This window comes from Stenotrophomonas sp. YJH_SMC_29 (genome assembly GCF_059371235.1).
In genome coordinates, this window is sequence record NZ_JCAFUK010000009.1 from 1 (window position 1) to 200,425 (window position 200,425).

Annotated in this window: 187 protein-coding genes, 1 tRNA gene, 2 pseudogenes and 2 riboswitches; of the genes and pseudogenes, 110 read left to right on the forward strand and 80 right to left on the reverse strand. The window is 66.6% G+C overall.

Annotated elements, in window-relative coordinates:
• Nucleotides 1-217, reverse strand: a pseudogene (locus tag AC5P9I_RS11285) (hypothetical protein); the annotation flags it as partial.
• 490 nt (nt 218-707) lie between these two features.
• Entirely contained in the window at nt 708-1,145 is a 438-nt protein-coding gene (locus tag AC5P9I_RS11290; RefSeq protein ID WP_049465971.1) for a tautomerase family protein, read from the reverse strand.
• A 96-nt stretch (nt 1,146-1,241) separates the two neighbouring features.
• Here AC5P9I_RS11290 and AC5P9I_RS11295 point away from each other — a divergent pair, with 96 nt between their 5' ends.
• Nucleotides 1,242-2,204: a GlxA family transcriptional regulator gene (locus AC5P9I_RS11295; RefSeq protein ID WP_049465972.1), complete on the forward strand. Its 963-nt coding sequence runs from the start codon at nt 1,242-1,244 to the stop codon at nt 2,202-2,204.
• Between the two features lie 47 nt (nt 2,205-2,251).
• On the opposite strand, the gene arsB is transcribed toward AC5P9I_RS11295, so the two are convergent.
• The 6 genes from arsB to AC5P9I_RS11325 all read right to left on the reverse strand — a co-directional run bounded on the left by arsB (nt 2,252) and on the right by AC5P9I_RS11325 (nt 6,727).
• Nucleotides 2,252-3,283, reverse strand: coding sequence for an ACR3 family arsenite efflux transporter (arsB, locus tag AC5P9I_RS11300; RefSeq protein ID WP_049465974.1), 1,032 nt, complete (start codon nt 3,281-3,283; stop codon nt 2,252-2,254).
• Nucleotides 3,284-3,296: 13 nt separating this feature from the next.
• Nucleotides 3,297-3,800, reverse strand: a complete 504-nt coding sequence (locus AC5P9I_RS11305) for an arsenate reductase ArsC (RefSeq protein WP_049465976.1) — start codon at nt 3,798-3,800, stop codon at nt 3,297-3,299.
• Nucleotides 3,801-3,835: 35 nt separating this feature from the next.
• Nucleotides 3,836-4,165: an ArsR/SmtB family transcription factor gene (locus tag AC5P9I_RS11310; protein WP_049465978.1), complete on the reverse strand. Its 330-nt coding sequence runs from the start codon at nt 4,163-4,165 to the stop codon at nt 3,836-3,838.
• Between the two features lie 309 nt (nt 4,166-4,474).
• Nucleotides 4,475-5,167 (reverse strand): hypothetical protein, encoded by a 693-nt coding sequence (locus tag AC5P9I_RS11315; protein ID WP_049465980.1) that lies wholly within the window; start codon nt 5,165-5,167, stop codon nt 4,475-4,477.
• A 158-nt stretch (nt 5,168-5,325) separates the two neighbouring features.
• Entirely contained in the window at nt 5,326-5,598 is a 273-nt protein-coding gene (locus AC5P9I_RS11320; RefSeq protein WP_010487149.1) for a hypothetical protein, read from the reverse strand.
• A 211-nt stretch (nt 5,599-5,809) separates the two neighbouring features.
• Complete coding sequence (locus tag AC5P9I_RS11325; protein WP_187756950.1) at nt 5,810-6,727, reverse strand: DUF2268 domain-containing putative Zn-dependent protease; 918 nt, start codon at nt 6,725-6,727, stop codon at nt 5,810-5,812.
• A gap of 1,040 nt (nt 6,728-7,767) precedes the next feature.
• Here AC5P9I_RS11325 and AC5P9I_RS11330 point away from each other — a divergent pair.
• Genes AC5P9I_RS11330 through AC5P9I_RS11340 form a run of 3 tightly spaced genes read left to right on the forward strand, consistent with a single transcriptional unit; the run spans nt 7,768 to nt 12,537 of the window.
• Nucleotides 7,768-10,158: a hypothetical protein gene (locus tag AC5P9I_RS11330; RefSeq protein ID WP_130768356.1), complete on the forward strand. Its 2,391-nt coding sequence runs from the start codon at nt 7,768-7,770 to the stop codon at nt 10,156-10,158.
• A complete protein-coding gene (locus AC5P9I_RS11335; RefSeq protein ID WP_158229108.1) occupies nt 10,148-11,203 on the forward strand; it encodes a hypothetical protein in 1,056 nt (351 codons plus the stop codon). The genes AC5P9I_RS11330 and AC5P9I_RS11335 overlap by 11 nt, the downstream gene beginning before the upstream one ends.
• 2 nt (nt 11,204-11,205) lie before the next feature.
• Complete coding sequence (locus AC5P9I_RS11340; protein ID WP_080052957.1) at nt 11,206-12,537, forward strand: TniQ family protein; 1,332 nt, start codon at nt 11,206-11,208, stop codon at nt 12,535-12,537.
• 153 nt (nt 12,538-12,690) lie between these two features.
• On the opposite strand, the gene AC5P9I_RS11345 is transcribed toward AC5P9I_RS11340, so the two are convergent.
• Nucleotides 12,691-13,305 carry a hypothetical protein gene (locus AC5P9I_RS11345; RefSeq protein WP_033836041.1) on the reverse strand — a complete coding sequence of 205 codons (615 nt, stop codon included), beginning with the start codon at nt 13,303-13,305 and terminating at the stop codon, nt 12,691-12,693.
• 72 nt (nt 13,306-13,377) lie between these two features.
• On the opposite strand from AC5P9I_RS11345, the gene AC5P9I_RS11350 reads away from it, so the two are divergent.
• From AC5P9I_RS11350 to AC5P9I_RS11385, 8 genes are all read left to right on the forward strand, one after another.
• A complete protein-coding gene (locus AC5P9I_RS11350) occupies nt 13,378-13,659 on the forward strand; it encodes a hypothetical protein (RefSeq protein ID WP_033836035.1) in 282 nt (93 codons plus the stop codon).
• Nucleotides 13,660-13,837: 178 nt separating this feature from the next.
• Nucleotides 13,838-14,125: a CnrY/NccY family anti-sigma factor gene (locus AC5P9I_RS11355; protein ID WP_130768358.1), complete on the forward strand. Its 288-nt coding sequence runs from the start codon at nt 13,838-13,840 to the stop codon at nt 14,123-14,125.
• Nucleotides 14,126-14,142: 17 nt separating this feature from the next.
• A complete protein-coding gene (locus AC5P9I_RS11360; protein WP_087948687.1) occupies nt 14,143-14,571 on the forward strand; it encodes a periplasmic heavy metal sensor in 429 nt (142 codons plus the stop codon).
• A 14-nt stretch (nt 14,572-14,585) separates the two neighbouring features.
• The gene (locus AC5P9I_RS11365; protein WP_049429827.1) at nt 14,586-15,149 is read left to right on the forward strand and encodes an RNA polymerase sigma factor; all 564 of its coding nucleotides are present in this window, start codon (nt 14,586-14,588) and stop codon (nt 15,147-15,149) included.
• Between the two features lie 87 nt (nt 15,150-15,236).
• Nucleotides 15,237-16,460, forward strand: a complete 1,224-nt coding sequence (locus AC5P9I_RS11370) for a TolC family protein (protein ID WP_033836037.1) — start codon at nt 15,237-15,239, stop codon at nt 16,458-16,460.
• Nucleotides 16,461-17,636 carry an efflux RND transporter periplasmic adaptor subunit gene (locus AC5P9I_RS11375; RefSeq protein ID WP_014645517.1) on the forward strand — a complete coding sequence of 392 codons (1,176 nt, stop codon included), beginning with the start codon at nt 16,461-16,463 and terminating at the stop codon, nt 17,634-17,636.
• A complete protein-coding gene (locus tag AC5P9I_RS11380) occupies nt 17,636-20,881 on the forward strand; it encodes a CusA/CzcA family heavy metal efflux RND transporter (RefSeq protein ID WP_014645518.1) in 3,246 nt (1,081 codons plus the stop codon). Before AC5P9I_RS11375 ends, AC5P9I_RS11380 begins: the two co-directional genes overlap by 1 nt.
• A 97-nt stretch (nt 20,882-20,978) precedes the next feature.
• A complete protein-coding gene (locus AC5P9I_RS11385; RefSeq protein WP_033836038.1) occupies nt 20,979-22,313 on the forward strand; it encodes an MFS transporter in 1,335 nt (444 codons plus the stop codon).
• A 111-nt stretch (nt 22,314-22,424) separates the two neighbouring features.
• Here the strand turns inward: AC5P9I_RS11385 and AC5P9I_RS11390 are convergent, their stop codons facing one another.
• A complete protein-coding gene (locus AC5P9I_RS11390; RefSeq protein WP_008264507.1) occupies nt 22,425-22,748 on the reverse strand; it encodes a hypothetical protein in 324 nt (107 codons plus the stop codon).
• Nucleotides 22,749-23,127: 379 nt separating this feature from the next.
• Between AC5P9I_RS11390 and AC5P9I_RS11395 the strand changes: the two genes are divergently transcribed.
• From AC5P9I_RS11395 to AC5P9I_RS11435, 9 genes are all read left to right on the forward strand, one after another.
• Complete coding sequence (locus AC5P9I_RS11395) at nt 23,128-23,778, forward strand: HupE/UreJ family protein (RefSeq protein WP_223224807.1); 651 nt, start codon at nt 23,128-23,130, stop codon at nt 23,776-23,778.
• A gap of 19 nt (nt 23,779-23,797) precedes the next feature.
• Nucleotides 23,798-24,448 (forward strand): hypothetical protein, encoded by a 651-nt coding sequence (locus AC5P9I_RS11400; protein WP_033835782.1) that lies wholly within the window; start codon nt 23,798-23,800, stop codon nt 24,446-24,448.
• A gap of 130 nt (nt 24,449-24,578) precedes the next feature.
• Entirely contained in the window at nt 24,579-24,944 is a 366-nt protein-coding gene (locus AC5P9I_RS11405) for a hypothetical protein (RefSeq protein ID WP_075075811.1), read from the forward strand.
• A gap of 88 nt (nt 24,945-25,032) precedes the next feature.
• Nucleotides 25,033-26,283 (forward strand): TolC family protein, encoded by a 1,251-nt coding sequence (locus tag AC5P9I_RS11410; protein ID WP_014645521.1) that lies wholly within the window; start codon nt 25,033-25,035, stop codon nt 26,281-26,283.
• Nucleotides 26,280-27,512 (forward strand): efflux RND transporter periplasmic adaptor subunit, encoded by a 1,233-nt coding sequence (locus tag AC5P9I_RS11415; protein WP_014645522.1) that lies wholly within the window; start codon nt 26,280-26,282, stop codon nt 27,510-27,512. The genes AC5P9I_RS11410 and AC5P9I_RS11415 overlap by 4 nt, the downstream gene beginning before the upstream one ends.
• A gap of 9 nt (nt 27,513-27,521) precedes the next feature.
• The gene (locus tag AC5P9I_RS11420; protein WP_014645523.1) at nt 27,522-30,659 is read left to right on the forward strand and encodes an efflux RND transporter permease subunit; all 3,138 of its coding nucleotides are present in this window, start codon (nt 27,522-27,524) and stop codon (nt 30,657-30,659) included.
• Nucleotides 30,660-30,688: 29 nt separating this feature from the next.
• The gene (locus AC5P9I_RS11425; RefSeq protein WP_008264906.1) at nt 30,689-31,387 is read left to right on the forward strand and encodes a HupE/UreJ family protein; all 699 of its coding nucleotides are present in this window, start codon (nt 30,689-30,691) and stop codon (nt 31,385-31,387) included.
• A gap of 16 nt (nt 31,388-31,403) precedes the next feature.
• Nucleotides 31,404-32,045, forward strand: a complete 642-nt coding sequence (locus AC5P9I_RS11430; protein ID WP_033835097.1) for a hypothetical protein — start codon at nt 31,404-31,406, stop codon at nt 32,043-32,045.
• Nucleotides 32,046-32,084: 39 nt separating this feature from the next.
• A complete protein-coding gene (locus AC5P9I_RS11435; RefSeq protein WP_008267212.1) occupies nt 32,085-32,330 on the forward strand; it encodes a hypothetical protein in 246 nt (81 codons plus the stop codon).
• An 88-nt stretch (nt 32,331-32,418) separates the two neighbouring features.
• Here AC5P9I_RS11435 and AC5P9I_RS11440 read toward each other — a convergent pair whose 3' ends face one another.
• The gene (locus AC5P9I_RS11440) at nt 32,419-34,209 is read right to left on the reverse strand and encodes an ATP-dependent nuclease (RefSeq protein ID WP_014645525.1); all 1,791 of its coding nucleotides are present in this window, start codon (nt 34,207-34,209) and stop codon (nt 32,419-32,421) included.
• Nucleotides 34,210-34,483: 274 nt separating this feature from the next.
• On the opposite strand from AC5P9I_RS11440, the gene AC5P9I_RS11445 reads away from it, so the two are divergent.
• From AC5P9I_RS11445 to AC5P9I_RS11475, 7 genes are all read left to right on the forward strand, one after another.
• Nucleotides 34,484-34,669, forward strand: coding sequence for a hypothetical protein (locus AC5P9I_RS11445; RefSeq protein ID WP_130768359.1), 186 nt, complete (start codon nt 34,484-34,486; stop codon nt 34,667-34,669).
• A gap of 456 nt (nt 34,670-35,125) precedes the next feature.
• A complete protein-coding gene (locus tag AC5P9I_RS11450; RefSeq protein ID WP_049465985.1) occupies nt 35,126-35,701 on the forward strand; it encodes an OmpO family porin in 576 nt (191 codons plus the stop codon).
• A gap of 121 nt (nt 35,702-35,822) precedes the next feature.
• Entirely contained in the window at nt 35,823-36,590 is a 768-nt protein-coding gene (locus AC5P9I_RS11455) for a helix-turn-helix transcriptional regulator (protein ID WP_049465986.1), read from the forward strand.
• Between the two features lie 68 nt (nt 36,591-36,658).
• Nucleotides 36,659-37,027, forward strand: coding sequence for a VOC family protein (locus tag AC5P9I_RS11460; protein WP_049465989.1), 369 nt, complete (start codon nt 36,659-36,661; stop codon nt 37,025-37,027).
• A gap of 59 nt (nt 37,028-37,086) precedes the next feature.
• Nucleotides 37,087-37,449 carry a hypothetical protein gene (locus tag AC5P9I_RS11465; protein ID WP_065428186.1) on the forward strand — a complete coding sequence of 121 codons (363 nt, stop codon included), beginning with the start codon at nt 37,087-37,089 and terminating at the stop codon, nt 37,447-37,449.
• Between the two features lie 91 nt (nt 37,450-37,540).
• The gene (locus AC5P9I_RS11470) at nt 37,541-38,515 is read left to right on the forward strand and encodes a Dyp-type peroxidase (protein WP_049465993.1); all 975 of its coding nucleotides are present in this window, start codon (nt 37,541-37,543) and stop codon (nt 38,513-38,515) included.
• Between the two features lie 181 nt (nt 38,516-38,696).
• The gene (locus AC5P9I_RS11475) at nt 38,697-39,113 is read left to right on the forward strand and encodes a hypothetical protein (RefSeq protein ID WP_049470077.1); all 417 of its coding nucleotides are present in this window, start codon (nt 38,697-38,699) and stop codon (nt 39,111-39,113) included.
• A 59-nt stretch (nt 39,114-39,172) separates the two neighbouring features.
• Here the strand turns inward: AC5P9I_RS11475 and pnuC are convergent, their stop codons facing one another.
• From pnuC to AC5P9I_RS11500, 5 genes are all read right to left on the reverse strand, one after another.
• A complete protein-coding gene (gene pnuC / locus AC5P9I_RS11480; protein WP_049470085.1) occupies nt 39,173-39,742 on the reverse strand; it encodes a nicotinamide riboside transporter PnuC in 570 nt (189 codons plus the stop codon).
• Nucleotides 39,743-39,750: 8 nt separating this feature from the next.
• Entirely contained in the window at nt 39,751-41,940 is a 2,190-nt protein-coding gene (locus AC5P9I_RS11485; protein ID WP_049470073.1) for a TonB-dependent siderophore receptor, read from the reverse strand.
• A gap of 70 nt (nt 41,941-42,010) precedes the next feature.
• Nucleotides 42,011-42,106, reverse strand: a riboswitch (TPP riboswitch).
• A gap of 98 nt (nt 42,107-42,204) precedes the next feature.
• Nucleotides 42,205-43,329, reverse strand: a complete 1,125-nt coding sequence (locus AC5P9I_RS11490) for a phosphotransferase enzyme family protein (protein ID WP_049470070.1) — start codon at nt 43,327-43,329, stop codon at nt 42,205-42,207.
• Between the two features lie 125 nt (nt 43,330-43,454).
• Nucleotides 43,455-43,862, reverse strand: a complete 408-nt coding sequence (locus AC5P9I_RS11495) for a glycine zipper 2TM domain-containing protein (RefSeq protein WP_049416597.1) — start codon at nt 43,860-43,862, stop codon at nt 43,455-43,457.
• A 466-nt stretch (nt 43,863-44,328) separates the two neighbouring features.
• On the reverse strand, nt 44,329-44,967 hold the full coding sequence (locus tag AC5P9I_RS11500; RefSeq protein ID WP_235645020.1) for a response regulator: 639 nt from the start codon (nt 44,965-44,967) through the stop codon (nt 44,329-44,331).
• A gap of 75 nt (nt 44,968-45,042) precedes the next feature.
• On the opposite strand from AC5P9I_RS11500, the gene AC5P9I_RS11505 reads away from it, so the two are divergent.
• Nucleotides 45,043-48,642 (forward strand): ATP-binding protein, encoded by a 3,600-nt coding sequence (locus AC5P9I_RS11505; protein WP_130768360.1) that lies wholly within the window; start codon nt 45,043-45,045, stop codon nt 48,640-48,642.
• On the opposite strand, the gene AC5P9I_RS11510 is transcribed toward AC5P9I_RS11505, so the two are convergent.
• Both AC5P9I_RS11510 and AC5P9I_RS11515 read right to left on the reverse strand, forming a co-directional pair.
• Nucleotides 48,636-49,034 (reverse strand): c-type cytochrome, encoded by a 399-nt coding sequence (locus AC5P9I_RS11510; RefSeq protein WP_049470065.1) that lies wholly within the window; start codon nt 49,032-49,034, stop codon nt 48,636-48,638. The genes AC5P9I_RS11505 and AC5P9I_RS11510 overlap by 7 nt on opposite strands.
• A gap of 65 nt (nt 49,035-49,099) precedes the next feature.
• Nucleotides 49,100-50,776, reverse strand: a complete 1,677-nt coding sequence (locus AC5P9I_RS11515; RefSeq protein WP_049470061.1) for an electron transfer flavoprotein-ubiquinone oxidoreductase — start codon at nt 50,774-50,776, stop codon at nt 49,100-49,102.
• Between the two features lie 256 nt (nt 50,777-51,032).
• On the opposite strand from AC5P9I_RS11515, the gene AC5P9I_RS11520 reads away from it, so the two are divergent.
• A complete protein-coding gene (locus AC5P9I_RS11520) occupies nt 51,033-52,196 on the forward strand; it encodes an acyl-CoA dehydrogenase family protein (protein ID WP_049470057.1) in 1,164 nt (387 codons plus the stop codon).
• Between the two features lie 254 nt (nt 52,197-52,450).
• Here AC5P9I_RS11520 and AC5P9I_RS11525 read toward each other — a convergent pair whose 3' ends face one another.
• Together AC5P9I_RS11525 and AC5P9I_RS11530 are read right to left on the reverse strand one after the other, a co-directional pair.
• Nucleotides 52,451-52,930 (reverse strand): tRNA (cytidine(34)-2'-O)-methyltransferase, encoded by a 480-nt coding sequence (locus tag AC5P9I_RS11525; RefSeq protein WP_049455011.1) that lies wholly within the window; start codon nt 52,928-52,930, stop codon nt 52,451-52,453.
• Between the two features lie 69 nt (nt 52,931-52,999).
• Complete coding sequence (locus tag AC5P9I_RS11530; protein ID WP_049470054.1) at nt 53,000-53,476, reverse strand: XAC0231 family protein; 477 nt, start codon at nt 53,474-53,476, stop codon at nt 53,000-53,002.
• Between the two features lie 416 nt (nt 53,477-53,892).
• Between AC5P9I_RS11530 and AC5P9I_RS11535 the strand changes: the two genes are divergently transcribed.
• From AC5P9I_RS11535 to AC5P9I_RS11550, 4 genes are all read left to right on the forward strand, one after another.
• Nucleotides 53,893-56,742, forward strand: coding sequence for a M16 family metallopeptidase (locus AC5P9I_RS11535; protein WP_049470052.1), 2,850 nt, complete (start codon nt 53,893-53,895; stop codon nt 56,740-56,742).
• Between the two features lie 152 nt (nt 56,743-56,894).
• Nucleotides 56,895-57,212, forward strand: a complete 318-nt coding sequence (locus AC5P9I_RS11540; RefSeq protein WP_005407628.1) for a DUF4156 domain-containing protein — start codon at nt 56,895-56,897, stop codon at nt 57,210-57,212.
• Between the two features lie 102 nt (nt 57,213-57,314).
• Nucleotides 57,315-58,331 carry a 3-oxoacyl-ACP synthase III gene (locus AC5P9I_RS11545; RefSeq protein WP_010487115.1) on the forward strand — a complete coding sequence of 339 codons (1,017 nt, stop codon included), beginning with the start codon at nt 57,315-57,317 and terminating at the stop codon, nt 58,329-58,331.
• A 95-nt stretch (nt 58,332-58,426) separates the two neighbouring features.
• Nucleotides 58,427-59,317, forward strand: coding sequence for an alpha/beta fold hydrolase (locus tag AC5P9I_RS11550; protein ID WP_049470050.1), 891 nt, complete (start codon nt 58,427-58,429; stop codon nt 59,315-59,317).
• 24 nt (nt 59,318-59,341) lie between these two features.
• Here the strand turns inward: AC5P9I_RS11550 and AC5P9I_RS11555 are convergent, their stop codons facing one another.
• Entirely contained in the window at nt 59,342-59,773 is a 432-nt protein-coding gene (locus tag AC5P9I_RS11555) for a YkgJ family cysteine cluster protein (RefSeq protein WP_029380125.1), read from the reverse strand.
• A gap of 104 nt (nt 59,774-59,877) precedes the next feature.
• Here AC5P9I_RS11555 and oleC point away from each other — a divergent pair, with 104 nt between their 5' ends.
• From oleC to AC5P9I_RS11570, 3 genes are all read left to right on the forward strand, one after another.
• Nucleotides 59,878-61,536 (forward strand): olefin beta-lactone synthetase, encoded by a 1,659-nt coding sequence (gene oleC, locus AC5P9I_RS11560; RefSeq protein ID WP_049470044.1) that lies wholly within the window; start codon nt 59,878-59,880, stop codon nt 61,534-61,536.
• Entirely contained in the window at nt 61,533-62,525 is a 993-nt protein-coding gene (gene oleD, locus AC5P9I_RS11565; RefSeq protein ID WP_049470041.1) for a 2-alkyl-3-oxoalkanoate reductase, read from the forward strand. Before oleC ends, oleD begins: the two co-directional genes overlap by 4 nt.
• A gap of 81 nt (nt 62,526-62,606) precedes the next feature.
• Nucleotides 62,607-62,762 (forward strand): DUF1328 domain-containing protein, encoded by a 156-nt coding sequence (locus AC5P9I_RS11570; RefSeq protein ID WP_005407633.1) that lies wholly within the window; start codon nt 62,607-62,609, stop codon nt 62,760-62,762.
• Nucleotides 62,763-62,838: 76 nt separating this feature from the next.
• On the opposite strand, the gene ddlA is transcribed toward AC5P9I_RS11570, so the two are convergent.
• The gene (gene ddlA / locus AC5P9I_RS11575) at nt 62,839-63,933 is read right to left on the reverse strand and encodes a D-alanine--D-alanine ligase (protein ID WP_049470081.1); all 1,095 of its coding nucleotides are present in this window, start codon (nt 63,931-63,933) and stop codon (nt 62,839-62,841) included.
• Between the two features lie 441 nt (nt 63,934-64,374).
• On the opposite strand from ddlA, the gene AC5P9I_RS11580 reads away from it, so the two are divergent.
• The 6 genes and pseudogenes from AC5P9I_RS11580 to AC5P9I_RS11605 all read left to right on the forward strand — a co-directional run bounded on the left by AC5P9I_RS11580 (nt 64,375) and on the right by AC5P9I_RS11605 (nt 68,704).
• Complete coding sequence (locus tag AC5P9I_RS11580) at nt 64,375-65,010, forward strand: ubiquinone biosynthesis accessory factor UbiJ (protein ID WP_049470039.1); 636 nt, start codon at nt 64,375-64,377, stop codon at nt 65,008-65,010.
• Entirely contained in the window at nt 65,007-66,662 is a 1,656-nt protein-coding gene (gene ubiB / locus AC5P9I_RS11585; protein ID WP_049470035.1) for a ubiquinone biosynthesis regulatory protein kinase UbiB, read from the forward strand. The genes AC5P9I_RS11580 and ubiB overlap by 4 nt, the downstream gene beginning before the upstream one ends.
• Nucleotides 66,663-66,667: 5 nt before the next feature.
• On the forward strand, nt 66,668-67,246 hold the full coding sequence (locus AC5P9I_RS11590; protein WP_049470031.1) for an O-methyltransferase: 579 nt from the start codon (nt 66,668-66,670) through the stop codon (nt 67,244-67,246).
• A 107-nt stretch (nt 67,247-67,353) separates the two neighbouring features.
• On the forward strand, nt 67,354-68,121 hold the full coding sequence (locus AC5P9I_RS11595) for a pseudouridine synthase (protein ID WP_407617924.1): 768 nt from the start codon (nt 67,354-67,356) through the stop codon (nt 68,119-68,121).
• A gap of 129 nt (nt 68,122-68,250) precedes the next feature.
• Nucleotides 68,251-68,412, forward strand: a pseudogene (locus tag AC5P9I_RS11600) (pseudouridine synthase); the annotation flags it as partial.
• Between the two features lie 145 nt (nt 68,413-68,557).
• Nucleotides 68,558-68,704: a hypothetical protein gene (locus AC5P9I_RS11605; protein WP_407617923.1), complete on the forward strand. Its 147-nt coding sequence runs from the start codon at nt 68,558-68,560 to the stop codon at nt 68,702-68,704.
• A 75-nt stretch (nt 68,705-68,779) separates the two neighbouring features.
• On the opposite strand, the gene AC5P9I_RS11610 is transcribed toward AC5P9I_RS11605, so the two are convergent.
• Nucleotides 68,780-69,328 (reverse strand): DUF2059 domain-containing protein, encoded by a 549-nt coding sequence (locus AC5P9I_RS11610; protein ID WP_370596897.1) that lies wholly within the window; start codon nt 69,326-69,328, stop codon nt 68,780-68,782.
• Nucleotides 69,329-69,441: 113 nt separating this feature from the next.
• Here AC5P9I_RS11610 and arfB point away from each other — a divergent pair, with 113 nt between their 5' ends.
• The 3 genes from arfB to dcp all read left to right on the forward strand — a co-directional run bounded on the left by arfB (nt 69,442) and on the right by dcp (nt 72,747).
• Nucleotides 69,442-69,873: an alternative ribosome rescue aminoacyl-tRNA hydrolase ArfB gene (gene arfB, locus AC5P9I_RS11615; protein WP_049466719.1), complete on the forward strand. Its 432-nt coding sequence runs from the start codon at nt 69,442-69,444 to the stop codon at nt 69,871-69,873.
• A 4-nt stretch (nt 69,874-69,877) separates the two neighbouring features.
• A complete protein-coding gene (locus AC5P9I_RS11620) occupies nt 69,878-70,480 on the forward strand; it encodes a lysophospholipid acyltransferase family protein (RefSeq protein WP_049466721.1) in 603 nt (200 codons plus the stop codon).
• A gap of 110 nt (nt 70,481-70,590) precedes the next feature.
• Complete coding sequence (gene dcp / locus AC5P9I_RS11625) at nt 70,591-72,747, forward strand: peptidyl-dipeptidase Dcp (RefSeq protein ID WP_049466723.1); 2,157 nt, start codon at nt 70,591-70,593, stop codon at nt 72,745-72,747.
• Between the two features lie 209 nt (nt 72,748-72,956).
• Here dcp and AC5P9I_RS11630 read toward each other — a convergent pair whose 3' ends face one another.
• Nucleotides 72,957-73,403, reverse strand: coding sequence for a 3-dehydroquinate dehydratase (locus tag AC5P9I_RS11630; RefSeq protein WP_004153636.1), 447 nt, complete (start codon nt 73,401-73,403; stop codon nt 72,957-72,959).
• A 3-nt stretch (nt 73,404-73,406) separates the two neighbouring features.
• On the reverse strand, nt 73,407-73,808 hold the full coding sequence (locus tag AC5P9I_RS11635; RefSeq protein ID WP_049466725.1) for a hypothetical protein: 402 nt from the start codon (nt 73,806-73,808) through the stop codon (nt 73,407-73,409).
• 203 nt (nt 73,809-74,011) lie between these two features.
• On the opposite strand from AC5P9I_RS11635, the gene lepB reads away from it, so the two are divergent.
• Both lepB and AC5P9I_RS11645 read left to right on the forward strand, forming a co-directional pair.
• The gene (gene lepB / locus AC5P9I_RS11640; RefSeq protein WP_049466727.1) at nt 74,012-74,638 is read left to right on the forward strand and encodes a signal peptidase I; all 627 of its coding nucleotides are present in this window, start codon (nt 74,012-74,014) and stop codon (nt 74,636-74,638) included.
• Between the two features lie 126 nt (nt 74,639-74,764).
• Nucleotides 74,765-76,021 (forward strand): MFS transporter, encoded by a 1,257-nt coding sequence (locus AC5P9I_RS11645; RefSeq protein WP_049466730.1) that lies wholly within the window; start codon nt 74,765-74,767, stop codon nt 76,019-76,021.
• Nucleotides 76,022-76,153: 132 nt separating this feature from the next.
• Here AC5P9I_RS11645 and AC5P9I_RS11650 read toward each other — a convergent pair whose 3' ends face one another.
• Together AC5P9I_RS11650 and AC5P9I_RS11655 are read right to left on the reverse strand one after the other, a co-directional pair.
• Entirely contained in the window at nt 76,154-77,071 is a 918-nt protein-coding gene (locus tag AC5P9I_RS11650; protein ID WP_049466732.1) for a LysR family transcriptional regulator, read from the reverse strand.
• Nucleotides 77,072-77,360: 289 nt separating this feature from the next.
• Nucleotides 77,361-78,329 carry a LysR family transcriptional regulator gene (locus AC5P9I_RS11655; protein ID WP_049467986.1) on the reverse strand — a complete coding sequence of 323 codons (969 nt, stop codon included), beginning with the start codon at nt 78,327-78,329 and terminating at the stop codon, nt 77,361-77,363.
• Between the two features lie 110 nt (nt 78,330-78,439).
• Here AC5P9I_RS11655 and aceB point away from each other — a divergent pair, with 110 nt between their 5' ends.
• The 4 genes from aceB to AC5P9I_RS11675 all read left to right on the forward strand — a co-directional run bounded on the left by aceB (nt 78,440) and on the right by AC5P9I_RS11675 (nt 85,390).
• Nucleotides 78,440-80,062 carry a malate synthase A gene (gene aceB, locus AC5P9I_RS11660; RefSeq protein WP_049467984.1) on the forward strand — a complete coding sequence of 541 codons (1,623 nt, stop codon included), beginning with the start codon at nt 78,440-78,442 and terminating at the stop codon, nt 80,060-80,062.
• Nucleotides 80,063-80,126: 64 nt separating this feature from the next.
• Entirely contained in the window at nt 80,127-81,428 is a 1,302-nt protein-coding gene (gene aceA, locus AC5P9I_RS11665; protein ID WP_049467982.1) for an isocitrate lyase, read from the forward strand.
• Nucleotides 81,429-81,843: 415 nt separating this feature from the next.
• The gene (locus tag AC5P9I_RS11670) at nt 81,844-82,884 is read left to right on the forward strand and encodes a GGDEF domain-containing protein (RefSeq protein ID WP_049467980.1); all 1,041 of its coding nucleotides are present in this window, start codon (nt 81,844-81,846) and stop codon (nt 82,882-82,884) included.
• A gap of 13 nt (nt 82,885-82,897) precedes the next feature.
• Nucleotides 82,898-85,390 (forward strand): putative peptide modification system cyclase, encoded by a 2,493-nt coding sequence (locus AC5P9I_RS11675; protein ID WP_164082518.1) that lies wholly within the window; start codon nt 82,898-82,900, stop codon nt 85,388-85,390.
• A gap of 7 nt (nt 85,391-85,397) precedes the next feature.
• Here AC5P9I_RS11675 and AC5P9I_RS11680 read toward each other — a convergent pair whose 3' ends face one another.
• Nucleotides 85,398-85,694 (reverse strand): NHLP-related RiPP peptide, encoded by a 297-nt coding sequence (locus tag AC5P9I_RS11680; protein ID WP_130768367.1) that lies wholly within the window; start codon nt 85,692-85,694, stop codon nt 85,398-85,400.
• Nucleotides 85,695-85,832: 138 nt separating this feature from the next.
• Here AC5P9I_RS11680 and AC5P9I_RS11685 point away from each other — a divergent pair, with 138 nt between their 5' ends.
• Nucleotides 85,833-86,999, forward strand: a complete 1,167-nt coding sequence (locus AC5P9I_RS11685; RefSeq protein WP_053461862.1) for a putative peptide maturation dehydrogenase — start codon at nt 85,833-85,835, stop codon at nt 86,997-86,999.
• 19 nt (nt 87,000-87,018) lie between these two features.
• Here the strand turns inward: AC5P9I_RS11685 and AC5P9I_RS11690 are convergent, their stop codons facing one another.
• Genes AC5P9I_RS11690 through AC5P9I_RS11700 form a run of 3 tightly spaced genes read right to left on the reverse strand, consistent with a single transcriptional unit; the run spans nt 87,019 to nt 91,827 of the window.
• Complete coding sequence (locus AC5P9I_RS11690; protein WP_414608175.1) at nt 87,019-89,034, reverse strand: acetyl-CoA carboxylase biotin carboxylase subunit; 2,016 nt, start codon at nt 89,032-89,034, stop codon at nt 87,019-87,021.
• 8 nt (nt 89,035-89,042) lie between these two features.
• Nucleotides 89,043-90,653 carry a carboxyl transferase domain-containing protein gene (locus AC5P9I_RS11695; RefSeq protein ID WP_130768369.1) on the reverse strand — a complete coding sequence of 537 codons (1,611 nt, stop codon included), beginning with the start codon at nt 90,651-90,653 and terminating at the stop codon, nt 89,043-89,045.
• Nucleotides 90,654-90,663: 10 nt separating this feature from the next.
• Nucleotides 90,664-91,827 (reverse strand): isovaleryl-CoA dehydrogenase, encoded by a 1,164-nt coding sequence (locus AC5P9I_RS11700; RefSeq protein WP_053461863.1) that lies wholly within the window; start codon nt 91,825-91,827, stop codon nt 90,664-90,666.
• A 159-nt stretch (nt 91,828-91,986) separates the two neighbouring features.
• Here AC5P9I_RS11700 and AC5P9I_RS11705 point away from each other — a divergent pair, with 159 nt between their 5' ends.
• The 3 genes from AC5P9I_RS11705 (at nt 91,987) to AC5P9I_RS11715 (ending at nt 95,147) form a co-directional block, all read left to right on the forward strand.
• The gene (locus AC5P9I_RS11705; protein ID WP_049467968.1) at nt 91,987-92,604 is read left to right on the forward strand and encodes a TetR/AcrR family transcriptional regulator; all 618 of its coding nucleotides are present in this window, start codon (nt 91,987-91,989) and stop codon (nt 92,602-92,604) included.
• 196 nt (nt 92,605-92,800) lie between these two features.
• Nucleotides 92,801-93,319 (forward strand): c-type cytochrome, encoded by a 519-nt coding sequence (locus tag AC5P9I_RS11710; protein WP_049467966.1) that lies wholly within the window; start codon nt 92,801-92,803, stop codon nt 93,317-93,319.
• 382 nt (nt 93,320-93,701) lie between these two features.
• Nucleotides 93,702-95,147, forward strand: coding sequence for an ExeM/NucH family extracellular endonuclease (locus tag AC5P9I_RS11715; protein ID WP_130768370.1), 1,446 nt, complete (start codon nt 93,702-93,704; stop codon nt 95,145-95,147).
• A 301-nt stretch (nt 95,148-95,448) separates the two neighbouring features.
• Here the strand turns inward: AC5P9I_RS11715 and AC5P9I_RS11720 are convergent, their stop codons facing one another.
• Nucleotides 95,449-96,306, reverse strand: a complete 858-nt coding sequence (locus AC5P9I_RS11720; protein ID WP_130768371.1) for an EamA family transporter — start codon at nt 96,304-96,306, stop codon at nt 95,449-95,451.
• 43 nt (nt 96,307-96,349) lie between these two features.
• Between AC5P9I_RS11720 and AC5P9I_RS11725 the strand changes: the two genes are divergently transcribed.
• From AC5P9I_RS11725 to AC5P9I_RS11740, 4 genes are all read left to right on the forward strand, one after another.
• The gene (locus AC5P9I_RS11725) at nt 96,350-97,021 is read left to right on the forward strand and encodes an alpha/beta hydrolase (protein ID WP_130768372.1); all 672 of its coding nucleotides are present in this window, start codon (nt 96,350-96,352) and stop codon (nt 97,019-97,021) included.
• Nucleotides 97,018-98,118 (forward strand): cell division protein ZapE, encoded by a 1,101-nt coding sequence (zapE, locus tag AC5P9I_RS11730; RefSeq protein ID WP_053504951.1) that lies wholly within the window; start codon nt 97,018-97,020, stop codon nt 98,116-98,118. The genes AC5P9I_RS11725 and zapE overlap by 4 nt, the downstream gene beginning before the upstream one ends.
• A gap of 645 nt (nt 98,119-98,763) precedes the next feature.
• Nucleotides 98,764-101,166 carry a ribonucleoside-diphosphate reductase subunit alpha gene (locus tag AC5P9I_RS11735; RefSeq protein WP_049465446.1) on the forward strand — a complete coding sequence of 801 codons (2,403 nt, stop codon included), beginning with the start codon at nt 98,764-98,766 and terminating at the stop codon, nt 101,164-101,166.
• 118 nt (nt 101,167-101,284) lie between these two features.
• Nucleotides 101,285-102,304 (forward strand): ribonucleotide-diphosphate reductase subunit beta, encoded by a 1,020-nt coding sequence (locus AC5P9I_RS11740; protein ID WP_014035600.1) that lies wholly within the window; start codon nt 101,285-101,287, stop codon nt 102,302-102,304.
• 132 nt (nt 102,305-102,436) lie between these two features.
• Here the strand turns inward: AC5P9I_RS11740 and AC5P9I_RS11745 are convergent, their stop codons facing one another.
• Nucleotides 102,437-103,072 carry a LysE family translocator gene (locus AC5P9I_RS11745; RefSeq protein ID WP_049465444.1) on the reverse strand — a complete coding sequence of 212 codons (636 nt, stop codon included), beginning with the start codon at nt 103,070-103,072 and terminating at the stop codon, nt 102,437-102,439.
• A gap of 90 nt (nt 103,073-103,162) precedes the next feature.
• Between AC5P9I_RS11745 and AC5P9I_RS11750 the strand changes: the two genes are divergently transcribed.
• From AC5P9I_RS11750 to AC5P9I_RS11760, 3 genes are all read left to right on the forward strand, one after another.
• Entirely contained in the window at nt 103,163-103,564 is a 402-nt protein-coding gene (locus tag AC5P9I_RS11750) for an acyl-CoA thioesterase (RefSeq protein WP_004153688.1), read from the forward strand.
• A 56-nt stretch (nt 103,565-103,620) separates the two neighbouring features.
• Nucleotides 103,621-104,436 carry an NAD-dependent protein deacetylase gene (locus tag AC5P9I_RS11755; protein WP_049465442.1) on the forward strand — a complete coding sequence of 272 codons (816 nt, stop codon included), beginning with the start codon at nt 103,621-103,623 and terminating at the stop codon, nt 104,434-104,436.
• Nucleotides 104,437-104,557: 121 nt separating this feature from the next.
• Nucleotides 104,558-105,658, forward strand: coding sequence for an NADH:flavin oxidoreductase/NADH oxidase (locus tag AC5P9I_RS11760; RefSeq protein ID WP_080355526.1), 1,101 nt, complete (start codon nt 104,558-104,560; stop codon nt 105,656-105,658).
• A gap of 3 nt (nt 105,659-105,661) precedes the next feature.
• Here AC5P9I_RS11760 and AC5P9I_RS11765 read toward each other — a convergent pair whose 3' ends face one another.
• Entirely contained in the window at nt 105,662-106,573 is a 912-nt protein-coding gene (locus AC5P9I_RS11765) for a LysR family transcriptional regulator (protein WP_049465457.1), read from the reverse strand.
• Nucleotides 106,574-106,687: 114 nt separating this feature from the next.
• On the opposite strand from AC5P9I_RS11765, the gene purU reads away from it, so the two are divergent.
• Nucleotides 106,688-107,539 (forward strand): formyltetrahydrofolate deformylase, encoded by an 852-nt coding sequence (gene purU / locus AC5P9I_RS11770; RefSeq protein WP_026347242.1) that lies wholly within the window; start codon nt 106,688-106,690, stop codon nt 107,537-107,539.
• On the opposite strand, the gene AC5P9I_RS11775 is transcribed toward purU, so the two are convergent.
• The 5 genes from AC5P9I_RS11775 to AC5P9I_RS11795 form a co-directional block, all read right to left on the reverse strand.
• Nucleotides 107,536-108,249 carry an NYN domain-containing protein gene (locus tag AC5P9I_RS11775; protein ID WP_049465440.1) on the reverse strand — a complete coding sequence of 238 codons (714 nt, stop codon included), beginning with the start codon at nt 108,247-108,249 and terminating at the stop codon, nt 107,536-107,538. The genes purU and AC5P9I_RS11775 overlap by 4 nt on opposite strands.
• 179 nt (nt 108,250-108,428) lie before the next feature.
• Nucleotides 108,429-109,055 carry a bifunctional nicotinamidase/pyrazinamidase gene (gene pncA / locus AC5P9I_RS11780; protein ID WP_049465438.1) on the reverse strand — a complete coding sequence of 209 codons (627 nt, stop codon included), beginning with the start codon at nt 109,053-109,055 and terminating at the stop codon, nt 108,429-108,431.
• Between the two features lie 55 nt (nt 109,056-109,110).
• Nucleotides 109,111-109,782, reverse strand: coding sequence for an epoxyqueuosine reductase QueH (locus tag AC5P9I_RS11785; protein WP_049465436.1), 672 nt, complete (start codon nt 109,780-109,782; stop codon nt 109,111-109,113).
• 139 nt (nt 109,783-109,921) lie between these two features.
• A riboswitch (cobalamin riboswitch) is annotated at nt 109,922-110,149 on the reverse strand.
• 78 nt (nt 110,150-110,227) lie between these two features.
• Entirely contained in the window at nt 110,228-111,637 is a 1,410-nt protein-coding gene (locus tag AC5P9I_RS11790) for a nicotinate phosphoribosyltransferase (protein WP_088476102.1), read from the reverse strand.
• Between the two features lie 64 nt (nt 111,638-111,701).
• The gene (locus tag AC5P9I_RS11795) at nt 111,702-112,751 is read right to left on the reverse strand and encodes a bifunctional nicotinamide-nucleotide adenylyltransferase/Nudix hydroxylase (RefSeq protein ID WP_049465432.1); all 1,050 of its coding nucleotides are present in this window, start codon (nt 112,749-112,751) and stop codon (nt 111,702-111,704) included.
• A gap of 193 nt (nt 112,752-112,944) precedes the next feature.
• Here AC5P9I_RS11795 and AC5P9I_RS11800 point away from each other — a divergent pair, with 193 nt between their 5' ends.
• Nucleotides 112,945-114,837: a patatin-like phospholipase family protein gene (locus AC5P9I_RS11800; RefSeq protein WP_049465430.1), complete on the forward strand. Its 1,893-nt coding sequence runs from the start codon at nt 112,945-112,947 to the stop codon at nt 114,835-114,837.
• Nucleotides 114,838-114,880: 43 nt separating this feature from the next.
• A complete protein-coding gene (locus AC5P9I_RS11805; RefSeq protein WP_130768374.1) occupies nt 114,881-115,318 on the forward strand; it encodes a YfbO family protein in 438 nt (145 codons plus the stop codon).
• Between the two features lie 158 nt (nt 115,319-115,476).
• On the opposite strand, the gene AC5P9I_RS11810 is transcribed toward AC5P9I_RS11805, so the two are convergent.
• Nucleotides 115,477-116,844: a helix-turn-helix domain-containing protein gene (locus tag AC5P9I_RS11810; protein ID WP_049466250.1), complete on the reverse strand. Its 1,368-nt coding sequence runs from the start codon at nt 116,842-116,844 to the stop codon at nt 115,477-115,479.
• A 115-nt stretch (nt 116,845-116,959) separates the two neighbouring features.
• On the opposite strand from AC5P9I_RS11810, the gene AC5P9I_RS11815 reads away from it, so the two are divergent.
• Genes AC5P9I_RS11815 through mmsB form a run of 5 tightly spaced genes read left to right on the forward strand, consistent with a single transcriptional unit; the run spans nt 116,960 to nt 122,499 of the window.
• Nucleotides 116,960-118,465: a CoA-acylating methylmalonate-semialdehyde dehydrogenase gene (locus AC5P9I_RS11815; RefSeq protein ID WP_049466247.1), complete on the forward strand. Its 1,506-nt coding sequence runs from the start codon at nt 116,960-116,962 to the stop codon at nt 118,463-118,465.
• A gap of 14 nt (nt 118,466-118,479) precedes the next feature.
• Nucleotides 118,480-119,646: an acyl-CoA dehydrogenase family protein gene (locus AC5P9I_RS11820; protein ID WP_049466245.1), complete on the forward strand. Its 1,167-nt coding sequence runs from the start codon at nt 118,480-118,482 to the stop codon at nt 119,644-119,646.
• Nucleotides 119,643-120,440 (forward strand): enoyl-CoA hydratase, encoded by a 798-nt coding sequence (locus tag AC5P9I_RS11825; protein WP_049466243.1) that lies wholly within the window; start codon nt 119,643-119,645, stop codon nt 120,438-120,440. Before AC5P9I_RS11820 ends, AC5P9I_RS11825 begins: the two co-directional genes overlap by 4 nt.
• Nucleotides 120,437-121,612 carry an enoyl-CoA hydratase/isomerase family protein gene (locus tag AC5P9I_RS11830; protein WP_495217386.1) on the forward strand — a complete coding sequence of 392 codons (1,176 nt, stop codon included), beginning with the start codon at nt 120,437-120,439 and terminating at the stop codon, nt 121,610-121,612. The genes AC5P9I_RS11825 and AC5P9I_RS11830 overlap by 4 nt, the downstream gene beginning before the upstream one ends.
• A complete protein-coding gene (mmsB, locus tag AC5P9I_RS11835; protein ID WP_049466239.1) occupies nt 121,609-122,499 on the forward strand; it encodes a 3-hydroxyisobutyrate dehydrogenase in 891 nt (296 codons plus the stop codon). The genes AC5P9I_RS11830 and mmsB overlap by 4 nt, the downstream gene beginning before the upstream one ends.
• A gap of 165 nt (nt 122,500-122,664) precedes the next feature.
• Here the strand turns inward: mmsB and AC5P9I_RS11840 are convergent, their stop codons facing one another.
• Nucleotides 122,665-123,090: an organic hydroperoxide resistance protein gene (locus AC5P9I_RS11840; RefSeq protein WP_005411948.1), complete on the reverse strand. Its 426-nt coding sequence runs from the start codon at nt 123,088-123,090 to the stop codon at nt 122,665-122,667.
• 111 nt (nt 123,091-123,201) lie between these two features.
• On the reverse strand, nt 123,202-124,158 hold the full coding sequence (locus AC5P9I_RS11845) for a cation diffusion facilitator family transporter (protein WP_049466253.1): 957 nt from the start codon (nt 124,156-124,158) through the stop codon (nt 123,202-123,204).
• A gap of 189 nt (nt 124,159-124,347) precedes the next feature.
• Here AC5P9I_RS11845 and AC5P9I_RS11850 point away from each other — a divergent pair, with 189 nt between their 5' ends.
• The 6 genes from AC5P9I_RS11850 (at nt 124,348) to AC5P9I_RS11875 (ending at nt 131,279) form a co-directional block, all read left to right on the forward strand.
• Complete coding sequence (locus AC5P9I_RS11850; protein ID WP_049466234.1) at nt 124,348-124,941, forward strand: lysozyme inhibitor LprI family protein; 594 nt, start codon at nt 124,348-124,350, stop codon at nt 124,939-124,941.
• Between the two features lie 25 nt (nt 124,942-124,966).
• Nucleotides 124,967-127,363, forward strand: coding sequence for a VgrG-related protein (locus AC5P9I_RS11855; protein WP_495217385.1), 2,397 nt, complete (start codon nt 124,967-124,969; stop codon nt 127,361-127,363).
• Between the two features lie 89 nt (nt 127,364-127,452).
• Nucleotides 127,453-128,484, forward strand: coding sequence for a tRNA dihydrouridine(20/20a) synthase DusA (gene dusA / locus AC5P9I_RS11860; protein WP_049466229.1), 1,032 nt, complete (start codon nt 127,453-127,455; stop codon nt 128,482-128,484).
• Nucleotides 128,485-128,697: 213 nt separating this feature from the next.
• Nucleotides 128,698-129,072, forward strand: coding sequence for a hypothetical protein (locus tag AC5P9I_RS11865; protein WP_053504938.1), 375 nt, complete (start codon nt 128,698-128,700; stop codon nt 129,070-129,072).
• A gap of 73 nt (nt 129,073-129,145) precedes the next feature.
• Nucleotides 129,146-129,829 (forward strand): response regulator transcription factor, encoded by a 684-nt coding sequence (locus AC5P9I_RS11870; RefSeq protein WP_004136763.1) that lies wholly within the window; start codon nt 129,146-129,148, stop codon nt 129,827-129,829.
• A gap of 25 nt (nt 129,830-129,854) precedes the next feature.
• Entirely contained in the window at nt 129,855-131,279 is a 1,425-nt protein-coding gene (locus AC5P9I_RS11875; RefSeq protein ID WP_049466224.1) for an ATP-binding protein, read from the forward strand.
• Between the two features lie 85 nt (nt 131,280-131,364).
• Here AC5P9I_RS11875 and AC5P9I_RS11880 read toward each other — a convergent pair whose 3' ends face one another.
• Both AC5P9I_RS11880 and AC5P9I_RS11885 read right to left on the reverse strand, forming a co-directional pair.
• A complete protein-coding gene (locus tag AC5P9I_RS11880; protein WP_187756894.1) occupies nt 131,365-132,156 on the reverse strand; it encodes a M90 family metallopeptidase in 792 nt (263 codons plus the stop codon).
• Nucleotides 132,123-132,407, reverse strand: coding sequence for a hypothetical protein (locus tag AC5P9I_RS11885; RefSeq protein WP_014645622.1), 285 nt, complete (start codon nt 132,405-132,407; stop codon nt 132,123-132,125). Before AC5P9I_RS11885 ends, AC5P9I_RS11880 begins: the two co-directional genes overlap by 34 nt.
• A gap of 144 nt (nt 132,408-132,551) precedes the next feature.
• Between AC5P9I_RS11885 and birA the strand changes: the two genes are divergently transcribed.
• The 6 genes from birA to AC5P9I_RS11915 all read left to right on the forward strand — a co-directional run bounded on the left by birA (nt 132,552) and on the right by AC5P9I_RS11915 (nt 136,761).
• The gene (birA, locus tag AC5P9I_RS11890; protein ID WP_049466222.1) at nt 132,552-133,517 is read left to right on the forward strand and encodes a bifunctional biotin--[acetyl-CoA-carboxylase] ligase/biotin operon repressor BirA; all 966 of its coding nucleotides are present in this window, start codon (nt 132,552-132,554) and stop codon (nt 133,515-133,517) included.
• Complete coding sequence (locus AC5P9I_RS11895) at nt 133,514-134,245, forward strand: type III pantothenate kinase (protein WP_049466220.1); 732 nt, start codon at nt 133,514-133,516, stop codon at nt 134,243-134,245. Before birA ends, AC5P9I_RS11895 begins: the two co-directional genes overlap by 4 nt.
• 9 nt (nt 134,246-134,254) lie before the next feature.
• Entirely contained in the window at nt 134,255-135,109 is an 855-nt protein-coding gene (locus AC5P9I_RS11900) for an SPOR domain-containing protein (RefSeq protein WP_049466218.1), read from the forward strand.
• A gap of 40 nt (nt 135,110-135,149) precedes the next feature.
• Nucleotides 135,150-135,225: transfer RNA gene (locus AC5P9I_RS11905), tRNA-Thr, on the forward strand.
• Between the two features lie 520 nt (nt 135,226-135,745).
• Nucleotides 135,746-135,982, forward strand: coding sequence for a hypothetical protein (locus AC5P9I_RS11910; protein WP_130768376.1), 237 nt, complete (start codon nt 135,746-135,748; stop codon nt 135,980-135,982).
• Nucleotides 135,982-136,761, forward strand: coding sequence for a hypothetical protein (locus tag AC5P9I_RS11915; protein ID WP_130768377.1), 780 nt, complete (start codon nt 135,982-135,984; stop codon nt 136,759-136,761). Before AC5P9I_RS11910 ends, AC5P9I_RS11915 begins: the two co-directional genes overlap by 1 nt.
• A gap of 245 nt (nt 136,762-137,006) precedes the next feature.
• Here the strand turns inward: AC5P9I_RS11915 and AC5P9I_RS11920 are convergent, their stop codons facing one another.
• Nucleotides 137,007-137,411, reverse strand: a complete 405-nt coding sequence (locus AC5P9I_RS11920) for a hypothetical protein (RefSeq protein ID WP_049466216.1) — start codon at nt 137,409-137,411, stop codon at nt 137,007-137,009.
• A 599-nt stretch (nt 137,412-138,010) separates the two neighbouring features.
• Here AC5P9I_RS11920 and AC5P9I_RS11925 point away from each other — a divergent pair.
• On the forward strand, nt 138,011-138,781 hold the full coding sequence (locus AC5P9I_RS11925; protein ID WP_130768378.1) for a DUF3011 domain-containing protein: 771 nt from the start codon (nt 138,011-138,013) through the stop codon (nt 138,779-138,781).
• A 71-nt stretch (nt 138,782-138,852) separates the two neighbouring features.
• On the opposite strand, the gene AC5P9I_RS11930 is transcribed toward AC5P9I_RS11925, so the two are convergent.
• Entirely contained in the window at nt 138,853-139,302 is a 450-nt protein-coding gene (locus tag AC5P9I_RS11930; RefSeq protein WP_049466211.1) for a hypothetical protein, read from the reverse strand.
• 275 nt (nt 139,303-139,577) lie between these two features.
• Here AC5P9I_RS11930 and rocF point away from each other — a divergent pair, with 275 nt between their 5' ends.
• From rocF to AC5P9I_RS11945, 3 genes are all read left to right on the forward strand, one after another.
• Nucleotides 139,578-140,498, forward strand: a complete 921-nt coding sequence (gene rocF, locus AC5P9I_RS11935; RefSeq protein ID WP_049466209.1) for an arginase — start codon at nt 139,578-139,580, stop codon at nt 140,496-140,498.
• Nucleotides 140,499-140,658: 160 nt separating this feature from the next.
• On the forward strand, nt 140,659-140,796 hold the full coding sequence (locus AC5P9I_RS11940; RefSeq protein ID WP_014035659.1) for an entericidin A/B family lipoprotein: 138 nt from the start codon (nt 140,659-140,661) through the stop codon (nt 140,794-140,796).
• Between the two features lie 203 nt (nt 140,797-140,999).
• Nucleotides 141,000-141,221 carry a CsbD family protein gene (locus AC5P9I_RS11945; protein ID WP_004153772.1) on the forward strand — a complete coding sequence of 74 codons (222 nt, stop codon included), beginning with the start codon at nt 141,000-141,002 and terminating at the stop codon, nt 141,219-141,221.
• A gap of 76 nt (nt 141,222-141,297) precedes the next feature.
• Here the strand turns inward: AC5P9I_RS11945 and AC5P9I_RS11950 are convergent, their stop codons facing one another.
• On the reverse strand, nt 141,298-142,098 hold the full coding sequence (locus AC5P9I_RS11950; RefSeq protein WP_130768379.1) for a hypothetical protein: 801 nt from the start codon (nt 142,096-142,098) through the stop codon (nt 141,298-141,300).
• A 108-nt stretch (nt 142,099-142,206) separates the two neighbouring features.
• Between AC5P9I_RS11950 and AC5P9I_RS11955 the strand changes: the two genes are divergently transcribed.
• From AC5P9I_RS11955 to AC5P9I_RS11970, 4 genes are all read left to right on the forward strand, one after another.
• The gene (locus AC5P9I_RS11955; RefSeq protein WP_053461929.1) at nt 142,207-143,499 is read left to right on the forward strand and encodes a tryptophan--tRNA ligase; all 1,293 of its coding nucleotides are present in this window, start codon (nt 142,207-142,209) and stop codon (nt 143,497-143,499) included.
• Between the two features lie 130 nt (nt 143,500-143,629).
• Nucleotides 143,630-143,926 carry a hypothetical protein gene (locus AC5P9I_RS11960; RefSeq protein WP_053461930.1) on the forward strand — a complete coding sequence of 99 codons (297 nt, stop codon included), beginning with the start codon at nt 143,630-143,632 and terminating at the stop codon, nt 143,924-143,926.
• Nucleotides 143,927-144,072: 146 nt separating this feature from the next.
• Nucleotides 144,073-145,005, forward strand: a complete 933-nt coding sequence (locus AC5P9I_RS11965; protein ID WP_074726498.1) for an MBL fold metallo-hydrolase — start codon at nt 144,073-144,075, stop codon at nt 145,003-145,005.
• 105 nt (nt 145,006-145,110) lie between these two features.
• Nucleotides 145,111-146,763, forward strand: a complete 1,653-nt coding sequence (locus tag AC5P9I_RS11970) for a M28 family metallopeptidase (RefSeq protein ID WP_053461932.1) — start codon at nt 145,111-145,113, stop codon at nt 146,761-146,763.
• A 127-nt stretch (nt 146,764-146,890) separates the two neighbouring features.
• Here the strand turns inward: AC5P9I_RS11970 and AC5P9I_RS11975 are convergent, their stop codons facing one another.
• A complete protein-coding gene (locus AC5P9I_RS11975) occupies nt 146,891-147,187 on the reverse strand; it encodes a hypothetical protein (RefSeq protein ID WP_130768713.1) in 297 nt (98 codons plus the stop codon).
• A 67-nt stretch (nt 147,188-147,254) separates the two neighbouring features.
• Entirely contained in the window at nt 147,255-148,589 is a 1,335-nt protein-coding gene (locus tag AC5P9I_RS11980; RefSeq protein WP_057494450.1) for an MFS transporter, read from the reverse strand.
• Nucleotides 148,590-148,813: 224 nt separating this feature from the next.
• Between AC5P9I_RS11980 and yedA the strand changes: the two genes are divergently transcribed.
• Complete coding sequence (gene yedA / locus AC5P9I_RS11985) at nt 148,814-149,719, forward strand: drug/metabolite exporter YedA (RefSeq protein ID WP_049468675.1); 906 nt, start codon at nt 148,814-148,816, stop codon at nt 149,717-149,719.
• Nucleotides 149,716-150,612, forward strand: coding sequence for an EamA family transporter RarD (gene rarD, locus AC5P9I_RS11990; protein ID WP_053461935.1), 897 nt, complete (start codon nt 149,716-149,718; stop codon nt 150,610-150,612). Before yedA ends, rarD begins: the two co-directional genes overlap by 4 nt.
• A gap of 304 nt (nt 150,613-150,916) precedes the next feature.
• On the opposite strand, the gene AC5P9I_RS11995 is transcribed toward rarD, so the two are convergent.
• The 4 genes from AC5P9I_RS11995 to AC5P9I_RS12010 form a co-directional block, all read right to left on the reverse strand.
• Nucleotides 150,917-152,239 (reverse strand): ABC transporter permease, encoded by a 1,323-nt coding sequence (locus AC5P9I_RS11995; protein WP_130768683.1) that lies wholly within the window; start codon nt 152,237-152,239, stop codon nt 150,917-150,919.
• 13 nt (nt 152,240-152,252) lie between these two features.
• On the reverse strand, nt 152,253-153,410 hold the full coding sequence (locus tag AC5P9I_RS12000) for an ABC transporter permease (protein ID WP_053506795.1): 1,158 nt from the start codon (nt 153,408-153,410) through the stop codon (nt 152,253-152,255).
• Nucleotides 153,411-153,424: 14 nt separating this feature from the next.
• Complete coding sequence (locus AC5P9I_RS12005; RefSeq protein ID WP_130768684.1) at nt 153,425-154,114, reverse strand: ABC transporter ATP-binding protein; 690 nt, start codon at nt 154,112-154,114, stop codon at nt 153,425-153,427.
• 102 nt (nt 154,115-154,216) lie between these two features.
• Entirely contained in the window at nt 154,217-155,461 is a 1,245-nt protein-coding gene (locus AC5P9I_RS12010) for an efflux RND transporter periplasmic adaptor subunit (protein WP_130768685.1), read from the reverse strand.
• 202 nt (nt 155,462-155,663) lie between these two features.
• Here AC5P9I_RS12010 and AC5P9I_RS12015 point away from each other — a divergent pair, with 202 nt between their 5' ends.
• Genes AC5P9I_RS12015 through AC5P9I_RS12025 form a run of 3 tightly spaced genes read left to right on the forward strand, consistent with a single transcriptional unit; the run spans nt 155,664 to nt 157,608 of the window.
• Nucleotides 155,664-155,789, forward strand: a complete 126-nt coding sequence (locus AC5P9I_RS12015) for a hypothetical protein (RefSeq protein WP_254918072.1) — start codon at nt 155,664-155,666, stop codon at nt 155,787-155,789.
• The gene (locus tag AC5P9I_RS12020; RefSeq protein ID WP_495217401.1) at nt 155,786-157,009 is read left to right on the forward strand and encodes a sensor histidine kinase; all 1,224 of its coding nucleotides are present in this window, start codon (nt 155,786-155,788) and stop codon (nt 157,007-157,009) included. The genes AC5P9I_RS12015 and AC5P9I_RS12020 overlap by 4 nt, the downstream gene beginning before the upstream one ends.
• Nucleotides 157,006-157,608: a response regulator transcription factor gene (locus tag AC5P9I_RS12025; protein WP_014645643.1), complete on the forward strand. Its 603-nt coding sequence runs from the start codon at nt 157,006-157,008 to the stop codon at nt 157,606-157,608. The genes AC5P9I_RS12020 and AC5P9I_RS12025 overlap by 4 nt, the downstream gene beginning before the upstream one ends.
• 572 nt (nt 157,609-158,180) lie before the next feature.
• On the opposite strand, the gene AC5P9I_RS12030 is transcribed toward AC5P9I_RS12025, so the two are convergent.
• The 9 genes from AC5P9I_RS12030 to AC5P9I_RS12070 form a co-directional block, all read right to left on the reverse strand.
• The gene (locus AC5P9I_RS12030) at nt 158,181-158,717 is read right to left on the reverse strand and encodes a cytochrome b (protein WP_057494446.1); all 537 of its coding nucleotides are present in this window, start codon (nt 158,715-158,717) and stop codon (nt 158,181-158,183) included.
• Nucleotides 158,714-159,817: a catalase family peroxidase gene (locus tag AC5P9I_RS12035; protein WP_049470011.1), complete on the reverse strand. Its 1,104-nt coding sequence runs from the start codon at nt 159,815-159,817 to the stop codon at nt 158,714-158,716. The genes AC5P9I_RS12030 and AC5P9I_RS12035 overlap by 4 nt, the downstream gene beginning before the upstream one ends.
• Nucleotides 159,818-159,957: 140 nt before the next feature.
• Complete coding sequence (locus AC5P9I_RS12040; RefSeq protein ID WP_049470013.1) at nt 159,958-161,325, reverse strand: leucyl aminopeptidase family protein; 1,368 nt, start codon at nt 161,323-161,325, stop codon at nt 159,958-159,960.
• A gap of 3 nt (nt 161,326-161,328) precedes the next feature.
• Nucleotides 161,329-162,048 carry an HAD family hydrolase gene (locus tag AC5P9I_RS12045; protein WP_049470017.1) on the reverse strand — a complete coding sequence of 240 codons (720 nt, stop codon included), beginning with the start codon at nt 162,046-162,048 and terminating at the stop codon, nt 161,329-161,331.
• Between the two features lie 31 nt (nt 162,049-162,079).
• Nucleotides 162,080-163,189 carry an AI-2E family transporter gene (locus tag AC5P9I_RS12050; protein ID WP_049470021.1) on the reverse strand — a complete coding sequence of 370 codons (1,110 nt, stop codon included), beginning with the start codon at nt 163,187-163,189 and terminating at the stop codon, nt 162,080-162,082.
• 67 nt (nt 163,190-163,256) lie between these two features.
• Nucleotides 163,257-163,712, reverse strand: coding sequence for a hypothetical protein (locus AC5P9I_RS12055; RefSeq protein WP_049470024.1), 456 nt, complete (start codon nt 163,710-163,712; stop codon nt 163,257-163,259).
• Nucleotides 163,709-164,179 carry a phage holin family protein gene (locus tag AC5P9I_RS12060; protein WP_049465970.1) on the reverse strand — a complete coding sequence of 157 codons (471 nt, stop codon included), beginning with the start codon at nt 164,177-164,179 and terminating at the stop codon, nt 163,709-163,711. Before AC5P9I_RS12060 ends, AC5P9I_RS12055 begins: the two co-directional genes overlap by 4 nt.
• Nucleotides 164,180-164,187: 8 nt before the next feature.
• The gene (locus tag AC5P9I_RS12065; protein ID WP_049465967.1) at nt 164,188-164,553 is read right to left on the reverse strand and encodes a hypothetical protein; all 366 of its coding nucleotides are present in this window, start codon (nt 164,551-164,553) and stop codon (nt 164,188-164,190) included.
• Nucleotides 164,554-164,654: 101 nt separating this feature from the next.
• On the reverse strand, nt 164,655-166,088 hold the full coding sequence (locus AC5P9I_RS12070) for a Do family serine endopeptidase (protein WP_049465966.1): 1,434 nt from the start codon (nt 166,086-166,088) through the stop codon (nt 164,655-164,657).
• Between the two features lie 490 nt (nt 166,089-166,578).
• Between AC5P9I_RS12070 and AC5P9I_RS12075 the strand changes: the two genes are divergently transcribed.
• Nucleotides 166,579-167,484, forward strand: coding sequence for a histone (locus AC5P9I_RS12075; protein ID WP_187756799.1), 906 nt, complete (start codon nt 166,579-166,581; stop codon nt 167,482-167,484).
• A gap of 105 nt (nt 167,485-167,589) precedes the next feature.
• Complete coding sequence (locus AC5P9I_RS12080) at nt 167,590-168,288, forward strand: hypothetical protein (RefSeq protein ID WP_049465963.1); 699 nt, start codon at nt 167,590-167,592, stop codon at nt 168,286-168,288.
• A gap of 15 nt (nt 168,289-168,303) precedes the next feature.
• On the opposite strand, the gene AC5P9I_RS12085 is transcribed toward AC5P9I_RS12080, so the two are convergent.
• The gene (locus AC5P9I_RS12085; protein ID WP_049465961.1) at nt 168,304-168,663 is read right to left on the reverse strand and encodes a DUF1428 domain-containing protein; all 360 of its coding nucleotides are present in this window, start codon (nt 168,661-168,663) and stop codon (nt 168,304-168,306) included.
• Nucleotides 168,664-168,946: 283 nt separating this feature from the next.
• On the opposite strand from AC5P9I_RS12085, the gene AC5P9I_RS12090 reads away from it, so the two are divergent.
• Together AC5P9I_RS12090 and AC5P9I_RS12095 are read left to right on the forward strand one after the other, a co-directional pair.
• A complete protein-coding gene (locus tag AC5P9I_RS12090) occupies nt 168,947-169,519 on the forward strand; it encodes an OmpO family porin (protein ID WP_049465959.1) in 573 nt (190 codons plus the stop codon).
• Between the two features lie 198 nt (nt 169,520-169,717).
• The gene (locus AC5P9I_RS12095) at nt 169,718-170,395 is read left to right on the forward strand and encodes a response regulator transcription factor (protein WP_049465957.1); all 678 of its coding nucleotides are present in this window, start codon (nt 169,718-169,720) and stop codon (nt 170,393-170,395) included.
• Nucleotides 170,396-170,401: 6 nt separating this feature from the next.
• On the opposite strand, the gene AC5P9I_RS12100 is transcribed toward AC5P9I_RS12095, so the two are convergent.
• Complete coding sequence (locus AC5P9I_RS12100; RefSeq protein WP_049465955.1) at nt 170,402-170,791, reverse strand: DUF6165 family protein; 390 nt, start codon at nt 170,789-170,791, stop codon at nt 170,402-170,404.
• Between the two features lie 178 nt (nt 170,792-170,969).
• On the opposite strand from AC5P9I_RS12100, the gene AC5P9I_RS12105 reads away from it, so the two are divergent.
• Entirely contained in the window at nt 170,970-171,668 is a 699-nt protein-coding gene (locus AC5P9I_RS12105; RefSeq protein ID WP_049465953.1) for a TorF family putative porin, read from the forward strand.
• Here AC5P9I_RS12105 and AC5P9I_RS12110 read toward each other — a convergent pair.
• The gene (locus AC5P9I_RS12110) at nt 171,665-172,813 is read right to left on the reverse strand and encodes an MFS transporter (RefSeq protein WP_187756798.1); all 1,149 of its coding nucleotides are present in this window, start codon (nt 172,811-172,813) and stop codon (nt 171,665-171,667) included. The genes AC5P9I_RS12105 and AC5P9I_RS12110 overlap by 4 nt on opposite strands.
• Before the next feature lie 143 nt (nt 172,814-172,956).
• Here AC5P9I_RS12110 and AC5P9I_RS12115 point away from each other — a divergent pair, with 143 nt between their 5' ends.
• Nucleotides 172,957-173,844: a LysR family transcriptional regulator gene (locus AC5P9I_RS12115; protein WP_049465949.1), complete on the forward strand. Its 888-nt coding sequence runs from the start codon at nt 172,957-172,959 to the stop codon at nt 173,842-173,844.
• Here the strand turns inward: AC5P9I_RS12115 and AC5P9I_RS12120 are convergent.
• Nucleotides 173,813-174,280: a YehS family protein gene (locus AC5P9I_RS12120; RefSeq protein ID WP_049465947.1), complete on the reverse strand. Its 468-nt coding sequence runs from the start codon at nt 174,278-174,280 to the stop codon at nt 173,813-173,815. The genes AC5P9I_RS12115 and AC5P9I_RS12120 overlap by 32 nt on opposite strands.
• A 149-nt stretch (nt 174,281-174,429) precedes the next feature.
• Between AC5P9I_RS12120 and AC5P9I_RS12125 the strand changes: the two genes are divergently transcribed.
• Nucleotides 174,430-175,182, forward strand: coding sequence for an SDR family NAD(P)-dependent oxidoreductase (locus tag AC5P9I_RS12125; RefSeq protein WP_053461952.1), 753 nt, complete (start codon nt 174,430-174,432; stop codon nt 175,180-175,182).
• 88 nt (nt 175,183-175,270) lie between these two features.
• Here AC5P9I_RS12125 and AC5P9I_RS12130 read toward each other — a convergent pair whose 3' ends face one another.
• The 4 genes from AC5P9I_RS12130 to AC5P9I_RS12145 form a co-directional block, all read right to left on the reverse strand.
• Nucleotides 175,271-176,155 (reverse strand): SPOR domain-containing protein, encoded by an 885-nt coding sequence (locus AC5P9I_RS12130; RefSeq protein WP_049465943.1) that lies wholly within the window; start codon nt 176,153-176,155, stop codon nt 175,271-175,273.
• A gap of 21 nt (nt 176,156-176,176) precedes the next feature.
• The gene (gene argS / locus AC5P9I_RS12135) at nt 176,177-177,865 is read right to left on the reverse strand and encodes an arginine--tRNA ligase (protein ID WP_049465941.1); all 1,689 of its coding nucleotides are present in this window, start codon (nt 177,863-177,865) and stop codon (nt 176,177-176,179) included.
• A gap of 112 nt (nt 177,866-177,977) precedes the next feature.
• On the reverse strand, nt 177,978-178,682 hold the full coding sequence (gene radC / locus AC5P9I_RS12140) for a RadC family protein (protein WP_049414327.1): 705 nt from the start codon (nt 178,680-178,682) through the stop codon (nt 177,978-177,980).
• A 70-nt stretch (nt 178,683-178,752) separates the two neighbouring features.
• Entirely contained in the window at nt 178,753-179,379 is a 627-nt protein-coding gene (locus AC5P9I_RS12145; protein ID WP_049465939.1) for a response regulator, read from the reverse strand.
• 199 nt (nt 179,380-179,578) lie between these two features.
• Between AC5P9I_RS12145 and coaBC the strand changes: the two genes are divergently transcribed.
• Genes coaBC through AC5P9I_RS12160 form a run of 3 tightly spaced genes read left to right on the forward strand, consistent with a single transcriptional unit; the run spans nt 179,579 to nt 183,699 of the window.
• Complete coding sequence (gene coaBC, locus AC5P9I_RS12150) at nt 179,579-180,868, forward strand: bifunctional phosphopantothenoylcysteine decarboxylase/phosphopantothenate--cysteine ligase CoaBC (RefSeq protein WP_229766869.1); 1,290 nt, start codon at nt 179,579-179,581, stop codon at nt 180,866-180,868.
• Nucleotides 180,865-181,338 carry a dUTP diphosphatase gene (dut, locus tag AC5P9I_RS12155; RefSeq protein WP_049465935.1) on the forward strand — a complete coding sequence of 158 codons (474 nt, stop codon included), beginning with the start codon at nt 180,865-180,867 and terminating at the stop codon, nt 181,336-181,338. The genes coaBC and dut overlap by 4 nt, the downstream gene beginning before the upstream one ends.
• Before the next feature lie 12 nt (nt 181,339-181,350).
• Nucleotides 181,351-183,699 carry a phosphomannomutase/phosphoglucomutase gene (locus tag AC5P9I_RS12160; RefSeq protein WP_049465933.1) on the forward strand — a complete coding sequence of 783 codons (2,349 nt, stop codon included), beginning with the start codon at nt 181,351-181,353 and terminating at the stop codon, nt 183,697-183,699.
• Nucleotides 183,700-183,775: 76 nt separating this feature from the next.
• Here AC5P9I_RS12160 and AC5P9I_RS12165 read toward each other — a convergent pair whose 3' ends face one another.
• From AC5P9I_RS12165 to pyrE, 8 genes are all read right to left on the reverse strand, one after another.
• Entirely contained in the window at nt 183,776-184,489 is a 714-nt protein-coding gene (locus AC5P9I_RS12165) for a response regulator transcription factor (RefSeq protein WP_049465931.1), read from the reverse strand.
• A complete protein-coding gene (locus tag AC5P9I_RS12170) occupies nt 184,470-187,130 on the reverse strand; it encodes an ATP-binding protein (RefSeq protein WP_049465929.1) in 2,661 nt (886 codons plus the stop codon). Before AC5P9I_RS12170 ends, AC5P9I_RS12165 begins: the two co-directional genes overlap by 20 nt.
• A 51-nt stretch (nt 187,131-187,181) precedes the next feature.
• On the reverse strand, nt 187,182-187,832 hold the full coding sequence (kdpC, locus tag AC5P9I_RS12175; RefSeq protein ID WP_049465927.1) for a potassium-transporting ATPase subunit KdpC: 651 nt from the start codon (nt 187,830-187,832) through the stop codon (nt 187,182-187,184).
• Nucleotides 187,829-189,886, reverse strand: a complete 2,058-nt coding sequence (gene kdpB, locus AC5P9I_RS12180) for a potassium-transporting ATPase subunit KdpB (protein WP_049465925.1) — start codon at nt 189,884-189,886, stop codon at nt 187,829-187,831. Before kdpB ends, kdpC begins: the two co-directional genes overlap by 4 nt.
• Nucleotides 189,887-189,896: 10 nt before the next feature.
• On the reverse strand, nt 189,897-191,606 hold the full coding sequence (gene kdpA, locus AC5P9I_RS12185; RefSeq protein ID WP_049465924.1) for a potassium-transporting ATPase subunit KdpA: 1,710 nt from the start codon (nt 191,604-191,606) through the stop codon (nt 189,897-189,899).
• An 11-nt stretch (nt 191,607-191,617) separates the two neighbouring features.
• The gene (locus AC5P9I_RS12190) at nt 191,618-191,710 is read right to left on the reverse strand and encodes a potassium-transporting ATPase subunit F (RefSeq protein ID WP_005407770.1); all 93 of its coding nucleotides are present in this window, start codon (nt 191,708-191,710) and stop codon (nt 191,618-191,620) included.
• A 170-nt stretch (nt 191,711-191,880) separates the two neighbouring features.
• Nucleotides 191,881-192,543, reverse strand: a complete 663-nt coding sequence (locus AC5P9I_RS12195) for a hypothetical protein (protein ID WP_049465921.1) — start codon at nt 192,541-192,543, stop codon at nt 191,881-191,883.
• 18 nt (nt 192,544-192,561) lie between these two features.
• A complete protein-coding gene (pyrE, locus tag AC5P9I_RS12200; RefSeq protein WP_049465919.1) occupies nt 192,562-193,221 on the reverse strand; it encodes an orotate phosphoribosyltransferase in 660 nt (219 codons plus the stop codon).
• A gap of 162 nt (nt 193,222-193,383) precedes the next feature.
• On the opposite strand from pyrE, the gene AC5P9I_RS12205 reads away from it, so the two are divergent.
• The 3 genes from AC5P9I_RS12205 to AC5P9I_RS12215 all read left to right on the forward strand — a co-directional run bounded on the left by AC5P9I_RS12205 (nt 193,384) and on the right by AC5P9I_RS12215 (nt 195,794).
• Entirely contained in the window at nt 193,384-194,184 is an 801-nt protein-coding gene (locus AC5P9I_RS12205; RefSeq protein WP_049465916.1) for an exodeoxyribonuclease III, read from the forward strand.
• A complete protein-coding gene (locus AC5P9I_RS12210; protein WP_187756797.1) occupies nt 194,181-195,485 on the forward strand; it encodes an AmpG family muropeptide MFS transporter in 1,305 nt (434 codons plus the stop codon). The genes AC5P9I_RS12205 and AC5P9I_RS12210 overlap by 4 nt, the downstream gene beginning before the upstream one ends.
• 78 nt (nt 195,486-195,563) lie before the next feature.
• Entirely contained in the window at nt 195,564-195,794 is a 231-nt protein-coding gene (locus AC5P9I_RS12215; RefSeq protein ID WP_014645678.1) for a hypothetical protein, read from the forward strand.
• 123 nt (nt 195,795-195,917) lie between these two features.
• Here the strand turns inward: AC5P9I_RS12215 and AC5P9I_RS12220 are convergent, their stop codons facing one another.
• A complete protein-coding gene (locus AC5P9I_RS12220; RefSeq protein ID WP_187756796.1) occupies nt 195,918-197,045 on the reverse strand; it encodes an anhydro-N-acetylmuramic acid kinase in 1,128 nt (375 codons plus the stop codon).
• 65 nt (nt 197,046-197,110) lie between these two features.
• A complete protein-coding gene (locus AC5P9I_RS12225; RefSeq protein ID WP_495217403.1) occupies nt 197,111-198,577 on the reverse strand; it encodes a M23 family metallopeptidase in 1,467 nt (488 codons plus the stop codon).
• A 167-nt stretch (nt 198,578-198,744) separates the two neighbouring features.
• Here AC5P9I_RS12225 and tyrS point away from each other — a divergent pair, with 167 nt between their 5' ends.
• Entirely contained in the window at nt 198,745-199,956 is a 1,212-nt protein-coding gene (gene tyrS / locus AC5P9I_RS12230) for a tyrosine--tRNA ligase (protein WP_049465908.1), read from the forward strand.
• The last annotated feature ends 469 nt before the right edge of the window (nt 199,957-200,425 follow it).

The window sequence follows — 200,425 nt, forward strand, 5'->3', positions numbered from 1 at the left end:
CGGCCAGTGCACAGTCCGCATCGGCCAGCGCCATGCAACGGCCCGGCATCTGGTGACGCTCTGGCCAAGGCTGGCCGTCGGCGGCCGCGCCTTTGCCGATGCGGTGAAGCGTGGCGATGAAGGCGTTCGGATCGGCCGCAGCCGCGTGGTCTGACGGCTCACCGCCAGTGGCGGATGAGCGATGCGGATGCAGGCGCGGGAAGTCCGGTGTGGTCATGGCAGTGCTCCGTGCAGGACGGACGGTAGCCGCCACACAAAGGTGGCGGGCGGAGACGTGGCTCGAAAACCGGGAGATCACGAACAAGACCGGCAGGCGCAAGGCCTCCACGCTCCGCCCGCCATAGCCGACAGACGGAATGCCAGCCGGCGCCACGCGGGGTGACGCCGGCTGGCAAGCGCAAACAACGTTCGTGATCTAACGGGTTTTCGAGGCCCGGCCACCGATTTTCCGGTGGCCCGCCATCTGTACGCGTGTCGCGGCGCAGTGCCAATCAGAACTGTTGCATTCCACGCTGAAACAAAGACGCTTTCGGCATTCTTGCATGCGGTTAAGCCGTCGCAGACGCAGGCGCCGCAACGGCCACAGCGGCTTGAGGAATATGCGACACGGGTCGAAGTTGACGACGTTGCCCACCATCGCCGCACCAAGCCGATGGCGACAGGGCGCAAGCTGAGCGTGATCGAGCGTCGGCAGCGGCCTGCGACGATTACGCCTGCATGTGCGCGTAACCAGCCACGGCCGCGAACCTGGCCAGGTTCCACAGCTCGCCGTTTGCGCCCCAGGTCCCATCGGCGACGTCGCTGACGGTGATCGATACGGCAAGGCGGCGCGACTCCGGATGCGCCAGTGCACCGACGATCGCATCGTGCACCGCCCGTGCGTAGCGCGTGCGTCGCTCAGCATCAAGCACGCCTGCGGGTGCCAGCACCTGTACCAGCACCGGGACAAACGTCTCGAAGGTGTCCTCGTCGCCACAGCGCCAGTGAGCGACCGGCTCATGGAGCACCCAGCAGAGCCGGCGCTGGTGGGGCAGCGGTCCCAGTCCGCTGCACGCGACGGCCGCCTGCTCGACAGCGGACAGCATCGCGCGGCATTGCGACGTGGTGAATGCGCCGGCAGGCGTCTTGATCTGGAGAGTCGGCATCAGTGGTGCTCCGTGGGGGAAAGGAAGCGTCATTGGACGCCCCCGCGAGTACCGACTGAAGTGGCCGATCCGCCATCTTTGACGCACAATCGGCCAATGCACGATTTCACACTCGTCGTTCCTGCGGGCGCTTTCGGCTCCAGCGTTGCGCTCACCCTCGATGTGCTCGCTACCGCAGCGAAGCTTGCACCGCGAGCCGGGGTGATGCCTCCCCGATGGCGGGTCTGTGGCGTTGACGCCGGTGCCCTGCGTCTGGCGGGCGGATTGCAGGTCGACGTGGCGCAGCTGCCGGACCGGGCCACCCGACGCGAATGCTGGATCCTGCCAGGGCTGGATGTGGACGACGCGGATCAGTTGGCGGCGCGCCTGGCGCAGGATGACGTGCCAGTGCTGGCGGCCGCGCTGCGCCGCCATGTGCAGTCCGGCGGGCGCATTGCTGCCTCCTGCTCCTCGGTGTTCCTGCTGAATGCGGCAGGACTGCTTTCCGGTCGCAGCGTTACCACCACATGGTGGCTGTCGCCAGCGTTGCGCCGCGTTGCACCGGCGGCGTCGGTTGAAGCCGACCGCATGGTGATCGAGTCGGGCGCGTTGATGACCGCCGGCGCCGCATTCGCGCATCTGGATCTGATGCTGCACGTGCTGCGGCAGCGCTTCGGCGATGCGCTGGCGTCTGCGGTGGGACAGGCGCTGCTGGTGGACCGCCGGCATCTTCAGTCACGCTACGCGACGCCGGCGCTGATGGCACCGCAAAGCGAGCTGATCGCTCGGCTTTCCTCACATATCGAGCGGTCAATGCCTGGAACGATCACCGTTGCGGATCTGGCCAGCTACGCCAACACGTCGATCCGCACGCTCAACCGGCAGGTCACGCGCCTGCTCGGCCACGGGCCGCAGGCATTGATCCAGTCAATACGGCTCAACCGCGCGCGAGTCCTGCTGGCGCAAGGCACGTTGCCGGTGGACGAGGTCGCCGCCCAGGTTGGACTGGGCGACGCGGCGGCATTGCGCAGGCTGCTGCGCAGGCGGATGGACGTTACGCCCAGCCAGATACGGGGCTGACGCGACGCCAGTATCTCCGCGCGGCCTGGCCCAGCGCGTCCGTTCCATCACTGCGGGCTGCGCTTCTCATACCAGGCTTGAGTACGGTTCACGATCCGGACCACGGACAGCATGACCGGCACCTCGATCAGTACGCCAACCACCGTCGCCAGCGCCGCCCCCGAATGCACGCCGAACAGTCCTACTGCCGTGGCAACCGCCAGCTCGAAGAAGTTGCTGGCCCCGATCAGCGCTGACGGGCCGGCCACGCAGTGCGCCACGCCCAAGCGGCGGTTGAGCAGGTAGGCCAGGCCTGAAGTGAAGTAGACCTGGATCAGGATCGGCACTGCAATCAGTGCGATCACCAGCGGTTGCTTCACGATCTGCTGGCCCTGGAACCCGAACAGCACCACCAGCGTCAGCAGCAGCGCGGACAGGGACAGCGGCCCCAACCTTCGAAGCGCACCCTGAAGGCCCGCCTCGCCGCGGCGCGAAAGGATCCAGTGCCGCAGCAGCGCAGCCATCAGCACCGGCGCCACGATGTAGAGGCCCACCGACAACAGCAGCGTGTCCCACGGCACAGTGATCGCCGACAGGCCCAGCAACAGTGCAACCACCGGTGCGTATGCGACCACCATGATCGCGTCGTTCAACGCCACCTGGCTCAGGGTGAAGTTGGCATCACCGCCGCACAGGTTGCTCCACACGAACACCATGGCGGTGCAGGGCGCGGCCGCCAGCAGAATCAGCCCGGCGATGTAGCTGTCGATCTGTGCTGCGGGCAGCCAGTCCGCGAAGGCATGGCGCAGGAACAGCCAACCCAGCAGCGCCATCGAGAACGGCTTGACCGCCCAGTTGATGAACAGTGTTACCCCGATGCCCTTCCAGTGCTGCTGCAACTGGCGCATCGCGCGGAAGTCGACCTTCAGCAGCATCGGGATGATCATCAGCCAGATCAGCGCGGCAACCGGCAGGTTGACCTTGGCGACTTCGGCGGACGCCAGCACCGTGAAAGCATCGGGCAGGACGTGGCCCAGCAGCGTGCCCATCGCAATGCACAGCACAACCCACAGGGTCAGGTGTCGCTCGAACAGGCTCATGGCAGTGGCACCGTTACTGCGCGCCGTCGGTCGGCAGCAGTTGGCCGATCCGATCCAGCGCGTCCTGCAGCGCTTCGCGTTCGGACCACACCGATTCGGGCAGTGCGAGCAGCGCACGCAGGCGCGTTTTCACGATGGCGTGGGCCAGCGCAAAGGCTGCGGCCTTGTCGGCGTCGCTGCCCGTCACAGCAGCCGGATCGGGCAGGCCCCAGTGGCTGCGGATGAAGTCACCGAACACCACCGGGCAGGCTTCGGCAGCGGCCGCGTCACACACGGTGATCACCAGGTCCATCGGGGCTGCATCCACGAATTCGTCCCATGATTTGCTGCGCAGCCCGTCAATGGGCATTCCTTCGCCCTGCAGCTGGGCCAGCGCGAATGGATTGACCTGGCCGGCAGGCTGGCTGCCGGCGCTGAACGCGGTGAAGCGATCGCCGCCCCAGGCGCGCAGGGTGGCTTCGGCAAGCACGCTGCGGGCGCTGTTGCCGGTGCAGAGGAACAGGACATTGCGGGTCATGGAGCAATTGCCTTGAGGGAGGGCGTTGCGTGGGTTCAGCACCCGCACGCGGGGGCGCCGGGCGTGCATTGCCCTGTCGGCGAGCCCGCGCAGCAGTTGTGCGTCAGGTACTCGATCAAGCCGTTCATCGCATTGAAGTTGGCGCGATAGCAGACATGGCGTCCCTGGCTTTCGCTCTCTACCAGGCCGGCCTGCACCAGCTCCTTCAGATGGAAGCTGAGCGTGGCCGGCGGCACCTGCAGGGCGGTGCCGATATCGCCAGCCATGCGTCCGGCGGGGCCAGCCTCCACCAGCAGGCGGAAGGCGGCGAGTCGGGTCGCGTGGCCCAGAGCGGTCAGCGCGCTGATTGCGTTCGATGTTTCCATATTTCTAGAATAATCGAACAAATGAGCCGGCCGCAAGTACCTACCTGCCGCAGCACGGCGCCGTCACTTGCGTGTCCAGGAAACAGATCCGCTGGCTGCCGTGGGAGGCATGCAGCGGACGGCACACCAAGCGGCACTCTGGCAGCGATGCAGGTGAGCGGCGGTTCGACAGGAATTCGATGGCGACGAGCGATTGCAGGCTTCGCCTTTCACCCGCCGGCGGTGGAGGGGATGGCGGTGCAGGCCAGGCTCACGCTGCTGAGGCGAGGCCGGGCGGACGGCCTGGTGGACCGGTACAGCGAGCGCGCGCTACTTGCTCGCGCGCCGCGCGCCCTTCTCGTCGGCGTCCTTCGCATCGCCACGGCTCTGCGCGAACTCCGGGAACGTCTTCGCGATCGAATCCTTGTCCGGCAGGATGTAGAACACACCGCCCTTTTCGAACGTGGACTGCACGATCTGCTCGTAGAACGTCGGCGAGACGTTGATGCAGCCGTGGGTGACGCGGTTGTCGTCCGGCGTGGGCGATGCCAACCGCTCGGCGCGCTTTTCTTTCGGGCTGCCCGGCGGCAGCGGGTGCAGCGAAACGGCGGAATCATAGTCCACCCACAGCACGCGCCCGGCATCGTCGGAGGGGCCGTAGCCGCCAATGAAGCGGCCGGCAGGCGTGGTGCGGTCGTGGCCGGGAATCGCGCTCAGTGCGAGCTTTGCGACGCCGGGTGCGGAGTGGTCGCCAATGGCCGAACCGAACAGTGCCGGCGCGGCGCCACGCAGTTTGCCCTCGCCGCTGAAGATCAGCACCTGCGCCGCCGCCTTGTCCATGACCGCAAACGGATAGCCCTGGTTGTCCTTGCTGGCAACGACCCAGCCGGCCAGTTCGATCACGGTTTCAGACACGTTCTGGTCGGGCGGCAGTTCATCGATGGCGGCGACGCGTTGGGCCGGTACGTCGTCCTTCGCGTCCTTTGCGTTGGCTACGCCACTGCACGCAACCGCCAGCGCCATGGCCAGAGTGGCGTGCAGGGCGCGGCGTGCAGGGGAGGAGGAAGTACGAATGGGACGGCTCCTTGCAATGCAGATCTGTGGTGGAAGGACGCCAGTGGCCGGCGAAGGCCACTGGTTCCCGGTGCAGATGTGGATCAATTCAAACGGTGAGGGAGCGGTTACCCGCGCGGCTTGCGGCCGGCAGGTGCCCTTTCAAGCTGCTGCACGCGGCCTTCGATCTGGTCCAGGCGCTGGTTGGCCTGCTGTGCGGACTGGTTGGCGGATTCAGCGCTCTGTGCGGCGCCCTGCACCTTGACGTCGAGCTGGTCGAGGCGCGAGTTGATCGTTGCAAACTCGTTCTTGTAAGAGGCGCAAGCGCCAAGGCTCACGGTGGCGATGAGCGCTACAGCAAGCGCGCGGGCCGTCTTCATGTGTTGCGGGTTCAGGTTCATTGCACTCCCTCCTTCGTCTGGGGAAGCTGGAATATAGCGGCGTTTGTTCCCGGCGCTACCAAGCGCTTTCAGCTGGAATTTGACTACGTGGAAGGGCTGTGAAGTCCGCCTGTGACCCAACATTAACAAGCGGGATCAGGCGAGCTGGTCTGCGTCGGCCGAGCGCCTTGCGCCTATTCAAGATCGCCAATTCATCAGTATGAAGCCGAACTCACGGGCGCTGGGTGTCCGTGCTTGTTGCGGCCGTGCACGCAGGCCGCCATCCACTTGCCTCAAGCAGCGCATTGGCCGTCGCGGGCCGTACATCCAGCAGCTCCGCAATCGCCTTCGACCTGTCGGGCGCGCGGGAGACATAGTCGCGGGCGATGCGGTAGCCGATCCAGTAGCCGAGATCCCCGCGCCGAGCGTCATCGCCAGGACCGTTGTACAGCCACTGCGATAGATCGGTGCCCCTGCTGTCCTGCACGAAGGCGCGCTCCAGCGCGCATTCGCGGCCCTGCGCCCAGCGATGCAGATGCGCGTTGGCCGTTTGCCCGGAGATCAGCTCGCCTACGTACTCTGCGCCGCCTTCAAGCAACGTCTGATAGAGCAGCGTGGGCTGCTCGACCTCCGAGCGTGCGCCGGGCTGTTGCACGTGCACGTACTCATGGGCGATCAGGTGCACGAAGCGGTCGCCCACATCGGGCTGCATCCAGTCGGCGTTGCACAGCGCTTCCAGGCCGATCACCACACCTGCTTCGGTGGTGACGCCGCCGCTGTTGCCGCGGCCGACCAGCACGGTGACTGGAGGAAAGCGAGCGGAGGGAAGCAGAGTGCCCAACCGGCCGAGTGCCTCGGCTACCCGCGCGCGCACTCCCGGCAACGCCGCCTCACACGTGCGTGCCTTCGCAAACAGCGCAGGCTTGTCCTGGATCGCGCCTGCAAGACGCTCCATCGAACCGATACGGCTGTCGGTGAAGCTGCGCAATGCATCGGTGCCGACGCCCAGATAGCCGCGTCGCAGGTCTTCGGCACTTGGCAATCCCCCGCTGGCATCCAACACGCTGAAGAAGCGCGTGACATCGTCTGTCCGGACCACAACGCGCCCGGCCGCGCTGGCTGCCTGCAGCGGCACGATGACGAGCAGCAGCACGAGCGCCCTGCAGCGGACGTCGGGCGGAAACAGCAGTGACGCGATGGATGCCTAGCCACGTGCCCATAGTTAGAGCGCGTTTTGGCCTCATAGTTGGGTGCAGCCGAGGCTCTACATTCACCGACTATTAGCACTTTGGCCCCATAGTCGGGGCGCTCGTAGCGTAGCTAATTGATATCGAAGGAAATGATTGCATAGTTGGAGACTTCTTTCATAGCTGAACCAACTATGGGTACGCGAATGAATATCCGCTCTCCAGACCGTGCAGTCTGCTGGCGTCTGCCACCTACCTGGATTCCGATGCAAGGTTGTGAAGACGTGGCTGAACCTAGTGAGGCAGCACGGATCTCGGATGGACGCAACGCGCAATGCAAGAAGTCGCTAATCAATGTGGCATGGACCCACAAATGAAAAGCCACTGTTAGTTCCACTCGCGCAATGGGCTCCAATCTAGCATTCGACTCGTCCGGAGAACGCTCGACGTACTAAGGCTTCAAGGATTGTAATGGATTGATTTTAAAGGAGGTATAACCATTTATGGCTTGCGAAATGCAGAGGGACTCAACGAGCTTGCAACGAGCATTGGTTTGCGTATGTTGGAGGAATGAACGCACTTTCCCTGCAAAGAGCGGCACTTGAAGCGTCCTCAGAAGAGGAACTGGCAGACAGGATCGTTGATGAGTCTGGGATCTGTGTTCGCGTGGGGGATGCCAGGCAGCTACTTGGATTCCGTAGCCTAGATGCAGGTAGACGAGCTGCAGTGCAGGGGCGCTTAGGCATCGAAGCGGTGAACTTTCCAGGTCGCCGTGGACGTTTGTCCCTTCGGCAGGCACCTATCAAGGAGCCCGTGCAATGAGCTAAGTAAGAAAGATCTCTGGGGAGAAGAAACAACAAACCCTGGCTGGCAGGCCAGGGCTTGTTCGCAGCTAGCGCTTAGTTCCGCGTAGCTGAATCTACTCCCGACCCGTGCTTCTTTCAAGTGCTCGTCAAAGCGGGAGGGGGCCGTGCAGCCATCTCCCACCATGAGGGAGATGGCAATGACCCCAGATCAGCTGAGGGATCATCTAAGAACGCTAGATCTATCAGTAGAAGATAGGTCCTTCGCACTCGAGCTCTTTGGCCAGGAACCAGGGCGCAGCGTTGGCGCCTATGCACTGGACAATGTGGTCGTCGACTTCTATTCAAGAAAGTGTCGCGATGTTCGCAGGCTGGAAAGCCATACAGTCGAGCAAACATTTGCATATGAGCTAGAAATTGATCCTGACGTCATCTCATATGTTTGCCAGGTCACTTGTCGTGGCATAAGGCGCGGCAATCATGTGTGCACCGCCCATGCAGACTTCTTTGTGGTTCGACGGTCCTCCGTGGAAATCGTGGAATGTAAGCCCATCTCCAAGCTCAGCACTCTTGTGGAGAGAAAGCCCGAAGAGTGGGTGCTGGACGGTGGGAAATATCGCAATCTGGTGTATGAGCGATGGGCAGCATCCCATGGGATCGAGTACAAGATCTGGGCCTCACCCAGCAACATCAGCCGATACCATAGGAACTTGCAGTTCATCTACCAAAACTGGGATGAAGATCTCTCAATGGTGCGCCGAGAGGGCTTTGCTGCGGTGGAAAAGCAGCTTTACATGGGGCCAAAAAGCATCGCGTTTCTTATGGAAGAGATCCCTTGGTTCAACGCTGGGGTCGCAGCAGGACTCTTGGCGGATAGGCTAGTCCACGGGCCCATAGGGCACATACCGATTACCGATACGCGCAACTTTCTCTTAAGCCTAAGTCAAGAGCAGGCGGAGGCGATTGCGGCCGAGTGCTGTAAGAACATCAACAACCTGTATGCCGAAGCTAGCGGCCCAGTTGCGCTCGCAAGTTCAGTTGATGTGGCAAAGGCAGTTGCAAGGCTGAAGAAGCTTGAATGCCTTGCTCGTGAAGGAAAGCGAGCGACACCCAAGATGAGGAAGTTGGAGGAGCGGGTGAGACTAGCGCGCGCAGAGGGTCGCAATCCTCTAGATGATCTCATCACCAACTACGCAAAGTGCGGGAACCGATCCAGTCGTCTCACTCACGCGCAATCAGAACTTGTACGCGGAGTCATTGGCTCACATTGGCTAAAGGGTAAGGTTGCGACGCTAGCCGATCTGTATCGTGAGCTAGCCCTGCAGTGCGAGTGCGCTGGCGTTCCTGTGCCTGGCCGGAAGGCGCTCGTCAGAAGAGTTCGATCCGTTTCAAGGGGGCAACGTGATCTTGCTGTCGGCGGTAAGCGAAACTATCAAGCAAATAGGCCGCGTTCCGACGCTCGGGTTAGATCAGGCCAAGCGCTTGCTGTGCACTCTGTCCTGCACATCGATGCAACCAAGGTTGACAACCGAGTCTTTACACAAGAAGACGAAGGGCAGCAAGACCACTGCCCGGTACTGTACTGCGGCCGTGACGAAGCGTCGTCTAAGGTTATGGCCCATGCCTTTGTCTTCGGTCCCGCTCGGCGCGAAGGGCCACTAATTTTGCTGAGGAACTATGTGCGCGAGCACGCGAAGCTTCCACACGCAATCGTGATCGATCGAGGCACTGATCTGAAGTCAGCCTTAGGTGATCTCTGTCGAACCTATGGCATCTCCATACTCACAGTGCCGACAGGCGCGAGTCGCTTCAACTCACAGTGTGAGACGGTTCAAGGGCTTATCAATTCCATGGTCAGCCACAAATTGATTGGGAGCACAAAGCCAGATAAAGCCGGTAGAAGTGTCGATGGAAAATTCAAAAGCAGATCGACCGCGCGCCTAGATTTCTCGACCGTAGAATCCGAAATTCACCACCTTCTGTACAGCCTGATGCCCGAGATGCCCGTGGATGGCTTCGCAGGTGCGCGAGAGCGATTTGAGAACAGTCAGTTGACTGCTCCAAACTCTGGAATACCAACGGTTGTAGACGATGACTTCCTATTTCAAACTTCAGTGAAATTGAAATCATGCTCTTATGAAAGAACAAGGGGGATCAGACACTGGAGGAGAAGCTACACGAACGCGGATCTCGCGTCGCGCGCGCATGAAGAGAAGATCCTCAGTGCTCGGCGTGATCCTGAGGATATTTCATTCGTTTGGATTCAGACCACGAAGAGACGCTACAAGGCATGGTGCTCGAAGGTCTCGGAGATTGGTCACTACTCCGAGCAGGATCGTCACTTCGAGGCAATGTGGGAGCAGTTCATCACGCCGGATGTTGAGAGCAAGAAGGAGGAGCTGCAGCGTAAGAACTATGAGAGGACGAGCATGGCCAACGCCAGGCAGCGAGCCAATGATATGGGGCTAGCAAGTGGAAAGGAAACGCAAGCCCCGCCAAATGCGAGTCGATCGAAGGTTCAAGCGAGATTGGTCGTCAACTTTGATGAGCTCCCCGATCTCATTGTGGAAGGGGATTCGCATGGACGCTAGCATCCTGCCCCATTTTCCAGCTGATGAGATGAGCTTCCCTTTCATACCACATCAGCGCTTTCTAACTACCCAGCACAGCCTACTGAAATCAGTTTCGAGAGCTCGGCCAGGAGACTTTGTTTGGTTGATAGCGCCCTCCTGGTCAGGAAAGAGCGAGTTGCGTCGGCAGCTGTTGCCTGAGCTCGGAGGAAATCCCCAACTTTGGCCAACAGGCCACTTGCCGCTGATCTCCGTAAGGGCAATCCTGAATCAGGGCGACAAGTTCAATCCGAAAGACTTCGCTTTGCGCCTACATCAGGAAATAACTGAGCCCGACACTAGCTGGACTAATGCTATGGAAACCGGTGGCGATCCTGACCAAACGCACGTGGCCGCAGAGCGGCGAGCCTCTTCAGTGTTCTGGCGTGAAGTGCGCGCGAGAACAGCGGAGAGAGACCTTCGTCTTTCGTTTGAGCGCATGTCTAGAATTCGCGGATTGAGGTACATCGTCATAGAGGAGGCTGCGAACATCTGCAGGGTTCCGAAGAGTCAGAGTTCACGCAACTACATGCTTGGCATCATGGCGCTTGTTGAAGAAATTGGTTGTGTGGCGATCATGATAGGAACCCATGAAGCGTCCACGCTCTATGAGGATTCCCAAGAGGTGTTCAATAGATCTGACGTTCTCTATATGCGTCCGTACGGTCTGAATGACAATGACGACCTGCGATCCTACGCCTCTCTGATCAAGGCGATCGGCAAGGGATTTCCACTTTCAAAAGGTAGCCTTCTCCAGGAAAACCTAGAGCTCATTGCTCTCAATGGAGGAGGAATTTTTGGCCCAACTCTGCGGTACTTGATGCGGGCGAATGAAGAGCGTTGTCGCAATGGTTCCAATACCATCGAGCTCGGGCATCTGCGAGCAGCGTCTGGAACCGAAAGGAATCACAGGCTGCTCTGGGGAGAGATAGACGCGTTCAATAGACTTGCCGATGGCAAGCGTTCTCTACGCCTAGCGGACTTCTTGACCATCAAGGGCTCATTGCCTAGCGAAGGCGATCTGTGAGGATGGAACCACCAAGATGGACGGTACTTCCACCTCTTGAGCTTCGTGATGCAGGTACTCCCTGGACAGAGTCGCTCAATGGATACGCAAATCGCTTGGCTAAGCTCAGCGGAATTTCGTGGTGCAAGATGCTTCAGCTTATCGACACCCACTCGTCGGAGGTGCCGTCTAGATACATTGATCAGCGCAGACTCGATGGGCTCGGGCCTGTGTCAGTACGGCGTGCGCGTTCACTAGAGAAGCTGACTGGGCAGTCACTTGTCGGTGCTACTTTGTATGGACTCTCAGAGATCGTCTCCTCAAGGGCAGCGAGCTGGAGTCGACACGCCGCTTGGTGTCCGATTTGCATCGGAGCTAGCGATATGGACGAGAGCGCCACAGAGAGGCTGATTTGGAGCTTCGATGCTTATTCTCACTGCTCGCTGCACGACGCCAGGATTGAGAACAGCTGTTCCAATTGTGGACTCGGGAAGTTGAAGAGCATTGCATTGAGAAAGTGCCCATCCTGCGGAGATCGCCTAGACAGGCGCACACGCTTTGACTCGGCGAACCCGACTCAGCGCTGGATCAATCAGTGCATAGAGGAACTGATCTCTTGGTGCTCAAATCATCCAAATCAGAGGCTTGAACTCTCGAACTTGGAGGTGTTTATAGAGGCAGTCGTGGCTAGAGGCGAGGGGCGAAAGTTGGATTACCGACCTCCTGCACGCTTGCCTGCAAGCTATTCTGACTACAAGAGCTGGACTAGAGTGAATTGCTTCAGACTCTTTAGAAGGAATGATCCGAGTCGATTAGAGTTCAATGAGCTACTCAATCTATCGGCAAATCAGTGCGTTTCTGTCTTGGACATTCTTCTCCAGCCTATCGAATCTGCGTCCGAACTTCTGCCTGGAATTGGATCGAATCCGGAGCTCCCACTAGGACGCGGTCGAGTGGCAGATGAGCGAAGAGAGTTTGCTCGATTGATTGACGCTCTGCTTGGTGATGACCAGTGCGTCCTTCCATCCTTCCAGGTGCTTGCGCAGCTGAGCGGAAGACGAGGGTCGTTCAAGTCTGGCCTACCGCACCACCACGCTCACTATGCGGTCCGGCTAAGGCGGCAACAGATGATGATTCGCGGTGTTTCGCGAAGAACGATAAACAGAGCATTTCGTCTTGCATGTCAGTTGAAACTTTCGCTACAAGGACAGCTGCTGATATCCGAAGCCGTGGCAAAACGAATCCACATCGAGATGGATGTCGCATCGAACATCGTGCGATCCGCGGAACTTGCCTGTAGCCTTCTTCTCCCAGTGGGAGGGATGAAGGGCGTAGCTCGTATACCCAATCTATGAGCTGAAGCCTTCCTGGTGGTCTTAGAAGTCTCTTGGTCTTAGATGCCCCGTCTGCCTGACGAACACGAGTGCATTCCACGGTTGCGAGGTGTCAGCAATAGTGCCGAAGGGTGGCATAAGTGCTGTTTGCTACGTCGACGGATGCGCAGAGCATCAGAGCTGTCCAAGATCTTGGACGACCGATCGCCCTTGGCGCAGGTCGATTGCCAGCAGGCGACCACCTGCGACCTGCCGGCCAGCGGCGCTGTTTAACCATGCCGCTTGAATCCTGCCCGCCTCAATTACCGCATCCGCCGCAAAGCTGTCAGGCATGGCCCGCAAGGGCTCGCCGGGTGACGCCAGACCTCCGACCAAGGGTTGCACCACCGTTGCTGCGGTGCTGTTGGACTTGGCGTAGGCGGTGGCTATCATTCGTCCGGCGCGTGGGCACCACCCTCCAAGTACCAGTTCGGTGCCTAGGGTTTGCCTCGACAGGCCTGCTTCAAGGGCTGCCTTCTCGTACTCAGGCCAAAGCTGGTCGATCACCAATGTCAGTTCCTTGGCTAGCTGCTCCATTGTGAAGTCCGCCCGAAAGCTGGCCTGCAGCATAAGTGCGTAGATCCGAAGGAAGAATTGAGTGCTACCGCGGCAGGCAAGCACCACGTTGTGTTGTGGAATCAATAAGAACTTCGCGCCGGACGATTTGGCGCCGGTGAGTGCATCCTCGGCGAGAGTGTCAACTGCAACCAGCATCCGTTCAGGGCTAAGCAGGACGTTCAGGATACTCAAGTGCGCGCGCTCCACTGGCTTGCGGCAATATCATGCGGATTGTGACGATTGTCCATCTAGAAGCACATTGGAATGAATTTTGAGATTTCTGACTTAAAGGCTCGCTTAGAGGCGTGCGAGACAGATCTTGCGGCGCACCGTGGCTACTTGAAGGCCCTGGAGTACGGGGTGCGGACGCTAATCATCACGCATCCGTATCCAGACTTGTTATCGAGAGCCTGGGCCTCGATTCTTCCTGGGATCACTGAGGCTCACGGGCCGGAGGGCGGGTGGATTTTCAACGCGGCCTTCCAGCAGCTGCTCTCGGTGTTGACTCAGCAAATTGAGGCGCGGGGCGGCAAGGTCGGTGATTAGGGGAACAGGACCTCGATCTGAGGTGGCATTGCCTCCCAGCCCAGAGCAGGGCTTTCTGGACGGTTCAGGGCGGGACTTGGGGAACTCAAGCACGAATGCTGGAGGGAACTGATGTGCAGCTTTGAGGGGAAGGGGGATTGGCGTGCGTATAAAGAAGGGCAGATGAGGAGAACTTCAAATGAGTGACGTAGATGAATGGCTGACAAGGGCCTCGGCTGCCACTCGGCCCTGCGGCAATGAGCAGGCCACTGATGTGCTAGTTCAGCGCTTGTCCCAAGAAGCTTCCCCTTCGCAATGGGCCGGTAAGCGAGAGTTCCGCCGGGCACTCGCATGCGCCGCGCTCGCGGCGGTGCTTACCTGCGGAGGAGTAGGCTCCGCCTTCTTTGTCACCCAGGCACCCTCGCGCCCGACATGGGTCGCGGCCCCAGCTTCCATGTCCCCATACGCTCTACTGGTGGAACGCTGATGGCAATCGGACCCCTCATGAGGCTGCCGCTGGCAACAATCGCTGGCGCCATCATTGGCGTCGTGTGCGCGCTGGCTATCGGCTGGACCTGGCACTCGCTCAATCCTGGGCACAGCGATCTCCATGAACGCCTTCACGCCGTGGTGCCTCTGGACGACTCGGAGAAGCAGATCCTCCAGGCCAAGGAACAGCTGTTCGCAACAAGGCGAGGTGAGATCGAAGCGCGCCTGCGGATTGCCAACCGCCAGCTGGCGGACGCCATCGCGGCTGACCCCAAATGGAACCCCCAGGTGGAACGTGCAAGTCGTGAGGTGGAGCGGGCTGCGGGCGATCTCCAGCGCATCACGCTCGAGCATGTGTTCGAGATGCGCGAGGGCTTGAAACCCGAGCACCGGCCGGCCTACGACAAGGCACTCCTTGAAGCACTTCGCACCGACTCTCCCTGAGCCACACAAACGTTGTGACCATCGAGGACGACAACAACTGGGCAGTTGAAGCTGCGGCAGGTAATGCTGAGGCCTTCGCTCGCCTGGTCCGCCGTCACTCGCCAGCAATCAAGCAGATGGTTCGAGGCATGGGCCTGCCCGAAACCGACGTCGATGATGTCGTGCAGGAGACATTCGTTGCCGCTTGGCGAGGCCTGTCAGAGTACGATCCGACGCGCTCGGTACTTCCCTGGCTGATGCGTATTGGAATCAACAAGGTTCGTGATACGCAACGGTTTCGACGCGTCCGCCATTTCCTGTTCCGGGCCAAGCCTTTGGATGACGAGGAAGGACGCGCCCTGCATTCCGAGCAGGCCGGGCCAGAGCAGGTTGCCGGCTCTCAGCTTGAGCTCGCAGAAGTAAGAAGGGTTCTCAACACGATCGACCCGAGCCTGCGTGAAGCCCTGGTTCTGACTGCCTTCGTCGGCCTTTCCCAGGTTGAAGCAGCTTCCGCCCTGGGTATCAGTCTCAAAACAATAGAGGGTCGCGTACTGAGAGCACGGGCCAAGCTGACAGATGCACTGAGCCGCGGGAAATAAATTTTCGCCGGATTCGAGGGGAAGGCCGCGCAGGCCGCGTAGTGCAGAAAGACGGCCGAGATTGCGGCCCCACTGCACCGGATCCTCATGAAACCATCATTGCTTGCCCTGACGGTGATGCTGGCCCTGACCAGTATCTCTGCGGCCTATGCCTCGGACGCCCCGAACTTCAGCGCGTTGCTCGAGCAGAGCAGGGCCCAATCCCCCTTCCTTCAGGAAAAGGGGTTCGACACAGCTGCCGCTGCGGGCGAAGCCCGCCAAGCGCGAGCGCTACGTAACCCCACCATTGATGCCCTCGCAGAGAATCTCAACGCTCCCCCCAGCAATGGCGCGAGCCAGCGGCAGACGACCTACACCATCAGCCAGCCACTCGAGATCTTTGGCCAACGTGGGGCTCGAATCCAGGCGGGAGAGAAAGGGCTGCAGGCGGCCGAAGCTCGCCAGCACCAGGCACAAGTCGAATTCGCCGCAGCCTTGGCTGTTGCCTACGCGTCTTCCGAGGCTGGGCTGATACGGCGAAACATTGCTGCCGAAGATGTTGATCGCGCCAGAGGCGACCTGAAGGCAGCTCAGGCGCTGGTTGACGCAGGAAAGGAGGCCAGCCTGCGCGTAGCACAAGCCCAGGCCGGCTTGAGCTCAGCAGAAGCGATTGCCGCCTCAAGAGAGGCAGAGGCGGCTGCAGCTCTCGAGCAACTGTCAGTACTGGCGGGAAGAGCTGAACCCTACTCAGGCACGTCCGAGTCACTCCTGGTGCGCGAGTGGGTTGCGCCCGCAATTGCGAACGTCGATTCGGCATCTGTCCTGTCTGCGAAGGCAGACGTCGATGCGAGCGATGCGGTTCTGCGCACTGAACGCTTCAAGCGGGCACCGGACCTTAACCTCACCGCAGGCCGTCGCAACTTCGCCGCCGGTGGGGACGCATTGGTCGTCGGCGTGTCTCTGAGCATCCCATTGTTTGACCGGAACAGCGGCGGGATCAGCGCGGCTCGAGCACGGAGCGACGCCGCCCGTGCTCGATTGGATGCAGCACGCCTCCAGAGCCAGGCGGACCGTGCGACTGCGCTTGCGCGTGTTGACGCCGCCAAGCGAGGACTGATCGCTGCCTCCAAGGGAGAGGAAGCAGCCACGGAAGCCTACCGAATGGCGCGCTTGGGATACGAGGCCGGTAGAACCCCACTGGTTGAGCTGCTGCTTAGCCGTCGCACGCTGACGGACGCGAGGCTGAGCGTGGTGGATGCACGACTCGCACGCGTTGCCGCCTACGCATCGCTCGCCGTGGCCAGCGGTCAGATTGCCTTTGGAGACATGTAGATGAAGAGAAGTATTCCGGCTGTTAACACCCTGACGATGATCGGCGTGGCTACCTTGGCGCTTGGCGCGGGATTTGGCATTGCACGCTTATCCGCCCCTTCAGAGACGGTGGTCGACCCCGCGAAAGACGAAGCCAGCGCCAGTGCGCCGGCGGAGGCGGAGGCAGCTCAGGAAGTCGCGATTCCCAAGGAGTATCTTGCCGCTGCCGGGATCTCGGTGGAGCCCGTCACTTCCGCTCAGGTAGCGGCGAATATCACCGCATCGGGTTCGGTCGTGGCAATCCCCGGTGGTGAGGCCGTCGTGGTGGCACGTGCGGCCGGTAACGTCACCGATGTCATCCGGCAGGTGGGCGACAAGGTGAAGAAGGGCGAAGTGCTGGCACGCGTAGCCAGCCCTGATGGGGCCCGTATTGCGGCTGACCTTCGTGTGGCCAGCGCCAGCCTCTCCCTCGCCGAAAAGAACGTCAAGCGCGATGAGTCGTTGCTCGCACAGGGCGTGCTGGCACGACAAGAGGCTGAGGCGAGTCGCGCCGCCTATCTCACAGCGCAAGCAGAAGCACAACGCGCTGCCCTGGTGGCACGCACCGCCAATGTGGATGGAGGAGGTAGCGTCAACGTCATCAGCCCTATCGATGGAACCATCAGCAGCTCGCAAGTGACTCTGGGCGCTTTCGTCGAGCCGCAGGCCTCCCTTTATAGGGTCACAGGTTCCAATGGCGTGGAGATTCAGGCCTCCGTTCGTGCGGGTGACACCGGTCGGATCAAGGCCGGCGACAGCGTGTCCATTACCCGCTCCGACGGAAGCGTCACCTCAGGAAAGGTCCGTTCAGTTGCTGCCGCCGTAGGTGGGCTGACAAGGGCTGCCACAGTCGTAATCACCCCGAGCGCAGAGGCGAACGGATTGGTTGTGGGTGACGGTGTGCAGGTCCGGCTGGTCACCGCTTCCGGATCGGGTGAGGGGCTGTCTGTCTCGGAAGAGGCGGTCCAGAACATCGACGGAAAAGACGTCCTCTTCGTCAGAACCAGTAAGGGGTTCACTGCACAGCCGGTCTTCATTGGCCTCCGTAGCGGTGGTATGGCGCAGATCCTTTCTGGCGTCACTGCGGGAACCCCGGTTGCTACCCGTAATGCGTTTCTGGTGAAAGCCGAGATGAAAAAGTCGGGCGGAGACGAGTAATGATCGAGCAAGTACTCACGGGTGCCGTACGGCACCGCTGGCTGGTTCTGTTGATCACACTGGTGATTGCGGTGATCGGCGGGTGGCAACTGAACCTGCTACCGATCGACGTGACTCCGGATATCACGAACAAGCAGGTCCAGATCAACACCGTCATCCCGACGCTGAGTCCAGTGGAGGTCGAGAAGCGCGTTACCTACCCGATCGAGACCGCGATGGCAGGACTTCGGGGCGTCGCGAACACCCGGTCGTTCTCGCGCAACGGCTTCAGCCAGGTCACGGTGATCTTCGATGAGAGCGCAGACCTCTACTTCATGCGCCAACAGGTCACCGAGCGTCTGACTCAGGCTCGGCCCCAGTTGCCGGAGGGTGCCGAACCACTGATGGGCCCGGTTTCGACCGGGTTGGGCGAAGTATTCCACTACAGCGTTGAATTCACCCACCCAGATGGCAAAGATGCCCCGCGAAATGATGGTAAGCCTGGCTGGCAAAGCGACGGTTCGTTCCTGACTGATCAAGGGGAACGGCTGACGGACAACATGGCACGTCTGGCCTACTTGCGCACAGTCCAGGACTGGATTGTGCGGCCTCAGCTGCGCACGACGCCAGGCGTAGCAGACGTCGACAGCCTCGGCGGCTACGTCAAGGAGTATGTCGTTGAGCCCAATGCGAGCAAGCTCGCGGAGTACGGGTTCTCCTATACCGACCTGGCCGACGCGTTGCAGGATGCCAATCTGTCGGTCGGAGCAGACTACATCCAGAGGTCGGGCGAGTCCTATCTGGTGCGCGCAGACGCCCGCATCCGCTCCGTGGACGAGATTGCCCGTGCCGTTGTGGGCAATCGCAACGGAGTTCCCGTAACGGTGGGTGACGTCGCACGTGTGGTCGTTGACGGTGAGCTCCGCCGCGGTGCTGCCAGCCGCAATGGATACGAGACTGTCGTCGGCAGTGCACTCATGCTGGTTGGCGCCAACAGCCGAACTGTGGCGGCGGCGGTGGGTGACAAGCTGCAGGAGATCGGCAAGACCATGCCGCCGGGCGTGACGATTGTTCCCACCTTGGACCGATCCCAGCTGGTTGTCGCAACGATCAAGACCGTCGCCAAGAACCTGGCCGAAGGCGCTCTTCTAGTCGTGGTCATCCTGTGTGCATTGCTCGGAAACTGGCGAGCTGCTGTCATTGCTGCATTGGTGATTCCGTTGTCCCTGCTGATCACCGCGATCGGCATGAACAAGCTCGGGATCTCTGGCAACCTGATGAGCCTGGGTGCGCTCGACTTTGGTCTGATCATCGACGGCGCGGTCATCATCGTCGAGAACGCACTGCGCCGCCTGGCAGAGCGACAGCATGCACTTGGGCGCCCGCTCAATCTATCGGAGCGCCTGCATGAAACGATCGCCTCGTCCAAGGAGATGGTCCGCCCGACCGTATATGGGCAGGCGGTCATCTTCCTGGTCTTCGTGCCCTGCCTGACCTTCCAGGGCGTCGAGGGGAAGATGTTCTCTCCGATGGTCATTACCCTGATGCTGGCGCTGGCCTCTGCATTCGTGCTCTCCCTCACTTTCGTTCCGGCGATGGTGGCGGTCATGCTCAAGGGCCACATTTCCGAGAAGGAAGTACGGGTAGTAGCTGCTACCAAGAGCCGCTATCAGCCGATGCTTCGCAGCGCAATCCGCCAACCCATGCCCTACCTGGCCGGTGGTCTTGGCGTCCTGGTGGCCGGCGTTGTGGCCTTTGGCTTTGTGGGTCGGGAGTTCATGCCCACATTGGATGAGCAGAATCTCAACCTGTCCTCCGTTCGCATCCCGTCCACATCGATCGAGCAGTCCGTCGCCATCGACCTTCCTCTTGAGAAGGCACTGATGACGTTGCCGGAGGTACAGACGGTGTACTCCAAGGCCGGTACCGCAAGCCTGGCCGCAGATCCCATGCCGCCCAATGCGTCCGACAACTACGTGATCCTCAAGCCCAAGGACCAATGGCCGGATGGAGTGAAGACCAAAGAGCAGGTGATCGAGAGGATTCGAGAAAAGACAGCCTTTCTTGTTGGTAACAACTATGACGCCACCCAGCCCATCGAGATGCGCTTCAATGAGCTGATCGGCGGCGTTCGTAGCGACGTTGCAGTCAAGATCTATGGCGAAGACCTGACGGCGCTTGCCGGCAGCGCTGACAAGATTGCGGCCGTCCTCAAGAAGATTCCGGGCGCATCGGATGTCCGTGTGGCGCAGACGGGAGGCTTCCCGACCTTTGACATGGCGTTCGACCGGGCCGCGATCGCCCGTTACGGACTCACCGTCAAGGAAGTGGCCGACACAGTGTCTGCTGCTCTGGCAGGTCGCATGGCGGGCCAGATCTTCGAAGGTGATCGGCGCTTCGACGTGGTGGTTCGTCTGCCCCGTGTGGACCGCAGCGATCTCGATGTACTAGGAGCCGTTCCGGTTATGCTGCCGCCAGGCAGTCAGGAAGGCCGTCAGTCTGTTCCGCTTCGTGAATTGGTCAGTTTCCGCTTCACACAGGGTCTGAACGAAGTGAGCCGCGACAATGGCAAACGTCGAATCTATGTGGAAGCGAATGTGGTCGGGCGTGACCTGGGTAGCTTCGTTGACGACGCCAAGGCGGCTATTGCCCAGCAGGTGCAGTTGCCCACGGGTTCCTGGATCGAATGGGGCGGGCAGTTCCAGAATCTGCAGGCAGCAACGAAGCGACTGGCGATTATTGTGCCTCTCTGCTTCATTCTCATTGCAGCCGTCCTCTACATGGCGATTGGCAACGGTTTGCTGACAGGTACGGTACTGACTGCGGTGCCACTTGCTCTGGCCGGTGGATTCTTCGCATTGGCGTTGAGAGGAATCCCCTTCTCGATCTCAGCTGCTGTGGGCTTCATCGCGGTATCTGGTGTCGCGGTGCTCAACGGCCTGGTTCTGATCTCCGCGATCAAGAAACGCCTGCACGAGGGGCTTCCGCCAGATGAGGCGGTCGAACTGGGTGCAATGGAGCGCGTTAGACCGGTTCTTATGACCGCGCTGGTTGCCTCCCTGGGCTTCGTCCCGATGGCGATTGCAACAGGTACGGGCGCCGAAGTGCAGAAGCCACTGGCTACAGTGGTTATCGGGGGTCTTGCCACGGCAACCGTACTGACGCTGTTCGTGCTGCCTGCGCTGTGCGGGCTGGTACTCCGAAGAACTGCGCGCAGGAAGGCCGCGGGCATTGAAGACCCCTTGCCGGTACCCGAAGTCGATTGAGCGCAAGCCCCTTCCACGGCTTCACGTCCTGCCCTGCGGATCGGATTACGATCCGCAGGGCAGCGGCGCTTTCCACTGTTCCATCTAGAGGTGAGCCATGATCGAGGTCCTACGCTTTCCAACATTCAGGAACCTGTTCGCTGCGCAGGTTATCGCGCTGATCGGCACGGGCTTGGCTACCGTGGCGCTCTCTCTTTTGGCCTATGACTTGGCGGGGGCTGAGGCGGGCGCTGTGCTAGGTACGGCTCTGGCAATCAAGATGATTGTCTACGTGCTGTTGGCCCCTCTGTCCGGAGCGATCGTCCCGGCAAATCTACGCAAACCGGTGCTTATTGCCCTCGACCTGGTGCGGGCGGGCGCGGCGCTTTGTCTGCCGTTCGTCAACCAGATCTGGCAGGTGTACCTGCTCATTGCCTTGCTGCAGTCGGCCTCGGCGTGCTTCACCCCTCTGTTCCAGTCGACGATCCCGGAAATCCTGAAGGAGGAACGCGACTACACCCGAGCACTGTCCCTGTCGCGCCTGGCCTATGACCTGGAGAGCCTGCTGAGTCCCGCGTTGGCCGCTGCTCTGCTGACGCTGATCAGCTTCCACGGCCTGTTCGCTGGTACGTCCGTAGGCTTCGTGATATCCGCCATCTTGGTGTTCTCAACTGCATTCCCCTTCGTTGCTCCGTCCCTAAGAAAGGACGGTCCCTACGCCCGCGCGATTCGAGGAATGCGGATCTACCTGAAGACGCCCAGGCTGAAAGGGTTGCTTGCCCTTAATCTGTGTGCGGCCGCCGGCGGCGCCATGGTGTTCGTGAACACCGTCGTTGTGGTGCGCAACGTTCTCGGCGGAGCAGAGTCACAGGTGGCATGGGCGCTGGCAGCTTTCGGTGGCGGCTCGATGCTGACGGCGCTTGTCCTCCCCAAGGTTCTCGATCGGGTGGCTGACAGGCGCGTGATGCTCTCCTCAGCCCTTGCAATGTGCATCGTACTTGTGACCCTCGGGCTTACCTGGCTGCTCTCGCCCTCCTCCATAGGTTGGCCCATCGTGCTCGCCGGCTGGGCATTGTTGGGGATGAGCTATGCGGGGCTGGTGACTCCTGGCGGCAGACTGCTGCGGCGATCAGCGGAATCCACCGATCTGCCATTCCTGTTCGCAGCGCAGTTCTCTCTCTCCCACGTGTGTTGGCTGATTGCCTACCCTCTGGCGGGAGCCGTGGGTGCGAAGTTTGGAATGCCAGTGGCGATCATGGCACTGGCAGTAGTCGGCATCGCCGGATTCGTGTTCGCCTGGAGAATCTGGCCCGCCCATGACCCGGACGAGATCTCCCACGGTCACGACGATCTGGCTGCGGACCATCCCCACTGGGCGGAACACGCTTCTTCCAACGGCAAGCACTCACATCGGTATGTCATCGACGACGTGCACCCTCGTTGGCCTGGATGACGGAAACTTGAACAAGGGGCGCGAGAGGGCACTTTCACCGCTCGCGCCCGACGTTGTCATATCGACTTTGCCAGAACAAGCCTCTAGTCTTTGCCCGTGCGATCCCTTCGTCTACCAACCAGCGTGCTGTTGCGCAGCTGCATCTTCATGATGCTGGTGGCGAGTCTGTTCGTGCGACCCGTCCTGAATCATCTGGGTGAGCTGCACGGCTTGCAGCACATCGTGCAGGCTGCGGTGGAACATGGTCACCCCCATGTTGGGGTGAGTGATGCCGCAGACCGTGATCTTGAACACGCGGTTGGATTGCACAGCCTGTTGCACCAGGCCGATCTGACGGCTTCTGTAGGCATCTTGGCCAGCCTTGCTGGACCCGCTCGAGTTGATCTGAGCGATATCCATCCCTGGCACCAGCCAGCGGCAGAGCTTCAGCATCATCGCTCATCCCTGTTCAGGCCTCCTATCGCCTGAGACCCAGGCCTCGTGCTCGCACTGAGCAGAGGCTTGGCAGCGCCCGTCCAGTCAATCCTTACTGGACGTTCGTCGCTGCAAGAAATTATTCATTCGTTCCCCGCCCGGACCCCGCTTACACGCAGTGATCCGTGTGACGTGCCGTGCGCGCCCTCTGCGCACTCGTAGCACGTTGCGCCGGTTCCCAGTGTCGTAGCGGATAGCTTTGGCGGAGGTCCGCTGACCGCATTCGTAGATCCTCATCATGATCCCCAGTTCTGAATCCGGGGCGCTCTCGCGCGTCCTTCTCCAACCCCCACTACGGTCGCACTGGCCGCGAACTCTACTCGCACTGCTTTCCCTGTTCATGCTGCTACTCACAGCTGACGGGGCGTTGGCTCACGCGATCGCCGAAGGCGACAAGGGCTACATCCAGGAAATATCTGGAGTAAATCTGATCGCATTCGCCTATCTGGGCGCAAAACACATGGCCACCGGCTATGACCACATCCTGTTCCTCCTGGGCGTGGTGTTCTTCCTGTACCGGATGAAGCATGTCGCGCTGTATGTGACGCTGTTCGCGATCGGGCACTCCACAACGATGCTGCTGGGTGTGCTGTTCAACGTGGGCATCAACAGCTACCTGATCGACGCGATCATTGGTCTGTCTGTGGTCTACAAGGCCCTGGACAATCTGGGCGCCTACCAGCGTTGGTTCGGCTTCCAGCCAAACACAAAGGTTGCGACGTTGATCTTCGGCCTGTTCCACGGCTTTGGTCTGTCAACCAAGATCATCGAGTACGACATCTCACCCGATGGTCTGTTGCCCAACCTGCTCGCGTTCAACGTCGGCGTGGAGATCGGCCAGATCCTCTCGCTTGGCGCGATTCTGATCGCAATGGGCTACTGGCGCCGCACGCCCAGCTTCTTCAAGCACGCCTACACCGCCAATGCCGCCATGCTCTGCGCCGGATTCATTCTGATCGGCATGCAGCTCACTGGCTACTTCGTTTCCTGACTTTCAAGAGAACTACATCATGTACAACAGTAAGCCCGCCGAAGGCGACCTCCCCACCAGCCGCCAGTTGGGACGCACCACCGCAATTGCCGCCGGCATCGCCATTGTCCTCCTGGTTGGAGTGGTGATGCCATCTGAGTACGGAATCGATCCCACTGGTGTTGGTCGGGTACTGGGCTTGAAGGAAATGGGGGAGATCAAGGAACAGCTTGCCGAGGAAGCGGCAGCTGACGCTGCGATGGACGCAAAGGCCGCCGAAGACGAGGCAGCCGCCCTGCTGACGCAGGTGTCCACGCAGAACCGTAAGACCGTTGAAGTTGCTCAGAAGCCTGCCGCGAGCAATGCGGCCACCGCTGCTGAATGGCGGGACGAAGAACAGGTTGTCCTGGCGCCGGGCCAAGGCACCGAGATCAAGCTCGTCATGAAGGCGGGCGAGCGCGCCAGCTACCAGTGGTCTGTTGAAGGCGGCGTCGTGAACTTCGACGCCCACGGAGACGGCGGCGGTCGAGCGATCAGCTATGAGAAGGGTCGAGGGGAAGCCACCAAGCAGGGGGTGCTCCTGGCTGCCTTCGACGGCAACCACGGATGGTTCTGGCGCAACAGGGGCGAGGAGCCCGTAACGCTTCTGCTCCGCACCGGAGGGGAGTACGAGTTGATCAAGAAGATGTAAACCGCAGCGGTTAGCGGTGGCCGGGTGCGCTTAAGGCCCGGCCACCGCCCTATGTGCGGTATTTCCGATGGGCTGCGCCCAGTTTCGGCCCCCTCGACAACCCCAGCCAGCCCCGCTTAAGCTAACCTATATGCGTCTTTCCGCCCGCCACGGCCTTGCCCTCAGGATCAGCTTCTTTGCGCTGATGCTGTTGAGTGTCGTTGCGCGGCCGATGGTGATCCAGCTCAGCGAACTGCACGGATTGGAACATGACATCGCAGCAGCGGTGGATCATGGCCATTCACATGCCGGCGGTGCGGGCGACAATCTGGACCCGGATCACGCCACTGGCGCTCATGCGGTACTGCATCAGGCAGATGCGAGTTTCGCTGGAAGCCTGTTCACGCCCCACGTCTACCTGGCTTCACTACCGCTGGCCGGTGAAGTCCATGCTCTGCGACTTCTGAGGGTGCCTGCAGGGCACCCGGCGTCACCCTTCCGACCTCCGATCGTCTGACGACCCTAGCTGCGCTCTAGCAGCCTGAGCGCGCCTCCCGTGTAGCGGAAGGCGGCGCGTCGTTCTGACTTTCTTTCCGGAGGCTTCCGTGAAATTCCGTAGTGTGTGGGCGCTGGCTGTTGCCGGCGCCTGCGGTGTGGCCGTTCCTGGCTACGCCGCCGAAGTGCTGCGCCTGGAGGATGCGGTCGCCCGCGCTCTGGGCACTCACCCAAGCGTGCAGGCAGATGCCGCACAAATAGAGGCGACAAAGAACCGTGCGGCGCGAGAGGGCTTAGCAGCCCCGTTGGTGCTCGGCGGAGAACTGGAGAACGTGGCCGGTAGTGGCAGCGTGCGAGGTATGGACGCTGCCGAGGCAACGTTCCGGGTATCCAAGATTCTGGAACTGGGTGGCAAGCGGGCGGCCCGCCAAGCGCTTGGCGGCGCCGAGGTGGATGCAGCCCTGCGAGAGGCTGATGTGACCCGGGTGGCCATCGCCACACGCACCGCTGGTCGATTCATCGACGTGCTTGCGGCGCAGGAGCATGTCGAGCATGCGGAAGAGCGGATTCGTATGGCCCGCGCGCTTCAGCGAGAGGTGGCCCGCTGGGTCTCTGCGGCACGGAACCCGGATTCAGACCTGAGGGCCGCTGAAATTGCCCTGGCCGATGCAGAGCTCAAGCGTGATCAAGCAGTCCAGCGGTTGGAGGCCTCGCGCATGGCGCTTGCGTCTTCCTGGGGCTCTTTCACCGCTGACTTCGACACCGTCGCCGGCGATACAAACATCCTCCCTCCGCTGGATGACTACCAGACGCTGTCCGAACGCCTTCAGAACGCGCCACAGCAACGTGCCTTCGATGCCCAGTCCAGAGTTCTTGCCGCGCGCCGCGATGTCGCCGTTTCCAGCGCGAAGCCTGACGTGAGTGTTGGATTTGGACTTCGCCGTCTTGAAGCAACGAAGGACAGTGGCTTGGTCATGTCGATCTCGGTTCCCTTGGGAACCCGGCGTCGATCAGCCTACTTGGTATCCGAAGTCGACTACGAACTGAGTGCGCTCAAGTCACGCCGTGAAGCACAAATGTTGGAGCTCAACCAGGAGCTGTTCGGAGTCTATCAACAGCTGCGCCAAGCGCAGTTGGAGGTCACCTCCGTTCGTGAGCGGCAGCTCCCCAAGGCGGAGCAGGCGATGAATCAGAGCCGTCGTGGCTTCGAGGAGGGTCGATTCTCCTATCTCGCATTGAGCCAGGCGCAGAAGACGCTGTTCGACCTTCGTGAGCGCGAAGTCGAGTCCGCCGCACTCTATCTCCGATTGCTGGTCGAGGCAGATCGCCTCACCGCCTCCGCCCAGGATATCCGCCCATGAATCGTTACGCCCTTCTTATGTTGCTTCCGCTGGCACTGGCCGCCTGTGGCGGTGAAAAGCCGGTTGAGAAAGAAGCCGCAGAATCCGCCGCCGCGGCCGGCGACTACGAGCGCGGCCCCAACCGCGGTCGCATGCTCCGCGATGGTGATTTCGCACTTGAAGTCACCGTCTATGAAACCAACACGCCTCCTCAGTTCCGCCTCTACGCCTATCGAAATGACAAGCCGATCTCACCGAATGAGGTGAAGGCAACAATGCAGTTGAAGCGCCTCGACGGTGAGGTCAATGATTTCACTTTCACCGCCGAAAACGACTATCTCGTAGGGAACGGCGAGGTCGTGGAACCTCATTCTTTCGACGTGAAGGCAGACGCAGTGGTAGGAGGAAAGACACACACCTGGTCCTATCAGTCCTATGAAGGCCGTACCACCATCGAGCCAAGCGCTGCCAAGGATGCGGGTGTGGTGGTGGAAGAGGCTACCGCTGGCACTATCCGCGATACGGTCACGCTGATGGGAAACATCGCGGTCAACACTGGCCGCCAGGCCGCCGTCAAAGCACGATTCCCAGGTATTGTCCGCAGCGTGTCGGTCGAGATGGGCCAACGCGTTTCGGCAGGGCAGACGCTGGCGACGGTTGAAGGCAATGACAGCATGCGCACCTACGCGGTGATTGCTCCCTTCAGCGGCATCGTTCTTGCGCGCAACACCAGTGTTGGTGATGTGGCCGGCGACAACACACTGTTCGACGTTGCCGATCTGTCAGAGGTCTGGGTCGATCTACGAGCTCTGGGCACTGACGCCGAGCGTCTCGCTCCAGGTCAAGCAGTGCGGATCCGTTCCGCCACGGGTGCCTTGGAGACTGAAGGTAGGCTCCAAAGCCTGCTTCCGCTGGCAAGCAGCGGCCAAAGCGTGGTTGCGCGCGTGAGTATCCCCAATGGTGACGGCAAGTGGCGTCCAGGAATGGCTGTCTCGGCCGAGGTCATCATTGCCGAGACACCTGTTCCACTGGCCGTCAAAGAGTCAGGGCTCCAGCGATTTCGCGACTTTACCGTCGTATTTGCGCAGGTGGGCGATACCTATGAGGTGCGCATGCTTGAGCTTGGAAAGCGTGATGGCGAGTGGGCAGAGGTTCTTGGCGGACTGAAGCCCGGAACGCGGTACGTCGCCGAGCAGAGCTATCTGATCCGTGCAGACATCGAGAAGTCTGGCGCCAGCCACGACCACTAAGGATCCATCATGCTAGAGCGAATCATTCGCGCGTCCATCGCGCATAGATGGCTTGTGCTGCTTCTGGTCCTGGCGCTGTCAGGCTTGGGCATCTGGAACTACAGCAAGCTGCCAATCGACGCCGTCCCTGACATCACCAATGTCCAGGTCCAGATCAACACCGAAGCACCAGGCTACTCTCCACTGGAGGCAGAGCAGCGGGTAACGTTCCCCGTCGAGACAGCCTTGGCCGGCTTGGCCAAGCTGGAGTACACGCGGTCCATCTCGCGTTATGGTCTCTCCCAGGTCACCGTTGTATTCGAAGACGGTACCGACATCTACTTCGCGCGGCAGCAGGTGGCCGAGCGCTTGCAGCAAGCCGCATCCCAGCTCCCAACTGGGCTGAAGCCAACGCTGGGCCCGGTCGCCACCGGTCTCGGTGAGATCTTCATGTACACCGTGGAAGCCGAGAAGGGTGCTGAAGAGACCTGGACGCCGATGGCGCTTCGTACCCTCCAGGATTGGGTGGTACGCCCCCAGATGCGACATCTGAAAGGTGTGACAGAGGTCAACACCGTCGGTGGCTATGTGCGGCAGTTCCACATCACGCCTGACCCGCGCAAGCTTCAGGCGTACGAGCTGACCATGCAGGATGTGATGGAGGCCGTGGCGCGCAGCAATGCGAACGTGGGTGCCGGCTACATTGAAAAGAGTGGTGAACAGTACCTTGTACGCGTTCCTGGCCAAGTGGCGGACATGGACGGCCTGCGCAAGATCGTGGTCGCCAATCGCGAGGGGCTGCCGCTTCGCGTCGGTGACCTCGCAGACGTTCACGAGGGCACCGAACTTCGAACGGGGGCAGCGACCAAAGATGGCAAGGAAGTGGTACTTGGTACTGCATTCATGCTCATTGGTGAGAACAGCCGCGAAGTCGCTCAGCGAACCGCTGCCAAGCTGAAGGAGATCGACGAGACGCTTCCAGAAGGTGTCCGCGCGCATGCGGTCTATGACCGTACGGAGCTGGTCGACCGCACCATTGAAACCGTCAAGAAGAACCTGCTGGAAGGTGCCCTGCTGGTCATTGCGGTGCTGTTCCTTCTGCTCGGAAATCTTCGCGCCGCACTGATCACGGCCGCGGTCATTCCTTTGACCATGCTGCTGACCATCTCCGGCATGGTCCAGAACCGTGTCTCAGCAAATCTGATGAGCTTGGGTGCGCTGGACTTCGGTCTGATCGTCGACGGCGCGGTCATCATTGTTGAGAACTGTCTGCGCCGCTTCGGCGAGCGTCAGCACGCCCTGGGGCGTCTGTTGACCCGGGATGAGCGCTTTGCTTTGGCCGCCAGCGCCAGTGCCGAGGTGATCAAGCCCAGCTTGTTCGGCTTGTTCATCATTGCCGCCGTCTACATCCCGATCTTTGCGCTCTCCGGCGTGGAAGGAAAGATGTTCCACCCGATGGCCCTGACCGTCGTTATCGCGCTGACTGGTGCGATGGCATTGTCCCTCACGTTCGTTCCCGCTGCGGTTGCTCAGTTTGTCACGGGCAAGGTCTCGGAGAAGGAAACCAAGGCTATGCGGGGCGTGACCAAGCTGTATGGCCCGATGCTGGAACGGGCAGTCAGTGCTCGCAAACTGGTTGTGGGTGGTGCAGCCGTTCTCACCGTACTGGCGGGTCTTCTGGCCAGTCGCATGGGCACTGAGTTCATTCCGAATCTGGACGAAGGTGATATTGCGCTTCACGCGCTGCGCATTCCCGGCACTAGTCTGACGCAAGCCATCGGCATGCAGCGCCAGCTTGAAGCGACCATCAAGAAGTTCCCCGAGGTCGATGAGGTTGTCGCAAAGATCGGCACAGCAGAGGTAGCGACCGACCCCATGCCACCGTCGGTCGCAGACACCTTCATCATGCTCAAGGATCGCGACCAATGGCCTGATCCCCGCAAGCCAAAGGCGCAGCTCATTGCTGAGCTGGAGAAGGCTGTCCGAGCAATTCCCGGCAACAACTACGAGTTCACCCAGCCCGTGCAGATGCGCATGAACGAGCTGATTGCCGGTGTACGCGCCGAGGTGGCGGTGAAGTTGTACGGTGACGACCTGGATCAGCTGGCGCAGATCGGCAGCCAGATCGAGGACGCCGCAGGTTCCATCCCAGGCGCCGCAGACGTGAAGTTAGAGCAGATCAGTGGTCTGCCTCTTATGACCATCACGCCTGACCTGGATGCTTTGGCCCGCTATGGCGTTTCGATCGACGAGGTCCAGAAGACCATCTCTGTTGCGCTGGGCGGTGAGGCGGTCGGTCAGGTCTTTGAGGGTGATCGTCGCTTCGACATCGTCGTTCGTCTGCCCGAGAACCTGCGTCAGGACACCCGGACGCTCGCATCGCTACCGGTAGCCGTCGCCCTCGGGGCCAGTTCCGGCGAACAGAGAGCGTTCGTTCCGCTGGGGCAGCTGGCTAAAGTTGAAGTTGCGCCAGGCCCAAACCAGGTCAGTCGCGAGAACGGCAAGCGTCGCGTCGTCATCACCAGCAATGTACGTGGTCGCGACCTTGGTTCGTTCGTAGAGGAGCTGCGAGAGAAGGTTGGTCAGGAGGTGCAGTTGCCGGAAGGCTACTGGATTGAGTATGGCGGTACCTTCGAGCAGCTCATCTCTGCCAGCAAGCGGCTGTCCGTGGTCGTGCCGGTCGTCCTGGTGATGATCTTCGGCTTGCTCTTCATGGCGTTCGGCTCGGGCAAGGATGCTGCCATCGTGTTCAGCGGCGTTCCACTTGCGTTGACCGGTGGCGTGGTGGCTCTGTGGATGCGTGACATACCCCTGTCCATTTCTGCAGGCGTGGGGTTCATCGCGCTGTCGGGCGTCGCCGTGCTCAACGGCCTGGTCATGATCAGCTTCATCAAGAGCCTTAGGGAACAGGGCACTCCCCTGCACCAAGCGGTAACCGAAGGTGCACTGACCCGGCTGCGCCCCGTGCTGATGACGGCCCTGGTTGCCAGCCTGGGCTTCCTGCCAATGGCCCTAAACGTTGGGGCTGGCGCGGAAGTTCAGCGCCCGCTGGCGACGGTCGTTATCGGCGGAATCATCTCCTCCACGCTGCTGACCTTGCTGGTGTTGCCGGCGCTCTATCGCCTCATCCACCGCGAAGGGGATGAGCGGAAGGAGGACGCAGCGTGAACCCGTCCATCTCAACCCCTCCCAGGAACATGCAGTTGACCATTTCCAAACGAACCCAAGCGTGGCTCTACCTGCTTGCAGCCATCCTTCTGCCTTGCGTTGCTTGGGCGCATGGCGTCAGTGAAGGCGACCAGGCCTTCCTGGAAGACAGTACCGGCCTGCAGCTCATCGCGTTCACGTACCTCGGCGCCAAGCACATGGTGACTGGATACGACCACCTCCTGTTTCTGTTCGGGGTGATCTTCTTCTTGTACCGGATGCGTGATGTCAGCATCTACGTGACGTTGTTCGCGATCGGCCACAGCACCACCTTGTTGCTAGGTGTCCTGGGCGGATTGCATGTGAATGCGTACCTGGTCGACGCAATCATTGGCCTGTCGGTTGTCTACAAGGCGCTGGACAACATGGGCGCGTTCAAGCGCTGGTTTGGGGTACAGCCCAACACCAAAGCCGCCGTGCTGATCTTTGGCTTCTTCCATGGCTTTGGTCTAGCGACAAAGCTGCAGGATTTCTCGCTCTCACCTGACGGGCTTGTCCCAAACATGCTCGCCTTCAACGTGGGGGTCGAGATCGGACAGCTGCTCGCGCTCGCAGGCATCTTGATCGTGATGGGCTTCTGGCGCCGCTTGCCGTCATTCCATCGACAGGCGTACAGCATCAACACCGCCCTTATGTGCGCCGGCTTCGTGCTTGTTGGCATGCAGCTCACCGGCTACTTCGTTTCCTGAATCTACAGAGGTACTCATGTCCATCACGCTTTCCAATCAGCTGCCCAGCACTCGCAAGCTGCTGAAATCCACCGCCCTGGCCGCTGCCGTTGCAGGGGTGATTCTGCTCACCACCGTGCTTCCCGCGGAGTACGGAATCGACCCTACGGGCGTAGGCAAGGTTCTGGGTCTGGACGCCCTAGCCTCCACTGACCAGGTAGAGGCCGTAGCTCCCCCAGTTCCGGCATCTGCTGGCAGCGCCGAAGCCGTCTCGGCGCTGTTCGAGAAGGCCAAGGTTGCCTTCGGGAGCAATGGCAAGCAGACCTTCGAACCCGCCGCTGTCTCTCTCGCCAGCACTCCTTTACGGCAGGACTCACTGACGATCGAGCTTGCCCCTGGTAAGGGCCAGGAGGTGAAGGCCCATATGGCTCAGGGCGCTGGGATGGTTTTCAGCTGGAAGGCCACGTCTGATGTTGCCGTGGACATGCACGGCGAGCGTCCCGACGTGAAGGGCCCCTGGACCAGCTACGCCGTTGAAGGCGCCCAGCGTCAGGCTGAGGGAACGTTCATTGCTCCCTTTGAAGGTACCCATGGGTGGTACTGGCAGAACCGCGGCAGCACCCCCGTGATCATCGAGGTGCAAATTACCGGCTACCAAGCCGACCTCTACCAGCCGTGACACCCGGCATAACGCCGAAATCAACCTAGGAGAAGCAACATGAAGAATCGTTTTGCCCTCATCAGCGTCCTTTTCGCTTCCATTGCAGCGTCCGCATCGGCCTTCGCACATGATCCGGCGCTTCATGCCGAGTCGGAAGTGAAGGAGGCGCCTAAGGCAAAGCCTGCTACGTGTGAACAGCTGGCTGACCGGACGAAGTTCAAGGTGGATCTTGCCGATCCTCAGACCAAGGCGCTGAAGGACAGGTGCGACGCTCAGGCGCAGTCTGCAGCCAAGAAGAAGTAGTAGGCTGCAAAGGATGGTCCGGATTGTGAGGGGCCGGACCATCCTTCCCCTTCTAACCTATATGCATACGTTGAGCTGACGCGTGGATTCAGGGCTGTGCAAGCTGACTCAATTCGGCAAAGAAGGTATGCATATCTTGGGGTACCTCTCCATAGGTTAGATTCCTGGCGACGTCTTCTCTGCTTACGCGGAATTTTTTAAGAACGGAGTTTCCGCTTATGAATATTTCTTTCCCATGCGCATCACGGATTGGTAGTGCGATATCGCTAGCTGTTGGATCAGCAGGGATAACAAGAGCGTGCTCGGCGAAGAAGGCGGTGACATCGCCTTGAGGTGATCCAGCTGCGCGAGCTATGGCGCTCGTGCAGAGGAGATGGTTCTCAATGTGCCTACGCCGCCATTTCATGGCTTTGAAATGGGGTTGTTTGGAAGTGAAAGACTTGTCGATAAGATCATTACCGACCGTCGCATGTGGCTCATCGTCGCGATCCCGAATGCTGATTGCCCGAAGACCAGGAATCTCCGCCAACAGCTGGAGGTAGAGTTGCTGCCTCTCGCCGGCAGATCCCGTCCAGTACCAAGGGACAACGTTCTTGGGCCACGCAAAGTTTGCTTGTTTAGCGATTAGCTGGAGGAAGCGCCAATCGCTCTCGGCTTCCAAGATCAGCATACGTCTGTGCTCCATCAAGGAGTGCAGGGTAGGGGTCTGGATCGTCCCAATCCCGCCAAGAACCTTGACTTTGCCCACTTCCTCTTGGAGGTACTTTGCCTTTCTTTCTGCGACAGCCAGAATTTTCCCATGATCGTAAAAGCGAATCAGTTCAGGAGAGTGTGTGGCCATCAGTACTTGCTTGTTGCGGAGGCTTGCAACGTGCCCGAGGGACATAAGCAGCTCCCTCTGCAGGGTCGCGTTCAGATGTGCATCCGGCTCATCGAGAAGAACGACGTCGACATCGGGTGAGAGTGCGAGGGCGTACACGCTCAGCCATTGGAGGAAGCCACTTCCCTCCACCATAAGGTCTCTTGGAGTGTATTTGGGGTGTCGCTTGAATGTGTCACCCTTCAGTTCACCCTTGGCGCTCTCTACACGAAGGTAGCTGTGAAATCTCTCGTTGAAAGGAACGACCCTCAAATCAGTGGCAAAGATGGACTGCATCGTGCGTAGCAGGATCTCCCAAGGGTCGTTCGAGCGCAGCCATTTCAGCGAGGAATCCTTCAACTTTCTGCTGTTTCCACGCAGGCGTTCACGTTCCCTCCTGTTGTGTTCGTGCAGATCGAATAGGACGTTGCGAATGACTCCACCCGATAGGCCTTGGCCTATCAGACGTTCTCTCATGGCAGGAGTCAGTCTGCCTTCACGATCAGTGATGCCAGCGAATGGCGGTAGATATCCCACTCGCGGGACGTTGCCATCGATCGGCTCGCCCTTTGCGTTGACGATCTCAGCAGCTACCAGATTCGTTGAAGTGGTTCGCACAAAGAGACGATCATTGGCCTGTGACAGACCTATCTCCAAGTGCCGCTCCTGTTTGTCGGGCAGGTCCCAATAGACGCCAATCTTCAGTGTATAGCCGTCGGGCTCGTCGTCCTTGCTAGTCTTCAGATTGGTCCAGAGATGGCTGAGCGATGGAATTTGCATCGGCGTGAAATCCGCAATACCCATGCCCAGGCCAGTTTTGTTCTTGGTTTGCAGCCAGCTGGATCGCCCTTTCTCGATCTCTAGCATAGTCTTGCAGAACTGCCAGATAGCGAGAGCTTGCAGAATCGAGGACTTGCCGGAGTTGTTTCCTCCAACAACAAGCGAAAGGCCTTGATCAATCTCTATCTCTGTGTCCCGAAACTGCTTAAAGCGATGTAGCGTGATCTTCTTTATATGCATGTATCCCCCCTAGAAATTTTTCATTTCCATTTGCGACGAAGTCAATGCTCAGCCGATTTCGTTCGGCGAATTCTCCGTACCCGCTACCGTAGCAGGAGGCGGAATGGAATTGGAGTGACCTAGGAGCTGGAGAGAAGATGCGCTCCCTTCAGTCTGACGGAGTAGGACAACTGCGCAGCAGGGGTAGCTGGCTAGAATTGTGTCCAATGTTCCACCACGATTGCCAGATTCTAGTTGGCGGCGCTCTATCGGGCAGACGAAGAGAGATCCTTGCATGCTGCGCAGTGTTGAGGGCAGCACATTGATTGATTTGGTTGACGGATTCGTCTGCATCGCCGCCATCTCTCAAAAGCAATGGGCCGATGTGCTTGAGGTCGTTCGCAGAGCCAAACCAATTTCGATATCATCAGATAGTCAAGAAAATCACCTCAAACGGTGGCGAGGACATGAACGCAATTGATCGAGATATCCTGATCGTCGGCTTGTTTATCGCTTCTTTTGCCGTCTTCTTTGTCGGGTGGGCCTGCTGGCTCGCTGCGCGTCGGCGGCCTTGCCGGCGATCTGAGCGGAAGGTCTGAGTGAGCCTCAGGGCTATTCACGCCTAGATCTTCTTGGTCTCAGTGCCGCTCGCCCAGGCTACTCGGGGCGTACCCCTAGTCGGTGCCCGAGAGTGTTCCCATAGTTGGGACGCCGATGTGTTCCCATAGTTGGCGTTCAAGTGCCCAACTATGGGCACGTGGCTATGCGCGCTGCATGGCGAGTTCCCTGAACGGCAGCCTTATTTATACACCAGTCAGTTCAATATTCAGGGTCGATTGGCCCCCCTAACGGATAATTCACACCTGTCGACCGCCTCTTCTCTCTCCCCCTCCCGGGAGGCGGCCGACGAAACCAAAATAATGAAAGGTGTGTCCCGATGAACAAGAATTCGCTGCTCGCCCTGGGTCTTCTGGCTGCTCTGCCGTTCGCTGCATCGGCAACCGATGGCCTGTCGTACAACTACGTTGAAGGCGGCTACGTGAACACCGATGCCAAGGGCGGCGACGCCGATGGCTGGAAGGTGAAGGGTTCGGTGGCGGTGCACCCGAACTTCCACATCTTCGGCGACTACAGCGCGCAGGAGACCGACACGTTCAAGAATGACGTCGACCAGTGGCGCATCGGTGCCGGCTACAACTACGGCATCGCACCGAACACCGACCTGGTCGCCCGCGTCGCGTACCAGAAGTTCGACATGAAGCACGGCCTGGACTTCAACGGCTACTCGACCGAAGTCGGCGTGCGCACCGCGTTCAACCCGTACGTGGAAGGCTACGTGATGGCCGGCTACGAGGACTACACCAAGAAGCACGGCATCAACCCGGACGGCGAGTTCTACGGCCGCGTCGGCGCCACCGCCAAGTTCAACCAGAACTGGGGCCTGAGTGGCGAAGTGAAGCTGGCCAAGGCCGGCGACCGCGAGTGGTTCGTGGGCCCGCGCTTCACCTGGTAACAAACGCCTGTCGTTAGTGCGTGTTGTGCTGGCGTGTGACTCTCTCTCTCCCACACGCCAACCGAAGCCCGGCCTCGCGCCGGGCTTCACTTTTATGGGCTCCGGGGCGCCACAATGTCGCATGGGCGATTCCCCCTCTCTCGCAGGTACCGGCACGGCCTATCAGGAGCATCTGCCACCTGGCTCGCTGCGTGGCCACTTCGGCCAGCTTTGGCAGAGCCAGCTTCCTGCCGATGCCGATGGGCACATCATCGTATTGCCCGATGGCTGCGTGGATATCCTCTGGCGCGACGGTGCGTTGTTCGTGGTCGGCCCGGACCGCGTGGCCGCGCACCCGGCGCTGGCACCCGGTGCACAGGTGCTGGGCGCACGCTTCCGTCCCGGCCAGGCATTGGCCGCGCTGGGCCTGCCATTGGCCGGGATCATAGGCCAGGCCGTGCCACTGGCTGATCTGAAGGGCACGTGGGTGAACAAGGCTGCGGCCTCCATCGGCGACACCGCGCCTGCACTGCGCCTGCAGCGGATGGCGCACTGCCTGCAGCAGCATATGGGTGCGTCCGCGCTCGATATTTCGGCGCAGCGTGCACATGTCCTGTTCCGGGCGCTCGCCGCGGGTGACGCCACGCTGGATACGCTGGCGGCGCACTTGAGCCTGAGCCCGCGCAGCCTGCGCCGCTTCAGCCAGTCGCAGTTCGGCTACGGTGCCAAGACGCTGGAGCGGATCCTGCGCCTGCAACGTTTTCTTCGCCACAGCCGCGCGCTGCCGCAGCACTCGCTGGCGATGCTGGCCGCCGATGCCGGCTATGCCGACCAGGCCCATCTCAGCCGTGACGCTCGCGAACTGGCTGGCATGACCGCCAGCGAACTGCGCCTGGAGTGGGGGCAATGATGGCCGTTTTGTTCAAGACCCGCCGGCTGCACTGAGCGACGCTGGGGCTCCCTCAACGGAGCCATGCCATGAGCCATGCTGCTACCCACGATGCCGAACGCCGCATCGACAACATTGAATTCAACGTCGCCGACATCGCCCGCAGCAAGCGCTTCTATGGCGAGGTGTTCGGCTGGCAGTTCACAGACTACGGCGCGGCCTATACCGAGTTCGACGACGGCCGCCTGAAAGGTGGCTTCGTGGCCGACGCGCAGGTGCGTGCCCATGGGGGACCGCTGGTGATCCTCTACTGCGCGGACCTGGCCGATGCAGAGCGGCGCGTGGTTGCCGCCGGTGGTGAGGTGGTGCAGGCCGTGTTCGCCTTCCCCGGCGGCCGTCGCTTCCACTTCCGCGATCTGGACGGCTACGAGCTGGCGGTCTGGAGTGACGTGGATTGATCCTGCCTATGCCCGTCGTGGAGCGGGCATACTGGGACCGAGCCAGGCAGAGTTCCCGCATGCAGATCCCCATTTCCGCATATGTGCAGCAGGCCGACGGCAGCACCGTGCAGGTAGCGGTTCTGGACGCTGGCGTGCTTGCGGCGCTGCATGCCCTCGGCTTCCAGGGACAGGCCCCCACCTTGCGTGCTGAAGTGGGCGACGACATCAGCAAAGCTCGTTTGTTCGCTGCCCTGCGTGATCTTGGTGTAGCGTTTGCGGCCGGTCGCGAATGGAGTCCGGTCGAGGTATTTGGCTGGCTCTGCGACCATGGCTTGCTCGAAGGCCCGTATCTGCGCATCGCCTGGACCGATCCACAACGCTACGTAGTCTGCAGCGTCATGGCGCTCTCTCAAGCACAAGCGGCATCGACCGCGAACTGAGAACCGCTCCGTCCCCGGTCTGGCGGTTCCGCTATGATCGCCCGCACATCGCCACGCGCGATGCGCCCGCCTCAAGCCCGCAGGAACCGCCGTGAACTCCCAGCCCGCACCGATCACCGCCCTCAACCACACGCTCGACAACGAGCCGCAGCAGATCACCGCGCCACTGACCCATTCGGCGGCGTTCCTGGTGTTGAAGGTGAAGGATGACGAGGCGTCGATCGCCAGGGCACGCGAGGTGCTGGCGAGCACCGATGACCTGATCAAAAACACCGCCATCCGCGAGATCGAGCGTACCTTCACCTGCAACGTGGCCATCGGCCACCGCGTGTGGCAGCCGCTGGTGGGCTCCACGCCGCCGCGCGAGCTGAAGCCGTTCCGCGAGATCAAGGGCGCCACCCACACCGCCGTGTCCACGCCCGGTGACCTGCTGTACCACATCCGGGCGCGCACCATGGACCTGATCGTGGCGTTCGAGCGCAATCTGCTGATGGCCTTCGGCGATGCCGTTGAAGCGGTCGATGACGTGGCCGGGTTCCGCTATTTCGATGGCCGCGACCTGCTCGATTTCGTCGACGGCACCGCCAACCCGGAAGGGCTGTCGCTGCCGGAAGCCACGATCGTAGGTGACGAGGATCCGGACCACGCAGGCGGCAGCTACGTGGTGGTGCAGAAGTACCTGCACAACCTTGACGCCTGGCGCGCCCAGAAGACCGAGGCGCAGGAAGCGATCATCGGCCGCACCAAGCACGACAACATCGAGCTGGACGACGCGCCGGCCGATGCGCAGAAGTCGCACAAGACGCTGTGCACCATCGAGGATGCCGACGGCGAGCACGAGATCCTGCGCGACAACATGCCGTTCGCCAACCCGGGCCGCGGCGAGTACGGCACCTACTTCATCGGCTACACCCGCCGCCTGTGGGTGATCGAGAAGATGCTCGAGCGCATGTTCATCGGCAATCCCGCGCCACTGCACGACCGCATCCTCGACTTCTCCACCGCCACCACCGGCGTGACCTTCTTCGCGCCCTCGCGCAAGGTGCTGGCCGACCTGGGCGAGTGATCGCGCCTCTCGTCCTTGCGCATGCTACTGGCCGCTCTGTTCCAGTAGATCCACGCCATGCGTGGATGGCGCACACGTTGCCCGTAGCAGCCACGCATGGCGTGGCTCTACTGTGCCGCCATCTGCCTGTCATCTACCGCGCCGACCATGTCGTGCTGGATGGGAGTGCAGGAGGCGGGCGATGACCATGACCGGAAACAGGAGCGGCGCACGCCGCGGCTGGAAGCGGCTGGCAGCATTGTTCGCCGCGCTGGCACTGGGCAGTTCGGCGGTGTCCGCGCAAGAAGCCCCTGCGCACTGGATGGCCTACGCCGCCTCCGTGGGAGGCCAGCTGCAGCAGCGCCTGCAGCAGGAGCACGATCCGCAGGCGCAGCGTGTACTGGAATGGCTGCGGGCACACCCGGACACGCCGATGCCACTGCCGGTAAGCCTGTGGATCGCCGCGGACGGCCGCATTTCGAAACTGGAATTCGACAGCCTGGGTGATGCCCAGGTCGATGCCGACCTGCGCGCGACGCTGCAGGCCGGCCCGCTGCAGGCGGGACCGCCGGCCGACATGCGCCAGCCGCTGCGGCTGGGTTTGGCCCTGACCCCATAGATCCACGCCATGCGTGGATGGCGTGCCGATTGCCCGCAACAGCCACGCATGGCGCGGCTCTATTGCGTTGCCACCTGTGGCTCGCGCGCGGCCGCGCTCCATGCGCGCAGGCCGAACACGGCCAGGCCGAGGAAGAACACGTACAGCGCGGCGGTCACGTGCAGCGACTTGAACAGGTACGCGCCGACGTAAACCACGTCCACCGCGATCCACACCCACCAGCAGGCGACGTGGCGGCGTGCCTGCCACCACTGGCCGACCAGGCTCAGCGCGGTCAGCATCGCATCCAGCCAGGGCAGCGCGGCATCGGTGAAGGTGTGCATGGCCGCGCCCAGCGCCACGCCACCACACAGGCCGATGGCCAGGTCGCGCAGCAGCGTTCCGCGCGCCAGCGGTACGATGCGGATGCTGCCCTCGTCGGTCGCGTGCTGCCGCCAGTTCAGCCAGCCGTAGACCAGGAAGCCACCAAAGGCGACCTGCAGCAGCGTGTCCGAGTACAGCTTGGCCTCGGCGAACACCAGGCCATACAGCGCCACCGACAGCAGGCCCACCGGCCACGCCGACAACCGGCGGCGGGCCATCAGCCAGACGCCGAGGATGCTGCACAGCGCGGCGCTCCACTCGAGCATCACGCTGCTCACAACGCGAACGTCACCGACAGGCGGGCCTGTCGCGGTGCGCCAGGGAACACGTAGTAGTCACCGCCGCTGCTGCCGGTATCACGCCAGTAGAAGCGGTTGAACACGTTGTCCACCGATAGGTTCCAGGTCACTGCGCGTTCGTGCAGGCGATGCTGGAAGCGCAGGCCCGCATCGAACACCGAGTAGTCCGGTGCACGCACGCCGCCGTCGGCACGCGCCACGTTGGCACCGGCATAGCGCCAGCCGCCGGTGACATCCAGGCCCTGCACGAACGGCAGCGCGTAGGCCAGGTGCACGCTGGCGCGCAGCTTCGGCACGTTCACCAGCTGATGGCCTTCATAGGCCGGCGTGCCGGTGTCGCGCGCGCGCGCCTGCAGCACGCTGGCGCTGGCCACGATCTGCAGTGCATCGGTCAGCTGCCCGTTGGCGGTCAGCTCCAGGCCAGTGTGGGTCTGCGTGCCTTCCTCGACGAAGGTGTAGCCGACGTCGCTGCCGTCCGGCTTGGCGTACTGGTACGGCTGCGAGATGCGGAACACGGCCGCGCCCAGCGTCAGCGCCTCGACCGGCACGTACTTCACGCCCACTTCCAGCTGCCGCGACTGCACCGACGGCAGGAAGGTGTCGGCATTGCTGGTCCAGAACGGCGCTTCCTGGCCCAGAGAAATGCCGCGCACGTAGCTGGCATAGGCATTGAGCTGGTCGGTGGCCTTCCACACCACCGCGGTCTGCGGCAGGAAACGCGACAGGCGGCTGTGCCGCTGCGGCGTACCACGCTTGTCGTAGGCACGCTCGTCCAGGCGCACGAAGCGACCACCGGCCAACCACTGCCAGTCATCACCGAAGCTGATCCGGTCCAGCGCGAAGAACGCGGTCTGGCGGCTGTCCAGGCGTCGCGCGGACGGGCCCGGCATCTTCGGCGACGGCTCGAATACCGGCACCGGCGCATCGTGGATGTTGGTGGTGCCGACGTACTCGTTGACGCTCGGGCGCCTGTCCACGGTGCGGCGGAAGTAGTCGGCACCGACGGTCAGCTGGTGGCCGACGCTGCCGGTCTGGAAGCGCCCGCGCAGCTCGGCACGGGCCTGCTGGTTGCGGCGGGTGTCGTCCGGGCTGCGGTAGTCGTAGACGTCATAGTCGCCGTTCGGCGCGAAGTAATTGCCCGGCACGCTGCCATCGGCGCACTGCGTGGCGTAGTAGCAGCCGTAGGCGAAGGCGACGTTGTCATCGATCACCGAGCGGCTGTGGCCGACCGAGACGCGCGACTGCCAGGCGTCATTGAAATCGTAGGTGTGCAGGGCGGTGATGTTGGTGCTGGCGATGTCCACCGGGCGCTGCCACGGCTGGTAACCCAGCAGGTGTTCGCGGTCGACACCGCGCGGCAGGTCGCGCGCGCCCAGCAGCTGGTAGCCGGACACCGAACGCTGCGCGCTGGTCTGGTAGTTCGCATCCACCTCCAGCTTGCCGCGTTCGCCGATCAGCCAGTCGGCGGCCAGCGCGTAGAAGTTGCGGCGGCCATCGGCGTGCTCGACATAGGAATTGCTGGAATCCCACGCGGCATTCAGGCGCAGGCCGAAGCGCGGGGTGATCCAGTGACCGACGTCGACAGCGGCGTAGCGCGATCCTTCCGAATCGGTGCCGAGCGTGGCGGTGCGCACCTCGGTCGGGCGCTTGCCGATGTAGTTGATGATCCCGCCCGGCGCCATCACGCCTGCCGCCAGCCCGGCTTCACCCTTGAGGATCTCCACCGACTGCACGTTCTCCAGCGCCAGACGTTGTTCGCCGGCGATGGACAGCCCGTTGAAGCGGTAGCCGGTGGCCGCGTCCAGTGCGAAGCCGCGGATGGCGATGTTCTGGTAGTAGCCCACCGGCGCGTAGGCATCACCCAGCGAGGCATCGTTGCTGGCCAGCTCGGACAGCGAACGTACCTGGCGGCGGTCGAGGTAATCGCGCTCGAGCACGTTCACCGACGCCGGCGTGTCCTTCCACGAACCGCCGCCGAAGGCATTCACGCGCGAGGTATCGGCCTTCGCTTTGCCCGCCTGCACGCGCACCGCCGCCAGTTCGGTCGGCGAGCGTTCGGCACCAGCGGCAGCCGCATCGGTGGTGGACTCGGCCTCGCTGGCATGCAGCGGCAGCGCGGCGCAGAGGGCGAGGGAGAGCAGGGTGGGGCGAAGGCAGCGGTTCATTCGATTCGTCTTCGGACAACAAGGGAGACGAAGCGACGGCGCGCAGGTGCACCGGCCCATGATGGGGGTGTGGCTGCGGCTCAAAGCTCCCTACGCCGGTGCAAACCGGATCAGGTTCCAAGGGACTCTCTCAGCCTGGCAGATCCAGGCACCCCCGCTTCAGGTGACCATTTCACTACAAATGGTACGGATTTGCGAGCGCCACCCGGGGTCAGATCCCTTTCCGCAGGAAAGGGATCTGACCCCAACGGTGTCCCAATCGGGTCACGCGGCGGCGTGCAGGGCCTGCAGCAGTGCCTGCCCCGGGGCGGTATGGAACCACGCCGGATGGCCCAGCATGAAAGGCTGCCAGGCCACGTCGGCATTCGCGGTCGAGCCGGTGATGCCCTCGAAGTACTCCACTTCGGACAGTGCGAAGTCGAAATGGACCATGGGCAGCAGGTCGGCCAGCAGGTGCGCGCGTGCCGCCGACAGCGGCAGCACCTGGCGATAGCCCTCGAGCAGCGCCAGCGCGATGTCCAGGCGCACGGCCTCGCTGCCGCGTTCCAGTTCCAGCCACGCCACCGCGTTGCGCTCGATCGCGGTGGCGAGGTCGAACAGTGCGCTGGTGGGCGAAGCCAGGCCGAAATCCAGCACGGTGCTGACCTGCCCGTCGCGCCACAGCAGGTTGGAGACATGCCAGTCGTTATGCGCCCAGAGCCGTGGCTCGGCGCGCAGGCGCTCGGCCAGCCCGGCGTGCCACGGCAGTACGTCGCGCTGCAGCTGCGCCTCCCAGGGAATGCGCGCGAGATAGCGGGCCAGCCCGGGACGCTCATGCAGTCCTGCCTTGATCGCCGCGATCGGATCGTCGGCGCGGATCAGATCATCGCGCGCGACCAGCACATGGGTGCTGCGCTGGGGCGCATGGTAGCTGGCGGCGGCACGGTGCAGCTGTGCGAGTGCGCGCCCGGCTTCGCGGGCCTGGGCGACATCGGTCAGCAGCGACCACGACACCGCGTCGCGGTACAGGTCATCGCCCGCGCCGACGGCATGCAGTTCAAAGGTCCACTCGCCGTGCTCGACGGCGGTGCGGCCATCGGCCGCTGGCAGCACCTGCACCACCGGTACGCCCGCCGCAGCGAGATGGGCGATGAAATGGTGCTCTTCTTCCAGGCACGTCGCGCTGCGCACGCTGTGGTGATGGCGCTTGACGAACACCGCCCCGTTCGCGCCGCTGACGATGGCGGCAGCCGACAGCGGCCGCGGGCTGTGCCAGCGCGGCTGGCTGCCGCTGTCCAGCTGTGGGTAGCGCTGGCGCAGCCACGCGATGTCCGCCGCGCTGATCGGTGGCCAGTCGGCAGCCACCTCGTCGTTGTTGAGGCCCTGCACGCGGTGGGAGGGAGACGTCATGCCGCAGCCCGAGAGGGGAAAGTCACATCCAAGGCTGCGCATTCAACGCCATGAGCGCGGCCAACGCAAACGGGCGGGTCACCGACCCGCCCGTCCGTGCAGCCGCGTGGAGGATGCCGCGCGGCTTACCAGCCGCGATGGCGGCCGCGGTCGTGGTAGTAGCGGTTGTCGTAGTAGCGCTCGCGCTGCCAGCGGCGGTCGTCGCCGCGGTCGTAGTAACCGCTGCGGTAGTAGCCACGATCGTAGCGGCGGTCGTAGCGGTTGTCATAGTAGCGATTGTCGTAATAACGACGGTCGCGGCGGTCGGAGGTGGTCAGATTGCCGATCGCGCCGCCGGCCACGGCACCACCGACGGTGGCTGCAGGATCACCGTTGGAGAGCAGGTTGCCGGCCACGCCACCGACCACGGCGCCGACCAGGGTGCGCTTGTCCTTCCTCGACATCGCGCTGGCATCGCTGACCACGGCGACACCGGCCACCAGTGCCAGCGCCATCGCCAGACCACGGAAGCTGAGTGTGGAAGTACTGAGCATGATTCGTTCTCCTGTGAGGTGCATGCCACGCTGGGCAGGGAGGGCGCGGGGCGCCCCGGCTGCCGTGATGTCCACGCTGGCGTTCCAACATTGCCGGAACATTGCCTGGGCCACCGTGCGGCTTGCGCATTCATCTAGCGGCAGGTGGCATGAAGCAAGGCTGAAAGCGGCCTCGGCCGCTCAGCTGGCAGAAAGGGAAAAGGCCACGCGGAGGTGGCCCCTCCCTTCTCTGCCAAGGCGTTGGCATGTCAGACGCCCATCGCCTCTGGGCCTGCCGCGCCGGCTCCCGCGGGGTCTCCTGCTGCGGCTGCAGCACGTCAGGCGCGCCCTGCACCGCACCGCTGCCGAGCGCCAGGCCCTGCCCGCTGGCGGCCCGCGTCCACGGCGACGCGGCTGGCGGCCGGACATGCGCCGGTCGATTCCTTCGACCTCGCATTGTTGTCGGGGCGATTATGTGAATCGCGTCTCAGATTTTCCCGTCACGCAGGTAGTCGAACAATTCGGCATCGCCCTTCAACCCCAGCTTGAGCATCGCATCGCCCTTCTGCCGGCTGATGGTGCTGACGCTCTTGTGCAGCAGCAGCGAGATCTCCTTCACTGTCATGCCGGTGCCGAGCAGGCGCAGCACCTCCACCTCGCGCGGGGACAGCGGCTTGCCGTCGCCCTCGCGCATGCGCCAGCTGCCGGCTGCCTCCACCCGCTCGCGCAGGCTGCGGCTGATGTAGGGCTGGCCGCGGTAGACCGCCTGGATCGCCTGCGGCAGCTCGTCCATCGACGAACTCTTGTCGACCAGGCCGAGCACACCACTGTCGAGCACCATGCGCAGGATCGCGAGGTTGCTGGAAACGCTGAGCATCAGCACCGGCAGGTCCGGGTGGCGGCGCCGGATCATGCCGATCATGGCGAAGCCATCGGCCTGCGGACTGCCCGGCATCGAGTAGTCGGTGACCAGCAGGTCGCAGGGCTGGTCGGCGAGCAGGGTCATCAGTGCCTGCGCGCTGTCGGCCTCGCCGACCACGCGGCCCACGCCGCTGGACTCGATGACGGCGCGGGTACCGATGCGGACCACCGGGTGATCGTCTGCGATGATGATGCGCAAGCTCATGCTCTAGTATGGCCATCGGGCACGCCGGACCGCGACCATCGCGGTCCCTGGCAGGATTCTAGGAGATCGACGCAGATGCGTAGGTGGGCTGTTCGCGGGCTGCTCCTGCTGCTGGCGGTGCTGGCCCTGCCCGTGGCCCAGGCACAGCCGGTCCCTGGGCTGCTGCCGCTCAGCCCGTTGCAGCGCGAATACCTGGTGGCGCATCCGACCATCGTTGTCGGGCAGTATGACAGCGGTTGGCCGCCCTTCGAGTCCCTCCGTGACGGCCAGCAGGTCGGTCTGGGACCGGACTACCTGTCGCATCTTGCACGCCAGCTCGGCATGAAGGTCGAGGCGCGCCGCTATCCCGACTGGACATCCGTGCTGGATGCGGCATGCCGTGGCGAGATCGACGTGGTGATGAATGTCGGTCTCAGTGCCGACCGCACCCGCTGCATGGTCTATACCGCGGCCTACAGTGAGGCGCCGCTCGCCCTGGTGGGCCGGCCCGATGACCTGCGTGCCTCCGACATGCCGGACCTGGATGGGCTGAGGGTCGTGATCGAGCAGGATTTCCTGACCGGTCCGCAGGTGCGCGCCCGATTCCCGCGTGCCCGCCAGCTTGTCGCAAGCGACACGTTGAGCGCGTTGCAGATGGTCATAGACGACAAGGCCGACGTCTACATCGGCAATGCATTTGTCGCCACCGAGCTGATTGCCAGCCGGCGCCTGCAGGGCGTGGCGCTGCTGCGGCCGAGCGACCTGCCCCCTGAGCGGCTGCACTTCGGCATTCCCAACAGCAAGCAACCCCTGGCCGAAGCCCTGGACCTGGCGCTGGCGGCCACCAGCCAGGCCCAGCGCGATGCCCTGGCACAACGCTGGTTGTCTCCGCCGCACTGGTCGGCATCGGCGCAGCTGGCGCTGAGCCAGGCCGAGAAGCGCGTGCTGGAGCAGCCGCTGAAGATCGGTTTCGCCCCGAATGCCGCGCCGCTGTCGTTCACCGGCGAGGATGGCCGGCCCAGCGGCCTGGCCAGCGAATACCTGCAGCGCCTGATGCAGGCTGGCGCCAACCTGCAGGTCGAGGACAGCCACGACTGGTACGAGGTACGCGAGAAGGCCCGCCGCGGTGAGCTGCAGGCGGTGATGGGCATTCCTGTCGATTCACGTTACCTGGGCCCGGACTGGGTGTTCAGTCAGCCCTTCATCAGCGTGCCGAACGTGATTGTGGTCAGGAGCGATGGCGAGTCGCTGCTGGACCTGGCCGACCTGCAGGGCAAGCGCGTGCTGCTGTCCGACCCGGAGCGTGTGCGCGGCTACGTGCTGCAGCAGGCACCGCAGGCGCGGATCATCGCTGCACGCAGCGCCGAACAGTCACTGCAGCGCCTGCTCGATGGCGAAGCCGATGCGTACATCGGCAACCTTGCCGTGGTGGATCACCTGCTGCGCAGCCGTTTCCCGGGGCGGCTGCAGGTGGCGGCACCGGCCGGCTTCAACGACCAGCTGGTGCTGGCCGTGGATCGCCGCCACGGGGCGCTGGCCACCACCTTCGATCGCCTGCTGCTGCAGATGACCCCACGCAAGCGCGAGGCCCTGCGCAACGCCTGGCTGGGGGTGGAGTACCGCAACGGTGTCGACTGGAGCAACGTGCTGCGGTGGGGCGTGCCGGTGCTGCTGGTGCTGCTGACCGCGCTGCTGGTGCATGGCGTCGGCCATTGGCGCCTGCGCCGTGAGGTGGCAGGACGCCGCCAGCTGGAGCAGCGCCTGGCCGAGGTGACCGACAACCTGCCGGCGGTGGTCTACCAGGCACGTCGCGATGCCGATGGCACGCTCAGTTTCCCGTTCATTGCCGGCGACCTGCCGGCGTTGTTCGGTATCACCCGGCAGCAGGCCGAGCAGGATGCAAAGCTGCTGCTGGAACGCATCGAGCAGGACGACCGCGCGCACATCCTGCATTCCATCGAGCAGGCCGCGCGCCAGTTCGCACCGTTGGTCCTGGAGTTCCGCCTGCGCAGCGATGAGGAAGGCACGCGCTGGGTGCGCAGCCAGGCCCACCCCTATGCCGCCGAAGAGGGCGCGGTGATCTGGAGCGGCTACTGGGTGGATGTGACCGAAGCGCGGATGCAGGCCGATGCGCTGGCGGCGGCGAAGGCAGAGGCCGAGCAGGCTGCGGAAGCCAAATCGCGTTTCCTGGCCACGATGAGCCACGAGATCCGCACGCCAATGAGTGGCGTGCTGGGCATGCTGGAGGTGCTGGCGCACTCGCCGCTGGACAGCGAGCAGCAGCGCATCCTCGGCGTGATCGAGGATTCGGCGCAGATGCTGCGGCAGATCCTCGACGACATCCTCGATTACTCGCGGCTGGAAGCAGGTGCATTGCGCCTGGAGCCGGTGCCGCAACCGCTGCGGCCCCTGCTGGAAAGCGTGTGCCGCCTGCTGTCCGCGCAGGCCAGCGCGCGTGGCCTGGCGCTGCACGTGCAGATCGATCCCGATCTGGCGCCGGCCCACGAAGTGGACGGCGTACGGCTGCGCCAGATCGTGTTCAACCTGCTCAGCAATGCCATCAAGTTCACCAGCCAGGGCGAGGTGCGCCTGCAGCTGGAGGTGCTGGGGCCGACCAGCGAGGACGGTGTGCAGCCGCTGTGCCTGAGCGTGACCGACACCGGCATGGGCATCGCACCGGAACAACTGCAGCACCTGTTCGCGCCATTCACCCAGGCCGGCGCCTACATCCAGCGTGACCACGGCGGCACCGGCCTGGGCCTGAGCATCTGCCAGCGCCTGGTGCAGATGATGCAGGGCGAACTGACCCTGCACAGCACGCTGGGCGAAGGCACGCGCGCCGAAGTGCGGGTCTCGCTGGTCGAGGCCGGCAGCGAGGACGCGGCGGCGCTGCTGGCCGAGCAGGACCAGACCGCGCTGCTGCCCGCCGCATTGCGCCAGGCGCGGGTGCTGGTGATCGAGGATCACCCCACCAACCAGGCGATGATGGCGTGGCGGCTGCAGCAACTGGGCGTGCCCTATGTGCTGCTGGGCGACGGCCAGCAGGCGCTGGACCGCTTGTCATCGGAGTCCTTCGACCTGGTCATTACCGACTGCCGCATGCCGGTACTCGACGGGTTTGGGTTCACCCGCCTGCTGCGCGAACGCGAGGGTCGCACCGGGCAGCCGCGACTGACGGTGCTGGCATTGACCGCCAGCGTGCTGGACGACGATGCGCGCCGCTGCCGCGAGGCAGGCATGGACGAGGTGCTGGCCAAGCCGCTGTCGCTGGCCACGCTGCGCACCGCGCTGCTGCGCTGGCTGCCGCAGGCGCAGGGCCAGTCGTTCGACGCGGCCGTACAGGAGGATGCCGCCGACGACGGTGATGCGCTGCCTGACCTGGCCACCCTGCAGCAGCGCTACGGTTCGCGTGCGGTGGCCGAACAGCTGCGCGACAGCCTGCTGCAGGCCAGTGAGGGCGACCTCGCGGCCGTGCTGCGCGCCGTGCAGGCCGGTGACCGCGAGACCGCGGCGCGGCACCTGCATCGCCAGGCCGGCGGCCTCGGGGCGATCGGAGCGACGGCACTGGCCGGGCAGGCCAACGCGCTGGTCGAGCGCCTGCAGGATGCGGGCGGGGCCGACCCGGCACCGTTGTTCGCCGCCGTCACGGCGTTCGTGGCCCGGCTGCAGCATCAGCTGCAGCGACTGGCTCACTGAGCCGACTGCTGTTGCAGGTAGGCGATCACCAGCGCGCGGCGTTCGGGGCTGGGGAAGGCGTTGTACATGCGGGTGCCGGGCACCACGTGGGTGGGCGACTGCAGGAAGGCATCCAGGGTCTGCGCGGTCCAGGTGATGTCGGCGCGGCGCATGCCCTCGGAATAGCCGTAGTCGGGCAGGCTGCCGGCGCGGCGGCCGATCACGCCGTGCAGGTTCGGCCCGAAGCGGTGGATGCCGCCGGGCTGCACGGTGTGGCAGCCTGCGCACAGTTCGAACGCGCGCTGCATGGCCTGCTGCCGGGCCTGTTCCGGCGTGGCCGGTGGCGCAGGCGGGCGCTGGCAGGCCGTGGCAAGCAGGGCCCAGGCAAGGGCGGTGAGCAGGGAGACACGCATGGCCGGGCAGGATAGCGGTGCGCTGCAGTGGCCGGGCTGCGACACGCAGCCGCAGCCCGGGGCGATCACATGCCCGAGTAGTTCGGGCCGCCGCCGCCCTGCGGGGTCACCCAAACGATGTTCTGGGTCGGGTCCTTGATGTCGCAGGTCTTGCAGTGCACGCAGTTCTGCGCGTTGATCTGCAGGCGTGCGTTGTCGGCTTCGCCAACGAACTCGTACACGCCGGCCGGGCAGTAGCGCGCTTCCGGGCCGGCGTACTCGGCCAGGTTCACCTTCACCGGAATGCTCGGGTCCTTCAGGGTCAGGTGGCTGGGCTGGTTCTCGTCGTGGTTGGTGCTGCTCAGGAACACCGAGCTGAGACGGTCGAAGGTCAGCACCCCGTCCGGCTTCGGATAGGTAATGCGGGTGTGCTGGGCCGCCGGCTCCAGGCAGGCATGGTCCGGCTGGGTGCGGTGCAGCGTCCACGGCGGGTTGCGCACGCCCAGCTTCGGCAGCAGCCACTGCTCCACGCCGGTCATCAGCGTGGCCACGGTCTGGCCCTTCTTGAACCACTGCTTGAAGTTCTTGGCCTGCTGCAGTTCGGTGAACAGCCAGCTGGCTTCGAAGGCCTTCGGATAGGCGCTCAGCTCATCGTGCTGGCGGTTGGCGGCCAGCGCGTCGAACGCGGCGTCGGCGCACAGCATGCCGGTCTTGATCGCGGCGTGGCTGCCCTTGATGCGGCTGGCGTTGAGATAACCGGCCTCGCAACCGACCAGCGCGCCACCGGGGAACACCGTCTTCGGCAGCGACAGCAGGCCGCCGGCGGTGATCGCACGCGCGCCGTAGCCGATGCGGGTACCGCCTTCCAGGTGCTTGCGGATATCAGGATGGGTCTTGAAGCGCTGGAATTCCTCGAACGGGCTCAGCCAGGGGTTCTTGTAGTCCAGGCCGACCACGTAGCCGATGGCGACCTTGCCACCTTCGGCGTGGTAGAGGAACGCACCGCCGTAGGTGTCGCTGTCCAGCGGCCAGCCGGCGGCGTGCACCACCAGGCCCGGCTCATGCCGGGCCGGGTCGATCTGCCACAGTTCCTTGATGCCGATGCCGTAGGCCTGCGGGTCCTTGCCTTCGTCCAGCTTGTAGCGGGCGATCAGCTGGCGGCCGAGGTGGCCGCGCGCGCCTTCGGCGAAGACCGTGTACTTGGCGTGCAGCGCCATGCCGCGCTCGAAGGCCGGGCCGATGCTGCCGCCCTTCTCGATGCCCATGTCGCCGGTGGCCACGCCGATCACTTCGCCGGTGTCGCCGTACAGCACCTCGGCGGCGGCGAAGCCGGGGAAGATCGCCACTTCCAGCGCCTCGGCCTGCTGCGCCAGCCAGCGGGTCACTTCGCCCAGGCTGATGATGTAGTTGCCTTCGTTGTGGAAGCACTCCGGCAGCAGCGCATTGGGCGTGCTGCGCGACCCGGTCTCGCTGAGGAACAGGAACTCGTCGCGGGTGACCTTCTGCTTCAGCGGTGCGCCGCGTTCGGCCCAGTCCGGGAACAGTTCGGCCAGCGCGCGCGGATCCATCACCGCGCCGGACAGCACGTGCGCGCCCGGTTCGGAGCCCTTTTCCAGCACGCACACCGACAGTTCGCGGCCGGCTTCGATCGCGCGCTGGCGCAGGCGGATCGCGGTGGCCAGGCCGGCGGGGCCGGCGCCGACGATCACCACGTCGAACTCCATTACTTCACGCGGGGGCAGGGCGTTGGCTTCAGCGCTCATCGATTGCATGACTCGTGGGTAGGGCCGGCATCGGGGCCACCGGCGGTGCCTGGGAATCGCGCGTGCAGCCACGGGCGAAACGGTTGTTTGAATGTGTCAGGGTACCGGGCCGCGCGTGATCGAGCTAGATCGGCGATGTTCACGCCCGGATTGCTGCAATGCAGCGTAGTGCCGCAGCCCTGCCAGTGCCGACCCTGGCCGGCACGCGCTGTGCGGATGACCGACAATGGCCCGGTCCTGACTGCGCGTGAGTGCCATGGCTTTGCATCCGTACGATCTGTTCGATGTCCGTTCCCTGCTCGACGAGGAAGAGCGCGCGGTGCAGGAGAGCGTCGCCCGCTTCACCAACGAGCGCGTGCTGCCGATCATCGGCGATGCCTTCGACCAGGCCCGTTTCCCCGCCGAGCTGGTGCCGGAGATCGCGTCTCTGGGCCTGCTCGGCGCGACACTGCCGGCCGAATACGGTGGCGGTGGCCTCGGCGCGGTCAGCTATGGCCTGATCTGCCAGGAGCTGGAGCGCGGCGATTCTGGCCTGCGCAGCTTCGTTTCGGTGCAGAGCTCGCTGTGCATGTATCCCATCTACGCGTACGGCAGCGAGGAACAGCGCCAGCAGTGGCTGCCGGCGATGGCACGCGGCGAGCTGATCGGCTGCTTCGGCCTGACCGAGGCGCACGGCGGGTCCGACCCGGCCAGCATGAAGACCCGCGCGGTGCGCGACGGCAGCGACTGGCGCATCAGCGGCAGCAAGATGTGGATCACCAGCGGCCCGGTGGCCGACCTGGCCATCGTATGGGCACAGACCGAGGACGGTATCCAGGGCTTCGTGCTGGAGAAGGGCATGGCCGGCTTCACCACGCAGGAAATCAAGCACAAGATGAGCCTGCGCGCATCGCTGACCGGTGCGCTGTTCTTCGATGACGTGCGCGTGCCCGACAGCCACCGCCTGCCGAACGTGAAGGGCCTGAAGGGGCCGCTGGGCTGCCTGACCCAGGCCCGCTATGGCATCAGCTGGGGCCCGATCGGCGCGGCCATCGCCTGCCTGGATGAAGCGCTGGGCTACGCCAAGGAGCGTGTGCTGTTCGGCCGCCCGCTGGCCGCCACCCAGAGCGCGCAGATCAAGCTGGCGGAAATGGCCCGCCGCATCACCACCGCCCAGCTGCTGGCCCTGCAGCTGGGCCGGCTGAAGGAAGCCGGCCAGCTGCAGCCGCAGCAGGTCAGCCTGGCCAAGTGGAACAACTGCCGCATGGCGATCGACATCGCCCGCGAGTGTCGCGATCTGCTCGGTGGGGCTGGCATCACCACCGAACACGTGGCGATCCGGCACGCGCTGAACCTCGAATCGGTGATCACCTATGAAGGCACCGAGACCGTGCACCAGCTGGTGATCGGCCGCGAACTGACCGGCATCAACGCGTTCTGAGTGCACCGGTAGTGCCGGCCGCTGGCCGGCATTGCCCAGCAGCGTATCCGCAGGCGAGCGATCGGTGTACCGAACCGCGCACCGGACGGAACTGCCGCGAGTGTTCAAGGACAGCCTGTAGCGCGCGGCTGTCGGGTCCGCCTTGAAGCGAGCCGAGGAGCGCAAGGGTACCGGTGCGCAGCACCGGCTCGCCGATGGCGGCGCGTTTCTTTGGTTACTTTCTTTGCGCGAGCAAAGAAAGTGACACACGTGAGCTACGCCCCACCGGCAAACCCGTGCTGCCGCCACGCCTCGTACATCACCACGGCAACGGTGTTGGAAAGATTGAGGCTGCGGTTGCCCGGCCGCATCGGCAGGCGCAGGCGGCGGCCATCCGGCAGTGCATCGAGCACGTCCTGCGGCAGGCCACGGCTTTCCGGGCCGAACAGGAACGCATCGCCCTCTTCAAAGGCCACGCTGTCGTAGCGCACGCTGGCGCGGGTACTGAGTGCGAACAACCGATTCGGTGCGATCCGCGCCAGCGCGGTGTCCAGGTCGGGGTGCACCTGCAGGCGCGAGTACTCGTGGTAGTCCAGGCCGGCGCGCTTGAGCTGCTTGTCTTCCAGTGCGAAGCCGAGCGGCTCGACCAGGTGCAGCTGCGCGCCGGTGTTGGCACAGAGCCGGATCACATTGCCCGTGTTGGGCGGGATTTCCGGTTGGAACAGGATCACGTGGAACGGGGGCGCGGCATTCATCGGCGCAGTGTACCTGCGACGGCGGCCGGCTTTACGGCGCGCGCCCTGCGCTGGGCAGGGCGGCACCGCTTACGGGCGCAGCAGGACCTGGGCGGTTTCGGTGGCCAGTGCCTGCAGGTCGGCAGCGCTCGGGCGCACCTGCAGGGCCGGCAGGTTGACGATGACCGAGTTGGCGACGTTTGTGGCGGCGGCGGCCAGGGTGGCGGCGTAGCGCTGGGCTTCCAGTTCGGCGGCCAGGGCGACGCGCTGTTCCAGGCTCGGGCGCACTTCCACCGAGGCCAGGGTGGTGATCGGCATCGCGGCGGCGACCGGGGCGGCGACGTAGCCGTTGCGCTCGGCCAGCTGGTCAGCGCTGGGGCGCACTTCCACGGTGGCCAGGGTCGGGATGCCGCTGGCCTGTTCCCAGGCCTGCTGGGCCAGTTGGTCGGCGGCCGGGCGAACCTGCACGGTGGCCAGGGTCTTGATGGATTCGGAGGCCTGCACCGACGAAACAACCGCGGTGCCGGCGATCAGGGCGATGGCGATGGCAATGGTCTTGGTGTTCATGACGGGGCCTGTTTAGTGTTGTTGAGCGGTGGTGTGGTAGTAAGGTAGTACACCAATTCTGGGCATGCAAGAGAAATTTTCGATTTCCTGCATTTGTTCATTCTTCAGTCAGCTTTTGTCTGAAGCCCTTCCTGGCGCAGGAAGTACCAAGCAATCCGCGTGCCAACTTTTAGTTATTGATTTGAAAGGGTTTTTCGGCATCCGAAAAGTGTCCGCTGGGCGGACACCTGTCCATTCGTCGCGCCACGGACACAGTCCGGACGTCTTCAGCCGGCGCATGTGACGGGCCAGGCACGCCGATCGGGCCGGGAGCGGAGGGCCTTGGGGGCGAACACCCCCAGTGACTGGTGACCGATTCCGGCCGCCGCGCGCGCAGGCTAGGATCGGGGTTCACCTTCGTGACCAAGGATCCGGATATGTCTCTCGCCCTTCGCCCGCGCGCTGCACTGCTGGCCGTCGCCCTCAGCACCGCCCTGGGCACGCTCGCGCCCACCCATGCGCTCGCCGCCAAGCCAGCGGCACCGGCCAAGGTCGATATCCCGTACGAGCAGTTCACCCTGCCCAACGGCCTGCGCGTGATCGTGCATACCGATCGCAAGGCGCCGATCGTTGCGGTCAACGTCTGGTACCACGTGGGCAGCAAGGATGAACCGGCCGGCCGTACCGGCTTCGCGCACCTGTTTGAACACCTGATGTTCCAGGGCAGCGAAAACCACGACGGCGAATTCTTCGAACCGTTCAAGCAGGTGGGTGCCACCAACCAGAACGGCACCACCAACACCGATCGCACCAACTATTTCGAGAACGTGCCGACCACCGCGCTGGACATGGCGCTGTGGATGGAATCGGACCGCATGGGCCATCTGGTCGGTGCGATCGACCAGGCCGCGCTGGACGAGCAGCGCGGCGTGGTGCAGAACGAGAAGCGCCAGGGCGAGAACCAGCCCTACGGCCAGGCCTGGGACCAGCTCAACAAGGCGCTGTACCCGGTAGGCCACCCGTACCACCACGGCGTGATCGGGTCGATGAACGATCTCAACGCGGCGTCGCTGGATGACGTGAAGACCTGGTTCCGCACCTGGTACGGCCCGAACAACGCGGTGCTGGTGCTGGCCGGCGACATCGATCTGGCCACCGCCAAGGAAAAGGTCGCCAAGTACTTCGGCAGCATCCCGGCCGGCCCGACCATGGCGCAGCCGGCCGTGAACGTGGCCAAGCGCAGCGCCGACACGCGCGAGACGATGACCGACAAGGTGCCGCAGGCGCGCATCTACCGCGCCTGGAACGTGCCGCAGGTCGGCACCACCGAGGTCGATCAGCTGCAGCTGTTCGCGCAGGTGCTGGGCGGTGCCAAGTCGTCCCGCCTGAGCCAGCGCCTGCAGCACCAGGACAAGCTGGTGGACAGCATCGCGTCGGGCCTGTCGACGTCGCAGCTGGGCTCCAACTTCGTGATCATGGCGACGGTCAAGCAGGGCCAGGACCCGGCCAAGGTCGAGAAGATCATCGACGAGGAACTGGACCGGCTGATCAAGCAGGGCCCCACCGCGGCCGAGCTGGAGCGGGCCAAGACCGGTGCCCGCGCAGGCTTCATCCGCGGCATCGAGCGCATCGGTGGCTTCGGCGGCAAGGCCGACGCACTGGCCGAGTGCGCAGTGTTCACTGGCGACCCGGGCTGCTTCCGCACCTCGCTGGCCAGCATCGAGAAGGCCAGCGCTGCCGACCTGAGCCGCCTGGGCGCGCAGTGGCTGGACAAGGGCAGCCACACCCTGGTGATCGCACCGGGTGAACGCGTGGCGCTGAAGGAAGATCCCAGCCAGGCGCCGAAGCCTTTCAACGTACCGGCGGTGGACCCCAAGTACAGCACCCTGCCGGAGCAGGTCGACCGCAAGGCCGGCGTGCCGCAGACCCGCGAGTTCCCGCAGCTGAAGTTCCCGGCGCTGCAGCGCGCCACGCTGAAGAACGGCACCCAGGTGATCCTGGCCGAGCGCCATGAGATCCCGGTGGTGCAGTTCAGCTACCAGTTCCCGGGCGGCTTCAGTGCCGACCAGGGCCGCAAGCCGGGCACCGCCAACTTCACCATGAGCCTGATGACCGAAGGCGCCGGCAAGCTGGGCTCGCTGGCCTTCGCCGATGCCGCTGACGCACTGGGCGCCAGCCTGGATGCCTCGGCCGGCCTGGACTCGATGAGCGTGGACCTGTCGGCGCTGAAGGAAAACCTGGCACCGTCGCTGGCGCTGTACCGCGACCTGCTGCGTGAGCCGCGTTTCGAGCAGGGCGAGATCGACCGGGTCAAGGCGACCTGGATCGCCGGCATCCAGCAGGAGAAGGTCAACCCCGGTGCGGTGGCGATGCGCGTGCTGCCGCCGCTGCTGTACGGCAAGGGCCATCCGTATGCCATTCCGTTCACCGGTAGTGGCGACGAGGCGGCGATCAACGGCCTGACCCGCGAGGACCTGGTCGACTTCCACCACGACTGGCTGCGGCCGCAGAACGGCACCCTGATCGTGGTCGGCGACACCACGCTGGCCGAGATCGTGCCGCTGCTGGACAAGCAGTTGGGCGACTGGAAGGCGGCAGGCGATGCGCCGCAGGTGAAGGCGGCCACCGATGTCGCACTGCCGAAGGGCCCGCGCGTGTTCCTGATCGACCAGCCGGGTGCGGTGCAGGCCAACCTGTTCGCCGGCCAGGTGGTGCCGCCGTCCAGTGCGTCCAGTTCCACCCGCTTCGACATTGCCAACGGGGTGATCGGTGGCGACTTCACCTCGCGCCTGAACATGAACCTGCGCGAGGACAAGCACTGGTCCTACGGTGCGCGCAGCAGCGCGGTCAACTCGGTGGGCCAGCGCCCGTGGATGGCCAGCGCGCCGGTGCAGATCGACAAGACCGGCCCGGCGATGGCCGAGATGCGCAAGGAAATCGCCGCGTTCGCCGATGGCAGCAAGCCGGCGACCGCGGCCGAGGTCAACCGCATCCGCAACATCCAGACCCTGAGCCTGCCCGGTGCCTACGAGACCGCCAGCGCGGTGGCCGCCACCATCGGTTCGATCGTTCAGTTCAAGCGCCCGGATGACTATGTGCTGCGCCGCAAGGCCGAGATCGAAGCGATGACCCCGGCGCAGGTGCAGCAGGCCGCTGCCGAGATCAAGCCGCAGGCCCTGACCTGGGTGGTGGTGGGCGATCTCAAGCAGACCGAAGCGGCGGTGCGTGCGCTGAACCTGGGCGAGGTGACGGTGATCGACGCCGAAGGCAACCCGGTCAAGAAATAAGGGATGTGCCTGCCCGCCCCGGCGGGCAGGCCTCCCCAGGCAGTGCCGGCCGCTGGCCGGCAACCCCGTCATGCATCCGGGGTCAGAGCCCCGGCTACCCCCGATTCAGGCTGTTCAGGCAGAATCCCCCCATACCCTTCCAGGATCTGCCCATGCGCGTTCTGCTGCTTTCCTCCCTGCTGCTCACCGTCACCGCCTGTACCTGGGTGCCGATCGAACCGGCCGGCAAGGCGACCCGCGTGCTGCCGGCGGGCCCGGTTCCAGCCGGTTGCATCGCCAAGGGCGAGGTGGTGGTCACCGTGAAGAGCAAGGTCGGCTTCTACAACCGCAACCCGCTGCGGGTGCAGGAAGAGCTGGAAACGCTGGCCCGCAACGAGGCCCCCAGCGCCGGCGCCAATGCCGTGCAGGCCGCTGCGGCCCCCGCCGATGGCAGCCAGCGCTTTGCAGCGTTCCAGTGCCCGCCGCGCTGAACGCTTCACCATACGGCCAAGGCTGAATTCGTAAAGATGCGGTGAAAGCCCGGGGGTTATAGAATAGCGCCCCCTTTTGCCTGAGCCTTGGCGCTAACCTCGATGCTCTTCAAGAATGTCTCGATCGCCGGCCTGGCACACGTCGACGCGCCGCATACGCTGACGACCAAGGAAATCAACGAGCGGCTGCAGCCGACGCTGGATCGCCTGGGTATCCGCACCGATGTGCTCGGCGACATCGCCGGCATCCACGCCCGCCGCCTGTGGGACAACGGCGTGCTGGCCTCGGACGCTGCCACCATGGCCGGGCGCAAGGCGCTGGAAGACGCGGGTATCACCGCGACCCAGGTCGGCCTGCTGGTCAACACCTCGGTCAGCCGCGATTACCTGGAGCCGTCCACCGCCTCCATCGTGTCGGGCAACCTCGGCGTCAGCGACGAATGCATGACCTTCGACGTCGCCAATGCCTGCCTGGCCTTCATCAATGGCATGGATATCGCCGCGCGCATGATCGAGCGCGGTGATATCGACTACGCGCTGGTGGTGGATGGCGAGACCGCCAACCTGGTGTACGAGAAGACTCTGGAGCGCATGACCGCCCCGGACGTCACCGCCGATGATTTCCGCAACGAGCTGGCCGCGCTGACCACCGGTTCGGGCGCCGCCGCGATGGTGATGGCGCGCTCGGAGCTGGTGCCGGATGCCCCGCGCTACAAGGGCGGCGTGACCCGCTCGGCCACCGAGTGGAACCAGCTGTGCCTGGGCAACCTGGACCGCATGGTGACCGACACCCGCCTGCTGCTGATCGAAGGCATCAAGCTGGCGCAGAAGACCTTCAGCGCCGCCAAGATCGCACTCGGCTGGGCCGTGGAAGAACTGGACCAGTTCGTGATCCACCAGGTCAGCCAGCCGCACACCGCCGCGTTCATCAAGAATTTCGGCATCGACCCGAAGAAGGTCATGACCATCTTCGGCGAGCACGGCAACATCGGCCCGGCCTCGGTGCCGATCGTGCTGAGCAAGCTCAAGCAGCTGGGCAAGCTGAAGAAGGGCGATCGCATCGCGCTTCTGGGCATTGGCTCGGGCCTGAACTGCTCGATGGCTGAAGTGGTCTGGTAAAAAAGTCACCGCTGACCTGCTGCACGATGGGCAGCGATGATTTTTCCAAGTGTCCAGGGGCCGGTTCTACCGGCCCTTTCTACAGGTGCGATTCGATGTCCCAGCTTCCCGGTTACCCCGCCCACCCGCAGCGCTTCGAGGTCCGCCCGGGCCTGTCGATGAACTATCTCGACGAAGGCCCGCGCGACGGCGAAGTGGTGGTGATGGTGCATGGCAACCCGTCGTGGAGCTACTACTGGCGCACGCTGGTGGCCGGCCTGTCGGACAGGTACCGCTGCATCGTGCCGGACCACATCGGCATGGGCCTGTCGGACAAGCCCGATGACAGCCGCTACGACTACACGCTGCAGTCGCGCGTGGACGACCTCGATGCGCTGCTGAAGCACCTGGGCATCACCGGCCCGGTGACCCTGGCCGTGCACGACTGGGGCGGCATGATCGGCTTCGGCTGGGCGCTGTCGCACCACGCCCAGGTCCAGCGCCTCGTGGTGCTCAACACTGCCGCGTTCCCGATGCCGGCGGCGAAGAAGATGCCCTGGCAGATCGCGCTGGGCCGCCACTGGAAGATCGGCGAGTGGATCATCCGCAGCTTCAACGCATTCTCGTCCGGCGCCTCGTGGCTGGGCGTGGAGCGCAGGATGCCGGCCGACGTCCGCCGCGCCTACGTGTCGCCGTACAACAGCTGGGCCAACCGCATCAGCACCGTCCGCTTCATGCAGGACATCCCGCTGTCGCCGGCCGACAAGGCCTGGTCGCTGCTGGAACGGGCCGGCAAGGCGCTGCCGTCGTTCGCGGATCGACCGGCCTTCCTCGGCTGGGGCCTGCGCGACTTCGTGTTCGACCACCACTTCCTGAAGGGTTTCCAGGCCGCGCTGCCGCAGGCCGAGGTGCATGCCTTCGAGGACGCCGGCCACTACGTGCTGGAAGACAAGCATGAAGTGCTGGTGCCGGAGATCCGCGCCTTCCTGGACAAGAACCCGATCTGATCGGCTCCCGGGCCGGCACTACCATTACGCCGCGACCGGTGCCTGCGGCGGTGAGGACGGGCTGTTGCCGTTGTCGTCCGGATGGTCGTCGTCATTGTCGGCGTCATCGCGCCAGCGCCAGTCGGCCAGCGTCAGCGGATCCAGGCCATAGGCGATGCGTGCCTTGTCGCACTGCGGGCTGGCCTTGCCGTACTCCCAGGATGCATCCACCTCACGGCACACGCTGGGCCGGTTGGGGTGGATGGTGCAGCGCGAGTACACGCCGATCTGCGCATCCAGCGCCACGCAGCGCACCGGCTTGGAGTGGGTGCCGCGCATGCACAGGCGGTGCGGGTCCAGCACCTCGGTGAGCTGGTGCGGCACGCCGCCGGGGGTGACCTCGTCCGATTCCATCCAGTGGAAGGCCACGCGGTATTGGGTGCAGCAGGCGCCGCAGGTCATGCAGGGATGTTGCATGGGCAAGCCGCCTCGGGCGGCAGTCGGAATCAGGAACGAGGGAGCGGATTTTCCACGAAGTGGGCCGCCGCGCAAGAAATTCCGTAAGCGGCGACAATGAACGGATGAACCGACCCTGCAACATTGCCGCGCGCCTGCCTGAACTGGCGCGTGAACGCCCTGACCAGATTGCCATCCGTTGTCCCGGCCGCCGCGGCGCGGGCAATGGCATGGCGGCCTACGACGTGACCTTGGACTACCGCCAGCTGGACACCCGCAGCGATGCCATGGCCGCCGGCCTGGCCGGTTACGGGATCGGCCGCGGCGTGCGTACGGTCGTGATGGTGCGGCCCTCGCCGGAGTTCTTCCTGCTGATGTTCGCGCTGTTCAAGCTGGGCGCGGTGCCGGTGCTGGTCGACCCGGGCATCGACAGGCGTGCGCTGAAGCAGTGCCTGGACGAAGCGCAGCCGCAGGCCTTCATCGGCATTCCGCTGGCGCACGTGGCGCGGCTGGTGCTGCGCTGGGCGCCGTCGGCCACCCGCCTGGTCACGGTCGGCCGGCGCCTCGGCTGGGGCGGCACCACGCTGGCCGCGCTGGAGCGCGCTGGCGCCAGCGCTGGGCCGATGCTGGCCGATACCGATGGCGAGGACATGGCCGCGATTCTGTTCACCAGTGGCTCCACCGGCGTGCCCAAGGGGGTGGTCTACCGCCACCGCCACTTCGTTGGACAGATCCAGCTGCTGGGCAGCGCCTTCGGCATGGAAGCGGGCGGTGTGGACCTGCCGACGTTCCCGCCGTTCGCGCTGTTCGATCCGGCGCTGGGGCTGACCTCGGTGATTCCGGACATGGACCCGACCCGGCCGGCGCAGGCTGACCCGGCCCGCCTGCACGACGCCATCCAGCGTTTCGGCGTGACCCAGCTGTTCGGCTCGCCGGCCCTGATGCGGGTGCTGGCGCGGCATGGCCGGCCGCTGCCGACGGTGACCCGGGTGACCTCGGCCGGTGCCCCGGTGCCGCCGGATGTGGTCGCCACCATCCGCGGCCTGCTGCCGGCCGATGCGCAGTTCTGGACCCCGTACGGCGCCACCGAGTGCCTGCCGGTGGCGGTGGTCGAGGGGCGCGAACTGGAGCGTACCCGTGCCGCGACCGAGGCCGGTGCCGGCACCTGCGTGGGCAGCGTGGTTGCGCCCAACGACGTGCGCATCATCGCCATCGACGACGCACCGTTGCCGGAGTGGTCGCAGGCGCGCGTGCTGGCCACCGGCGAAGTGGGCGAGATCACCGTGGCCGGACCGACCGCCACCGACAGTTACTTCAACCGCCCGCAGGCCACCGCGGCGGCGAAGATCCGCGAGACGCTGGACGACGGCAGCACGCGCATCGTCCACCGCATGGGTGATGTGGGCTACTTCGACGCGCAGGGCCGCCTGTGGTTCTGCGGGCGCAAGACCCAGCGCGTGGAAACCGCGCGCGGGCCGCTGTACACCGAGCAGGTCGAGCCGGTGTTCAACACCGTGGCCGGCGTGGCGCGCACGGCACTGGTCGGCGTCGGCGCCGCCGGCGCGCAGGTGCCGGTGCTGTGCGTGGAACTGCAGCGCGGCCAGTCCGACAGCCCGGCGCTGCAGGAAGCGCTGCGTGCACATGCCGCCGCCCGCCTGCCGGAGGCCGGCCTGCAGCACTTCCTGGTGCATCCGGCGTTCCCCGTCGATATCCGTCACAACGCCAAGATCGGCCGCGAAAAGCTCGCCGTCTGGGCCAGCGCCGAACTGGAGAAGCGCGCATGAAGATTCTGGTCACCGGCGGTGGTGGTTTCCTTGGCCAGGCGCTGTGCCGTGGCCTGGTCGAACGTGGCCACCAGGTGCTGGCGTTCAACCGCAGTCATTACCCGGCGCTGCAGGCGATCGGCGTGGGCCAGATCCGCGGCGACCTCGCCGATGCACAGGCGGTGCTGCACGCGGTGGCCGGCGTCGATGCGGTGTTCCACAACGGTGCCAAGGCCGGGGCGTGGGGCAGCTATGACAGCTACCACCAGGCCAACGTGGTCGGCACCGACAACGTCATCGCGGCGTGCCGCGCGCATGGCATCACCCGGCTGGTCTACACCTCCACGCCCAGCGTGACCCATCGTGCCACGCATCCGGTGGAAGGCCTGGGCGCGGACGAGGTGCCGTACGGGGAAGATTTCCAGGCGCCGTATGCGGCCACCAAAGCGATCGCAGAACAGCGCGTGTTGGCGGCCAATGACGCCGCGCTGGCGACGGTGGCGCTGCGCCCGCGGCTGATCTGGGGCCCCGGTGACCAGCAGCTGGTGCCCAGGCTCGCCGAGCGTGCGCGGCAAGGGCGCCTGCGCCTGGTCGGCGATGGCAACAACAAGGTCGATACCACCTACATCGACAACGCCGCGCTGGCGCACTTCCTCGCCTTTGACGCCCTGGCACCGGGCGCTGCGTGTGCGGGCAAGGCCTACTTCATCTCCAACGGCGAGCCGCTGCCGATGCGCGAGCTGGTCAACAGGCTGCTGCAGGCGGTGGGTGCGCCGACGGTGGACAAGGCGATCAGCTTCAAGACCGCCTACCGCATCGGCGCCGTCTGCGAGCGGCTGTGGCCGCTGCTGCGCCTGCGCGGCGAGCCGCCGCTGACCCGCTTCCTGGCCGAGCAGCTGTGCACGCCGCACTGGTACAGCATGGAACCGGCACGCCGTGACTTCGGCTACGTGCCGCAGGTCAGCATCGAAGAAGGGCTGCGCAGGCTGAAGGCTTCATCTGCCGCATAGATCGCCATCACTGGTTGCACACCGCTGGATCGGGAGGATGGACCCACGCCATCCAAGGCTCGACCACCCGCGAGGAGCGCCATGCTGCACTACGCCATTATTTTCTTTGTCATCGCCATCATCGCCGCCGTTCTGGGTTTCTCCGGAATTGCCGGCGCCGCAACGAACATCGCCTGGATCCTGTTCGTGGTGTTCCTGATCCTTGCCGTGATCTCGATGTTCCGCAAGCGAGGCTAGCCGGTAGTGCCGGCCGCTGGCCGGCATCGCTTTCCGCAGAGTCGAGCCATGCTCGACTCTGCGGGCGATCACCACGTTACACAGCGCTCTGCAGCCCGCGATCGGCCTCATGGCGCTCCAGCGCCAGTTCGATCAGGCGGGTGATCAGCGTGGTGTAGTCGATGCCGCTGGCGCCCCACAGCTTCGGGTACATGCTGATCCGGGTGAAGCCCGGCAACGTATTGACCTCGTTGATGATGATCTCGCCGCCCGCGGTGAGGAACACGTCCACGCGCGCCATGCCCGCGCACTCCAGCGCCTGGTAGGCCTGCAGGGCGATCTGCTGGATGCGTGCCTGCGTGAGGGCATCGATATCGGCCGGCACCACCACGTCGGCGCCATCTTCGTTGATGTACTTGGTGTCGTAGGCATAGAACTCGTCGTGCACCACTACCTCGCCGCACAGGCTGGCCTGAGGGTGCGCGTTGCCCAGCACCGCACATTCGATCTCGCGGCCGGCCACCGCCGATTCCACCAGCACCTTGTGGTCGTAGCGCAGTGCCAGTGCCAGCGCCTCGGCAAAGCCCGCCGCATCCTTGACCTTGCTCACGCCCACCGACGAACCCTGGTTGGCCGGCTTCACGAACAGTGGGAGGCCGAGCTGCGCGATCACCGCATCGACATCGACTGCCGCCGCCTGGTGGCGACGGATGCACAGCCACGGCGCCACTTTCAGGCCAGCGTCGCGCAGCAGGCGCTTGGTCACGTCCTTGTCCATCGCCACGGCCGATCCCAACACTGGCGAACCGACGAAAGGCAGGTTGGCCATGCGCAGCAGGCCCTGCAGCGCGCCGTCCTCGCCCAGCGGCCCGTGCACGATCGGCAGCACCACATCGATCTGCGCCAGGGCGCTGGCCGCGTCCGAGGGCTGCAGCTGCGCCTGCTCGGCGCCCGGAAGGACCGCCAGCGACAGGCCGGAACGATGCAGCGCGATGCGGGCCGGATCGTCGGCATGCAGCAGGAAGGTCGCCGGTTCGCTCAGATGCCACTGGCCCTGCTTGTCGATGCCGACCAGCACCGGCTCGAAGCGCTCGCGATCAAGGGCGTCCAGGATGTTCTTCGCCGACTGCAGTGAAACTTCGTGTTCGGAAGACTTGCCCCCGAAGATGATGCCGACCCGGGTCCGTGCCATGGGAAATGCGATGTCCTGTGCGTTGCGTGGCCTCATAGCATGAACCTTCATCGGCCCTCCGCGTGAGGCACAGATGAACCAGAAATCCATCCACGCATGGCGTGGATCGACCGTCCTCATGGCCCATCAACAGGGGTCGAAGCCCGTTGCGGAGCAACGGGATCCGATCCCACGGACGACAGGAAACTGTCGAAGGAGGGGTGGGTCCGGTTGCGGGAGTGTCCGCGGCATGGATGCCGCGGCCAATCCCGCACGGACGGGTTTACGGCGTCTCCCGCAACCGGACCCACCCCGCATCCCCACAGGAAGCCAGCTTTTGATGTTGCTGTTGCTGTTGCTGTTGCTGTTGGGGTTGAGGTTGCCGGCCAGCGGCCGGCACTACCGCGGGTGCCGGGCGGCAGCCCGGCCCAAGCTCCCCACCCACGCAGGTAGAATGCGCGCATGGCTCCTTCCCTGCTCAAGTCCCTCAAGCCGGTCGCTGGCCGCGCCCTGCAGATCGCCCTGAACCGCGCGCTGGCGCTGGATCCGGATACCCGCCATGCCCTGGCCAGCCTCGAAGGCCGGCACATCGACCTGACCCTGGAAGCGCCGTCGCTGGCGATGCGCATCAGCGTTGATGGCGACCAGCTGCGGGTCGGACCAGTGGATGCGCAGGAAGCCGACCTGGCCGTGCGCAGCAGCCTGGCCGGCGTGCTGGCGCAGCTGCCGCTGCTGGCCAACGCCCGGCGCGGCGAATCCAACAGCAAGGGCCGCGTGCGCGTGGCCGGTGACGCCGAACTGGCGCGCCGCCTGCAGCAGCTGGCCAAGGGCTTCGATCCGGACTGGCAGCAGCCGTTCGTCAGCGTGTTCGGCGAGGTACTGGGGGTGCAGGTTGCCAACACCCTGCGCAGTGCCCTGCAGCATGCGCGCCAGGGGGCAATCGACCTGGCCCACAGCGCCGCCGAATTCATCACCGAGGAGTCGCGCGATGTAGTGCCGCGCGCCGAGCTGGATGCCTTCCACGATGACGTGGACGTGCTGCGCGATGACGTCGAGCGCCTCGGCGCGCGCGTGCAGCGCCTGCGGGGTGCCGCATGAAGGCCGTGCTGCGGGCCAGCCGCATCGGTCGGGTGATCCTGCGTTACCGCCTCGACGACCTGCTGCAGGGCACGCCGGCCGAGCGCTGGCTGCGCCTGGCCAAGCCATTCGTACCGCGTGCCTCGGCCGACATCGCCGTGCAGTCGCGCGGTGCGCGCCTGCGCCTGGCGCTGCAGGATCTCGGCCCGATCTTCGTCAAGTTCGGCCAGATCCTGTCCACCCGCCGCGACCTGGTGCCGCCGGACGTGGCCAACGAACTGACCCTGCTGCAGGACCGGGTCAAACCGTTCGATGGCGAAACCGCACGCCGCATCGTCGAGGATGCCCTCGGCCGGCCGGTCAGCGAGGCGTTCGCCAGCTTCGATACCGAACCGCTGGCCTCGGCCTCGATCGCGCAGGTGCATGCGGCCACGCTGGCCGATGGCCGCCAGGTGGTGGTCAAGGTGCTGCGCCCGGGCATCGAGAAGCAGATCGACGCCGACATCGCCCTGCTCAATTCGCTGGCCGCGCTGGTCGAGCGTACCCATCCGCGTGCCGACAAGATCCGTCCGCGTGAAGTGGTGGCCGAGGTCGAGAACACCCTGGCCGCCGAACTGGACCTGCAGCGCGAAGGCGCCAACGCCAGCGTGCTGCGCCGCTTCTGGGAACACAGCGACGATCTGTACGTCCCGGAAGTGATCTGGAGCCACACCGCCGAGCGTGCACTCACCCTGGAGCGGGTGTGGGGCATTCCGTCCGATGACATCGTCGCGCTGGACAAGGCCGGCATCGACCGCAAGGCGCTGGCTGCCAAGGGCGTGCGGGTGTTCTACACCCAGGTGTTCCGCGACAATTTCTTCCATGCCGATGCGCATGCCGGCAACATCTGGGTCGACACCGATCCGGCACGCCGCGCCAATCCGCGCTTCATCGCGCTGGACTTCGGCATCATGGGGCAGCTGTCGCAGGAAGATCAGTACTACCTGGCCGAGAATTTCATGGCCATCTTCAACCGCGACTACCGCCGCATCGCCGAGCTGCATGTGCAGGCGCGCTGGATGCCGGACAACGTGCGCATCGATGATCTGGAAGCGGCCGTGCGTTCGGTGTGCGAGCCGTACTTCACCCGCCCGCTGTCGCAGATCTCGCTGGCCGAAGTGCTGATGAAGCTGTTCCGCGTGGCCCAGCGCTACCAGTTGACCCTGCAGCCGCAGCTGATCCTGCTGCAGAAGACCCTGCTGAACATCGAAGGCGTCGGCCGCCAGCTGGACCCGCAGATCGACATCTGGGCGGTGGCCAAGCCGGTGCTGGCGAAGATCCTGCGCGAGCGCTACAGCCCGCGCCGGATGGTGCGCGAGATCGGCAAGCGCCTGCCGGAGATCATGACCCACGCGCCGGACATGCCGCGCCTGGTGCATGCCTGGCTGACCCAGCAGGTGGAGGGCCGCCATGAGCTGGCGATGCGCTCGCGCGATCTGGTCGCGCTCGACGCCAGCGTGCAGCGCCTGCAGAAGCGCGCGGTCGGCGCAATCACCGGCGTTGGCCTGCTGGCCATCGCCGCGCTGATGTACGTGCTGCAGCCGCCAGGCTGGTACTGGGGTGAGGTGCCGATGTGGAGCTGGGTATCCGGTGCCGTCGGTGCGCTGGCGCTGGCGCGCGCGTGGTGGAAGTAGACCCGGTGCTGCAGGCGCTGAAGGATGAGCTGGCGCGCTTCGGCGCCGAGAACGACGCGCGTGAAAGCCAGCGCGGCCGCCGCATGCTCAACATCACGCCGGACACCGGCGAATTCCTGTCGGTGCTGGTGCGTTTCGGCAATGCGCGACGGGTGCTGGAAATCGGTACCTCCAACGGCTACTCCACGCTGTGGCTGGCCGAGGCCGCCGCCGCCATCGAAGGCCACGTGACCACGCTGGAATTTGCCGAGGACAAGGCGGCGATGGCGCGCTCCACGTTCGCGCGCAGCGGGTTGGCCGCGCACATCACGCTGGTGCATGGCGATGCCGGGCAGTGGTTGGCCGAGGCCGCCGAAGGCAGCATCGACCTGCTGTTCCTCGATTCGGACCGCGCGCAGTACGCCGGCTGGTGGCCGCAGCTGCGCCGTGTGCTGCGGCCGGGGGGCCTGCTGGTGGTGGACAACGCCACGTCGCACGCGGTGGAGATGGAGCCGTTGCGGGCGCTGCTGGACACTGATCCGGCGTTCAGCACCAGCCTGGTGCCGGTGGGCAACGGCGAGCTGCTGGCCGTGCGCAACGGCTGACCGCCGCGCCACACACCCGTGATCCGGTAGTGCCGGCCGCTGGCCGGCAACCGCAGCAATCCAACTGCCCGGAGGCAGCCGGCCAGCGGCCGGCTCTACCCCATTCAGTGCCCAGCCCCGATAATCCTGCGGTGAGTACCGAACCTGACACCCTCGCCGCGGTCGAGACTGAAACCGTGCCCCTGCAGCTGCTGCACCTGGACGAGCGCTTGGCTGTGGTCAACAAGCCCGCCGGGCTGATGGTCCACGACAGCAAGCTGGCCCGAGGCGAGGACGACTTCCTGGCCGACCGCCTGCGCGAGCAGCTGGGCCGCCCGATCTTCCTCGTGCACCGCCTGGACCGGGCCACCAGCGGCTGCCTGCTGCTGGCCTTCGACCGCGAGACCGCCAGTGCGCTGGGCAAGGCGCTGATGGGTGGCGAAGTGGCCAAGGACTACCTGACGGTCTGCCGGGGCTGGCCGGCCGAGCTGTCGTGGCGGGTGGACCATGACCTGGATGGTGGGCCGGGCAAGCCGGTGAAGAAGCCGGCGATCACCGATTTCCAGCGCCTGGCCACCGGCGAGCTGTCGGTGCCGGTGGGTGAATTCACCCGCTCGCGCTACGCGCTGCTGCGCTGCCAGCCGCAGACCGGGCGCTTCCGGCAGATCCGCCGGCATCTCAAGCACCTGTCGCACCACATGATTGGCGATACCAGCCACGGCGATGGTCGCCACAACCGCATCTTCCGCATACAGGGTGTGCATCGCATGCTGCTGCACGCCGAGCGCCTGCGCTTCCCGCATCCCGATGGCGGCGCCGTGGATGTCAGTGCGCCGCTGGACCGTGAATTCCAGAAGGCGCTGGACCTGTTCGGCTGGCAGGTGGACACCGTTTGACGGTAGTGCCGGCCGCTGGCCGGCAGCTGCGTGATGCCAGATGTACTGGGAGCCGGCCAGCGGCCGGCACTACCTCATTTCTTTTCCGGTTCGTTGACGATCGCTTCCAGGTCCTTCTGCAGCTCTGCAAACAGGATCTTCCGCATGCAGGGCGTGCATCGCATGCTGCTGCACGCCGAGCGCCTGCGCTTCCCGCATCCCGATGGCGGCGCCGTGGACGTCAGTGCGCCGCTGGACCGTGAATTCCAGAAGGCGCTTGACCTGTTCGGCTGGCAGGTGGACACCGTTTGACGGTAGTGCCGGCCGCTGGCCGGCAGCTGCGTGGTTCCAGATGTATTGGGGAGCCGGCCAGCGGCCGGCACTACCTCATTTCTTTTCCGGTTCGTTGACGATCGCTTCCAGGTCCTTCTGCAGCTCTGCAAACAGGACCTTCCGCATGCAGGGCGTGCATCGCATGCTGCTGCACGCCGAGCGCCTGCGCTTCCCGCATCCCGACGGCGGCGCCGTGGATGTCAGTGCGCCGCTGGACCGTGAATTCCAGAAGGCGCTGGACCTGTTCGGCTGGCAGGTGGACACCGTTTGACGGTAGTGCCGGCCGCTGGCCGGCGGCTGCGTGATTCCAGATGTACTGGGGAGCCGGCCAGCGGCCGGCACTACCTCATTTCTTTTCCGGTTCGTTGACGATCGCTTCCAGGTCCTTCTGCAGCTCTGCAAACAGGGGCTGCATGCGGGCCTGGATGGCCACCATCACGTTCTGCATCAGCGCCGGGGTCTTGTCCAGCAGGCTCTGGCCGGCCGCGCTCTCGTAGAACTCGGCCATTGCCAGCACGTCTTCCTTGCTGAAGGTCTTCTTGTACAGGTCCACGTACATCGGCCGCAGCTGTTGCCACGACATCGCCTGGCGCAGGGTCTGGCTGGTCCGGGCCTGGATCCGCTTCAGCTGTTCCTGCTGCTGGGCGGTGAGCTGGCGCTGCGCGGCCACCTGCTGGAACTGCTGCTGCTGCATGGCTTCGATCTGCGGCACCATGGTGTCGATCATGCTCTGCGCGCGCGAGGCCGACAGCAGGCGGTTGATGTCGCCGTCGGTCGGCGGGGCGGCCAGGGCCGGAACGCTGGCCACGGCCAGCGCCAGCAGCAGGGCGGCGCGGCGCAGCAGGGACGGCAGGGCGGGTGTGAAGCGGGTCATGCGGGGCTTCCTGCGGTACATGGGACCGCCAGCATACCCGCAGCCCAGGCGAAGGCGGCGTGTTCGGTGCCTGATCGGCGGCATACGGGGCGCGATGGCGCACTCCACCACGTGCCTGCCGCTACAATGCGCGGATGGGCAGTGGACCGGTCACCATCAGCGCGCAGCTTGAAATCCCCGACGGCGAGATCGTCGAGCGGTTCGTGCGCGCCAGTGGCGCCGGCGGCCAGAACGTCAACAAGGTGTCCACTGCGGTGGAACTGCGTTTCGACGTGGCCAACTCGCCCTCGTTGCCCGAACCGTTGCGCGCGCGGCTGCTGGCGCGGCGTGACCGGCGCATGACCGGCGAAGGCGTGCTGGTCGTCGACGCGCAACGTTTCCGCACCCAGGATCGCAATCGCGAGGATGCGCGCGAGCGGCTGGCGGCCTTCATCCAGGCCGGGCTGAGCGTGCCCAAACCGCGCAAGGCCACCAAGCCGACCCTCGGGTCGAAACTGCGTCGTCTGGACGCCAAACGCGGGCGCGCGCAGATCAAGCGCGGGCGCTCATCACGTGACTGGGAGTGATTGCTTGAACAACCCGACTTCGTTGCTGCCGGCCGTGCCGCCGCAGATGCCGCAGGTCAAACCCAACGCCTTCCTGCGCTGGCTGGCGCGCTGCACCCTGCGCCTGGGGGGCTGGAAGGTGACCGGCACCCTGCCTGACATCCCCAGGCTGGTCTTCATCATTGCCCCGCATTCGTCCAACTGGGACGGGCTGTGGGGCATGGCAGCGAAGATCGCGCTGGGCATGAAGGTAAAGGTGCTGGGCAAGGCGTCGCTGTTCTGGTGGCCGCTGGGCCCGCTGCTGCACCGGCTGGGCGTGATCCCGCTTGATCGCAGCTCGCCGCAGGGCACGGTGGGCCAGGCCGTGGACCTGCTGCGCAACAACGAGAAGATGTGGTTCGCCATCACCCCCGAGGGCACCCGCAAGGCGGTGAAGGACTGGAAGGCCGGCTTCCTGAAGATCGCCCGGATGGCTGACGTACCGATCCTGACCGCGTATTTCCACTATCCGGAAAAGACCATCGGCATCGGTCCGCTGTTCACCCCGAGCGGCGACGATGTGGCCGACATGGCTGCCATCCGGGAGTTCTACCGGCCCTGGATCGGCAAGACCCGCGGCACGGTCTGAGCCGGTTGCAGGCCGCCGCACAGACGCCACGTCCGGCACATGCCGGGCGAGCGCGACAGGAGTAGGGTGGAGGGCTGGTATCCATACCGTCTGCCCAAGGAGCGTTTTACATGTCGCGTACCGTAGTCCTGGCCGCCGCCATCAGCCTGGCGCTGGCGGCCTGTTCCGGCAAGGAGTCCACCCCCGTGTCCGATGCCCAGAAGACCCCGGCCCAGCAGCCGGCCGAAGCCTCCACCAATCCGCTGCTGAGTGCCAGCACGCTGCCGTTCCAGGCCCCGCCGTTCGACAAGATCAAGGACAGCGACTACCTGCCGGCGTTCGAAGAGGGCATGCGCCAGCACCTGGCCGACGTGCGCAAGATCGCCGACAGCAGCGAGCCGGCCACCTTCGACAACACCATCGTGGCGATGGAGCGCAGCGGCGAGACCCTGACCCGCGTGTCGCGCATCTTCTTCGGCCTGGTCCAGGCCGACACCAACGATGCTCGCCAGAAGATCCAGGAAGAAGTGGCGCCGAAGCTGGCCGCGCACCAGGACGAGATCAACCTCGACCCGAAGCTGTTCGCGCGCGTGAAGTCGCTGTACGACCAGCGTGACACGCTGGAGCTGGACCCGGTGCAGAAGCGCCTGGTCGAGCACTACTACGATGGCCTGGTACGCGCCGGTGCGCAGCTGTCCGACGCTGACAAGGCGACCCTGCGCAAGCTCAACGTGGAAGAGACCACCCTCTCCACCCAGTTCCATACCCGCCTGGTGGCCGCCACCGCCGCTGCGGCCGTCGTCGTCGACGACAAGGCCAAGCTGGCCGGCCTGGACGAGGATGCGATCAACAACGCCGCGGCCGCCGCCAAGGAACGCAAGCTGGACGGCAAGTTCCTGCTGCCGCTGCAGAACACCACCCAGCAGCCGGTGCTCGGCTCGCTGAGCGATCGCGACCAGCGCGCCGCCGTGCTGAAGGCCTCGGAGACCCGCGCCGAGCGCGGTGATGCCAACGACACCCGGCAGACCGTGCAGCGCCTGGCCCAGCTGCGTGCGCAGAAGGCCAAGCTGCTCGGCTTCGACACCTTCGCCGACTACCAGCTGGGCGACCAGATGGCCAAGACCCCGGCTGCCGCGCTCAAGCTGCTGACCGACACCGTGCCGGCCGCCACCGCCAAGGCGCGCGCCGAAGCCGGTGAGATCCAGAAGGTCATCGACGCGCAGAAGGGCGGATTCCAGGTCTCCGCATCGGACTGGGACTACTACGCCGAGCAGGTGCGCAAGGCCAAGTACGATCTGGACGAGTCGCAGATCAAGCCGTACTTCGAACTGGACAACGTGCTGCAGAACGGCGTCTTCTACGCCGCCACCCAGCTGTACGGCATCACCTTCAAGCCGCGCACCGACATTCCGACCTACAACCCGGACATGAAGGTGTACGAAGTGTTCGACAAGGACGGCACCTCGCTGGCCCTGTTCTACACCGACTACTTCAAGCGTGACAGCAAGTCCGGCGGCGCCTGGATGGACGTGTTCGTCGAACAGGACGGCCTGACCGGTGCCAAGCCGGTGGTCTACAACGTCTGCAACTTCACCAAGCCGGCCGCCGGCCAGCCTGCGCTGATCAGCTTCGACGACGTCACCACCATGTTCCATGAGTTCGGCCATGCGCTGCACGGCATGTTCTCGAACGTGAAGTACCCGTCGATCGCCGGCACCGCCACCTCGCGCGACTTCGTCGAGTTCCCGTCGCAGTTCAACGAGCACTGGGCGCTGGACCCGAAGGTGTTCGCCAACTACGCCAAGCACTACAAGACCGGCGAGGCGATGCCGCAGGAACTGGTCGACAAGATCCTCAAGGCGCGCAGCTTCAACCAGGGCTATGCGACCACCGAGTACCTGTCGGCCGCGCTGCTGGACCTGGCCTGGCACACCCAGAAGGCCGATGCGCCGCTGCAGGATGTCGGCGCCTTTGAAGCCAGCGCGCTGAAGAAGTTCAAGGTCGACCTGCCGCAGGTGCCGCCGCGTTACCGCACCACCTACTTCGACCACATCTGGGGTGGTGGTTACTCGGCCGGTTACTACGCCTACTTCTGGGCCGAAGTGCTCGACCATGACGCCTACCAGTGGTTCACCGAGCACGGTGGGCTGACGGCGGCCAACGGCCAGGAGTTCCGCGACAAGATCCTCTCGCGCGGCAACAGCGTGGAGCTGTCGACCCTGTACCGCGATTTCCGCGGCAAGGATCCGTCGGTGGAACCGCTGCTGAAGTTCCGCGGGCTGAAGTAAGCGTGACCTGAAGTACGAAAGAAATAACGGCGGGGAAACCCCGCCGTTTTTCGTTGCGTGGATGCCATCGACAGATTCCGCAGTGTGCCGCTCATCCACGCAGGGCGTGCATCCACTGCAGATCGCGTCATCCCACGGAATGCCAGCCGTTGCCGTCGAGGTTGCCGGCCAGCGGCCGGCACTACCGGGTACCGGGCACCGCCCGGCCATCACGTTCCCACGTGCACCCGGTTGGCCTGTTCGGCCAACCCCAGGTGATCCAGCGCGATATCCAGCGCCAGCACGTAGCTCTGCGCGCCATAGCCGGCGGCGATGCCCAGGCGCTGGCCGACACCGGCCGGCAGGCAGGGCTCGGCCACCGCGCCGTCGTCGTGGACCTCCACGTAGGCATTGTGCAGGTAGGGCAGCAGGCGTTGCAGGCGCAGGCTGTTGGCGCACGCGCCCGGGTCGAGCAGCGTCACTTCGCCGCGGCTGTGATCGGCCACGCGCAGCGCATCGAGCAGTTCCTGTTCCGACCCGCAGGCGCGGATCGCCACGCTGGTTCCGGCGTCGATCGCGCGATGCACCAGCGACTTCAGTACTGGCGCCGGCAGTGGCATCGCGGTACGGATCAGTGCGCCGGCCGCTTCCGGGCCGCGGATGATGAAGATCGACATGGCTCAGCCCTCCTCTGCCAGGCGACGGCCGACGATGGCCAGCGACAACGGGTACCCGGCCTGCTGGCTGCGCTGGTCGACCACCACGGCGGCCGGACCGTGCTGCAGGCGCAGGCGCGCGTCCAGGCCGGGCTCGCTGGGCGACTGCAGTTCGATGTACTGCGCCGGCAGCCGCTCCAGCGCCGCCTGCAACGCGCCGCCCTCGGCCTGCCATTGCGCGTCGTCGGCCACGCCGACATCCAGCAGCACCCAGTCGGCCGAACGCGCCTGCGGCTGGCACAGGCACTGGCGCACTTCGGACAGGCTGGCGCAGTCGCTGCACAGCACGCGATGGCCGGCCAGCTGTGCCGGCAGTTGGGGACGCGGTGCCGACGAAGAGGCGTGGCGGATCACCAGGAGGGTCATACAACACCTTGCGGAATGCGCCCTGTGGCGCGGTGGGCACACGATGCGCGTGGTGCCCGTAAAGGTGCGATGCCCGCAGCCGGGCCGGCGCGTAAAACCTGCGTAACCCCTTTCGTAGCGCCGGGCCCAGGCTCGCAGGGCGGCGCGGGAACCTCTCCCGCCCGGATGTGGTCTGATGCAGCTACCCTCACCCGGAGCCTGTCATGGATGCTGTTGCCCGTCCTCCCCTTCCCGAACGCGCGCTGCTCTGGCTGAAGAAGGAAGCATTGCCGCTGCTGGTGATGCTCGGCCTGCTCGCCGCGGCCCGCGATACCCTGGCCAACCACTACGTGGTGCCCAGTGGCTCGATGCAGCCCACCCTGCAGCCCGGCGACCGGGTGGTGGTGGACATGCGTGCCTATGGCCTGCGCCTGCCGTTCACCGGCAAGGAACTGATGTCCACCGGCGTTCCGCAGCGTGGTGAAGTGGCGGTGTTCGATTCACCGGCCGACGGCACCCGGCTGATCAAGCGCGTGGCGGCGGTGGCCGGTGACCATGTGCAGATGCGCGAGGGCCATCTGAGCATCAACGGCCAGCCGCTGCAGATTGCCGACCTGCAGGACGTGGAAGCCTTCGGCGAGCGCAGAGCCCGCCTCGATCTGGACATGGGGGGCGGTCCGGACATCGCTGACCTGGTGGTGCCGGCGGGCAAGGTGCTGGTGCTGGGTGACCACCGTGGCAACAGCTTCGACGGCCGCTTCTTCGGTTTCGTCGATGCCGACAAGATCTATGGCCGCGCGGTGGCGGTGTACTACCGCCGCGGTGCCGGTTTCGAGTGGCAACGCCTTTAAGCTGAATTGATACTTCCTATATATCAATCCTGATCTATCAGGTTATGGATCGACTGGATCGACGGGCCTAGTCTGAGGCCCGTTCCCTCCCATGCCCGGCCGTCCCCCCACCGGCCCATCGATCCCATGACTGGCGAAACCGCGGCGGCCGTCGAACGCCGCCCCCACACTGTCGACTCCAGCGCCGAAACCCGCATCCAGCAGGGAACGCCGGCCTTCCGCCGCACCGCGCTGGCACTGTTCCTGGCCGGCTTTTCCACCTTCGGCCTGCTGTATACCGTGCAGCCGCTGCTGCCCGAGTTCAGCCGCCACTTCGGCGTGTCGGCCGCCGGCAGCGCGATGTCGCTGTCGCTGACCACCGGCACGCTGGCCGTGGCAATGCTGTTGGCCGGCCTGCTGTCCGACGCGGTCGGCCGTCGCCCGTTGATGATCGTCGCGCTGCTGGCCTCGGCCATGCTGTCGCTGAGCACGGCGCTGGTGGATGACTGGACCACGCTGCTGGTGCTGCGCACCCTGCTCGGCCTGGCACTGAGCGGTGTCCCGGCGGTGGCGATGACCTACCTGGTCGAGGAAATGGACAGCCGCGCGCTGGGCCTGGCGATGGGCCTGTACATCGGCGGCAACGCCATCGGTGGCATGAGCGGGCGCCTGCTGGCCGGCATCATCGCCGATCACTGGGGCTGGCGCTGGGGCATCGGGGTGGTCTCGATCATCGCCGTGGCCAGCACCGTGCTGCTGTGGCTGCAGCTGCCGCCGTCGCGCCATTTCCATCCCCGCCGCGATGGCCTGCGCCAGTTGCCGTCGCGCTGGCGCCTGCTGTTCGCCGACCCGGGCCTGCCGTGGCTGTTCGCCACCTCGTTCGTGCTGATGGGCGTGTTCGTCACCCTCTACAACTACCTGGGCTACCACCTGCTGGCGCCGCCGTACCACCTCAGCCAGACCGTGGTCGGCCTGATCTTCAGCGTGTACCTGGTGGGCACCTTCAGTTCGGCGTGGATGGGCCAGCAGGCCACGCGGTACGGGCGCGGCCGCATCCTGTCGATCTCGTTCGCGCTGATCGGCGCCGGCATCGCGCTGCTGGCGATGCCGTGGCTGAGCACGATGGCGCTGGGCATCGCGCTGGTGACCTTCGGCTTCTTCGGCGGCCACTCGGTGGCCAGCAGCTGGGTTGGCAGCCGCGCCGGTACGATGCGCGCCGAGGCCTCGGCGCTGTACCTGTTCGCCTACTACCTGGGCTCCAGCGTGCTGGGCGGTGTGGGGGGGCTGGCCTACGCGGCCTGGGACTGGCTGGGCGTGTGCGCGTTCGCCGCCGCGCTGACCCTGATCGGCGGTGGCATCGTCTGGGCGCTGCAGCAGCGCGCCCCGCAGCCGGTCACCGCGTGACCCACCGCGTACGGTCGTGCCGGCCGCTGGCCGGCATGCCGGCCCATGTGGGGTTGCCGAGGTAGAGTCGACTGTTAGTCGACTGCTCTTCCATCAGACCGCGAAAACCCCCGCGCTGCGCCCGATAGTCGACTAACAGTCGACTCTACCGGCGAACGCCCCGCGCAGCAGCCCGGCGAAGTTGCGGATCAGTGGCGTGACGCGCTCGCGATGCCACGCCAGCTGTACCTCCGAATGCGCGCCGGCGTCGGCCAGCGCGACGAAGCGTGCGCCTTCCACCCGGATGTGGTCGCAGGACGATGGCAGGATCGCCGCGCCCAGCCCGGCGGCGGCCAGACTGATCAATGTCGACGCCTCGCCGGCTTCCTGCACGATGCGCGGCGTGAACCCGGCGGCCGCGCACAACGCGATCATGTGGTCATGGATGCCCGCGCCCGCACTGCGGCGAAATGCCACGAACGGCTCCTGTGCGAAGTCGCGCAACGACACCGTGCCCTGCTTCGACAGCCTGCGCAGGGCAGGGTGGTCGGCATGCACGATCAGCGCCAGCGGATCGACGAACAGGCTGTGCGCCACCAGCTCCGGCGGCAATGCGCGCTTGCGGATGATGCCTACGTCCAGGCGGCCCTCCAGCAGCGCATCGATCTGCTGCAGGGTGTTCATCTCGCTCAGCTGCAGCCGCACCTGCGGGTACTGCTGGCGGTAGCGCAGGATCGAACGCGGAATCTGCGGCGACAGCGGCGTGGCGCGGGTCAGGCCGATATGCAGTTCACCCTGCTCGCCGCGCTGCGCACGCTGCACCTCGTCCACTGCGGTTTCCACCTGCTGCACGATCGCGCGCGCGCGTTCCTGCAACAGCTCCCCAGCAGGCGTCAGCTGCACGCGGCGATGGCTGCGCACGAACAGGCGCGCCCCGATCAGTTCCTCCAGCTGGCGGATCTGCTGGCTGAGCGGTGGCTGCGACATGCCCAGCCGCTCCGCCGCCTGGCCGAAGTGCAGCGTATCGGCGACAGCGAGGAAGTAGCGCAGGTGACGGAGTTCGATGGACATGGGTCCAGTTTATTCATCGTCAGCCGGAAATGAATCAGAGGCGGGGTCAGAGCCCGTTGCGCCGCAACGGGATCCGACCCCGCCCACAGTTCGCAGAAAACTGTCGAAGGCGGGGTGGGTCCGGTTGCGGGGGCGTGAGCGCCATGGATGGCGCGACCGAGCCTCCATGGACGGATTTACGGCGTCCCCCGTAACCGGACCCACCCCGCCATCCCACGGAAAGCCCGCTGTCGCCGTTGCTGTTGCTTCGGCCTCTGCGGGTGCAGGGCGCAGCCCTGCCGAACACCCCTCACCGCTCTGAATGCCCGCTCTGGTCGTAATCGCGCGGACTGAACAACTCCGGCTGGATCAGCTCGATGAACGCCCGCGCCTGCGCCGACAGTGCCTTGCCACGGCGCACGATCACCCCGTAGCTGCGCTCGGGGAACCAGCGCTTCATTGATCGCGCCGCCAGCCGCTCGCGGTCGGCCTCGTGCAGGCACAGCGCCGGCACGATCGAAATCCCCATGCCCATCGCCACGTACTGCTTGATCACCTCCCAGCCGCCCACCTCCAGCGCCACCGTGTAGGCGATGCGGTGGCGCTGGAACACCTGGTCGACCAGGCGGTAGGTGATCTGCCGCTTCGGCGGCAGCACCAGCGGATAGCGCGCGATGTCAGCCAGCTCCAGCTCGCCACCGGCAGCCAGAGGATGGTCGTGCGGTGCGATCAGGACCTGCTCGAAGCGGTAGGCCGGGGCGTAGGTCAGGTCGGCCGGTACATCGGTCATCGAACCGATTGCCAGGTCGGCGGCATCCTCGCGCAGCAGGTCGGTGCCATCGGCGCTGATCGCGTTGTGCAGGGTCAGGCGCACGTCCGGGTGGTGCAGGCGGAAGCGCTCGACGATCTTCGGCAGCAGGTACAGGATCGTCGAACTGTTGGCGGCGATGTTCAGCTCGCCCGCATCCAGGCCGCGCACCTTGTCGCGGAAGCGGGCCTCCAGCCCGTCCAGGTTCTCCACCAGCGGCTGCGCCATTTCGAACAGCAGCTGGCCCTCGCGGCTGGGCACCAGGCGGCGCCCGCTGCGCTCGAACAATGGCACCCCCAGCTCCCGTTCCAGGGCCTGCAACTGCAGGCTGATGGCCGGCTGGCTGACGAACAGCGCCTCAGCCGCCCGTGAGACCGAACCCAGGCGCACGGTCTGGCAGAACGCGCGCAACGGCTTCAGCCGATCCGATTTGTAGGAAAAACGCGGACTTGGCGGGGTGCGTGTGCTCATCGTGTCACGAGTATTAGCACAACTTATGTAGAACATTGCAAAAACTGTTTTGCCAAATACTCAGGCCCGGCGGCACCGTGGAGTCGTTCCCCCACCGCTGGAGTCGCCCCATGTCCGCCGTCGCTTCCGCTGTTCCCACCCCCGCCGCGAAGGCCACCCCCGGTATCGCCCTGGCGACCCGCGTGGCCGGCCAGGACACCCTGCTGCCGGCGCCGCTGCTGGCCCTGCTGGTGTCGCTGCACCGTGCGGTGGAACCGGGCCGGCAGGCACGGCTGCAGGCCCGCCGTGAACGCCAGGCGTTCTTCGACCAGGGCGGCCTGCCGGACTTCCGCGAGGACACCGCCGCGATCCGCAGCGGCGACTGGCGCGTGGCGCCGCTGCCGGCCGCGTTGCAGGACCGCCGCGTCGAGATCACCGGGCCGACCGACCCGAAGATGGTCATCAACGCGCTGAACTCCGGCGCCAAGGTGTTCATGGCCGACTTCGAGGATTCGACCTCGCCGACCTGGCGCAACCTGCTGGCCGGCCAGCAGTCGCTGGCTGCGGCGGTGCGCGGCGATCTGCAGTACACCGCCCCCAATGGCAAGCACTACACGCTGCGCCCGTACGACGAACAGGCGGTGCTGATCGTGCGCCCGCGTGGCTGGCACCTGGACGAAAAGCACGTGCGCATCGACGGCCAGTTCCTCGCCGGTGGCCTGTTCGACGCGGCGGTGTTCGCCTTCCACAACGCCCGCACCCTGCAGGCGAAGGACCGTGGCCCGTACTTCTACCTGCCCAAGCTGCAGAGCATGGAAGAGGCGGCGCTGTGGGAGACCGCGCTGTCGCACATCGAGGGCATGCTGGGCCTGCCGCACGGCCAGATCAAGGTGACCGTGCTGATCGAAACGCTGCCGGCGGTGTTCGAGATGGACGAGATCCTGCACGCGCTGCGTGACCGCATCGTCGGCCTGAACTGCGGGCGCTGGGACTACATCTTCTCGTACCTGAAGACCTTCCGCCGCCACGCCGACCGCGTGCTGCCCGAACGCGGCCAGGTGACCATGACCCAGCCGTTCCTGAAGGCGTATTCGGAACTGCTGATCCAGACCTGCCACCGCCGCGGTGCGCATGCGATGGGCGGCATGGCCGCGCAGATTCCGATCAACAACGATGCCGCCGCCAACGAACAGGCGATGGCCCGCGTGCGCGCCGACAAGCTGCGCGAAGTCAGCGCCGGCCATGACGGTACCTGGGTCGCGCACCCGGCGCTGATCCCGGTGGCGATGGCGATCTTCGACGAGCACATGCCCGGCCCGAACCAGCACGGCGTGCTGCGCCAGGATGTGCGCGTCGGCCGCGACGAACTGATCGCGCGGCCGCCGGGCACCATCACCCGCGCCGGCTTCGATGGCAACGTGGAAGTCTGCGTGCGCTACCTGGCCGCCTGGCTGGATGGCAACGGCTGCGTGCCGATCCACCACCTGATGGAGGACGCGGCCACCGCCGAGATCAGCCGCAGCCAGCTGTGGCAATGGCTGCACACGCCGGGCCAGCAGCTGGATGACGGCACTGCGATCGACCTGGCCCTGCTGGATGCCACCCTGGCGCAGCTGCCGGCGCGGCTGGGCGACACCACCGCGCTGCCCGGCGGCGCGCGCATCGGCGAGGCCATCGCCCTGCTCGGCGAACTGAGCCGCAGTGATGAACTGACCGATTTCCTGACCCTGCCGGCCTACGCGCGCATCGATTGACCGACTGCCCGCCCTCCCGCCGTTTCCCTCCCCGCTGTACGCACGAACCGAACTGGAGAAAGACATGAGCACGCTGCCCACTGCCGAACAGATCCAGCACGACTGGGACACCAACCCGCGCTGGGAAGGCATCCAGCGCAACTACAGCGCCGCCGACGTGGTGCGCCTGCGCGGCACCGTCCACATCGAGCACTCGCTGGCCCGCCTGGGTGCGGAGAAGCTGTGGGCGTCGCTGCACGAGCGCGAGTTCGTCAACGCGCTGGGTGCGTTGACCGGCAACCAGGCCATGCAGCAGGTCAAGGCCGGGCTGAAGGCGATCTACCTGTCCGGCTGGCAGGTGGCGGCCGACGCCAACCTGGCTGGCCAGATGTATCCGGACCAGTCGCTGTACCCGGCCGATTCGGTGCCGGCGGTGGTCAAGCGCATCAACAACACGCTGCTGCGCGCCGACCAGCTGCACCACGCCGAAGGCAAGGACGAGATCGACTTCCTGCAGCCAATCGTGGCCGATGCCGAGGCTGGCTTCGGCGGCGTGCTCAACGCCTTCGAACTGATGAAGGCGATGATCGAGGCCGGTGCTGCCGGCGTGCACTTCGAGGACCAGCTGGCCTCGGTGAAGAAGTGCGGCCACATGGGCGGCAAGGTGCTGGTGCCGACCCGCGAGGCGATCGAGAAGCTCAATGCCGCGCGGCTGGCCGCCGATGTGCTGGGTGTGCCGACCCTGCTGGTGGCGCGCACCGATGCCGAAGCGGCGGATCTGCTGACCAGCGACATCGACGGCAACGACAGGCCGTTCACCACCGGTGAGCGCACCGTCGAAGGCTTCTACAAGACCCGCAACGGCCTGGACCAGGCGATCAGCCGCGGCCTGGCCTATGCGCCCTACGCCGACCTGGTGTGGTGCGAGACCGGCAAGCCGGACCTGGAGTTCGCACGCAGGTTCGCCGAGGCGATCCACGCGAAGTTCCCGGGCAAGCTGCTGGCCTACAACTGCTCGCCCAGCTTCAACTGGAAGAAGAACCTGGACGACGCCACCATTGCGAAGTTCCAGCGCGAACTGGGCAGCTACGGCTACAAGTTCCAGTTCATCACCCTGGCCGGGTTCCATGCGTTGAACTACGGCATGTTCAATCTGGCCCACGGCTACGCACGCCGCCAGATGAGCGCGTTCGTCGAGTTGCAGGAAGCCGAGTTCGAAGCGGCCGAGCGTGGCTTCACTGCGGTCAAGCACCAGCGCGAGGTCGGTACCGGCTACTTCGACGCGGTGACCCAGGCGATCCAGCAGGGCCAGTCGTCGACCACCGCGCTGACAGGCTCCACCGAGGAAGAGCAGTTCCATGGCGGGCGCAGCGAACGCGCCGCGTGATCCGGTAGTGCCGGCCGCTGGCCGGCAACCCATCGATGTTTCCGAAGCCCATGCAGCTGCCGGCCAGCGGCCGGCACTACCGGGCACCGGGTGATCAGGGTGGCCAGGGAAGGGCCAGACAACGCCGGCCGGTCGGGGGACCTGCCGGCGTTGTTGTATCGATGCAAGCAGGCGGCCAGCGGGCAGCGTCAATCAGGCGCACCCCGGCCCCGGCAACTTGGCCGAAACCCTGTGAAACCCGGCATCGGATTGATCCGGCAAGGGTTTTGCCCGGACACCGGTGACCAGAACGGGCCACCGCCGATCTTCACATCCGGGAAGCGGGGCGGAAGGCTCAAAATGAGATAGGACGCACACTTTAAAGCGGTGCTATGCTCCGCGGCTCACCAGGGGACGCTGGCGGCGGGTGCAGGGAATGACCGGCAGGGGTGCGGCCGAGAACAGTGATATGACGACAGGTATCGCCCGCGTGGCGATGGCCGAGATCGTGCACGCGCTGTTGTCCGATGCCGAGGTGGCATTGTTTGCCAGATTCGCCCGCCCATGCAAGCTTCATGCCGGACAGTGGCTGTTCCAGCGTGGCCACCGCGGCGAGCGCATGTATGTGATCCTCGACGGCCAGATCGAACTGGACTTCGGCGAGGACCTGGTGATCAAGACGCTCGGGCGGCACGAGTTCTTCGGAGAACTGGGCCTGCTGGTCGGCGATCACCTGCGCAGCGCCAGCGCGCGTGCGCTGGTCGACTGCGATGTGCTGGAGCTGGGGCCGGCCGACTTCCACCGCTTGGTCGAATCCGATCCCGGGCTGGTGGCGTACTTCCTGCGTCGCACGATCATGCGCGTGCTGACCAACGAACAGGCCCTGATCAGCCAGCTGCGCCGCCGCAACCACGACCTGGAAACCGCGCTGGACAACCTGTACATCACCACCCACCAGCTGACCCACACCCGTGAGCTGGTGCGAACCGATGAGCTGACCGGCCTGCACAACCGCCGCGGCCTCACCCTGTACCTGCAGGAATGCCGCGTGCATGCCGACGGGCCACCGCAGGCACTGCTGCTGATCGACTGTGACCGCTTCAAGCAGATCAACGACCGCCATGGCCACCAGGCCGGCGACCGCGTGCTGCAGAGCATGGGCAACATCCTGCGCTCGATGGCCGGCGAGCAGGACCTGGCATGCCGGCTCGGCGGCGATGAGTTCTGCCTGATCCTGCGCCGCGGCAACCGCGAGATCGTGCAGCACGCGGCCGAGTTCATCATCAGTGCGGTGCATGGCCTGCTCGAGCGCAGCCATGGCACGCCGCATGTGAGCCTGGTCAGCATCGGTGCCTGCCTGCTGGCGCCGGAGGCAGGCTGGAGCGAGTGGTATGCCTGCGCGGATCGTGCGCTGTACCAGGCCAAGCGCGATGGCGGCAACTGCCTGCGCTGGGCGGATGATCCGGACGGCCAATAGGGAGAGGCAGGCGATGAATGGCGACAACGGAACGTCAGCCCCGCATAGCCCCCAGCTACGCGCCCTGCTGTTCACCGATCTGTGTGATTCGCTGCAGCTGGTCGAGCGGATCGGCGATGTGGCGGCGGCAAGCCTGTTCCAGGAACACGACCGCCTGGTACTGGTGCTGCAGCAGCGCTGGAACGGCCAGCTGATCGATCGCTCCGATGGTTTGTTCATGCTGTTCGAGCGCGCCGTCGACGCACTGGGCTTCGCCCTGGACTACCAGCGCGAACTGCACGCGCTGGGCCAGCAGCGCACGATTGAACTGCGCGCGCGCGCCGGCCTGCACGTGGGCGACGTGCTGACCTGGGAGAACAGCGCCGAAGCGGTTCGCGCCGGTGCCAAGTCGATGGAAGTGGAAGGCCTGGCCAAGCCGATGGCCGCGCGCCTGATGACGCTGGCCCGCCCCGGCCAGATCCTGCTGTCGGCGGTCGCCGAATCGCTCACCCGCCGCGCCACCGATGCACTGGGTGAGCGTGGCGCGCGCCTGCTGTGGAAGTCGCACGGGCGCTGGCGCTTCAAGGGCGTGCCGGTGGTGCAGGAAGTGATCGAAGTGGGCGAGATCGGCTCGGCGCCGCTGCGCATGCCGCGCGCCAACGCCAAGGCGCGCCGCGACCTGCCGCTGTGGCGGCAACCGCTGGTGATGGCCGCCGAAGGCCTGATCCTGGCCGCGGCCGTGCTCGGCGGCTGGCTGCTGCTGCGGTCGGAGCCGGCCATTGCCTTCGCCGAACGTGACTGGGTGGTGCTTGGCGATGTCGACAACCTCACCGGCGATCCGATCTTCGATGACTCGATGCGGCACGCGATCCGGATCGCGCTGGAGCAGTCGCGCTACGTGAACGTGCTGTCGGAAGGCAAGATCCGCGAAAGCCTGGAGATGGCGCGGCTCTCGGGCGATACCCGGCTCAACCGCGATACCGCGGTCGATGTGGCGGTGCGTGAGGGCGCGCGCGCGGTGCTGCTGCCGACCGTGCGGCAGAAGATCGGTGGCTACGAGCTGGCCATCGATGTTGCCGCGCCGGGCAGTGGCCAGGTGATCCAGACATTCACCGCCACCGCCGATCGATCCGACCAGATGGTGTTCGCGGTGGACGACGTGGTCGGCCGCCTGCGTCGCGGACTGGGCGAGTCGGTGGCCAGCCTCGAGCAATCGCTGCCGCTGCCGCGCGCTTCGACCCAGGACCTGCGCGCGCTGCGTGCGTTCGCGCTGGCCGAAAGCGCGCTGGGCCAGCGTCGCTTCGAGGAGGCACGCAACCTCTACCAGGCCGCGATCGACATCGATCCCGGTTTTGCCCTGGCCTACATGGGCGTGGCCAAGCTGCATGCGCGCGTCGAGGAAGGGCGGCGCGCGCGCGAAGCCATGCAGCACGCGCTGGACCTGCAGGATCGCCTGCCGCCACGCGAGCGGCTGTACCTGAAGGCCTGGATGGCCGAGCTGGAGCCCGGTGGCTGGCCACTGGAGCACTGGCGCACGCTGGCCAAGGTCTATCCGGATTCGTTCGCCGGGCTGTCCAACACGTCCTGGTACCTGTTGCAGGCCAACCAGTTCAGCGAGGCCGAACCTTATGCGCGTGCGGCCGCGGTGCCGCAGGATCCGCTGCGCCTGTATCCGCTGGTCCACCTGGTGCGGATACAGATCGCCGCCAACCAGCCGCAGCTGGCGGCCGAGACGCTGGCCCAGGCACAGGTCCTGCGCGGTCGTGATGACGCCGATGAGACAGGTGTGGACGTGCTGGTCGCGCAGGGCCAGTACGCCAAGGCCGCGCAACTGCTGCCGCAGATCCGTGCCGCCGATGCCCTGCAGCAGCGCATGAAGCTGCGCGCGCAACTGCTGCTGGCGGCCGCGCAGCGCGATTGCGCGGCCATGCAGCAGGCGGTACGCGAAGACGCACCGGCGCCGACGCTGGTCGACTTCCAGGTGCAGCAGCGACTGCAGCACGCCAGCGTATCGGCGCTGTGCGGCACGGCGGACCGGACCGCACTACAGGTGACCGCCGCACTGCTGCAGCCGATGCTGCAGGACCGCGATGATCCCATGCTGCATGCGCGTGGCCTGCAATGGCTGGCGCTGGTGCACCTGGCCCAGCGCCAGGGCCAGTTCGAGCTGGCCAGGCGCTGGCTGGACGAGCAGCGGCCGCTGCTGCACAGCCTGCGCAGTCCGGTCGCGGAACGCTGGCTGCGTATCGTCAGCGCGGAGGATCAGCTGCAGATGCAGCGACCGGATGCCGCCCGCACCCTGATCGAGCCGATGCTCGACGGCAACGAGCCGGTGCAGGCCCACGTGGTGCTGCTGCTCGCGTTGCGTGCGCAGGGCGACGACGCGGCCGTGCGCCGGCAGCAGGCCTGGCTGGCCCAGCACCGTGGCCGGGCGATTGCCGAGGTCACCGCGCTGCAGGTATGGCAACCGCTGAACGTGCATGACGTCTCGACCTGGGCGACGCCGGCCGAGACGGGCGCACCCTGATGGCGGCTCAACCGTCGATGCGTTCGCCGACCCTGCCCGCTTCGAAGCAGAACACCACCGTCATGGCTGCCACCGAACCGGACAGATGGGCCTGCAGTGCATCGCGCACCCGGCGCAGCTCCTCGGCCGGCGCCAGGGTGTCGATCTTCATGCAGTCGCTTTCACCGACGGCCGCATCCAGGCCGATCGAGGCCAGCGCCTCGCCCGGCGCAGCAGTGAAGTGGCGGCGGAAGTCGTCATTGCCGATCAGATGGTCCAGCAGGGTGCTGGCGTCCGCAGCGGAGAGGCGGGGATGGGTGCTCATGGGGAACGTCCGTAGGTGGAGCTACTCGTATCGGCCGCGACAGCCTGCCATTGAGGGCCGGGCGGTGCACATCGCTAAAGTTGGCCGCGCTGCGGTCGTTGCTGCTATGCCGGCTGTGCGGCACAAGGAAGGAAACCGATGCGCCTGCGCCGCTGCGCCAGCCTGATGTTCGAGCCGCGCGAGGCGGTCACCCTGGACCTGCGCGCGATGCTGGCCGGCCATGCCGAGATGGACAGCCAGATCAGCTGGGTGGCGCTGGCCGCCCATCTGGACCAGCCGCTGCCGGTCGATGCCGAGGAGCGCCAGCTGCTGGGCGAGCTCAGCGCGCACCGCTGGAGCGAACCGCCGGCCGATGCGTCCCCGGCCATGCTGGCCCGCCTGGTCGAACAGGGCCTGCTGCTGACCGACCCACCGAGCGAGGTGGGGCACCAGATGCGCGACGAGGCGCTGCGGCGCAGCCAGTGGTGGCCGTTGGCCGCGCTGGCCCATCGCCACGCGCGCTGGCAGGCCGTGGACAGCGTGGACGACATGCGCCGGCAGGGCCTGGACACCGCCGCCGGCCTGCGCCAGCGCCTCGGGCCGCCGCCGCCGGTGGTGCAGCCGATGCAGGGCGACTACCAGCCACTGCCGCGCAGCGAAGAGGCGGCGTTCGACGCCCTGCTGGCGCGCCGCACGACCTGCCGCAACTTCGACCCGCAGCGCGCGCTGCCACTACCGCTGCTGGCCCAGGTGCTGCAGCGCACGCTGATGGCCCACGCGGTGCAGAAGGTCGAGCGTGATACCGAGTTCCTGAAGAAGAACGTGCCTTCCGGTGGCGGCCTGCATCCCACCGAGGGCTTCCTGCTGGTGCAGAACGTGGAAGGACTGGCACCGGGCCTGTACCACTATCATCCGGTGCAGCACGCCGTGCTGCCGCTGCCGTCGCCGCCGCCGCAGGCGTTGCCTGCGATGGCACGGCGGATGCTGTCCGGGCAGGCGTGGTTCGCCGATGCGCCGGCGCTGCTGGTGCTGGCGCCGCGCTATGACCGCTGCTTCTGGAAGTACCGCAACCATGCCAAGGCGCACCGTGCGGTGACGCTGGACGTGGGCCACATTTCGCAGTTGCTGTACCTGTGCGCCACCGAGCGCGGGCTGGCAGCGTTCGTGACCGCGGCGATCAACGATGCCGATGTCGATCGTGCCTTCGGCTTCGATGGCATCGGCCAGAGCGCGATGGCCATCTGTGGCCTGGGCTGGCGCAGCGCCACGCTGGATACGGCCGAATTCGATCCGGCCGGGCGGGTGGTGGCGGGCGACGGCCCCTGAGCGGCCGCCGCCCCGGCGATCAGGCCGCCTCGAAGTCCACCAGCACCGCGCCGTCGCCGACCTGGTCGCCGGCCTTGGCACGGTACCCCTTCACCGTGCCATCGGCCGGTGCCTGCAGGGTGTGCTCCATCTTCATTGCCTCCAGCACCACCAGCGGCGTACCGCGCTTGACCTCGGTACCGGCAGCGACCAGCGTGGCCACGATCTTGCCCGGCATCGGGGCCAGCAGGCTGCCGGCGTCGGCCACGGCATGGTCCGATTCACTGACCGGATCGTGCAGGGTGAAGCGATGCTGGCCATCGGCACCGAACAGGTACAGCTGGTCGCCGTCACGCAGCAGCTGCAGTGTCCAGCGGCGCCCGCCCAGCTGCACCGCCAGCCCGCGTACATCGGCCGTGCCGATCACCCGCACCGGTGCTGCGTCATCGCACTGCACGCGCCAGCCATCGGCCTGCGCCCACACCTTCAGCGTGTGCCGGCGCTCGCCCTGCTGCAGCGGCAGCACGCGCGGCGCGCACGCGCCCAGGCGCCAGCCACCCTGTGACTGCCACGGCGAATGCGGATCACGCGCGTCGGTGCTGGCGGGTGCCGTGCTTGCCACTGCGGCCACGGCGGCCAGCAGCCACAGGTCCGCACCCGCATCGCCGACGGCACTCAATGCCGCCTGTTCGCGTTCGATCAGCGCGGTATCCAGCCTGGCCTGCGCGAACGAACCGGTATTCACCAGGCGGCGCAGGAAACCAGCGTTGGTGGTCACGCCCACCACCTGGCAGTCGGCCAGTGCCTGACTCATGCGGCGCAGCGCGGCGTCGCGGTCCACGTCCCAGACGATCAGCTTGGCGATCATCGGATCGTAGTACGGGGTGATGCTGTCGCCTTCCTCCACGCCGGTATCGACGCGCACGTGGGCCGACGCTGCCGGCAGGCGCAGGCGGCGCAGGGTGCCGGTGGACGGCAGGAAGCCACGATCGGCATCTTCGGCGTACAGCCGCGCTTCGATCGCGTGGCCACGGATGGCCAGCTGGTCCTGGCGCAGCGGCAGCGGCTGGCCCGAAGCCACGCGCAGCTGCCACTCCACCAGGTCGGTGCCGGTGATGTACTCGGTGACCGGGTGCTCGACCTGCAGGCGGGTGTTCATTTCCATGAAGTAGAAATCGCCGTCCGGACCGGCGATGAACTCCACCGTGCCGGCACCGACGTAGCCCACCGCGCGCGCCGCATCGACCGCGGCCTGGCCCATCGCGGCGCGGCGCTCGGCACTCATGCCTGGGGCGGGAGCCTCTTCCAGGACTTTCTGGTGGCGGCGCTGCACCGAGCAATCGCGCTCGAACAGGTAGACCGCTTCACCGTGGCTGTCGCCGAACACCTGGATCTCGATATGGCGCGGCCGTTCGACGTACTTCTCGACCAGCACGTGGTCGTTGCCGAACGCCGAGGCTGCCTCGCGCTGGCAGCTGGCCAGCGCATCGACGAAGTCCTCGCTGCGCTCGACCTTGCGCATGCCCTTGCCACCGCCACCGGCGCTGGCCTTGATCAGCACCGGGTAACCGATGCCATCGGCCTGTGCGCGCAGGAAGTCCGGCGCCTGCTGGTCACCGTGGTAACCCGGCGTCAGCGGCACACCGGCCTTGGCCATCAGCGCCTTGGCCGCGCTCTTGTCACCCATCGCACGGATCGCGCTGGGCGGTGGCCCGATGAAGGTGATGCCGGCGGCGGCGCAGGCATCGGCGAAGTCGGCGTTCTCCGACAGGAAGCCGTAACCGGGGTGGATGGCCTGTGCGCCGGTAGCGCGCGCGGCGTCAAGCAGGGCATCGCCACGCAGGTAGCTCTCGCGTGCGGCGGCCGGGCCGATGTGGACGGCTTCGTCGGCCAGGCGCACATGGCGTGCGTTGCGGTCGGCATCGGAGTACACCGCCACGGTGGCGATGCCGAGGCGGCGGCAGGTGGCGATGACGCGGCAGGCGATTTCGCCGCGGTTGGCGATCAGGACTTTGCTGAACATGGCAACGTGCTTCATAGGAGCGTGCTCGGTCATGGCACGGGTCACATGCGGAACACGCCGAAGCGCGTCTGCTGCGGGGCGGCGTTGAGGCTGGCCGACAGCGCCAGCGCCAGCACCTGGCGGGTGTCGGCCGGATCGATCACGCCGTCGTCCCACAGGCGCGCGCTGGCGTAGTACGGGTGGCCCTGCTGTTCGAACTGGTCGCGGATCGGTGCCTTGAAGGCATCCTCTTCCGCCGCCGGCCACTGGCCGCCCTTGGCTTCGATGCCATCGCGCTTGACCGTGGCCAGCACACTGGCGGCCTGCTCGCCGCCCATCACGCCGATGCGCGCGTTCGGCCACATCCACAGGAAGTTGGGCGAGTACGCACGGCCGCACATGCCGTAGTTGCCGGCACCGAACGAGCCGCCGATGACCACGGTGAACTTGGGCACCTTGGCACAGGCCACCGCCATCACCAGCTTGGCGCCGTCCTTGGCGATGCCGCCCTGTTCGTACTTGCGGCCGACCATGAAGCCGGTGATGTTCTGCAGGAACACCAGCGGGATGTTGCGCTGGGTGCACAGCTCGATGAAGTGCGCGCCCTTCAGGGCCGACTCGGAGAACAGGATGCCGTTGTTGGCGATGATGCCGATCGGGTAGCCGTTCAGATGGGCGAAACCGGTCACCAGCGTTGCGCCGTAGCGCGGCTTGAACTCGTCGAAGCGCGAGCCATCCACCAGCCGCGCGATCACCTCGCGCACGTCGTAGGGCTTGCGCGTATCGGCCGGGATCACGCCATACAGCTCATGGGCCGGCAGCAACGGCGCTTCAGGGGCCTGCACCGCCATCGCCGGTTCCGGCTTGCGCCAGTTGAGCTGGGCGATGATCGCGCGCACCCGTGCCAGCGCCTGCAGATCGTTGTCGGCCATGTGGTCGGCCACGCCGGAGATGCGGGTATGCACGTCGGCGCCCCCCAGTTCCTCGGCCGTCACCACTTCACCGGTGGCCGCCTTCACCAGCGGTGGGCCGCCGAGGAAGATCGTGCCCTGTTCGCGCACGATCACGGTCTCGTCGCTCATCGCCGGCACATAGGCGCCACCGGCGGTGCAGCTGCCCATCACGCAGGCGATCTGCGGAATGCCCTGCGCCGACAGGTTGGCCTGGTTGTAGAAGATGCGGCCGAAATGATCGCGGTCGGGGAAGACTTCGTCCTGCAGCGGCAGGAACGCGCCGCCGGAATCGACCAGGTAGATGCAGGGCAGGTGGTTCTGCTCGGCGATCTCCTGCGCGCGCAGGTGCTTCTTCACCGTCATCGGGTAGTAGGTGCCGCCCTTGACCGTGGCGTCGTTGGCCACGATCACGCATTCCACGCCGCTCACCCGGCCGATGCCGGCCACCACGCCCGCGGCGGGCACGGCGTCTTCATACATGCCGTGCGCGGCCAGCGGCGCGATTTCCAGGAAGGCGCTGCCGGGGTCGAGCAGGGCGTCGATGCGCTCACGCACCAGCAGCTTGCCGCGTGCGGTGTGCTTGGCGCGCGCCGCCTCACTGCCACCCATCGCGGTGCGGGCCAGGGTGGCATGCAGGTCGTCGACCACGGCCTGCATGGCCGCGCGGTTGCTTTCAAACGTTTCGCTGCCCGGTTGCAGCTGGCTGGTCAGGACGGTCATCGCGGTGGCCTTACAGGGTGCGCTGGAACAGTTCGCGGCCGATCAGCATGCGGCGGATCTCCGAGGTGCCGGCGCCGATTTCATACAGCTTGGCGTCGCGCCACAAGCGGCCGGTCGGGTATTCATTGATGTAGCCGTTGCCACCGAGGATCTGGATCGCCTGGCCGGTCAGCCAGGTGGCCTTCTCGGCGGCGTACAGGATGGCACCGGCGGCGTCCTGGCGGGTCGTGCGGCCCTGGTCGCAGGCGCGCGCCACGGCATAGACATACGCGCGGCAGGCGCCCAGGCCCACGTACATGTCGGCGATCTTGGCCTGGATCAGCTGGAAGCTGCCGATCGGTTCGCCGAACTGGTGGCGTTCGTGCACGTAGGGCATCACCACGTCCATGGCCGCGGCCATCAGCCCCAGCGGGCCACCGGACAGCACCACGCGCTCGTAGTCCAGGCCGGACATCAGCACGCGCACGCCACCGCCGACCTGGCCCAGCACGTTCTCTTCGGGAATCTCGCAGTCCTGGAACACCAGCTCGCAGGTAGGCGAAGAACGCATGCCGAGCTTGTCCAGCTTCTGCGCGGTGGAGAAGCCCTTCATGCCCTTCTCGACCAGGAACGCGGTGATGCCCTTGGCGCCGGCGTCCATGTCGGTCTTGGCGTAGACCACCAGCACGTCGGCATCCGGGCCGTTGGTGATCCACATCTTGTTGCCGTTGAGCACGTAGCGGTCGCCGCGCTTGTCGGCGCGCAGCTTCATCGACACCACGTCCGAGCCGGCCCCCGGCTCGCTCATCGCCAGCGCACCGACCAGGCTGCCATCGCACAGGCCGGGCAGGAAGCGCTGCTTCTGTTCCTCATTGCCGTTCTTGCGCAGCTGGTTCACGCACAGGTTGGAGTGCGCGCCATAGGACAGGCCGATGCCACCGGAGGCGCGCGAGATTTCTTCCATCGCCACCACATGGGCCAGGTAGCCCATGCCGGTACCGCCGTATGCTTCTTCCACGGTGAGGCCGAGCAGGCCCTGCTCGCCCAGCTTCGGCCACAGGGCCAGCGGGAACTGGTTGCTGGCATCGGCCTCGGCGGCCAGCGGTGCGACCTCGGCGGCGGCAAAATGGGCCACGCTCTGGCGCAGCAGGTCGATGTCTTCGCCAAGATCGAAGTTCAGGGATGGCACGTGCATTGTGGTGGCTCCACGGCGGGATGGCAGGGAATGGACGCACCCGGCGGGGGAGCGGGCGGCGGTCGGCAGGACCGCCACCCGCACGGGCGATGGCCCCAGCGTAGCGGGGTTCGGATAAGAAGTGAATACGAATTCAAAAATTGAAACTAGAATCAGAACATGGCCTATAAACGCTCTGCATTGATGGAAGAACGCCTGGCGGGCGCCCGTGAACGGATCCTGCTGGCCACCCGCGAACTGGTCGCGACCGGCGGCTGGCGCAACGCCCCAGTGACCGCCGTGGCGACCCAGGCGGGGGTGTCCACCGGCCTGATCTACCGCCACTTCCCGTCCAAGGCCGAGCTGTTCGTGGAGGTCCTCAACGCCGCCGTGGCCCACGAGGTCGCGATCATGGAGCGCATCGCCAGTGGCCCGGAGGCGGCCAGCGAGCGCCTGCGGCTGGCGATCACCGCCTTCGTCCGCCGCGCCCTGGCCGGGCCGGGGCTGGCGCACGCTTTCATCGTCGAACCGGTCGATCCGGACGTGGAAGCCGAGCGCATGCGCGGCCGCCGTGCGTTTGGCGACGTGTTCCTGCGGCTGGTCGAAGAAGGCGTGGCGGCCGGCGAACTGCCGGCGCAGGACGCGCATGTGGCCGCCGCCTGCCTGGTCGGTGCCTTCACCGAGGCGATGGTCGGCCCCACCGCACCCAGCCGCGAAGCGCACCGCGACGAGGATGCGCTGGTGGATGCGATCTGCAGCTTCTGCCTGCGCGCGATCGGCGCCCCGGTAATCCGGTAGCGCCGGCCGCTGGCCGGCTTCTGTTGCTGGGGTCAGATCCCTTTTGCGGCGCAAAAGGGATCTGACCCCAGCCCCCGGCATGCTGCGCCGCACCAGCATTGACGCCTGTTGTCGCACGCAAGGCGCGTTCTATACTCGGTCCATCACGCAGTCGCTCAGCCGTGGTCCAACGACTATCAGCCAGGGGTAACGAAGAGTGCGGAATTACGATCTGGAGTTCCTGAAACGCTTCTCCATGGTGATCGCGCTGCTGGCGACCATCACCCTCGGCCTCATCCTCCTTGCCGCCTACCTGCACACCCGGATTCCGCCCGAGGTGTCGCCCACTGCGGCCAAGCGCACCGAACAGCGCATTTCGCCCACCGGCGCGGTCTATGCCGGCAGCACCGGCGCCGCCGCGCAGGCCGCGGCCAAGGCCGCCGCGCTGGCCAAGGCGGCGTCGCAGGTGGCCTACGGCGGCACCAAGGATGGCAAGGTGATCTTCGACAACCTGTGCACCGCCTGCCACACCAACGGTGTGGGCATGGCACCGACGCTGGACCATTCGCATTGGGACAAGCGCATCGCGCAGGGCAAGGACACCCTCTACAAGCACGCCATCGAGGGCTATACCGGCCCCGACGGCGGCATCATGCCGCCCAAGGGCGGCAACCCGGCGCTGACCGAAGAACAGATCCACGCCACCGTGGACTGGATGCTGGCCAACCTGAAGTAACCGCCGGAACGGCCAAACCGCAGAACGGCGGAAACGTCGAAACAGGGAACGGCCGAACCGGATGGCGTAACCGCGGAACGGGGAACGGCCGAACCGGATGGCGTAACCGCGGAACGGGGAACGGCCGAACCGGATGGCGTAACCGCGGAACGGGGGTAGAGTCGACTGTTAGTCGACTGCTCTTCCCAACGCCACCGAAAAAGCCCGCGCTGCGCGCGATAGTCGACTGACAGTCGACTCTACCCGCCGGTCGCCCCATCGCCCCGGTCGTCCTCCTTCCGCCGCCGGCGGCTTTGCCCACCAAGCTCAAAACCCCGCCTGCAGGCGGGGTTTCGCATTTCAGGGTTAGTCTGTGCGCCCTCTTCCCAGGAATCGCCCGTCGATGCGCCGCCGCTCCCTCGCCCTTGCCCTGTCCCTGCTGCTGCCGGCCGGCGCGTTCGCCCAGGCCCAGCCGCAGGCCACGCCGATCGCGACGCCCCCTGCCGCGCGTAGCAGCGCCCCGGTGGTGCTGACCGCCGCGCCGGCCGACTGGCGCGCGCTGGATGGGCAGCGCGTGCGCATCGCTGCGCCGCTCACCCTGGCCGGTACCGACGGCCTGGAGCGCTTCGGCCAGCTCACCGTGGCCTTCGATGGCCGCCTCTGGCAGCCGACCGAAGTGGCCGCGCCGGGCTCTGCCGGCTATGAGCAGGTGATGGCCGACAACCAGCGCCGCCGCCTGGTGCTGGAAGATGGCCGTGCTGCCCGCGACCCCGCCAGCCTGCCTTACCTGCCGGGCAATCCGGTGCTGCGCACCGGCATGCAGCTGCGCAACGTGGAGGGCATCGTGCGCGTGGACGCGCAGGGCCATCCGCGCCTGCAGGTCGACGGCGTGCTGAAGCTGCCGGAACTGAAGCGCCCCGCAGTACCCACGGTGCCGGGCAGCCTGCACGTGGCCGCCTTCAACCTGGAGAACTTCTTCAACGGTGACGGCCAGGGCGGTGGCTTCCCGACCCTGCGTGGTGCGCGCACCCTGGACGAGCACAAGGCGCAGCTCGCCAAGCTGGTCACCACGGTCAACGCGCTGGGCGCCGATGTCGCTGCGCTGATGGAACTGGAGAACGACGGCTACGGCCCGCAGTCGGCCATCGCCGAACTGGTCGATGCGCTCAACCGCGACCGCGGCGCGCAGGGCGACTGGCGCTTCGTCGACGCCGGCAACGGCCCCGGCGACAACCCGATCCGGGTCGGCATCATCTATCGCAGCAACCGCCTGCAACCGCTGGGCAAGCCGGCCACACTGACCGGCGGCCCGTTCGTCGAGCACAGCCGCGTGCCGCTGGCGCAGGCCTTCCAGGGCAAGCACGGTGCGCCGTTCGTGGTGGTCGCCAACCACTTCAAGTCGAAGGGCTGCCGCGATGCGAGCGGTGCCGACGCCGACCACAACGACAATCAGGGCTGCTGGAACGCCACCCGCGTGACCTCGGCGCAGCAGCTGCACGCCTGGCTGCAGACCGACCCGACCGGTACCGGTGCCAGGGACGCAGTGCTGCTTGGCGATTTCAACGCCTACGCGATGGAAGATCCGATCCGCACCCTGCGTGACCTGGGCTGGCAGGACGCGTTCAAGGTGGCCAAGGTCGAGCATCCCTACAGCTACGTCTACAACGGCTACACCGGCCGTCTCGACCACGCCCTGCTGAACCCGGGCATGGCCAAGCGCCTGCGTGGTGCCGCCGAATGGCACAGCAACGCCGACGAGCAGGACGCCAGCGGTTACCAGGGCCGCAACGTGCAGGGCCCGTGGCGCAGCTCCGACCACGACCCGCTGCTGCTGGGCTTCGACAGATAGGGTTCGCCGGGGATCTGCTCTGGGAGGGACCTTGATCGGCACGGATGCTGCCGTTGCTTTTGATCTACCAGTCCGCCTTCAAGCGAGCCGAGCATCGCAGGTGAATCAGGGGCGAAGAGGCGCCGATGTCTGAGCGCAGCGAGTTCGGCGCCGTCCCCTAGTTCACCGAGAAGCGCAGGGTACCGGTGCACAGCACCGGCTCGCGGCTGGCGGCGCGTTTCTTTTGGTTACTTTTCTTTTCGCGCGAAAAGAAAAGTGACATCCCACCGCGGGCGCGGAAATGGCCCGCCGCAACCAACGCTCACCCCCAGGCGATCAACCCGATCGCCAGCACCGCCAGTGCCAGGCCGGCGCGGTTCCACTTCGTGGTGGCCTCGCCGAAGGCGAACACACCTACCAGCGCGCCCAAGACCACCACCCCGATGTTCATGCCGGCGAACACGGTGGCCGGGCTGTCCGGCATCGCCTGGTGCGCGTGGACATAGAAGAGGATGTTGCCGCCATTGAGCAGGCCCAGCAGCGCGCCCGCGCCGAGGTTGCGCCAGGCCAGCCGGCTGCGACCGCTGAAGTGCCGCCACAGCTGCAACGCCAGCATCAGCACGAAGGCCACGCTGAAGCTGGCCAGCACCGCCGCCATCGACGGCGTGCCGGACAGCGCCACCTGCTTGAGCAGCACGTCCACCACCGCAAACCCGGCCCATACCCCCAGCAGCCAGCCCCAGCCGCCGGGCGAGGACGCGACCACCGGCCCGCGTGGGCGCAGGCTGATCGCCACCATCGCCAGCAGGCCCAGGCCGAGCCCGGCCAGCTTCCACGGCGTGGCGGTCTGGCCGAAGAACAGGAACGCGGCGGCCAGTGACAGCAGCAGCGACAAGCGCTGCGCCACGTCACTGCGGACGATGCCGGCCACCGCCACGGCGCGGCCCAGCACCAGGAAGATCGAGGGCAGCACCACCGCCAGCGCCAGCAAGGACAGCCACGGGGCATGTGGCGCGCGCAGCGCATCCAGCGGCGGCCGCAGAACCAAGGCGGTGAGCATTGCCGCCACCAGATAGTTCCAGGTGACCATCTGCGCAACATCCAGTTGGCGGCGTCCGGCCATCTTCAACAGCACCGAAACCAGCACGCTGCAGATCACGGCTAAAGACAGGTAGAGCATGGGACGGGCACAGGCCAGGGGCGGGGGACGGTATCATGGTGCCATGCACAAGCCTTCGTTCCCCGTCGCCCCCGGCGAAACCGCCTGCCTCGAACTGGACGGCCCGGCCGGCCCGCTGGAAGTGGTCGTCGACCTGCCCAAGGCCGACGTGCCGGTGCAGCCGATCGTGGCCATCGTCTGCCATCCGCTGTCCACCGAGGGCGGCACCCTGCACAACAAGGTGGTCACCATGACCGCCACGACCCTGCGCGAGCTGGGCATCGCCACGGTGCGCTTCAACTTCCGCAGCGTCGGCGCTTCGGCCGGTACCTTCGATGGCGGCGTGGGCGAGCAGGACGACCTGAAGGCGGTCGCCGCCTGGGTGCGCAGCCAGCGCCCGCACGACCGCCTGTGGCTGGCCGGTTTCAGCTTCGGTTCGTTCGTGTCGCTGAAGGCCGCCGCCGCGCTGCAGCCGGAAGCGCTGATCTCGATCGCCCCGCCGGCCGGGCGCTGGGATTTCGATGGCATCGTGCCGCCGGCGCGCTGGCTGGTGATCCAGGGCGAGCAGGACGAGATCGTCGATCCGCAGGCCGTCTACCAGTGGCTGGACACGCTGGAGTTCCCGCATGAGCTGGTGCGCATGCCCGAGACCAGCCACTTCTTCCACCGCAAGCTGATCGACCTGCGTGGCGCGCTGACCCACGGCGTGAAGCATTGGCTGGGCGCGGCGGCATGAGCGCAACCGAGCTGACCCCGTCGCAGCGGTACGCGGAAGGGGTCGCCCGCGGTGACTGGCAGGACGATCCGGCCCAGCATGCGGCGCTGGCCGAGCTGGACCGCATCCACCTGGCCCTGCTGGACAGTGCCGAGGACGGCTGGCTGGACCGCCTGTCCTCGTTCTGGAAAAAGCCCGAGCCGGTCAAGGGCCTGTACTTCTGGGGCGGCGTCGGCCGCGGCAAGACCTTCCTGGTCGACCTGTTCTACGACGGCCTGCCGATCAGGCAGAAGTACCGCACCCACTTCCACCGCTTCATGCGCAGCGTCCACGAGCGCCTGCGCGAGCACCAGGGCCAGAGCGACCCGCTGGCGAAGATCGCCCAGGAATGGCGCAGCAACCTGCGCGTGCTGGTGCTGGACGAGTTCTTCGTCACCGACATCGGTGACGCGATGCTGCTGGCGCGGCTGCTGGAGCGCCTGTTCGCCGAGGGCGTGACCCTGGTCACCACCTCCAACACCGCGGTGGAGAACCTCTACCTCAACGGCCTGCAGCGCGAGAGCTTCCTGCCGGCCATCGGCCTGCTGCAGCGCTTCTGCGTCGAGCTGTATGCCGAAGGCACCGAGGACTACCGGATGCGCGCGCTGACCCGCTCGCCGGTGTACCGCGCACCGCTGGCGGCCGACAGCGACGACTGGTTGGCCACGCGCTGGAGCGAACTGAGCGGCGGCCAGCCGGCCAAGCCCGGCAACATCGAGATCGAGGGCCGCAAGATCCCGGTCCGGGGCCGCGGCAAGAGCATCGCCTGGTTCGATTTCGCCGCGCTGTGCGAGGGCCCGCGTGGGCCGTCGGACTACATCGAGATCGCGCATGAGTTCAACACGGTGCTGCTGGGCGGCATTCCCGCCTTCGACCGCTTGAATGAGGATGCCGCGCGCCGCTTCGTCAACCTGATCGACGAGCTGTACGACCGCCATGTCAACCTGGTCTGCACCGCCAGCACCTCGCCGATCGAGCTGTACACCGGCCAGCGCCTGCAGGGCGCCTTCGAGCGCACCGCCTCGCGCCTGATCGAGATGCAGAGCGCCGAGTACCTGGGCACCCCGCACCGGGCGTGAGCGACTCTGCGGGCGTGCATTGCCGGCCAGCGGCCGGCACGCCCCCCCCTGGGATTCCGGTAGTGCCGGCCGCTGGCCGGCATCGGCCGCGCCGTGACCGGGGGGAGGGCGCAACGGCGTTTCCCTGCGGCCGCTCTTCCGGCCCGGCCGCCACATACGGCCTCGCGTCGCTGCCCGGCGGGTGATCCCGGCATCCACCGGATTCCCACCGGCTGCCCACGATCTATCCACAGGGTTGTCCCTAGCCAGTTTCATCACTGTCATGTGAAGCTGTCATTGTTCCGTTTTTGCGGTGCGTTGTGCCACCGCAATGACGCCTTTCGGGCTTGACTGCGCAGCCCGTTCCGGCAGGTCTGAAGCGTCCGATCCAGGCGCCGATGGCACGATCCTTGCGGCGCAAGGGATTGCCGAATTTCACTACATTTGGCGTTGACGGACCCCATTACCCCCACTATCTTGTGGCCGTCGGTCGCAGCAACCCCAATTCCAGGGGGTGGCCCCAGTACCCCTCCGCGATCGTCAACGGCAGTGGCCGGCGCAGGTCTCATTCCCTGCGACGCCGTCCTGTCACCCTGGGCTGTCATGTCCCGGGCCGCGTCACCCGATGCATCGAGCACCCCCAATCACGCCAAGAGGACACACGCCGTGAGCACCGAATCCAGCGCCACCATCGAGAAGGAAAGCGAATTCCTGTTGACGTCGCCGCCGACGGCCAACGCGATGAGTGTGACCAAGCGCAATGGGACCACCGAACTGGTGGACCTGAACAAGATCGTGCGTGCGGTGCAGCGTTCCTCTGAAGGCCTGCACGCCGTCGATCCGATGCGCGTGGCCACCCGCACCATTTCCGGCCTGTACAACGGCGCCACCACCCGCGAGCTGGACGAGCTGTCCATCCGCACCGCCGCCCTGCTGATCGGTGAAGAGCCCGAGTACGGCCGCCTTGCCGCGCGGCTGCTGGCCAACTACATCGCCAAGGAAGTCTCGGGCCAGGAAATCTACGCCTTCTCGCAGTCGGTCAGCCGTGGCCATGAAGTCGGCCTGATCAACGACCGCCTGCTGAACTTCGTGCAGACCAATGCACGCAAGCTCAACGACGCCATCGACGGCGCGCTGGACCTGAACTTCGATTACTTCGGCCTGCGTACCCTGTACGACCGTTACCTGCTGCGCCACCCGCACACCCGCAAGGTGATCGAGACCCCGCAGCAGTTCTTCCTGCGCATCGCCAGTGCGCTGAGCGAGGACGTGTCCGAGACCCTGGCGCTGTACAAGCGCATGGGCAACCTGGACTACCTGCCGTCCAGCCCGACCCTGTTCAACTCCGGCACCACCCACGAGCAGCTGTCCTCGTGCTTCCTGCTGGACTCGCCGCAGGACTCGCTGGAGTCGATCTATGCCAAGTACGGCGACATCGCCCAGCTGTCGAAGTTCTCCGGCGGCATCGGCGTCAGCTACACCCGCGTGCGTTCGCGTGGCTCGCTGATCAAGTCGACCAACGGCCACTCCAACGGCATCGTGCCGTGGCTGAAGACCATGGATTCGTCGGTGGCCGCGGTGAACCAGGGCGGCAAGCGCAAGGGCGCGGCCTGCGTGTACCTGGAAACCTGGCACGCCGACATCGAGGACTTCCTCGAACTGCGTGACAACACCGGTGACGAAGCCCGCCGTGCGCACAACCTGAACCTGGCCAACTGGGTGCCGGACCTGTTCATGAAGCGCGTCGAGGCCGACCAGGAATGGTCGCTGTTCGATCCGCGCGTCGTGCCGGAGTTCACCGACCTGTTCGGCGAAGCCTTCGAGCAGGCCTACCTGCAGGCCGAAGCGCAGGGCAAGGCCAACCGCACCATCTCCGCGCGCAAGCTGTATGCCCGCATGATGCGTACCCTGGCCGAGACCGGCAACGGCTGGATGACCTTCAAGGACAAGTGCAACCGCGCCAGCAACCAGACCCTGCGTCCGGGCAACGTGATCCACCTGTCCAACCTGTGCACGGAAATCCTGGAGGTCACCTCCAACGATGAAACCGCAGTGTGCAACCTGGGTTCGATCAACCTGGGCAACCACTTCGACGAGCACAACGAGTTCGACTTCGAGAAGCTGGCCGAGACCGTGCGCCTGGCCGTGCGCCAGCTCGACCGTGTCATCGACCTGAACTTCTACCCGATCGAGACCGCCCGCCGCGCCAACCTGCGCTGGCGTCCGGTCGGCCTGGGCTGCATGGGCCTGCAGGACGTGTTCTTCCGCAAGCGCCTGCCGTTCGACAGCGCCGAGGCCCGCGCCCTGTCGAAGAAGATTGCCGAAGCGATCTACTTCCACGCGCTGGAAACCTCCTGCGAGCTGGCCCAGGAACGCGGCAAGCACCCGTCGTTCAACGACACCCGCGCCGCCAGTGGCGAACTGCAGTTCGACGCCTGGAACGTGGTGCCGGAAGGCACCGCGCGCTGGGATGCCCTGCGTGAGCGCATCAAGGAACACGGCCTGCGCAACTCGCTGATGATCGCGATCGCGCCGACCGCGACCATCGCCTCGATCGCCGGCTGCTACGAGTGCGTCGAGCCGCAGGTGTCCAACCTGTTCAAGCGCGAGACCCTGTCCGGTGACTTCCTGCAGGTCAACCGTTACCTGGTCAACGAGCTGAAGAAGCTGGGCCTGTGGACGCCGGAAATGCGCGATGCCATCAAGCTGGCCGAGGGCTCCATCGCCGGTCTGCCGCAGATCCCGGAAGCGCTGCGCGAGGTCTATCGCACCGCGTGGGAACTGCCGATGCGTTCGCTGATCGATATGGCCGCCGAGCGTGGCGCCTTCATCGACCAGTCGGCCTCGCTCAACCTGTTCATGGAAAGCCCGAACATCGGCGCGATGTCCTCCATGTACATGTACGCCTGGAAGCAGGGCATCAAGACCACCTACTACCTGCGTTCGCGCCCGGCCACCAAGATCGCCAAGACCACGGTGAGCGCGGCGGCCCCGGCCAAGGTGTTCAGCCCGGACGAAGCCATCGCCTGCTCGCTGGAAAACCCGGAAGCCTGCGAGGCCTGCCAGTAACAGCGGCACCGCCGCGCGGTAGTGCCGGCCGCTGGCCGGCAACCCCGGCCAACGATCATCACCCACGGTAGCACCGGGCCATGCCCGGTGGCTCACCCAGGAATTCAAGGAAACACCCATGGCCGACAAGCCCAAGCAGATGCTGCTCGATCCCGGTTTTGAACTGACCCTGCGCCCGATGCGCTATCCGCAGTTCTATGACATGTACCGGAACGCGATCAAGAACACCTGGACGGTGGAAGAGATCAACTTCCAGATCGACATCACCGACCTGCACAGCAAGATGTCGCCGGGTGAGCGCCACCTGATCCACCGCCTGGTCGCGTTCTTCGCCACCGGCGATTCGATCGTGTCCAACAACCTGGTGCTGAACCTGTACCAGCACTTGAATGCGCCCGAAGCGCGCATGTACCTGTCGCGCCAGCTGTATGAAGAAGCACTGCACGTGCAGTTCTACCTGACCCTGCTCGACAACTACCTGCCGGATCCGGAAGAGCGCGCCAAGGCGTTCTCGGCGGTGGAGAACATCGACTCGATCAAGAAGAAGGCTGATTTCTGCTTCAAGTGGATCGACTCGATCCAGGACCTGACCCGCATCGAGACCCGCGCGCAGCGTCGCCAGTTCCTGCTCAACCAGATCTGCTTCGCCGCCTGCATCGAAGGCCTGTTCTTCTTCGCTGCTTTTGCCTACGTGTACTACTTCCGTTCGCGCGGCCTGCTGCCGGGCCTGGCTTCGGGCACCAACTGGGTGTTCCGCGACGAGAGCGCGCACATGGAGTTCGCGTTCGAGTCGGTGCGCGTGGTGCGTGAGGAAGAGCCGGACCTGTTCGATGACGAGATGAAGCAGCAGGTCTACGACATGCTGGCCGAAGCCATCGAGTGCGAAGTGCAGTTCGCCGAGGACGTGCTGTCCGGCGGCGTGGCCGGCATCTCGACCCGCGACATGCGCCAGTACCTGCAGCACTGCGCCGACCAGCACTTCGCCAAGCTGGGCATGGAAAAGAAGTACAACGTGCGCAACCCGCTGCCGTTCATGGAACTGCAGGACGTGCAGGAACTGACCAACTTCTTCGAACGCCGCGTCTCGGCCTACCAGGTCGGCGTGCAGGGCGAAGTCGCCTTCGACATGAACTTCTGATCGGACCGGTCAGGCCTGTCGCAACGAGAAACCCCGGCCAATGCCGGGGTTTTTCGTTTCTGTGGCGTCGAGCCATGCTCGATTGGTCTTCGCTGACAGCAGTCGAGCATGGCTCGACGCTACAAGGCGCGGCTAGCGCCGCCCTTCCACCGCCATGCGTACCGCCAGCCCGGCCAGCACCGTGCCCATCAGCCAGCGCTGCACCCTCTGCCAGGTGGGGCGCGCGGCCAGGAAACCGGCGATGCTGCCAGCGGTCAGCGCGATGATGCCGTTCACGGTCACACTCACCGCGATCTGGGTGGAGCCCAGCACGATCGACTGCAGCAGCACGCTGCCCTCGCTGTCCGGATGCAGGAACTGCGGCAGCAGCGACAGGTACATCACCGCCACTTTCGGGTTCAGCAGATTGGTCAGGAAGCCCATCGTGAACAGTCTGCGCGGGCTGTCCTGCGGCAGCTCGCGCACCGCGAACGGCGAACGGCCGCCGGGCCTGAGCGCCTGCCACGCCAGGTACAGCAGGTACAGCGCGCCACCGATGCGCAGCGCGTCGTAGGCAAACGGCACGGTCATCAGCAGCGCAGTGATGCCCAGTGCCGCGCACAGCATGTAGAACACGAAGCCCAGCGCCACCCCGCCCAACGAGATCAGGCCAGCCATCGGCCCCTGGCAGATCGAGCGCGAGATGACGTAGATCATGTTCGGCCCGGGCGTCAGCACCATGGCCAGGGAAACCAGCGCGAAGGCCAGCAGGTCGGAAGTGGCGGGCATGGGCGGTCCTGGCGGTGGGCGTGGCGCAGTGTAGCGCTGCCTGCACGGGGCCTGGCTTAAAATTGCCGCACCCCACACCGAAGCACCCCCATGACCCCGATCCCCGAGACCGTGCCGCCCACCGAAGTGCGCATGGCTGAAATCGTCTTCCCCAACCACACCAACCATCTCGGCACCCTGTTCGGTGGCCAGGCATTGGCATGGATGGACAAGGCCGCGTTCCTGGCCGCCGCCCGCTATTCGCGCCGTACCGTGGTGACCGCGCGCAGCGACCAGGTCGACTTCAAGCTGCCGATCCGCATCGGCCAGATGGTGGAAACCATCGGCCGCATCGTCGAGGTCGGCCGCAGCTCGATGAAGGTGGAGGTGGAACTGGTCGCCGAAGACCTGCACAGCGGCGAGCGCAAGCTGTGCACCCGCGGCCACTTCGTGATGATCGCACTGGACGAGGAAGGCCACCCGATCGCGGTACCGCCGCTGCCGGCCGCCTGAGCACGCCGGCTGAACCGGCGCTTGCAGGGGCGCCGCGGCGCCCCCATCTGGCAGCCATGACCTCGCCGCTGACCGACTTCATCGACCGCGCCCAGCGCCTGTTCGTGCTGACCGGCGCCGGTTGCAGCACCGCCTCGGGCATCCCCGATTACCGCGACACCGACGGCCAGTGGAAGCACACCCCGCCGGTGACCTACCAGGCCTTCATGGGCGAGGTGGCCACCCGCCAGCGCTACTGGGCGCGCAGCCTGCTGGGCTGGCCGCGCTTCGGCCTGGCCCGGCCCAACGGCACCCACCACGCCCTGGCCGCGCTGGAGCGCCGCGGCAAACTGCAGCTGCTGCTCACGCAGAACGTGGATGGCCTGCACCAGCGTGCCGGCAGCCGCACGGTGATCGACCTGCATGGCCGCCTGGATCAGGTGCGCTGCATGGGCTGCGAGCGGCGCAGCGATCGCGGGGCGTTCCAGCAGCGCCTGCTGGACGCCAACCCCGGTTGGGACACACTGGAGGCCAGCATCGCCCCGGACGGCGATGCCGACCTGGAGGCTGATTTCTCCGGCTTCGTTGTACCCGATTGCGCGTACTGCTGCGGCCTGCTGAAGCCGGATGTGGTGTTCTTCGGCGAGAACGTGCCACGCGACCGCGTGACGGCAGTGCACGATCACCTGCAGCAGGCCGACGCCGTGCTGGTGGTGGGCTCGTCGCTGATGGTCTATTCCGGGTTCCGCTTCGTGCAGGCGGCCGCCAGGGCCGGACTGCCGGTGGCCGCCGTGAATCGTGGCCGCACCCGTGCCGACGACCTGCTGCAGTTCAAGGACGAGCGGGACTGCGCCGAGGCGCTGGCGTCGGTTATCGAGCCACCGGCTGGGTAGAGTCGACTGTCAGTCGACTCTACCGGCAACCCGTCCCCGCGAAACAGCGATCCATCCAGATGGTTGATCCAGGAGCCGCGCAGCGGTGCAATACGCATCCCCTACGTCGTGCATTCCTGTCTTGAGCCAGCTGTTCTCGCCGATCTCGTTCGGCCCCCTGACCCTGTCCAACCGCATCGTCATCGCGCCGATGTGCCAGTACTCCGCCGAAGACGGCCGCGCCACTGACTGGCACGCCATGCACCTGGGCAACCTGGCGCAGTCCGGCGCCGGCCTGCTGATCCTGGAAGCCACCGCGGTCGAACCGCGCGGCCGCATCAGCTGGGCCGACCTGGGGCTGTGGGACGACGGCACCGAGGCCGCGTTGGCACAGGTACTGGCCAGCATCCGCCGCTGGTCGCCGATGCCGCTGGGCATCCAGCTGGGCCATGCCGGCCGCAAGGCATCCACCGCCCGCCCCTGGGACGGCGGTGGCCAGCTGGCGGCCGATGATGCGCGTGGCTGGGCCACCGTGGCGCCGTCGCCGCTGCCGTTCCACGCCGCCGATGCGGCGCCGCAGGCACTGGACGAGGCGGGCATTGCCGAAGTGATCGCCGCGTTCGCCGCCAGTGCGGTGCGTGCCGAGCGCCTGGGCTTCGAGCTGATCGAGCTGCATGCCGCGCACGGTTACCTGCTGCACCAGTTCCTGTCGCCGTTGAGCAACCACCGTACCGACGGTTATGGCGGCTCGCTGCCGAACCGCCTGCGCCTGCTGGTGGAAGTGTTCGACGCGGTACGCGCGGCGGTGTCGGACAAGGTCGCGGTGGGCGTGCGCATTTCCGCCAGCGACTGGGTCGAGGGTGGCTGGGACCTGGTGCAGAGCGAAGCACTGGCCCAGGTGCTGGACGCGCGCGGCTGCAACGTCCTGCATGTCTCCAGCGGCGGCCTGGACGAGCGCCAGAAGATCACCGTCGGCCCCGGTTACCAGGTGCCGTTCGCGGCGGCGATCAAGGCCAAGGTGCGCATGCCGGTCATCGCGGTGGGCATGATCACCGAGCCCGAGCAGGCTGAATCGATCCTGCGCCATCGCCACGCCGATGCCGTGGCGCTGGCGCGCGGCATTCTCTACGACCCGCGCTGGCCGTGGCATGCCGCCGCTGCCCTGCGTGACAGCGTGGACGCGGCGCCGCAGTACATGCGCTGCGAGCCGCGCGAGGCACGCGGCGTGTTCAAGGCGCGCTGAGGCTCACACCCGCCAGGCCGGCGCCATGCCGGCCCGCAGGTGTTCGAACAGCGCGCGGATCTTGGCGGTGAAGTCGCGGCGGTCGCTGACGCAGAAATAGACGTCCATCGGTTCCGGCCGCCACGCGCTGTCGGCGCCGAACACTGCCTGCAGGCGGCCATCGCGCAGGCATGGCTCGGCCACGAACGCGGCCAGCCGGGTGATGCCGGCACCGGCCACCGCCAGCGACGCCAGCGCATCGATGTCATCGCAGACCATGCTGGGCGGCAGCGCAGCGTCCACACGCTGGCCGTCCTTCAGCAGGCCCCAGCGCAATGGCCGGCCATCGGTGGGAAAGCGGTGCAGCAGCCCGCGATGGCGACCCAGTTCAGCGGGTTCCTGCGGCGTGCCATGGGCCTTAAGGTAGGCGGGCGAGGCGCAGAACACGAACGGAACACGCGCCAGCTGCCGCGCGACCACCCCGTCCTCCAGCTGCGCCCCGATGCGGATGCTGGCATCCACCGCTTCCGGGCCATGCTGCACGGCGCGGTCGGTCAGGCGCAGCTCCAGCTGCAGTTGCGGGTAGCGCTGCTGCAGCGAAGGCAGCAACGGCGCCAGCACATGGCGGCCGAACGCACTGCTGCAGGCGATGCGCAGCGGCCCAGCCGGTTCGATGTCGCCGGAGGTGACCATCGCCTGCGCGCGCGCCAGGTCGGCCTCGATGTGGCGCACCTGCGCCAGGTACAGCGCCCCGGCTTCGCTGAGCGCCAGCTGGCGCGTGCTGCGGTTCAGCAGCCGTACGCCCAGATGCGCCTCCAGCCGGTTGATGTTCTGCCCGACTGCGGTGGCACTGATGCCAAGGATGCGGGCCGCGGCGGCAATGCTGCCGGTCTCTGCGGTGCGGGTGAAGCTGCGGATCAGTTGCAACAGGTTCATGACCAGCCAGCTTGCCACGATGGAGGCCAAGTATCGCTTGGGACTGAACCCATCGGTTCGGCTGCATCGGCGATCATCCCGCCGCTGGGCAGGATGCTGCCCTACACTGTGCCGATGCGCCCCGATTCCATCCTCACCCTGTCCTGCCCCGACCGTACCGGCATCGTCTATCGCGTGTCCGGCCTGCTGTTCGACCACGGCTGCAACATCCTCGACGCCCAGCAGTTCGGCGACGAGGAAAGCGGCCGCTTCTTCCTGCGCGTGCATTTCGACCGTGACGCCGGCCTGCCGCTGGAGACCGTGCACGCCGCGATGGCCACGCTCGCCCAGGACTTCGGCATGGACTGGCAGCTGCACGATGGCCGCCGCCGCGCACGCCTGCTGGTGCTGGTCAGCAAACAGGGGCATTGCCTCAACGACCTGCTGTTCCGCGCCCACAGCGGCCAGCTGAAGGTCGACATCGCGGCGGTGGCGTCCAACCACGCCGACTTCGCGCCATTGGCCGCCTCCTACCAGGTGCCGTTCCACCACCTGCCGGTGACCGCCGATACGCGCGCGGTGCAGGAGCAGCAGATCATCGATCTGGTCGAGCGCGAGCGCATCGACCTGGTGGTGCTGGCGCGCTACATGCAGATCCTGTCACCCACGCTGTGCCGCGCGCTGGCCGGCCGTGCGATCAACATCCACCACAGCTTCCTGCCCAGCTTCAAGGGCGCGCAGCCCTACCACCAGGCACACGCGCGCGGGGTCAAGATCATCGGTGCCACCGCGCACTACGTGACCGAGGATCTGGACGAAGGCCCGATCATCGAACAGGACGTGGCCCGGGTGGACCACGCGATGGCACCGCGTGAACTGGTGCGGCTGGGCAGCGATACCGAATCGCTGGTGCTGGCGCGTGCCGTGCGCCGCCATGTGGAGCACCGCATCCTGCTCAACGGGCACCGCACGGTGGTGTTCCGCTAGGGTCGGGTTGCACCCACCATCGCGTGTTCGATCACTGCCTTCCCTTCCTTCCTGTTTGCAGGCCTGGGGCAGGTGGAGCGAACACCGTCGATATGCTCCAGAAGTCCTTGGGGTATCGGAGACCACATGGGGTCCAGGACAAAGTCCACGCCTTCGCGTCGCGCGAGCTTGGCAGCGGGGATGAAGTCGGCATCACCAGCGACCAGAACAATCTGACGGACTTGTCGTTTGAGGGAAAGCGAGGAGATGTCCAGGCCGATGCGCATATCCACGCCCTTCTGTCTGACCTCCGGGTGCAGATCCTCGGGCAGGAGCGTGGAGAATGAGCGCTTGCCTTTCAGAAGTGCATCGAGCGTTCGGGAATCGGTTGTCCACGAACTGGAATCCGCGAGGTGACCAAGGCGCAGTGCCACTTTGCGTTTCTGTTTCAGGGTTTCGTGCAGATCGATTCTGAAGAGCGCCTCGGGTGAGCGCGCATAGTTGATGCAGGTGCCCGAGATCGGGTTGTGCATTCGCTTCTGCAGGGGCGGACAGTCGTAGAAGAAGATCCGATAGAGTTCCCGTCGCTGACAACCTGAGGAGGTCAGGTGCGCGAGTGCCCACCGATGGGCTACTTCCGCGGCACGTTCGGCGTTGTTGGCGTTGTGAGGTTCGATACGGCGGAACCGCTTAACGAAGTAACCACCATCGATGAGAATCGCCGTTGGCATGCCATTGCCTTCCTGCATTCATCCAATGAAAAAGCCCCCGGTTCGGCCGTCCCGCGATCTGTAGGGGGGCGTAATTGGAGGGCTGGATGGCTCATTGTGTTGCCCTTGGCCGGGCCCCTGCAAGCGGCAGAGGCGACATCCGCAGGTAGCCGGCCAGCGGCCGGCACGACCGTTGTGGGTCAGGCGATCGCGATTCCCGCCTTGCCCAGCGCCTCGCGCACCATCGCGTCATTGGCTTCGGTCACCGGCCGGGTCAGGTCCCACAGGAACTTCACCCGGAAGCCGGACTTCACTGCGTCCTGCGCGCTCCACAGCACGCAGTAATCGCGGGCCAGGCCGCACACGTGCACTTCGCGGATGCGCCGCTCATGCAGCCAGCCGGCCAGGCCGGTGGCCGGGCGCTCGCCCTCGGGGCCGTGGTTCTCGCGGAAAGCGCTGTACGAATCCACCTGTTGGCGCGTGCCCTTGCGCAGGATCAGGTCGGCCGTGGTCCAGTCCACGCCCGGGTGCAGGGCGGCACCGGCGCTGCCCTGCACGCAGTGGTCGGGCCACAGGGTCTGCGGCTGCGCGTGCAGCAGGATGCTCTCGAACGGACGCTGGCCCGGGTGCTGGCTGGCGAACGAGGCATGGTCGGCCGGGTGCCAGTCCTGGGTCGCCACCACCGTGCGGTAGCGGCGTTGCGCCAACAGTCCGGCAATGGGGGCCACCAGCGCATCGCCCTGGTCGCAGGCCAGGGCGCCCCCGGGCATGAAGTCCGGCTGCAGGTCGATCACCAGCAGGGCGACATCGGCGGGCAGGGCGGTCATGGCAGTTCCGGTACAACAGAAGGGGCGACCAGCGTGGCCGCCCCATGCGCACACGTCAATCGCCCTGCGGCGTCCCAGCGTCCTGTCCGTAGTACAGCAGGCCGATCCTGATGCGCTCGCGGCCGTTCTCGCGGCGGTGGCGGTTGGCATCGCGCAGCGAGTACACGCAGCCGCAGTACTCCTGCTGGTAGAACTGCTCGCGCTTGCTGATCTCGACCATGCGGCTGGCACCGCCGCCCTTGCGCCAGTTGTAGTCCCAGTACTGCAGGCCTTCATAGCGCGAGGCGGCACGGATGCCGCAGTCGTTGATCTGCGCCATGTTCTTCCAGCGCGAGATGCCCAGCGACGAACTGATGGTGTCGTAGCCGTTTTCGTGCGCGTACAGCGCGGTGCGTTCGAAACGCATGTCGAAGCACATCGTGCAGCGGATGCCGCGCTCGGGTTCGTTCTCCATGCCGCGTGCGCGGCTGAACCAGTTGTCGGTGTCGTAGTCGCAATCGATGAACGGAATGCCGTGCTGCTCGGCGAAGCGGATGTTCTCCTGCTTGCGCAGCTCGTACTCCTTCACCGGGTGGATGTTCGGGTTGTAGAAGAAGATCGCGTAGTCGATCCCGGAGGCGGTGATCGCTTCCATCACTTCGCCGGAACAGGGCGCGCAGCATGAATGCAGCAGCAGGCGCTTGCCGTCGGCGGGCAGGGTCAGGGTGGGGCGTTGGAACTCGGTCATCGTCGGGTGCGTCAGGGCGTGGAAGCGGGCTGGCCGGATACCGTGAACAGGACGCGCGCGGCCACACCGCCTGCGCGCGCAGGACGGCGACGGCCCCGGCACCCTCCCCGCGGAGAGTCCAGGTCGAATCAGGGGACGGTCGTGTCCCCCGGCCGGGGCCGGTATTCGGGCTGATGGACACGGGCCGCAGCCCACCTACTCCCTGCCGCTTCCCAGGCGTGAGCCCAGTGCTGTTGGCAGGATTCGTTTCCATTCACCGCTGCGGGGCAGCTCCGGAATGGGCGCGCCAGGCGCCTTCACCGGATTCCCGTTTAAATCCCTGCCACCATCCAGACACGGCAGGGATACCTTCGGCGTGTGCAAGGTGGACCTGTTGGCCGCAGGGGTCAAGCCTGGGGTCGGATCCCCGTTGACCCGCACCGGGCCCTGACTCCCGCAAACGCCTTCAGCGTCCCGCCGCCGCCCGGGCCCGGATGTCGTCCAGCCGCTGGTCGTACAGCAGGCGCCCGTTCTCCCACACGGTCACCATCGCGTCCTCGAAGCCGACCGGCAGGGTGTCGTCGCCGTTGGCCGGCAGTGACACCGTATGCAGGCTGCCGTCATCCAGGCGGCGCAGCAGGCGCATGCGGCCACGCTTGCTGGTCTTGCCGGCATCGGTGACCGGATCCTTGTATACATCGACCCACTCACCGTCGACCCGTGCCGCCGAGCACTTCAGCGCGAACTTCTGCGTGTCGCGGTCCAGTCGCTGCAGCAGGGCGCCGCCCATGCCGAAGGCCACGTTGTCGGCCGCGTAACCGTCGCCCGTGATGCGCTGCAGGATGGCGCGGATCGTGTCGGGGTTGATGCCATCGCCCTGGATCACCCGCACGTGGTTGAGCACGCGATAGCCCTTGCCGTTGATCACGTGGCCGAACGCTTCATCCAGCCGCCGCAGGCTTTCGGCCACCACCTCCACCGGGTCGCCCGAGTCGGGACGGATGACCAGGGTGGCGCCCGAGGCGATCACTGCATCGCGCAGGGTGGTACCCCAGTGCTCGCTGATCGCGCGGTAGATGTCATAGCTGTCCGACACGACCGCTACGATCGCACCGGGCTTGCCGAACTGGCGCAGCATGTTGCGGTAGGCGTCCACTTCACGCTCGCGGCCCCAGCTGGTGATGGTGCTGTGCTCGGCGGCGGGAATCGAATAGCCGGCCATCGGCGCGTGATAGTGCGCGCGGGCCAGGCACAGGGCCGATACGGTATCGGTGCCGAGGAAGTTGACCAGGTGCGCGGCACCGCCGAGCGCGGCCGATTCCAGGCTCGATACACCGCGCGCGCCGAAGTCGTGCAGCTTGAACGGCAGCTGCCCCTGCGGATCGTCGCTGGTCTGCTGCAGGGACGCGGCAATCGTCTGCCGTGCGTGCCAGCTGATGGTGGCCACGGTGACCGGATACCACACGCGCAGCAGCAGCGTTTCCAGGTACGACGGCACCCAGAACGCGGCCGGATCGGTCGACTCGATCGTCATCAGTGCCTGGTGGGTGGGCACCACGCTGCCCTCGGGCACGGCACGGATGCGTACCGGCAGGTGGCCGCCAAGCCGGTCGACGATATCGCGCCAGCCGGTCTCGTTGAACGGTTCGCCATGCGCGGCGAACACCGCAGCAGCGTCGTCGATGTCGGCGTGGGTGACCGACCGCGCCAGTGCGTCCTTGAGGATCGCCTGCAGGCCGAAGAACACCGTGCGATCGTGCAGGCCGCCACGTGATTCGACGTAGAAGAACGTGGCATCGGTACCCGGGGGGTACTGCAGCCAATGGCTGGCCTTGTAGCTGTCGGTGTTGAGGAGAAGATTATCGAGGTAGTGCATGACGGAAGCTCCTTCGCGTCGGGTGGCACCAGCGGTCTATCCGCCGGTGGGGAGGCCGGGCCTGTCAGCCGCGGCCGAGGAAATACTCCAGGATGTGCAGGTGGTCTTCGAACAGCTGCGGGCCCATGTCCAGGGCTTCACTCACCGGTATCCAGCGCGCCTTGTCGGCGTCATCGCCGCCGCGCACCGGCGGCAGCTCGCCGGCGGGGAATTCGAAGTGGAAACCGTGGGTGATGGTGCGGCCGCGCTGGCTGCGGTCGGGGTGGTCGAAGACCTGCTGGCCCTTCAGTGACCCCTTCAGCACCGGCAGCGGGATCTTCAGCCGGGTTTCCTCGCGCAGCTCGCGCAGGCAGCTGTCGAGCAGGCTCTGTTCCTGGCCGACGAAACCGCCGGGCAATGCCCACAGCCCCTTGCCGGGTTCCGAGCGGCGGCGCACCAGCAGCACGTGGCCCGAATGCACCACCACCGCATCGGTGGTGACGAAGGTCGGCGCGTAGGGCGCATCCTTCCAGGCGGCCTTGTACTGTTCGATGAAGCGGTACTCGGCCACCAGCTGGGCATAGGCCGGCGCGCTCTTGCGGAACGCTTCGAGCATGTCGAACACCGGCGCCGGCACATTGCCACGCAGCATCAGCAATGCACCGTGGAAGTCCACGTCGCCGGCCTCGAACAGGTAACGCCGCAGTTCGGTGGCCGACAGCGTGGCGGTGTGCTGCACGTCCACCAGCGGCCACTGCGGGAACTCGCGCAGGTAGTAGCTGGACGCATCCTTGTCCATGCCGATCAGGCCGACTCTGGCATCGGCGGCGGCGCCGTCGTTGCGCAGGGCGTCAGCCACCTGGCGCTGCACGTTGGCGATCCACTGTGCTTCGTTGTACAGGTGGTCACGCAGCGGGCGGATCAGCAGGCGGTCGCCATGGCCGTCGAGGGCCGCCTGGATCATCACGGCACGTTCGGCCACGGTCCAGGGATTGCGGAGGCTGCGGGGGGTATCGGCAGAGCCGACCAGGAAGATCAGCTTGCGGGCCCGGCTCAGGGCCAGGCGGGCAACGGCGGCGTGGCCGTTGTGGAAGGGCTCGAATCGCCCGATGAAGACGAGATAGTCGAATTCCATGAGAATCCCTCATGTCGTTGTGGCAGCCGCGGGTCTGTCCCTTGGCTTGCTGCAGATGCTACGCCGATGGACGGGCCGGTCAAGCCTGCAGCCACGCTTTCTGCTGAACGGCGCATTGCGTGCGCGGACTGCGCCGTTGTTCTCAGGCCCTGAGAAGCCTCTGCGCCATACTGCAACCCACGCGGCGGACGGCATGCTCGGGGGCAAGACAGTGGCGGACAAGTACTGCGATCTGGTCATGAAAGGCGGCATCACCAGCGGCATCGTGTACCCCAATGCGGTACTGGCGCTGGCCCGCGAGTATCGGTTCAAGAGCATCGGCGGCACTTCGGCCGGCGCCATTGCGGCAGCGGTGGCGGCAGCGGCAGCCTGCGGTGATCGCCGCATGCAGGCTGGCGAGCAGCTTGCCGGCGACGCCGGCTATGGCGGGCTGTCGGCGGTGTCGGCACAGCTGTCGCGGCGCGGCTTCATCTACAGCCTGTTCCAGCCGGCGCGTGGCGCGCGCGCGGCCTATCGCCTGCTGGTGGTGCTGACCGGCAATGCCAGCCTGCCGCACAAACTGCTGTGCCTGGCCGTCGCCGTATTCGAGATCGCGCCGCTGGAAGTGCTGGTGTCGTTGGCGCTGCTGCTCGGGCTGGGCGGGTGGGGCGGTGGCTGGAGCGGGGTGGCCGCGACGCTGCTGCCGTCACTGCTGTGCGCGTACGGGGCTGGCGTCGCTGGCGCGGTGCTGCGGGTGGCACGGGTGGCGCGGCGCAACCTGCTGGGCCTGTGCAGTGGTCTCGGGCGCGATGCACGCAAGCCGGCATTGACCGAGTGGCTGCATGCGTGCCTGCAGCAGTTGTCCGGCAAGCCGCTGGATGCACCGCTGACCTTCGCCGACCTGCACGATGCGCCGCGCTATGCCGGTGAGCCGGACAGCCCGCATGCGATCAGCCTGCAGATGATCACCACCTGTATCTCGCACAACGAGCCGCGCACGTTGCCGCTGGGCGGTGCACAGTTCTGGTTCCTGCGCGAGGAGTTCGAACAGCTGTTCCCCGCCAGCGTCGTGCAGTGGCTGGTGAGCCAGGCCGGCCCGCCGCTGGAGGTGGATGGGCGGCAGTATTACCACCTGCCGCAGGGCCCGAAGCTGCCGGTGCTGGTGGCCACGCGCATGAGCCTGAGCTTCCCGCTGCTGATCAGCGCGGTGCCGCTGCATGAACCCTCACGCCGCGAACGACGCTGCGAACCGACCGCCCCTGCGGCCGACCCGGAGCACAACGTGGCCGACAGCATGGAGGGGCTGACCAGTGCCGGGCAGGCCTGCGGTCCGGTGATCACCGCCTTCCGCATCTGCTGGTTCTCCGATGGCGGCATCAGCAGCAACTTCCCGATCCATCTGTTCGACGCCGCCCTGCCGCGTTGGCCGACCTTCGCCATCAACCTGGTCTATCCGCAGCACGCCGAAGCAGTGAGCCAGGGCAGCGGCAGCCGGCAGGCGCTGGAGCATGCGGTGTTCCTGCCCACCGAAAACCGCCACGGCTGGCAACGGCATTACCAGTCCATTGCCACGCCGCTGGCCGCAGCCGAACTGGGGCGCTTCCTGTTCGCCGTCGTGGCGACCATGCAGAACTGGCGCGACCTGCTGCAGGCGCGCGCACCGGGTTATCGCGACCGCATCGTGCACGTCAGCCTGCAGGGCGACGAGGGTGGCATGAACCTGGACATGCCGCAGGAGGTGCTGACCCGCATCGCCGACAAGGGCAGCCTGGCCGGTGCGCGTTTCTGTTCGTTCTCGTTCGAGAACCACTACTGGATCCGCTGGCGCAACCTGGCCTCGGCCTACCAGCGCTACACGCTGGAGGTGGCGCGCACCGATGATCCGGCGCAGCAGGTGCTGGCTTACCGCGCGGCGTATTCGATGGTCGCCCGCGGTGAACCGTCACCGCCCTCGTACAAGCTGGGCTCGGAAGACAAGCGGCTGGCCTCGCAGCAACTGTGGGGGCTGATGGTCGAGCAGGGCCGCAGCTGGGACGACCTCGGCCCTGACCTTACCGATGGGGCGCCGCGACCGCTGCCGCAGATGAAGGTGACCCCGATCTACTGAGCGCGATCGATACAATCGTGCTTCATGTTGCAGGGAGCTGTGGATGTCTGCCCGCCAGGAACTGCTGGATCTGCTTGAACGCCTCGATACCCGCGACCCGGAGCACCTGCCGGTGGTGCCACTGGCTGCGTACTTCGAAGGCAATGATTTCGAAGAGTGCATCGCGCCCAACCAATGGGGTTTCGGTCGCCCGCCGATTGCCGAGCTGTACGCACGCCTGGCCGCGATCGCCGAAAAGCCTGAAGTGGAAGGTGTCTACGTCGGCCTGCACCAGGACTGGGGCAGCGCATTGGAAGACGACAGCGAATGGCCTGCTGCGGAGAACGTGCATGTGCTGACCAGTGCTGACGTCGAGACCGTGGAAGGCTGGCTGCAGGGTCTGGAATGCGACGGTGTGGGCGAAGGCTGGCCGTACGGCGAGCACGTCGACGCCCCCATACCCTCGGAAGACCACCGCGTGCTGACCGTGTTCTGGGACTAGTAGATCCACGCCACGCGTGGATGCATTTCGCGCACCGCCAGAATGTGCCCACCAAGGTGGGCACCCCACCAAATGGCGATATGCCCGCTTTTGCTTTTGAGGTTGCCGGCCAGCGGCCGGCACTACCGCAGGTGCAGGGCGCAGCCCTGCAAAACCCCCTATCGCCCCGGCAATTGCGCGAACGCGCGCTGCATGCAGTCCTCGCGCGGGCACACCCGGCAACCCGGCCCGATCGACACCGAGTTGCCCGGGCTCTGCACATCCAGCCCCAGCGAATACACCAGGCGTTCGGCATGCTGCAGATCGCAGCCCAGCGCCACCGCGAAGGTCTTGCGGGGCTGGCCATGGCCCACCGGGCCACTGCTGACCTGCCGCGCCAGCCAGAAATGGCGGCGGCCATCGGGCATGCGCGCGGTCTGGGTGAGGATGCGGCCGGGCTGGTTGAACGCCTCGTAGACGATCCACAGGGGGCACGATCCACCCACCTGCGAGAAGTGGAAGTCGGTGGCCGAATGGCGCTTGGACACATTGCCCGCACGGTCCACGCGGATGAAAAAGAACGGCAGGCCAGGTGCGCTGCGCCGTGCCAGCGTGCTCAGCCGGTGGCAGACCGCCTCGAACCCGACGCCGAACTGGTGCGCCAGCAGCTCGATGTCGTAGCTGCTGGCTTCGGCCGCACGCAGGAAACGCATGTACGGCATCACCAGCGCACCGGCGAAGTAATTCGACAAGCCAATCCGCGCCTGCGCGATGCGTGCCTCATCGGTAAAGCCGGCACGCGCCACCACCGCATCGATCTGCGGCAGGTAGCCGTGCAGGGCCAGTTCGGCGGCCATCTGGAACGCCTGCTGGCCCGGCTCCAGGTAGTCCGGCAGCCACAGCCGTCGCGTGCCCGCATCGTACTGGCGCTTCTCGCGCCCGGCCTGCAGCGCGGCCACTTCCACCAGCACGCCGTGGCGGTCGGCCAGCAGCTGGCGCAGGCGTGGTGCCACATGCCCGGGCGACAGCCCCCACTCGGCGAACAGGCGTTCGGCCAGTTCGTCCAGTTCGGGAATGTGGTTGTGCATGCGGTTGAAGAACTCGCGCACCTGGTCGCCGGCCGGCAGGGTGCTGCCGGCGCCGGGCTCGCCCAGCTGGAACTCCAGTGCGGCGGCGTGCTCGCGCAGCGCCAGGTGGCGGCGGTGCAGGTCCAGCAGCGCGCGGCTGACCTGCGGCAGGTTGCCGGCCAGCGCGCGCAGTTCGGTCGCACTGACCTCGGCCAGGCCCAGGTCGCGCAGGGTTTCGCCCAGTGCTTCCTGCAGGGCGGCGGGCTCATCGTCATCGAACAGCGAGGAAACGTCGCCCAACACCTCTCCCAGCTTCTTCTGCACCGCCGGTGTCAATGGGCGCTTGTTGCGCTCGATCTGGTTCAGGTAGCTGGCCGACAGCCCCAGCGCGCGCGCCAGATCGGCCTGGCTGTAACCGCGCTGCTCGCGCAGCCGCAGCAGGCGAAGGCCAAGTTGCCGTTGGGGGGCTGAATAATTCACAGAATTAACAGGAATCGTGAGGCGCATTGGCCAGATTAAGCGGATTCAGGCCGGAAATCGAGGTGAGTGTTGTGAATAATGCCAAGCATCTTTCGCACCCCGTGGGATTGTCGTCATGACTGTTGCAGCGCCCCGTATCCGCATGCTGATCGATGGCCAGTTCGTTGAATCGGCCACCTCCCACTGGCAGGACGTGATCAATCCGGCCACCCAGGACGTGCTGGCCCAGGTGCCGTTCGCCACTGCCAGCGAAGTGGACGCCGCCGTCGCCGCCGCCAAGGAAGCCTTCAAGACCTGGCGCAAGACCCCGATCGGCACCCGTGCACGCATCTTCCTGAAGTACCAGCAGCTGATCCGCGAAAACATGAGCGAGCTGGCGCAGATCCTCACCGCCGAACAGGGCAAGACCCTGCCGGACGCCGAAGGCGATGTGTTCCGCGGCCTGGAAGTGGTCGAGCACGCCGCCGCCATCGGCAACCTGCAGCTGGGCGAGCTGGCCAACAACGTGGCCAATGGCGTGGACACCTACACGATCATGCAGCCGCTGGGCGTGTGCGCTGGCATCACCCCGTTCAACTTCCCAGCGATGATCCCGCTGTGGATGTTCCCGATGGCCATTGCCACCGGCAACACCTTCATCCTCAAGCCGTCCGAACAGGACCCGATGGTCACCATGCGCCTGGTTGAACTGGCGCTGGAAGCCGGCATTCCCAAGGGCGTGCTGAACGTCGTCCACGGTGGCGAGGAAGTGGTCAACGCGATCTGCGACCACCCGGACATCAAGGCCGTGTCGTTCGTCGGTTCCACCCGCGTCGGTACCCACGTCTACAACCGCGCCTCGCTGGCCGGCAAGCGCGTGCAGTGCATGATGGGCGCCAAGAACCACGCCGTGGTGCTGCCGGACGCCAACAAGGAACAGACCCTCAACGCGATGGTCGGTGCCGCCTTCGGCGCCGCTGGCCAGCGCTGCATGGCCGCGTCCACCCTGGTGCTGGTCGGCGAAGCGCGCAGCTGGGTGCAGGACCTGGTCGAAAAGGCCAAGACGCTGAAGGTCAGCGCCGGCACCGTGTCCGGCACCGATGTCGGCCCGGTCATTTCCTGCAGCGCCCGCGAGCGCGTGGAAGGCCTGATCGCCTCGGGCGTGGAGCAGGGCGCCAAGCTGGTGCTCGACGGCCGCAAGCCGCAGGTGGATGGCTTCGAGAAGGGCAACTTCGTCGGCCCGACCATCTTTGCCGGCGTCACCACCGATATGCGCATCTACCAGGAAGAGATCTTCGGGCCGGTGCTGGTCATCCTCGAAGCGGACACGCTGGAAGACGCCATCGCGATGGTCAACAGCAATCCGAACGGCAACGGCACCGCACTGTTCACCCAGTCCGGCGCCGCCGCGCGCAAGTTCCAGGAAGACATCGACGTCGGACAGGTCGGCATCAACGTGCCGATCCCGGTGCCGGTGCCGCTGTTCTCCTTCACCGGTTCGCGCGCGTCCAAGCTGGGCGACCTGGGCCCGTACGGCAAGCAGGTGGTGCTGTTCTACACCCAGACCAAGACGGTCACCGCGCGCTGGTTCGACGACGAGACGCTGAGCCACGGCGTCAACACCACGATCAGCCTGAAGTAAGCGCAGGAGCAGCCATGAGCCACTCGATGACGACGGAACTGGACGAAGCACAGCAGGCGTACCGCGAGGCTGCGCGCGACTTCGCACTGGCCGAACTGGCGCCGCACGCCGCGCGATGGGATGCGGAGGGCATCTTTCCGCGCGAGGCGATCGCCAAGGCCGGGGAACTGGGCTTCTGCGGTCTGTACATGGACCCGGAAGTGGGCGGCAGCGGCCTGAGCCGACTGGACGCCGCCGTCGTCATCGAGGAGCTCGCCAACGTCGATCCGTCGACTGCGGCCTACATCAGCATCCACAACATGGCCTCGTGGATGGTGTCCACGTGGGGCCAGCCGGCGCTGCGCGACGCCTGGGGCAGCGACCTGTCTTCGGGCAACAAGCTGGCCTCGTACTGCCTGACCGAGCCGGGCGCCGGTTCCGATGCGGCCTCGCTGAAGACCACCGCCGTGCGTGAGGGCGACCATTTCGTGCTGAACGGCTCGAAGGCCTTCATTTCCGGCGCCGGGGCCACCGAACTGCTGGTGGTGATGGCGCGTACCGGCGGTGCCGGTGCCGGCGGTGTCAGCGCGATCGCGGTGCCGTCGGACCTGCCAGGCATCAGCTTCGGCCGCAAGGAAGAGAAGATGGGCTGGAACAGCCAGCCCACCCGCGGCATCACCTTCGAAAACGTCCGCGTGCCGGTCAGCCACCTTCTGGGAGAGGAAGGCGGCGGCTTCAAGCTGGCGATGAAGGGGCTCGACGGCGGCCGCATCAACATCGCCGCCTGCTCGCTGGGCGCCGCGCAGGGTGCGCTGGATGCCGCGCGCCGCTACATGGGCGAGCGCCGCCAGTTCGGCAAGGCGCTGGCCGAGTTCCAGGCGCTGCAGTTCAAGCTGGCCGACATGGTCACCCAGCTGGTGGCCGCGCGGCAGATGGTGCACACCGCCGCGCGCAAGCTCGATGCCGGTGCCAGCGATGCCAATGTGTGGTGCGCGATGGCCAAGCGTTTTGCTACCGATGCGGGTTTCAACGTCTGCAACGAAGCGCTGCAGATCCATGGTGGCTACGGCTACATCCGCGAGTACCCGATCGAGCGCCTGCTGCGTGACTGCCGCGTGCACCAGATCCTGGAAGGCACCAACGAGATCATGCGGGTGATCGTTGCCCGTCACCTGCTCAACACCGAAGAGGAACTGCGATGAAGGATTGGCGTACCCAGGAGCACGTGGGCCTGAAGGTCGAGGTCGATGGCCACACCGCCGTGGTCACTCTGAACAACCCGCCGGCGCATACCTGGACCGTGCACAGCCTGTCGGCGCTGCGCGACCTGGTCGGCGCGCTCAACGCAGACCGCGGCATCTACGCGCTGGTGATCACTGGCGAGGGCGAGAAGTTCTTCTCCGCCGGTGCCGATCTCAACCAGTTCGCCTCTGGCGACAAGGCCGCCGCACGTGAGGCCGCGCGCCGCTTCGGTGAAGCCTTCGAAGCGCTGTCCGGTTTCCGTGGCGTGTCGATCGCCGCGATCAACGGCTACGCCATGGGCGGTGGCCTGGAATGCGCGCTGGCCTGCGACCTGCGCATCATCGAAGACCACGCCCAGGTCGCGCTGCCGGAGGCCACCGTCGGCCTGCTGCCGTGTGCTGGCGGCACCCAGAACCTGCCGCGCCTGGTCGGCGAGGGCTGGGCCAAGCGCATGATCCTGCTGGGCGAGCGCATCAATGCCGAGACCGCGCTGCGCATTGGCCTGGCCGAAGAAAAGGTCGGCAAGGGCGAAGCCAAGGCACTGGCGCTGGAATGGGCGAAGAAGGCCGGCAAGCAGAGCCCGACCAGCATCGCCGCCTGCAAGACCCTGGTGCAGGCCACCCGCACCGGCACCCACGCCTCGGCGCTGGTGGCCGAGCGTGAAGCCTTCGTCGACCTGTTCGACACTGCCGACCAGGTCGAGGGCGTGACGGCCTTCCTGGAAAAGCGCGCCGCGCAGTGGAAGAACGCATGAGCACCGACACCGCTGCCGACGACGCACCGGTGCTGTTCGAAGAGCGCGTGGCCGGCAATGGCACGCGCATCGGCATCGCCACGCTCAACGCGCCGCGCACGCTCAACGGCTTCTCGCTGCCGATGGCGCATCTGCTGCTGAAGCAGTTGAATGCCTGGGCCGACGATGAAGGCATCGCCATGGTGGTGCTGCAGGGCGCCGGTGAAAAGGCGTTCTGCGCCGGCGGCGACCTGCACAGCCTGTACAAGAGCATGGTCGCCTTCCGCGAGGCCGGCCGCAGCGACATCCGCGGGAACGACTACGCCGCCGAGTTCTTCGACGTCGAATACCGCGTCGATTACCTCATCCACACCTATGCCAAGCCGATCCTGTGCTGGGGCCATGGCATCGTGATGGGCGGTGGCATCGGCCTGATGTCCGGCGCCAGCCACCGCGTGGTCAGCGAGCGCTCCAAGCTGGCCTTCCCGGAAATCACCGTCGGTCTGTTCCCCGATGTCGGTGGCAGCTGGCTGCTGCCGCGCGTACCGGGCAAGGGCGGCCTGTTCCTGGCGTTGACCGGCGCGCTGCTCAACCCGGGCGATGCCATCTACGCCGGCCTGGCCGACGTGCACGTGGCCGAAGAACGCCGCAGTGCAGTGTTCGATGCGCTGCTGCAGGTGGCCTGGTCCAATGACACCGTGCACAACCACGAACGCCTGACCCATCTGTTGCAGTCGCATGCCAGCGATGCCGCCACCGGTCCACTGCTGGCCCACGCGGTGCAGGTCGATGCGTTGTGCGAAGGCGATGACCTTGAAGCCATCGTTGCGCGCATTGCCGGCCTGCAGACCGACGACGCCTGGTTGCAGGCGGCTCAGAAGACCCTTGCGGCCGGTGCACCGGGTTCGGCACGGTTGGCGTACGAACTGCAGCGCCGCAGTGCCGGCCAGGACCTGGCCGCGATCTATCGCCTGGAGTACATCGTCGCCCTGCATTGCGCCGCCCACGGTGATTTCGCCGAAGGCATCCGCGCGCTGCTGATCGACAAGGACCGCAATCCGCAGTGGAACCCGGCCACCCTGGCCGAGGCCACCGGCGCGTGGGCCGACACCTTCTTCGCTTCCCCCTGGGCCGACGCTGCGCATCCGCTGGCCGACCTGGGCACTCCCCTTGTTGAAAGGAGCCTTGCATGAGCCGCATTGCATTCATCGGGTTGGGCAACATGGGTGGCCCGATGGCCGCCAATCTGGTCAAGAACGGCCACAGCGTGCGCGTGTTCGATCTGGTCCCGGCCGCGGTGCAGGCCGCCGTCGATGCCGGCGCCAGTGCCGCCGCGTCGGCGCGCGACACCCTGGCCGATGCCGAAGTGGTGATCTCGATGCTGCCGGCCAGCCGTCATGTCGAAGGCGTGTACCTGGGCGACGACGGCATTCTTGCCGCGATCCCTGCCGGTGCACTGGTCATCGACTGCAGCACGATCGCGCCGGCCAGCGCCCGCAAGGTCTCGGAAGCGGCCGCCGCACGTGGCCTGCAGATGATCGACGCACCGGTGTCCGGTGGTACCGCAGGGGCACAGGCGGGCACCCTGACCTTCATCGTCGGTGGCGAGGAGGACGCGCTGGAGCGCGCCCGCCCGGTGCTGCAGGCGATGGGCAAGAACATCTTCCACGTTGGCGCCAGCGGTGCCGGCCAGGTCGCCAAGCTGTGCAACAACATGGCGCTGGGCGTGATCATGGCCGTGACCGGTGAAGCCATCGCACTGGGCGTGGCGCACGGCCTGGACCCGAAGGTGCTGTCGCAGATGATGGCGGTCAGCACCGGCCGCAGCTGGGCCACCGAGGTGTGCAACCCGTGGCCGGGCGTGCTGGAGAATGCGCCGGCCTCGCGTGGCTACAGCGGTGGCTTCGGCAGCGATCTGATGCTGAAGGACATGGGCCTGGCGGTGGAAGCGGCGATGAGCGTCGGCGCCTCGATCCCACTGGGCGAAGTGGCGCGCAACCTGTACTCGATGAACCACCAGGCCGGCCGCGGCAAGCTGGATTTCTCCAGCGTCGTGCAGCTCATCACCAGCGAAACGTGACCTGGTAGTGCCGGCCGCTGGCCGGCAACCTCATGCCCCCCTGTGGGACAACGAAGGTGGGATGGGCGGATGTTCGGTTTCGACCGGCATCCGCCCATTTTTTTGGGGTGGGTTCCCTGGGGTCGGATCCCTCTCGCAACGCGAAAGGGCTCTGACCCCGTTGCATCAGGCCACGACCAGCGTCACGTCGATGTTGCCGCGGGTGGCGTTGGAGTACGGGCACACGATGTGCGCCTTCTGCACCAGTTCTTCCACCTGCTCGCGCGGCACGCCCGGCACGTTGATGGTCAGCTCGGCCTCGATGCCGAAGCCGGTCGGGATCTGGCCGATGCCGACCTTGCCAGTGACGGTGGTGTCGGCCGGCAGCGCGACCTTGGCCTGGCCGGCCACGAACTTCAGCGCACCCAGGAAGCAGGCCGAGTAGCCAGCGGCGAACAGCTGTTCCGGGTTGGTGCCCGGGCCACCGGCGCCGCCCAGCTCGCGCGGGGTCGACAGCTGGATGTCCAGCACGTTGTCGGAGGAGACGGAACGGCCTTCGCGGCCGCCGGTGGAGGTGGCCTGGGCGGTGTACAGAACCTTTTCGATGGACATCGGGATGCTCCTGGTCAGTGGGTGGGTGTTGCGTTGGAGCCTACTTTGCCCGCTTTCCGCGTACGTTGGGTTGCAACGCGTACGAAAAACTTGATCGATCGTCCTGTTGGCCTAGATCGTCCATTCGCGGTCGGTGGTGAACATGATGGTCAGCCAGCGGTCGGGCGAGGCTTCGCCCAGCGCATCGCCGATCTCGTCGCGCAGCCGGTCCCATTCCACCAGCGGCCGCGGCGGGTCGTCCTCGCGCACCACGAAGAACAGTTCGATCTGTTCGCCACGCCCCACCTGGGCCACGTAGCTGCGGTGCTCGACGAAGCCATGCTTGGCCACGATCGCGCGTGCCACCGCGTCCACGTGCGCCTGCAGTTCCGGCGGAGTGACCAGCAGGATGCCGGCCAGCGCCCGGCGCACGGTACCGAGCGGGGCGATCATCACCAGCACGCAGACGAAGGCAAGGATGGCCGGGTCGATGTACGGCCCGACCCAGGCCAGCGAGGTGCCGCGCACCAGCACGCCGCCGAGGAAGGCCAGCAGATAGCAGGCCGACATGCTGGCGGCGATCACCCAGTTCTTCGCGTCCAGCGCGATGAACTCCGAACCGATGCGGCGGTTGGCGCGCAGGATGAACCCGGCCAGCGCACCTTCGCCAACGATCGACAAGCCGGCGAAGGCGATGGCCGGGCCGAGCGCGATGTGGCGGCCGCCGGACATCAGCGCATCCACCGCGTTGACCAGCGCATACAGCGCCGCCCCGATCATCAGCGTGCCGCTCACCCCCAGCACGATCGGCTCCAGGTGCCAGAAGCCCATGGTGAAGCGCTGGTTGAGCCGCGACTGCAGCGCGTCGGTGCTGGTTGAAAGCGCGATCAGACGCGCGACCAGCAGCGACAGCCAGGTCATCACCACATCGATCAGGCCGTAGATGCCATCGAAGATGATCAGCGAGGAATTGGCCAGAAGACCGAATACCACCGCAGCGGCAGCCAGCAGCAATGAGGCGGCGATGGACAGGCGCAGTACGCCCTGTTCGGTGGTGGAGTCGAAGAACTGCGGACGATCGGCGGCCATGGAGCGATTGTAGAGCGCCGCCGCGCCCCCGCGCGGGACCGGGCCAAAGCGGCTGCGATCGGGTGCACACATTCTGAATTCAGTCAGGCATCTGAAATCCGCGCTGACGTAGCATGCAGTTCCCGATGGGGCCGATGGACGGCTTCGCGTTGACGGGCCACGTGCCTGGATGCCAAGGAGATGCAAGCAATGCAGGGAACGAATCACCTTTCAGCGGCCCCCCGCGAAACGTTCGGTAAGGCCGCAGCCATCGCGTTTGCGTTGGCACTGAGCCTCAGCCTGGCAGCATGCCAGGCCAAGAACCCGCAGGCGGATACGACGCATGCGCCTGCTGCGGCCGCGCCTGCCACTGCATCGGCGCCGGCCACTGCAGAGCCTGCACGTGCTGCACCTGCCACGACAGCGACGGACGCCGATGACGAAGACATGCCACCCCGGCGCCCGGATGATTCCTACAACAAGGCCACGTTGCGGCCGCAGTACGCCACGTGCGTGAACTCCAGCGGCGGCGAGACCCCCGCACTGCAGGCGTGTGGCGATGAGGAGCTTGCCTGGCAGGAGCAGCGGCTCGAGCAGGCCTTCATGAAGATCGTCGACGGCCCCGATGGCAAGGACAAGGACAGGCTGATGGACGAGCAGGCGGCCTACATGTCGGATACCAATCGCTACTGCAGCTGGAACCCTGCCGAAGACGGGCAGGGACAGATGCTGGACGCGCAGTCCTGCCGGATCAATCGCACGGCCAACCGTGCCGATGTGCTGCAGGCACTGACCTCGAAGTAATTCCCCCGCCAAGGAGTGCAGGACGATGGATGTTGTGACCCAGGCAAAGCAGGCGATGGACCGCTGGCATCGCGGCCAGACGTCGGCGCATTTCGAAACCGGCGGTCGCGGCCCCGGCCACGTGTCCACCGGCAGGGGCGACCACGGTGGCGTGTCGTATGGCAGTTACCAGTACGCGACCAATGTGGGTGGCGTGGACGAGTACATCGCTGCATCGCGTTACGGCAACCGCTTCCATGGCCTGCAGGCGGGGACCCCGGCTTTCACCGAACGCTGGAAGGAGGTGGCGGCTGCCGACCCGGCAGGCTTTGCCAGGGACCAGCACGACTTCATCCAGCACAAATACTATGACGTGCAGATGGGGCGTCTGAAGGATGTGGGCATCGATCTTTCCGGACGCGGTGCGGCCGTGCAGGATGCGCTGTGGAGCACCTCGGTGCAGTACCGCGGCATGACCCGCTCGGTGTTCCAGAAGGGTCTCCAGCACGCCTACGGCGAAGACTTCAAGCTGGCTGAGCTGAGTGACGAGCAGATTGTCCGCGCGGTGCAGGACTACAAGCACGCCAACGTGCAGTCGCACTTCCAGAGCTCGCCGACCCTGTGGGATTCGCTGCGTGACCGCGCGCTCACCGAGAAGACCGCGCTGGTCGGGTTGGCGCGCTACGACCAGGTCAACCGCAATCCCGAGGCCTACCAGGGCAAGGACTACCAGCAGGCGTTCGGTGAGCCCGAACCCGGACAGCGTGGCCAGCGTGCGGCGGTGGCGGCGATGGCCGACGGCGTGCTGACCCCGGGCGAGCGTGGGGCCGAGGTCCAGGCCCTGCAGGCCAAGCTGATCCAGGCGGGCCATACCGGCCGCAACGGGCAACCGCTGGCGGCCGATAGCCACTACGGTGCCAATACCGAGCATGCGGTGCGCGCGTTCCAGCAGGCCCACGGGCTGACCGTCGACGGCAAGGCCGGCCGGGAGACCCTGCAGGCCCTGGATGCCGCAGTACGCGGGCACATGCCGGTGCAGCCCGCAGCGCCGACCGCCCCGGCAGGCACTGCGACGCCTGCACCCGCAACCGCGCGTGAGCCCGATACCGCCCCTGCGCCCGGTGGCCAGCGCATCGTCGTGGTCGAACCCTTTGGCAACGGCAGCAGCAACCGCACACTGCGCCATGGCACCAGTGGCGAGGACGCTTATCGCGAGTTGAAGATCCATCACCCCAACACCAATGCCGAGGCCGTGCGCACCGGCAATGCCGCCAAGGCTGACCGGCCGTCGGCCATGGTCGAGGGCGAACTGGAAACCGTGCGGACCCGCGGTGATCGCAACGGCATCCCGCTGGTGCACAAGGATCTGATCCTGAGCAATGCGCGCGGCGACCGGGAGGTGATGATTCCCAATCCGGTCGCCGGGTATGTCCAGGTCAACAATGACAAGTGGAACTCGATCAGCATCTGGAGCCACCCGGCCGGTCATCCGCAGCGCGAACTGGTGGGGCAGGTACTACACGGCGCCCGTGGCACCACGCCCTACAAGACCGGTGATTTCGTCGAGTACGGTGCACCCCTGATCCGCCAGTCCGACGCCGGTACCCCGGGTGCCGTGCATGCACATATCGAGCTCGAGCCCGATCAGTACCGCAGGTTCCTGGGCGACATGCTCAACGACCGCATCACCCTGGGCGGCAAGGTCCACGCGCAGGGCCCCGAAGCGGCGCAGGCCGCGCGCAACGCACAACAGGCACCGATGGCCGATGGTGTGCTCAAGCAGGGCGAACGTGGTGATGAGGTCAAGGCACTGCAGGGCAAGCTGGCGGCGCTGGGCTACGCGGGGGCCGACGGCAAGCCGCTGCATGCCGATGGCGTGTATGGCAAGGACACGGTCGCAGCGGTGAAGCAGTTCCAGGCCAACAACGGTCTCGACGACGATGGCAAGGCAGGCCGGAAGACCCTGGCGCAGGTCGACGCCCCCAACGCGGTGAAGGCCAGCACCCCGCCGGCAGTACCGGGTCGGGCCGAACCGGCGGCGCCGGCCAGCATGCGCGACCCCGGGCATGCCGACCACGCGCGCTTCGGCCAGGCCCTGGACAAGCTGCAGGCGCTGAAGCAGCAGCGCGCCCAGGCCGGCCTGAAGCCGCTGTTCGCCAATCCGCAGGAGGCCGAGCGTGCGGCCGGCCAGTTGGCCTACGAGAGCAAGGTGTCCGGCATGCGCCAGATCGACCACGTCGTGGCCCGCCCCGATGGCACCGGCCTGTTCGCAGTGCAGGGCGAGCTGGGCGATCCGGCCGCGCAGCGGACCTTCGTCGACCGCCAGCAGGCGGTATCGCACTCGGTCGAGGCCAGCAGCCGGCAGAGCGAGGCGTTGGACAGCCAGTTCAACCCGCGTACGCAGGAACAGCAGCAGGAACAGGTGCGCAACCGCGGGCTGTAAGCCCTGCGCGTCCCTGGGGCCGGTCGACCGGTCCCAGGGCCACCCGCCGCCATTCAGCCGGTCGGTGTAAACTATTGATCTCACTGGCAATGCCAGTCTCTGCGATCACTAGCCCGATGACGTCCGCCGCCGCCCGTTACGCCGATTCCCTGCGCCTGTCCGTTGCCCCGATGATGGACTGGACGGACCGCCATTGCCGCGTATTCCACCGCGTGTTGGCGCCCGGCGTGCGCCTGTACACGGAGATGGTGCACGCCAACGCAGTCATCCACGGTGATCGCGAACGCCTGCTCGGCTTCGACCGCAGCGAACTGCCGCTGGCGCTGCAGCTGGGCGGCAGCGACCCGGCGCTGCTGGCGCAGGCTGCGCGCATCGCGGCGGAGTGGGGCTACGACGAGGTCAATCTCAACTGCGGCTGCCCGTCCGACCGCGTGCAGGCCGGCCGCTTCGGCGCCTGCCTGATGCGCGAACCGGTGCTGGTGGCCGAGTGCGTGGCGGCAATGGTCGATGCCGCTCAGATCCCGGTGACGGTGAAGTGCCGCCTGGGCGTGGACGAGGACAACGATTACGACGTGTTCGCCGCCTTCGTCGACCGCCAGGTCGCCGCCGGCGCGGCGATGGTGGTGGTGCACGCGCGCAACGCGTGGCTGAAGGGCCTGTCGCCGAAGGAGAACCGCGAGGTTCCGCCACTGAAGTACGACTGGGCCTACCGCCTGAAGCAGGAGCGCCCGGCGCTGCCGGTGGTCCTCAATGGGGGCCTGGCCAGCATCGAGGCGGTACAGGCGCAGGCTGCGAACGTCGATGGCGTGATGCTGGGCCGCGCGGCCTACCACGACCCCTACCTGCTGCATCAGCTGGAGGCGCTGCAGACCGGCGCTCCGCTGCAGCCTCGCGGCGATCTGCTGCGCGCGCTGCGCCCCTACGTGGAAGCGCGCCTGGACGAAGGCCTGGCGCTGAAGCACATCACCCGCCATCTGCTCGGCCTGTTCCACGGCCAGCCCGGTGGCCGCGCATTCCGCCAGGTGCTGAGCGAAGGCGCGCACCGTCCGGGTGCCGACTGGGGCCTGGTCGAACAGGCGCTGGCGGTCACGGAGCGTGACGCGGATCGTGCCGCAGCGTGACCGCAGTCACATTCCTGACTTGTCACCGCGCGGCAATTGGTCCCGAATGTTCACCTAGCTGAACATCATGAGGTCGGGACCGGAAAAGTTCAGACCGGATTCACTGCCTCAAACCAAGAATTTGCAAAGGATTTGTAAAAGGCCGGGTCCCGAACCCGGCATCCGGATTCACGACTTTTGAACGAATCGCCGTGCTCGGCTAGGATCGCATCGATGTCTTCCGCTCCCCTTCATTGCCGCATTGCCCTGGCCACGTGCGTGGTGCTGGCGGCCGCGCCGCTGTCGTCGGCGCTGGCGCAGCAGCCGACGCGTGGCGAGCAGGGGCGTGCAGAGATGATGGAGCGGGGCGAGCGCGGCAACCGTGGCGACGAACGTTCGCTGTCCGATGCCGTGCGCCGCGTGCAGCGCACCACCGGTGGCCACATCCTCGGTGCCGAGCGCGTGCCGTTCGATGGTCGTGACATCAACCGGGTGAAATACATGGACGACCGGGGCCGGGTCCGCTACATGGACGACCCCGCCCCGTCGCGTTCACAGCCGCGCACGCCGCGGTCGGATATGTCATCACTACGCGGCGATAACCCCTGAACAGGGATAGTCGTCGCTATCAACCCGTACCCCACTGGCCTCCGGGCCACACCCAGGACACTAGGGAGAGTTCATGCGTATCCTTCTGGTCGAAGACGAAGCCCCGCTGCGTGAGACCCTGGCAGCCCGGCTCAAGCGCGAAGGCTTTGCCGTCGATGCTGCGCAGGACGGCGAGGAAGGCCTCTACATGGGGCGCGAAGTTCCGTTCGATGTCGGCATCATCGACCTCGGCCTGCCCAAGATGTCGGGCATGGAGCTGATCAAGGCCCTGCGTGACGAAGGCAAGAAGTTCCCGGTGCTGATCCTGACCGCGCGTTCGAGCTGGCAGGACAAGGTCGAGGGCCTGAAGCAGGGCGCCGACGATTACCTGGTCAAGCCGTTCCACGTCGAAGAGCTGCTGGCCCGCGTCAACGCGCTGCTGCGCCGCGCCGCTGGCTGGAGCAAGCCGACCCTGGAATGCGGCCCGGTCGCCCTGGACCTCGCCGCCCAGACCGTCAGCGTGGCCGGCAGCAATGTCGACCTGACCAGCTACGAGTACAAGGTGCTGGAGTACCTGATGATGCATGCCGGTGAACTGGTCTCCAAGGCCGACCTCACCGAGCACATCTACCAGCAGGACTTCGACCGCGACTCGAACGTGCTGGAAGTGTTCATCGGCCGCCTGCGCAAGAAGCTGGACCCGGATGGCGAACTGAAGCCGATCGAGACCGTGCGCGGCCGCGGCTACCGTTTCGCGATTCCGCGCAACGAGGGCTGAGCCGGCTCACCCTGGCGCTTACACGATGTCCGGCCGTCTGTGGTTCTTCCGACGCTGGCGGCCGCGCTCACTGCAGGCGCGCCAGATGCTCGCCGCGTCCGTGGGCCTGGTGGCGTTCCTGGCTCTGGCCGGTTACGCGCTCGACGCCGCCTTCGCCGACACGGCGAAGGCGAACCTGCGTGAGCGCCTGAAGAACTACGCCACCTCCTACGCGGCCGGCATCGACTTCACCCGCGACCGCTCGCTGTACATCCGCGAGCAGCCGCCGGATTCCCGCTTCGACGTGCCCGGCAGTGGCCTGTACCTGCAGGTAGTGATGCCGCACGGCAAGGGCAATTCGATGTCCGCCGAAGGCCCGATGCTGCCCACCGTCGGCGGCGGCCTGCTGGCACCGCGCCAGGAGGTGTTCGAAGGCCCGCTGCCGATGATCCAGATCGATGGCAGCCAGGGCTCGGTGTACCGCTACGGCCTGGGCCTGGTGTGGGGCGCCGACGCCGATCCTGCCACCGAATTCCCGTACACCATCTATGTGATGGAAGACTCGCGCGCGCTGGGTGCCCAGCTGCGCGTGTTCCGTGGCCGCGTCTGGTTCTACCTGGGCGGCATCGGCCTGATCCTGCTGCTGCTGCAGACCGTCATCCTGCAGTGGAGCCTGCGCCCGTTGCGCCGGGTGATCACCGAGCTGACCAAGGTGCAGCGCGGCGAGACCGAGCGCATGAGCGAGCGCCACCCGCGCGAGCTGGAACCGCTGACCGACAGCATCAACGCTTTCATCGAAAGTGAGCGCGAGAACCTCGAGCGCCAGCGCAACACCCTGGCCGACCTGGCGCACAGCCTGAAAACGCCGATCGCGGTGTTGCGCACGCAGATGGACAGCGGTGCCGGCGACGGCGCGCTGCGCGAAGAACTGGACGTGCAGTTGCAGCGCATGAACAACCTGGTTTCGTACCAGCTGGCGCGCGCGGCCTCGTCGGGCCACAAGCTGTTCTCCGCGCCGCTGCCGATCGAGTCCAACGCCGAGGAAATCGTGCGTGGCCTGGAGAAGGTCTATGCCTCCAAGGGTGTGCTGTGCGAATTCGATATCGATCCGGCCGCACGCTTCCACGGCGAACCGGGCGACCTGCAGGAACTGCTCGGCAACCTGCTGGAGAACGCCTTCAAGTGGGCCAACCGCCGTGTGCTGCTGACCGCGCAGCCGCTGCCGGCGCCGAACGCGCGCCGCGCCGGCCTGCTGCTGGCGGTGGACGATGATGGCCCGGGCATCGCCCCGGACGACATCGGCAAAGTACTGCAGCGCGGCGTGCGTGGCGACGAGCGCGTGCAGGGCCACGGCATCGGGCTGTCGATCGTGCAGGACCTGATCAAGGATTACCGCGGCGAACTGGCCGTGGGCCGTTCGGCCGAACTGGGCGGCGCCCGCTTCGAAGTGCGCTTGCCCACAGGGCCGTAAACCGCGTTGATCGGTAGTGCCGGCCGCTGGCCGGCAACCAGGCCATGCCATCGAAGAGCATGAGGGTGCCGGCCAGCGTCCGGCACTACCGTATTGCGATGCTGGGCGGCTCGCCGTAGAACCGCCGCAGCTGCGCGGCCACCTCCGGCAACGCTTGCTGCAGCAGATCCGGTGCCGAGAAGTGGTACTCGCTGGCCACCGCGAAGAACTCCTCCGGCGCCTCGGCCGCATACGGATCGATCAGGGTGTCTTGGCCAGCGTCCACCTGCGCGCAGAAGGCATCGTAGGCGCGCTGGAACGTGGCCGCCCACTCGCGCTGCCACGCACGCGGCAGCGGCGGCGTGCCATCCATCGCCCCATCAAGCGCATCCAGCTTGTGCACCATCTCGTGCACCGCCACGCAGTAGCCCTCGTGCGGCGCCGCCAGGTCGGCCTGCACATCGGCCCAGGACAGGATCAACGGGCCGCTGTCCCACGACTCGCCGATCAGCTCGTCATCCCACTCGTGCAGCACGCCGGCCGCATCCATGTGGCTGCGGTGCACGCGGAACGCATCGGGGTAGACGATCAACTGCGACCAGCCCTCCAGCCCCACTTCGCCGAACTCCAGCAGCGGCAGGCAGCACAGCGCGGCCAGCAGCACGCCGTCGCCGGCCTGCAACTGCAGCTCACCGATCGGGGTAATGGTCTTCTCATGCAGGAAGCGCGTGGCCAGCACGCGCAGGCGCGCACGGCGTTCGTCGTCCAGTCCGTGCAGCCAGGCCGCGCGGCGGCAGGCGTGTTCCCACAGTGCATCGTCGATCGGCCGCGGCGCAGGCCGCAGCCACTGCAACAACGACTTGATCAGCGGAACATTCCCGGCAGGTAGCTGTGCCACTTCGGCGCACGGATGCGCTGCAGCACGTCGTCGTCGCTGCCGCCGCCCCCGGTGCTGGTGGCACTGCTGGCCGCAGGGCGTACCGGTGCCGGCTTGGTGGTCGCAGCCGAGGCGGTCGCGGTCGGCGCGCGCTGCGAGGCGGCATCACCGTTGGAGGACACGCAAGCGCCGCGGCTGTCGTCCAGCGCTGCCGTCGCAGACGCCGCGAAGGGCATCATCAGCAGGATCAGGCAATGGGCATAACGGCGCATTGACGACATCCACGTTAAGGGAGGGTGAGTTCCCGATTCTAGCCCGAACCCGGCGCCCCGTTGGAAGCCCCCGCAGAACCCAGCGTGGCGGGCGTCGCTGGCGGCTTTCCCGCATAATTCCCGCCTGACTTCGTGGAAGCTGCCGTGGACGATCGCCAATTGCTGGCCAAACTCGCTGCCGGTCGCCTGTCCGGCGACGCCCTGGCCCGTGAGCTGGGCCAGACCCGGGCGGCTATTTGGAAGCGTATTCAAGGGCTTAGGGCCGCCGGTGTGGATGTCGAGGGCCGTGCCGGCGAGGGCTATGGCCTGACCCGCCCGGTTGACCTGCTGGACCCGGCGGCGATCCGTGCTGGCCTGCCCGCCGACGCCCAGGCGCTGCTGCACGACCTGCAGGTGGCCTGGACGGTGGACTCGACCAATGCCGAATTGCTGCGGTGCAGCGCGCCCCAGCGCGGGGTCAGCGTGCTGCTGGCCGAACGCCAGACCGGTGGCCGCGGCCGTCGTGGCCGTACTTGGGCCTCGCCGCTGGCCGCCCATGTCTACCTGTCGGTGCTGCGGCTGTTCTCCGGAGGCCTCGGCCGCCTGGCCGGCCTGAGCCTGGTGGCCGGCATCGCCGTGGCCGAAGCGCTGCACGATCTGGGCTACACCCAGGCGCAGCTGAAGTGGCCGAACGACCTGCTGGTCGATGGCCGCAAGCTGGTTGGCCTGCTCGCAGAAGGCGGCGGTGAGTACGCCGGCCCGGCGCGCGCGGTGATCGGCATCGGCATCAACACGCACATGCCGCCGTCGTTCGCCGAGCAGATCAGCCAGCCGTGGGTGGACCTGGACACCCTGGCCGGCAAGCCGGTGGACCGCAACGTGGTCGTTGCCGCCGTGCTGGCCCGTCTGCTGCCGGCGCTGGAGGAATTCGATCGTGAAGGTCTTGCTCCGTTCCTGCCGCGCTACGCCGCCTTCGACATGCTGGCCGGCCGCGAGGTGCGGGTGGAACTGGATGGGCAGTGGCAGCATGGCACCGCACTCGGCCTGGCCGATGACGGCGCGTTGCGCGTGCGCATCGATGGCCGTGAGCGTCTGCTGCACGCCGGCGAAGTCAGCGTGAGGGCGGCATGAGCGATTGGTTGTTCGACCTCGGCAACTCGCGCTTCAAGTTCGCGCCGTTGCAGGGTGACCGTGCCGGTGACGTGCAGGCCTGGGCGCATGGTGCCGAAGGCATGGCCGGGCAGCCACCGCACAGCCTGCCCAGCGGCCGCACCGCGTTCGTGGCCAGCGTGGCCGCACCGTCGCTGACCAGCGCCATGCTGGACCAGCTGCAGCGCCGCTTCGAGCAGGTGCATGTGGTGCGAACCAGCGCCGAATGCGCCGGCGTCCGCATTGCCTATGCCAAGCCTGAAAAGTTCGGCGTCGACCGCTTCCTGGCCCTGCTGGCCGCAGCCAAGGCGCAGCGCCCGGTGCTGGTGGTCGGCGTGGGCACCGCACTGACGATTGACCTGCTCGACGCCGACGGCCAGCACCACGGTGGCCGCATTTCCGCATCGCCCACCACCATGCGCGAGGCATTGCACGCCCGTGCGGTGCAGCTGCCGGCCACTGGCGGCGACTACAGCGAGTTCGCCAACGACACCGCCGATGCGTTGGCCTCCGGTTGCGATGGCGCCGCGGTGGCGCTGATTGAACGCAGCGCACAGCACGCGCACACGCTGTTGGGCGTAGCACCGTCGCTGCTGGTGCACGGCGGCGGCGCACCGGCGCTGATGCCGTTGCTGCCCGGCGCCGACTACCACCCCTCGCTGGTGCTGGATGGCCTCGCCCGCTGGGCGGTGCACCAGCCCGCAGGCTAGTATCCGCGCATGCTGACCCGTGCCCTGATCGTCGTACTGGCCATCCTCAACCTTGGCGTCGCCTGCTGGTGGCTGCTGCGCGATGCACCACAGAAGCCTGCGCCGCCACTGCAACCCGCGGGCGTGGCCGAGCTGCGCTGGGTGCCCGGTGGCGTGGATGCCAATGCCGCAGCCGAGGCCACCGCCGCCGCTCCGACAGCACCGCTGATGGAGCGCGAACCGGCTGCGAAGACCGCGGTGGCTGCGACGCCTGCGCCCGCGCCGGCCGTGCCGGCCCAGCCGGAAGTTTCCAAGCCGCAGGTGGCTGAGGCTGCGCCGGTTGCTGCCGCTGCCAAGCCGGCACCACCGCCTGCACCTGGTCCGGCCCCGGAAACGCCCGTAACCCCGCCCGCAGCCGCTGAGCCGCCGCGCTGCGTCGCGCTGGGCCCGTTCGCCGACCGCGCCGCCGCGAGCAGCGCGCAGGGCAAGGCCGGCACGCTGCTCAGCCAGGTGCGCCTGCGCGAACAGCCCGCTGCCAGCGGCAGTGCCCGTTACCGGGTGATGCTGCCGGCCGCCGCCAACCGCGACGAAGCGCAGGCCACCGTGAAGCGCATCGTCGCCGCCGGCCTGAGCGACTACTACATCATCAGCCAGGGCGAGGACGCCAACGCCGTGGCGCTGGGCCAGTACCGCAACCGCGAAGGCGCCGAGCGGCGCATGGCGGCGGTGCAGGCCGCCGGCTTCCAGCCGCGCCTGGTCGCCAGCGGCGACGCCGGCCAGTGGTGGCTGGAAGGGCAGCTGGCGGCGGGCACGCAGCCGGCCCAGGCCCAGCAGCGCAGCGGGGCGGCACAGAGCCGGTCGCTGGAATGCGCGCGGTTGCGCTAGAATCCCCGGACCGCGGCGCTGCCGCCGGTGCACCACCCATGCCGCTTTAGCTCAGTTGGTAGAGCAACTGTCTTGTAAACAGTAGGTCATCCGTTCGATTCGGATAAGCGGCACCACTCGGGAAGTGCCGAAACGCCTTGAAAACAGGGGTTTCAACGAAAAAGGCCAGCGCGGTGCGCTGGCCTTTTTACGTCTACCCTCCGGCACGGAGTGATCGTAGCAAGCTGCGCTGAGCTGATCGTGCCGGCTGTGCTGGAATTTGCGTACGCCCAGTCAACGCACAAGCCGACGGTCCTGGCCCCTCATGGCTCACATGTTTCGCTTCATTACCAACGCTTCTTCTGTGCAAGATTATTCCATCTGCGTATGTCTGACGGTAGAAATTGGGACTGTCATTCCGATCTAAAAGATCATGTGTTGCCTCAGGCAGCCCGGCATGCTATGGAAATACTCGCAGGGGATAATCGAGAAAATGGAGTTCTTATGAAAAGAAGGATCTTATCGTCGCTAGGAATTGCTATAGGGTTGGTCTCAGGGCCTTCGCTAGCAGATGTCGGCACGCTCAGCCGCGCGAACTGCGTAGGCCCGCTCCAGGTAAATGAGTCTGTAACCTACGACAGACCGCAACTCAGAACTATGATCGGGTTTGCCACCAGCGTTCACACGCAGCTTGGAAATGTCGAGCCTTTGCATGCGCCGCTTTTTAGTGATTCAGCGCCGTCCTGGCGACACTATGCAGGGGACACTGGTGATGGCGGAACCGTCCTTGTTGCAGGCACCCACGGCTGGCGAATCTACGACGACGATGGGAATATCGTCGAGGAAGGCTATCGCGAGACCAGCGCAACCGATTGCAATCTCACGGAATGGTAATGAACATGAAATATATAAGCTTGCCCATTTTGACGGCCGTCCTCCTGTCTCCTGCATATGCCCAGGAAGCTGAAACGGTTGCGCGGAAACCTGGCATATCCGTCGATGAGAATGAAACATCCGCGTGGATGCGCCAAACCTTTGAGAAGCGCCAGGCAGAGAACAAGCAGCGAGGGCACCGGCGCCTGACCCATGACGAATTGCTTGAGCTTGTTTCGCTGAAGGATTACAACGCCTCAGTACAGGAAAAGAACCGTATCGTCAGTGGAATTCAATTGCGTAGTGCGGGGCCTTTGCAGGTCGAGGAAGGAACGCTGCCTTCTGCATCTGAGATTGCGACGGGATTCCGTACAAGAATTCGCAGCGGTACCGAACTTAAAGAAAAGCTCTCCTACGTTCCGGCTGATCTCTCTCGCTCTCCGGTCGGGCCGGCAGAACTATTGAGGATCGAGCCTACAGGAACAATCAGCAATGGCAAGTCAACCGGGCTGATCCGTACCTACTTGCTCCCCGGGTCGGGAGTTCTTGTCGTATCGGAAGATGATTACGTCGCGTCACAGACCAGAATAACTCTGATCAGGGAAACGCTAAATGCCAACGTAAATGGAATTCCGGCGAGGGCGTACTCTGCCATGTCGAAAGATGGGAGGGGAAAGGCGGAGCTGCGCTGGGTTACGCCCAACCGCTCGTACTGGCTGACGTTTATCACCGATGACTCAACACAGCTCCAGTCTGGAGAAATGCTCCTTCGGCAGGTTGCGCAGAGTATCAGTATGTAGACGGGGGAATGGAGGGTGGTTGCGTGGCATCGCTCATGGCCCGCGTCGAGGTGAGCATCACGCCATGAGAATGTTCCGTATCCGTGCCTGTCCTCTTCAACCACCGCGCTGCAGGATGCAGCAACGTGATGAAGCCAATGGGCGTCCACTGAGAACGCGGACCCCCTTGCTGATCAACCAGCTGGTGCTCTCAATCATTGATTCCAAGCCGCCGGCCTGAAGCTGTCCTGGTGATTGAGACGTACTCACCCCGCCCGCCCCTGCAACGCTACATACTCCGCCAGCCCCCGGCAGGCCAGCATCAGCCCTTCGCGCGTGCCATCGCCGATATCGTCCTTCTCTTCCCCGTCCACGCGCACGCGCTCGGCGGCGTGGTACAGCTCCAACAGCGACACCAAACCCACCGCAGCGCGATCCCGGCGGGCGGCGGCCACCGCCTGGCCGGGTGTGCTGGCGGGCCCCGCCCACGGCTGTCCATCGGCGGCATCACCGGCGCGGATGCGCTGCAGGCAGCTGGGCAGGTTGATGGACACAGGCGCTTCGTTCGCAGCGGCGAAAGCGGCTTCCAATGGCTGCGCCAGTTCGGGCGGCAGGCGCAGGGCGGCCTCGCCGAGGGTGGCGGTCAGGTACGGGTGGTAGGGTCTGGACATGCGGGCATCCTCGGCAGGAACAGAGATGCCACCGGAGAAGGGTGGCGGGCGATACGTGGTTTCCAATCCCGGGACTGAATGAGCCGGTGGGCACGAAGCCCCCACGCACCGCCCGCCGTCGATCGGCGAACGGATTGCCAGCCGGCGCCGCACCTGGGAAGGACGACGCCGGCTGGCAAGCGTATACAGCTTTCAGTCTTCGGGTTGGAAATCCCGGCCACCTCGCTGAAGGTGGCGATTCATCATGCGCAGGCGAGATCCCCGCCTGCCAGTCGTTTGTTTCGATGGCATCGGGCGATCTGAAAGGAAAAATGAATTATCGCGTTTGGCCTGTTTCGAGCAGCGTAATGCCAGAAGCGACAGTTCGCGCAGTGCCGCAAACCACGATACATCCGGCTGTGCCATTGCTGTCGCACGGCACATCGCGGCCCACGACGTAAAGCTGGCTTAACCGCCCCGGCAGGGCTCCAAGAGCACCCTAGCAGACCTGAATCCCCCACGCGTGTCACCGGGTTCTTGATATTCCTCACGGACAGGCCGCAGCGCCCCACCGCATACTGCCGCCACACGCCCACCCTGGGCCCCCTCGGGATCCGCACATGCGTCGCCACGCCATGTCGCTCACCGTCGCACTGGTGTCCACCGCTTTCGTGGCCCCGGCCATGGCCGCGGTGCCGTTCTTCAACGCCAGCTGCCCGGGCGGCATCGACGTGCACGCCGACGAAGGCGGCCCGGTCTACGTGCAGGGCCGCGAGGCGGCGCTGAAACGCTTCAACGACCGCTACGTCGAAGCACGCGATGCCAATAGCGGCATCACGTTGTCGATCAGCAGCAGCGAGGACGGCACGCCCCAGATCAGCTATACCGGCCGTGGCGGCGCCAATGGCATCTGCCAGGTCAGTACTCGCGGCACACCCGCGCCCGCCGCAAGTGGCGCGCAATCTCACGACGCCGCCGGTGGCGATGCCGCGCTACCGCGCGAAGTCACCTGCGAATCCACTGACGAGCAGCAGGTGTCGTGCGATCTGAATACTCGCGGCAATGTGGAAATCGTGCGCCAGCTCAGCCGCACCCGCTGCGAGGAAGGCAAGAACTGGGGCCTGTCGCGGCACTCGGTGTGGGTCAATGGTGGATGCCGCGCGGTGTTCCGCAACGTGTCTTCGGTGACCACCCCGGCGCCGGCGGGCGATACCGCGCTGGGCGCCTGCAATATGCGCAAGGGCGCTCAGGGCGCACTGGTCACCCAGATGCCGGTGGGCAGCGATTACCAGGAACTGATCATCGATTATCCCGATGGCCGTTTCCTGTGCATGATGCGCAACAGCGACCAGGTACAAAGCCTGACGCCGGTTCGCCACCGCGGCGGTTGACGCGCAACGGCACATTTGGCGTTGGCGTATGTCCGGAACGGGGCAACGCAGCACGCATTGCCCCTGTCCCGCTATTGCTGATTCACCGGGTCATTGCCCTTCTTGTAGGAGTACCCGGTGACATCCCAGCCGCCGCCATGGCCGGATGAGGGTTCCACCCAGGTGAATTCCCACGTCTGGATGGAGCCATCGGGAAGCAGGTTCTCCACCCGGTAGATCTCACCGGGAATGCCCTGCTCCGGCAGCTTTCCGGGAATCGATCCGTCCGCGCGTGCAGACGCGCGCCCTACGGAGAACGCCCGCCGTTCCACCTGTACGTTGCCGTAGCCCTGCGGGGCGAACGTCGGCTTTACCCGCTGCGCCACCCAGTCGAGCACTTCGCGTGCGCCCGCCGTCTGCATGGGATACGCGTCGGTGGTCACCGTATGCGTGATGCGTTGCGAGGAGGCACTGGCCGCTGCCGGAATCAGTCCGCCCAAGGCAATTGCCAGTACCGCGAGTCCATTGAGTGCATGTTTCATGCGCGTGGTGCTCCATGATCGAGGAAGTGAGGCGGCACCTTCAGGGTGCCTGCGCAGGGTGGAGACAACGGCAGCCTAGCGTAAGAGGCGAATCCGACCGGGATGTGAGGTGGATCGCGGAAGGTCCAATTCCTGACCACTCAGCGTTGAAATACCTGACCGGATACGGCTGCCACGCCGCGGCGATCTGGCCCATGCCCTGCTGCACCGCCGCGAGTGGTGTCACACAGCTCTGGCTAGACTGTGCTTCTTTTTCCGCACCGCAGGAGGCACCCATGGCCCATCCCATTTCCGTATCCCTGATTGGCGTTCCCACCGATGTCGGTGCGGGCCATCGCGGTGCACGGCTGGGGCCGGAGGCGCTGCGCGTGGCGGGCCTGCCGGAGGCACTGGAAGCGCGCGGTGTGGACGTCCGTGACGTGGGCAACCTGGATGGCCCGCGCAACCCGTGGACTGCGCCGGTGCAAGGCTACCGCCACCTTGATGAGGTGGTGGCCTGGAACCACGCATTGATGGAAGCCAGCTACGCCGAACTGCAGGCCGGCCGCATGCCCATCATGCTCGGCGGCGACCACTGCCTGGGCATCGGTTCGATCACCGCCGTCGCGCGGTGGTGCCGCGAGCAGGGGAAGAATCTGCGCGTGCTGTGGCTGGATGCGCATTCGGACTTCAATACCAGCGATGTCACCCCGTCGGGCAACATCCACGGCATGCCGGTGGCCTGCCTGTGCGGCCTCGGCCCGGACGCGCTGACCCACCTGGGCGGCAGCGCCCCGGCGATCACCCCGGCGCAGATGCACCAGATCGGCATCCGCTCGGTGGACCCGGAGGAAAAGCGCCTGATCAAGACCCACAAGGTCGATGTGTACGACATGCGCTACATCGACGAAAACGGCATGAAGCGCGCGGTGGAAGCGGCGCTGGCCGGCATCGATGAGAACACCCACCTGCATGTCAGCTTCGACGTCGACTTCCTCGACCCAAGCATCGCACCGGGCGTGGGCACCACGGTGCCGGGCGGGGTGAACTACCGCGAGGCGCAGCTGGTGATGGAGATGATCGCCGACACCGGGCGGATGGGATCGCTGGACATCGTCGAGCTCAACCCCTTGCTGGACAAGCAGAATGCCACCGCCGAACTGGCCGTGGACCTGGTCGAAAGCCTGTTCGGCAAGTCCACCCTGATGCGCGACTGAGGGCCTGGGCTGAACGGATCGCTGGTCCGTTCACACCCGCTCCACGCCGCTGCCGCCAGATTGCACGTCACGCGGCGGCGGTGGCAGTGCGCCCTCCCGCCGAGCGACAGAACCCCATCCGCGAATGAAGCGGTGTAGCGGCGAACCCAAGGAGAAGCCCATGAAGCGCGTAGTTGCCCTGATGCTGTTGTCGATGTTCTCGGTGGCCCTGCTGGCCGGCTGCAATACCGTTGCCGGTGCCGGCAAGGACGTGCAGAAGGCCGGTGAAAAGGTTGAGGACGCCGCCAAGGGCAAGTGAGCCCGGCGCGGGTTGGAAAACGAGAAGGCCGGGGATTTCCCCGGCCTTTTTTCTGCGCGGCGTCCGCTGCACGAGTGTCGAAGCGGAGTGAACCATTCAAGCAGGTGAGCATGCATTTCATTGCGGGTTGACCGCTGCTCAACAGCCGTTGCGGGAAGCTGCAACCACGGTAAGAACGCCGTTGCAACCAAGGACTCCCAGCAATGAACAAAGACATCATTTCCGGCAAGTGGTCGCAGCTGAAGGGCAAGGCGCAGGCCAAGTGGGGCGATCTGACCAACGACGACTTCGACGTGGCCGAAGGCAATGCCGAGTATCTGGCCGGCCGCCTGCAGGAACGTTATGGCTGGGCCAAGGACCGCGCTGAGAAGGAAGTCCGTGAGTTCCAGGACGCAGTGAGCAAGGACTATCCGGATTACAAGTAAGCGCTGACCGCTTACCCCCCACAGCACGACGCCCGCACCGTGAGGTCGCGGGCGTTGTGTTGTCTGGGCCGGGCGATCAGCGCGCCGGCGGGTCCGGGACGTAGTGGTTGGGGAAGGCCTGCGGTTCGCGCGGCAGGCGCGAGGGCGAGTCCACCAGGATGCCGCGCGCACGCAGGTTGCGGGCGCTGTCGTAGCGCAGCTGCAGCACCTGGGCCGGGCTGCGGCTGGCGCGCTCGAAGTCGGTGTCGCGCACCGAGGACTGTTCGCGCGCACCGTGGCCGGTACCCAGCGCCGGGGCCTGCGATCTGCTGGCATGGCCGTCGATGCGGCTGGCACTGGCATCGGCGGCCGCTTCGGCCTGAGCGGCCGGCGCCGGCAATGGCAGGCCACGGCGCAGGATGGGCTCGGGGCGCCAGCGACGTGCCTCTTCGAACACCGCCACGCCGACCACGCCGATGTTGTCCGGGCGGCCGGTGCGGCTGGCATAGCTGCCGCTGGGGCTGCTGAACACGAACTGCGCTACTTCGTCCTGGCTCTTGCGCCAGCCGGTGATGTCGGCGCGCTGGCCGGGATTGAGCACGTAGCCGGTCTGCGAGGGATCGGCATCCTCGCCGGAGATGGCGTTGATGCCGTCCACCGACAGCACCACCAGCACCCGGCGCGGGCTGTCGTTGTACAGGCGCACGGCGTAGCGGTGGCCGCGCTCGCCGGCCACCCAGCGCTGGCCGTCAGCGGGGTAGCTGCGCAGTTCGGTACCGCGGTCGCGGTCGACCAGGGTCATGCGCACCGGGCCGCCTTCGTAGGCCGGCGGCGGCGGCGGTGCCGGGCGGAAGCCGGCCAGGGGCAGGATCAGCAGCAGGGGCAGCAGGCGTTTCATCGGGCGTCTCCAGCGGGGTTGGGTGAATGAACGCGCCGCCGGCCCTGACGGGGTTGGCCGCCGGCACGGTAAACTGGCCCCGTTCATCGAAGGTTTCCCCACGCAGTCATGACGACCCGAGTCCTTACCGGCATCACCCCCTCCGGCACGCCCCATCTGGGCAACTACGTTGGCGCCATCCGTCCGGCCATCGCGGCCAGCCGCGCGCCGGGGATCGAGAGCTTCTTCTTCCTGGCCGACCTGCACAGCCTGATCAAGTCGCAGGACCCGCAGCGCACCCAGCGCGCGACCCTGGAGATCGCAGCCAGCTGGCTGGCCTGTGGCCTGGACCCGGAACACGTGTGGTTCTACCGCCAGAGCGACATCCGCGAGACCACCGAGCTGATGTGGTTCCTGACCGCCATCGCCAGCAAGGGCATCCTCAACCGCGCGCATGCCTACAAGGCAGCGGTGGACAAGAACCGCGAGGAAGGCCTGGACGAGGACGCAGGCGTCAGCGCCGGCCTGTTCATGTACCCGGTGCTGATGGCCGCCGACATCCTGATCTTCAAGGCCAACCAGGTACCGGTGGGCCGTGACCAGATCCAGCACATCGAGATGGCGCGCGATTTCGCCCAGCGCTTCAACCACGTGTATGGCAAGGAGTACTTCCCGCTGCCGGACGTGGTGATCGACGAGCAGGTGGCGACGCTGGCCGGCCTGGATGGCCGCAAGATGAGCAAGAGCTACCACAACACCATTCCGCTGTTCGTGCCGCGCGAGGAGCTGAAGAAGCTGGTGTTCTCGATCCTGACCGACTCGCGCGCGCCGGGTGAGCCGAAGGACACCGAAGGCTCGGCGCTGTTCCAGATGTACCAGGCGTTCGCCACCCCGGAACAGACCGCGGAATTCGCCAAGGCGTTCGCTGCCGGCATCAGCTGGGGCGACGCCAAGCAGCAGCTGTTCGAGCGCATCGACAGCGAACTGTCGCCGCTGCGCGAGCGCTACAACGCGCTGATGGCCGAGCCGGAGAAGATCGAAGCGCTGCTCAAGCGCCGTGGCCAGCAGCTGCGCGAGCAGTTGGCGGCACCGCTGCTGGAAGAACTGCGCCACGCCGTGGGCCTGCGCGACCTGTCCACGGCAGGCGACATCGCTAGCGAAGATGCCGGCGTGGCCCGCGTGGCGCCGCCGCAGTTCAAGCAGTACCGTGAGAAGGACGGCCGGTTCTACTTCAAGCTGACCGCCGGTGACGGCACGCTGCTGATCCAGAGCGAAGGCTTCGATTCGCCGCGTGATGCCGGCCAGCTGATTGCCGTGATCAAGCAGGCCGAGCAGGGCGACCAGCTGCAGAGCGAGCTGTTCAAGCTGGACGCCGAGGTGGACGCGGTGCTGGCCGCGCTGGCCGTGCTGCGCGAAGAATAAAGGTCGTGCCAGCGGCTGGCACGACCACGGTATTTGCATAGGAAATGCCGGCCAGCGGCCGGCACTACCCGCCAACGAAGGTCATGGCATGATGTCCGCGCGCCGCCGGCGCGATGACATGGAGTCTGCGATGGCCTGGTTGTCGCTGCTACTGTTCCTGCCCTGGTTCCTGCTGCTGGGCGGCCTGTACTGGCTGTTCCCGCGCCAGCCGCGCAGCGTGCGGCGGCGCCTGTTCGACGGTACTACCTTGGTACTGGCTTTCGCGCTGAGCATCGTGTCGATGCTGTGGGGCTACCGTATCGGCGTGGTGCAACCCGGTGCCGGCCCGATCTGGCCGCAGGTGCTGGCGGTGCTGTACGCCTACGGCGCGTTCCTGGCGGTGCTGGTGCTGGCCCTGCTGCTGCGGCCGCGCTGGCTGCACCGGTAGTGCCGGCCGCTGGCCGGCAACGGCAGTCAATGGGCTACCCCGTTGCCGGCCAGCGGCCGGCATTACCCGACCAAAGCCGCATCGAACCCGGGCCGCCCGCGCGCCTACCATGGGTGTCTGTTCCCGATCCTGCCAGGTGCGTGCCGATGACCGCCGACCCCAGCATCCACACCATCGATACCGGCTTCCAGCGCCCCGACTTCGACGCGGCCTACCTGATCGTTGAAAACGGCCGCGCCGCGTTCGTCGACTGCGGCACCGGGCTGTCAGTGCCGGCCATGCTGCAGGCGCTGGCCGACGCCGGCCTGGGCGTGGATGCGGTGGACTGGCTGCTGCTCACGCACGTGCACCTGGACCACGCCGGCGGTGCGGGTCTGCTGATGCAGCAGCTGCCGAACGCGAAAGCGGTGCTGCACCCGCGCGGTGCACCGCATATGATCGACCCGACCCGGCTGATTGCCGGTGCCACGGCGGTGTACGGCGCCGAGGAAATCGCGCGCAGCTATGGCCGCATCGAACCGATTCCCGCGCAGCGCGTCGTGGTGGCTGAAGATGGCCACCGCATCGACCTGGCCGGTCGCGAGCTGGTGCTGCTGCACACGCCGGGCCATGCGCTGCACCACTATTGCGTGTGGGATGCGCGCAGCCGCAGCTGGTTCACCGGCGATACGTTCGGTATCTCCTACCGTGAGCTGGACAGCGCGCAGGGGGCATTCATCTTCCCCACCTCCTCGCCGGTGCAGTTCGACCCGGAGGCGATGAAGGTCTCGATCCGGCGCATGTTGGGCTACGCGCCGCAGGCGATGTACCTGACCCACTATGGGCGCGTGGGACAGGTGGAGAAACTGGCCGACGACCTGTTTGAACAGATCGATGCGATGGCGGCCATCGGCCGCCAGTGCGACGGCCGGCCTGACCGCCACCGCTGCCTGCTGGCGGCGTTGCAGGCACTGTACCTGGAACGTGCACAGCTGCATGGCTGTGCGCTGGACGATGCGGCGGTGACTGCGGTGCTGGCGATGGACATCGAACTCAACGCGCAGGGCCTGGCCTGCTGGCTGGACCGCATCCGCCCGTAAAGCCCCGCCATGCGTGGATGAGGGGGACCAACGCTGCGCCGTGATGTCACGTCCACGTTACACTCTGGTGACTTCCAAGCTAGCCGTGGTATTGCCGTGAATCCGATGCGCGTGTTGCTGCTGTCGTCCTGCCTGTTTGTCGGTGGCCTGGCCCATGCGGCCAATGACCTGCCAGGTGGCGGCATCGATCCGCAGGCGCTGTCTCGCCATGTGCAGGTGCTGGCATCGGATGAATTCGAGGGCCGCGCGCCGGCCACCGAGGGCGAAGAGCGCACGGTGCAGTACCTGATCGAGCAGTTCCGCAGCTACGGGCTGCAGCCGGGCGGCGTGGATGGCAGCTGGGTGCAGCCGGTGCCGTTGGTGCGCGCGCAGCTGGACGGCCCGGCCAAGGCCAGCCTGGCGCTGAAGCAGGGCCGCCGCGCGCTGACCAACGGCGTGGACGTGACCCTGCAGAGCCTGCAGCCGCGCAAGCGCGTGCAGATCAAGGAGGCACCGCTGGTGTTCGTCGGCTACGGCATCGATGCGCCGGAACGCCACTGGAACGACTACAAGGACGTGGACCTGCACGGCAAGATCGCCGTGGTGCTGATCAACGATGCCGATTTCGAGGCCGATGCGCCGGGCGCGTTCGATGGCAAGGCGGTGACCTACTACGGCCGCTGGACCTACAAGTTCGAGGAAGCCGCACGCCGTGGTGCCGAAGGCGTGCTGATCGTGCACGAGACCGCGCCGGCCGCGTATGGCTGGGCCACGGTGAAGAGCTCGGGCACCTCGCCGCTGTTCGACATCGAGCGCGGCCAGGCCGAAGCGATGGCGCAGCACACGCCGCTGCGTGGCTGGATGCAGCGCGAGCTGGCCGAGGCGATCTTCGCCGACGCCGGCCTCGACTTCGATGCGGAGAAGCGCAAGGCGATGCGCGCCGACTTCCGTCCGGTGGCACTGGACAACGCAAAGCTGAGCGTGGATTTCGCGCTGAAGCGCGAGCAGGTGGTCACCCGCAACGTGGTGGCCAAGCTGCCCGGTGGCGAGCATGGCGACGAGGCGGTGATCTTTTCCGCGCACTGGGATGCCTTCGGCATCGGCCAGCCCGACGCCAAGGGGGACCGCATCCGCCGCGGTGCGATCGACAACGCCACCGGCGTGGCCACGGTGCTGGAACTGGGCCGGGTGTTCGCCGCCGGCCCGCAGCCGCAGCGCACGCTGTACTTCGTGGCGCTGACCGCTGAAGAGAAGGGCCTGCTGGGGGCCAGCTATTATGCTGCGCACCCACTGGCGCCGCTGGACAAGACCGCCGCGGTGCTGAACATCGAGATGTTCAGTCCGGATGGCCCGACCCGCGACATCGCGTCGTGGGGCAAGGGCCGGGTGTCGCTGGAAGGCGACCTGGAACGTGTGGCCAAGGCCCGCGGCCGCAGCTACAGCCCGGACCCGAACCTGGAAGCCGGCTTCTTCTACCGCGCCGACCACTTCGCCTTCGCCCGCCTGGGCGTGCCGGCGATCACCATCGGCCCGGGCCTGGACAAGCTGGACGGTGGGGTTGAAGCCGGCCGCGCGCTGCGCGAGAAGTACTTCGCCGACTGCTACCACCAGGCCTGCGATGCCTGGACGCCGAGCTGGGACCCGAGCGGCCACGCCGCCGACACCCTGCTGGTCTACGACCTGGGTGCGGAGCTGGCCAACAGCCGCCGCTGGCCCACGTGGGAAAAGGAATCGGAGTTCCGCAGCGCGCGTGACAAGAGCGAAGCGGCCCGCCGTTGAGGTAGTGCCGGCCGCTGGCCGGCAACTCCCTGCTCTTCCCGGAGGTTCATGAGGTTGCCGGCCAGCGGCCGGCACTACCGAAAGAATGTGGAGGTGTCGGCCAGCGGCCGGCACGAACGGGTGTTCGTCAGCGCCGGCGCAGCAGCTTCCAGGCGCCCCAACCACTGGCGGCGAGCGCTGCCAGATAGCACGCCACCATCGTACGCAGGCCGACCAGCGATCCGCCGTTGACGCCGCGATGCAGGCGCAACTGCAGCGAGCTGTGGCCGCTGCCCAGGTCCACTGCCAGCTGCAGCATCAGTGCGGCGCAGAACACCAGCAGGGCAATCCCGAAACCGATGCGTGGCCACGTGGCCTGTGCGCTGGGGCGGCGCAGCAGCCAGGCCAGTGCCGTGGCTGCGACCAGCGTCGCCGCGATCCACATCAACGGGGCGGCGGGAGAAGCCGCGGCCACCGGCAGTGCACCGGTGGCCGCGATCACGGCAGCGCGCTTACTTGCGGGTGCCGTCGAGCCAGTTCGGGCCCTTGTTGGTGAGGAAGAACACATAGACCACCAACGATACCGCGATCGTGGCAGTCACGTAGATGGCGAACCAGTCGACGTGGCCGGTCTTCAGCGCGCCCTGGTACAGCAGCGGGGCGGTGCCGCCGAACAGCGAGTTGGCCAGCGCATAGCCCAGGCCCACGCCCAGTGCACGCACGTGGGTGGGGAACAGTTCGGCCTTCACCACCGCGTTGATCGAGGTGTAGCCGGTGAGGATGACGAAGGCCAGCGCCAGGGTCAGGAAGGCCAGGGTGGCATCATGCTGGTGCGGCAGCTGGGTGATCAGGTACCAGCTGTACAGCACGCCGCCGACGCCGAAGAACACCAGCAGGGTCTTGCGGCCGATGATGTCCGACAGCCAGCCACCGACCGGCTGCAGCACCATCAGGAATGCCAGCACGCCCAGGTTGATCAGGGTGCCGGTCATCGGATCGTTGCCGGCGAAGGCACTCTGGATCATCTTCGGGCCGTTCACCGAGTAGGTGTAGAAGGCCACGGTGCCGCCGGCGGTGATCAGGAAGCACAGCAGCAGCGGCCGCCACTGGTGCACGAACAGTTCGTACATGGAGCCGGACTTCTGCGCCTTGCCCTCGCGCGCAGCTTCGATCGACGACTCCGACAGCGACTCGTCCATGCCCCGGCGCAGCCAGAACACCACCACCGCGGCGATGCCGCCGATGCCGAAGGCGATGCGCCAGCCCCACTCGGAGATCTCCGGCTTGCCCCAGAAGGTCAGCATCAGCAGCAGGGTCAGCTGGGCCAGCACATGGCCGCCGACCAGGGTGACGTAGTGGAAGGAGGACAGGAAGCCGCGTCGGCCGGGAATGGCAGCCTCGGACATGTAGGTGGCGCTGGCACCGTACTCGCCGCCGGTGGCGAAGCCCTGCAGCAGGCGCGCGAACAGCAGGATCACGGCTGCCCAGATGCCGATGCTGGCGGCGGTGGGGGTGACGGCGATCAGGAACGAACACAGCGCCATCAGCGTGACCGAGACGGTCAGCGCCAGGCGGCGGCCGTGGCGGTCGGCGAAGCGGCCGAAGAACCAGGCGCCGATCGGGCGCATCAGGAAGGTCGCTGCGAAGATCGCCCACACGTACATCGTGGAGTTCTTGTCGTCCGGCGAGAAGAACTGCGATTCGAAGTACACGGCGAACACCGAGTACACGTAGACGTCGTACCACTCCACCAGGTTGCCGGCGGAGCCTTTGAGTGTGTTGGAGATCGACCGGCGCAGGGCGGCGCGGTCGTTGGCGGGGACGGCGGGTTGGGACGTGGTGCTCATCTGGGTGGAAATCCTCGATGCGGCGCGTCCGTGCGCAGGGAAAACGGCGCACGGTCATCGGGACGGCGCGACCGGGCAGCCTTCTTGGTACTGCATCGGCCGTCAACACGGGGTAGCAGACCAGCGCAGGGTGCATGGATGGATGACAGCGTGCCACCGTACGGGGTGCCGGACCATACTCAAAACGTCCTAGAATCCGCCTTCCCCCGGCTCCCTGGTGTGTCATGTCGGCTCCCCCCTCTTCGTCTGCGGCTGCCCCCCGGGGTGGCCTTGTCGCGCTGGCGCTGCTGCTGGTCTATGTGGTGTGGGGCTCGACCTACCTGGGCATCGCCAAGGCCCTGCATGGCGGCGCGCTGCCGCTGACGATGGTGTCCGGCAGCCGCTTCATCGTCGCGGGCGGCCTGATGTTCCTGGCGCTGCGCCTGTTCTGGAAGCTGCCCAACCCGACCCTGCGGCAGTGGCGCAACCTGGTCATCATGGGCGTGACCATGCTGGTGCTGGGCAACGGCATGGTGGTGCTGGCCGAGCGTGAGGTGTCCTCGGGCCTGGCCGCCACCGCGGTGGCCTCGGTGCCGCTGTGGATGGCACTGTTCTCGGCGTTGCGCGGCCAGCACGCCAGCCGCGGTGAATGGCTGGGCATCGCCATCGGCTTCCTCGGTGTGGTCTGGCTCAATGCGGGCAGCAGCCTGACCGCTTCGCCGACCGGGCTGGTGCTGCTGCTGATCGCGCCGATCGGCTGGGCCTTCGGTTCGGTGTGGGCACGCGGGCTGGACCTGCCGGGCCCGTTCATGACGGCGGCCGGGCAGATGATCTGCGGTGGCGTGCTGCTGGTGCTGATCGGCCTGGCGGTCGGCGAGCGCCCGACCACGCTGCCCGATACCGGTGGCCTGCTGGCGATGGCCTACCTGTGCGTGTTCGGCTCCATCGTCGCGTTCACCGCCTACGTGTGGCTGCTGCAGAACGTGCGCCCGGCGCTGGCCGGCAGCTATGCGTACGTCAATCCGGTGATCGCGGTGCTGCTGGGCGCGCTGCTCAACGGTGAGCGCTTCGGCTGGCGCGACCTGCTGGCGATGGCGGTGATTCTCCTGGGTGTGGTGGTACTGACGATGGCAAGGACGCGCAAGAAATGAGCATGGACGAGAAAGAACAGCGCCGGGGCCTGCTGGTCACGGCCTCCACCTTCGTCATCTGGGGCCTGGTGCCGGTGTACTGGCACCTGCTCAATGAGGTGCCGTCGTTCCAGATCATCGCCCACCGCATCATCTGGAGCACCGTGCTGGTGCTGGGCTGGCTGCTGCTCAGCGCACGCCTGGGCTGGTGGCGCAAGATCGCCGCGCAGCCGCGCGCGCTGCCGATCCTGCTGGTCTCGAGCCTGACCATCGCGTTCAACTGGGGCCTGTACATCTGGGCGGTCAACGCCGGCCATGTGATCGAGACCAGCCTGGGCTATTTCATCAACCCGCTGGTGAACGTGCTGCTGGGCGTGCTGGTACTGAAGGAGCGGCTGCGCCGCCTGCAGTGGGTGGCGGTGGCGATGGCGGCGGTGGGCGTGGCGTGGCTGACCATCGACGCCGGCACGCCGCCGTGGATCGCGTTGGGCCTGGCCTGTTCGTTCGGCCTGTATGGGCTGCTGCGCAAGCTGGTCTCGGTCGACCCGGTGGCGGGGCTGGGCGTGGAGAGCATGTACCTGTTCCTGCCGGCGCTGGCCTTTGCGATCTGGGCCGAGAACGGCCATGGTGGCGCGTTCTTCCATGGCTGGGGCTGGCGCAACGACCTGCTGCTGATCTTCGGTGGCGTAGTGACTGCTGTTCCACTGATCGGCTTTGCCTACGGTGTGAAGCGCATTCCGCTGTCGCTGGTCGGCATCCTCCAGTACATCGCACCGAGCCTGCAGCTGCTGCTGGGCGTGTTCTTCTTTCATGAAGCGTTCGATACCGCCAAGGCGATCGGCTTTGCCGCGATCTGGGCCGGCCTGATCCTGTTCGTCGGCGACAACATCCGCACGATGCGCGCCAAGCGGTAGCGCAGGCGCAGCTACGGGGTCGGATCCCTCCGCAACGTGGAGGGCTCTGACCCCGCCTTCGCGCAAAAAGAACGGCGCCCCGAAAGGCGCCGTTCTGCTTCCAGCCATGGCCAGGAGAGAGATGGCCGTGGTGGGAACGCGGATACAGATGATGGGCGCGCGATTCTAGAGGGTTTCCATTGGCGATGGTCCGGCAGCGTGCCGCCAAGATGAATCGCGTCCAACAATCCACAGACGCATGACAAAAAAAAAGGACGGAGCCTTCGCTCCGTCCTTGCGGGTGTGCCGCTGCGAAGCCGGGGGCTCAGGTTTCGCGCAGCGCCGTGGTGATCGGCAGGCGCGCCGCGCGCAGTGCCGGGAACAGGCCGCCGACCAGGCCGATGCCCAGTGCCCATTTCAGGCCGGTCCACAGCAGTTCCGGCGACACGTGGAACTTGAACACCACCGCGCTGAAGTTGCTGCCGATGGTGGACACGCTGTAGCCGTTGAACAGCAGCCACGCCACCGCACAGCCGAGCAGGCCACCGAGCAGCGCCAGCAGCATCGTCTCCAGCATCACTGCCGTCACCACCGGCAGGCCGCGGAAGCCGATCGCACGCATGGTGGCGATTTCGCGGGCGCGCGTGGCCACGGCCGCATACATGGTGTTGAGCGCGCCGAACACCGCACCCACCGCCATGATCGTGCCGATCACCTTGCCGAGGATGTCGATCAGCTTGGTCAGCCCGCCGCCCTGCTTGCTGTAGTAGACGCGGGTGGTTTCCACGTCCAGTTTCAGGCGCGGGTCGGCGGCGACGGCGGCCTTGAACTGCTCGAAGCCAGCCTTGCCCTCGGTGCGCACGCTGATCGACTGCCAGGCGCTGCGCTGGTAGGTGGTGGCCAGCGTATCGGCGTCGGTCCACAGTTCCGAATCATGCGCATCGCCGGTGGCGAATGTGCCGACCACGGTCCAGGTCTGATTGCCCAGCGTCAGCGTCCTGCCGACCTTCATGTCGCGGAACTGGCCCTTGGCGCCCTGGCCGACCACGATCTCGCGCAGGCCAGTGGCGAACTTGCGGCCCTCAACGATCTTGACCTTGTCATGCACCGCCCACGCCTGCGGGCCGACGCCGCGGAACTGCGCGTTGACGTCGGTGCCATCGGACTTCGACACCAGATTGACCACCTGCGACAACTCGGGCGACAGCAACGGCCGGCCCTGCGCATCGCGGCTGATGCCGGGCAGGGTGGACAGCATCGGTACCTGCTCGCGGGTGATCACCGAGTTGGTCTCGGCCTGCGAGCCCCCGCGCAGCACGATGGCGGTGGTGTCATCGCCGGTGTTGTTGAGCGTGGCCTGGAAGCCTTCGCCCATCGCCAGCATCGCCACCAGTACGCCGACCACGCCGGCGATGCCGACCACGATCACCGAGGACGCGCCCCAGCGCTGTGGCAGGCTGGCCACGCCGATGCGGGTGGCGGCCAGCGCCAGCCGTCCACCGCGGGTCAGCAGCAGCCACAGCGCCACCAGCACGGCCACGGCCAGCACGCCGATCCACGGCAGGCCGATCCACAGCACCAGGCCGACCGCCAGCAGCAGCACCGTCACGCCATTGCCCAGCCACTTCTTGAGTTTGCTCTTGAACATGTCGGTGTCCTCCTCAGCGGCCGGCCAGTGCGTCGACGATCTTCAGGCGCTTGGCACGCAGCGCCGGCAACAGGCCGACGATGATGCCGATCACCACGATCAGGCCCAGCCCCATCAGCCAGGTCGGCGTCGGTACGTGCGGCGGCAGCATGCCCATGCTCTTCGGCCCGATCGCCGGCAGGATCAGCGCGGCCAGGCCCATGCCGATCAGGCCGCCCAGGCCGATCAACAGCACCGACTCCACCATCACCAGGGTCAGCACGGTGCTGTCCTTGAAGCCCAGCGTCTTCAGCGTGGCCAGCTCCGGCACGCGCTCGCGCACCGCCTGCGCCATGGTGTTGCCGGTCAGCAGCAGCAGGGTGAAGAACACCGCGCCCATGATCGACGTGACGATCATGCCGATGTCCGCGAACTGCTTGACGAAGGCCTGCTGGAACGCCGATTCGGTCTGGGTCTTGGTCTCGTGGTCGGAGTTGGCCGAGATCGCATCGATGGCCTGAGCCACCCGCGAAGAGTGGTCCGGGTTGTCCAGCGTCACCGTGTACCAGCTCACCTGGTTCTTGATGTAGTCGTTGGATTCATCGAAGTACTTCCAGTTCATCATCAGCTGGCGCTCTTCGTTGGCGGCCAGCGCACGGTCCTTGGAGCGGTAGATGCCCTTCAGCACCAACGGCCAGTCGTTGCTGCCGCCACGCGGGAAGATCGTGGCCTGCAGCGGGATGGTATCGCCGATCTTCCAGCCGAACTGCTTGGCCAGGGTCTCGCCCACGATGGCGCCGGTACGGGTCTGCTTCCAGTCTTCCAGCTGCGCCGGGTCGATCTGCAGTTCGCGGTAGACGTCGAAGTAGTTGGGCGACACCGAGAAATTCGGGAAGAAGTTCTTCGGGTCCTGGTAGATGCCGCCGAACCACATGCCATAGGCCACGTCGCGCACGCCAGCGACCTGGCGCACCTGGGTTTCCAGGCGGATCGGCAGCGACTGGGTGATCGACAGCCGAGAAGCGACCACCAGGCGGTTGGCCCCTTCCACGCTGCCACCGGACGAGAACGCCACGCGCACCGAATCGAGCATGCCGAACAGCAGGAACGCGGCCACCACCGAAAGCAGGGTCAGCAGGGTGCGGGTGCGGCTGCGGAACAGCTGTGCCCACACCAACGAGAAGTATTTCATCGCCGTGGCCTCCGTCAGTGGGCCAGCGGCGCGTCGGCCAGCTCGCCCTTGTCCAGGTGCACCGTGTGGGTGGCGTACTCGGCAGCCTTCGGGTCATGGGTGACCATGATGATGGTCTTGCCGTGCTCGCGGTTGAGCTGCTGCAGCAGGCCGAGGATCTCCTCGGCGGACTGGCGGTCGAGGTCGCCGGTGGGTTCGTCGCAGATCAGGAAGGTCGGGTCGGAGACGATCGCGCGGGCGATCGCCACGCGCTGCTGCTGGCCGCCGGACAGTTCATTCGGGCGGTGGCTGCGGCGGTCGGCCAGGCCGACCAGGGTCAGCGCGATCTCGGCATTGCGGCGGCGCTGAGCGGCATTGAGGTGGGTCAGCAGCAGCGGCAGTTCCACGTTCTTCTGCGCGGTCAGCATCGGCATCAGGTTGTAGAACTGGAACACGAAGCCGACATGGTGGCTGCGCCAGGTCGACAGCTGGCCGCCGCTCATCTGGTCGATGCGCTCGCCCTCGATGCTGATCTCGCCGCCACTGGGGTTGTCCAGGCCGCCGATCATGTTGAGCAGGGTGGTCTTGCCCGAGCCGGACGGGCCCATCAGCGCGACGAAGTCGCCGCTGGCGATGTCCAGGTCGATGCCGTGCAGCACCTGCACTTTCTCGGGGCCACGCTGGTAGGTCTTGGTGATGTTGCGCAGTGAAACCAGGGTCGACATGGGTGGTTCTCCACGGAAGGCGGGAAACGGGGAAGCGCACCCGCGATGGCCGCGGGCGAGCGTCGAGCGGTGCTGCCGGCGGCGCCCACGGGCGCCAGGCCGTTACTGCGCTTGTTTCTGTTGCACCTTGGCGCCATCGCGCAGGGTGTCCGGCGGGTTCACCACCACCGATTCGCCGGCGCTCACGCCCTTGAGGATCTGGCGGTCCTTGCCCATCGCCTGGCCAGCCTCGACCGTGCGCTGCTGCACGCGGTTCTCGTCACCCAGCACGAAGGCCACCGAGGCGCCGTCGCGCTGCACCACGGCGCCGCCCGGCACGCGCACGCCCTGCGGCTTGGCCGCGGCCTGCGGCTGCGCCTGTTCCAGGAAGCTGACGCGCACGCCCATCTCCGGCACGATGCGCGGGTCCTTCACCTTCAGCGCCACGCGTACCTTCACCGTGGCCTTGCCGCGGTCGGCGGTGGGGATGATGGCGATCACCTCGCCGGGAATCTTCCATTCCGGGTAGGCGTTGAGGATGGCTTCCACCGGCATCTTCGGCTGCACGCGGCCGATGAAGGCCTCGCCGACCTCGACTTCGATCTCCAGCGAGTCCATGTCGACGATGGTGCCGATGCCGGTGCGGGTGAAACCACCGCCCGCCGACAGCGGCGAGACGATTTCACCCGGCTGCGCCGCCTTGGCGGTGACCACGCCGGAGAACGGCGCGCGTACCACGTTGTTGTCCACGCCAAGGTCGGCGATGGCCAGCTGGTCCTGGGCGACCTTGACGTTGCGCTGCGCGGTATCCAGCTGCGCGCGCAGGCTGTCGCGCTGGGCCACGGCCTGGTCGTACTGCGAGCGCGACACCAGCTGCTGGCCGACCAGCGCCTGCAGGCGGCTGGCTTCGGCGGCGGCCTGCCTCTGCTGCGCCTGCAGCCCGGCGACCTGGCTGCGTGCGGCCTGCAGCTGCGAGGCGTACAGGCTGCGCTGCGCGTCGGCATCGATCGGGTCCAGCGTCGCCATCACCTGGCCAGCCTCGACCCGCATGCCTTCTTCGATCATCACCTCGCGCACCTTGCCGGTGATCTTGGCCGATACCGTGGCCATGCGCCGGGCGACCACGTAGCCACTGGCGTCGAGCACCGAGCTGCTGGCGCTGCCCTGCTGGATGGCCACCGCCGGCGCGGTTTCCACCTCCACGGCCGGCGCGCGGCCGAACACGAAGGCCACGGCAGCAGCAAGCAGCACGACCACGATGATCGCGATCCACAGCCAGCGGCGGCCACCGCCATTGCCCCCGGAGGCCGGCGGCGGCGACTTGCGGTCGATACGGAGTTCCTTCAACAGCTCGGCAGAAGCGTTCATTCGTTCCATCACAGGCGTTCGGGCGGGTGTGGCCGGAAGGGCGGACGGCGGCGGTTCCGGCGGTGGAGCGTGCGGCACAGCATGACGGCAGGCACAGCGATGACGGCAGTGACAGCTGTCACCCGATGACACTGACGGCGGCAACTGCGAAATGTGACCACGGCGGCACAGGATGGCAACGTTCCCGCTACCGGTACTGCCCATGGATCCGATCGCCCCATTGCCGGCACGCCGCAGCGGCGCCGCCAAGCGTACCGTGATCTGCGCCCGGTTGCGCCGGTGCCGCCCGGTCGGCGGCGCCTGCGCGCAGGCCGCTGAACTGGCATGATCGGCGGCGATCGTCCCCGCCTGGAACCGCCCGTGCCCTCGACATGGCTTGCCTCGCTGCTGCGCCCCGCGCCGGACTCGGCGGTGGCCGATACGCTGCGCCGGGGAAAATCGCCCTGGAGCGAGGCAATCCACCTGCTGTGGTCGGTGTGGATCTTCCTGACGCCCTTGCTTGGCCACGGCTTCACCCTGCGCTGGCTGCTGCTGACGCTGGCCAGCTATCCGGTGTTCCTGCTGCTGTACGCCAAGGTGATGGTGGCGCCGCGCCATCACGCTCCGCGCTATGCACTGGGCCTGATCGCGATGTCGCTGGTGCTGCTGCCCTGGTACCCGTCCGGGCTGACCTACTTCGTGTTCGGCTGCGTGCTGCTGCGGGTGAGCGGACGCGGTGGCTGGTGGCAGTATCTGCTGCAGCTCACTGGCCTGAATCTGCTGTTCTGCAGCCTCGCGCTGGTGTTCCAGTACCCATGGCAGAGCCTGGTCTGGATCCCCGCCGTGTCCTATATCGTGGGGCTGGTCGTGAACGTGGAAGCGCTCAACCAGCAGAAGGATGCGGCACTGCAGCTGTCGCAGGACGAGGTGCGGCGGCTGGCGGCCACTGCCGAGCGCGAACGCATCGGCCGCGACCTGCATGACCTGCTCGGCCACACCCTGTCGCTGATCACGTTGAAGCTGGAGCTGGCGCGCAAGCTGCACGACCGCGGCGACGCGCGCGCGCGGCTGGAGATCGGCGAGGCCGAGGCCATCGCCCGCGAAGCGCTGGCACAGGTCCGCAGCGCGGTCACCGGCATCCGCGCCAGCGACCTGGCCGGTGAGCTGGCATCGGCGCGGCTGCTGCTGGAATGCCAGCAGGTCCACCTTCAATACGCACCACCACCGGCGATGCCGGTGGATGTCGAACGCGGGCTGGCGCTGGTGCTGCGCGAGGCCGCAACCAATATCGTGCGCCACGCACAGGCAACACAGGCACGGGTGGAGTTCATGCTGGAGGGACGCATGCTGGCGATGCAGATCCGCGACGATGGCCGTGGCGGCGTGCAGGCCGAGGGCAACGGGCTGAGCGGCATGCGCGAACGCGTGGCCGCCCTGGGGGGCAACCTGCAGGTACAGTCCGCAAGGGGCGAGGGCACGCGACTGACCGTGCGCGTGCCACTGGCTGCCGCGACCACACCGTTGCCGCCGGGAACGCCGCCGTCGCTGGCGCAGGACGGTGCCGCATGATCCGCATCCTGCTGGCCGAGGACCAGGCGATGGTACGCGGCGCACTGTCGGCGCTGCTGGGCCTGGAGCCGGATATCGAAGTGCTGGGCAGCGCCGCCGACGGCGAAACCGCGTGGCGCATGCTGCAGCAGTTGCAGCCGGACATCCTGGTGACCGACATCGAGATGCCGGGCCTGTCCGGGCTCGAGCTTGCCCAGCGCATCGCGCGCCACGAGCTGCCGATCAAGGTGGTGATCGTGACCACCTTCGCCCGCGCCGGCTTCCTGCGCCGCGCGCTGGAAGCCGGCGTGCTGGGCTACCTGCTGAAGGATGCACCGGCCGAGAACCTGGCCGATGCACTGCGCAAGGTGAAGCAGGGCATCCGTGCGATCGACCCGCAGCTGGCGCTGGATGCATGGTCACAGGCCGATCCGCTGACCGACCGCGAGCGCCGTGTGCTGCGGCTGGCGGGCGAAGGCCGTACCGCCAGCGAGATCGCCGAGCAGCTGGGCTTGTCGCACGGTACTGTGCGCAATTACCTGTCCGAGTGCATCGGCAAGCTGGGCGTGGCCAACCGGATCGAGGCGTACCGGCTGGCGCGGCAGAAGGGGTGGCTGTAGCGGCGTGCGCCGACGCACGGGTAGCGCCGGGCGCTGCCCGGCGGATCATTTCCGCGACCGTGGAGGGGTGTCACTTTCTTTGCTCGTGCAAAGAAAGTAACCAAAGAAACACGCCGCCAGAGCGCGAGCCGTCGCTACGCGACGGTTCCCTGCGCTTCTCGGCGAATCAGGGGACGGCGCCGAACTCGCTGCGCTCAGACACCGGCGCCTCTACGCCCCTGATTCCCCTGCGATGCTTGGCTCGCTAAAAGGCGGACCCAACGTCAAAGGCAGAAGCAGCACCCAGTAGATCCACGCCATGCGTGGATGCTCTTGCTGTTGATCTTGACCTTCCAGTCCGCCTTGAGCGAGCCGAGCACCGCAGGTCCGGCGAGGGCGAAGAGGCGCGGGTGTTTGAGCGCAGCGAGTTCCCGCGCCGTACCTCGACGGACCGAGGAGCGCAGGGAACCGTCGCGTAGCGGCGGCTCGCGGCCGGCGGAGCGTTTCTTTGGTTACTTTCTTTGCGCGCAAAGAAAGTGACACCCCCGCGGTCGCGCAAACAACCCGCCGGGAACTCCCGGCGAACCCGATCATCACTCCTTGCCGCGCGCCATCGCCTGGAACACCCCGTCACGCCGCACCCACAGGTGGAACAGCGCCGCACCCACATGCATCAGCACCGTGGCAAACAACACATAGGCCAGCAGGCTGTGCGCATTGCGCAACGCGGCATACAGCGCCGGAGTGTGCGGCACGATCGGCGGCAGGTGCAGGCCACCCCACAGCACGATCGGGTAGCCGCCGGCAGACAGCATCGCCCAGCCGATCAGCGGCATCGCCAGCATCAGTGCATACAGCATCCAGTGCGATGCCTTGGCCGCCATTACCTGCCACACCGGAAGATCCGCCGGCAGCGGCGGCGGGCGATGCCGCAGCCGGTTGTACAGGCGCAGCAGCACCAGTACGCCGAGGGCGATGCCCAATGGGCGGTGCAGGTCGATCAGCATCGGCCGCAGGTGCAGCGAGGCGACCATGGTCACACCGATGAACAGCATGGCGATGATCATCAGCGCCATGGACCAGTGCAGCACCCGCGCCAGCAGGTTGAAGTGGCCGTTGCCGGTGCTCATCGTGCGGCCTCCTTCGGTGGCTCGACGTTACCGCTGGCGCGCTCGCGTTCGCGGCGGTTGAAAGACTGCGAATAGACCGCCGAGCGTGCCGCCAGGATGGGGTCGTCACTGCCGCGCACGCCGCTGGGCAGGATCAACGGATCGAAGTTGATCTGGCCACACGCACCCTGTTCCTGCGATTGCATGTGGTCCAGGCTGAGCACGCCGGCCACCACCTGGTCACGCGATTCCGGCCAGGGTACCGATGGATCGTCGATGGCATCGCCGGGCTCGGCAGTGGTCACGACCAGGTTCCAGCGCACCGGGCCCTTGGCCAGACGCTGCTGCAGTTCCTCGCTGAGGAAATCGACGCTGGCCTGCTTGCGCGTTTCCGCGTCCATCTCCACTACCGGTGCCTGCGGCTGCCAGCGCCAGCGCACCGCACGCTTCTGGCCCTGCGCGTTGGTGAACCAGAAGCTGTTGACACTGTTGAAGGTGGTGTCGGCCCAGCTGCTGGTCCAGGGTGCCGTCTTCGCCCACTGCTGGAACGCCTGTGCGCTCGGGTACCTGGCCAGCACCGCCGCCATCTTCTGCGGGTCGGGCTTGCCGGTGGCCGGGTCGGGAATGGAGGCACGGGTCTGCTCGTAGAACGCCTCGGCGCTGGGCACAGCGAAGAACGGGAAGCTGTTCATCGCCATCCGCCATTCCTGGCCATCGTCGCTGACCAACTGCACCGCCAGGCTGCGCACGCGTGCGGTGTTGTCGGCGCCGTAGGGATCACCGCCACCGATCGACAGGCGGCCCATCACCGGTACGCGGGCCTGCGAGAACACCCGCGCGCTGGACAGGGTGGGGGCCTGTGCGCTGGGTTCGAACCAGCCGCTTACGCAGATGCCCTTGCTGTGCGCACGACGGAAGCCCGGATGGGCTGGGCCGGTGGCCTCGATGGTGTCGGTGAAGCGCTGCGCGGTGAGGCGGTCGCCCATCCAGCCGGCCAGCCAGGCAAAGGCCAGCGCGACGCCACCCAGGATGAGTGCGATCAATGCGATCCAGAGCAGCGGCGAATGCCTGCGCGGTGCGCCTGCCGTCTGGCCGGCGCGGGTGTAGCGGAAGAGCGACATGGTCGGAGTCCTGCCTTCACGGAGCGTGTGGGTGGTCGACCCTCACATCCTCGCAGAACCCGGCCGGGGCCGGAATTCAATTTTTCGTCAGATTTGCCAGCCCCGCCTGGGGACGCGCCGGGCCGTGCCCGGCGCCGCCATCATGCGTAACGCGCCTTGAGCATCGCCCACGCCGAACGCAGGGCCAGCGCCTCGCCACCGGCTGGGCGTCCCGGGCGCTCGCCGTCGTTCCAGGCGTACACGTCCAGATGCGCCCAGCGCTGGCCGTCTTCGAGGAAGCGTTCCAGGTACAGCGCGGCGGTCACCGAGCCGGCCATGCGCGAACCGGCGTTGGCCAGGTCGGCGATGCCGCTGCTCAGGTAACGCAGGTAGGGGCGCCACAGCGGCATGCGCCAGACCGGGTCACGGGTGGCGTCGCCGGCCTGCAGCCACTGCTGGGCCACGCTGTCGTCATTGCTGAAGAGCGCCGGCAGGTCCGGACCCAGCGCAATGCGTGCAGCGCCGGTAAGGGTGGCGAAGTCCAGCACCAGGTCAGGCTTCTGCTCGCTGGCGAAGGTCAGCGCATCGCACAGGATCACCCGGCCTTCGGCGTCGGTGTTGTCGATCTCCACGCTCAGGCCCTTGCGGGTGGCGATCACTTCGCCCGGGCGGAACGCATCCGGACCGATCGCGTTTTCCACCGCCGGCACCAGCAGGGTCAGGCGCACCGGCAGCCCGCGCGCCATCACCAGGCCGGCCAGCGCCAGTGCATGCGCGGCGCCGCCCATGTCCTTCTTCATGTTGCGCATGCCGTCGGCCGGCTTGATGTCCAGCCCGCCGGTATCGAAGCAGACGCCCTTGCCGACCAGCACCAGCGCCGGATCGGTGTCCTTGCCCCAGCGCAGCACGACCAGGCGCGGCGCGCGGTGCGACGCACGGCCGACGGCGTGGATGGCCGGGAAGTTCTGCTTCAGCAGTTCATCGCCGGTGATCGCCTCGACCTGCGCGCCATGGGCAGCGGCCAGGGCACGCGCGGCGTCTTCCAGCTGCTGCGGGCCCATGTCTTCGGTCGGGGTATTGACCCAGTCGCGCACGCGCAGGCTGGCAGCGATCAGGTCGGCCACTTCCCCGGACGGTGCCGCCACCAGCTGTGCCGGTGCACGGTTGCGCTTGCGGTAGCGGTCGAAGCGGTAGCTGCCCAGGCCCCAGCCCAGCTGCAGCAGCGCCCGTTCGGCGGCCGGCAGTTCGTTGGCCAGCTGCCACACGCTGCCTTCGGGCAGTGCGTGCGGGGCGTGCGCATAGCTGTAGGCATCGGCGCGGTCGCCGACGCCGACCACGGCGCCGGCCAGGCCATCGGCGCCCGGCAGCAACGCCACGCTGTGCGCGCCGGCGCTGAAGCCCTGCGACGCCAGCCAGGCCCGGGTGGCGGCCGGCTGGCCGTCCTTCCAGGCCGCGAACTGTTCGCGGTCCAGCACGTACAGCGGCAGTGCTGCGCCGCTGTCGGCGGTGAAACCAGTGATCTCGCTCATGCGTCAGGTACTCCGGGATGCGGCGGCGTCGAGGTTGGCGTCCAACCAGTCGGCCAGGCCGGTGAGGGTGTCGAACTGCAGGTCCGGCTGCAGCTGCGGATGGGTCCAGGTGGCTGCGTCGCGGTTGATCCAGCAGCCGCGCAGGCCGGCGGCGATCGCCCCGGCCACGTCCATCTCGGCGTGGTCGCCGACATGCAGTACCTGTGCCGGCACCACGCCGAGGCGGGTGCAGGCAGCGTGGAAGATGCTTGCTTCGGGCTTGGCCGCGCCGTGTTCGCGCGCGCCCAGCTGGAAGGCGAAGTGGTGGGCCAGGCCGATCCGTTCCAGGTCGGCATTGCCGTTGCTCAACGCAGCCACCGGCACCCGCGCGGCAATCCGCGCCAGCGCATCGATCGCATCGGGGTAGCACTCGACCTGGTTGCGCGCGGCGTAGAACACTTCATACGCCGGCTCCAGCAGGTCCAGGCTGGCGCCACTGCTGTGCAGCGCTTCGTGCAGGGTCAGCCGGCGCAGTTCGCTGAGGTCGTGGTGCAGATGCGGGTGGGCGTGGTACAGGCGCTCGCGCAGTTCGCGCATCGCGGCCACCGGATACATCGCGGCGGTGGCGGGGCTGTGTTCACGCATCCATGCGTGCAGGACCTGCTCGATGCGGGCGCCGATCGGAGCGAACGGCCACAGCGTGTCGTCGAGGTCGAGGGTGATGGCTTGGACGGGGAAATTCACCCCGCCATTCTACGCCTGCCCGCGCGGGCTTTCATTCCAGCAGCCGCGCCCAGCCCTGGGTGCCATCCAGCCGTGCCAGCACCAGTTTGATGCATACCAGCAGGGGCACCGCCAGCAGCAGGCCGATCATGCCCCAGGCCCAGCCGAACACCATCAGCGCCAGGATCAGCACCAGCGGTGACAGCTTCATGCGCCGGCCCAGCACGATCGGGGTCACCATCTGCCCTTCCAGCGTGTGCAGGGCCAGGTAGGCGGCGGCCGGCAGCAGCGCCTGCAGCGGGTCGGGGAATTCCACGAAGCCCATCAGCAGCATCAGCGCCACGCCGATCAGCGGGCCCACGTAGGGCGCAAAATTCAGCAGCGCGGCGACCGTGCCCCACAACAGCGCTTCCTGCAGGCCGATGCCGAGCAGCATCAGCACGCCGGCGAACACCAGCCCGACCAGCGTATTGATCACGCTGATGGTCAGCACATAGCGCGAGACCTCGCGCTCGATCGAACGCAGGATGTCGGTGGTGAAGCGCTGCTGCTGGCGGTTGGGCAACAGGGCGATCGCCGCGCGCTGCAGGCTCTGCCCGTAGATCATGAAGAACAGCGTCAGCAACACCACCGCCAGTACCGATGCCGCCAGTCGGGGGGCACGGGTCAGCATGCGGTACGGGTCGTCCAGCTGGGTGCGGATCACCTGCACCTTGTGGTTGCTGTCACCGCCGGCCACGCGCGCGAAGTTCTCCGCGGCCTGGTTGGCCTGCTGCACCGGCTTGGTCAGGTTCTGTACCTGGCGGGCGACCTTGCGCAGCTGCTGCGGCGCTTCCTGCGCCCATTCCATCGCCGGGCCGATCAGCTGCACTGCCAGCGAACCGGTCACGCCCAGGCCGGCGCCGAGGATCAGCAGTGCGCCCAGGGCGCGCGGAATCCACAGCTTCTGCAGCAGGCGCAGGATCGGATTGCCGACCAGCGCGAAGAACATCGCCAGCAGCACCGGCAGGATGATGTCCTGCGCGGCCCATAGCGTGTACCCCACGGCCAGGGTTGCCAGCACCACCAGTGACATCGGCCCGCGCGGGCGCGAGGGAGGCGGCAGCGGCGCGTCCGGTTCCTGTGGATCGGCCGGTGACGGGGACAGGAGGGACTCGCTCATCGACGCACCAGCCGGAAAGGGAAACGCATTATCCGCCGGCCGTCTGCGGCGCGGCGGTTTCCATGGATCAACGTTCGGACAGCTCGGTGGCCGCTTCGGCCGGACGCGGTTCGCGCAGCTCTGCTTCCGGCACCGGTCGCGGCGCCGGTGCGGGCCGTGCGTCGGCGGCGGAGACGGCTGCCTGCGCCTGTTCGCTGGCATCGCCGGCTTCTTCGGCCGCGTCGTCGGCTGTGGCTGCCGCCTGTGCCGCCATCGCGGTGGCGAACGCCGCCTGTGCGCTGGCGAACAGGTTCGAGACCGAACCGGCCATCTGCAGCCAGCGCGCACCGTTCACCTTGCCCGGCACTTCCAGCTTGCCGGCGATGAAACCGCCGGCCAGTCCGACCACGACGATGCGCAGCGGCGACCAGCCCCGGCGCCAGACCTGGCTGAGCGTGGACCAGTGGTCCTGGGTTTCGACCAGGCGCACGGTCACCACCTGTTCGCAGCGTTTTACCCGCCGCTGAAGCGCACCGAACTTCATGGCTTGCCCTCGGGCAGCTGCACCTCGGCATCCGGATCGTCCTCGCTGGGCTCGTCGAACAGCCCCAGGCGTGACAGTTGGCGCCGGGTGGCGTGCATGCCGGTGTGGTGGAAGAAGTAGGACACCCGCCAGATGGCATAGCCGGTGACGGCCAGGCTCAGCAGCGAGGTGATCAGCAGCGCCTGCAGCCAGCTCAGCCCCCAGCTCTGCAGCAGCGCGATGAGGGTGGCCGCCATCAGCAGCCAGGCCGAGGCACCAAATACGATCGCCACGCCGGCCCAGGCCAGTGCACGGCCGAAGGCACTGCGGGCCAGGGCGAAGTCGGCCGAGGCCAGCCGGCGCAGCGAGCGCACGGTGTGCTTGGCCGAATCGGCGGCGGCACGACCGGCCGCGCCGACCTGGCGGATGCTCTCATCCAGCGGCGGGGTCGCCGCCGGATCAGGGGCTTGCGCGTTGTCTTCGCTCACGCTGCGGCTTACTTGTCGCTGCTGCCGCGGGTCAGCTTGGCAATGATCCAGCCGGTAGCGAAGGCAACGCCGAACGAGGCCAGCGGACGCTCGCGGATCAGCTCGGCGGCGCTGTCGATCAGGTCCTTGCCCTTGTCCATCAGTGCGTCGACCTGTTCCTTGGCGGCGGCACCGCCGAACTCGGCGGCGGCCAGGCCGGACAGCGCGCTGTCGGACAGTTCGGCCTTCACGTTGGCCTTGCCGATGCGCAGCTCGTCGGTTGCTGCACCGGTGGCGCCCTTGATCGCACCGCCGGCGGCGCTGGCGGCCTGCTTCAGGTGGGAACCGGCTTCACCCAGGTGTTCCTTCAGGTTCTCGGTATTGGTGGGGCTCATCGAATCACTCCTGTTGCGATGGGGGAACGGGCGTCGGCGGTGCCGACCTGGACTGACAGCAATACCATTGCCAGGGTATAGGGGGTGTTACGGCAGGGCGATCAGCGCATCACGAGCTGGCCCTGCTGCTGGCCGTTGTTGCGCAGCACGCGCACCACCAGGGTCGGCGGGCGTTGCTGGAAGTTGGCACGCCAGCTGGCCAGATCGGCGAACTCACCAACGGTGGCGTCGGTGATGATGTCGCCCTGCTGCAGGCCATTGCTGGCCGCGCGGCTGCCGCGCTTGACCTCGCTGACCAGTACGCCGCCGACACCCGATTGCCGCAGCGACTCGGGCAGGTCGACGAAGGTCGCGCCGGTCAGGCGCGGGTCCAGGCTCTCACCGCTGACCGCACGCGCCTGTTCCTTCAGCGTTGCCTTGATCTGCAGGGGCTTGCCTTCGCGGCGCACGTCCAGCGTCATCGGGCTGCCGACCGCCGCCAGGCCTTCCACGTTGTGCAGCGCTTCGGCGCTGTCCACGCGCTGGCCGTTGGCCGAAACCACCACGTCGCCCGGCTTCAGTCCGGCCGCGGCCGCGGCCGAGCCGGCCAGTACCCGCGTGATCAGCGCGCCACGGGTTTCGCCCAGGCCCAGGCCCTGCGCGATCTGCGCGGTCAGGTTCTGGCTCTCCACACCCAGCGTGCCACGCACCACCACGCCGTGCTTGACCAGCTGGTCCACCACGCTGCGCGCCAGGTTGGATGGAATGGCCAGGCCCAGGCCGATGTTGCCGGCCATGCTGCCCTGCGGGTTGAAGCTGGCGGTGTTGATGCCGACCAGCTGGCCCTGCAGGTCGACCAGCGCACCACCGGAGTTGCCCGGGTTGATCGACGCGTCGGTCTGGATGAAGTTCTGGTAGCCCAGCCCACGGATGCCGCTGCGGCCCACCGCCGAAACGATGCCCGAGGTGACCGTCTGGCTGAAGCCGAACGGATTGCCGATCGCCACCACGAAGTCGCCCACGCGCAGCTGGTCGCTGTTGCCGAGCTTGATGTCGGTCAGGTTCTGCGCCGGGATGCGGATCAGCGCGATGTCGGTATCGCGGTCAGAACCGAGGAACTCCGCTTTCACCGTGCGCCCGTCGGCCAGTGTCACCTGCACGTCATCGGCGTTGTCGATGACGTGGTGGTTGGTCAGCACCAGGCCCTCCCGGGCATCGATGATCACGCCCGAGCCCAGTGATTCATTGATGCGTTCCTGCGGGATGTCCGGGAACAGGCGGCGGAAGAACGGGTCGTTGAAGAAGGGGTTGCGCACGCGCACCACCTGCTTGGTATTGACGCTGACCACCGCCGGCATCGCCTTTTCCAGCATCGGCGCCAGCGACGGCACCGCCTGCCCGGCCACCGAGGCCGGCAGCGCCGCGGTGGTCGGCAGCACCGCAGGCAGTGGCGCTGCGTCGGCACGGTTGTCCAGGTGCGCATTGAGGCCGGTGGCAACGAAGCCACCGAAGGCGGCGGCGATTGCGAGCGTGAGCAGGGTAGGTAGCGGTCGCATGGGAGTCGGTTCGCTGGCGTGGGTGGGGGCGGGTCGGCCCTACGGTAAAACAAGCTGAATGAGTGTGTCGCGATCTGGATAAATGCGCCATGAAAACGGCGTGCCTGGACGTCGGCGGCAGGGGCGGAAACAGGACCGTAGCGACACACCGGGCAGCGGATTCGCGCGCCACCGAAGGCGATCGCCGAGCGCGCCGGCCGCAGCCGAACCTTGCGCAGTTCCGCGCAAGCCGGCGCCGCAATGCGCCACGGCGCGTGCAGGCTGCCGCCTTCGCGCGGGCACGCGCGGGGCCTGCCGGACACCACGCGATGGGCGCGGCACATCGCTGAAAAAAAGGGGTTTGCTGCAAAGCGCAGGCGATGGTGGGGACGGCTGCGTACACCATCGGTGTCGCAGCAGATGCGATTGCGGGCACATGCCCCGTTCCACGATCGTCAATGTCGGTATAGCATCGCCCCGTTTTGATACTTAAGGCCCGCAGGAGGGCAACATGAGCAACGGTAATGGTGTGTCGGTCGTGACCGACGCCGTCGAGAACGTCAAAGAAACCGCCACCAACGTTGGCGAGACCATCGCCCACGCTGCCGAAGACGCAGTGAAGTCGGTCAAGAAGACCGTCAAGCGCGCCACCAAGGCTGCCGGCACCCGCGTTGCCAAGGCCAGGAAGGCTGTCGCCAAGGTCGAGAAGACCGTGGCCAAGAAGGCCGAGAAGGCCGCCAAGTCGGTCGGCAAGACCGTTGCCAACGCCAGGAAGAAGCTGGAAGCGGCCAAGCAGAACGCCAAGGCCGAAGCCGCTGCCCTGAAGAAGGAAGTGGCCAAGAAGAAGGCCGCCGCGGGCAAGGCCGTGACCAAGAAGGCCGCCGCCGCCAAGAAGACCACCAAGGCCGCCACCCAGGCTGCCGGCAAGAAGGTCGCCACCGTGAAGAAGGCCGCCACCAAGAAGGCCGCCGTCGCGAAGAAGACCGTTGCCAAGAAGACCGCGGCCGCCAAGAAGGTGGTCGGCAAGAAGGTCGCCACCGCCAGGAAGGCTGTGGCCAAGAAGACCGTTGCCGCCAAGAAGATCGCCGGCAAGAAGGCCGTGGCTGCGAAGAAGGTTGTCGGCAAGAAGGTTGCCGCCACCAAGAAGGTCGCTACCAAGAAGACCGCAGCCGCCAAGAAGGTGGTCGGCAAGAAGGCTGCTGTTGCCAAGAAGGCCGTCGGCAAGAAGACCGCCGCTGCCAAGAAGGTTGTCGGCAAGAAGACCGCCGTCGCCAGGAAGGCGGTGGGCAAGAAGGTTGCCGCCACCCGCAAGACGGTCGCCAAGAAGGCAGCGCCGCTGAAGAAGGTCGCCGCCAAGAAGGCGCCGGCCAAGAAGGCCCCGGCCAAGGCCGTGCGCAAGATCGCCAAGCGCAAGTAATCGCGCCGTGACCGAAGGCCCTGCCGCCCACCGGGTGGCGGGGCCTTCGCGTTTCCGGGGCAGGGTCTGGGGCAAGATGCAGGTTCTTCCCGCCGGAGCCCACGCATGCGCGGTATCGACTTCAGTTCCTGGCAGGGCGTGCTGTCCACGTTGGCCGGCCTGGTCCTGATCACCCTGCTGGGCGTGGGCATCCGCCTGCTGGTGATGCAGACCCTGCAGCAGCGCCGCGAGCGCGAGAACCGGCAGATCAACGAGCGGCTGCGCACGCTGATGGCGGCCTACAAGACCCTCGGTGGTTCGTTCACCGGCGAGCTGGGCGTGGATCCGCGCCATCGTCGCGACCTGGGCCAGCGCGAAGGTGCCGAAGCCATCGCCGAGCCGCGCTCGGACCGCGCGCGGCGCATCCGTGACGCGGTCGAAGCCGCATTGTCGGACATCCTGTTGCTGGGCACCGACGAACAGGTGCGGCTGGCCGCGCGTGCCGCCCATGAACTGGCGCAGGGGCGTCCGGTGCATACCCACGAACTGGTGGTGTCGCTGCGTGACTTCGTGCGCGAAGCACTGGACCTCGCCCCGATTCCGGCCGACCTGAAGATTCCACCGCAGGGCCCGACCCGGCCTGGTGCCAGTGGCGGTGGCAAGGGCCGCAATGATGGCGATGCCAGGAGTGGGCGTGCGGGCGGTGGCGGCGGTGGCGGCATGGGCGCCGGGATGGGCGCCGGGATGGGCGGCATGGGCCTCGGCGCCGGCGCCGCACTGGGCGCCGGCCATGCCGCTGGCAGCGATGAAACGGACGCGCGCTGAGCACGTCCGCCGGCTTCAGCGCGTCAGCTCGTAGATCGGCACGAAGCCACCGTAGATCATCCGCGCCCCGTCGAACGGCATCGGATTCTTCGTCGGATCCAGCCGTGGGTCCTCCATCATCTTCTTCATGCCGGCGTCGCGGGTCGGCTTGTCCGGCCATTCGATCCAGGAAAACACCACCGTCTCCTCCGGCGTGGCTTTCACCGCGCCGAAGAAGTCGGTGGTCTTGCCGTGCGGTACGTCGTCACCCCAGCACTCAACCACGCGCAGCGCGCCGTATTCGATGAACACCACGTCGCCGGCGCGCGCATGGGCGAGGAACTTTTCCTTGTTGGCGGTGGGTACCGCCAGGACGAAACCATCGATGTAGCTCATTGCCTGCCTCCGCATGGACCGTGCCGCATGCACGGTCTTCAAGTAACCGACGAACCCGGGCATCGCGGATCGACATCGGGGGAAAGGTGGGTGAAAGCTGGAAGCAGAATGCACGCGCGGCGCGCGCGTATGCCAGATGGAGCCTGAATCAAGCCAGAAAATTCAGCAATGCGAAGACTGCTGTTTTCAGGGAGCGTTGTGGCGAATAACGGAGAATTTACATTCCCGATGCGATGGCGCCCTGGCGCTGCTGCACACCATAAGAAAGTAAAGGTGTACCCCCATGAAGAATTCGCTGATTGCTCTGGCCCTGGCCGCTGCCCTGCCGTTCACCGCCTCGGCTGCTGAGAACCTGTCCTACAACTACGCCGAAGCCGACTACGCCAAGACCGACGTTGAAGGCATCAAGGCCGACGGCTGGGGCGTGAAGGGTTCGTACGGCTTCCTGCCGAACTTCCACGCCTTCGGCGAGTACAGCCGCCAGGAAATCGACCACACCAACCTGAAGGTTGACCAGTGGAAGATCGGTGCCGGCTACAACGTCGAAATCGCGCCGACCACCGACTTCGTTGCCCGCGTCGCCTACCAGAAGTTCGACCCGAAGCACGGCCTGGACTTCAACGGCTACAGCGCTGAAGCCGGTATCCGCACCGCCTTCGGCGCCCACGCCGAGGTCTACGGCATGGTCGGCTACGAAGACTACGCCAAGAAGCACGGCGTCAATCCGGATGGCCAGTGGTACGGCCGCCTGGGTGGTCAGGTCAAGCTGAACCAGAACTGGGGCCTGAACGGCGAGCTGAAGATGAACCGCCACGGCGACAAGGAATACACCGTCGGCCCGCGCTTCAGCTGGTAATTGCGCCCTCGGCGCGATTCCGCGCTGCAGACGCTTCGACAGGCCCGGCATTCGCCGGGCCTGTTGCATTTGCGGGGATGCAAAACGAAATGCCATCTGACTGGTGGCGTGCGCGGGCCGGGCATTGCAAGGAATTGGATTCCGCCGCTGCGGGCACCGGCCTACGGTGGATGCCCCATGTTGCCTGGACATGCCGCGATGCCGCCGACTCTCCCGCCCCTGCTGCCTGATCGGCCATGCCGCCTGGCGCTGCTGGACCCGCATCCTGTGCTGCGGTTGGGCGTGGAAGTGCTGCTGCGCCAGCACAGTGGCGTGCAGGTACGGGTGAGCCTGTCCAGCGAGGCCCATCTGCTGCAGCTGCTGCAGCGCAGTCCACGCTGCGTCGACCTGCTGCTGATCGATGCGTTGCCGATGGGCAACCTGGGCGATGGCATGGCGTTGTTGCACGTGCTGTCGCAGCGCTGGCCGGCACTGCCGGTACTGGTGCTTTCGGCGCACTGCAATGCCAGTACGGTAACGACCGCCATGCGTGCCGGCGCGCGTGGCTTCCTGTCCAAGTCGACGCCGCCGGACCTGCTGCTGCGCGCGATCGATGTGGTCGCCCGCGGCGGGCGCTTCGTGCCTCCGGAGCTGCGTGCGGCACTCAACCTGCCACGCACCCGCAGGATGCCGGCGCCCACGCTGGCGCCACTGAGCCGGCGCGAACGTGAAGTGCTCGGGCTGGTGCTGAAAGGGGTCAGCACCAGCGAAATGGCCCTGCGGTCAGGGCGCTCGGCCAGCACGATCAGTTCGCAGAAAACCTCGGCCTACCGCAAGCTCGGCATCCGCGGCGACGGCGACCTGTTCCGCTTCCGGCAGCTGCTGGAATGCGGATGAGCGCGCTCACTCGCCCTGGTACTGCTTCTCTTCCACCAGCGCCGAACCGGCCACGCGGTTGATCTCGTTCTTCACCTGCACGCGTTCGCCATTGGTGCCATACACGCCGCGTGCCAGCTGGATGAACGCATCGTCGAACACCTGCGCCGCTTCCTTGTCGCGCAGCTGGTCCTGGATGTCCCACATGCGCTCGTTGATCGCCTTCAACTGCTGCTGCAGCGCGGCCAGCGCCGGCTGTGCCTGCAACTGCTGCTGCAACAGGGGCAGCAGGCCGTCCAGCTCGGTGCGCACGTTGGCCAGCTTGACGGCGTCGTCGATGCGTTCGGCCTTGATCTGGAGAATGGTGATCTTGTCGATCAGCTCGCCGATCGATACCGGGGTCAGGATGGCGTCCACGCGGTTGGTTCCTGGAAACAGGGCGCCATGATACCGCGCTGCTGGCACATGGCCCCGATCCACGGGATTTACGCCGAATTTGCGCCGCTGGCCGGGCAGCACCCTCGATCCGTTACGGGCACGCGCCCGACACTGCCGTCCCGGCGGCGCGACCGCCTTCGACGAGGAACACAGTGCAGTGAACAGCAAGGGGATGATGGCGGCAGTGGTGGCCGCACTGGCAGGGCTGCTCGGGATCGGCAGCGCGCAGGCACAGGTGCAGGCCAGTGGCAGCGCCGCGTTGACCAGCGACTACGTGTGGCGCGGCAGTTCGCAGAGCGAGGGTGACCCGGCAGTACAGGCCGGCGCGAAGATCGCGATCGCTTCGGGGTGGTACGCCAGCGTCTGGGGTTCCAACGTCTCGTTCAAACCGGACAATGGCGCGCGCAGCGAGTTCGATCTGGTGGCAGGCTGGTCCGGCGCGCTGGCACCGGACTGGACCCTGGATGCCAACCTGACCCGCTATGTGTACCCGGGCACCGGCCGCGCGCTGGACTGGACCGAGCTCAGCACCACCGCGACCTGGAAGCAGCGTGCCTGGCTGCAGGTCGCCCATTCCAACGATGCACTGGCCGGCGGCCATCGCGGCACTTATGCCCAGCTGGGCGTGCGTGTGCCGCTGCATGAACGCTTCCGCCTGGAAGCGGCCGTGGGCCAGTACTGGCTGGCCACCGCACAGGGCCCGGATTACCTGCATGGCCAGCTCAGTGCCATTGCCACGCTGACCCCGGCATGGGAACTGCGCGCCACCGTGCATGACACCGACAACGCCGCCAAGCGCCTGTTCCCGGGCAATGCCGGTGGACGCTGGGAGCTGGCGCTGCAGGGCAGCTTCTAGTTCGACGATGCCGCCTGGCGCGCACGCAGCGCGCCGGGCAGCCACAGCAGCAGCGCCAGCACGGCCACGGCGGTACCGGCCACGCACACGCCGGTCCAGCCGAAGCGCGGGTAGACCTGTGCCGACAGCAGTGAACCCAGCGAGCCGCCGATGAAGTAGCCGGTCATGTAGCCGGCATTGAGGCGGTTGCGCGCCGCAGGCTGCAGTGCGTAGATCAGGTTCTGGTTGCTGACGTGCAGCAGCTGCGCGGCCATGTCCAGCATCACCACGCCGATCAGCAGTGCCGACAACGAGTGCGACGACAGCCCCAGCGGCAGCCACGACAGCAGCAACAGCACCAGGGCGATGGCGGTGGCGCGACCGCTCTGGCCACGGTCGGACATGCGGCCGGCCAGGCCGGCGGCCAGCGTGCCGGCCGCACCCACCAGCCCGAACAGGCCGATCGTCGCGTCGCTGTAGCCGTAGGGCGGCTGTGCCAGCAGGAACGCGAGCGGTGTCCAGAAGATCGCGAACATGGCGAAGCTGCAGGCGCCCAGCAGGGTGCGCTGGCGCAGCACCGGTTCCTGCACGAACAGCACGCCGATCGAACGCAGCAACGCGAAATAACCCAGCCCTGCACTGTGGTGGAAGCGGGGCAGGCCGCGCTGCAGTGCCAGTGCAGTCAGCACCAGGGCGCCGGCGGCGATCGCATACACCAGACGCCAGTCACCCAGGCTGGACAGCAATCCGGCCACGGTGCGCGCCAGCAGGATGCCCAGCAGCAGGCCACTCATCAGCGTGCCGACCACGCGGCCACGGTGTTCCGGTGCCGCCAGCGTGGCCGCGAACGGCACCAGCACCTGGGCCACCACCGAAAACAGGCCGGTGATCGCGGTGCCCACCAGCAACCAGGTCAGCGACGGTGCGCAGGCACTGATCACCAGCCCGCCGGCCGACAGCAGGCTCATCACCACGATCAGGCGCCGGCGTTCGAACAGGTCGCCCAGCGGCACCAGCAGGATCAGGCCGGCGGCATAGCTCAGCTGCGCGGCGGTGACCACCATGCCGGCCTGGCCGAACGGCACGCCGAACGCGTCGGCGATGGTGTGCAGCAGTGGCTGCGCATAGTAGTTGCTGGCCACGGCCACGCCGGTGGCAACCGACATCAGCAGCACCTGCCAGCGGTGCAGAGGGGGGAGCGACGGACTCACGCGGTGTTCCAGCAAGTGGGGTACACAGTGTCCGCCTGCTGCGGACATGATGGAAATGAATCATCATCATCCGTGTCATCTGAAAACAAGATAGCAGGATGAATCTCAAGCAGCTGGAGTTCGCCGTGGCCCTGGCCGAAGAGGGCAATTTCACCCGTGCCGCCGAACGCTGCCACGTGGTGCAGTCCGCGCTCAGCCACCAGATCGCCCATCTGGAGCAGGAACTGGGTGTCACGCTGTTCGAGCGCCTGCCGCGCCAGGTACGGGCCACCGCGGCCGGCGAGGCGTTGCTGGTGCATGCGCGCCAGGTGCAGGCCAGCCTGCGCCACCTGCGCGCCGACGTGGCCGCCGTCAGCGGCGAGGTACGCGGACTGCTGGCCATCGGGCAGATCTCCTCGCTGGCCGGCATCGACCTGGTGGCGATGCTCGCGGCGTTCCAGCAGGTGCACCCGCAGGTGGAATTCCAGTTGCGGGTGGACAGGAGTGAGGACCTGATTGCGCAGGTGCAGTCGCGCGCGCTGGATGTGGCATTGGTCGGGCTGGCACCCTCGGCACCCCTGGATGGGGTCTGCCACCAGATGCTGCAGGAGGAGGATCTGGTGGCCGTGCTGGCGCCGTCGCATCGCCTGGCCGGGCAGCCGCGCCTGCCATTGACCGCGCTGCAGGATGAGGCGCTGGTCGACTTCCCGCGCGGCACCGGTGCGCGCCGGCAGACCGACGATGCGTTCGCCGCCGCTGGCGTGCCGCACGCGGTGCGTTTCGAGGTCAACCTGATGGAACTGGTCGAACGCTTCGTCCGCCATGGGCTGGCCGTCGGCATCGTGCCGGCGTCGATCGCCGACGGCTTCGAGGGCGTGGTGCGGATTCCATTGCAGCCGACCCCGACCCGGCGCGTGCACCTGGTCTGGCAGCGACTGCCGGCGCCGGCCGCGCGCGCCTTCGTCGAGGCGGTGCTCAGCCGCGCAGGCGCAGGCTCAGGCCCTTGAGGAAGTTGCGCAGCATCTGGTCCAGGCAGCGCCGGTAGTTGGCGTGCCCGGGCTGGCGGAACAGCGCGCCGACTTCGGACTTGGACACGTTGAAGCCGGCGCTGGCGAAGATCTCCATCAGGTCCACGTCGCGCAGCTGGAAGGCCACCCGCAGCTTCTTCAGCACCAGGTTGTTGTCGATGCGGGTTTCCACCGCCCGCTGCGGCTGGCTCTCGTCGCGTCCGCGCAGGTGCACGATCAGGCCGTCGAGGAAGTGCGCCAGCGCGCTGTCGTTCATCGCCTCGAAACCGGCTTCGTCCTCGCGGCGCAGCCAGGCTTTCACCTGTTCGGTATCCACGGTGAAGGCCGGATCGGCCATCTGGCACAGGGCGACCACGTGCTGGTCACCCAGGTCCAGGGAATAGCGCACGCTGCGCAGGACATCGTTGTTGATCATGGCCCGATTGTACCGGTCACCCTGCAGCTGGGGGTCAGATCGCTTTGCGGAGGAAGGGGGATCTGACCCCGGATCTGGCTGATCGGGCAACACAGAGACCAACCGACGGTGCCAGAATGGGGGTCTGGTTTTTCCCCTGGAGTTGCCTGATGACCCGCACTGTCCTGATTACCGGCGCCACGTCCGGCTTCGGCGCCGCCGCTGTCCACCGCTTCGCCCAGGCGGGCTGGAAGGTGATCGCCACCGGCCGCCGCAGTGAACGCCTGCAGCCGCTGGTCGAGCGCTACGGCAAGGACGTGGTGCACGCCGCCGCCTTCGATATCCGCGACGCGGTGGCGATGGAAGCGGCGCTGCTGGCGCTGCCGCCGGCCTTCGGCGAGATCGACCTGCTGGTCAACAACGCGGGCCTGGCGCAGGGCACCGCACCGGCACAGAGCGCCAGGCTGTCGGACTGGACCACGATGATCGACACCAACATCACCGCGCTGGTGACCCTGACCCACCGCCTGTTGCCGCAGCTGGTGGAGCGCAAGGGCGCGATCATCAACATTTCGTCGGTAGCCGGTGTCTACCCGTACCCGGGCGGCAATGCCTACGGCGGTACCAAGGCCTTCGTCAGCCAGTTCTCGCTCGGCCTGCGCTCGGACCTGCACGGCACCGGCGTGCGCGTGACCACGATCGAGCCGGGGATGGCCGAGACCGAGTTCACCGTGGTCCGCACCCATGGCGACCAGAACGCCTCGGACAAGCTGTACAGCGGTGCCAATCCGATGACGGCCGAAGACATCGCCGAACAGATCTTCTGGGTGGCCACGCTGCCCCCGCACCTGAACATCAATCGCCTGGAGCTGATGCCGGTCAGCCAGTCGTTCGCCGGTTTCCAGGTTGCCCGCGAGGGCTGACGCCGTATGTAAAGTCGAGCCATGTTCGACTCAGCAGGAACAAAAAAAAGCCGGGCACTGCCCGGCTTTTTCATTCAGATCGGCAGCCTCACTGCGCCTTGATCGCCATCGCCTGCAGGCCGGTGCCGTCCAGCTTCTGCTTGGCTTCGGACAGTTCGCTGGCGCTGCCGTACGGCCCCATGCGCACGCGGTACACGGTCTTGCCGTTGATCTGCGCCGACTCCACGCGTGCGGCCAGGCCCATCATCGCCAGCTTGGCCTTGGTGGCTTCGGCGTCGCCGGAGGCACCGAAGGCGCCTGCCTGCAGGATGTAGCGGGCGTTGTCGGCGGCCGCTGGTGCGGCAGCGGCCGTTGCCGGCGCGGTCTCCGCCCGCGGTGCCGCCGGGGTGGCCGCCGTGCTGGTGGACGCCGGCGCGGTGCTGGCCGGCGGCGTTGCCGCCGTCGGGCGCTCGCTCAGCGGTGCCGGCAGTGGGCGGCTGGCGGCGGCCGCCGGTGCGGTGCTGGCGACGCTGGCGGTTGCCGCGGGGGCGGTGCTGGCCGGCGGTACCGGCTTGCCCTCCAGCGCGGCTTGCGCGCGCGACGCTTCCGCCTTGGCCCGGCGCTGGTCCTCGGCGCGCGCGCTGGCGGCCAGTTCGGCATCGGACATTTCCACTTCCTTGCCCGGCAGCAGGGTGTAGAAGTCGTACTGCGTCGCGGCGGGCTTCTCCGCCTCGGCCGGCTTCGGCGTGGCCGGCGGTGCGGCCGGCTGGCCACCGACATCGCTGTCGGCATCAGCGACCGGGGCCGGCTGCGCGTTCGGGTTCGGCTGCGGGCCGGCGCGCAGGAAACCATCGCCATCGCCCTTGAACAGGTTCGGCGCCGCCAGGAACACCACGGCGGCGATCGCCACACCGGCCACCAGCCACACCCATCCGGGTGTGCCCTGGCTGCTGCTGTTGCGTCGTGCCTGGCTTTTGCCGCGTCGTGCTGCCATGTGTACTGCGTCTCCTGATGCTTACATTTTTTCCGGGGCGCTCACGCCCAGGAGTTCGAGGCCATTGGCCAGCACCTGGCGCGCCGCGCAGGCCAGGGTCAGCTTGGCGTTGCGGTCGGCGGCGTCGTCCACCAGCACCGGCGTCCCGTGATACCACGTGTGGAAGGCATGCGCCAATTCACGCAGGTATTGCGCCACCAGGTGCGGCTCCAGCGCCACGCCGGCCGCTTCCACCACTTCCGGGTACCGCGAGATCTCGTTCATCAGCAGCAGCGAGGCGTCGTCGGCCAGGCGACCGAGATTGGCCAGGCCATCGCCCTGCTCGTAGACCAGGCCCTTTTCCTGTGCCTGGCGCAGCAGGCTGCACACGCGGGCGTGCGCGTACTGCACGTAGAACACCGGGTTGTCGTTGCTCTGCTGGCGGGCCAGGTCGATGTCGAAGGTCAGCTGCGAATCGGGCTTGCGCGCGATCAGGAACCAGCGGGTGGCATCGCGGCCGGCTTCCTCGATCAGGTCGCGCAGGGTGAAGTAGCTGCCGGCACGCTTGGACAGCTTCACTTCCTCGCCGCCGCGCATCACGGTGACCATCTGGTGCAGCACGTATTCCGGCCAGCCCTGCGGGATGCCCACTTCCAGCGCCTGCAGGCCGGCGCGCACGCGTGCCAGCGAACCGTGGTGGTCGGCGCCGAGTTCGGTGATCGCGCGCTCATAGCCGCGCTGCCACTTGGACAGGTGGTAGGCCACGTCCGGCACGAAGTAGGTGAAGGTGCCGTCGGACTTGCGCATCACGCGGTCCTTGTCGTCACCGAAGTCGGTACTGCGCAGCCACAGCGCGCCGCCTTCCTCATAGGTGTGGCCGGACGCCTGCAGCTTGGCCACGGCCTCGGCAACCTTGCCGTCGGCGTACAGCGAGCTTTCCAGGAAGTAGATGTCGAAGTCGACACCGAACGCGGCCAGGTCCAGGTTCTGCTCGTTGCGCAGGTACGCCACCGCGAAACGGCGGATCGCCTGCATGTCGTCCGGGTCCTTGGCGCCGACCACGATGCTGCCTTCCAGATCGACGCTGGCGCCGGCCATGTAGGCGCGGGCGACATCGGCAATGTACTCACCGCGGTAGCCGCCTTCCGGCCAGCCGTCCTGATCGGGTGCGATGCCCTTGATCCGCGCCTGGGTGGACAGCGCCAGGTTCTCGATCTGCACGCCGGCGTCGTTGTAGTAGAACTCGCGCTTGGCATTCCAGCCGTTGGCATCCAGCACGCGGGCCACGCAGTCGCCGATGGCCGCTGCGCGGCCATGGCCGACGTGCAGCGGGCCGGTCGGATTGGCCGAGACGTATTCCACGCCCACCGTGCGGCCGTTGCCGGAGAGGTTGCGGCCGTAATCGTGGCCTTCCTTGATGACCGAGGCGGCTTCGCGCTGGTACGCGGCCGGAGCCAGGTGGAAGTTGATGAAGCCGGGACCGGCGATCTCGACCTTGCTGACGTCCTCGCTGCGCGGCAGCGCCTCGACCAGCGCCTGCGCCAGTGCGCGCGGATTGCTGCGCGCGGCCTTGGCCAGCAGCATCGCGGCGTTGGTGGCGAAGTCGCCGTGGTCACGGGTCTTCGGGCGCTCGACCACGAAGTCCGGCGGCAGGGAGTCGGCGGGCAGGGTGCCATTGGCGCGCAAGGCTTCGATGCCTTGGCTGATCAGGGCGCGGAGGAGATTTTTCACGAGGCCTGCTGTGAGAATGAGCGGCGGAATCGCCCATTTTAGCGCAGATGCCCGCGCCCACGCTGACCAGAACATGCCTGTGGGGGCCCCGCCCGCGCCTGGCGGGCGGGGCTCAGCCGAACAGGCGCGGCTGGGGCGGGGACAGCAGCCCTCGTTCAGCAAATGAAACGGGGCGGCCCTCGCCGACCACGAAGTGGTCCAGCAGGCGCACGTCCACCAGGGCCAGCGCCTGCTGCAGTTCGTCGGTGATGCGGGTATCGGCGCCGGAGGGCTCCGGGTCGCCGGAGGGGTGGTTGTGGCTGAGGATCACCGCCGCCGCGTTGTGCAGCAGGGCGCGCCGCACCACCTCGCGGGGATAGACCGGCGCGGCGTTGATGGTGCCCTGGAACAGCTCCTCGCAGGCGATCAGGCGGTGGCGGTTGTCGAGGAACAGCGCCATGAAGATCTCGCGGGCCTGGCCGCGCAGGCGGTGCTGCAGGTAACGGCCCACCGCGACGGGATTGTTGCCGACCGCCTCGCCCTGCTGCAGCTCGGCAGCCAGGTAGCGCTGGGCCAGTTCCAGCCCGGCGGCCAGGGCACAGCTGCGCGCCGGGCCCAGCCCAGGCAGCCGGGCCAGCTCCCGGGCCGGGCGGTCCAGCAGCACGCGCAGCGGGCCATGCGCCTGCAGCAGGTCGCGCGCGGTCTGCACCGCGTCGCGCCCGCCGAAGCCCGAGCCGAGGAACAGCGCCAGCAGCTCGGCGTCGGACAAGGTGGCGGGGCCGCGGGCGATCAGCTTCTCGCGGGGACGTTCCTGTTCGGGCCAGTCATGGATGGGCATGCCTGCATCATCGCCGGTGCGGGTGAGGCGTCCCATCGGGGCAGCACGCATGCCAGGGTCGGCCGTTGCCTCAGCCGCGCCGCGACTGCAGGTAGGCGAACAGTTCCTGGTTGTTCTGCAGGCCCAGCTTGCGCTTGGCTTCGGCCTTCTGCCGGCTGATCGTCTTCGGGCTGCGCCCGCAGTGGACGGCGATGGCGTTCACCTTCAGCCCGGCGGCCAGCAGGTCCAGTACTTCCTGCTCGCGGGCCGACAGCGCGGCCGGTTCGCGCGCGAACATCAGGTCGCGCGCCTGCAGGTGGTGGCGCAGCTGCTGCGAGACGAATACCTGGCCTGCCAGGGCGGCGTTCAGCGCCTGCGGCAACTCGCCGAAATCGGCGCACTTGTCGACCAGGCCGCCGACCCCGTCGCGCAGCAGGCCGTCGAGCAGGCCGGGGTGGCGGGCGCCGGTGAGCACCACCACGGGCGTGCCGGGGTGGCGTGCGCGCAGTTCAGCGATCAGGTCCGCGCCGTCGGGACCGTCGCCCGGCATGGAGAGATCGGTCAGCACGGCGTCGCAGTCGTGGCGTTCGACCAGGTGCAGCAGTTGGGCGCCGTCGCGCGCGCTGCCGACAACCTCCATCAGGTGGGTCTGCAGCACGATGCGGATGCCGTGCAGGACGACGGGATGGTCGTCGGCGATGATGATGCGCGGGTGCACGCGGGATCCTCGAAAAGCGAAGCGGCACACCTGTGGTGGCCACCGACGATTCTGCAAACGTGGCCGGCCCGCAGGTATAGGAAAGTTCCGAATCGCACTGGCCTGAACCCCGGAAGCGCTGTGGTCCAAGTCCCATCTGCTGATAGCCGCCCGCTATGTGCGCCGTGTACCGGGACATTACCGACCATCGGGTAAGCTAATGCCCTCGTTTGCACAGGAATTCCAGGTGGCTGACTCCCCCAACGCTTCCCCCGCGCCGGTTCGCGCGCTGGAAGGCCAGAAACTGCTGTTGTGCGTCGGAGGCGGGATCGCGGCCTACAAGGCTCTGGAACTGGTGCGGCGGCTGCGTGACGCCGGCGCCCAGGTCCAGGTGGCGATGACCGCCGGCGCCCAGCAGTTCGTCACCCCCCTCAGCTTCCAGGCCCTGTCCGGGCAGCCGACCCGCACCACGCTGTGGGACAGCGCCGCCGAACAGGCCATGGGCCACATCGAGCTGGCCCGCTGGGCCGACCGCATCGTGGTCGCGCCGGGGACCGCCGACCTGCTGGCACGCCTGGCCCAGGGCCATGCTGATGACCTGGTCAGTACCCTGTGCCTGGCCAGCACCGCGCCGCTGACGATCTGCCCGGCGATGAACCATCGCATGTGGCTGCATCCGGCCACCCAGGCCAACATCGCGCTGCTGCGCCAGCGGGGCGCGCAGGTGATCGGCCCGGTCGATGGCCCGCTGGCCGAAGGCGAATCCGGCCCCGGTCGCCTGGCCGAGCCCGGCGACATCGTGGCCGCGCTGGCCGCCAATGGCGGCAGCGCCGCGGCCGTTGCCGCGCCGGAGACCCGCGCGCTGCAGGGCCTGCGCCTGCTGATCAGCGCCGGCCCGACCTACGAAGACATCGATCCGGTGCGCTACGTCGGCAACCGCAGCAGCGGCAAGATGGGCTTCGCCCTGGCCGCCGCCGCCGCCGCGCTGGGCGCGGAGGTGGTGCTGGTCAGCGGACCGGTACAGCTGCCGACGCCGCCGGGCGTGCAGCGCATTGATGTGCGTTCGGCCGCGCAGATGCGCGATGCCGTGCTGACGTCCCTGCCTGCCGACATCTACATCGGTGCCGCCGCGGTGTCGGACTACACGCCGCGCCAGGTTGCCACGCAGAAGCTGAAGAAGACCGCTGACAGCCAGTCGCTGGTGATCGAGCTGGTGCGCACGCCGGACATCCTTGCCGAAGTTGCGGCGCAGACCCAGTCGCTGAAGCTGGTGGTCGGCTTCGCCGCCGAGACCCACGACGTGGAGAAGTACGCACGCGGCAAGCTGATCGACAAGCGCCTGGACCTGGTGATCGCCAACCAGGTGGGCATCAGCGGCGGCGGGTTCGAGAGCGACAACAATGCCGCCACGGCCTTCTGGCAGGACGGTGAACAGGTATTCCCGGCCACCTCCAAGCGCGAGCTGGCCGAACAACTGCTGGCGCTGATCGCGCGGAGACTCCAGGCATGACCCAGGCATCCCTTTCCCAACCGCTGCAGGTCAAGCTGCTCGACCCGCGCTTCGGCGACAGCTGGCCGCTGCCGGCCTATGCCACCGAGGCCAGCGCCGGCATGGACCTGCGCGCGGCGCTGGATACCGCGCTGACCCTGCAGCCGGGCGACACCGCGCTGGTGCCCAGCGGCCTGGCCATCCACATCGCCGACCCGAACCTGTGCGCGGTGATCCTGCCGCGCTCGGGGCTGGGCCATCGCCACGGCATCGTGCTGGGCAACGGCACCGGCCTGATCGACGCCGACTACCAGGGGCCGCTGCTGATCAGCGTCTGGAACCGTGGCCGCGAGGTGTTCACCATCGAGCCGGGCGATCGCATCGCGCAGCTGGTGGTGGTTCCGATCGCCCGCGTGAGCCTGCAGGTGGTGGATACTTTCACCGACAGCGTGCGGGGCGCGGGTGGATTCGGCCATACCGGGGTGCGTTGACAGGGGGCATCGATGAGCGGCATCGGGGAAGGACAGCGGGGACGGTCGTTGGGACGCAGTGCACCCCTGCTGGGGGTACTGCTGATCCTGCTGGCCGGCTGGTTCGGATGGAGTGCGGTGCAGCAGTGGCGGCAGGAGGCCAACGGGCAGGCGCTGGAAGAGGCGCGTGACCAGGCCGTGCAGGGCCTGCAGCAGGCCGCTGCGGGCCAGTTGCAGCAGCTGCAGCAGCAGTTGAAGAACGATCGCGTGCAGCAGGCGCTGCAGGCTGGCGATGCCGCTGCGGCGGCGCTGGCCGTGCGCGAGGGCTGGAGCGGGGTCGAGCAGGTCGAGGTGCTGGCGGCCGATCTGGCCAACGCCTATGCCGATCCGGCCGCCTTCGGCTATGCGCGGCTGGCGCTGCTGGAAGCCGCGCTGGCCGACGCCAAGCCCAGCCTGCGCGTGGTCCGCGACGGCGGTGGCAACCGCCTGGGCCTGGCCGCGCCGGTGCAGCTGGGCAGCCTGGGGCCGGCCGTCATCTATGTGCGCCAACCGCTGCTGCGGCTGACTTCACCGCTCGACCAGGTCAGCGCGCCGTCGGCCGGCTTCCTCGGCCTGCGCCAGGGAGGATTCGATCTGGTCACCCAGGGCGACCCGAGCCTGGCCGAAAGTGCGGAGGCGCTGGCGCGACCCGTGGCCGGCACGCCGCTGCGGCTGGTCGCGTCGGTGCCCAACGTCGAGGCCGGCCCGCTCGGCCTCGGTGCGCTGGCCAGTGCCATCGTCGCGCTGCTGCTGGCGTTCATTGCCGTGTTGCTGGTGGTCGGCCGCGACCGGCTGCCGAAGTCGCTGCCGTTGCCGCGCCGCGCCGCAGCGTCCGAAGCCGACCATGGCCCGACCCTGAGCGAGAGCCTGCAGCAGGCGCCGCCACCGGTGGCGAACCTGGCCGGCAGTGGCGATGCCACGCCACCGCCGCCACCGCCGGTGCCTGTCGAAGAACTGGCCGCCGGCATCTTCCGCGCCTACGACATCCGCGGCGTGGTGGGCAGCGAACTGACGCCGAAGACCGCCGCGCTGATCGGCCAGGCCATCGGCACCGTGGCGCTGGAGCAGGGCCTGCGCGAGGTGGTGGTCGGCCGCGATGGCCGCCTGTCCGGACCGGAGCTGACGGCCGGGCTGGCCGAAGGCCTGCGCCGTGCCGGCTGCGCGGTGATCGACATCGGCCTGGCGCCGACCCCGCTCGTGTACTACGCCGCGTTCCACCTGCGGACCGGCACCTGCGTGGCGGTCACCGGCAGCCACAATCCGCCCGAGTACAACGGCTTCAAGGTGGTCATCGGCGGCGAAACGCTGTCCGGCGAGGCGATCACCGACCTCTACCAGCGCATCGTCGAGGGCCGCCTGGTGCAGGCCGCCGAGCCGGGTGACTACCAGCAGCGCGACGTCAGTGCCGACTACATCCAGCGCATCGCCGATGACGTGCAGCTGGACCGTCCGCTGAAGGTGGTGGCCGACGCCGGCAATGGCGTGGCCGGCGCACTGGCCCCGCAGCTGCTGGAAGCAATCGGCGCCGACGTCATCCCGCTGTACTGCGATGTCGACGGTACCTTCCCCAACCATCATCCCGACCCGAGCGAGCCGGCCAACCTGGAAGACCTGGTGCAGACGGTCAAGCGCTTCGGTGCCGATCTCGGCGTGGCCTTCGATGGTGATGGCGACCGGCTGGGCGTGGTCACCGGCGAAGGCAGGATCATCTATGCCGACCGCCTGCTGATGCTGTTCGCCGCCGATGTGCTGATGCGCAATCCGGGCGCGATGGTGATCTACGACGTGAAGTGCACCGGCAAGCTGTCCGACCATGTGCTGCGCAACGGTGGCAGCCCGCTGATGTGGAAGACCGGGCATTCGCTGATGAAGGCGAAGATGCGCGAGACCGACGCCGAACTGGCCGGCGAGATGAGCGGCCACTTCTTCTTCAAGGAGCGCTGGTTCGGTTTCGACGACGGCCTGTACGCCGCTGCGCGCCTGCTGGAGATCCTGGCCCAGCGCGAGGAAACCCCGGACGAGGTGCTGGGCGAACTGCCGGAGATGGTCGCCACGCCGGAGCTGAAGGTCCCGGTGGCCGAGGGGACGCCGCATGCGCTGGTGGCGATGCTGGTGGCGGCGGCGCAGTCGCCGGACAACCCGTACGTGGGCGGTCGCCTGTCGACCATCGACGGCCTGCGCGTGGACTTCGCCGATGGCTGGGGCCTGGTGCGTGCCTCCAACACCACCCCGGTGCTGGTGCTGCGTTTCGAGGGCAACGACGAGGCGGCACTGGAGCGCATCCAGGCCCTGTTCCGCAGCCAGCTGCAACCGGTGCTGGGCGATACCCCGCTGGGGTTCTGACCCCTTTGGACGCTGCAGCAGAATGGGTAGTGCCGGCCGCTGGCCGGCAAGCCCAATTGCCGGCCAGCGGCCGGCACTACCCCTTGAACCGCAATCCCACGCCCGGTTCGGTGAACAGGTAACGCGAATCCAGCGCCGAGTCGCCCAGCTTGTGCCGCAGCTTGCCCACCAGGATGCGCAGGTAATGGGTGTCGTGCTGGTGGGTCGGGCCCCAGATTTCCTGCAGGATCTGCGGCTGGGTCACTACCCGCCCGGCATTGCGCAGCAGCAGCGACAGCAACGCATACTCCTTGCGGGTCAACGCCACCGCTTCGCCATCAAGGGTGACTTCACGGCGCACCAGGTCCACGTGCAGATGGCCATCGTCGAACACCGGCGGGGTGCCGTCGGTCGGCACGCTGCGCGTGCGCAGCAGCGCCCGCACCCGCGCCATCAGCTCCTGCGTGCCGAACGGCTTGGTCACGTAGTCGTTGGCGCCGGTGTCCAGCGCGCGCACCTTCTCCGCTTCGCCGGCGCGCACGGTCAGCATGATCACCGGCACCTGGCTCCACTGCCTCAGTTGTTCCAGCACCTCGTGGCCTTCCATGTCCGGCAGGCCGATGTCCAGGATCACCAGGTCCATGTCCTCGCTGGCGGCCAGCTGCAGGCCTTCCTGGCCGGTGGCCGCCTGCCGCACCTGGTAGCCCTGCGCGCGCAGGCTGATGTCCAGGAACCGGCGGATCTGGGTTTCATCGTCGATCACCAGCACGCGTGCGGCCGGCACGCTGGCATCAATCGGGGTCGGGCTCATCGTGGGAGGCTGGCTTGAGCAGGGGCAGGGTGATGCGGATCAGGGTACCGCGACCGTCGCGTCCGGGCAGCGCCTGCACGCTGCCGCCATGTGCGCCGATCATGCCCTGGCAGATGGTCAGGCCCAGGCCGGTGCCGTGGCGGCCGCGGTCGCCGCGCTCGACGCTGTAGAACATGTCGAAGATGCGCGCACGCTCGTCATCGGGAATGCCGGGGCCGGCATCGATCACATCGATGCGCAGCTGTCCGTCCAGTTCGCGCGCCTGCACCTGCACGGCGGCGTCGGGCGGCGAGAACTTGGCCGCGTTCTCCATCACGTTGAACACCGCCTGTTCGACCAGCGCCGGGTGCACCCAGATCGGCGCCAGCGTGGCCGGAATGTCCAGCTCCAGCCGCACCTTCGGCTGGTAGCGCTGCAGGCGCCGCGCCGCCGAGCCGATCAGTTCGTCCACCCCGATCCAGTCGCGGTTGATCTTCAGCCCTTCGTGACCCAGGCGGGTCATGTCCAGCAGGTTCTGGATGTAGCGGTCCAGCCGCTCGCCTTCGACCAGGATGGTGTCCAGCAGGGCACGGCGATCGGCCGTGTCCATTGCCGCGCCGTAACTGGCCAGGCTGTCGGCCGAACCGATCATCGCCGCCAGTGGCGAGCGCAGGTCGTGCGACACCGAAGAAAGCAGGGCCGAGCGCAACCGCTCGGTCTCGTTGCTGACATGTGCCTGCTCCAGTTCGGCCACCAGCCGGGTACGCAGTGCGGCCTGCGCGATGTCATCGACCATCGCTTCGGCCAGCTGCCGCTGTTCGGGCAGCAGGCGTGCCTGTGCGCCGGGCAGGTACAGGCCGGCCACGCCGATCGCGCGATCTTCGCCATCCAGCAATGGCAGGAACCACCACTGCGCACCGGCCAGGGTGTCGGTGAAGCGCCCGCTGGGCTGGCCATGGCGCAGCGCCCAGTCGGCGGCGGCGAGGTCGGTGTCGCCGGGCTGGCTGCGGCCACCGGTTGCGGTATCCGCGCCGATCCGCAGCCACGCCGGCACGTCCATCGCCTGTTCCAGGGCATGTCGACCCGCCTGCGCCACCTCGCCGTTGCCAGCGGCGCTGGCCAGCTGGCGGCCCAGCTGCTGGCGCGCGCGCGCATGGCGGTTGGCCGCACGCAGCGCGATGACCTGCATGCGCAGGCGCGAGGCCAGGCGCCCGGCCACCAGTGCCGCGGCCAGGAACAGGAACACGGTGATCACGCCCTGGCGTGCACCGATGGCGAAGGTGAAGCGGGGCGCGATGAACAGGAAGTTGTAGGCGAGGAAGCACAGAATCGCCGCCATCACCGCGACGCTGGCGCGCGTGCGCGCCGCCACCAGCACCACTGCCACGATGAACACCATCGACAGGTCGGCCATGCCGACCCAGCGTTCGGCCAGCCAGGCCACCGCACAGGCCAGCGCGGTGGCGATCAGCGCCTGCACCGGCTCGTAGCTGATGCCGCGCATCGGTGGCAGCAGGCCCTCGCGGCGCGAGCGCGCCCGGGCCTGCGGCGTGCTGATGATGGTGATCTCGTAGTGCGCGCCGCGCTGGATCAGCTGCTGGGTGAGGGTACGGTTGAACATCCGCGCCAGCGGACGCTCACGGGTCCGCCCCAGCACCAGGGTCGACACGCCGTTGTGCGCGGCGTGGTCGAGCAGGGCATCGGCAATGCTCGATCCATGCAGCAGTTCGGCGTCGCCACCCAGGCGACGTGCCAGGGCGAAGGCCGCATCGATCTCGCGCCGCGTGGCCTCGTCCTGGCGCCGGCCCTGCACGGTCACCACCGTCCACGGTGCGTCGCGGCGCTCGGCGATGCGACGCGCCACCCGCACCAGGTACTCGCTCTGGCCACCGCCATCGATGGCCACCAGCACGCCGCGCCGCAGCGGCAGGTTGCCTTCACCCCGCGCGGCGCGGGTTTCGCGCAGGCTGCTGTCGACGCGGTCGGCGGCTTCCTGCATCGCCAGCTCACGCAGGGCGGTCAGGTTGGCCGGCGAGAAGAACGCCTGCAGCGCCTGCGCGGCCTGCTCGGGCACATAGACCTTGCCCTGCTGCAGGCGCGCGATCAGTTCGCGCGGGGGCAGATCGACCAGCACGATGTCGTGCAGGCGATCGAGCACGCCGTCCGGTACGGTCTCGCTGACGCGCACGCCGGTGATGCGCATCACCACGTCGTTGAGGCTTTCCAGATGCTGGATGTTGACCGTGGTCCAGACGTCGATGCCAGCGTCCAGCAGCTCCATCACATCCTGCCAGCGTCGCTCGTGGCGGCTGCCCGGCGCGTTGCGGTGGGCCAGTTCATCCACCAGCACCAGGGCCGGATGCCGTGCCAGCACGGCATCCAGGTCCATCTCCTGCAACGTGTGGCCGTGGTAGGCCACTTCCTTCAGCGGCAGCTGCGGCAGGCCCTCCAGCAGCGCCTGGGTATCGGCACGGCCATGGGTTTCCACCAGCCCGACCATCAGGTCCACGCCGCGGCGCAGCTGTTCCTGGGCGCGGGTCAGCATGGTGTAGGTCTTGCCCACGCCCGGCGCGGCGCCGAGGAACACGGTCAGCTTGCCACCGGCTTCGCGTTGCAGGCCTTCCACCAGGGCATCGGCCTGGCGGGTACGCGCATCAGTCATGGGGGCCGCTGTCATGGCCGCCATTGTGCGCGCAGCCGGTGCAGGCTGGCATCACGGTGCCTTGGCCGCATGGTCCAGCGCGAAATTCAGCGTGACCACGTTCACCCGCGGCTGGCCGAACAGGCCCCACTGGCGCCCCTCGGTATGTGCCTGCACCAGCGCCTGCACGCGCTCCACCGGCAGGCCACGGGCACGCGCCACGCGTGCCACCTGCAGTTGAGCAGCGGCCGGCGACAGCTGTGGATCCAGGCCGCCGCCGGACTGGGTGACCAGATCGGCCGGCACCTGCGTCGGCGCGACGCCTTCGCGCGCAGCCACCGCCGCGGTGCTGGCGGCAACCCGCTCGGCCAGGGCCGGGTTGCTGCGCGCCAGGTTGGAACCGGCCGCGGCCATCGGGTCGTAGTTGGCCGCCGACGGCCGTGCCTGGAAGTAGCCATCACCGGTGAACGGCTGCGACAGCCAGGCCGAGCCGCGCACCTGGCCGTTGCCGTCGCGCAGCAGGCTGCCCTCGGCCTGGGTGGGGTAGGCCAGGCCGGCGAAACCGGTGGCGATGCCGGCGTAGACCGCGCCGGCCAGCAGCAGGGTGGCCAGGCCCAGGCCGATCGCCGGGCGCCAGCCGGCGCCGTCCTGCAGGCTGGCCACGCGGGCCTCGGCTTTCGCTTCGCGGGGCAGGGAGGTGGAGGTGGAAGCAGAACGGTTCATGCGCCGAATACCAGGACAAGGAAGAGGTCGATCAGCTTGATCGCCGCGAACGGCAACAGCACGCCGCCGAGGCCGTACACCAGCATGTTCCGGCGCAGCAGCGCGGTGGCCGTGGCCGGACGGAAGCGCACGCCACGCAGGGCGAGCGGGATCAGCGCGGGAATCACCAGCGCGTTGAAGATCAGCGCCGCCAGCACCGCATTGCGCGGGCTCGACAGCTGCATCACGTTCAGTGCGGCCATGGCCGGAACCGCAGCGGCAAACAGCGCCGGCAGGATCGCGAAGTACTTGGAGACGTCGTTGGCCAGCGAGAAGGTGGTCAGCGCGCCGCGGGTGATCAGCTGCTGCTTGCCCACCTCCACCACCGCCAGCAACTTGGCCGGGTCCGAATCGAGGTCGACCATGTTGCCGGCCTCCTTCGCCGCCTGCGTGCCGGAGTTCATCGCCAGGCCGATGTCGGCCTGGGCCAGCGCGGGAGCGTCGTTGGTACCGTCACCCACCATCGCCACCAGGCGGCCACCGGACTGTTCCTGGCGGATGCGCGCCAGCTTGTCTTCCGGCCGGGCTTCGGCGATGTAGTCATCGACACCGGCTTCGGCGGCGATGGCGGCAGCGGTCAGCGGATTGTCACCGGTGATCATCACCGTGCGGATGCCCATCGCCCGCAGCTGCGCGAACTTCTCGCGCATGCCGTGCTTGACCACGTCCGACAGCTCGATCACGCCCAGTACGTGGCGGCCCTCGGCCACCACCAGCGGGGTGGCGCCATTGCGCGCGACCTGCTCGACGCGGCCGGCCAGTTCAGCCGGCACGTTGCCGCCGAGCGCCTGCACGTGGGCGCGGATCGCATCGGCAGCGCCCTTGCGGATCTGCCGCCCATGCTCCAGATCGACGCCGGACATGCGGGTCTGCGCACTGAAGGCCAGGTACTCGGCACGGTCCGGCTCGGCGGTGGCGCAGCCCTGTTCGCGCGCCAGGCGCACGATCGACTTGCCTTCCGGGGTCGGGTCGGCCAGCGAGGACAGCAGTGCCGCCTCGCGCAGCTGGCTGGCGTCGATGCCGGCCAGCGGATGGAAGTGGCTGGCCTGGCGGTCGCCGTAGGTGATGGTGCCGGTCTTGTCCAGCAGCAGCACGTCGACGTCGCCGGCCACTTCCACCGCCTTGCCCGACTTGGCCAGCACGTTGGCGGCCAGCGCACGGTTCATGCCGGCGATGCCGATGGCCGGCAGCAGGCCGCCGATGGTGGTCGGGATCAGGCACACCAGCAGCGCGATCAGCAGCAGCGGGTCGACCTTGACGCCCACGGCCGCACCGATGGCCGGCAGCGTGGCCACCACTACCAGGAAGGTCAGCGTCATCGCCGCCAGCAGCAGGGTCAGTGCGATCTCGTTCGGGGTCTTCTGCCGGTTGGCGCCTTCCACCAGCGCGATCATCCGGTCCAGGAAGCTGTGGCCCGGCTCGGCGGTGACACGCACGATGATCTGGTCGGACAGCACCTTGGTGCCGCCGATCACGCCGGAGCGGTCGGTGCCGGCCTCGCGCAGCACCGGCGCGGATTCACCGGTCACCGCCGCTTCGTTGATGGTGGCCAGGCCCTGCACGATCTCGCCATCGGCCGGTACCAGCTCGCCGGCACTGACGATCACGTGGTCGCCCGGGCGCAGCTCGGCGGCCGGCACCTGGGCTTCCGGCGCTCCCGGCTGCGGCGCCGCCAGCCGGCGCGCCACCAGGTCCTGGCGGGCACGGCGCAGCGAAGCGGCCTGGCCGCGGCCACGGGCTTCGGCGACCGCCTCGGCGAAATTGCCGAACAGGACGGTCACCAGCAGGATCGCGGTCACCGCCAGGCCGAAGCCCAGCGGCGCATTGCCGGTCAGGGTGACGATCGCGGCCACGATCGTGCCGGCCATCACCACCGCCATCACCGGGCTGCGGACCAGGTGCATCGGCGACAACTTGCGCACGGCTTCGATCAGTGCGCGGCGCAGGCCGGCGCCGTCGAGCAGGGCAGGGCGCGCGGCGGAGGAACTACGGGTGGAACTTGCAAGACTACTCATGGCGGTGTCCTCAGTGCAGTCCCAGGCTCAGGTGGTCGGCGATCGGGCCGAGTACCAGCGCCGGCATGAACTGCAGCACGGTCAGGATGACGATCACCGAGACCAGGGTCAGGGCGAACGTCGGGGTTTCGATCTGCAGGCTGCCGGCAGACTCGGGCGCCTGGCGCTTGGCGGCCAGCTGTGCGGCCACCACCAGCGGGATGATCAGCAGCGGGAAGCGGCCCAGCAGCAGCACCAGCGAGCAGCTCAGGTTCCACCACAGCGTGGCGTCACCCAGCCCTTCGAAACCCGACCCGTTGTTGGCGTAAGCCGAGACATACTCGTAGAACACCTGGCTGATGCCATGGAAGCCGGGATTGGACGTGCCGGCCAGGCCGGGCACGGCCAGGGTGATCGCGGTGAACACCAGCAGGGTGATCGGCTGCAGCAGCACCAGCAGGGCCAGCAGGCGTACCTGCGGCGTCTCCAGCTTGCGGCCGAACAGTTCCGGCGTGCGCCCGGTCATCAGGCCGGCCAGGAACACGCCCAGCAGCAGGTAGACGATGAACTGCTGCAGGCCACAGCCGATGCCGCCCCAGATCGCACTGACCAGCATGTTGACCATCGCGATGCCACCGCTCAGCGGCGCCAGCGAATCGTGCATGCCGTTGACCGAGCCATTGGAGACCTGGGTCGTGACCGCCGCCCACAGCGCGGTGCCGTCGGCGCCGAAGCGCACTTCCTTGCCCTCCATCAGCAGCGGCGTGGCGGCGCTGGCGCTATGCCCTTCGCTCCACATCATCGCGCCGGTGGACAGCAGCGACATGCCCAGCATGCAGCTGAACACCAAGGCGCCGAAGCGGCGCCGGCCGGTGAACGCGCCGATCATGAAGATCACCGCGATGGGCACCAGCAGGATGCCCACCACCTCCAGCGCGTTCGACAGCGGGGTCGGGTTCTCCAGCGGGAAGCTGCTGTTGGGGCCATACCAGCCACCGCCGTTGGCGCCCAGCTGCTTGGCCGCGACCATCGCCGCCACCGGGCCCAGCGGCAGTTTCTGCTGGGCCATGCCGGCGCTGGCGTCGATCGGCGCGGCCTGCGGGCCGCCGGCCATCGTCGACGGCACGCCCTGGCTGGTCAGCAGCAGGGTCCACACCAGGCACAGCGGCAGCAGGAAGCGCACGCACAGGCGCACCACGTCCACGTAGTAGTTGCCCACTGCGATCTGGCGGTCATCGCCGCTGCCGGTGGTCGCCGCAGCCTGCGGCGCACGCGCGAACAGCGCACGCAGCGTCGCCACCGCCAGCGCCAGGCCCATCATCGGCGTCACCACCTGCAGGCCGGTGATGCCGGTCATCTGCGAGAGGTAGGACAGCTGCGCCTGGCCCGAATAGTGCTGCTGGTTGGTATTGGTCAGGAACGAGATCATCGTGTGCAGCGCGGTGTCCCAGCGCATGTTCGGGATCTGGTCCGGATTCAATGGCAGCCAGGCCTGGGTCATGAACACCGCCTGGGTCAATACAGCGACCACCACGTTGCTCAGTACGAAGGCCAGCACGTAGCCGCGCCAGGACATCGCGCGCGACGGATCGACGCCGAACACCGTGTACAGCGGCTTTTCGATCCAGTTGAACAGCACGTCGACCTTCATCGGCGTGCCGCGCATCACGCGCGCCAGGTACAGGCCCAGCGGCCACGCCAGCAGCAGGCTGGCGGCAAGAATGACAAACATCTCAGTCATGGCCGGCTCCGTTAGAACGACTCGGGCCGCAGCACGACATAGAGAAGATAGGCGGCGGCGACCAGCACCAGCACGCCACACAACAACGACAGCCAGGGGGACATTGCAATAGCGTCCTGGTGGAACCCCTCCACCTCAGGCCGCCATCGTCGTCCTGCCGCCCATAAACGCACTACGCGCCGGACCGGGCCGACGCGTAAAGAGTGCATAAATTCGGTGGGTCAAGCCGTAACCGGGCGCCGGAGCCGCGCATGGGCTCGGCTCCACAAGCGGATCACGGGGCCTGGCTCGCCGGCGCCACGCCCTTCAGCTCGCGATAGCGCTGCAGCGTGCTTTCGATTTCCGCCTTCAGCGCCTGCTGCTGCTGCAGGAATCCGGCCTGCAGGCGCTGTTGCGACTGCAGCTGCACGTGCCGCTGGCGGATCGCCTCGGCCTGCTTGTCGGCCACCTTGCCGCCGGCCAGTTCACGGTCGCCAGCGGCCGACAACAGCGCCACCAGCGATTCGCGCAGGCTGGTGACGTTGTACTCGGCGGTCTTCAGGTTGTTGTCCAGCACTTCCTGGCGCTCGGCGAACACCCGGCGCAGGTCGTCCTCGCTGCCATAGGTGGACAGCATTGCCTGTTCGGTGCGCTGGCGGGTCTGCTCGGCCATCAGGTCCAGCTGCTGCTGCTGCGCCGCAGTGCTGGCTGCGGCACGCTCCTCGTCGGTCAACGCGCGCTGGACCTGCGCATTGCGCAGGCCGCTCTTCGCGTTGAACTCCTCGCGGGCATGATTGACCGCATCGGCCGGCAGCGAATCACTGCAGATCCGCTCCTTGCCCTCGTTCCAGCAGTACAGCTTCTTTTCCACCTTGCCGCCATCGCGCGACTGCGCCGGCGCGGTGAACGGCACGGCCAGCAGCAGGCCGGCAAAGAGAACAGCAGGAACTCGGGACATGACCTTTCCCCTGGTCGGTCAGCGGATCGAACGGACGCCGTACTGGGCCCGGTAGGCTTCCAGCGGCTGCCGGTAACCCACAAGTTCCGGGTTGCCGGAGGCGAAATCAAGCAGGTCGGCCAGCGACGCCACGGCGATCACCGGAATCCCGGCCTCTTCGGCCACCGACTGCGCCGCCGAGCGGCGGTCGGCTTCCGAGGCGATCTCCTGGCGGTCCAGGGCCACCACGATGCCGGCCGGGGTGCCGCCGGCAGCGCGGATGATGCCCAGCGCTTCGCGGATGGCGGTACCGGCCGTGATCACGTCATCGACGATCAGCACGCGCTTGCCATTCATGTCGGCACCGATCAGCTGGCCGCCTTCGCCATGCGCCTTGGCTTCCTTGCGGTTGAACGACAGCGGCAGGTCGCGGCCACGCTGGGCCAGTTCGCAGGCCATCGCGGTGGCCAGCGGAATGCCCTTGTAGGCCGGGCCGAACACCACGTCGTACTTGATCCCGCTGGCATCGATGGCGTCGGCGTAGCAGGCGCCGAGCTGGGACAGCAGCGAGCCGGAGTCGAAACGACCGGCGTTGAAGAAATAGGGGCTCAGCCGGCCGGACTTGAGGGTGAACTGGCCGAAGCGCAGGGCGTCGGCGGTCAGGGCCAGCTGCAGGAAACGGTGGCGGTGGTCGCTCATCAAAACTCGATTCATCTTCATTTGGAGCACAAATCCTAATCCAGCTGGGCCTTTCGCGCTCGTCCGGCCCGCTGCGGCGCGCACCGCAGCCCGGCCTGGCGGACTGCGCAGCCCCGCGGGCAACCGGTATGCTTGCCCGGTTTCCCGCCGCAGGTCCCCCGCATGCGCATCATCAGTTTCAACGCCAATGGCATCCGTTCCGCCGCGACCAAGGGCTTCCTCGACTGGTTCCGGGCCCAGGACGCCGACGTCCTGTGCCTGCAGGAGACCAAGGCACAGGAAGACCAGTTGACCGACCCGATGTTCCGTCCGGACGGCCACCACTGCTTCTATCGCGATGCCATCACCAAGAAGGGCTACAGCGGCGTGGCGATCTACAGCAAGCGCGAGCCGGACCAGGTCATCACCTCGCTGGGCTGGGCGCCGTTCGACGACGAAGGCCGCTACATCGAGGCGCGCTACGGCAATCTCAGCGTGGTGTCCTTCTACATCCCGTCCGGCAGCTCGGGCGACCTGCGCCAGGGTTTCAAGTTCGAAGTGATGGAATGGCTGCGGCCGATCCTCGAGGAGTGGGCGCGCAGCGGCCGCGACTACGTGCTGTGCGGCGACTGGAACATCGTGCGTTCGGCGCTGGACATCAAGAACTGGAAGTCCAACCAGAAGAACTCCGGCTGCCTGCCGGAAGAGCGCGACTGGCTCAACGCGCTGTGCGCCGACCATGGCCAGGCCACCGATGTCGCCGCCGGCCGCGGCTGGGCCGATGCCTATCGCCTGCTCAACCCCACCGGCGAGGACTACACCTGGTGGAGCAACCGCGGCGCCGCCCGCGCCAACAATGTCGGTTGGCGCATCGACTACCAGTTCATCAGCCCGGGCCTGCGTGACCGCCTGCGCAGCTGCTCGATCTACCGCGACGAGCGCTTCTCCGACCACGCCCCGTTCACCGTGGACTACGACCTGTGACCGAGGCCGTCACGCCGGTCAGCTACAAGGGCTGGGCAGGCATCAAGCGCGCCTTCGGCACCCCGTCGGCGCTGACCATGGCCATGCTCGGCTTCGGCAGTGGCCTGCCGTTCCTGCTGATCGCCTCGCAGACCCTGTCCACGCGCCTGCGCGACGTCGGCCTGGACCTGGGCAGCATCGGCCTGATCAGCCTGGCCAGCTTCTTCTACCTGCTCAAGTTCCTGTGGGCGCCGCTGCTGGATCGCTACGCCTTCCCGCTGCTGGGGCGGCTCGGCCGCCGCCGCTCCTGGCTGCTGGTGTCGCAGGTGCTGGTGCTGGTCGGGCTGGTCGCGCTGGCCTTCGTGCGGCCCGAACAGGGCGTGTGGCCGCTGGTGATGTGGGTGCTGGTGGCGTCGTTCGCCGGCGCCACCCAGGATTCGGCCGTCGATGCCTACCGCATCGAGATCGCGCCGCAGACCGCCCAGGCGGCGCTGGCCGCCACCTATACGCTGGGCTACCGGATCGGCCTGATCCTGGCCGGTGCCGGCGCGCTGTACCTGGCCCAGTTCGAAGGCTGGATCGTCGCCTACCTGGCGATGGCCGCGCTGATGCTGCTGCCGATCGTCACCACCCTGCTGTGCGCCGAACCGGAACGCCCGGCCACCGCCGTGCAGCGCCGCATCGATATTGCCGAAGCGTTCGTCCAGCCCATCTCCAGCTTCTTCAGCCGCAATGGCGTGGCACTGGCGCTGGTGCTGCTGGCCTTCGTCGGCCTGTTCAAGTTCCCCGACCAGGTGATCGGGGTGATGGCCGGGCCGTTCTATCTCGACTCGGGGTTCGACAAGGCCGACATCGCCACCGTCTCCAAGCTGTTCGGTGTGTGGATGGGCATCGGCGGCGCGTTCCTTGGCGGCATCGCGGTGGCTGCGTTCGGCTTCCGCCGCATGCTGCTGGTGGCCGCGCTGGGCGTGGCGCTGTCCAACCTGGCCTTCCTGCTGATGGCGCACAACCCGGGCAAGCTGTGGGCGTTCTACGCCGCGCTCAGTGCCGACAACCTGTTCCAGGGCTTTGCCGGCACCGTGCTGGTGGCCTTCATGTCGTCGCTGACCGACCGCAACTTCACCGCAACCCAGTACGCCTTGCTGGTCTCGCTGGCCAACCTGCCGGGCAAGTTCGTCGGTGGCGTCTCCGGCTACATCGTCGAAGCCACGTCCTACAGCACGTTCTTCATCCTCAGCTCGATCACCGTGGTGCCAACCCTGCTGCTGCTGGCGTGGCTGTGGCCGCGGATCGCCGATCGCGGGCCGCCGCCGGTCGCCTGATTGCCTGCCCGCCCGGACTGCGGGATCATCGCCCCCGACGCGCCGAGGGGGCGGTGCCTTGCGAACGGGGAAGTGAGCATGGCCGACGTTGTGCTGCGGGACCTGGACCCGCTGCTGCTGGAACGCATCCGACGGGTCGCGGTCGCCCGCGGCTGGACCCACGAACAGACCTGCGCCGCCTTGCTGGAGCAGGGCCTGTTCAGCAGTGAACTGGAGGTCCGCTCCGGCTTCGGCGATCCCGAAGTGGACGCCCTCTCCGCCGCGATTGCCGCCCTGCAGGCCCTGCCGGCAGGGCAGGGCTTCGATTAGCGGCCGCGCTGCCATGCTGTAGCGCCGAGCCCACGCTCGGCTGCTCCTGGCCTGGCCTGGCTTGCGCGAAGCCGAGCTGGGCTCGTCTCTGCAACAGCGCCTCACCTGCGCGGATGGCCCACCTCACGCCAGGTGGATCGCCCCCAGGATCCGCGGGCCCTTGGCCCCGGTCACGCTCGGCAGGTTGCCGGCCAGCCCGTCCATCGTCCGCTGCGCCAGCCAGGCGAACCCCATCGCCTCCACGTACTCCGGGTCCAGCCCGTGCACTGCGCTGGATTCCACCTGCACCTCCGGCAGCTGGGCCGCCAGCCGCTTCATCAGCTGCCGGTTGCGCACGCCGCCGCCACACACCAGCAGGCGACGGGTCTGCGGCTGTTGTGCCAGCAGCGCATCGACCACGGTTGCCACGGTCAGCTCCAGCAGGGTGGCCTGCACATCGGCGGCGGCGTACTGGCCTTCGCCCATGTGCGCCTCGGCCCAGGCCAAGTGGAACTGCTCGCGCCCGGTGCTCTTCGGCGGCGGCAGCGCGAACCACGGGTCGGAACGCCAGCCGGCCAGCAGGGACTCGTCCACCGCGCCACTGGCGGCATACGCGCCATCGGCATCGAAGGTGCGGCCGATGTGGCGCTGGCACCAGGCGTCCATCAGCGCGTTGGCCGGGCCGGTATCGAAGCCGCGCACCTCGCCTTCGCGCGGGATCAGGGTCAGGTTGGCGATGCCGCCCAGGTTGAGCACCGCGCGGTCTTCGTCGGCGGTGCCCAGCATGCCCAGGTGAAAGGCCGGCATCAGCGGCGCACCATGGCCCCCGGCTGCCACATCGCGGCGGCGGAAGTCGGACACGGTGGTGATCCCGGTCAGTTCGGCGATGCGGTTGCCGTCGCCCAGCTGCACGGTGAAGGCCGGGCTGGCCAGCGGGCGGTGGCGCACGGTCTGGCCGTGCGAGCCGATCGCGCGGACCTGGCGGCGGTCCACGCCGGCCTCGGCCAGCAACTGATTGGCGGCGTCGGCGAAGCTGATCGCGATCCGCGCGTCCAGCGCGCCCAGTTCCTCCAGCGACTCCAGCGGGCCGCCTTCACCCAGCGCCACCAGCTGCGCGCGCAGCACCGGTTCCCAGCGGGCGGTCAGGCCGTGCACGAAGCGGCAGCCACCGCCGGCGGGGAACTGCACCAGCGCGGCGTCGATGCCGTCGGCGCTGGTGCCCGACATCAGGCCAAGGTACAGGGGGGCGTCAGCGTCGGCAGTGGTGTTCATGGCAGGCATAAAAAAAGGACGCGGCAAGCTTGGGCTGCCGCGTCCTTCTTCGTCAACGCAGGGGCTCAGCCGCGCTTGCGGCTGCTGGAGGGCTTGTCCTTGGCGCTGGCCACCGCGGGCGCAGCCTCGTCGCGGCTGGTCGGTGCCGGGCTGGCGTCGGCGTAGATCAGCTTCTCCATGCCCTGGATGCGCGCCATCGCCGGCGCGGTCTGCGCGCGGAAGGCGACCAGCTCGGCGCCCTTCAGCGGTTCCGGCGGCGGCATGGTCACGGTCAGCGGGTTGCGGTGCTCGCCGTTGACGCGGAATTCGTAGTGCAGGTGCGGCCCGGTCGCCAGGCCGGTCGAACCGACGTAGCCGATCACCGTGCCCTGGGCCACGCGCTGGCCGGTCTTGATGTTCGCAAAGCGCGACATGTGGCCGTACAGGGTGGTGTGGCCGCGGCCATGGTCGAGGATCACCACGTTGCCGTAGCCGTTCTGCACGCCGGCAAACTGCACGCGGGCGTCGCCGGCGGCCATGATCGGGGTACCGGTGCGCGCGGCGTAGTCGACGCCCTTGTGCATGCGCATCTTGCCCAGCACCGGGTGCTTGCGGGCGCCGAAGGTGGAGCTCAGTCGCGCGAACGGGATCGGCATGCGGATGAAGCTCTTCTTCAGCGAACGGCCGTTGATGTCGTAGTACTCGGACTTGCCGTTGCGGTCGAAGCGGAAGCCGGAATAGGTCTTGCCCCCGGTGGTGAAGGTCGCCGCCAGGATCTTGCTGGTGTCCACCTTCTCGCCTTCGCGCCAGGTTTCATCCATCACCACGCTGAAGCGGTCACCCGGCTGCAGGTCCTTGGAGAAGTCGATGTCGTACTTGAAGATGTCGTCGGTCATCGTCGCGATCGCCGACGGCGACAGCCCGGCGCGGCGCGCGGCGGCATACAGCGAACTGGTGATCTCGCCGCTGGTGACCACGGTGCGCGTGGAGGTCTCGCGGCGGGTCACCTTTTCCTTGATGTCATCGCCGGCCAGGCTCAGCTCCACGCGGTTGTCGGCATCGCGGTCGAAGCGGATGCTGCGCAGGTCGCCGGACAGCGGCATGTCAAAGGCGATCTCGGCACCCGGGCGCAGGCGGGTCAGCGCCTCACGCGCGCCGGGGTGGTCCAGCACCCGGTGCAGCGTGGTGGCCGGAATGCCGGCCTGGTCGAACAGGTCGCTCAGGGTCTGGCCGCGCTGCACGCGCAGCACCTGCCAGCTGTCGCCCGGCACCTGCTGCTGGCGGGCCAGGGTCAGTGGCGGCAGCGCCAGGCTGGTGTGGCTGTCGGCGTAGGGGGCATCGATGGTGTGCGAGAAACCGGGGACGATCGTCGCCACCAGGGCGCCGATGGTCGCAAACAGGCTGGCATGCATCCAATGGCGGCGGGTCCAGCGCTCATTGAAGGCGGCGGGAAGGTGTTGCCTGAGCTTCCGATGCAGGGTGTTGTCGTGTAGGACGTGGAGGCGTTCCTGGAAGCGCTGCTTGCGTGCGCGCCCTTGTTCGGAATTGTGCATCGGCGGTTCTTTCCTGGCAGCCCGGGAGCGCGGGCCTGATCGCCGGTTACCATAGACACCTGAGAAAACCGCGTCAAACCCTTGTGCCCATTGGCTTTTGTGAAGCCAATCGGGTTAACTTTGCTTTAACACCCCACACAAGAATCGGCGTTGCCGGGAGTAGTCACGTGTCCTCGATTGAAGAAGCCCTTGCCCTGATCGGCCGTGGTGCCGACGAGATCCTCAAGCTTGAGGATCTGCGTGCGCGCCTGCAGGAAGGCCGTCCGCTGCGGATCAAGGCCGGCTTCGACCCCACCGCGCCCGACCTGCACCTGGGCCATACGGTGCTGCTGAACAAGATGCGCCAGTTCCAGGACCTCGGCCACCAGGTCATTTTCCTGATCGGCGACTTCACCGGCATGATCGGCGACCCCTCCGGCAAGAGCCTGACCCGCAAGCCGCTCAGCCGCGACGACGTGCTGGCCAACGCCCGCACCTACGAGGAACAGGTGTTCAAGGTGCTGGACCGCAGCCGTACCGAAGTGCGCTTCAACTCGGAGTGGTTCGGCAAGATGGGCGCGGCCGATATGATCCGCCTCGCCGGCCAGCACACCGTGGCGCGCATGCTCGAGCGCGACGACTTCGCCAAGCGCTATGCGGCCCAGCAGTCCATCGCCATCCATGAGTTCCTCTACCCGCTGGTGCAGGGCTACGACTCGGTGGCCCTGGAGGCCGACGTCGAACTCGGCGGCACCGACCAGAAATTCAACCTGCTGATGGGCCGTGGCCTGCAGGAACACCACGGGCAGAAGCCGCAGGTGGTGCTGACCATGCCGCTGCTGGAAGGCCTGGACGGCGTCAACAAGATGTCCAAGTCGCTGGGCAACTATATTGGTATCAGCGAGCCGGCCATCGACATCGTCACCAAGACCATGAAGGTGGACGACACCCTGATGTGGCGCTGGATCGAGCTGCTGTCCTTCGACATCAGCCAGGCCGAAGCCGTGCAGCTGCGCGAGCAGGTGGGCAATGGCGGCCTGAACCCGCGCGTGGTCAAGTTGCGCCTGGCGCGCGAACTGGCGACCCGTTTCCACGACGCCGCGGCGGCCGAGCAGGCCATTGCAGGCTGGGAAGCAGCGGTGACCGGGCAGGGTGACATCACCCAGCTGCCGCTGCAGGACGTGGCGATTCCGGCCGAAGGCCTGCGTATCGCTGCGCTGCTGACTGCGGCCGGCCTGACCCCGAGCAATTCCGAAGCCAACCGCAAGCTCAAGGAGCGCGCGGTGAAGGTGGATGGCGAAGTGGTCGAAGACGGCCAGCAGGTGCTGCAGCCGGGCTTCGAAGGCCTGCTGCAGGTCGGCAAGCGTACTTTCGCCCGCGTGCGCCTGGTCGCTGCCTGAGACAAGGGAAGGGCCGGCGCAGCCGGCCCTTCCCTTGTAGAGTCGAGCCATGCTCGACTGCTCTTGCTCTTCGCGGAATGCCTCCACGGGCGCGACGGATGAACGGATGCAACATCCGGTGAAAAAAATCGCCACACCCCCTTCACAAACGATGTGGATGGGGCCATACTTCTCCTCCCCCGTCGCAGGGGTCGCCACCAAGGGGCTTCAGCGACAACAGGGCGCCCACCACCGCCGAACGAGATGATCGAACGAAGGTGTTGACGGACTGAAAAAGTCTGGCATAATGGGCGGCTCGCTACGAAGGAAGCTTCGCAGCACACGGGAGCGGCGCTGAGGCCACTTCCCCGGATCTTTGAAAGTATGCGCAGGTATCTTGTGAAGGCGCCTGCAGGAAGGATGATTGTCCATCTTGCAGACGTTTGATCAAGCAACTATTAATTGTTTTAAAGCAAGCGATACGTTGCCA

What these genes read in the sequence shown, in the direction of transcription:
- AC5P9I_RS11290 (WP_049465971.1), bottom strand. Translation starts at nt 1,145, where the DNA reads ATGCCGACTCTCCAGATCAAGACGCCTGCCGGCGCATTCACCACGTCG.
- AC5P9I_RS11295 (WP_049465972.1), top strand. Translation starts at nt 1,242, where the DNA reads ATGCACGATTTCACACTCGTCGTTCCTGCGGGCGCTTTCGGCTCCAGC.
- arsB (WP_049465974.1), bottom strand. Translation starts at nt 3,283, where the DNA reads ATGAGCCTGTTCGAGCGACACCTGACCCTGTGGGTTGTGCTGTGCATT.
- AC5P9I_RS11305 (WP_049465976.1), bottom strand. Translation starts at nt 3,800, where the DNA reads ATGACCCGCAATGTCCTGTTCCTCTGCACCGGCAACAGCGCCCGCAGC.
- AC5P9I_RS11310 (WP_049465978.1), bottom strand. Translation starts at nt 4,165, where the DNA reads ATGGAAACATCGAACGCAATCAGCGCGCTGACCGCTCTGGGCCACGCG.
- AC5P9I_RS11315 (WP_049465980.1), bottom strand. Translation starts at nt 5,167, where the DNA reads ATGGCGCTGGCGGTTGCGTGCAGTGGCGTAGCCAACGCAAAGGACGCG.
- AC5P9I_RS11320 (WP_010487149.1), bottom strand. Translation starts at nt 5,598, where the DNA reads ATGAACCTGAACCCGCAACACATGAAGACGGCCCGCGCGCTTGCTGTA.
- AC5P9I_RS11330 (WP_130768356.1), top strand. Translation starts at nt 7,768, where the DNA reads ATGACCCCAGATCAGCTGAGGGATCATCTAAGAACGCTAGATCTATCA.
- AC5P9I_RS11335 (WP_158229108.1), top strand. Translation starts at nt 10,148, where the DNA reads ATGGACGCTAGCATCCTGCCCCATTTTCCAGCTGATGAGATGAGCTTC.
- AC5P9I_RS11340 (WP_080052957.1), top strand. Translation starts at nt 11,206, where the DNA reads ATGGAACCACCAAGATGGACGGTACTTCCACCTCTTGAGCTTCGTGAT.
- AC5P9I_RS11350 (WP_033836035.1), top strand. Translation starts at nt 13,378, where the DNA reads ATGAATTTTGAGATTTCTGACTTAAAGGCTCGCTTAGAGGCGTGCGAG.
- AC5P9I_RS11355 (WP_130768358.1), top strand. Translation starts at nt 13,838, where the DNA reads ATGAGTGACGTAGATGAATGGCTGACAAGGGCCTCGGCTGCCACTCGG.
- AC5P9I_RS11360 (WP_087948687.1), top strand. Translation starts at nt 14,143, where the DNA reads ATGAGGCTGCCGCTGGCAACAATCGCTGGCGCCATCATTGGCGTCGTG.
- AC5P9I_RS11370 (WP_033836037.1), top strand. Translation starts at nt 15,237, where the DNA reads ATGAAACCATCATTGCTTGCCCTGACGGTGATGCTGGCCCTGACCAGT.
- AC5P9I_RS11375 (WP_014645517.1), top strand. Translation starts at nt 16,461, where the DNA reads ATGAAGAGAAGTATTCCGGCTGTTAACACCCTGACGATGATCGGCGTG.
- AC5P9I_RS11380 (WP_014645518.1), top strand. Translation starts at nt 17,636, where the DNA reads ATGATCGAGCAAGTACTCACGGGTGCCGTACGGCACCGCTGGCTGGTT.
- AC5P9I_RS11385 (WP_033836038.1), top strand. Translation starts at nt 20,979, where the DNA reads ATGATCGAGGTCCTACGCTTTCCAACATTCAGGAACCTGTTCGCTGCG.
- AC5P9I_RS11390 (WP_008264507.1), bottom strand. Translation starts at nt 22,748, where the DNA reads ATGATGCTGAAGCTCTGCCGCTGGCTGGTGCCAGGGATGGATATCGCT.
- AC5P9I_RS11395 (WP_223224807.1), top strand. Translation starts at nt 23,128, where the DNA reads ATGCTGCTACTCACAGCTGACGGGGCGTTGGCTCACGCGATCGCCGAA.
- AC5P9I_RS11400 (WP_033835782.1), top strand. Translation starts at nt 23,798, where the DNA reads ATGTACAACAGTAAGCCCGCCGAAGGCGACCTCCCCACCAGCCGCCAG.
- AC5P9I_RS11405 (WP_075075811.1), top strand. Translation starts at nt 24,579, where the DNA reads ATGCGTCTTTCCGCCCGCCACGGCCTTGCCCTCAGGATCAGCTTCTTT.
- AC5P9I_RS11415 (WP_014645522.1), top strand. Translation starts at nt 26,280, where the DNA reads ATGAATCGTTACGCCCTTCTTATGTTGCTTCCGCTGGCACTGGCCGCC.
- AC5P9I_RS11420 (WP_014645523.1), top strand. Translation starts at nt 27,522, where the DNA reads ATGCTAGAGCGAATCATTCGCGCGTCCATCGCGCATAGATGGCTTGTG.
- AC5P9I_RS11425 (WP_008264906.1), top strand. Translation starts at nt 30,689, where the DNA reads ATGCAGTTGACCATTTCCAAACGAACCCAAGCGTGGCTCTACCTGCTT.
- AC5P9I_RS11430 (WP_033835097.1), top strand. Translation starts at nt 31,404, where the DNA reads ATGTCCATCACGCTTTCCAATCAGCTGCCCAGCACTCGCAAGCTGCTG.
- AC5P9I_RS11435 (WP_008267212.1), top strand. Translation starts at nt 32,085, where the DNA reads ATGAAGAATCGTTTTGCCCTCATCAGCGTCCTTTTCGCTTCCATTGCA.
- AC5P9I_RS11440 (WP_014645525.1), bottom strand. Translation starts at nt 34,209, where the DNA reads ATGCATATAAAGAAGATCACGCTACATCGCTTTAAGCAGTTTCGGGAC.
- AC5P9I_RS11445 (WP_130768359.1), top strand. Translation starts at nt 34,484, where the DNA reads ATGCTGCGCAGTGTTGAGGGCAGCACATTGATTGATTTGGTTGACGGA.
- AC5P9I_RS11450 (WP_049465985.1), top strand. Translation starts at nt 35,126, where the DNA reads ATGAACAAGAATTCGCTGCTCGCCCTGGGTCTTCTGGCTGCTCTGCCG.
- AC5P9I_RS11455 (WP_049465986.1), top strand. Translation starts at nt 35,823, where the DNA reads ATGGGCGATTCCCCCTCTCTCGCAGGTACCGGCACGGCCTATCAGGAG.
- AC5P9I_RS11460 (WP_049465989.1), top strand. Translation starts at nt 36,659, where the DNA reads ATGAGCCATGCTGCTACCCACGATGCCGAACGCCGCATCGACAACATT.
- AC5P9I_RS11465 (WP_065428186.1), top strand. Translation starts at nt 37,087, where the DNA reads ATGCAGATCCCCATTTCCGCATATGTGCAGCAGGCCGACGGCAGCACC.
- AC5P9I_RS11475 (WP_049470077.1), top strand. Translation starts at nt 38,697, where the DNA reads ATGACCATGACCGGAAACAGGAGCGGCGCACGCCGCGGCTGGAAGCGG.
- pnuC (WP_049470085.1), bottom strand. Translation starts at nt 39,742, where the DNA reads ATGCTCGAGTGGAGCGCCGCGCTGTGCAGCATCCTCGGCGTCTGGCTG.
- AC5P9I_RS11485 (WP_049470073.1), bottom strand. Translation starts at nt 41,940, where the DNA reads ATGAACCGCTGCCTTCGCCCCACCCTGCTCTCCCTCGCCCTCTGCGCC.
- AC5P9I_RS11490 (WP_049470070.1), bottom strand. Translation starts at nt 43,329, where the DNA reads ATGACGTCTCCCTCCCACCGCGTGCAGGGCCTCAACAACGACGAGGTG.
- AC5P9I_RS11495 (WP_049416597.1), bottom strand. Translation starts at nt 43,862, where the DNA reads ATGCTCAGTACTTCCACACTCAGCTTCCGTGGTCTGGCGATGGCGCTG.
- AC5P9I_RS11500 (WP_235645020.1), bottom strand. Translation starts at nt 44,967, where the DNA reads ATGAGCTTGCGCATCATCATCGCAGACGATCACCCGGTGGTCCGCATC.
- AC5P9I_RS11505 (WP_130768360.1), top strand. Translation starts at nt 45,043, where the DNA reads ATGCGTAGGTGGGCTGTTCGCGGGCTGCTCCTGCTGCTGGCGGTGCTG.
- AC5P9I_RS11510 (WP_049470065.1), bottom strand. Translation starts at nt 49,034, where the DNA reads ATGCGTGTCTCCCTGCTCACCGCCCTTGCCTGGGCCCTGCTTGCCACG.
- AC5P9I_RS11515 (WP_049470061.1), bottom strand. Translation starts at nt 50,776, where the DNA reads ATGAGCGCTGAAGCCAACGCCCTGCCCCCGCGTGAAGTAATGGAGTTC.
- AC5P9I_RS11520 (WP_049470057.1), top strand. Translation starts at nt 51,033, where the DNA reads ATGGCTTTGCATCCGTACGATCTGTTCGATGTCCGTTCCCTGCTCGAC.
- AC5P9I_RS11525 (WP_049455011.1), bottom strand. Translation starts at nt 52,930, where the DNA reads ATGAATGCCGCGCCCCCGTTCCACGTGATCCTGTTCCAACCGGAAATC.
- AC5P9I_RS11530 (WP_049470054.1), bottom strand. Translation starts at nt 53,476, where the DNA reads ATGAACACCAAGACCATTGCCATCGCCATCGCCCTGATCGCCGGCACC.
- AC5P9I_RS11535 (WP_049470052.1), top strand. Translation starts at nt 53,893, where the DNA reads ATGTCTCTCGCCCTTCGCCCGCGCGCTGCACTGCTGGCCGTCGCCCTC.
- AC5P9I_RS11540 (WP_005407628.1), top strand. Translation starts at nt 56,895, where the DNA reads ATGCGCGTTCTGCTGCTTTCCTCCCTGCTGCTCACCGTCACCGCCTGT.
- AC5P9I_RS11545 (WP_010487115.1), top strand. Translation starts at nt 57,315, where the DNA reads ATGCTCTTCAAGAATGTCTCGATCGCCGGCCTGGCACACGTCGACGCG.
- AC5P9I_RS11550 (WP_049470050.1), top strand. Translation starts at nt 58,427, where the DNA reads ATGTCCCAGCTTCCCGGTTACCCCGCCCACCCGCAGCGCTTCGAGGTC.
- AC5P9I_RS11555 (WP_029380125.1), bottom strand. Translation starts at nt 59,773, where the DNA reads ATGCAACATCCCTGCATGACCTGCGGCGCCTGCTGCACCCAATACCGC.
- oleC (WP_049470044.1), top strand. Translation starts at nt 59,878, where the DNA reads ATGAACCGACCCTGCAACATTGCCGCGCGCCTGCCTGAACTGGCGCGT.
- oleD (WP_049470041.1), top strand. Translation starts at nt 61,533, where the DNA reads ATGAAGATTCTGGTCACCGGCGGTGGTGGTTTCCTTGGCCAGGCGCTG.
- AC5P9I_RS11570 (WP_005407633.1), top strand. Translation starts at nt 62,607, where the DNA reads ATGCTGCACTACGCCATTATTTTCTTTGTCATCGCCATCATCGCCGCC.
- ddlA (WP_049470081.1), bottom strand. Translation starts at nt 63,933, where the DNA reads ATGGCACGGACCCGGGTCGGCATCATCTTCGGGGGCAAGTCTTCCGAA.
- AC5P9I_RS11580 (WP_049470039.1), top strand. Translation starts at nt 64,375, where the DNA reads ATGGCTCCTTCCCTGCTCAAGTCCCTCAAGCCGGTCGCTGGCCGCGCC.
- ubiB (WP_049470035.1), top strand. Translation starts at nt 65,007, where the DNA reads ATGAAGGCCGTGCTGCGGGCCAGCCGCATCGGTCGGGTGATCCTGCGT.
- AC5P9I_RS11605 (WP_407617923.1), top strand. Translation starts at nt 68,558, where the DNA reads ATGCAGGGCGTGCATCGCATGCTGCTGCACGCCGAGCGCCTGCGCTTC.
- AC5P9I_RS11610 (WP_370596897.1), bottom strand. Translation starts at nt 69,328, where the DNA reads ATGTACCGCAGGAAGCCCCGCATGACCCGCTTCACACCCGCCCTGCCG.
- arfB (WP_049466719.1), top strand. Translation starts at nt 69,442, where the DNA reads ATGGGCAGTGGACCGGTCACCATCAGCGCGCAGCTTGAAATCCCCGAC.
- dcp (WP_049466723.1), top strand. Translation starts at nt 70,591, where the DNA reads ATGTCGCGTACCGTAGTCCTGGCCGCCGCCATCAGCCTGGCGCTGGCG.
- AC5P9I_RS11630 (WP_004153636.1), bottom strand. Translation starts at nt 73,403, where the DNA reads ATGTCGATCTTCATCATCCGCGGCCCGGAAGCGGCCGGCGCACTGATC.
- AC5P9I_RS11635 (WP_049466725.1), bottom strand. Translation starts at nt 73,808, where the DNA reads ATGACCCTCCTGGTGATCCGCCACGCCTCTTCGTCGGCACCGCGTCCC.
- lepB (WP_049466727.1), top strand. Translation starts at nt 74,012, where the DNA reads ATGGATGCTGTTGCCCGTCCTCCCCTTCCCGAACGCGCGCTGCTCTGG.
- AC5P9I_RS11645 (WP_049466730.1), top strand. Translation starts at nt 74,765, where the DNA reads ATGACTGGCGAAACCGCGGCGGCCGTCGAACGCCGCCCCCACACTGTC.
- AC5P9I_RS11650 (WP_049466732.1), bottom strand. Translation starts at nt 77,071, where the DNA reads ATGTCCATCGAACTCCGTCACCTGCGCTACTTCCTCGCTGTCGCCGAT.
- AC5P9I_RS11655 (WP_049467986.1), bottom strand. Translation starts at nt 78,329, where the DNA reads ATGAGCACACGCACCCCGCCAAGTCCGCGTTTTTCCTACAAATCGGAT.
- aceB (WP_049467984.1), top strand. Translation starts at nt 78,440, where the DNA reads ATGTCCGCCGTCGCTTCCGCTGTTCCCACCCCCGCCGCGAAGGCCACC.
- aceA (WP_049467982.1), top strand. Translation starts at nt 80,127, where the DNA reads ATGAGCACGCTGCCCACTGCCGAACAGATCCAGCACGACTGGGACACC.
- AC5P9I_RS11670 (WP_049467980.1), top strand. Translation starts at nt 81,844, where the DNA reads ATGACCGGCAGGGGTGCGGCCGAGAACAGTGATATGACGACAGGTATC.
- AC5P9I_RS11675 (WP_164082518.1), top strand. Translation starts at nt 82,898, where the DNA reads ATGAATGGCGACAACGGAACGTCAGCCCCGCATAGCCCCCAGCTACGC.
- AC5P9I_RS11680 (WP_130768367.1), bottom strand. Translation starts at nt 85,694, where the DNA reads ATGAGCACCCATCCCCGCCTCTCCGCTGCGGACGCCAGCACCCTGCTG.
- AC5P9I_RS11685 (WP_053461862.1), top strand. Translation starts at nt 85,833, where the DNA reads ATGCGCCTGCGCCGCTGCGCCAGCCTGATGTTCGAGCCGCGCGAGGCG.
- AC5P9I_RS11690 (WP_414608175.1), bottom strand. Translation starts at nt 89,034, where the DNA reads ATGACCGAGCACGCTCCTATGAAGCACGTTGCCATGTTCAGCAAAGTC.
- AC5P9I_RS11695 (WP_130768369.1), bottom strand. Translation starts at nt 90,653, where the DNA reads ATGACCGTCCTGACCAGCCAGCTGCAACCGGGCAGCGAAACGTTTGAA.
- AC5P9I_RS11700 (WP_053461863.1), bottom strand. Translation starts at nt 91,827, where the DNA reads ATGCACGTGCCATCCCTGAACTTCGATCTTGGCGAAGACATCGACCTG.
- AC5P9I_RS11705 (WP_049467968.1), top strand. Translation starts at nt 91,987, where the DNA reads ATGGCCTATAAACGCTCTGCATTGATGGAAGAACGCCTGGCGGGCGCC.
- AC5P9I_RS11715 (WP_130768370.1), top strand. Translation starts at nt 93,702, where the DNA reads ATGCGCCGCCGCTCCCTCGCCCTTGCCCTGTCCCTGCTGCTGCCGGCC.
- AC5P9I_RS11720 (WP_130768371.1), bottom strand. Translation starts at nt 96,306, where the DNA reads ATGCTCTACCTGTCTTTAGCCGTGATCTGCAGCGTGCTGGTTTCGGTG.
- AC5P9I_RS11725 (WP_130768372.1), top strand. Translation starts at nt 96,350, where the DNA reads ATGCACAAGCCTTCGTTCCCCGTCGCCCCCGGCGAAACCGCCTGCCTC.
- zapE (WP_053504951.1), top strand. Translation starts at nt 97,018, where the DNA reads ATGAGCGCAACCGAGCTGACCCCGTCGCAGCGGTACGCGGAAGGGGTC.
- AC5P9I_RS11740 (WP_014035600.1), top strand. Translation starts at nt 101,285, where the DNA reads ATGGCCGACAAGCCCAAGCAGATGCTGCTCGATCCCGGTTTTGAACTG.
- AC5P9I_RS11745 (WP_049465444.1), bottom strand. Translation starts at nt 103,072, where the DNA reads ATGCCCGCCACTTCCGACCTGCTGGCCTTCGCGCTGGTTTCCCTGGCC.
- AC5P9I_RS11750 (WP_004153688.1), top strand. Translation starts at nt 103,163, where the DNA reads ATGACCCCGATCCCCGAGACCGTGCCGCCCACCGAAGTGCGCATGGCT.
- AC5P9I_RS11755 (WP_049465442.1), top strand. Translation starts at nt 103,621, where the DNA reads ATGACCTCGCCGCTGACCGACTTCATCGACCGCGCCCAGCGCCTGTTC.
- AC5P9I_RS11765 (WP_049465457.1), bottom strand. Translation starts at nt 106,573, where the DNA reads ATGAACCTGTTGCAACTGATCCGCAGCTTCACCCGCACCGCAGAGACC.
- purU (WP_026347242.1), top strand. Translation starts at nt 106,688, where the DNA reads ATGCGCCCCGATTCCATCCTCACCCTGTCCTGCCCCGACCGTACCGGC.
- AC5P9I_RS11775 (WP_049465440.1), bottom strand. Translation starts at nt 108,249, where the DNA reads ATGCCAACGGCGATTCTCATCGATGGTGGTTACTTCGTTAAGCGGTTC.
- pncA (WP_049465438.1), bottom strand. Translation starts at nt 109,055, where the DNA reads ATGACCGCCCTGCCCGCCGATGTCGCCCTGCTGGTGATCGACCTGCAG.
- AC5P9I_RS11785 (WP_049465436.1), bottom strand. Translation starts at nt 109,782, where the DNA reads ATGACCGAGTTCCAACGCCCCACCCTGACCCTGCCCGCCGACGGCAAG.
- AC5P9I_RS11790 (WP_088476102.1), bottom strand. Translation starts at nt 111,637, where the DNA reads ATGCACTACCTCGATAATCTTCTCCTCAACACCGACAGCTACAAGGCC.
- AC5P9I_RS11795 (WP_049465432.1), bottom strand. Translation starts at nt 112,751, where the DNA reads ATGGAATTCGACTATCTCGTCTTCATCGGGCGATTCGAGCCCTTCCAC.
- AC5P9I_RS11800 (WP_049465430.1), top strand. Translation starts at nt 112,945, where the DNA reads ATGCTCGGGGGCAAGACAGTGGCGGACAAGTACTGCGATCTGGTCATG.
- AC5P9I_RS11805 (WP_130768374.1), top strand. Translation starts at nt 114,881, where the DNA reads ATGTCTGCCCGCCAGGAACTGCTGGATCTGCTTGAACGCCTCGATACC.
- AC5P9I_RS11815 (WP_049466247.1), top strand. Translation starts at nt 116,960, where the DNA reads ATGACTGTTGCAGCGCCCCGTATCCGCATGCTGATCGATGGCCAGTTC.
- AC5P9I_RS11820 (WP_049466245.1), top strand. Translation starts at nt 118,480, where the DNA reads ATGAGCCACTCGATGACGACGGAACTGGACGAAGCACAGCAGGCGTAC.
- AC5P9I_RS11825 (WP_049466243.1), top strand. Translation starts at nt 119,643, where the DNA reads ATGAAGGATTGGCGTACCCAGGAGCACGTGGGCCTGAAGGTCGAGGTC.
- AC5P9I_RS11830 (WP_495217386.1), top strand. Translation starts at nt 120,437, where the DNA reads ATGAGCACCGACACCGCTGCCGACGACGCACCGGTGCTGTTCGAAGAG.
- mmsB (WP_049466239.1), top strand. Translation starts at nt 121,609, where the DNA reads ATGAGCCGCATTGCATTCATCGGGTTGGGCAACATGGGTGGCCCGATG.
- AC5P9I_RS11840 (WP_005411948.1), bottom strand. Translation starts at nt 123,090, where the DNA reads ATGTCCATCGAAAAGGTTCTGTACACCGCCCAGGCCACCTCCACCGGC.
- AC5P9I_RS11845 (WP_049466253.1), bottom strand. Translation starts at nt 124,158, where the DNA reads ATGGCCGCCGATCGTCCGCAGTTCTTCGACTCCACCACCGAACAGGGC.
- AC5P9I_RS11850 (WP_049466234.1), top strand. Translation starts at nt 124,348, where the DNA reads ATGCAGGGAACGAATCACCTTTCAGCGGCCCCCCGCGAAACGTTCGGT.
- AC5P9I_RS11855 (WP_495217385.1), top strand. Translation starts at nt 124,967, where the DNA reads ATGGATGTTGTGACCCAGGCAAAGCAGGCGATGGACCGCTGGCATCGC.
- dusA (WP_049466229.1), top strand. Translation starts at nt 127,453, where the DNA reads ATGCCAGTCTCTGCGATCACTAGCCCGATGACGTCCGCCGCCGCCCGT.
- AC5P9I_RS11865 (WP_053504938.1), top strand. Translation starts at nt 128,698, where the DNA reads ATGTCTTCCGCTCCCCTTCATTGCCGCATTGCCCTGGCCACGTGCGTG.
- AC5P9I_RS11870 (WP_004136763.1), top strand. Translation starts at nt 129,146, where the DNA reads ATGCGTATCCTTCTGGTCGAAGACGAAGCCCCGCTGCGTGAGACCCTG.
- AC5P9I_RS11875 (WP_049466224.1), top strand. Translation starts at nt 129,855, where the DNA reads ATGTCCGGCCGTCTGTGGTTCTTCCGACGCTGGCGGCCGCGCTCACTG.
- AC5P9I_RS11885 (WP_014645622.1), bottom strand. Translation starts at nt 132,407, where the DNA reads ATGCGCCGTTATGCCCATTGCCTGATCCTGCTGATGATGCCCTTCGCG.
- AC5P9I_RS11895 (WP_049466220.1), top strand. Translation starts at nt 133,514, where the DNA reads ATGAGCGATTGGTTGTTCGACCTCGGCAACTCGCGCTTCAAGTTCGCG.
- AC5P9I_RS11900 (WP_049466218.1), top strand. Translation starts at nt 134,255, where the DNA reads ATGCTGACCCGTGCCCTGATCGTCGTACTGGCCATCCTCAACCTTGGC.
- AC5P9I_RS11910 (WP_130768376.1), top strand. Translation starts at nt 135,746, where the DNA reads ATGATCGGGTTTGCCACCAGCGTTCACACGCAGCTTGGAAATGTCGAG.
- AC5P9I_RS11915 (WP_130768377.1), top strand. Translation starts at nt 135,982, where the DNA reads ATGAACATGAAATATATAAGCTTGCCCATTTTGACGGCCGTCCTCCTG.
- AC5P9I_RS11920 (WP_049466216.1), bottom strand. Translation starts at nt 137,411, where the DNA reads ATGTCCAGACCCTACCACCCGTACCTGACCGCCACCCTCGGCGAGGCC.
- AC5P9I_RS11925 (WP_130768378.1), top strand. Translation starts at nt 138,011, where the DNA reads ATGCGTCGCCACGCCATGTCGCTCACCGTCGCACTGGTGTCCACCGCT.
- AC5P9I_RS11930 (WP_049466211.1), bottom strand. Translation starts at nt 139,302, where the DNA reads ATGAAACATGCACTCAATGGACTCGCGGTACTGGCAATTGCCTTGGGC.
- rocF (WP_049466209.1), top strand. Translation starts at nt 139,578, where the DNA reads ATGGCCCATCCCATTTCCGTATCCCTGATTGGCGTTCCCACCGATGTC.
- AC5P9I_RS11940 (WP_014035659.1), top strand. Translation starts at nt 140,659, where the DNA reads ATGAAGCGCGTAGTTGCCCTGATGCTGTTGTCGATGTTCTCGGTGGCC.
- AC5P9I_RS11945 (WP_004153772.1), top strand. Translation starts at nt 141,000, where the DNA reads ATGAACAAAGACATCATTTCCGGCAAGTGGTCGCAGCTGAAGGGCAAG.
- AC5P9I_RS11950 (WP_130768379.1), bottom strand. Translation starts at nt 142,098, where the DNA reads ATGAAACGCCTGCTGCCCCTGCTGCTGATCCTGCCCCTGGCCGGCTTC.
- AC5P9I_RS11955 (WP_053461929.1), top strand. Translation starts at nt 142,207, where the DNA reads ATGACGACCCGAGTCCTTACCGGCATCACCCCCTCCGGCACGCCCCAT.
- AC5P9I_RS11960 (WP_053461930.1), top strand. Translation starts at nt 143,630, where the DNA reads ATGGCCTGGTTGTCGCTGCTACTGTTCCTGCCCTGGTTCCTGCTGCTG.
- AC5P9I_RS11965 (WP_074726498.1), top strand. Translation starts at nt 144,073, where the DNA reads ATGACCGCCGACCCCAGCATCCACACCATCGATACCGGCTTCCAGCGC.
- AC5P9I_RS11970 (WP_053461932.1), top strand. Translation starts at nt 145,111, where the DNA reads ATGCGCGTGTTGCTGCTGTCGTCCTGCCTGTTTGTCGGTGGCCTGGCC.
- AC5P9I_RS11975 (WP_130768713.1), bottom strand. Translation starts at nt 147,187, where the DNA reads ATGTGGATCGCGGCGACGCTGGTCGCAGCCACGGCACTGGCCTGGCTG.
- AC5P9I_RS11980 (WP_057494450.1), bottom strand. Translation starts at nt 148,589, where the DNA reads ATGAGCACCACGTCCCAACCCGCCGTCCCCGCCAACGACCGCGCCGCC.
- yedA (WP_049468675.1), top strand. Translation starts at nt 148,814, where the DNA reads ATGTCGGCTCCCCCCTCTTCGTCTGCGGCTGCCCCCCGGGGTGGCCTT.
- rarD (WP_053461935.1), top strand. Translation starts at nt 149,716, where the DNA reads ATGAGCATGGACGAGAAAGAACAGCGCCGGGGCCTGCTGGTCACGGCC.
- AC5P9I_RS11995 (WP_130768683.1), bottom strand. Translation starts at nt 152,239, where the DNA reads ATGTTCAAGAGCAAACTCAAGAAGTGGCTGGGCAATGGCGTGACGGTG.
- AC5P9I_RS12000 (WP_053506795.1), bottom strand. Translation starts at nt 153,410, where the DNA reads ATGAAATACTTCTCGTTGGTGTGGGCACAGCTGTTCCGCAGCCGCACC.
- AC5P9I_RS12005 (WP_130768684.1), bottom strand. Translation starts at nt 154,114, where the DNA reads ATGTCGACCCTGGTTTCACTGCGCAACATCACCAAGACCTACCAGCGT.
- AC5P9I_RS12010 (WP_130768685.1), bottom strand. Translation starts at nt 155,461, where the DNA reads ATGAACGCTTCTGCCGAGCTGTTGAAGGAACTCCGTATCGACCGCAAG.
- AC5P9I_RS12015 (WP_254918072.1), top strand. Translation starts at nt 155,664, where the DNA reads ATGGATCCGATCGCCCCATTGCCGGCACGCCGCAGCGGCGCCGCCAAG.
- AC5P9I_RS12020 (WP_495217401.1), top strand. Translation starts at nt 155,786, where the DNA reads ATGATCGGCGGCGATCGTCCCCGCCTGGAACCGCCCGTGCCCTCGACA.
- AC5P9I_RS12025 (WP_014645643.1), top strand. Translation starts at nt 157,006, where the DNA reads ATGATCCGCATCCTGCTGGCCGAGGACCAGGCGATGGTACGCGGCGCA.
- AC5P9I_RS12030 (WP_057494446.1), bottom strand. Translation starts at nt 158,717, where the DNA reads ATGAGCACCGGCAACGGCCACTTCAACCTGCTGGCGCGGGTGCTGCAC.
- AC5P9I_RS12035 (WP_049470011.1), bottom strand. Translation starts at nt 159,817, where the DNA reads ATGTCGCTCTTCCGCTACACCCGCGCCGGCCAGACGGCAGGCGCACCG.
- AC5P9I_RS12040 (WP_049470013.1), bottom strand. Translation starts at nt 161,325, where the DNA reads ATGAGCGAGATCACTGGTTTCACCGCCGACAGCGGCGCAGCACTGCCG.
- AC5P9I_RS12050 (WP_049470021.1), bottom strand. Translation starts at nt 163,189, where the DNA reads ATGAGCGAGTCCCTCCTGTCCCCGTCACCGGCCGATCCACAGGAACCG.
- AC5P9I_RS12055 (WP_049470024.1), bottom strand. Translation starts at nt 163,712, where the DNA reads ATGAAGTTCGGTGCGCTTCAGCGGCGGGTAAAACGCTGCGAACAGGTG.
- AC5P9I_RS12065 (WP_049465967.1), bottom strand. Translation starts at nt 164,553, where the DNA reads ATGAGCCCCACCAATACCGAGAACCTGAAGGAACACCTGGGTGAAGCC.
- AC5P9I_RS12070 (WP_049465966.1), bottom strand. Translation starts at nt 166,088, where the DNA reads ATGCGACCGCTACCTACCCTGCTCACGCTCGCAATCGCCGCCGCCTTC.
- AC5P9I_RS12075 (WP_187756799.1), top strand. Translation starts at nt 166,579, where the DNA reads ATGAGCAACGGTAATGGTGTGTCGGTCGTGACCGACGCCGTCGAGAAC.
- AC5P9I_RS12080 (WP_049465963.1), top strand. Translation starts at nt 167,590, where the DNA reads ATGCGCGGTATCGACTTCAGTTCCTGGCAGGGCGTGCTGTCCACGTTG.
- AC5P9I_RS12085 (WP_049465961.1), bottom strand. Translation starts at nt 168,663, where the DNA reads ATGAGCTACATCGATGGTTTCGTCCTGGCGGTACCCACCGCCAACAAG.
- AC5P9I_RS12090 (WP_049465959.1), top strand. Translation starts at nt 168,947, where the DNA reads ATGAAGAATTCGCTGATTGCTCTGGCCCTGGCCGCTGCCCTGCCGTTC.
- AC5P9I_RS12095 (WP_049465957.1), top strand. Translation starts at nt 169,718, where the DNA reads ATGCCGCCGACTCTCCCGCCCCTGCTGCCTGATCGGCCATGCCGCCTG.
- AC5P9I_RS12110 (WP_187756798.1), bottom strand. Translation starts at nt 172,813, where the DNA reads ATGTCGGTTGCCACCGGCGTGGCCGTGGCCAGCAACTACTATGCGCAG.
- AC5P9I_RS12115 (WP_049465949.1), top strand. Translation starts at nt 172,957, where the DNA reads ATGAATCTCAAGCAGCTGGAGTTCGCCGTGGCCCTGGCCGAAGAGGGC.
- AC5P9I_RS12120 (WP_049465947.1), bottom strand. Translation starts at nt 174,280, where the DNA reads ATGATCAACAACGATGTCCTGCGCAGCGTGCGCTATTCCCTGGACCTG.
- AC5P9I_RS12125 (WP_053461952.1), top strand. Translation starts at nt 174,430, where the DNA reads ATGACCCGCACTGTCCTGATTACCGGCGCCACGTCCGGCTTCGGCGCC.
- AC5P9I_RS12130 (WP_049465943.1), bottom strand. Translation starts at nt 176,155, where the DNA reads ATGGCAGCACGACGCGGCAAAAGCCAGGCACGACGCAACAGCAGCAGC.
- radC (WP_049414327.1), bottom strand. Translation starts at nt 178,682, where the DNA reads ATGCCCATCCATGACTGGCCCGAACAGGAACGTCCCCGCGAGAAGCTG.
- coaBC (WP_229766869.1), top strand. Translation starts at nt 179,579, where the DNA reads ATGCCCTCGTTTGCACAGGAATTCCAGGTGGCTGACTCCCCCAACGCT.
- dut (WP_049465935.1), top strand. Translation starts at nt 180,865, where the DNA reads ATGACCCAGGCATCCCTTTCCCAACCGCTGCAGGTCAAGCTGCTCGAC.
- AC5P9I_RS12160 (WP_049465933.1), top strand. Translation starts at nt 181,351, where the DNA reads ATGAGCGGCATCGGGGAAGGACAGCGGGGACGGTCGTTGGGACGCAGT.
- AC5P9I_RS12165 (WP_049465931.1), bottom strand. Translation starts at nt 184,489, where the DNA reads ATGAGCCCGACCCCGATTGATGCCAGCGTGCCGGCCGCACGCGTGCTG.
- AC5P9I_RS12170 (WP_049465929.1), bottom strand. Translation starts at nt 187,130, where the DNA reads ATGACTGATGCGCGTACCCGCCAGGCCGATGCCCTGGTGGAAGGCCTG.
- kdpC (WP_049465927.1), bottom strand. Translation starts at nt 187,832, where the DNA reads ATGAACCGTTCTGCTTCCACCTCCACCTCCCTGCCCCGCGAAGCGAAA.
- kdpB (WP_049465925.1), bottom strand. Translation starts at nt 189,886, where the DNA reads ATGAGTAGTCTTGCAAGTTCCACCCGTAGTTCCTCCGCCGCGCGCCCT.
- kdpA (WP_049465924.1), bottom strand. Translation starts at nt 191,606, where the DNA reads ATGACTGAGATGTTTGTCATTCTTGCCGCCAGCCTGCTGCTGGCGTGG.
- AC5P9I_RS12190 (WP_005407770.1), bottom strand. Translation starts at nt 191,710, where the DNA reads ATGTCCCCCTGGCTGTCGTTGTTGTGTGGCGTGCTGGTGCTGGTCGCC.
- AC5P9I_RS12195 (WP_049465921.1), bottom strand. Translation starts at nt 192,543, where the DNA reads ATGTCCCGAGTTCCTGCTGTTCTCTTTGCCGGCCTGCTGCTGGCCGTG.
- pyrE (WP_049465919.1), bottom strand. Translation starts at nt 193,221, where the DNA reads ATGAGCGACCACCGCCACCGTTTCCTGCAGCTGGCCCTGACCGCCGAC.
- AC5P9I_RS12205 (WP_049465916.1), top strand. Translation starts at nt 193,384, where the DNA reads ATGCGCATCATCAGTTTCAACGCCAATGGCATCCGTTCCGCCGCGACC.
- AC5P9I_RS12215 (WP_014645678.1), top strand. Translation starts at nt 195,564, where the DNA reads ATGGCCGACGTTGTGCTGCGGGACCTGGACCCGCTGCTGCTGGAACGC.
- AC5P9I_RS12220 (WP_187756796.1), bottom strand. Translation starts at nt 197,045, where the DNA reads ATGAACACCACTGCCGACGCTGACGCCCCCCTGTACCTTGGCCTGATG.
- AC5P9I_RS12225 (WP_495217403.1), bottom strand. Translation starts at nt 198,577, where the DNA reads ATGCACAATTCCGAACAAGGGCGCGCACGCAAGCAGCGCTTCCAGGAA.